This window comes from Rhodospirillales bacterium (assembly GCA_028824295.1).
Classification (GTDB): Bacteria; Pseudomonadota; Alphaproteobacteria; order TMED109; family TMED109; genus VXPW01.
On the sequence record JAPPED010000027.1, the window covers coordinates 1 to 164,412 of the forward strand.

The 164,412-nt window shown below is 66.7% G+C and carries 132 protein-coding genes, 1 tRNA gene, 1 other RNA gene and 2 pseudogenes; 57 read left to right on the forward strand and 79 right to left on the reverse strand.

The genetic code is table 11. The annotated features are described in order from the left end of the window. Both OXH60_11205 and OXH60_11210 read right to left on the reverse strand, forming a co-directional pair. On the reverse strand, positions 1-2,152 hold a 2,152-nt coding region (locus OXH60_11205), incomplete at its 3' end, for a hypothetical protein (protein MDE0712687.1). A 98-nt stretch (positions 2,153-2,250) separates the two neighbouring features. Next, positions 2,251-2,460: pseudogene (locus OXH60_11210) on the reverse strand (DNA topoisomerase). Between the two features lie 480 nt (positions 2,461-2,940). Between OXH60_11210 and OXH60_11215 the strand changes: the two are divergent. Beyond that, positions 2,941-3,861, forward strand: coding sequence for a LysR family transcriptional regulator (locus OXH60_11215; protein ID MDE0712688.1), 921 nt, complete (start codon positions 2,941-2,943; stop codon positions 3,859-3,861). Positions 3,862-3,947: 86 nt separating this feature from the next. On the opposite strand, the gene cueR is transcribed toward OXH60_11215, so the two are convergent. Then, positions 3,948-4,385, reverse strand: a complete 438-nt coding sequence (gene cueR / locus OXH60_11220; protein ID MDE0712689.1) for a Cu(I)-responsive transcriptional regulator — start codon at positions 4,383-4,385, stop codon at positions 3,948-3,950. A gap of 73 nt (positions 4,386-4,458) precedes the next feature. On the opposite strand from cueR, the gene OXH60_11225 reads away from it, so the two are divergent. The 3 genes from OXH60_11225 to OXH60_11235 all read left to right on the forward strand — a co-directional run bounded on the left by OXH60_11225 (position 4,459) and on the right by OXH60_11235 (position 5,829). Beyond that, complete coding sequence (locus tag OXH60_11225; protein MDE0712690.1) at positions 4,459-4,905, forward strand: DUF4396 domain-containing protein; 447 nt, start codon at positions 4,459-4,461, stop codon at positions 4,903-4,905. Between the two features lie 142 nt (positions 4,906-5,047). Further along, the gene (locus OXH60_11230) at positions 5,048-5,398 is read left to right on the forward strand and encodes a multicopper oxidase domain-containing protein (GenBank protein MDE0712691.1); all 351 of its coding nucleotides are present in this window, start codon (positions 5,048-5,050) and stop codon (positions 5,396-5,398) included. After that, positions 5,395-5,829 carry a cytochrome c gene (locus tag OXH60_11235; GenBank protein MDE0712692.1) on the forward strand — a complete coding sequence of 145 codons (435 nt, stop codon included), beginning with the start codon at positions 5,395-5,397 and terminating at the stop codon, positions 5,827-5,829. Before OXH60_11230 ends, OXH60_11235 begins: the two co-directional genes overlap by 4 nt. Before the next feature lie 186 nt (positions 5,830-6,015). On the opposite strand, the gene OXH60_11240 is transcribed toward OXH60_11235, so the two are convergent. Then, positions 6,016-7,335, reverse strand: a complete 1,320-nt coding sequence (locus tag OXH60_11240) for a hypothetical protein (protein MDE0712693.1) — start codon at positions 7,333-7,335, stop codon at positions 6,016-6,018. A gap of 817 nt (positions 7,336-8,152) precedes the next feature. Next, positions 8,153-9,139 carry a dipeptidase gene (locus tag OXH60_11245; protein MDE0712694.1) on the reverse strand — a complete coding sequence of 329 codons (987 nt, stop codon included), beginning with the start codon at positions 9,137-9,139 and terminating at the stop codon, positions 8,153-8,155. A 268-nt stretch (positions 9,140-9,407) separates the two neighbouring features. On the opposite strand from OXH60_11245, the gene OXH60_11250 reads away from it, so the two are divergent. The 3 genes from OXH60_11250 (at position 9,408) to OXH60_11260 (ending at position 13,906) form a co-directional block, all read left to right on the forward strand. Beyond that, the gene (locus tag OXH60_11250) at positions 9,408-9,917 is read left to right on the forward strand and encodes a GMC family oxidoreductase N-terminal domain-containing protein (GenBank protein ID MDE0712695.1); all 510 of its coding nucleotides are present in this window, start codon (positions 9,408-9,410) and stop codon (positions 9,915-9,917) included. 924 nt (positions 9,918-10,841) lie between these two features. Further along, the gene (locus OXH60_11255; protein MDE0712696.1) at positions 10,842-13,253 is read left to right on the forward strand and encodes an FAD-dependent oxidoreductase; all 2,412 of its coding nucleotides are present in this window, start codon (positions 10,842-10,844) and stop codon (positions 13,251-13,253) included. 383 nt (positions 13,254-13,636) lie between these two features. Next, on the forward strand, positions 13,637-13,906 hold the full coding sequence (locus tag OXH60_11260; protein ID MDE0712697.1) for a cupin domain-containing protein: 270 nt from the start codon (positions 13,637-13,639) through the stop codon (positions 13,904-13,906). 187 nt (positions 13,907-14,093) lie between these two features. Here the strand turns inward: OXH60_11260 and OXH60_11265 are convergent, their stop codons facing one another. Beyond that, positions 14,094-15,326 (reverse strand): Ldh family oxidoreductase, encoded by a 1,233-nt coding sequence (locus OXH60_11265; protein ID MDE0712698.1) that lies wholly within the window; start codon positions 15,324-15,326, stop codon positions 14,094-14,096. A 454-nt stretch (positions 15,327-15,780) separates the two neighbouring features. Between OXH60_11265 and OXH60_11270 the strand changes: the two genes are divergently transcribed. The 8 genes from OXH60_11270 (at position 15,781) to OXH60_11305 (ending at position 28,694) form a co-directional block, all read left to right on the forward strand. After that, positions 15,781-16,875, forward strand: a complete 1,095-nt coding sequence (locus tag OXH60_11270; GenBank protein ID MDE0712699.1) for a hypothetical protein — start codon at positions 15,781-15,783, stop codon at positions 16,873-16,875. Between the two features lie 373 nt (positions 16,876-17,248). After that, positions 17,249-18,412, forward strand: coding sequence for an epoxide hydrolase (locus OXH60_11275; protein MDE0712700.1), 1,164 nt, complete (start codon positions 17,249-17,251; stop codon positions 18,410-18,412). 258 nt (positions 18,413-18,670) lie between these two features. Continuing rightward, positions 18,671-19,840, forward strand: a complete 1,170-nt coding sequence (locus OXH60_11280) for a phytanoyl-CoA dioxygenase family protein (protein MDE0712701.1) — start codon at positions 18,671-18,673, stop codon at positions 19,838-19,840. Between the two features lie 659 nt (positions 19,841-20,499). Beyond that, positions 20,500-22,977, forward strand: coding sequence for a TonB-dependent receptor (locus tag OXH60_11285; protein MDE0712702.1), 2,478 nt, complete (start codon positions 20,500-20,502; stop codon positions 22,975-22,977). Between the two features lie 626 nt (positions 22,978-23,603). Next, on the forward strand, positions 23,604-25,013 hold the full coding sequence (locus OXH60_11290; GenBank protein MDE0712703.1) for an amidase: 1,410 nt from the start codon (positions 23,604-23,606) through the stop codon (positions 25,011-25,013). A gap of 206 nt (positions 25,014-25,219) precedes the next feature. Continuing rightward, positions 25,220-26,368 carry a mechanosensitive ion channel family protein gene (locus OXH60_11295; protein ID MDE0712704.1) on the forward strand — a complete coding sequence of 383 codons (1,149 nt, stop codon included), beginning with the start codon at positions 25,220-25,222 and terminating at the stop codon, positions 26,366-26,368. Positions 26,369-26,871: 503 nt separating this feature from the next. Next, positions 26,872-27,816 carry a complex I NDUFA9 subunit family protein gene (locus OXH60_11300; GenBank protein MDE0712705.1) on the forward strand — a complete coding sequence of 315 codons (945 nt, stop codon included), beginning with the start codon at positions 26,872-26,874 and terminating at the stop codon, positions 27,814-27,816. A 191-nt stretch (positions 27,817-28,007) separates the two neighbouring features. Beyond that, positions 28,008-28,694 carry an SOS response-associated peptidase family protein gene (locus OXH60_11305; protein MDE0712706.1) on the forward strand — a complete coding sequence of 229 codons (687 nt, stop codon included), beginning with the start codon at positions 28,008-28,010 and terminating at the stop codon, positions 28,692-28,694. Positions 28,695-29,111: 417 nt separating this feature from the next. On the opposite strand, the gene dapD is transcribed toward OXH60_11305, so the two are convergent. From dapD to OXH60_11350, 9 genes are all read right to left on the reverse strand, one after another. Beyond that, positions 29,112-29,954: a 2,3,4,5-tetrahydropyridine-2,6-dicarboxylate N-succinyltransferase gene (gene dapD / locus OXH60_11310; GenBank protein ID MDE0712707.1), complete on the reverse strand. Its 843-nt coding sequence runs from the start codon at positions 29,952-29,954 to the stop codon at positions 29,112-29,114. Further along, positions 29,951-30,637, reverse strand: a complete 687-nt coding sequence (locus tag OXH60_11315; GenBank protein ID MDE0712708.1) for a pyrimidine 5'-nucleotidase — start codon at positions 30,635-30,637, stop codon at positions 29,951-29,953. The genes dapD and OXH60_11315 overlap by 4 nt, the downstream gene beginning before the upstream one ends. A 2-nt stretch (positions 30,638-30,639) precedes the next feature. After that, positions 30,640-31,560 carry an acetylglutamate kinase gene (argB, locus tag OXH60_11320; protein ID MDE0712709.1) on the reverse strand — a complete coding sequence of 307 codons (921 nt, stop codon included), beginning with the start codon at positions 31,558-31,560 and terminating at the stop codon, positions 30,640-30,642. A gap of 9 nt (positions 31,561-31,569) precedes the next feature. Then, complete coding sequence (yihA, locus tag OXH60_11325; GenBank protein ID MDE0712710.1) at positions 31,570-32,178, reverse strand: ribosome biogenesis GTP-binding protein YihA/YsxC; 609 nt, start codon at positions 32,176-32,178, stop codon at positions 31,570-31,572. An 8-nt stretch (positions 32,179-32,186) separates the two neighbouring features. Beyond that, complete coding sequence (yidC, locus tag OXH60_11330) at positions 32,187-33,890, reverse strand: membrane protein insertase YidC (protein MDE0712711.1); 1,704 nt, start codon at positions 33,888-33,890, stop codon at positions 32,187-32,189. Further along, complete coding sequence (gene yidD, locus OXH60_11335) at positions 33,887-34,135, reverse strand: membrane protein insertion efficiency factor YidD (GenBank protein ID MDE0712712.1); 249 nt, start codon at positions 34,133-34,135, stop codon at positions 33,887-33,889. The genes yidC and yidD overlap by 4 nt, the downstream gene beginning before the upstream one ends. Continuing rightward, positions 34,132-34,488: a ribonuclease P protein component gene (gene rnpA / locus OXH60_11340; protein ID MDE0712713.1), complete on the reverse strand. Its 357-nt coding sequence runs from the start codon at positions 34,486-34,488 to the stop codon at positions 34,132-34,134. Before rnpA ends, yidD begins: the two co-directional genes overlap by 4 nt. A 4-nt stretch (positions 34,489-34,492) precedes the next feature. Beyond that, a complete protein-coding gene (gene rpmH / locus OXH60_11345) occupies positions 34,493-34,627 on the reverse strand; it encodes a 50S ribosomal protein L34 (protein MDE0712714.1) in 135 nt (44 codons plus the stop codon). 189 nt (positions 34,628-34,816) lie between these two features. After that, on the reverse strand, positions 34,817-38,308 hold the full coding sequence (locus tag OXH60_11350; GenBank protein MDE0712715.1) for an ATP-grasp domain-containing protein: 3,492 nt from the start codon (positions 38,306-38,308) through the stop codon (positions 34,817-34,819). A gap of 214 nt (positions 38,309-38,522) precedes the next feature. Here OXH60_11350 and OXH60_11355 point away from each other — a divergent pair, with 214 nt between their 5' ends. From OXH60_11355 to OXH60_11395, 9 genes are all read left to right on the forward strand, one after another. After that, positions 38,523-39,383, forward strand: a complete 861-nt coding sequence (locus OXH60_11355; protein ID MDE0712716.1) for a DUF547 domain-containing protein — start codon at positions 38,523-38,525, stop codon at positions 39,381-39,383. After that, positions 39,380-40,120, forward strand: coding sequence for a TVP38/TMEM64 family protein (locus OXH60_11360; GenBank protein ID MDE0712717.1), 741 nt, complete (start codon positions 39,380-39,382; stop codon positions 40,118-40,120). The genes OXH60_11355 and OXH60_11360 overlap by 4 nt, the downstream gene beginning before the upstream one ends. After that, positions 40,117-40,884 carry an ABC transporter ATP-binding protein gene (locus OXH60_11365; GenBank protein ID MDE0712718.1) on the forward strand — a complete coding sequence of 256 codons (768 nt, stop codon included), beginning with the start codon at positions 40,117-40,119 and terminating at the stop codon, positions 40,882-40,884. The genes OXH60_11360 and OXH60_11365 overlap by 4 nt, the downstream gene beginning before the upstream one ends. Beyond that, on the forward strand, positions 40,881-41,678 hold the full coding sequence (locus tag OXH60_11370; GenBank protein MDE0712719.1) for an ABC transporter permease: 798 nt from the start codon (positions 40,881-40,883) through the stop codon (positions 41,676-41,678). Before OXH60_11365 ends, OXH60_11370 begins: the two co-directional genes overlap by 4 nt. Next, positions 41,675-42,319, forward strand: a complete 645-nt coding sequence (locus OXH60_11375) for a histidine phosphatase family protein (protein MDE0712720.1) — start codon at positions 41,675-41,677, stop codon at positions 42,317-42,319. Before OXH60_11370 ends, OXH60_11375 begins: the two co-directional genes overlap by 4 nt. After that, positions 42,303-42,947 carry an SCO family protein gene (locus tag OXH60_11380; GenBank protein MDE0712721.1) on the forward strand — a complete coding sequence of 215 codons (645 nt, stop codon included), beginning with the start codon at positions 42,303-42,305 and terminating at the stop codon, positions 42,945-42,947. The genes OXH60_11375 and OXH60_11380 overlap by 17 nt, the downstream gene beginning before the upstream one ends. 130 nt (positions 42,948-43,077) lie before the next feature. Beyond that, positions 43,078-43,650 carry a copper chaperone PCu(A)C gene (locus tag OXH60_11385; GenBank protein ID MDE0712722.1) on the forward strand — a complete coding sequence of 191 codons (573 nt, stop codon included), beginning with the start codon at positions 43,078-43,080 and terminating at the stop codon, positions 43,648-43,650. Next, entirely contained in the window at positions 43,647-44,504 is an 858-nt protein-coding gene (locus OXH60_11390; protein MDE0712723.1) for a crotonase/enoyl-CoA hydratase family protein, read from the forward strand. Before OXH60_11385 ends, OXH60_11390 begins: the two co-directional genes overlap by 4 nt. Further along, positions 44,501-45,277, forward strand: coding sequence for a glucose 1-dehydrogenase (locus OXH60_11395; GenBank protein ID MDE0712724.1), 777 nt, complete (start codon positions 44,501-44,503; stop codon positions 45,275-45,277). The genes OXH60_11390 and OXH60_11395 overlap by 4 nt, the downstream gene beginning before the upstream one ends. A 111-nt stretch (positions 45,278-45,388) precedes the next feature. Here the strand turns inward: OXH60_11395 and OXH60_11400 are convergent, their stop codons facing one another. The 3 genes from OXH60_11400 to OXH60_11410 form a co-directional block, all read right to left on the reverse strand. After that, the gene (locus OXH60_11400; protein MDE0712725.1) at positions 45,389-46,561 is read right to left on the reverse strand and encodes an ATP-binding protein; all 1,173 of its coding nucleotides are present in this window, start codon (positions 46,559-46,561) and stop codon (positions 45,389-45,391) included. A gap of 557 nt (positions 46,562-47,118) precedes the next feature. Next, positions 47,119-48,303, reverse strand: coding sequence for an acetyl-CoA C-acyltransferase (locus tag OXH60_11405; protein ID MDE0712726.1), 1,185 nt, complete (start codon positions 48,301-48,303; stop codon positions 47,119-47,121). Between the two features lie 35 nt (positions 48,304-48,338). Next, a complete protein-coding gene (locus tag OXH60_11410) occupies positions 48,339-50,438 on the reverse strand; it encodes a 3-hydroxyacyl-CoA dehydrogenase NAD-binding domain-containing protein (protein MDE0712727.1) in 2,100 nt (699 codons plus the stop codon). A 101-nt stretch (positions 50,439-50,539) separates the two neighbouring features. Here OXH60_11410 and OXH60_11415 point away from each other — a divergent pair, with 101 nt between their 5' ends. Next, the gene (locus OXH60_11415) at positions 50,540-51,019 is read left to right on the forward strand and encodes a hypothetical protein (protein MDE0712728.1); all 480 of its coding nucleotides are present in this window, start codon (positions 50,540-50,542) and stop codon (positions 51,017-51,019) included. Between the two features lie 70 nt (positions 51,020-51,089). After that, positions 51,090-51,166: transfer RNA gene (locus tag OXH60_11420), tRNA-Arg, on the forward strand. Between the two features lie 182 nt (positions 51,167-51,348). On the opposite strand, the gene OXH60_11425 is transcribed toward OXH60_11420, so the two are convergent. Beyond that, positions 51,349-51,498, reverse strand: coding sequence for a hypothetical protein (locus tag OXH60_11425; protein MDE0712729.1), 150 nt, complete (start codon positions 51,496-51,498; stop codon positions 51,349-51,351). Positions 51,499-51,911: 413 nt separating this feature from the next. Next, positions 51,912-54,125: a catalase/peroxidase HPI gene (katG, locus tag OXH60_11430; protein MDE0712730.1), complete on the reverse strand. Its 2,214-nt coding sequence runs from the start codon at positions 54,123-54,125 to the stop codon at positions 51,912-51,914. 82 nt (positions 54,126-54,207) lie between these two features. On the opposite strand from katG, the gene OXH60_11435 reads away from it, so the two are divergent. The 3 genes from OXH60_11435 to OXH60_11445 all read left to right on the forward strand — a co-directional run bounded on the left by OXH60_11435 (position 54,208) and on the right by OXH60_11445 (position 57,880). Next, positions 54,208-54,636, forward strand: a complete 429-nt coding sequence (locus tag OXH60_11435; GenBank protein ID MDE0712731.1) for a type II toxin-antitoxin system VapC family toxin — start codon at positions 54,208-54,210, stop codon at positions 54,634-54,636. A gap of 167 nt (positions 54,637-54,803) precedes the next feature. Beyond that, positions 54,804-55,118 carry a hypothetical protein gene (locus OXH60_11440; protein ID MDE0712732.1) on the forward strand — a complete coding sequence of 105 codons (315 nt, stop codon included), beginning with the start codon at positions 54,804-54,806 and terminating at the stop codon, positions 55,116-55,118. Positions 55,119-55,240: 122 nt separating this feature from the next. Further along, positions 55,241-57,880, forward strand: a complete 2,640-nt coding sequence (locus OXH60_11445; protein MDE0712733.1) for an autotransporter domain-containing protein — start codon at positions 55,241-55,243, stop codon at positions 57,878-57,880. A 1,036-nt stretch (positions 57,881-58,916) separates the two neighbouring features. On the opposite strand, the gene OXH60_11450 is transcribed toward OXH60_11445, so the two are convergent. Both OXH60_11450 and OXH60_11455 read right to left on the reverse strand, forming a co-directional pair. Continuing rightward, positions 58,917-60,335: an ATP-binding protein gene (locus OXH60_11450; GenBank protein ID MDE0712734.1), complete on the reverse strand. Its 1,419-nt coding sequence runs from the start codon at positions 60,333-60,335 to the stop codon at positions 58,917-58,919. Beyond that, positions 60,332-61,051: a response regulator gene (locus tag OXH60_11455; GenBank protein ID MDE0712735.1), complete on the reverse strand. Its 720-nt coding sequence runs from the start codon at positions 61,049-61,051 to the stop codon at positions 60,332-60,334. Before OXH60_11455 ends, OXH60_11450 begins: the two co-directional genes overlap by 4 nt. A 174-nt stretch (positions 61,052-61,225) precedes the next feature. Here OXH60_11455 and OXH60_11460 point away from each other — a divergent pair, with 174 nt between their 5' ends. After that, on the forward strand, positions 61,226-61,729 hold the full coding sequence (locus OXH60_11460; GenBank protein MDE0712736.1) for an EF-hand domain-containing protein: 504 nt from the start codon (positions 61,226-61,228) through the stop codon (positions 61,727-61,729). Between the two features lie 82 nt (positions 61,730-61,811). Here the strand turns inward: OXH60_11460 and OXH60_11465 are convergent, their stop codons facing one another. After that, positions 61,812-62,156, reverse strand: a complete 345-nt coding sequence (locus OXH60_11465; GenBank protein ID MDE0712737.1) for a GNAT family N-acetyltransferase — start codon at positions 62,154-62,156, stop codon at positions 61,812-61,814. Between the two features lie 393 nt (positions 62,157-62,549). On the opposite strand from OXH60_11465, the gene OXH60_11470 reads away from it, so the two are divergent. Continuing rightward, positions 62,550-65,057 (forward strand): TonB-dependent receptor, encoded by a 2,508-nt coding sequence (locus OXH60_11470; GenBank protein ID MDE0712738.1) that lies wholly within the window; start codon positions 62,550-62,552, stop codon positions 65,055-65,057. A 789-nt stretch (positions 65,058-65,846) separates the two neighbouring features. Further along, positions 65,847-66,932 carry a bifunctional DNA-binding transcriptional regulator/O6-methylguanine-DNA methyltransferase Ada gene (ada, locus tag OXH60_11475; protein ID MDE0712739.1) on the forward strand — a complete coding sequence of 362 codons (1,086 nt, stop codon included), beginning with the start codon at positions 65,847-65,849 and terminating at the stop codon, positions 66,930-66,932. Between the two features lie 494 nt (positions 66,933-67,426). Here ada and OXH60_11480 read toward each other — a convergent pair whose 3' ends face one another. Further along, positions 67,427-67,957 (reverse strand): cytochrome b/b6 domain-containing protein, encoded by a 531-nt coding sequence (locus tag OXH60_11480; protein ID MDE0712740.1) that lies wholly within the window; start codon positions 67,955-67,957, stop codon positions 67,427-67,429. A 618-nt stretch (positions 67,958-68,575) separates the two neighbouring features. On the opposite strand from OXH60_11480, the gene OXH60_11485 reads away from it, so the two are divergent. Further along, a complete protein-coding gene (locus tag OXH60_11485) occupies positions 68,576-69,100 on the forward strand; it encodes a hypothetical protein (GenBank protein MDE0712741.1) in 525 nt (174 codons plus the stop codon). 165 nt (positions 69,101-69,265) lie between these two features. On the opposite strand, the gene OXH60_11490 is transcribed toward OXH60_11485, so the two are convergent. Next, positions 69,266-69,460, reverse strand: a complete 195-nt coding sequence (locus tag OXH60_11490; protein MDE0712742.1) for a glutathione S-transferase — start codon at positions 69,458-69,460, stop codon at positions 69,266-69,268. Positions 69,461-69,757: 297 nt separating this feature from the next. Here OXH60_11490 and OXH60_11495 point away from each other — a divergent pair, with 297 nt between their 5' ends. Both OXH60_11495 and OXH60_11500 read left to right on the forward strand, forming a co-directional pair. Continuing rightward, a complete protein-coding gene (locus tag OXH60_11495) occupies positions 69,758-71,098 on the forward strand; it encodes an FAD-binding oxidoreductase (GenBank protein ID MDE0712743.1) in 1,341 nt (446 codons plus the stop codon). Positions 71,099-71,226: 128 nt separating this feature from the next. Next, a complete protein-coding gene (locus OXH60_11500) occupies positions 71,227-72,075 on the forward strand; it encodes an acetoacetate decarboxylase family protein (protein ID MDE0712744.1) in 849 nt (282 codons plus the stop codon). 178 nt (positions 72,076-72,253) lie between these two features. On the opposite strand, the gene OXH60_11505 is transcribed toward OXH60_11500, so the two are convergent. Further along, entirely contained in the window at positions 72,254-73,054 is an 801-nt protein-coding gene (locus tag OXH60_11505) for an SDR family NAD(P)-dependent oxidoreductase (protein MDE0712745.1), read from the reverse strand. A gap of 848 nt (positions 73,055-73,902) precedes the next feature. Between OXH60_11505 and OXH60_11510 the strand changes: the two genes are divergently transcribed. Next, on the forward strand, positions 73,903-75,015 hold the full coding sequence (locus OXH60_11510) for an SMP-30/gluconolactonase/LRE family protein (protein ID MDE0712746.1): 1,113 nt from the start codon (positions 73,903-73,905) through the stop codon (positions 75,013-75,015). Positions 75,016-75,072: 57 nt separating this feature from the next. Here OXH60_11510 and OXH60_11515 read toward each other — a convergent pair whose 3' ends face one another. The 10 genes from OXH60_11515 to mutM form a co-directional block, all read right to left on the reverse strand. Next, entirely contained in the window at positions 75,073-75,981 is a 909-nt protein-coding gene (locus OXH60_11515; protein ID MDE0712747.1) for an MBL fold metallo-hydrolase, read from the reverse strand. Positions 75,982-76,053: 72 nt separating this feature from the next. Further along, complete coding sequence (locus OXH60_11520; GenBank protein ID MDE0712748.1) at positions 76,054-77,889, reverse strand: PBP1A family penicillin-binding protein; 1,836 nt, start codon at positions 77,887-77,889, stop codon at positions 76,054-76,056. Positions 77,890-77,961: 72 nt separating this feature from the next. Beyond that, the gene (gene gyrB, locus OXH60_11525) at positions 77,962-80,466 is read right to left on the reverse strand and encodes a DNA topoisomerase (ATP-hydrolyzing) subunit B (GenBank protein MDE0712749.1); all 2,505 of its coding nucleotides are present in this window, start codon (positions 80,464-80,466) and stop codon (positions 77,962-77,964) included. Continuing rightward, positions 80,466-81,617, reverse strand: a complete 1,152-nt coding sequence (recF, locus tag OXH60_11530; GenBank protein ID MDE0712750.1) for a DNA replication/repair protein RecF — start codon at positions 81,615-81,617, stop codon at positions 80,466-80,468. Before recF ends, gyrB begins: the two co-directional genes overlap by 1 nt. Before the next feature lie 11 nt (positions 81,618-81,628). After that, entirely contained in the window at positions 81,629-84,043 is a 2,415-nt protein-coding gene (gene dnaN / locus OXH60_11535; GenBank protein MDE0712751.1) for a DNA polymerase III subunit beta, read from the reverse strand. A gap of 110 nt (positions 84,044-84,153) precedes the next feature. Beyond that, positions 84,154-85,467 (reverse strand): chromosomal replication initiator protein DnaA, encoded by a 1,314-nt coding sequence (gene dnaA / locus OXH60_11540; GenBank protein ID MDE0712752.1) that lies wholly within the window; start codon positions 85,465-85,467, stop codon positions 84,154-84,156. A 460-nt stretch (positions 85,468-85,927) separates the two neighbouring features. Next, positions 85,928-86,191 (reverse strand): 30S ribosomal protein S20, encoded by a 264-nt coding sequence (rpsT, locus tag OXH60_11545; protein ID MDE0712753.1) that lies wholly within the window; start codon positions 86,189-86,191, stop codon positions 85,928-85,930. A 58-nt stretch (positions 86,192-86,249) separates the two neighbouring features. Further along, the gene (locus tag OXH60_11550; protein ID MDE0712754.1) at positions 86,250-87,023 is read right to left on the reverse strand and encodes an enoyl-CoA hydratase; all 774 of its coding nucleotides are present in this window, start codon (positions 87,021-87,023) and stop codon (positions 86,250-86,252) included. A gap of 17 nt (positions 87,024-87,040) precedes the next feature. Continuing rightward, complete coding sequence (locus OXH60_11555; protein MDE0712755.1) at positions 87,041-87,415, reverse strand: hypothetical protein; 375 nt, start codon at positions 87,413-87,415, stop codon at positions 87,041-87,043. A gap of 74 nt (positions 87,416-87,489) precedes the next feature. After that, on the reverse strand, positions 87,490-88,320 hold the full coding sequence (gene mutM, locus OXH60_11560; GenBank protein MDE0712756.1) for a bifunctional DNA-formamidopyrimidine glycosylase/DNA-(apurinic or apyrimidinic site) lyase: 831 nt from the start codon (positions 88,318-88,320) through the stop codon (positions 87,490-87,492). 86 nt (positions 88,321-88,406) lie between these two features. On the opposite strand from mutM, the gene OXH60_11565 reads away from it, so the two are divergent. The 3 genes from OXH60_11565 to OXH60_11575 are packed head-to-tail and all read left to right on the forward strand — an operon-like array spanning position 88,407 to position 89,951. Then, positions 88,407-89,141, forward strand: coding sequence for a ubiquinone/menaquinone biosynthesis methyltransferase (locus OXH60_11565; protein ID MDE0712757.1), 735 nt, complete (start codon positions 88,407-88,409; stop codon positions 89,139-89,141). Between the two features lie 22 nt (positions 89,142-89,163). Beyond that, on the forward strand, positions 89,164-89,589 hold the full coding sequence (locus tag OXH60_11570) for an EVE domain-containing protein (protein MDE0712758.1): 426 nt from the start codon (positions 89,164-89,166) through the stop codon (positions 89,587-89,589). Then, entirely contained in the window at positions 89,586-89,951 is a 366-nt protein-coding gene (locus tag OXH60_11575; protein MDE0712759.1) for a Rieske 2Fe-2S domain-containing protein, read from the forward strand. The genes OXH60_11570 and OXH60_11575 overlap by 4 nt, the downstream gene beginning before the upstream one ends. Here OXH60_11575 and OXH60_11580 read toward each other — a convergent pair. Continuing rightward, positions 89,905-90,588, reverse strand: a complete 684-nt coding sequence (locus OXH60_11580) for an NUDIX domain-containing protein (protein ID MDE0712760.1) — start codon at positions 90,586-90,588, stop codon at positions 89,905-89,907. The genes OXH60_11575 and OXH60_11580 overlap by 47 nt on opposite strands. A 101-nt stretch (positions 90,589-90,689) precedes the next feature. On the opposite strand from OXH60_11580, the gene OXH60_11585 reads away from it, so the two are divergent. Continuing rightward, positions 90,690-91,121: a nucleoside deaminase gene (locus OXH60_11585; GenBank protein ID MDE0712761.1), complete on the forward strand. Its 432-nt coding sequence runs from the start codon at positions 90,690-90,692 to the stop codon at positions 91,119-91,121. Between the two features lie 35 nt (positions 91,122-91,156). On the opposite strand, the gene purD is transcribed toward OXH60_11585, so the two are convergent. Further along, a complete protein-coding gene (purD, locus tag OXH60_11590) occupies positions 91,157-92,419 on the reverse strand; it encodes a phosphoribosylamine--glycine ligase (GenBank protein ID MDE0712762.1) in 1,263 nt (420 codons plus the stop codon). Positions 92,420-92,467: 48 nt separating this feature from the next. On the opposite strand from purD, the gene xseA reads away from it, so the two are divergent. The 3 genes from xseA to OXH60_11605 all read left to right on the forward strand — a co-directional run bounded on the left by xseA (position 92,468) and on the right by OXH60_11605 (position 95,619). Beyond that, positions 92,468-93,922, forward strand: a complete 1,455-nt coding sequence (xseA, locus tag OXH60_11595; protein MDE0712763.1) for an exodeoxyribonuclease VII large subunit — start codon at positions 92,468-92,470, stop codon at positions 93,920-93,922. Next, positions 93,919-94,746, forward strand: a complete 828-nt coding sequence (locus OXH60_11600; GenBank protein MDE0712764.1) for a M23 family metallopeptidase — start codon at positions 93,919-93,921, stop codon at positions 94,744-94,746. The genes xseA and OXH60_11600 overlap by 4 nt, the downstream gene beginning before the upstream one ends. 111 nt (positions 94,747-94,857) lie before the next feature. Beyond that, positions 94,858-95,619, forward strand: coding sequence for an SDR family NAD(P)-dependent oxidoreductase (locus OXH60_11605; GenBank protein MDE0712765.1), 762 nt, complete (start codon positions 94,858-94,860; stop codon positions 95,617-95,619). 49 nt (positions 95,620-95,668) lie between these two features. Here OXH60_11605 and OXH60_11610 read toward each other — a convergent pair whose 3' ends face one another. From OXH60_11610 to OXH60_11625, 4 genes are all read right to left on the reverse strand, one after another. Continuing rightward, positions 95,669-96,262 (reverse strand): septation protein A, encoded by a 594-nt coding sequence (locus tag OXH60_11610; GenBank protein ID MDE0712766.1) that lies wholly within the window; start codon positions 96,260-96,262, stop codon positions 95,669-95,671. After that, positions 96,259-97,491, reverse strand: a complete 1,233-nt coding sequence (mtaB, locus tag OXH60_11615; protein MDE0712767.1) for a tRNA (N(6)-L-threonylcarbamoyladenosine(37)-C(2))-methylthiotransferase MtaB — start codon at positions 97,489-97,491, stop codon at positions 96,259-96,261. The genes OXH60_11610 and mtaB overlap by 4 nt, the downstream gene beginning before the upstream one ends. Continuing rightward, positions 97,488-98,348: a diaminopimelate epimerase gene (gene dapF / locus OXH60_11620; GenBank protein ID MDE0712768.1), complete on the reverse strand. Its 861-nt coding sequence runs from the start codon at positions 98,346-98,348 to the stop codon at positions 97,488-97,490. Before dapF ends, mtaB begins: the two co-directional genes overlap by 4 nt. A gap of 448 nt (positions 98,349-98,796) precedes the next feature. Further along, positions 98,797-99,111, reverse strand: a complete 315-nt coding sequence (locus OXH60_11625) for a putative quinol monooxygenase (GenBank protein MDE0712769.1) — start codon at positions 99,109-99,111, stop codon at positions 98,797-98,799. Positions 99,112-99,355: 244 nt separating this feature from the next. Between OXH60_11625 and OXH60_11630 the strand changes: the two genes are divergently transcribed. Beyond that, complete coding sequence (locus OXH60_11630) at positions 99,356-100,645, forward strand: S41 family peptidase (GenBank protein ID MDE0712770.1); 1,290 nt, start codon at positions 99,356-99,358, stop codon at positions 100,643-100,645. 15 nt (positions 100,646-100,660) lie between these two features. Next, complete coding sequence (locus OXH60_11635) at positions 100,661-101,134, forward strand: RNA pyrophosphohydrolase (protein MDE0712771.1); 474 nt, start codon at positions 100,661-100,663, stop codon at positions 101,132-101,134. A 49-nt stretch (positions 101,135-101,183) separates the two neighbouring features. Here the strand turns inward: OXH60_11635 and OXH60_11640 are convergent, their stop codons facing one another. From OXH60_11640 to OXH60_11655, 4 genes are all read right to left on the reverse strand, one after another. After that, positions 101,184-101,420, reverse strand: a complete 237-nt coding sequence (locus OXH60_11640) for a hypothetical protein (GenBank protein ID MDE0712772.1) — start codon at positions 101,418-101,420, stop codon at positions 101,184-101,186. Beyond that, entirely contained in the window at positions 101,413-101,649 is a 237-nt protein-coding gene (locus OXH60_11645; GenBank protein ID MDE0712773.1) for a helix-turn-helix domain-containing protein, read from the reverse strand. Before OXH60_11645 ends, OXH60_11640 begins: the two co-directional genes overlap by 8 nt. 527 nt (positions 101,650-102,176) lie before the next feature. Beyond that, entirely contained in the window at positions 102,177-104,525 is a 2,349-nt protein-coding gene (locus tag OXH60_11650) for an ATP-binding protein (GenBank protein MDE0712774.1), read from the reverse strand. A gap of 445 nt (positions 104,526-104,970) precedes the next feature. After that, positions 104,971-106,389 (reverse strand): bifunctional trypsin-like peptidase domain-containing/SEL1-like repeat protein, encoded by a 1,419-nt coding sequence (locus OXH60_11655; protein MDE0712775.1) that lies wholly within the window; start codon positions 106,387-106,389, stop codon positions 104,971-104,973. Between the two features lie 1,108 nt (positions 106,390-107,497). On the opposite strand from OXH60_11655, the gene OXH60_11660 reads away from it, so the two are divergent. After that, positions 107,498-108,478, forward strand: coding sequence for a hypothetical protein (locus OXH60_11660; protein MDE0712776.1), 981 nt, complete (start codon positions 107,498-107,500; stop codon positions 108,476-108,478). Positions 108,479-108,608: 130 nt separating this feature from the next. On the opposite strand, the gene atpC is transcribed toward OXH60_11660, so the two are convergent. The 5 genes from atpC to OXH60_11685 are packed head-to-tail and all read right to left on the reverse strand — an operon-like array spanning position 108,609 to position 113,484. Continuing rightward, positions 108,609-109,028 (reverse strand): ATP synthase F1 subunit epsilon, encoded by a 420-nt coding sequence (gene atpC / locus OXH60_11665; protein ID MDE0712777.1) that lies wholly within the window; start codon positions 109,026-109,028, stop codon positions 108,609-108,611. A 1-nt stretch (position 109,029) separates the two neighbouring features. Next, positions 109,030-110,454: a F0F1 ATP synthase subunit beta gene (gene atpD / locus OXH60_11670; GenBank protein ID MDE0712778.1), complete on the reverse strand. Its 1,425-nt coding sequence runs from the start codon at positions 110,452-110,454 to the stop codon at positions 109,030-109,032. A 30-nt stretch (positions 110,455-110,484) separates the two neighbouring features. After that, the gene (locus OXH60_11675; GenBank protein MDE0712779.1) at positions 110,485-111,369 is read right to left on the reverse strand and encodes a F0F1 ATP synthase subunit gamma; all 885 of its coding nucleotides are present in this window, start codon (positions 111,367-111,369) and stop codon (positions 110,485-110,487) included. A gap of 24 nt (positions 111,370-111,393) precedes the next feature. Then, on the reverse strand, positions 111,394-112,923 hold the full coding sequence (gene atpA / locus OXH60_11680; GenBank protein MDE0712780.1) for a F0F1 ATP synthase subunit alpha: 1,530 nt from the start codon (positions 112,921-112,923) through the stop codon (positions 111,394-111,396). Continuing rightward, the gene (locus OXH60_11685; GenBank protein MDE0712781.1) at positions 112,924-113,484 is read right to left on the reverse strand and encodes a F0F1 ATP synthase subunit delta; all 561 of its coding nucleotides are present in this window, start codon (positions 113,482-113,484) and stop codon (positions 112,924-112,926) included. A gap of 241 nt (positions 113,485-113,725) precedes the next feature. Here OXH60_11685 and pcaF point away from each other — a divergent pair, with 241 nt between their 5' ends. Beyond that, positions 113,726-114,931: a 3-oxoadipyl-CoA thiolase gene (pcaF, locus tag OXH60_11690; GenBank protein ID MDE0712782.1), complete on the forward strand. Its 1,206-nt coding sequence runs from the start codon at positions 113,726-113,728 to the stop codon at positions 114,929-114,931. A gap of 249 nt (positions 114,932-115,180) precedes the next feature. Here pcaF and OXH60_11695 read toward each other — a convergent pair whose 3' ends face one another. From OXH60_11695 to OXH60_11730, 8 genes are all read right to left on the reverse strand, one after another. Beyond that, entirely contained in the window at positions 115,181-116,737 is a 1,557-nt protein-coding gene (locus OXH60_11695; protein MDE0712783.1) for a FumA C-terminus/TtdB family hydratase beta subunit, read from the reverse strand. Between the two features lie 59 nt (positions 116,738-116,796). Further along, positions 116,797-117,342, reverse strand: a complete 546-nt coding sequence (locus OXH60_11700; protein ID MDE0712784.1) for a ClpXP protease specificity-enhancing factor SspB — start codon at positions 117,340-117,342, stop codon at positions 116,797-116,799. A gap of 45 nt (positions 117,343-117,387) precedes the next feature. After that, positions 117,388-117,748: a transfer-messenger RNA gene (gene ssrA / locus OXH60_11705) on the reverse strand. Between the two features lie 50 nt (positions 117,749-117,798). Then, positions 117,799-118,176 carry a type II toxin-antitoxin system VapC family toxin gene (locus OXH60_11710; GenBank protein MDE0712785.1) on the reverse strand — a complete coding sequence of 126 codons (378 nt, stop codon included), beginning with the start codon at positions 118,174-118,176 and terminating at the stop codon, positions 117,799-117,801. A 2-nt stretch (positions 118,177-118,178) separates the two neighbouring features. Next, the gene (locus OXH60_11715) at positions 118,179-118,433 is read right to left on the reverse strand and encodes a type II toxin-antitoxin system prevent-host-death family antitoxin (protein MDE0712786.1); all 255 of its coding nucleotides are present in this window, start codon (positions 118,431-118,433) and stop codon (positions 118,179-118,181) included. A 117-nt stretch (positions 118,434-118,550) separates the two neighbouring features. Next, complete coding sequence (locus tag OXH60_11720; protein ID MDE0712787.1) at positions 118,551-119,807, reverse strand: competence/damage-inducible protein A; 1,257 nt, start codon at positions 119,805-119,807, stop codon at positions 118,551-118,553. A 227-nt stretch (positions 119,808-120,034) separates the two neighbouring features. Further along, entirely contained in the window at positions 120,035-121,768 is a 1,734-nt protein-coding gene (locus OXH60_11725; GenBank protein MDE0712788.1) for a thiamine pyrophosphate-binding protein, read from the reverse strand. A gap of 25 nt (positions 121,769-121,793) precedes the next feature. Beyond that, positions 121,794-123,344 (reverse strand): AMP-binding protein, encoded by a 1,551-nt coding sequence (locus OXH60_11730; protein ID MDE0712789.1) that lies wholly within the window; start codon positions 123,342-123,344, stop codon positions 121,794-121,796. A 565-nt stretch (positions 123,345-123,909) separates the two neighbouring features. Here OXH60_11730 and OXH60_11735 point away from each other — a divergent pair. Next, on the forward strand, positions 123,910-124,695 hold the full coding sequence (locus OXH60_11735) for a class II aldolase/adducin family protein (protein ID MDE0712790.1): 786 nt from the start codon (positions 123,910-123,912) through the stop codon (positions 124,693-124,695). Positions 124,696-124,951: 256 nt separating this feature from the next. Here the strand turns inward: OXH60_11735 and OXH60_11740 are convergent, their stop codons facing one another. The 6 genes from OXH60_11740 to OXH60_11765 form a co-directional block, all read right to left on the reverse strand. Next, on the reverse strand, positions 124,952-126,172 hold the full coding sequence (locus tag OXH60_11740) for an ATP-binding protein (GenBank protein ID MDE0712791.1): 1,221 nt from the start codon (positions 126,170-126,172) through the stop codon (positions 124,952-124,954). A 271-nt stretch (positions 126,173-126,443) separates the two neighbouring features. Continuing rightward, on the reverse strand, positions 126,444-127,304 hold the full coding sequence (locus tag OXH60_11745) for an SDR family NAD(P)-dependent oxidoreductase (protein ID MDE0712792.1): 861 nt from the start codon (positions 127,302-127,304) through the stop codon (positions 126,444-126,446). A 17-nt stretch (positions 127,305-127,321) separates the two neighbouring features. After that, positions 127,322-128,287, reverse strand: coding sequence for a 3-hydroxyacyl-CoA dehydrogenase NAD-binding domain-containing protein (locus OXH60_11750; protein MDE0712793.1), 966 nt, complete (start codon positions 128,285-128,287; stop codon positions 127,322-127,324). A gap of 442 nt (positions 128,288-128,729) precedes the next feature. Further along, a complete protein-coding gene (locus tag OXH60_11755; protein MDE0712794.1) occupies positions 128,730-129,089 on the reverse strand; it encodes a hypothetical protein in 360 nt (119 codons plus the stop codon). 109 nt (positions 129,090-129,198) lie between these two features. After that, the gene (locus tag OXH60_11760) at positions 129,199-130,152 is read right to left on the reverse strand and encodes a LysR family transcriptional regulator (GenBank protein MDE0712795.1); all 954 of its coding nucleotides are present in this window, start codon (positions 130,150-130,152) and stop codon (positions 129,199-129,201) included. A 407-nt stretch (positions 130,153-130,559) separates the two neighbouring features. Further along, positions 130,560-131,543 (reverse strand): aldo/keto reductase, encoded by a 984-nt coding sequence (locus tag OXH60_11765; protein ID MDE0712796.1) that lies wholly within the window; start codon positions 131,541-131,543, stop codon positions 130,560-130,562. Positions 131,544-131,871: 328 nt separating this feature from the next. On the opposite strand from OXH60_11765, the gene OXH60_11770 reads away from it, so the two are divergent. Further along, the gene (locus OXH60_11770) at positions 131,872-132,714 is read left to right on the forward strand and encodes a heparan-alpha-glucosaminide N-acetyltransferase (GenBank protein MDE0712797.1); all 843 of its coding nucleotides are present in this window, start codon (positions 131,872-131,874) and stop codon (positions 132,712-132,714) included. A gap of 61 nt (positions 132,715-132,775) precedes the next feature. Here OXH60_11770 and OXH60_11775 read toward each other — a convergent pair whose 3' ends face one another. The 3 genes from OXH60_11775 to OXH60_11785 form a co-directional block, all read right to left on the reverse strand. Then, positions 132,776-133,537 carry a DUF1295 domain-containing protein gene (locus tag OXH60_11775; GenBank protein ID MDE0712798.1) on the reverse strand — a complete coding sequence of 254 codons (762 nt, stop codon included), beginning with the start codon at positions 133,535-133,537 and terminating at the stop codon, positions 132,776-132,778. Position 133,538: 1 nt separating this feature from the next. Next, positions 133,539-134,534, reverse strand: a complete 996-nt coding sequence (locus OXH60_11780) for an NAD-dependent epimerase/dehydratase family protein (protein MDE0712799.1) — start codon at positions 134,532-134,534, stop codon at positions 133,539-133,541. A gap of 738 nt (positions 134,535-135,272) precedes the next feature. Beyond that, positions 135,273-136,052: a hypothetical protein gene (locus OXH60_11785; protein MDE0712800.1), complete on the reverse strand. Its 780-nt coding sequence runs from the start codon at positions 136,050-136,052 to the stop codon at positions 135,273-135,275. A 341-nt stretch (positions 136,053-136,393) separates the two neighbouring features. On the opposite strand from OXH60_11785, the gene OXH60_11790 reads away from it, so the two are divergent. Continuing rightward, positions 136,394-137,752, forward strand: a complete 1,359-nt coding sequence (locus tag OXH60_11790) for an FAD-dependent oxidoreductase (GenBank protein MDE0712801.1) — start codon at positions 136,394-136,396, stop codon at positions 137,750-137,752. Between the two features lie 135 nt (positions 137,753-137,887). Here OXH60_11790 and OXH60_11795 read toward each other — a convergent pair whose 3' ends face one another. Beyond that, a complete protein-coding gene (locus OXH60_11795; GenBank protein MDE0712802.1) occupies positions 137,888-138,907 on the reverse strand; it encodes a Rieske 2Fe-2S domain-containing protein in 1,020 nt (339 codons plus the stop codon). Positions 138,908-139,819: 912 nt separating this feature from the next. Here OXH60_11795 and OXH60_11800 point away from each other — a divergent pair. The 3 genes from OXH60_11800 (at position 139,820) to OXH60_11810 (ending at position 144,533) form a co-directional block, all read left to right on the forward strand. Next, the gene (locus OXH60_11800) at positions 139,820-141,097 is read left to right on the forward strand and encodes a transposase (protein ID MDE0712803.1); all 1,278 of its coding nucleotides are present in this window, start codon (positions 139,820-139,822) and stop codon (positions 141,095-141,097) included. 68 nt (positions 141,098-141,165) lie between these two features. Next, positions 141,166-143,493: an MMPL family transporter gene (locus OXH60_11805; GenBank protein ID MDE0712804.1), complete on the forward strand. Its 2,328-nt coding sequence runs from the start codon at positions 141,166-141,168 to the stop codon at positions 143,491-143,493. 293 nt (positions 143,494-143,786) lie between these two features. Continuing rightward, complete coding sequence (locus OXH60_11810; protein MDE0712805.1) at positions 143,787-144,533, forward strand: outer membrane lipoprotein-sorting protein; 747 nt, start codon at positions 143,787-143,789, stop codon at positions 144,531-144,533. A gap of 120 nt (positions 144,534-144,653) precedes the next feature. Here OXH60_11810 and OXH60_11815 read toward each other — a convergent pair whose 3' ends face one another. From OXH60_11815 to OXH60_11825, 3 genes are all read right to left on the reverse strand, one after another. Continuing rightward, positions 144,654-145,679, reverse strand: a complete 1,026-nt coding sequence (locus OXH60_11815; GenBank protein ID MDE0712806.1) for a methyltransferase domain-containing protein — start codon at positions 145,677-145,679, stop codon at positions 144,654-144,656. A gap of 72 nt (positions 145,680-145,751) precedes the next feature. After that, a complete protein-coding gene (locus tag OXH60_11820) occupies positions 145,752-147,077 on the reverse strand; it encodes a pitrilysin family protein (protein MDE0712807.1) in 1,326 nt (441 codons plus the stop codon). Then, the gene (locus OXH60_11825; GenBank protein ID MDE0712808.1) at positions 147,074-148,381 is read right to left on the reverse strand and encodes a pitrilysin family protein; all 1,308 of its coding nucleotides are present in this window, start codon (positions 148,379-148,381) and stop codon (positions 147,074-147,076) included. Before OXH60_11825 ends, OXH60_11820 begins: the two co-directional genes overlap by 4 nt. A 654-nt stretch (positions 148,382-149,035) precedes the next feature. Here OXH60_11825 and OXH60_11830 point away from each other — a divergent pair. After that, positions 149,036-150,052: a GSU2403 family nucleotidyltransferase fold protein gene (locus tag OXH60_11830; GenBank protein ID MDE0712809.1), complete on the forward strand. Its 1,017-nt coding sequence runs from the start codon at positions 149,036-149,038 to the stop codon at positions 150,050-150,052. Between the two features lie 221 nt (positions 150,053-150,273). Here the strand turns inward: OXH60_11830 and OXH60_11835 are convergent, their stop codons facing one another. Together OXH60_11835 and OXH60_11840 are read right to left on the reverse strand one after the other, a co-directional pair. After that, the gene (locus tag OXH60_11835; GenBank protein ID MDE0712810.1) at positions 150,274-150,519 is read right to left on the reverse strand and encodes a hypothetical protein; all 246 of its coding nucleotides are present in this window, start codon (positions 150,517-150,519) and stop codon (positions 150,274-150,276) included. A 449-nt stretch (positions 150,520-150,968) separates the two neighbouring features. Then, positions 150,969-153,623, reverse strand: a complete 2,655-nt coding sequence (locus OXH60_11840) for an autotransporter domain-containing protein (protein MDE0712811.1) — start codon at positions 153,621-153,623, stop codon at positions 150,969-150,971. A gap of 355 nt (positions 153,624-153,978) precedes the next feature. On the opposite strand from OXH60_11840, the gene OXH60_11845 reads away from it, so the two are divergent. Continuing rightward, entirely contained in the window at positions 153,979-154,209 is a 231-nt protein-coding gene (locus OXH60_11845; protein MDE0712812.1) for a hypothetical protein, read from the forward strand. 225 nt (positions 154,210-154,434) lie between these two features. Here OXH60_11845 and OXH60_11850 read toward each other — a convergent pair whose 3' ends face one another. Continuing rightward, complete coding sequence (locus OXH60_11850) at positions 154,435-156,174, reverse strand: hydantoinase B/oxoprolinase family protein (protein ID MDE0712813.1); 1,740 nt, start codon at positions 156,172-156,174, stop codon at positions 154,435-154,437. Between the two features lie 353 nt (positions 156,175-156,527). Here OXH60_11850 and OXH60_11855 point away from each other — a divergent pair, with 353 nt between their 5' ends. Beyond that, positions 156,528-156,764: a hypothetical protein gene (locus OXH60_11855; GenBank protein ID MDE0712814.1), complete on the forward strand. Its 237-nt coding sequence runs from the start codon at positions 156,528-156,530 to the stop codon at positions 156,762-156,764. Continuing rightward, positions 156,761-157,225, forward strand: coding sequence for a type II toxin-antitoxin system VapC family toxin (locus tag OXH60_11860; GenBank protein MDE0712815.1), 465 nt, complete (start codon positions 156,761-156,763; stop codon positions 157,223-157,225). The genes OXH60_11855 and OXH60_11860 overlap by 4 nt, the downstream gene beginning before the upstream one ends. Positions 157,226-157,291: 66 nt before the next feature. On the opposite strand, the gene OXH60_11865 is transcribed toward OXH60_11860, so the two are convergent. The 4 genes and pseudogenes from OXH60_11865 to OXH60_11880 form a co-directional block, all read right to left on the reverse strand. Further along, complete coding sequence (locus tag OXH60_11865; protein MDE0712816.1) at positions 157,292-159,466, reverse strand: hydantoinase/oxoprolinase family protein; 2,175 nt, start codon at positions 159,464-159,466, stop codon at positions 157,292-157,294. 377 nt (positions 159,467-159,843) lie between these two features. Continuing rightward, positions 159,844-160,083 (reverse strand): type II toxin-antitoxin system prevent-host-death family antitoxin, encoded by a 240-nt coding sequence (locus OXH60_11870; protein MDE0712817.1) that lies wholly within the window; start codon positions 160,081-160,083, stop codon positions 159,844-159,846. Between the two features lie 407 nt (positions 160,084-160,490). Then, positions 160,491-163,814, reverse strand: coding sequence for a hypothetical protein (locus tag OXH60_11875; protein MDE0712818.1), 3,324 nt, complete (start codon positions 163,812-163,814; stop codon positions 160,491-160,493). A 116-nt stretch (positions 163,815-163,930) separates the two neighbouring features. Then, positions 163,931-164,110, reverse strand: a pseudogene (locus tag OXH60_11880) (DNA topoisomerase). Between the last annotated feature and the right edge of the window lie 302 nt (positions 164,111-164,412).

Genomic DNA, 164,412 nt, shown 5'->3' on the forward strand with positions numbered 1-164,412 from the left:
CCCCCTCGCGCCCGTCGAAGCGCGTGAGCGCCCCACCGCCCCACAGCGCGCCGAATCCGCTCTCCGCTCCGCCGGCCGAGAGCGAGAACGAGGAGCCCGTCAGAAGCTCGCGCTCCGTCCCCGCGCGCGTCTCGAAGCCGAGCGCGTCCTCCTGCGCGCCCCTTAGCCACGCGGCAAGCGTGCCGGGCCCGGCGTCTGCGTCGGCCGGCGAAGACTCCTCGCCCCAGGCCGCCGCCTCGCCGCCGACCCGTTGGCCGGCGAGGTTCACCTCCGCGCCGGGCGCCCGCGCCGCCCCCATCCGGCCCTCCACCGCATCGATCACCTGGTCGGCAACCGTGCGCCCAAAGCGCGCGAGCCACCCAGCCGGTATCGGGTCGTCGTTGACGATGGTGCCCGTCGCCTCCCCCCGGTTGATGGTGATGGTCCTCGACGCGTCGTCGCACAGTTCCGCGTCGCTGATCCTGACCCTCACCGTCTCCCCGCCGTCGTCGATCGAGTCGTCGAGGATGCGGACGAATTCGGTCCACTCGGTGACCTCGGGCGGCTGCCACAGCGTCGACCTCGGACGCTGCAAGTAGTCGACCCCCTCGCTCGCCGTGCCGGTGCCGAGGGTCTCGAAGTCGTAGCAGACATACTCGTCCAGCGACCGCGAGAGCTTGATGGTGAAGTGCAGCCAGCCGCCTCCCTCACTCCCCCACGCGTTCTCGATCCGCATGTTCACGTCCGGCAACGGGGTCCTGCTGCTCGCGGGCGCGTCGATCGTCCCCGTCGCCTGCCCCGTGGTGATCGACAGCGGGCCGAACTCGGCCCCCCGGGGTGTGATCACCCGCGCATTGGTGATCTCGACGTTCACCGTCTCGCCGGCGTCGGCGGCGGCATCCTCCATCAGCGCAACCGAACCCGGTCGCACCGTTTCCCCTGCCGAGAAGACGATCCGGTAGCTCGCCTCCTGGTAGTCGGCGTTCGCGGTGGCGGTGCCGCCCGAAACGGTCCGGAAGTCGACCGCGATGGTCGCGCTCACCGCCTTCGACAGGCTGACGTCGAAGGCGAGGTTGGCGGAATCCTCGGTGCCGCTGGTGTCGGCGATCGAGAGGCTCGGCAGGCTGCCGAGGTCGGGCGGCTCCGTGTCGGTGCTCAGGGTCAGCGCAGGCGAGCCGTCGAGCTGGCCCCCGCCCCCGGTGCACAGGGCGCCCTGCTCGCTGCAGGGCCGGTCGCCGCGCAAGGTGACGGTAACGGGCTCCGTCTCGTCGACCGGCGCCACCGTCATGCGCCAGTGATTGCTGTAGAGATTGCCCCCTGCGCGCTCCTTGTGGATGCGCTTCGCCTTGACCATGTGCCCGTTGGTCACGCTGAAGGCATGATCGCGCATCTCCCGGTGAGGGATGCTCACGCCTTCGGACAGCCTGAGGTCGAACCGGTATCGCAGGGCGCCGTTGGCGAAGAGAGCTTCGGCGGAGTCCAGCGCCGGGATGAGGGGGGGTACCCAGTTGCTGCCCCTGACGTTCATCATGATGGCCGCGGTAACTAAAGTTCCATTGAGCCTGAAGGCATTTTCGATAAGCCATCCTGCGGCCCCCGTCTCGGCATCGCTGTTCGTCACTCCTATTTGGAAATCGTGCGTGTGGTTGCCGACGCCAACGATATTCACCAGGTATCCGGTATTCGGAAGCAATCTGGTATTTGAAGGTGCCGTGAAATCGTTCACGGCTCCTTCGTTCAGCGGGGACGGAGTGCTTAGCGTAGCCACCAGATCGCCCAGATTGTTGGTCTCGCTGCTGTCGAACCTGTGAACCGAAACCGTCATGGTTTCAGTGCTCGAAGAATTGTCCTCGTGGATGTGGATTCCGACGGAGCTCAGATCGTAGCCCGTCGTATTGCCACCGGTCGTAAATCGCTGCGCTATTCTGCCGGATGCAGAGTTTCCTGCGTTTATAGCGTTGTCGCGACCTTCACCTGCGTTGCTGACAAGCGTCGTTTGGGCCTGTGCGGCGGTGGCCGCGGCGAACAGCAGGGCCAGGGTGGCGGGCAGCGCGAGCACGAGGCCGGCGCCGGGGGGCGCGGCCCCGAAACCAAACGTCCTGAGTGCCGCCGCGACCGGGGATGCCCGCGGCCGGACGCCGTCTTTGCGGAGACCTGACCGGAACACGCTCACTGCTCGCCTTCCTTGCGCCCGATGGCCGACGATGTCGGGCGCAACTTCTTGTCGCGGTTTCTCGCAGTCCTGAGCTTGCACCTTCGCCAGCGGCTGCCGCCGTCGAGCGCGACGCCCTCGTAGAGGCCCTGTGCGACCGACATGGTGTTGCGCACACCGAAGCCGAGCCGGCGCGAGGCCTCTTGCTGCAGGGTCGCCGTGGTGAAGGGCAGGACGGGATCGCGCCGGACCGCGTCCCGTTCGACCGAGGCGACGCGGAAGACGCCTGCGCAGGTGCGCTCCGCGACTCTTTCCGCCGCTGCCGCGCTCAGGCTCATCGCCGCCGCCGCGGAGAAGGGGCGGCCCGGGGCTGCCGTCGGTGAAGCGCGCGCCGGTCCATGTCCCGCCCGGCCGCCGTGGCGGCCGTGTTGCCGAGTCCAAGACCCAATCCCTTAAGGGCTCGGGGGCGCAATTGGAAATGCCGATGCGGTGAATCTGCATGCCTGCCGAGCCATGCCGGCGGGGCGGGGCGCCGCCGCTTCGAGTGCCGCATTCGGAAGCGTCCCGGCGCCCCCGTCCGCCAGAACCCCCGGTCCCATAAGGCGAAGCTATCCGCGCGATAAGAAAACGCTCTTGGACACAGCTGGCGGCTGCCTACATGTCGTGATCAGGTACCCCTGCGCAGGGGTGACGATTAGGAGGCAGGCGGACGGCAGACAGCATGGGACACCCCGGGACACAGACATGGCAGCAAGCGGCCCGCCCGCCCGGGCGGCAGCCCGGCCGTCCGGAGCCCGGAGCGCGCTGACATGTTCGAGCGGCGCAGCGACCTGGTCCGGCTCCTGGCCGTCGCCGATGCGAAGCGGATCGTCACCGCCGCCGACCGGCTCGCCATAACCCAGCCGGCGCTCAGCCGCGTCGTCGCGCGCCTAGAGCGGGAGTTCGGCGGCAGTCTGTTTGAGCGCCTCCCCGCCGGCGTGCGCCCGACCCCGCTCGGCAACCTGGTGGTCGGGCACGCACGCCGCATCCTGCGCGAGATCGGGGACGGCGAGGAGGCAGTGGCGACGGCGCTCGCCGGACGCACCGGCCGGTTCCGCGTCACCGCCTCACCGGTGTGGATGCAGGCCGTGGTCACCCCCGCCATCCAGGCGTTCCACGCCGCCTTCCCCGAGGTCGAGCTGAAGCTCTGCACCGCCGCCTGGCGCGAGGGCGTACGGCTGCTCGACGACGGAAGGTGCGACCTGCATTGCGGCGGGATCGACACCGGCGAGGCCCTGCCGCCGCACCTCCGGCGCGAGCGCTTCCTGGACGTGACCGGGGGCATCGTCGCGGCAATCGGCCATCCGCTCCATGCCACCGGGCCGGAGCCCGGCGATCTCGACAGCTGGCCCTGGATCGATTTCGACGGACCGGCCGGGGCCGATTCCGGCCGGCCGGCCCTGGCAGTGATCCTCGACGAGCTGCGCCAACTCACCGGCGGGCCGGGGCGTGCCGTCCTCCGCGCGGGCTCGGCCGGCCTGACGCTGCTCGCCGCCGGCCCGTGGCTCGCCTGGCTGCCCCTCGACCTGCTCGAACGGCTGCCCGGAACGCCACTCCGCGCGCTGCCAATCGCCTTCGGCCGGCGCCGCTACCGGGCCGGCTTCGTGGCCCGCCGCTCGGCCGAGGACCTGGAGCCGTTCCGCGCCCTCGAACAGGCGGTGCGCGACGCCGCGCTCGGGCGAAGCTCCTGACCGTCCGAATTAAGCGTGGCTCGACCTCGACGATCCGCCGCGTCAGGGGACGGAGGCGGCCGATTGTGGGTCGGCGGGTTTGAGCACTAAGGCTGCTTTCCGGCGGTCTCCGACGCCCGCCCGAGGGCGCCGACAGGCCGGTCGCCCAGCCCGTCGATGATCGGGCAGTCCGGCCTGTCGTCGCCCTTGCAGGCATCGACCAGGTGGGCGAGCTCGTCGTGCAGTGACTGCAATTCGCGCTGCTTCTTCGCGATCTCCTCCAGCCGCCTGGTCGCGATGCGCTTCACGTCAGCGCTCGACCGCCGCTGGTCCTCGTAGAGGCTCAGCAGTTCCCGGCACTCGTCGATCGAGAAGCCGAACTCCCGCGCCCGGCGCACGAACACGAGCTTCCGCACGGCGCTCTCGTCGTAGGTCCTGTATCCCGTCTCCGAGCGGGACGGCGCCGATACCAGCCCGATGTCCGCATAGTAGCGGACCGTCTTCACCGGCAGGCCGGCTGCGTTCGAGGCGGCGGAAATATTCACCGGCGGCCCCCTTGACCTTCCGGTTACTGGAGACCCTATGTTCCGAACAGGGACGGATCAAGAGGGTGTCCGCATGACCGCCATCGCCGCGAGAGGGGCCATCGACTGGCGCAGCCGGCACACCTGGCGCCTGGCCTCGAAGAACACCGCTTGGTGCCTGCTCGGCTGCGTCATCGGCGATTTCGGCACCATCGCCTTTTTCCAGTTCACCGGCATCCCCTGGCCGACGCTGGCGATCATGACCCTCGCCATCGTGAACGGGCTGCTGACCTCGATCGCGCTGGAGACCGTGATCCTGGTCCGCCAGATGGAATTGCGGACCGCCTGCCGGACCGCGATTGGAATGTCCTTCATCTCGATGATCGCCATGGAGGCGATGATGAACGGGGTCGACTGGATGCTGACTGGCGGGGCCAAGCTCACGTGGTGGGTCGTACCGATCATGCTAGCGGCGGGCTTCGTCACGCCGCTGCCCTACAACTACTGGCGCCTGAAGGCGCTCGGGCGGGCATGTCACTGAAGCGGGCCGCGATCCCGTCCTGTCCCGCCGCTGGTCCACGTCATCTACGAACCCGGCGCCGATCGATGCGCCGATCCGGCCCCTGCCGACGGCGCGGGCTCCCGAGCCAGACCGAACCCGGGCGGTCCGCCTCACCCTCGTCATGCAGGGCGGCGCCATGGGCGGGCGACACATCGGCAGCGACTTGTGGGCCTTCAACGCCCGCTCGGGTTTGTCCGAAGCGCCGTGGCATCGCTTCGCCCGCGGCGAGACGGCCCTGATCATGCTGCGCACCGACACCGTGTTCCCGCACGGCATCCACCTGCACGGCCACGATTTCCACGAGGTCTGGGACGACGGCGTCCTCGGTCACTGCCGGGACGCCACCCCGGTCGACCGGCGGGCGAGCCGCGACATCCCTTGCGTGTCCGACAATCCCGGCAAATGGCTTCTGCATTGCCACACACTCGGCCACCAAGCATCCGGCATGAAGACTTGGGTGGAGGTGGCATGATGCGCGCCCTGCTGCCGGTCGTCCTGCTCTGGCCCGCGCTGGCCCTCGCCGACCACGAACTCGACGACCGCGACATCCACAACGGGCAGATTCTGTACAGGGAGCACTGCGCCTCCTGTCACGGCGTCCGGCTCGAAGGGCAGCCGAACTGGCGGCGGCCGGGCGAGGACGGGCTCCTGCCGGCCCCGCCCCACGACGAAACCGGCCATACTTGGCATCACGACAACCGGCTTCTGTTCGACTACACCAAACTCGGCGGCGCGGGCCTCATGGAGGCCAGGGGCATCGCCGGGTTCGAGAGCGGCATGCCGGGTCTCGGCGACGTCATGAGCGACGACGAGATCTGGGACGTCCTGGCGTACATCCGCTCGACCTGGCCCGAGCGCATCCGGGATATCCAAGCCAAGAGAAACCCGGAACACGGACGATGACCAGATCTCGTCCTTCACGGCCCGGCGGATCGCCATCCGCGCGATAAGCGGAACCGGGGTTGAACCATCCGACGCCTCCCTCCGGTACTAGCAATTGGGGGCAGCATCGACCACACCGACGAAGCTCGCGCCGAAGGCCGGAACCGCTGCCGGCGGCCCTATCCCGAAGCGCCGCCTGTTCATGCACTACGGCATGCCGGTCCGCCGCGTCGTCCCTGCGAGGGTTGCTCGGGAGGATCCTCGCCCGCAAATGACTCCGTTTGGCAAGCCACGACAACCGCAGAGCCCGAACGCAGAGCCCGAAACCGTGATGAGTGCGCAAACTGGGGACGGCCGCAGAAGCGCCCGGAACCCGGGCATCGCGTTCCGGAGGCGCGCCTCCCGCGAACTTCCGGAAGCCTGCTCAGCCGCCGTCGTCACCTCCCCCGAGCTCCGGCATGAGGCCTCCAGGGATCGGGCGTGCCGCGGCCGCGCTGTGGTGCCCGCCGGACACAGCGGATACCGCAGAGGACGATATGCGCTACCACCGCATCTGCCACGAGCTTCAGTCGGTCGTGATCGCCGGGCCTGCGCCGCTTCGGCCAGAGATGCTCCGCCTCGCACAGCGCCATGTGCACCGTGAACGTCAGGTCGCCCCGGGAGACTGGGATGTCGTGATCGGCCGGCATTGAGTTCGTCGCCCGGCAGCCAGCAGCGCGCGTACTTGCGGTAGGGCTCGGCCACGTCGAAGTCGCCAGACCTCACGGCATCGACCGCGACCTCGAACGGGTCGACGCGCTCATCGAGATTGACGTGCAGCCCCAGGATGAACCGACTGCCCGAGTTGACGGAGCAGTAACCGCTCAGGTCGACGTTGCGCCGGTCGAGACGGCTGGTCCAGTTCAGCGTGTAGTCCTGCCTGTCCGTCTCCAGGACGAGGTCCTTCGGGAACCGCAGGGTCTCGTCGATCAGCGCCCGGTCCACGGCGCCTGAGTAAGCGCGGCAGCGCGAATAGATGAAGTCGACAATGGGGTAGTACGCCTTCATGGACTTCAGCCGCACACCGCGTCCGGTGCCGCGCACCGGAGACTTGTTGGCGATCCGGCTCAACACATCTGCCGCCAGGGTCTGGTGCTCCGCATGTAGGCGGACCGGAAGCGATACAAGGACCTTCCTCCCACACGCCTTGCACTGAAAGTACTGGCGGTCGCCCGAGGCCGGGCGACCGCGCCTGATGTAGGCCTCGGGGTGCAGGGCGATGGAGCGGCCGTGGTTCCTGCATGCTGGATTCCGGCAACTCACGGTCTCCTCCAGTCGCCACAGCCCGCCGGTGTCCGCGAACCGCTCGATCTCGGCGACAATGCAGGCGTTTGACTTTAGCTGCGGGCTCTCATTGCACGCCTTGTAGCGGATGGAGGGCACCGTACCCTTGATGATGGTGCTGGCCAGCTTGTACGCGGGGTCCCTGCCTGCCGAGGGGCCGGTTTCGCGTGTCGGGTGCGCGCCGGCACGCGGAAGCTCCTGCAACTGGGCGCCCGGCAATGGTTGACCTGGATGATTCGTTCGTTTCCGAACAGATCCACGGATGCCGCCAGAGGCACGCGCGGGTGCTTCTTCTTGGGTGATGTGGTCTTGGCTCAGGGCAATTCGTCTCGCTCCCGGTACTGACCGTTCAGGGAAGGGATTCGGGATGCAGGAAGTTTACTATGCTCTTATCTTTTTCTTTAAATGTTCTCTTGTTATGGAATATTATGCCAGGTTGGAAAACACCTTAAGTAACGGAATGGGATGGAGAAATTGACCTTTACGCACCAAAATGGGAAACGCCTAGCCCTCCGCCGCCGCCCTAGCCGTACCGGATATCGGCACTATTCCGCCCCGGTACCGATATTAGATACTGTCTATAAGGGTATCGAAGGCCGGAGGAACCACGCCAAGATTCGGGAGTTTGCGCCTTTTTTCATTGGACGATCCAAAGACAAAATAGACGCTCCTAAAGTTGAGTGAAGCTTCGGTGCACCAGCTTTGCTAATGCAGATCTTTTCCCGTGATTTGAACAGATTATGCATATAACAAACAAGCATTAACTCGCTGAAATCCGCGCTCGGGGCGGAGGATGTGCCGTCATGCCCGGAGCCGACAACCCCAGAGCCCCGCTGGAGGCCTCAGTCACTCTCTTGAGGAAAACCAAGACCATCCAGGTCAATCCGTGTCGCAACCCCAACTGCAAGCACTACGGCGTTCCCGCCCGGACCCGGACCGTCTGGAACGCATGACCGCGGCGAAGGAGCGCTTCAGCGCGGCGTGACGCGGTCACGGCGGAGCGCATGTCCGCCGCCGCAGCCTACTTCCCCCAGACATCGCCCAGGAAGCGCAGCCAGTTCTCGCCGAGGACCTTGCGAATCCGGGTCTCGCTCCAGCCGCGGCGAACCATCGCGGCGGTCAGGTTACGGAACTCGCTGATGGTGGCGAGCCCCTTCGGCTGGTGCGGGACCCGAGGCGTTCCCGGCATCAGCAGCCGCCCGTGACCCTTGTCGTGGCTAAGCCACTCGAAGAACGCGACATCCTGGTCCTGCGTGAAGTCGGTGCCGATACCCACCGCGTCCTCGCCGGCCACATCGATCACGTACTCGAACACCTCGACGCACTGGTCCACCGTGGTCTCGTCGCCCCAGGGGAGGAACGGCGTGTAGGTCGCGACCCCGACGAAGCCGCCCCGCTCCACCACCGCCCGCATCTCGGCATCGGTCTTGTTGCGCGGGTGTTCCATGACTCCGCTGGGGCAGCAGTGGGTGTAGGCGACGGGCTTCGCCGAGTGGCTCACCGCGTCCGCGCTCGTCTTCGGACCCACGTGGGAGAGGTCGACGAGCACCCCGCACCGGTTCATCTCGTCGATCACGTCGCGACCGAAGTCTGACAGCCCCCCGTCGTGCGACTCCCAGCACCCGCTTCCCACGAGGTTCTGCGTGTTGTAGGTGAGCTGCATCACTCGCACCCCGAGGTCACGGAACACCTCGACGAACTCGGCCTTGTCCTCAAGCGCCGAGGTGTTCTGCCAGCCGAGGATGATGCCGGTGCGCCCCTCCCGCTTCGCGCGCCGGATGTCGTCGGTGCCGTGCACCTGCAGGAGCAGGTCGTCGTGCTCGCCAAACCATCGCTTCCACCGCGCGACGTTCTCCATCGTAACCCGGAACCCTTCCCAGACCGAGCAGGTGCAGTTCGCAGCGGTCACCCCGCCCGCGCGCATCTCCTCGAACACGGAGCGGCTCCACCTGGAAATGATCAGTCCGTCGACCAGAATCGCGCCATCGTGAAGGTCAACCGGGTTCATTCCGACATCTCCATTCGCGTCGCTCGACAGGCGGCGAAGGTAACATGCAGCTCCGGACGCCTCCGTCGACGGAGACATTGACACGTGTCATGCGGCTGTCTTGCGCCGTTCCGCGTCATCAGGCCCGGCGAGTCGGAAGCCGATTCCTCATATTGACGACGGACCAATTCACGGGGCCAGATCACGGGACAGGCCGGGCCGGACAAGCTAGGAAGGGACGCATGGATCCGCGAATACGTGGCCGACCCGGCGCCAGCGGGGCGGCGTCATGACGGCGCCTGCGCGCTACGACTACATCGTCGTCGGTGCCGGATCGGCGGGGGCGGTGCTGGCCGCGCGGCTGAGCGAGGTGCCGCGCAACCGCGTGCTGCTGCTCGAAGCTGGCCGGGCCCGCCATCCCCTGTCGCGCCTGCCGGTGAGCTTTGGGTTGTTCATCGACCATCCAGGCGTCAACTGGCGTTACGTTTCCGACCCCGAGCCCGGAACGGCGAACCGCACGATCCCCGTGCCTCGCGGCAAGCTTCTTGGTGGTTCCTCGTCGATCAACGGCCTCGTCTACGTACGCGGCCAGCCGCTCGACTACGACACATGGTCGCAGTTCGGCAACCGCGGCTGGGGCTGGGCCGACGTGGCGCCGGTCTTCGAGCGCATGGAGGACTATCGCGGCGGTGGCAAGGGGCGCGGCTCCGGCGGGCCGCTTGGCGTCTCCGAGGTGCCCGACCGCAACCCGCTCTACGATGCCTGGTTCGCCGCTGCCGGGGCGCTCGGCAATGGTTGACCTGAATGATTCGTTCGGTTCCGGACAGGTCCACGGATGCCGCCAGGGGCACGCGCGGGTACTTCTTCTTGGGTGATGCGGCCTTGGTTCTGGGCAAATCGTCGCTTTCCGTGTACTAACCGTTTAGGGAAGTAAATCGGGACGCGAGAACCCCGTATTGTTCTTATATATTCTGATAATGTTCCTGCATTGCGGGATTTTGTGCCAGGATGGAAACAGCCTTAAGTAGCGGAATGGAATGAAGAGCTTGACCTTTACGGATCAAAATAGAAAACGCCTAGCCCTCCGCCAACTTTTGTTCATAGCGCCCCCCGTCGTACTGCTACCCGACCTGATTGCTGCGCCGGCTACGCACGATGTCGCTAATGCGGTTCTGCGGAATGCCGAGTGCCCTCGATAAGCTGTTGGCGCTGAGCTCATACGGCTCCATGAAGTCCTCGCGGAAAGTTACACCCGTGCGTATGGGCCCGATCATCGGTGATAGTTGGCTACCTCTACGTTGGTGTGACCGTCGTTCCAGTCGAGGAGTCTTGCCCCGGGGGGTGTTTCGCAGGCCATCCAGTGTGGCGGCCGTGTGAAGAACATTGAGCCCACGTTTGGCTTGGGCCTGAACTCTCTGGAAACGACGCACCCGCCGGTCAAGCCAATCTGCATCCTCGTCCGCGAACGACGGTATCGCCTTGGCGGATCTGCAATTCGGTGTTCGTATATTTCGAGGCTGCTCGGCCGGTCGGCTGAGTGCTGCTTCCCTCGGCAGTTCCCGGCCCGACGACACGGGTCGGGAGCCGCTGTGAGACAATGTTGATGATCGGCGCGTTTTGGCAGCCGCCTAAAGGGAATGCCGGGCGATGGGACCCCATCGGTCGGGGTGGTGGCTCCGCTCGCCTGTCGGTCGCTGACGACAACACCTAGACTCCGATGGTCATGCCCGCCCCGCCTTCCCACGCGTCCATCGTCATCGTCGGTGGCGGCATCATCGGCCTGAGCCTCGCCTACCACCTGGCGCGACGGGGCCGTGAAGGCGTGGTACTTCTGGAGCGCCGGCAATTCACGTGCGGCACCACCTGGCACGCCGCTGGCCTCGTGCGCTCTGCCGCTCCGTACCCTGCGCTCGCCGCGATTCTTGCCGATTCGGCGCGCCTCTACGCCGAACTGGAGTCCGAGACCGGCCAAGCGACCGGATTCCGCCAGACCGGCTCGATCTACACCGCCAGCAACGCGGAACGCTGGGCCGAGTTGCAACGCGCGGCCGCAAGCGCGCGTGCCCTGGGAGCCGAAGTGGAGCTTTGCACGCCGGATGACCTCAAGTGTGTCTGGCCGCTCCTCCGTGTGGACGATCTGATTGGTGGGAGTTTCTTTGCTGGCGATGGCCAGACCAATCCCGCCGACACTGCTGCCGCCCTCGCCAAGGGCGCTCGGCAGGCCGGCGCGCAACTGCTGGAAAACGTGACGGTCACCGGGATTCGCACGGCTGACGGCCGCGTCACCGGCATCGAGACGGAGGCCGGCGCGATCGCGACGGACTGCGTCGCCAACTGTGCCGGCATGTGGGCACGCCAGATCGGACTCATGGCCGGCACCGCCGTGCCGCTGCACGCGGCTGAACACTTCTATGTCGTGACGGAACCGAAGCCGGATATTGTGCCCGGTCTCCCGGTCATGCGTGACCAGGACGGCTCCATCTATTTCAAGGAGGACGCCGGCAAACTGCTGATCGGGGCCTTCGAGCCGGTCGCCAAGCCATGGGGCATGGATGGCATTCCGGACGATTTCTGTTTCGACCAGCTGCCCGACGACTGGGACCATTTCGAGCCGATGCTGGAAGCGGCACTGCACCGTATTCCGGCGCTCCACGACATCGGCATCCGCACGTTCTTCAACGGGCCGGAGAGCTTCACGCCCGATCAGGCGTTTCATCTTGGCCCCGCCGGCAACGTCGAGGGCTTTTGGATCGCCGCCGGCTTCAATTCGATCGGAATCCAAGCGGCAGGGGGCGTTGGCCAACGGCTCGCTGAATGGATCGAGGAAGGCGTGCCTCCCTGCGACCTCTCGGCCTTCGACCCGCGCCGCATGCAGCCGTTCCAGAACGCCAAGTCCTACCTGAAGACCCGCGTCAGTGAGGCGCTCGGGCTGCTCTATGCCATGCACTGGCCCTACCGTCAGTTCGAGACCGCGCGTGACCAGCGACAATCTCCCGTGCACGAGGTGCTGGCTCAGGCCGGCGCGTGTTTCGGCGAGGTCGCCGGCTGGGAACGCGCCAATTGGTTTGCGTCGCCCGGTCAAGAACCGGCCTACGTCTACAGCTACGGTCGCCAGAACTGGTTCGGGGCAAGCGCCGCCGAACATCGTCGCGTCCGCGAAGCCACCGGCGTCTTCGACCTCACGTCCTTCGGCAAGTTTCTCGTGGAAGGTCCGGATGCCGAGGCGCTGCTTCAATGGGTTTCCGCGAATGACGTGGGCGGCCCGCCCGGCAGCGTCATCTACACGCAATGGCTGAATGCCGCTGCCGGCATCGAGGCGGACCTCACGGTCACCCGCCTGACCGACACGCGGTACTTGGTCGTGTCCGCGGCCGCCACGGCGGCACGCGATCTCGCCCGGCTGCGCGCGGAGGCGCGAGACCGGCGCGTGGAAATCATCGACGCGACCGAATCCTGGGCGGTGTTTGCCGTGATGGGGCCCGGGTCGCGCGCGCTGCTGCAGCCGCTGACGTCGGCCGATCTTGCGGGTCCGGCGTTTCCCTTTGCCGCTTCGCGGAAGATCGAATTGGCAGGGGTGCCCGTCCGCGCATCGCGAATCAGCTACGTCGGCGAACTTGGCTGGGAACTCTACGTGCCATGGAATGAAGCCGAGCGCGTATTCGCGGCGCTACGGGAGGTCGGTGCGACGCAAGCGGGCATGCATGCGCTCGACAGCCTGCGCATCGAGAAGGCTTACCGTCACTGGGGTCACGACATCGCTCCGTCCGACACTCCGCTCGAGGCCGGCCTCGGATTTGCGGTGAAGCCCGATGCGAAAGAGTTCCTCGGACGCGACGCTTACCTCCGCGCCCGGGACGCCCGTCCCACCCGGAGAATGATGCAGTTTCGGTTGCGGGATCCGGAGCCCCTGTTGTTTGGCCACGAGCCGATCCTCGCGGATGGCCGGACGGCGGGCACGCTCACCTCCGGAAGCTACGGGCACACGCTGGGCGGCGCCGTGGGCTTGGGCTACGTCCCCGCAGAGATGCTCGACGCCACGGACTTCGCCATCAACGTCGCTGGCACGATCGTCCTCGCGGACGCCTCCCTCCGCCCCCTGTACGATCCGGCCGGCACCAGAATGCGCGATACCTGACCCACCGCTCCCCTGCTTGGAAGGGGGCAGGTATCTGATGACGTGCCGCCGCGGGCGGGCCGTGACTCGTGCGACATTCAGGAGCGCGGAACCGGATTCCGGCCAGGTAACGGGACCACGCCTGGCACTTCAACCATGACACCATGCGCAACCTCACGTCCCGGATCGTCGACCGTCCCGTCCTACATGTGGAGCAGTCCGAGGGGCAGGTCACCTTCTCCCTGGGCGCACTGAGAGCCGGTGAGATCCCATGGCGTCAGACAGTGTTTCGGGATGTCGAACACCTGCAATTCCAACGAGTTGCAGTGATCCCGGTTCGTCGATTGCAGCGATTGTGAGCGTCCCCTATGGTCGTCGCGAGCCGGTCGGGAGCGAAACTGAACATGAACATTGCGGCCTTGAAGGAAAAGCTTGCTGCTGACGGATTCCGGGAGATCGACGTCCTGGAATGGGAAGCGGACAGGTTCAACGAGACGCACAGTCATCCATACACGGCACGCGCATACATATTGTCCGGCACGCTTACGGTGGACTGTGGCACCGAAGCCACGACTTGCGGAAAAGGCGACGAGTTCACCCTCGAGCCCAATATCCCGCATACGGAACGCGCTGGTCCGGAGGGCGTGAAATTCGTATTCGGCATTAAGCGCTAGTCATTGGAGCCGCCCGGCAGGCGGGCACGAACCGGGGAACTGTTCTGACTGGCCCCGATGGATCGGTCCAGTCGACCGGGGCTAATCGGCGTTCCGCGATCAGAATTCCGGATCAGCACCAGTCGACGCCCGGTCCACGAAGTCCATCCAACCCTCGCCGCGGAGGGTCTCGTTCGCCGGGAAACGCTCAGCGTGGGGTCGCTGGCGGACGCCCGGCCCCGCGCAGGAGATCCGGGACGCCGAGTTGCAACGCGGCCGCCCGGAGGTCATGCAGGGTGGTGTCGTTCAGTGGAATGCCGGCGTCCCGGTAGCTGGCGGCCGTCCGCGCCTCGAGGCCGCCAGGCGCGAACAGCGCCTCGATGCCCTCGGCGCGGCGCGACGTCAGGATTTGCTTGACAACCAGGTCCATACGGGACTTGAACCTGCCGACATCTTCGAAGAACGCGACGTTGATCGCTAGGTAGAACTGTCCATCGGCACCGGCAATGGCGCCATCCACCATGTTGCCCGATTCGGTCCCGTAGCCTGCACCTGAGAGCAGGCTCGACAGGATGCCCATGCATACGGCGAGCCCGAGGCCCTTGAAGGCGCCAATCGGCTGGATCAAGCCTTCAAGGGCAGCTGCGGGATCGGTGGTTGGCCGGCCCTCCCGGTCGAAGGCCCAGTCACCGGGGATGGGTTGACCTTTCTGCTGGTGGACCCTGATCTTGCCGTGAGCGGTCGCACCCAGCGCAATGTCGAGCACGACGGGTCCTTCCCCGCCCGATGGGATGCCGATGCCAATCGGATTGAGCCCAATGATCTTGTCGGTCCCACCCCAGGGAGCCATGGTGGGCAGGGCATTGGTCGTGGCGAAGCCGATCATGTCCTGATCAATGGCCATGCGGACATAGAAGTCCATGGTCCCGGCGTGGTTGCTTCCGCCCACGGCTGCGGCGGCCACCCCGGACGTGCGGGCGCACTCGATCGCCTGGCGCATCGCGAAGGCACCGCCGATCTGGCCCATGCTGTTGTCGCCATCCACGACGATGGCGCTGCCCGCCTGCCTGATGATCCGCGGCCGGCCCCGTGGGTTCACGCCGTCCCGGGTCAACTTCCGAACGTAATCCGGCACGCGCAGCACGCCGTGGGAGTGGATGCCCCGCAGGTCCGCCTGTACCAGGGAAGCCGCCAGCAACGCGGCGTCGTGCTCGGACATGCCGCAGGCGACGAAGATCGCCGCAGTCTGTTCCGCCAGGAGTCCATCGGCGATGCGCCGCTCACCTTCGGTGCCGGGGTATCGCGCCATCGCGTTCTCCCGCCAATTCAGCAATACGGCGAGAATACCGCCGCCACTACTGACGACATTCCGCCGGTCGCCGAGCGTCGGCACCATGGCTGGCGGGATGGCTGCGTCGCCCTCGGCTCTGCCGCCAGACACCCTCCCCAACGCCGAACCCGGCTGACGGCAGCCTGGAGGCCTGGGGTTTCGGCAACACGGGATCCCAACGGCCGCTGGCCGACGATTTCCCCACTGGCGTTGCTCCCCGGGGTCGGCACGCGGATTCGCTTCACCCTGATCGCGGGTGGCGTATCCTCCCCGCTTGCTGGCGGCGGCCTGCTGTAGCGAAACGGGCGCGTTCGGGCCATGCCGGCCTGGCCGCGTTGGGAAATACGCTCGGAGCAATGCGTCGCGGCCTTGGAGGAAGCAGGCGCAGGCAATGCACGTGTCGACAGGAACGTCTTGCAGTGGCAGCACGCGCACCGCGGAGGTGCACCGGGTGCCGCCGGAGTTCGGCGAGTTTGGCGGTCGACAGCCGAGCTCCTGCGCCCGCGGGAAGATATTGAACCCGACCGTTGCAGGCGGTTTCGGGCTCGTTCAGGTTGGCGACTGAATGCCCATCCGACTGACCTATGGCTCGCGGCAACAATTCCGTTGCCGCCATCACGACATAACAGTACTCGGTCGGGTTCTGAATGCTGCCTTCCCCGTCGAGGCGGCCGAGTTCGCTCTCAACGCCGGCTCTCCGCGCAACCTCTACGTCGAGCAGGAGGCCGACCGGAACATTGACTGGCTACACGGATACAAGCCGTCTCCGGCGGAGCTGCGCTGCCGGGACCAGGGAGAGTTCTGCATTGAAGTACCCTCCACGGACAGTGACTTGGCAACCGGCGAGAACGGACTCGCCATCACGGTTAGGGACGGCGCCGGGACACTCCACACATCGGAGATGACATTCACATGGTCGCCCGACCCCGTGCCCATGCCGCTGGACCTGCGGGATCTGACGCCCTTTCGGTCAGTCCAAGAGATTGGCCAGGTCATCAACGGTGCATTCGATCTGGATCCCGAGGCAAATTTGATCCGTTCCCGAGGGCCGGTGGCACCGGATGCCCTGCTGCTGCTGGGCTCCCAGCACAGTAACCAAGAGGCGACCTACCGGGTCCGCTTCACAGAAACCGCAGGCGCCAAATGGCTGGGATTATCCGATTTCTTTGCCGGGCTCACGGAGGGTGAGCCGCAACGAGGCATCAAGGTGGGCTGGTGCAGCGCGGGTATGGCGGCCCTTAGTCCGACGGACGGCGGCCGTTCGTTTTTGGCTTGGGGCGACCATTCGGGTGATCCACGAGAATGGGCCGTCGCCACCGATCCGGCAGCGCCGGTCGCGGTTGAGCGGGATTCTGCCTACCGGGTACGCCACCAGTCTTGTCATCACGGTGGCATCGGCCGAGTTCGCTATCGGATCTGGCCGGAAGGAAGCCCAGAGCCTGACGACTGGCTGTGCGTGGAAGAAGACCGACACGTCCCGCCAGAACTACCACGCAACCAGCAGGGCGCATTCGGATTATTTCAACACATGGGTCACCCCATCGAGTGGTCGGACATCCTCGTTCGGGCGCATGACCCCGCCCCCGGCGACCTGCCCGGTGCTAACCCGACCATCGCCCGGTTGCCGTTCCTGCGACGGGAGCGGCCCGGTGCTTTTTGAAGTATGGGCCCGCTTTCTGGCTTTCGGACTATCCGACACTCGAAGATAATCCGACAGTCCGAAGGGGCATGCCAGTGGTCGCGCTGGCCAAATCGGCACGCAGGCTCGGTGTCTGCCGAGGGGCCGGGCTTCCCTGGGCGGTGCGTGTCGGAACGCTGACGTCGGCACTGCCGAGTGCCAGACAGTGGTTGACCTGATTGCTTCGTTCGGTTCCCAACGGATCTACGGATGCCAGCAGGGGCACGCGCGGAATTTCTTCATGGTTGGAAGAAGCGAAGCACAGGTCCAGTGATACGGTGTCATCGGGGCACGGTGGTCCGGGAGCGACAGATCCACGCCGGAATCAGATGGAGTACGTTGAGGTGAAAACGACATGACCGTCGACCTCGCACCGTTCCGTGTCGATGTGCCGCAGGATGCGATCGCAGATCTACGCAAACGCTTGAGTCGCACGCGTTGGCCCGACCAAATCGACGGGTACGGATGGCAGCAGGGCGCGGAGCTCCATGCCGTTCAACGCTACGCGTCCTACTGGGCGAACGGGTACGACTGGCGGGCAGCGGAAGCTGATCTCAACCGGCTTTCCCACTTCACCGCACATGTGGCCGGGTTGCGACTGCATTTCGTGCACGAGCGTTCGCCCCATGCACGTGCCGTTCCACTCCTCATCCTGCACGGATGGCCGGGTTCATTCTTCGAGTTCCACAAGCTCATCGAGATGCTGACCCGCCCGGAACTGCACGGAGGCGATCCCGCAGACGCCTTTCACGTCATTGCCCCGTCTCTTCCGGGTTTCGCGTTCTCGGAACGACCGCACGAGCCTGGGATGCACCCGAGTGCGATCGCCGAAATCATGCACACGCTGATGCACGATGTGCTCAGCTACAAGCGCTACGCCGCGCAGGGCGGCGACTGGGGTGCGCTCGTCGCTTCAGGGATAGCGTTGCGGTATCCCAAGTCGGTCGTGGGGTTGCACCTGAACATGCAGGGCTACCGGGCGAAGACCGGTGGCGATGCCCGGCCCCTCGACGACGAGGAGAAGAAGTGGCTGGGCGATGCGCGCGCGATGTTTGCCGAGGACATGGCCTACTTCGCGATCCAGGGCACGCGCCCGACGTCGCTCGGCTACGGCTTGCACGATTCACCGGCCGGGCTCCTCGGCTGGTTCCTGGAAAAGTTCACCGCCTGGACCGATTGCGACGGGGTGCTAGAGAACGCGGTCACACGCGACGAGTTCCTGACGAACCTGATGCTCTATTGGGCGACGGGAAGCATCGCCTCCGCCGCGCGCATTTACTACGAGCACTTGCACACCGGCGACCGCGCGATACTCCCGGCTGGCCAACGGGTCGAGGTCCCGACTGCCATGGCGGTATTTCCCCGGGAGCTTCTGATCGGACCGCGCCAGTGGGTGGATCGGGCGTACAACATCGTCCGCTGGACGGAGATGCCGAGGGGCGGGCACTTTGCGGCGCTCGAGCAGCCGGAGCTTCTCGCCGCGGACATCCGGGCATTCTTCAGTGGCCGGTTCTCGTAGGCTCCTTCCGGAATTGGCGCCGCCCGTCCCTGACGGGACACTTCACCCGCGTAGGGCGTGACACGGATCTTGGAAGTGAGTTTGGGTGAGGGGGCGGCGGCTCCAAGCTGTCCGTCGCCCGCAGACGCTGTTGGCGGACATTGAAGGAATATCGTCAACACTTGGAAATCGATTCGCGCTGGCGGGTGGCAGTCCATTGTGGCGAGGCAAGCGCGCGCCTAGGATTTCGCCGCTGTTGACGGTTGCGGGTGACCCGCCATGAACCAGATTTCGCCTCCAGGGACGGCACCGACCAGGGCCGAGCACGCCAAGCGCACGACGACCTATCTTCGCGCCGGGGAGGAACGCGCCCGCGGGCTTGCCAATCGCGGACCGATCCGGTTCGGCGCCGACGGCAGCCTGCATCCCGACATCCTGAAGGCTTACTGGAAGCACGGTTTCTACGTGTTCCGAAGCGTGGTGGGCGAAGCGGAGCTGGAGGAGCTTCGACGCGACGCTGACATGATGATCGAGCGCGCGCCCATGCGTCCGGGCGCCGATCTCGACAGGCACGGCCGCCCGGCCCTCGGGCGGGACTATGCCCGCGAGCCCTACACGCTGGTGAAGCCGCTCTCCGACCCCTGGGGCGGCACGGACCAGCTCAACGGCCGGCATCCGCACCAAATGGTCCAGCCGCAGCCCGACGCCGATGCGCCGGAATATGTGGTCTTCCTGATGTACGGCATGTGCCAGGCGATGCCGTCGGCGCTCCGGGTGTATGGCCATCCGCACCTCTTGACCGTGGCGGAAGCGATCAACGGGACGGACTTCGTCCCCTACAACGACGCGATCTTCGTCAAGCAAGCAGGCGTCGGCGGCTCCGTCGCATGGCACCAGGACGGCGTCACCCACTGGGAATCGTCCGATTGGGACGAGGGCATCCACGGCTTCAACTTCCAACTGCAGCTGTATCCGACGACGCCCGCCAATTGCCTCTGGGTCGTGCCAGGCACCCACAAGCAAGGACGGATCAACATCAGGCGGCGGGTCGCGGAGAACGGCGGCGATGAAAAACTGCCGGACGCCGTGCCGCTCGTCTGCGAGCCCGGCGACGTCACGATCGTCAATCGTCAAATGTTGCACGGCTCTTTCGCGAACAGCTCGCCCGACAAGCGCATCTCGATCACCATGGGCTTCCACCGCCGCCGGTCGGTTCTGGGCCAGCGGGGCAAGCTCAAGATGGGTGCCGATCAGGTCTACGACGAGCAGCGCATCTTCGACCGCTCAGCCGTGATCCAGGTCGCCATCGACGCGCGGCGGCAGCGCTTTCCCGAAGAAACGCCTTTCCGCTACCGCCCCTTTGCGGGGCAGGAGGACCGGTTCCGCTACAACGACGAGACCTACGAGCGGGTCCTCCGGGACTACAACACGAAGGACCTGGCGATCTGACGCCCGCGCGCGGAAGCGCGGACAAGCAGGCACGAGCATCGCCGCAATGTGCGACTTCCTCTGTCGTGGCGCCCAGGGAACCCCATGAAGGCGAGCAATCGAACGCGCACGGGCTCGCAGGGCCAGTTGTGTCGATGCATCAGCCCGCAAGTTGGGCTTGAGCACCAAGCCTATCTGGCTTAGGGAACCGCAAGCGATTGGAACTAAGTCTGTCTGCCAACGCATGGAGGCCCCGTTGCTGCCCGCCGACGCAACCATACGGCGAGCGCCGTGACGTCGTCAGTCTCGTGCCCCGGGGTTTCGGTTTCAGAACTTCCGGTGAGATTTCGCGCCGTAGCTGCAGTCAACCGCCTTGGTTCCGCCGGCATGGGCCCCGCGATCGTCTTAGCGAGAGCGCATGTGGTGCACACCGCGTCGATGATTTCGCCCAACCGCTGAACCCCAATTGACGGAGCACCGGCGCTGCAGTTCTTCGAAGCCTGCACCACGTTCTTCGACGAAGCGAGCTCTGCCGCCCGCTCTCGAGTATGAACCACGGCAAGCGCAATAAGGCCTCACCCGAGCTGGTCGAATAGACTTGGCTTGAGGTCGCTGCTCGCTGACATGCGACTGGCCCACATGACAATCCGCACACCCACGAGCGAATTGGTGAACCCACGATGAGACAAATTCTCGCAGCGCTTGCCGCAACCGCAACGCTCGCGGCGGGGCACGTGAATGCCGACACGCTGGCCCCCGCCCCGCAGATCATCGCCGAGTACGACCGCAGCTTCATCGAGCGCTTCGGCGCCCAGACGTTTGGCGAGATGCTCGACACGGGCATCATCCGCTATTTCTTCACCGGCGGGCGCGACCTGCTCATCCTGGTCAACGGGCGGCCCTACGCAACGACCGCGGCCAGCCTAGACACCCTCCCGCTCTCGGCGGTCGAGCGCATCGAGGTGCTGCGGGCCGAGAGCCTGGGGATACACGGCGGCCATGCCGCGGTACGTGGCGCATTCAACCTCGTGCTGCGGAACGATCTGGACGGCTTCGACGTGCGCGCCGTCACCCGGATGCCGAGTCGCGACGGCGGCGCCGCGCGCCAGGGCGGCGTCGTATGGGGAGGCGCGATCGGTGATGGCGGACACTTGACCGTCGGCGTCGACATCCTCGACCGCCAGGAGATTGCCGGCAGGACCCGCGAGCACAGCCGCTCCGAGTGGACGGAGGGCGGAAGCTTCGCGGACGCGAAGAACGTGAGCATCGGCGGCAACACCGTCTACATCTACAACCGAAACACAGAGGAACTGAGATCCATCTCGCTCGGCATGTGCGACCAGGCGCTTGGCTACACCGGCCCGCTCAGCAACCCTTCGGGGATTGAATCGGGTGACAAGGGCTGCGGGTTTGCCTACGGCAATCTTTGGTGGGACAGCCCGAGCTACGACCAGAGGAACGCGATCCTGAACCTCAACCACCCGATTGGAGAGCGTGCCGAGCTCCACGCGGACGCCAACGTCACGCACGGACGCGGGGCGTTCCGTTACGCACCATCGATCGATGTTTTCTCCGTCGCCCCAAGCGAGAAACTGCTCGACGCGATCAATGAATCGGCACGCCAGGCCGACCCGGCGTTCGAGGCGACGAGCGAGAACATTTTCTCGGTCGGGCACCGTTTCATCGGCCACGGCAACCGAGATTGGAATTGGGACACCAAGGCGTACGACGCCTCGGCGAGCATCAGGGGCCGGCTCACCGAAAGCCTCGGTTACGACGCCCGCGTCGAAGCCTCCAAGTACGACGGCTCGCTGTCGGGCGACACCTTCGTGGACGCCGAAACCATCAGGCACGAGATCGCGGCCGGAAGATACGACCTGACGAATCCGCTGTCGGTGAAACCGGACCACCTGGAAGCGATCGAGAGGAGCAGCCTGCGCGAGGAGGAGGACACGGGCTCGAGGTATCTGGGCGCGCGTCTCGCGCTCAAGGGCGCTGGGCCGAGCGTCGGCGGGCGCACCGCGGCATGGACCGCGGGGGTCGAACTTGGCAGCGCGGAAGCGCACCGACTGCTGGCGTTCCGGGCTAGCGATGGCCGGACCCGCGACGTGAACGGGGTGCTCGGGTCGGGCGGCACCAGCTACGCCGGCGAGCGCGATGCGGCGGCAGCCTTCGCCGAGGTGTCCCTGCCGCTCGCCGACGCCGTGGACGTGAGAGCCGCAGCACGGGCCGACGAGTTGGATGACGTCGGCGGGCTGCGCGCGTGGCGCCTCGGAGCCGAGTACCGCCCGAGCGACATCATCACACTGCGCGGCTCGTGGAGCGCTGGCGAGGGGGCACCCTCCATGTACCACCTGCACAGCACCGCGGCGCAGGACCACCCCTATGTCCGTTGCATTCCGGAGAGCGGGCCGCCGCCGCGCACGTGCGACACGGCGAACTACCGGCAGGTGACGCGCCGCACGACCGGCAACCCCGAACTCAAGCCGTCGGGATCGGAGAGGCACTCCATTGGCGCGGAAGCCCGAAAAGGTCCGTTCTACCTCGTCGTCGACTGGTACCGACTCACGGCTTCGGATCTGGCTGGGCAACACGATGCGACTTGGGCAATGCTGAATCGCCCCGAATGCCCGCCGGGCGGCGGCAGCAACTGCATCGAGCGCGCAGCCGGAGACATCTCCATCCACGACAGTTTCGCCAACATCGTCAGTAACGAGATTTCGGGAATCAACACCCGGTTCGGGGCGGGCACAGAAACCGGCTGGGGCTTCATCGCCGTGCGCGGGTTCTGGCGTTACGTCACCGACAGCGAGGAGCACATCGCCGGCGAAGAGCAGCGGTTACCGCTCCCGCGCAATGCGGTGCGTATCGTGACCTCGGCTGGACGCGGAGGACTTACGGTTTCCTGGGCCTTGAACTACCGCGACGAGATTGAGAGTCAGTTGGGCGACGGACAGTTCAGTTCCTGGACTGGCCACGATGTGACGCTCGACTGGAAGAAGCCGCTGGGGCTCGAAAACATGCGGCTAACCACAGGTGTGTACAACGTCACCGACACGAAGCTCTCTACGAACACCGCGCATCCCTCCGCGACCGACGGGCCGCGTGCGGCCGGCTGGGGACGCACCTTCTTTGCAACCCTCAACACGCGCTTCTGAGGTCGTGCACGAAGGACAAATGCATCGCGTGTATCGACCAAGCGTCGAGTGCACACACTGCCGCCATGCGGGGCCGTGTCGTGTCGCTGCCGGAGACATGGGCGTTGAATGGGGTCGGGCCGGACTTCCGGATCGTCAATCACTGCCTCGGCGAGATTGACCACCAACTGCTTCGTCCCGGGCATGCGCTCGCGATGAACCTGACCCAAGTGTCCGGTCCCGGTTGAGCGCCTGCGCGTTGACGGTCTCTAGGTCGGACGCCGCGGGGGGCACCGCGAACGCGAATCTTGTTGTCAATCAACCGCTGTTTGCATTGGAACCGACCGCATTGCCGCTTGCCACTTCCGGATGTGACGTGGCGTCGCGTTGATCCGCAACGGGCGGTTGTGCCGCTGGCCAAGGGCTTGGACGCGTTGTTGTCCAGCGCGGCCCCTGGGGCGGGCTTCGGCGCGACGAGGCGGCAATGACGCTGGAAACCGACGCCTTCCTGGACGATTCTGGAGACCGCACGCTGCCGACAATCATTGCGGCGCGGTCCCAGCCGGCGCGACCGCCGGAACGACAGTTGGCCCTGCGCGGTCCGGCACCGCAACCGGAAACGCGTCCCTACGGGCCGGGAACCAGCCATGAGCAACGACCAACTCTCCTACCTCTCGGCAACTGAAGCCGCCGCTCTCGTCCGCGACGGCTCGCTGTCGCCGGTCGAACTCGTGATGAACGCGCTCGAGCGCATCGAGGAGGTCAACCCGACGCTCAACTGCTTCTGCTTCACGTATCCGTCGGATGCCATCGAGCAGGCGCGCGCGGCGGAACGAGCGCTCGCGGCGGGCGATCAGGTGGGCCCGTTGCACGGGGTGCCCATCGCCATCAAGGACCTCACTCCCACCAAGGGCAAGACGACCACCTTCGGCTCCCACGCCTACAGGGACTGGGTGCCCGATTTCGACGCGCTGGTCGTGCAGAATCTGTGTGCGGCCGGTGCCATCATGGTGGGCAAGACAACGACGCCCGAGTTCGCATTCTCCAGCCTTACCGACAGCCCGCTGTGGGGGATCACCCGCAACCCGTGGAACCCGGACCACACGCCGGGCGGGTCGTCGGGCGGCTCTGCCGCCGCCGTGGTGGCGGGCTGCGTGCCGCTTGCGGAAGGCTCGGACGCCGGCGGCTCGGTGCGGATCCCCGCCTCGCACAGCGGCTGCGTGGGAATGAAGCCGAGCTCGGGCCGGATCCCCTTCGAGTTCCTGCCGACCCAGTTCGACTACATGTGCTGCCACGGCCCCCTCTCACGCACCGTGGCGGACGCAGCGCTGTTCCTGAAGCTGTGCCAGGGGCCGGATGAGCGCGACCTCAACTCGCTCGCGCCGGCGCTGGCAATTGACGTGCCGCCGCCGAGCGACGTGCGCGGCCTGCGACTCGCGCTCTCGACCGACCTCGGCTACTACCGGGTCGACCCGGACGTAGCGGCAAACACCCGCGCCGCCGCCGCCGCCCTCGCGCAGGCGGGCGCAGAGGTTGAGCCCGTCGAGCTCGGCTGGAGCAGGGCTTTCAACGACGCGTGGCTGGCCTACTGGAGTGTGTTCCAGGCCACGCATTTCGGCCAGCACCTAGAGCGCTGGCAGGACCTGATGCACCCCTCCGTAGTCGCGGCAATGGAGGAGGCCCGGGCGATGAGCGCGGTCGAACTCATGAAGACGGAGACGATCTACACCGATGCCTGGAACGCGCTGCGGCCGATCCTCGAGCGCTGTGACGCGCTGCTCTGCCCGACGGAATCAATCCCGGCGCCCCCAGTCGACTACGACGAGCTCGGCTCCATGGGTGACACCGACGACGGCCGGCACATGGGCATGGACATGACCATGCAGTTCAACGCGCTCAAGCTGCCTGCGCTCTCCGTTCCCTCAGGCTTCTCGTCTCAGGGGCTGCCCACGGGCCTGCAGATCGTCGGCCGCCGCTTCGACGATGTGACGGTGCTCCGCATCGGCGCCGCGCTGGAGGAGGCCTGCCCCTGGCGCCAGCACCGACCGAGCCTGTGACGGACGACCCGCATGGGACCAATCCGAGAACGGGCGTGTGCAGGGAACCGAACACCATCCGTGCCACGGGAGCACTGGGAAATCTGGCCAGACATCTTGGCAACGCGAGCCAAGCCTGCAAGATGTTAGGCCAGTCGCGTGCGCCCAAGTGATTCGGTGCTGCTGTCGCAATCCTGCCCAACTGCCATCACGGTGAACCCGATCGAATGACGAACGGAACTGAAACCCTCATCCGGCTCCTGAGCACCGTCGGCCTCGGATCGTGGGTGGTGCAAGTGTTCGTGGTGGTCCTTGCGACTGCCCTGCTCGCGTTCGCCTCGAGCCGCCTGGTGGCACGGTTGCATCCAACGCTCAAGCGCACTCCCAGCGTGTGGGATGAGAGCCTCGTCGAAGCGATCGGCCCGCCCTTGCGCGTGTTCCTCTGGGTCGCAGGCATCGCGTTCGCGATCGAAATCATCCAGAACGAGGTCGGGGCCACCATTTTCGAAGCAGTCGACCCGATCCGGGACGTGGGCCTCATCGCCGCGGTCGCATGGTTCCCGGTACGGTTCATTCGTATCGCTGAAGTCAATTTCATTGCAGATCGGGAAGTCAAGGGCGAAGAGGTCGACCGGGCCACCCTCGATGCAATCGTCAAGTTGCTCCGGCTCTCCGTGATGATCACCGCCTTCCTGGTGGCTTTGCAGACCCTCGGGTTCAGCATCTCCGGCGTGCTTGCCTTCGGCGGCATCGGCGGAATCGCGGTTGGTTTCGCGGCAAAGGACCTGCTCGCGAACTTCTTCGGCGGGCTGATGATCTACCTTGACCGTCCCTTCGCGATCGGAGACTGGATTCGCTCGCCTGACCGCCAGATCGAAGGCACCGTGGAACGGATTGGATGGCGCCTGACGGTGATCCGTGGTTTCGACACCCGGCCGCTGTACATCCCCAATAGCGCGTTCGCCAACATCGCAGTGGAAAATCCCTCCCGCATGCGGAACCGCCGCATCTACGAAACCATCGGCATCCGCTATGACGATGTCACAAGGATGGGAGCCATCGTGGCCGACGTCGAGGCAATGCTGCGCACGCACGCCGATATCGACGCCGACAAGTTCCTGATGGTCAACTTCGACGCCTTCGCCCCGTCCTCGCTCGACTTCTTCATCTATTGCTACACGCGCACGACCGACTGGGCGCAGTACCATCAAGTAAAGCAGGACGTGTTGCTGCGCATCGCCGAGGTCATCGCCCGCCACGGCGCGGAAATCGCGTTCCCGACGTCCACCGTGCACCTTGCCGGGGACACCCTTCAGGCAGGCGAGAGTGCGGCGGGCTCCCGCAGCCGGGAAGAGCCACCCCCCGACGCTGGCTGATGCGCCGGTTGCTCTAGTTGAACGCCATTGACCGCGTTCTGCAATCCGTTCAGCACGCTCCACGATCGGTCCGTCCCCCTCCTTGCCCGGAAACAAGGAGACCCCTGGATTCGTTCGCCACAGCACCCAGCCTGTCGGGGAGAATCACCGCGATCGGTTTCGCGACGCTCGCCGCCTGCTGACCGCCTGGCATGGGTTCTGCCGAAGGCATCTGACAGAACGCGAATTCCCTCGCGTCGAGCATGAGACCGCCGCCGTGGCCGCGTGGGGGTGTTTCTTCACAATCGATACGAGGTTGGCCTTTGGCCGTTCGACATCGTTTTCTTTGTGCCGGCCACGGTGGGAAGGCCTCCAGGTCACCGAGAGCTCTGTTGGGAGCTATATGTTGGACTATGATTCTCGTGCACCAGCCCTGTTCGCCGACTTGCAAATAAGCTCAAGATCCAGAACAGCCAGCCCTCCGCCATCACGGGCATTAGCCATCTGTGGCCCAGTTGCGACCAATGACTGATTCGGCACCAATCGTCACGATTTTCGGCGCGGCCGGGTTCGTCGGGCGCGCGGTGGTCCGATGCTTTGCCAGAGCCGGTTGGCGGGTGCGGGCTGGCACCCGCAGACCTCAGCAAGCCAAATTCCTCCGGACACTCGGCGAGTTGGGCCAAGTCGTGCCTGTCACCGCCGATGTGCGTCTGCCCTCGACCCTGCTGCCAGTGGTCCAAGGCTCCCGAGCGGTCGTAAATCTCGCAGGAATCCTCGCGCCAACAGGGAAGCAGACCTTTGCAGCCGTGCATGTCGACGGCGCTGCGAATGCCGCCAACGCGGCCGCCGCCGCAGGCGCAACGAGCTTCGTCCACGTTTCCGCCATCGGCGCAGACCCTTCCGCGCGATCGGACTACGCGCGAACCAAGGGATTGGCGGAACTGCGAGCGCTGGAACGCTTCGCCGCCACTTCGGTGTTGAGGCCCGGCATCGTGTTCGGTCCCGAGGATCAATTCTTCAACCGGTTTGCAGCGGTCATGCGAATTGCGCCGGCAATGCCGGTACCTGGCGGAGGTCTTGTCCGATTGCAGCCGGTTTACGTAAACGATGTTGCGGAAGCCATATTCCGAGCTGCGACGATGGCCGAGGCGGCCGGCCAGACCTATGAGCTGGGTGGGCCAAGTGCGCGTTCACTGATCGACATCCTTCGATGGATTCGTGAACAGGTGAGCCGCCACTGTGCACTGGTTCCGATCCCGTTCGCCCTGCTTTGGCCACCGGCCCTGCTGATGGAATGCCTGCCGAGCCCGCCATTGACCCGAGACCAGCTCCGCCTGCTCGCCAGAGACAACGTTGTGTCCGACGGCGCGGGCACGCTCTCGGACCTCGGCATAGAACCGACCGCGTACGAGGGTATTGCCCCGGCGTATCTCGAGCGTTTCCGACCGGGGGGCAAGTCGGCGGGCTGACGGCACGTCACATCTCGATGGGCCTGAAGGGGCTATTGCGCGGCGGCTGAGCGCTGCAAGAAAATGCGCCCAAGGGCGCGGTTTCCGGCCGCCCGTGTATGCGAGATCCGACTTGTCGGCCTGGCCGCACGAAGCTGCAAACGACTAAAGTGAAGCCGACCGCCGGCGTCGGATCCGGACGGGAGTTCTCCGTGTGCAACCTCTACGCCAATACGATGCCGCAGGAGGCGATGCGGCGTCTCTTTGAGGCCATCGATCGACTGGGCAACCTGCCATCGCTTACGGCTATCTTTCCGGACGCCGACGTACCCATCGTGCGCTTGGGGCAAGGCGGTCGCCGCGAACTGGTCTCGGCACGATGGGGATGGACACGGACCGCCCGCAGCTGGGTCACCAACGCCAGGAACCTGGAGCGGAGTTGGCGAGTCATCCAGAACGTGGAGCAGCGGTGCCTGGTTCCGGCCACCGCCTTCGCCGAGTACCACCCCACTGCGACCATCCCGGGCGCCCACGGTAGACCGATCAAGGCTGCCGCGTGGTTTCGCCTGACCGGTCCGACCGAGCGACCTCCGTTCGCGTTCCCCGGATTCTGGCGTCCATGGGACTGGAAGACTGACGGTATGCGCCGCACGAGCGATCGGGACCTCGCGGCAGACGGCGAGGCAACCCGCGCGATGGTGTTCCTGACCTGCCCGCCTAACGGAGTCGTTCGACCCATTCACCCGAAGGCGATGCCGGTCGTGCTCCATACCGAGGAACAATTCGAGACATGGCTTACTGGCGACGCGGTCAGTGCCGCAAACCTCCAGCGCCCGTTGCCAAATGCGATGCTGGAGATCGCCTTCATCGGCGCGAAGGCCGATGAGATCAGCCCATAAGCTCGCAACGCCGAGGAACGGCAGACAGCGATTGTGCCATATCGTGCAGTTCTGTGCCTAACCCAGCGTGCCGAAGCCTGTCACCTCGGCACAAGCGCGGCGCAAGCTCCGGTAATGCACCGGCCCCGGCCAAGATCAAGCTACGTCGGCCGCCTAAAGACTGTTGCCGCCCGCGCGTCATCAGGAACGACAGAAGCTACTGCTAGCGCAGAATGTTTGCGGAGCGCGTGAAACGCATCCGCGCGTGATGAAGGCCGGCCACTGGTGTCCCGGAACGCTTGCCAGCACGTTTTGACACAATCATGCACGAAAGGCACGAGTGACGGCTCGCTGCGCGATTCCACGAAGCGTCGATGCATGGGACAAACTGCGGCCGGCCGGTGCAACCGGCGTGCAGCCGAAGCCGTCCGGTCGCGCTCAATCACGGAGAAGTTCGTTGACCGAGGTCTTTGCCCTGGTCTGGGCGTCGACCCGCTTCACGATGACAGCGCAGGCGAGTGCGGGACCGGGCCTGCCGTCCGGGAGGGACGCGCCGGGCAGGGTGCCGGGCACTACCACGGCGCCCGCCGGGATCCTTCCACGGACGAATTCACCGGTGGCGCGGTCGACGACCTTGGTCGACTGCCCGACGAATACGCCCATCGACAGCACCGCCCCTTCCTCGACAATCACGCCTTCAGCAACCTCCGAGCGGGCGCCGATGAAGCAATTGTCCTCGATGATGACCGGCTTTGCCTGGACGGGTTCCAGCACGCCGCCGATCCCCACGCCGCCCGAGATGTGGCAGTTTCGCCCGATCTGGGCGCAGCTCCCGACGGTGGCCCAGGTATCGATCATCGTCCCGGCGCCCACGTACGCTCCGACGTTCACGAAACACGGCATCAGGACCGCGGCGGGCGACACGTAAGCGGAATGACGGACCACACTGCCCGGTACCGCGCGAAAACCGGCTTCCTGGAAACGCTCCTCCGTCCACCCGGCGAACTTGGATTCAACCTTGTCCCACCATTGCGCGCCGCCGGCCGCACCGGAAATGGTCGACATCGGCGACAGCCGGAAGGACAGCAGCACGGCTTTCTTTGCCCACTCGTTGACCTTCCATGCACCGGCGCGTTTTTCGGCCACCCGCAGTTCGCCGGCGTCGAGCCTGGCCAGCACTTCGGTCACGGCCTCACGCAGCGGCCCCTGCGTGCTGGCGTCGATCCGATCGCGAATCTCCCAGCCCGACTCGATGGTTGCTTCCAGCGTGGTAGTGGTCATGTGTGAACTCCCCAATCCTGCTCGGCGACCGTCCGCGCCAGGAACCCGACGAGATCATCCACGACGAAATCGAAATCGCGTTCGGTCAGGCCGTCCATCAAGTGTTTCGGCATATCCCCTCGAATCCAGGCGGTGCGCATCCCGAGGTCGGACGCCGGGCGCAGATTCCTCGGAATGTCCTCGAACATCACCGCCTGTTCCGGCGTCACCGCGTGCATTTGGATCAGGCGCCGATACGCCTCCGGCGCAGGCTTGGCCTGAAATTCCGCATCCCGGATCGAAAAGATCGCGTCGATCTGCGCCCTGCAGTCAAGTCGGTCCAGTACCCGCTCCGCATGCTCGGTCGGTGAGTTGGTGAAGACCATCCGACGCCCAGGCAGCACGGCCAGGGCAGCGGCAAGGTCGGGCGATGGTGCGATGGCGGAAAGGTCAAGGTCGTACACGTGGTCGAAGTAGTCCTGGACGTTCACCCCGTGGTGACGGATCAAGCCGACCAGTGTCAGGCCGTAGTCGCGAAAGTACCGGCGTTGCAGCGTCTGGGCCTCATCATCATCGGAGATCGCCAGCCGGTCCTTAAGAAAGCGCCGCATCCGCAGGCCGCTCTGGCGGGTGATCCCGGCCTCGGCCGGATACAGCGTATTGTCGAGATCGAAAATCCAGTACCGCGTGTCTGCGAGCAGCACGCTCACTGGTCGGCGGCCCGGACCATGGTTCCGCCTCCCGCCTTCGTGAATACCTCGACCAGCAGCGTGTGCGCCGTTGTACCATCCAGAATCGTCGCGGCGCCGACGCCCGCCTGCACCGCTTTCATGCACATGCGAACTTTCGGGATCATGCCCCCGGTGACAATGCCGTTATCGATCAGTCGCTGCGCCTCGGCAGCGGTGATGGCCGGCAACAGGTTTCCGTCCACGCCACGCACGCCGGGGACATCCGTCAGGACGTAGAGCCGGGCCGCCTGGACGGCAATGGCAATCTCGCCCGCGACGGTGTCCGCATTGATGTTGAACGTCTCGCCGTCCCGAGACCCCCCGACCGGGGCAATGACCGGGACCACGTCCGACTGACTGAAGAGATCGAGGATCGAGCCGTCCACCTCGACCGGACGACCGACAAAGCCGTAGTCGAGCACGCGCTCGATGGTCGATTCCGGGTCACGCTCAGCCTTGCGGCTCAGCGGTTCAGCATGAAACAAACCGGCATCCTTGCCCGACAAACCCACCGCCCGTCCGCCGGCCTGATTGATATCCGACACGATCTGCTTGTTGATCCGGCCCGACAGCACCATCTCGACGACCTCGGCCGTCTGACGGTCGGTCACCCGAAGACCGTCGACGAACGTGGACTTGATCTTCAGCCGCTCGAGCATGGCGCCGATCTGCGGGCCGCCCCCATGCACCACCACCGGATGAATGCCGACCTGCTTCAGGAGCACGATGTCGCGGGCAAAGGCGGACTGGAGGACCGGATCCCCCATCGCGGCCCCGCCGTACTTGATGACGAATGTGTGGCCGGCGTGCCGCTGGGCGTACGGCAGCGCCTCCGCCAGCGTAGCGGCAACCTGACGTACGTCGTCGGTGGTGGCGGGCGATGAGACCTCAGACATGCGCGCACCCTATTCGGTAACGGCCAAGTCTGCGAGAACCGACCGCACCGCGTCGATCCCGACACCCGATGTCGCAGACGTGACAAGAAGCTGTGGAATCGCCGCCGGATGCGTGGCGACCCGGGCCTCGGTCTCGCGCTGACGCGTTGCGAGCTCGGGTTCCTTGAGCTCGTCAACCTTGGTCAGGACCACCTGGTAGGCCACGGCCGCCCCGTCAAGCTCTCGCATCACTTCCTCGTCGCGGGTGCCCAACCCCCGTCTAGAATCCACCAGCAAGAACATGCGCCGCAGGTTCGCCCGCCCGCGCAGGTAATCCCGCGCCAACCGCGTCCACTTCCGTACCTTGGACCGTGACACGCGTGCATAGCCGTAGCCCGGAAGATCCACCAGCATCAGCACGTCTCCCAGAGCGTAAAAATGGAGCAGCTGGGTACGGCCGGGGACGGAACTGGTCCGCGCCAGCTGGCGCCGGCCGAGGACCGCGTTGAGCAGGGTCGACTTGCCCACGTTGGACCGCCCCCCGAAGCAGACCTCGGGTGCGCCCATCGGCGGCAGGCCCGAAAGATCCGCCACCGCGGCATGGTGCCGCGCCGTCATCCGCCAGAGCTCACCGGCCATGCAACGGATCAGGTCTGGGCATCCATGCGACGCATGATGACCCACTGCTGGGCAATCGAGAGAAGATTGTTCCAGGCCCAGTAGAGGACGAGGCCGGCCGGAAACGGCGCGAAGATGAAGACGAAGACGAACGGCAGCGCCATCATGATCCTTGCCTGCATCGGATCCGGCGGTGTCGGGTTGAGCTTCTGCTGCAGGTACATGGTGGCCCCCATGATCAGCGGCAGCGCTCCCACCATGAGGAAGCCGGGCGGCGTGAACGGCAGGATCCCAAACAGGTTGAAGATCGTCGTCGGATCCTGCGCGGAAAGATCGCGGATCCAGAGATAGAACGGCTCGTGCCGTGTCTCCAGGGTGACGAAGAGCACCTTGTAGAGGGCGAAGAAGATCGGAATCTGCAGCAGGATCGGCAGGCACCCCGACAGCGGGTTCGCCTTCTCCCGCCGGTAGAGCTCCATGACCTCCTGCTGCATCTTCTGCTTGTCGTCCTTGTACCGGTCGCGAAGCTCCATCATCTTCGGCTGGACCTTCTTCATCCTGCTCATGGCCTTGTAGCTGCGGTTGGCCAGCGGGAAGAGTGCGATTCGCACGCAGACCGTCAGCGCCAGGATCGCGAGACCGACGTTGCCGAGCAGGCCAGAGAACCAGTGGAGCACGTAGAAGAGCGGCTTGGTAATCGGGTAGAACCAGCCAAAATCGACCGCCCGATCGAACAGCGGGATCTCGAGCGCATCCCGGTACCCATCGAGAAGATCGACCTCCTTTGCTCCGGCGAAGAAGTGGGTCGCGTAAGTGGCGGTCCCGCCGCCCGGTACCGCCATGGCCGGCCCGAGGAAATCCACCTGATAGCGCTCGCCGTCGTCGGGGCGGTCCGATGCCGAGAAGCGCGCCCGCACGTTGCTGGTCCGGTCGGGCATCAGCGCCGTCAGCCAGTACTTGTCGGTGATGCCGATCCATCCGCCGGTGCTCTCGAATACCTCCGGCGCTTCCCCGAGCAGGTCGTCGTAGTCGAACTCCTCCAGCGTCTCGTTGAAGACGCCGAGAGGTCCCTCATGGAGGATGTAGAAGCCGACCAGATCGGGCAGCTCCTCCCGCCGAACGAAACCGAACGGGTGGAGCGCGAGTTCCTCCGCCGTGGGGTTGGCCACCGAGAGCGTCACCCTGAACAGATAGTTCTCGTCCAGCTCCAAGGTCTGTCGGAACTCCACCCCGACTTCATTGGTCCAGCGAAATGTGACCGGTTCGCCGGCATCCAGACGCTTGCCGTCCTCCGCCACCCATATCGAAGCGGAATCCGGCACCCCCACGTCACCGCCGGCGGCGTTGACCCAGCCGAACTCCGCGAAGTACGGCATCGGTCCGCCGGCGGGCGAGAGCAGCACGATCTCATCGCTGCCCCCCACTTCCTGCATGTAGCCGAGCAGCGTCAGGTCATCCAGGCGAAGGCCCTGCAGCGCGATCGATCCGGAAACGCGCCCGCGGTCTCGGCCCGGGTTGATCGGGAAGCGAGCGGATTCCGCGAGCACCTCGGACCGGGCGGCGGGAACCGAGAGCATGGGCACCGGCACGGCGTCGGGCGCCGGGCGCCCGTCCTCGTCGGTCGCGGATGGCGGGGGTGGTGGCGGCGGTTCAGTGGGAAACAGCGCCTGGAACACGAACAGGACGGCGATCGACAGGACGATCGCGAGCAGCAGGTTCTTCTGGTCGGTCATGACCGGCCGGACTCGGTCTCGGGGACCGGATCGAAGCCGCCGTCGGCCCAGGGATGGCAACGAAGGATGCGCCGCACGGCCAGGACGGATCCGCGGACGGCGCCATGACGGCGCAATGCCTCAAGCGCGTAGCCCGAACAGGTCGGCGCGTAGCGACAGGAGGGCGCAAGTACCGGGGACACGAAGAGCCGATACGCCCCAATCAGCACACAGAGCGCCCGGACCGGAACACTCGCTTTGGTCACGATCGGTTCCTTCCCCTGGCGTGCACCCGCTCAAGCACGTGTATCAGGTCCTCGCGAAGCTCGTCCCATGGACGGTCACCGGTCTCCCGACGCGCGATGAGGACATAGTCGCGGCCAGGAACTGCGAACTGCGGAAGCATCAGGTCTGCCAGTGCCACCAAGCGGCGCCGTGCGCGGTTCCGCTTTACCGCGTTCCCCACCTTGCGACTCGCCGTGAACCCGACACGCACCACGGAGCCCAGACCGTTCGGTGCGCTCTGCAGCACCATGCCCGGCGCCACGCTGCTTCGGCCACGGCGACGCAGTCGCTGGAAATCCTTCCGATACCGAAGCCTCGGAAGCGGGCGCGCCACCCGGTCAGGCGGTCAGTTTCTTGCGGCCCCTGGCACGTCGGTTGGCAAGCACCCGGCGGCCAGCCTTGGTGGCCATGCGGGCGCGAAACCCGTGCCGTCTCTTGCGGACCAGCCGACTCGGTTGATACGTGCGTTTCATGAACTGTCTCCGGAGCTTCACCCGAGCCCGATCCGCCGTGGCACAACCGCATCTAGGGCGACGCAAGCCGTATAGAACGGCGCTCCCGTTCGAGTCAAACAGCCCGGCCTGAACGATCTCCCGCGAACAATAGCCGATCAGCCGCGATGCCGCCGATCGGTGCCAGGCGCACCTCAGGACCGGCCGTCGTCACGGCCGAAACTGCAGGGGGCGTGGAGCCAGCCGATCGGGATGCGACAGCACGCGCCACACTGTCTCCAGCCACTCGCAAACCAGCCACCGCGTATCCCGCGGATCGATCATCTCCTCGATCTGGAATTTCGACAGCGGCCCCACTGGACCGCGCACGCTCTCGATCCGGGCCATCAGCTCGTCACGGAACGCAACGGGATCCGCGGCTTCGGCCAGCTGGCGCTTGTAGGCCGCTTCGATCCCGCCCTCCGGGGGAATGCCGCCGACATCCGCCGCAGGCCAGGTCACACGCACGCACGGACGGACATTCGGCGTCGCATAGTTGTTGCCGGCAACGCCGAAGCTGCGCCGCATGATCACCGTGAACACCGGTACCGTGACTTGCGCGAACGCCACCATCCACTCGCCGCCGCGTCGGATGGCCCCCTTGATCTCGTGCTCGAGACCGACGGCAAACCCGGGATTGTCCACCAGGTTCAGGACCGGCAGGTGGAAGAGATCACAGAGGTCCAGATGGCGCCGCAGCTTGCTGCACCCGTCGGCCGTGAGCGCCCCGCCGTTGGCATGCTGGCTGTCCGAGCCGATCACCCCCATCGGATAGCCGTTGAAGCGCACGAAGCCGGTGACTTGGTCGGTTCCCCACAGCGGACCGATCTCAAAGAACGAACCCTTGTCAGCCAGCAATCCGATTGCATGCCGCAGATCGAATGTCGCCGTGCGCTTGCGGGGCACGATCGTGAAGAGTTCCTCCTCGCGGCGGTCGGGCGGGTCGCCAGGATCGGGGGCCTGGACCGGCGGCGCTTCGTACACGCTGGGCGGCAGGTAGGAGAGAAACCGTCGCGTCAGCGCCGCCGCTTCCTCCTCGGTCTCCGCCAGATTGTCGACGGAACCGTTGCGGCAATGGATGTGCCAGCCGCCCAGATCCTCCTTGGTGATGTCGTAGCCCATGGCGTGCCGCACGACCGGCGGTCCAGCGACGAACAATTGGGCGGTGTCTCGCGCCATCACGGAGAAATGGCCGAGCACAGCCTTCGCCGCGCCGATTCCCACCACACTGCCCAGCAGCATGTTGACCACAGGCACCGTCGCCAGCTGCTCCGTGTACATCGAGCTCCCGAGGTGGGCAGGCAGGTAGGAACCGCCCTCGCCCGCCACCCTCGGCTGGCCGGCCTGGATGGCGCCGCTGCTCTCCTTCGCGCTGCGTTCGCCGTGCCGCTGTTGCGCCGGCACCATGGCGGCGACGCTGCCGCCGCCGGAAGATCCGTCCAGCAGGCGAACCGACGGCACCCGCATCTCGAGTGCCAGTTTGTCGAGGTGATGGCTCTTGGCGGCGATGGCGCCGTCAGCATGACCGCCACGCGAGGTGAAGTCGTCGGCACACACCACGGCCGAGCGGCCCTCGATCTTGCCCCACCCGCCCACGTGGCTGGCAGGCGTGAAGGCCGCGACGGAGCCGTCGTCGCCGTACGACGCGAAACCGGCCACGCTCCCGATCTCCCGGAACGTGCCGTCGTCCAGGAGCAGATCGATCCGCTCGCGGCAGGTGAGCTTGCCCCGCGCCCGTTGCCGCAAGACCCCGGGATCCTCCGATCCCGGAGCCAGCCGGCGCAGCGCCAGGTCCCTCATCGCATCCACCTCGCGAAGCTGCGGCCCCCACGTATCGGCATCGTCGCCGCCGGACGAGACCGGGGCGGCATCGCCGGACGGCCTGATGACGGCGACGACCTCCCCGGAATCGACGCTGTCACCCGGCTGCAGCGGCTGCACCGCGACAACGATCCCGGCGCACGGAGCGCTCACCTGCGATTCCATCTTCATGGCGCTGACGATCAGGAGGGCCTCTCCGGCCGCCACCTGGGCACCTTCCTGGGCCCGCAGTTCGGTGACCGAGCCGGCCATCGAGCACATGACGGGCTGCTGGCCGGGCTCGATACCCAGGGGCGACGCTGCAGGTATCGGCCCGGAGGCTCGGCCATCGGCCATCGACAGGCCGGCCAGGGTCGCCTGCTGCCGCAGCAGGTCCAGGAGCCCGCCGCTCGCAGCCGAAGTCGGGGCAAGCAGTGCCGGCGTTTCCTCGAGCAGCGTCGTCCGGGCATCACCGGCGCGCACTGCCGGGTGGGCGAGAATCGCCTGCAGCTGCGCCAGATTGGTGGCCACGCCGCCGACATGAAACTCGTCGAGCGCCCGGCGAGTCCGGTCGACGGCGGACTGGAACGATGCTGCCTGGTCGCCCCCCGGCGACCGGCGGCCGGCCGCGCCGATGACCTTGGCCAGCAGCGGGTCGAACTGCGGGGGCGGCGCATAGCCCAGGTAGCCGCACGCGTCGACCCGGACGCCCGGCCCGGCCGGTTCCTTGTAGGCGTTGATGGCGCCGGTCCCCCTGGCCACGATGCGAGCCTGTACCGCGTGGCCGCGCGGCGGCCCAACTGCGGCCTGGCCGTCGAGGCCGAGCGATGCGAGGGACGCGCCCCCGGCGATCTCGAACTGGGCCTCCACCAGGTCCACGCCGGTGATCTGTTCCGTGACCGTGTGCTCCACCTGGAGGCGCGGATTGCACTCGATGAAGTAGTGGCGGCCGGTCTCGGGAGATACGAGGAACTCGACCGTGCCGGCATTCACGAATTCCGCCGCCCGGGCGAGCGTGACCGCGTCGGCGAACAGCCGGTCCCGCACCGCCTCGTCCAACCCCGGAGCCGGAGCGCATTCCACGACCTTCTGGTTGCGCAGCTGGACCGAACAGTCGCGCTCGTGCAGGTGGACCACCGAGCCATGGGAATCGGCGAGGATCTGCACCTCGATGTGGCGCGGCCGCTCGACGAGCTTCTCAAGGAACAGCGTGCCGTCACCGAAGGCGGCGGCCGCCTCACTCCGGCAGCGCTCGAATGCCTCGGCCATGTGCTCGGGCGCCTGCACGGCGCGCATGCCGCGCCCGCCCCCTCCCAGCGCGGCCTTCAGCACCACCGGATAGCCCAGGTCGGCCGCCAGCGACCGCGCTTCGTCCGCTGAGGCGGCCTCGGTGCTGGCTCCCGGCACGACGGGGATGCCGAGCGAATCGGCGAGGGCCCGCGCACGGATCTTGTCTCCAAACAACGCCAGCGCGGCCGGGGGCGGCCCGACAAAGGCCAGGCCTTCGCCGGCACAGGCGCGGGCGAAGGGCTCGTTTTCCGCCAGAAACCCGTAGCCCGGGTGGACGCAGTCGCAACCGGTTTCGCGGGCGATCTGCACGATCGCACCGGCATCCAGATACGCGCGCACCGGATCGGCCGCGTCGCTCCGGATCTCCCTGGCCTCCGACACCATGCGGGTGTGCAGCGACAGCGCGTCAGCCGGTGCGTAGATCCCGACGGTCTCGATTCCCAGCGTCGACGCCGCCTTGGCGATGCGAATGGCAATCTCGCCACGGTTGCTCACGAGCACCCGCTTGAACTGACTCATTGCGAACTCGCTGCATCGGGCAGCGTCCTTGACCTCGACCGGGCGTGCCACCATGTCATTGCCAAGAAACGACGTACACGGTCAGTTCAGGCAGAATGGGTGCACGCGCGAAGGTTAACGTAGACGAGATCGTCCGCTCGCCAGGCTCGTTCCACAACAGCACTTCCCGGCGCCGGCCGAGAACGTGCGCGGTCGATCGAACCCGTCCCGTTTGATAGCCTGCGTGCCGCCTTCCGTTCATCGCCCTGATCCCACACGCCGCCCCCGCATGCCGGTTCCTTCCGTTCTCCGTGCCGCCGCGGCGGCGCTGCTGGTGCTAAGCGCACTGCCGGTATCAGCCGGGTCCGCCCTTGCGGCGCCCAAGGCCGATGCCTGGCCCCGCTGGGAAGCGCACGTGGCCGGGTCTGAACGGGTCGTGAACCACGACCCGTGGGACGCGATCCTTGCCGAGGTCGTGCGCCTGGGTAACGACGGCGTTGCCCGCGTGGACTACCCGGCATTGACCGGGGACGCCCTGCGCAGCCGGCTGGACGGCTACATCGCCCAGCTCGCCAGCTTCCCGGTTTCCGAGCTGGACCGCGCCGAGCAGCAGGCATACTGGATCAATCTCTACAACGCCCTCACGCTGCAGGTCATGCGCGATCACTACCCGGTCGACAGCATCCTGGATGTCGACATCTCGCCGGGCCTGTTTTCCAACGGGCCCTGGGGTGCCGAGCTGATCGTGGTCGAGGACGAAGTCGTGACCCTGGACGACATCGAGCACCGGATCCTGCGGCCGCTGTGGGGGGACCCCCGAATTCACTATGCCGTCAACTGCGCGTCGATCGGCTGCCCGAATCTGCAGGGCCGAGCCTGGCGCGCCGCGACGCTCGACGCCGACCTCGAGGCCGCCGCCACGGCCTTCGTGAACCATGACAGGGGGTTCACCGTCGACGACGGCGACCTCGTGGTGTCCAGCATCTACGACTGGTTCATCGCCGATTTCGGCGGCAACGAAGAGAGCGTGCTCCGGCACCTCGCCCAGTACGCCAGTCCGGACCGGGAGGCCATCCTGCAGTCCGCCAGGCGAATCAGCGACCATCGGTACAACTGGGCGCTGAACGACCTGGCCGGCGCCTCGCCGTGAGCGGCGATCCAACCGTTCGCCGGGCGGGCATCAGGCGCTGGCTTCCGCTGGCGGCCATCGTCGCGCTCATCGTCGCGGCCTTCGCTTCCGGCGCCCATGAGTACGTGACGCTGACGGCACTGCGCGAGAACCGCGAGTGGCTCGAGGCACAGGTGGCGGCGAGTCTCGGGCTCGCCGCGGCGACGTTCATCGTCCTGTACGCGGCCGCCACGGCCGCCTCGCTGCCGACCGGCACGGTGCTGACGCTCACGGGCGGCTTCCTGTTCGGGCCGTGGATCGGTGCCCTCCTGACCGTGACCGGCGCCACGATCGGCGCGATCGGGATCTTCCTGGCCGCCAGCACGGCGCTGGGCGGCGCCCTGAAGGCGCGGCTCGAGAAGTCGGGTGGCGCGCTGGCGGCGATGGAGAAAGGGTTTCGGGAAGATGCCCTGTTCTATCTCTTGTTCCTCCGACTGACCCCGATCTTCCCGTTCTTCGTCGTCAATCTGGCGCCCGCGTTTCTCGGCGTGCGCCTGCCGCTCTACGCCTGGACCACGTTTGTCGGCATCTTTCCCGGCACCCTGGTGTACACATTCATCGGGGCCGGACTTGGCAAGGCCCTGGAAGGGACGGCGGAGCCGTCGCTGGAAAACCTGGTGTCGACGGAAATTCTACTCGGGCTCGGCGGCCTCGGCGCCATGTCGCTGCTGGCCGTGGTCGTCCGTCGGGTCATGCGCCGGCGCTCCGGTGGGGCGTGACGTCCGGGCCAGCGGCGGTCGAAGCCCGGAACCTCAGCAAGGAGTTTGACGGGCGCACGGTCGTTGACCGGATTTCGTTCGCCGTCCCGCGCGGCACCACCTTTGGCCTGCTCGGCGCCAACGGCGCCGGCAAGACCACGACGATCCTCATGCTCCTCGGGCTACTGCGTCCGGACCGCGGCGAAGCGCGGGTACTGGGCCACGACATGGAGCACGACCGCTTCCGGGCGCTCCAGCGCGCCAACTTCTCGTCGCCCTACGTCAGCCTGCCGCACCGGCTGACGGCCAGGCAGAACCTGACCGTGTACGGCCGGCTCTACGGCGTCGCCGACGTCCGCCGCCGCATCGAACACATCGCGCGGGAGCTCCGGATCGAGGATCTGCTCGATCGCCCGGTCGGCCAGATGAGCGCCGGCCAGAAGACGCGGGTCGGGATCGGCAAGGTCCTGCTGAACAATCCGGAGGTGCTGTTCCTCGACGAGCCGACTGCCTCGCTCTCGCCCGAATCGGCAACCTGGCTCCGGTCATTTCTCGGCCGCTACCGTGACAGCACCAGGGCCACGATCGTCCTCGCCTCGCACAACATGCCGGAAGTGGAGGCGATGTGCGACAGCGTCGCATTCCTCCAGCAGGGTCGTCTGCTGGAGCAGGGGGCGCCGCGCGAGCTGATTCGCCGACACGGCAAACAGACCCTCGAGCAGGTCTTCCTCGAGGTCGCGGAAGCGGCCAGTGACCAGCAGCGCGGCTCGGGAGTTGACGCGTGAAGGCCTCCCTCGGACGCATCGGCGCCATGATGACCCGGTACACCTACCTCTACCTGGTCTCGCCGATCCGCATTCTCGAGCTCGTCTACTGGCCGACGTTCAACATGCTGATCTGGGGGTTCATGCAGGAGTACCTGAACTCCGCAACGCATCCGGCGGTGTTCGCCGCCAGCTACCTGGTCGCGGCGGTCCTGCTATGGGACGTGCTGTTCCGCAGCCAGTTGGGCCTGACGCTGGGCTTCGTGGAGGAAATGTGGGCGCGCAATCTCGGCCACCTCGCGGTCAGCCCGCTGCGTCCCCTCGAGTTCGTCGGAGCCCTGATCGCCACCAGCCTGGTTCGAACGCTCGTCGGGGTCGGCGGCGCCGGGTTCCTGGCCACGCTGTTCTTCGGTTTCAATGCCCTCGAGCTCGGTGTTGGTCTGGCCCTGTTCTTTCTCAACCTGGTCATCATGGGGTGGGGCGTGGGACTGGTGGTCTGCGCCATCCTGCTCCGCTACGGCCTGGCGGCGGAAGCGCTCGCCTGGGGAGCACTGTTCGTGCTGCAGCCGCTGTGCGGGGTCTTCTATCCCGTGAGCATCCTGCCCGACTGGCTGGAGCCGATCGCGCGGGCCCTGCCGGCAACCCACGTCTTCGAAGGCATGCGGACCGTCGTCCAGGACGGCCGGCTGGACACCGGCCTCCTCGCGCAGGCATTCCTGCTCAACATCCCGTACGCTCTCGCCGGACTTGCTGCCTTCCTCGGGTCCTATGCTGTGGCCCGCCGCCGGGGCCTTCTCATGAGCACGGGTGAATGACCGAGACCACGACCTTCTGGTGGGTGCGCCATGCTCCCGTAACCGGTTTCGACGGCCGCCGGTACGGGGCGCTCGACGTCGACTGCGACGTCTCCGACACCGCCGCGTTCCAGGCCCTCGCCGGCCTGCTCCCGGCTCGCGGCGTCCTCGTCACCAGTGCGCTGCGCAGAGCGAAGCGAACCGCCTCGGCGTTGGAGGACGCAGGCTTTCGGGCCGTCGAGCGGCTTGAGGATGCCGCTCTCGGGGAACAGAGCTTCGGCGACTGGCAGGGCCAGCCCACCGATGCCGTCGCCCGCGCGGCAGCGGCCGCCGGCGCCGCTCACCACCACTGGATCGTGGATCCCGAGTTCACGCCGCCGGGCGGCGAGAGCTTCCGGGCGCTCGAAGCGCGCGTGATGCACGCGGTGCGCGGACTGCTCGCCCGCTACCGCGGCCAGTCCTTGGTGGTGGTATCCCACGGCGGCCCGATCCGCGCTGCCTGCATGCACGGCGAGGGCTGGAGCCTTGAGCGGGCGCTCGCCCTGACCATCCGCAATCTCTCGGTAACCCGGATCGACGGCCTACGAGAAGCAAATGACCGAGCAGTCTGGCAGGTCCGCTGGACCGGCCGGCTCGGGACGGACCATGGCCAAGTCGCCTGACACCCGACAGAGCCTGTCGATGCGGCGCCGCACCGCCGTGGCGGCCCTCGTCGGGACCCTGGGCGTGCTTGGAGCTGCCGCAGCCCTGCTGCTGGCCGATCGCGACCGACACGCGCCCGATCGAACGGCAACATCGGGAACTGCCGCCATCGGCGGGTCGTTTGCCCTGACTGCCGCCGACGGGAGCACGGTGACCGACCGGGACTTTCTTGGCCGTCCATTCCTGATCTTCTTCGGCTTCGCCACGTGCCCCGACGTGTGTCCGACGACACTGGCCACGGTTGGAACGGCGCTCGAGGCGCTGGCGGAGGACGAACAGATCGACGCGCTGTTCGTGACCCTCGATCCCGAACGCGACACGCCGGAAACTGCTCAGCACTATGCGGAAGCCTTTCATCCAGGCATCACCGGGCTCGGCGGCACGCAGGCACAGATCGACACCGCGACCAGCGCGTACCGCGTCTACGCGGCTCGGGTCCCGCTGGAGGACTCCGCACTGGGTTACACGATTGACCATTCAGCGTTCGTCTACCTGATGGGCGCCGACGGCACCTACCGCCAGCACTTCTCGCCGGTTTCCGCCGCGTCCGAGATCACGCAGGCCGTACGAGCGGAGCTGGAATCGTGATCGCCCCGGTCCGCGTGCTGCCCGACTGGCGCGCGGTCGCCGGCCCGCAGGTCCAGTGCCGCCCCGGAAGCGGATCGCATTCGGCCGCCGGGAAGCAAGCCGCATGGCTCACGCCGGACCCCGATCCGTCATGACCAGGCCTTCGTGGCGACAGCTGTTGCCGGTGGGACTGGCCATCGTCGCCGCGGCAGGGGCTGCCCGGGCGCAGAACGCCGCGCCGGACGGGCTGTCTCATCCCACCGTGTACGAAGCGCAGTCGTTCGGGATATACCTCCGGGACTTCTGGGTCCGCTTGCCCGTTGCCGGGGCCCGCACCACGGCAGCCTACTTCATCCTCGAAAACCGCTCGGATTCCGCCATCCGGCTTGCCGGCGTCGCGTCACCGGTGGCCGGGGCCACGGAACTCCACGAGGTCATCGCCGACGCCGACGGGGTGATGCGGATGCGCCCGCTCACCACCGGCATCCCCGTGCCGCCGGGTGGCACGGAAGAACTCAGGCCGGGCGGACGACATGTCATGCTGATCGGGCTCCGCGATGTCCTCACCCCCGATTCGGTCGTGCCGTTATCGCTGCGGTTTGCCGACGGACTGACCGTCGACGTGAAGGCGGCGGTCCTGCCGCCCGAGGGTCGCGCCACGCCAGAGGAACGGGGCGGCACCCGCCAGCACCACGACGCAACCCACGAGGAGCACCAGGAATGAAGGCTACTGCGTCCGCAAGGGACGATGCGCCCGACCACATCAAGCCGGCCGCCCCGTTGCCGCCGGCTGACCCGGAAACTGGACGCATCACGCGGGCGCGGGGCGGTCGGGTCTTCCTGATCGGAATCGACCGCCCCACCAAGCTGAACGGTTTTACGCCGGAAATGTGCCGGGAGCTCGCGCACGCCTACACGGAGTTCGAGAACGACTCCGAGGCACGCTGCGCGCTGTTGTTTTCGCACGGCCCGCACCTGACCGCGGGTCTTGACCTGCCGCGCATGCAGAAGGTGATCCGTGAGCCGCGTGCGTTCTCGCCCGAAGGCTGCGTCGACCCGTTCGATTTTCTCGATCCCCGCCGTACCAAGCCGGTGGTCACGGCGATGGAGGGATACACGTTCACGATCGGACTTGAACTCATGCTTGCCGGCGACATCGGCGTCGCCGCCGCCGATTGCCGCTTCTCGCAACTCGAGGTCAAGCGGGGCATCATGGCCACGGGCGGTGCCACGCTCCGCATGGTCCAGCGAGCAGGCTGGGGCAACGCGATGCTGTTCCTGCTCACCGGCTGCGAGTTCGACGCCGAAACCGCGCTTCGGTGCGGCCTGGTACAGGAGGTCACGCCGCCGGGCCGGGCCTACGCGCGAGCGCGGACGATCGCGGAAGCGATTGCGGATGCGGCACCGCTTGCAGTCGAGGCGACGCGCGCCAATGCCCGCAAGGCCCTGCATGAAGGTTGGGATCAGGCGATCGCGGATCTCCGGCCACAACAGCACACGCTTCTCCAATCCAGTGATGCCGCCGAAGGTGTCCGATCCTTCCAGGAAAAACGTCCAGCGAGGTTTACCGGCTCATGACCAGTTCTCTCTTCAATCTTGACGGCAAGGTCGCCGTCGTCACGGGATCCAGCCGGGGCATCGGCCGGGCCATCGCCGAGCGCCTCGCCGAAGCGGGTGCATCCGTGGTGGTGTCGTCACGCAAGCCCGAAGCCTGCGAACCGGTCGCGGCCGCCATTCGGGAGGCGGGCGGAACGGCGCACGTCCAGGTCTGCAACATCTCGGACCGCAGCCAGTGCCAGGCACTGATTCAGTCCGCTCACGACACCTACGGCGGCCTCGACATCCTGGTCTGCAACGCCGCGTCGAATCCGTACTACGGGCCGCTGCTGGATATCCCGGACGCGGCCTACGAAAAGATCATGGGGAACAACGTCCGCTCCAACCTTTGGCTGGCCCAGGCCGCGATGCCGGGAATGGCCGAGTCCGGCGGCGGCTCCGTGATCGTGATCTCGTCGATCGCCGGATTGCAGGGGGTGAACAACCTCGGCGCCTACGCGATCTCCAAATCAGCGGACCTCGGCCTGATCCGCAGCCTCGCCATGGAAGGCGGCCCGAACAACATTCGGGTCAACGCGCTGTGTCCGGGCATCATCAAGACCGACTTTGCCCGCGCGCTCTGGGAGAATCCCGACATCCTGCGGGACGTGGAATCGACGGCGCCGCTGGGCCGGATCGGGGTGCCCGACGAGGTTGCCGGGGTCGCGGTGATGCTGGCGGCACCGGCCGGCGCCTTCATCACGGGCCAGCACATTGCCATGGACGGCGGGGTCACGATGGCGGGACGCGGCTGAGCGCCGGTCAGCTTCCTACCCTGGTCCGGCGCGCCGTTACCCGTCGCCAATCTGCATGCGCCGGTGGCGGGACGGCGGCCAGGAACGACGCACCGCGGAACACGATCCACCTTACGGTTGATCGCGAAGTTCCGCGGCCATTGCTCGGACACTGAGTGCTTCCAGTGCCTCGGATAGGGGATAGCGGTCGTCGCCGGCGTGAACGACAAAGGCCCGCTCGGCGCGGACATCTGCGCAGGCTTGGTAGAAACCGCGGCGGATCCTGGCTGCCGGCGAGCGTTTGACCTCGATCGCCCAGCGGCTGCCGTCGGCGTGCTCGATCACGAGGTCGATCTCCGCTCCGGCACTGGTTCGGTAGAAGAACGGTGTGGCGCGTGGAGGGAGCGTGGACACCAGGGTCTCGATGACGTGGCCTTCCCAACTCGCTCCGATGACCGGGTGACCGGCGAGTTGGTCGAGCGACGTGATGCCGAGCAAGGCATGCAACAAACCACTGTCTCGCACATAAACCTTTGGTGATTTCGCCAGGCGTTTGCCGACGTTCGCTCGAAGCGGCAGTAACCGGCGGACCAGCAGGAGATCCGTCAGAAGGTCGATGTAGCGGTTCACCGACTGCGTGCTTATTTCAAGGGCCCGGCCGAGAGCCGAGGCGTTCAGCATGGTTCCCTGTCGGTGTGCAAGCATGGTCCATAGCCGCTCAAGGGTGGTGGCCGGGACCCGCGGGCCAAACAAGGCGACGTCACGCTCAAGGTACGTCCGGATAAAGTCCCACCGCAGCGCCATGCTGTGCTGGTCGCTCTCCGCTAGGTAGCTGTCAGGAAAGCCACCACGCAGCCACAACCGTTCACGTGATGACTGCGCGTCGACCACTTCCAGGGCAGAGAGCGGCACCATGTCAACGTACGCGATGCGCCCGGCCAGGGTTTCGCCCGATTGACGCAGCATGTCGATCGAAGCCGACCCCAGGATCAGGAAACACCCCTTGCCCTTTCCCCGCCGGCGTCCGCTATCGATGACACCCCGAAGCGTCTCGAAGAGCCCCGGCATCCGATGGATTTCGTCAAGAATGACGAGCCGATCCTCGACGTGGCTGAAATACAGCTTTGGTTCGGCCAGCCGACCGCGATCATCGCGGTCTTCCAAGTCGAGGTAGATCGCGTTGCGCGACTGCCCAATCTCGAGTGCCAGCGTCGTCTTCCCGACCTGTCTGGGTCCAATCAGGGCCACCGCCGCCTGACGATCGAGAGCGGCTTCCACTGCAGTCTGAACGATTCTGGGAATCACCCTTGCAATTTATCCACGTTATGGAATATTTACAAGGTAGCTGTCCGTGCATTGGCGGGTGTCCCGTGCCCGCCGTGGGAGTATTCGCTGTTCCTGCCGACCGTGCCGGCCGGTCTCAAGGCCGGTAAGCTGGTGCTTGCGCGGCGTCCTCAGCAGATCGGGCGTTCAATTCTTGCATTCGTGTGAGTTTGAGCACCAGTTTTTTCGTTGGGGCAGGTAGACGAGGTGCCGGTCAAACCGCATTCGCGTGCGTCCGCGAGGCGTCTCAGCCGAACCGTCAGCCCGTGTAGGACTTGTCCAAGTCAGTGCAGCACCAATTTGACTCCCGCGGATACTGGATTGCATTCCGGAGAGGTGAGCACGATTTTTTCTTAGCGGATCCTGGATTGGCTGGCTTCCTTGGGGGGGATCGGGAGATCGTGGATACCCATGGACCAAGGCTGATCACCGGAGTCGGTCCGCCAGGCGCGCAAGGGTTGCTCATCTGCGGTGCGCATGGCGGCCCGCTTGTGTGGTGCCGACGGGCCGGTCTTTCACCCGCCGGCACCGGCGGAACCTCAGCAGACCTCGAACAGTCCTGCGGCTCCCATGCCGCCGCCGATGCACATGGTGCACACCACGTGTTTCGCACCGCGGCGACGGCCCTCGATCAAGGCGTGCCCGACCAGCCTTGAACCGGACATGCCGTAGGGGTGCCCGATCGAGATCGCCCCGCCGTCGACGTTGTACTTCTCGGGATCAATCCCGAGTTCCTCGCGGCAGTACAGCGCCTGTACGGCAAAGGCTTCGTTGAGCTCCCAGAGGTCGATGTCGTCGATGCTGAGACCGTGTCGCTGAAGCAGGCGGGGAACCGCCCGGACCGGCCCGATTCCCATCTCGTCCGGTTCGAGGCCGGACACTGCAAGTCCCCGGAAAATGCCGAGCGGCTCGACACCCCGTTTCTCCGCTTCTGCAGAGTCCATGACCACGCACGCCGACGCGCCGTCCGACAGCTGGCTGGCGTTGCCGGCGGTGATGCACTTGTCCGGTCCCATCACCGGGTCGAGCCCGGCCAGGCCCTCGGCCGTGGTGGACGGGCGGTTGCCTTCGTCGCGCTCAAGGGTCACCGCAACTTCCGAGATCTCCCCGGTCTCCCTGTCCTGGACCAGCTTGACCGAAGGAAGCGGGACGATCTCGTCATCGAGACGACCCGCCTGCTGCGCGGCCGCCGTCCGCATCTGCGACGACAGCGCGTACTCGTCCTGGCTCTCGCGGCTGACGCCGTAGCGGTCAGCCACGACCTCCGCCGTCTGGATCATGCTGAAATACAGTTCGGGCTTGTGCTCGTTGATCCAGGTGTCCTGCGCCCGAAAGTCGTTGGCGTGCTCGTTCTGCACCAAGCTGATCGATTCGAGCCCGCCCGCGACCATGATGGGGACGCGGTCGACCAGCACCCGCTGCGCCGCCATCGCGATGGCCTGCATCCCGGACGAGCAGAACCGGTTGACCGTGGCTCCCGCCACCTCCACCGGAAGACCGCCGCGGATGGCGCACTGTCGAGCGATATTGCCGCCGGTCGCTCCTTCGGGCATGGCGCAGCCCATGAGGACATCCTCGACCTCACCGGGCTCCACGCCGGCGCGATCCACCGAGTGGCGGATGGCGTGCCCGCCGAGCTCGGCCCCGTGCGTGTTGTTGAAGGCGCCCCGGTAGGCCTTGCCGATCGGGGTGCGCGCCGTCGAGGCGATAACAGCTTCAGGCATGAAAAGATTCTCCTTCGGGGGCGGAAACCGTCCGCCTAGTTCGCGTCCTTGAATGATCCGCCGTCGCGCGCCAGGCGCTCGAGCAGCGGCGATTCCGGCCAGAGTGCCGGTTCGTCCTTGCGGAATTCGGCGATCGAGCTGGCGATCGAGGCCAGTCCCTGGCGTTCCGCGTGGTACATCGGACCGCCGCGCCAGGCGGGGTAGCCGTAACCGTTCACGTAGATCACGTCGATGTCGGAGGCACGCTGCGCGAAACCCTCTTCGAGGATTCGCGACCCCTCATTGACCAGCGCGCCGTGCAGGCGGGCCAGCACTTCCTCGTCATCGAACGTCCGACGGTTCACCTTCTGCTCGCGGCTTACCCGGAGGATGATCTCCTCGACCTCGGGGTCCGGGCTGCCTCTGCGGCTGCCCTCCTCGTACAGGTACCACCCCTTGCCGACTTTCTGGCCGTACCTTCCCTGCTCACACAGGGCATCGGCGACGGCGCCGGTGTAGCCACCGCCTTTGTACAAGCCCTCGGCGATGTGGCGTTTACGGATGTACCAGCCGACGTCATTTCCGGCGAGGTCGCTCACGGCCAGCGGCCCCATCGCCCAGCCGAACGCATAGGCCGCCCGGTCCACCTGCTCGGGGAGGGCGCCGCGTTCGACCAGGAACTGGGCCTGCCGGATGTACTCGTGAAACATCCGGTTGCCCACGAACCCGTCGCAGTTGCCGACCAGCACGCCCACCTTCCGGATGGTGCGTGCCAGAGCCATGGCGCTCGCGATGACCTCGGCCGACGTCTTGGAGCCGCGGACGATCTCCAGCAGCCGCATGACGTTGGCCGGGCTGAAGAAATGGGTCCCGATCACCTCTTCAGGCCGCCGGGTGGTAGCCGCAATCGCATCGATGTCGAGCGTCGAGGTGTTGCTCGCGAGAATCGCCCCTTCCCGCATCACCTTGTCAAGCGCCGTGAAGACCTTCTGCTTGACCGGCATGTCCTCGAACACCGCCTCGATCACGATGTCGGCTTCGGCGAGCGCGTCCATGTCGCTGACGCCCTGAATCAATTCCATGCGTGCGTCGAGCGCCGCCTGCGGCATCCGGCCCCGGTCCACGGCTCGCTGGTAGTTGCCGCGCACGACACCGAGCCCGCGCTCAAGCGATGCCTGGTCCGTATCCATGATGCAAACCGGGATCCCGACGTTCGCGAAGTTCATGGCAATTCCGCCGCCCATGGTGCCTGCGCCGATGACCGCGGCACTCTTGATGGGCCGGGTGGCAGTCGTCTTGGGGACGTCATCAATCTTGTTGGCGGCACGCTCGGAGAAAAACGCGTGGATAAGCGCCGGGGACTCCTCGGAATCGTGGCACTCCACGAACAGGCGCCGTTCGTTGGTAATCCCCTCGTCGAACGGCAGGGTGACCGATCCCCGCACGGCTTCGACACAGCGAAGCGGCCCTTCTCGCCCGCGGGCGACCCGGGCCAGTTTTTCCTTGGCCTTGTCGAAGATCGCTTCGTCGACGCCCTGCACCCTTTCGTCACGCTCGCGAGTCGCTCCTGCCGTTGCCTGGCCGTCGAGCACCCGTTCCGCGTAGGCGATTGCCGCCGCGACGTGATCGCCCTCGGCGATCTCGTCGACGAGGCCGAGCTCCAGTGCCAGCGGTGCCGGAATGGGGTCTCCCGACGTGATCATCTCCAGCGCCCGCTCGACGCCGATCAAACGCGGGAGCCGTTGCGTACCGCCCGCCCCGGGCAGCAGGCCGAGCTTCACTTCCGGCAGCCCGAGGCGCGTCTTGGGATGCGCGACACGAGCCTGGCATCCCATGGCGACCTCCAGGCCGCCGCCGAGCGGGGTCCCGTGTACCGCAGCAATCGTGGGTTTTTCGGATGACTCGTAGCCGTCGATGACCTTCCCGAGGCCGGGTTCCCGCATGGGCTTGCCGAACTCGTTGATGTCGGCACCCGCCATGAACGTGCGACCGCCGCCCGTGAGAACGATGGCTTCGACCGCGGGGTCGGCCATCGATTCGTTGAAGCAGCGAAGCATGCCTTCGCGCACGGGTTGCGCGAGCGCGTTGACGGGGGGATTGTTGACGGTGATCACGCTGACGCGTCCCCGCCGCTCCCAAGTTACCGGACTGGCCATTGAAAATCCTCTCCCCCTCGAACAGCGGGATTACAGTCTGCGAACCATAGGGCGAGGCGGCAGTATAATCGTCCGAAGTCGAAATACAGGCGGCTCCAACCATGCAGTTTCTTGTGTTTGCGGTGCTGGTTGCCGCGATTGCGGCGCCCGCGGCAGCGGAAGGACCGTTCGGCCTTCCAGCCGGATATAGCTGGGGGGACGCACCGGAACCGGGTGCCGTGGCTGCGGTGGCCGAGCGGCAGGGAGCCGAGGTCAGAATCCTTCTTGATCTCGACACCGCCCCGCTCTCCGATGCACGCTCGTTCACAGCCGTGTACTGCGACGGGCACGGCCTCCAGCAGATCCGCACGGCGACCACCCGTTACCACCGCGGCGACGTGCTGCGGCGCTTTCGCCGGCTTCTCGCGATCCTGGAAAACGAGTTCGGACCGCCGAGTCACGGTCGGCCGGAGGTCGGAACCGCCTACTGGGAGCAAGACGTCGCGCTGGAGACGTGGCCGGTGTCCAAGACCAAGTTCATGGTGGTGCTGATCCGGAACGGCCCCGCCGTCGGGCAATGTGCAGCCGAGGATTCCGTCTGATCCGGCCGGTAGCGTGAGCGCCGGCCACCGGCAAGCCGTAGCCTTTTTGCCGGCTATGCTGCCGGGGATCGGCCCCGTAGCTCAGTCGGATAGAGCAACGGATTCCTAATCCGTAGGTCGCAGGTTCGAATCCTGCCGGGGTCGCCATCCTATCTAGCTGATTCTAAATACACAGTTGGATCACTCGCACGTATCTGGGGGACCTTATCGGCGAGGCTGGCAAACTATTGGCAAACAAATGGCAGAGAATTTCCGACCACGATCGGCGACGTGGGCGGCAGCGGTGTGTGTTCGGTCGGTCGTCGGGTGGAAATCACGGTGGATGAAGATCAGCACCCTGAACGAGCCAGGTTGGTCCACACCGTCGTGGCCACGAGCGCCGAACGCGCGACCGCCCCAGCGGGATCGGTCCCCGTCACCGTCATCACCGTCTCGAAACTGGCGGGCAGCGCCTGCGTGACCCGGCGCAGCTTGCACACCGGCCGGATCTGGAGAACCGCACCGTCAGCGTCGTCCCGTTCACCGTCGCGCCGGTGGCCACGGGCAGCGTCGTGTCCGCCGGCCTAGCGTTGGTCGCCGCCTGCCCGGTGAAGTCCGCCACCGCGTTGGGGTCCATGCACTGCGTCTCCTGAAGTCGCCCGTGACGAGTTGACAGGATGCGTGAGGCCCCGAACCGTCAAATTCCCTCACGATCAACGCGTAAGGTGTTCCGATGAGGCGGGTTGCGTGCATGCCTGTGCCGGCGATTTTCTCGCTGCATGCTCGTCTTCGCTCATGGAACCGCAGGTAAGCCTGCAACCCGTGATGCCCGGCTCTCCTCCCGCAGGCGCATTGCCAACAGTTACCCTCGCGACGGTCCCGGGCAATACGCAGATCGGCTCCGGACCCGCCGCTACCGCCTGAGATCGAAACGGTCCAGGGTCATCACCTTGGCCCACGCCGCAACGAAGTCTTCCAGGAATGCTTCCTGTCCGTCGTCGGCCGCGTAGTGCTCAGCGACCGCACGCAGCTCGGAGTTGGAGCCGAAGATCAGATCGACCGGGGTCGCCGTCCACCTGAGCTCGCCGGTCGTGCGGTCACGACCCTCGTATACCCCTTCGGCGGCCGACTCGGACCACTGCGTGGACACGTCGACCAGATTGACGAAGAAGTCGTTGCTCAGTGTCCCGGGACGATCCGTGAGCACGCCGTGCGGCGAGCTTCCGGCGTTGCAGTCCATCGCGCGCATGCCACCGACGAGCACCATCATCTCCGGGATCGTCAGGTTCAGGAAAGCTGCCTTCTCCACCAGCATGTCGACCGGCGAACGGGAGTTGCCGTCGGCGAAATAATTGCGAAATCCGTCCGCCTTCGGCTCGAGCAGGGCGAAGGAGGCGACGTCGGTCTGCTGCAGAGATGCGTCCATGCGCCCCGGCGCAAAGGGTACCGCCACCTCGAACCCGGCTTCTGCGGCGGCATGCTCGATGGCGGCCGCCCCGCCCAGGACGATCAGATCGGCGAGGGAAACCCGTTTGTTGCCCGATTGCGCCGTGTTGAATTCACGCCGGACGGTTTCGAGGGTCTGCAGCACGCGGGCCAGTTCTGCCGGATCGTTGGCAGCCCACCCGCTTTGCGGTGCGAGACGGATTCGCGCGCCGTTGGCACCGCCGCGCATGTCGGTCCCGCGGAACGTAGACGCCGAGGCCCAGGCGGCCCGGGTCAGTTCGGCACCCGACAACCCGGAAGCGAGAATCGCGGCCTTCAATGCGGCCGCGTCCTGTGCGTCGATCAGGACGTGATCCACTGCCGGGATGGGGTCCTGCCACACGAACTCCTCGCCCGGCACGTCGTTGCCCAGATAGCGTGAGGTCGGACCCAGGTCGCGATGTGTCAACTTGAACCAGGCGCGGGCGAAGGCGTCCGAGAACTCGTCTGGATGTTCGAGCCAGCGCGACGTGATCTCCCGATAGGCCGGGTCCTCCTTCAGCGAAAGGTCGGTGGTGAGCATCATGGGCGCGTGCCGCGCGGCGGGATCGTGGGCATCCGGCACCCAGTCCGATGCCGCCCCGTCGGCGGGCTCCCACTGGACGACGCCGGCCGGGCTTCGCGTCTGTACCCAGTCGAAGGCGTACAGGTTCTCCAGGAAGTTGTGGGTCCAGGCGGCAGGACTGTGTGTCCACGCGCCCTCAAGGCCACTGGTGATCGTGTCAGCGCCATGGCCGTCGCCGAAACTGCTCCGCCAACCGAAACCCTGCGCCTCGATGACGTCTCCCTCCGGTTCGGCACCGACGTAACGGGACGGGTCCGCCGCACCGTGCGCCTTGCCAAAGGTGTGCCCGCCGGCAATCAGCGCGGCCGTCTCCTCGTCATTCATCGCCATGCGGCCGAACGCCTCGCGGATGGCGTGCGCGGCCGCCAGCGGGTCCGGGTTGCCGCCCGGGCCCACGGGATTCACGTAGATCAGGCCCATCTGGGTGGCACCGAAGGGAGGATCGAGCTCCCCGTCTGCGTTGCGGCGATCGGCCGCGAGCCACTCGCCCTCCGGGCCCCAGTTCACGTCCTCCGGTTGCCAGGCGTCGATGCGCCCCCCCGCAAAGCCCAGGGTCTCGAAGCCCATCGACTCCATGGCCACCGTGCCAGCGAGGATCATCAGGTCGGCCCAGGAGATCTTGCGGCCGTACCTCTTCTTGATCGGCCAGAGCAGCCGGTGCGCCTTGTCCAGGTTGGCGTTGTCGGGCCAGCTGTTGAGCGGTGCCAAACGCTGCAGCCCGCCGTCCGCCCCACCTCGCCCGTCAATGGTTCGATAGGTGCCCGCGCTGTGCCAGGCCATGCGAATGAAGAACGGGCCGTAGTGACCGAAGTCCGCCGGCCACCAGTCCTGGGATGTCGTCATCAATGCTTCGAGGTCGGCCTTCACCGCATTCAGGTCCAGGCTTTCGAACGCCTCGGCATAGTCGAAGTCCCTGCCCAGCGGACTCGATGCCCGGGAGTCCTGGCGCAGTGGATCGAGGTTCAGCCGGTTCGGCCACCAGTACTCGTTGTCCGGTGCACCGCCTTGGGCAACTGCGAGACTGGCCGGCAGGCCTATCAATACCCCGATTGTCAGCAAGGCCGTGATAGATATCATTCGCTTCTGCACGGTGACCGGCTCCATCAATAGTGGCGTCATCCCCGACGTAGCTTAGGCGCTGTCTGTCTGCTTGCAATTGATGCGCCTCGTGCTCGATGCGAGCGTGACGGTCAAGTGGCTGGTTGTTGAGGAGGATGCGGACGTTGCGCGGGAACTGGCGACGAGCGGCCAAGACCTGCATGCGCCGCGCCAGATGGCTGCCGAGATCGCCAATGCTCTGTGGCGCAAGGCGCAGTCGGGCGAGATCGAACGTCGGGCCGCGGACATCTTGATGACCAACGTATCGGATATGCCCGTGCACTGGGGCGTTGACGAACTCTTCGCCGACGACGCTATGCGTCTGGCACTGGCCCTCGACTACCCGGTTTACGACTACGTGTATCTTGCGCTCGCGCACCGGATCGGCGCGACTGTGGTAACGGCGGACCGACGCTTCGCGGCGGCCGTTGCCTTGACCGAGCACGGCGAATCCGTCCTGGTGCTGGCCGACTACGCTGCAGCGCAGTGACAGGATTTCTTTCGTCATGCCCCTGTCCCGGCATGCCGGCCCTAGCGGTAGCCGTAGGTGACAAGTATATGATTTGGTGTAGGAAATGTCCTTGCCAAACCATTTGTTCGTTGCCGGCAGGTTCAAACCGGCCGTCCAAAATCACGGATACCGGGAAGGCGGAGGCGATGCAGGAAGGCAGGGACCGCCGCGGGCAGGGGCGCACGGCGACCGCGAACGACAACGGCGGGCCGGAGGCACGGTTCGGGGACGCGGTACTGCGCCTCGCGCGGCTGCTCTGCACGTCCCTCCACGCGTCTTGCAACGCCGAGCTCGAAGAGACCTTCGACCTCTGCATCGCCAGCGCAGTGCGCGGCTGCATCCACCAGCGCCAGACGTTCGGCATCTGCTCGTACGACGAGCGCGTCGCCTTCCAGTGCAACTGGACCGGCGTCGTTCGCCAGGGCCTCGCTGGTGAATCTCATCAGGCTCGCGCACGCTGAAACGCGGGTGGCACCCGGACCCGGACCGGGGTGATCCAGCGTGAGCGGGGTGGGGGTTCCGCTCTGCTAGCATGAAGTGCGCTTGGCCGTTCAGCAACGGCCGGCGCATGGAGGATTCGGCGGTGGCATTCGCTTTCGTTGAACGGCCTGATCGCGCGCGCGCAATCGGGGGGACTGGAATTCTCCGGTTCGTCGCGGTCTGCCTTGTCGCGCTGGCCATCGTCGGTCCCGAGACCCACCCCTCCCTGGCGCAAGCCCGGGAGGCCTGTCCGCCGCCGGCCGGCCTGCCTCCCCTTGCCGACCCGCCCGTGACAGCGCAGCAGGTCGAAGACGGCACCGGCAGCCTGAGGGATTTCGCGCTGGCCGCCAGGGAGCGTTCGAGGGAGCACGCCCGGCGAGCCACGACCGTGGAGCAAGGGGTCTATATCGCGTGTGTCGTGCGGCAGGAGGATGGGCCCTGGCGCTCCGGCTCCACCTACATCGTGAGCCTGACGCCCGACGGCAGGGTGTTCATTCATGCGAAGGACATGTCGCTGTCGGGCAGGTTGCTCGACCCGTTGATCTACCTGGAGATTCTTTCTTCCCTCGGCGTCCCCCCGGCCGAACTGGCCAACCTGGCGTCGCCCGATCCCGCTGCCCGCGACCGCGCTTTCGCCGCCGTGTTCGCCACGTTGCTGCAGGAGCCGGATGCCCCGTTTGACGCCACCGTCCCCGTTGCAGGACTCCGGCCGGGCATTCCCCGCGCGTTCGGTTACGCCAGCGTCTATGTCTCGCCGGAGTTCCGGTCGCCGATCGTGCTGCTCGCCGGATTCGATATCGACGCGTCGCACTTGACGGAGGAAGTGCTCGACTACGGAGATCCGACCATCACCGCCAGGGACGTCGTGGATCGTGAGACCCTGAAAGCCTTTGTCACGCAAGCGGGGAACTACTTCCTGGAGATCCAGGGAACCGGTGATCCGGTCGCGGCCTCAAGGGTCAGGACGGCCCTCAGGGATCCGAACGGGCCCTGGCGGCACGGCTCCGTGTATCTCTACGTCCTGGATACGGTCAGCAACATCATCACGTTTCACGGCGCGTTCCCGGACGATTGGGAGTATCGGCCGCTGGTGCCGACCGTCCGGGACGCGGTGACCGGCGAGTTCATCCTGCCGCAGGTCATCGCGGCGGCAAAGAGCAGCCCGGAAGGCGGGTTCGTGGAGTACTACTTCGACGACCCCACCGACGACACCGACAGCGCCGACATCCCCAAGGTCGGCTACGCCCGCGAGTTTGCCGGTCAACTCCGTCGGCCGGACGGACACGTCGTCCCGATCCGGTTCATCGTCGGCTCGGGCATCTACCTGAGTGACCCCAACGTCGCCGCGGCGCGGCAGGACGCAGTCGTCGAGTCCATCCTGCCGCAGGTCATGCGCGCCATGACCGCGGGCACGGTCGACGCCGTCTCGGACCGCATCCAGCAGGCGACTTCCGGCGCCGCCGCGGCCACGGGGTTCAATGTCGGCGGCGCGGCGACGCTTCCCGATGCCCTGCGGACGCACGGACAGGCGCTGGGGAACGGCGCGTTCGACCCAGGCCACCTTCTCGCCGGCTCGTCCTTCAACCTGCCGCTCAATGCCGCGGATACTGGCACGACGAGCCCGATCGGAGACCTGACGCTCTGGGGGCGCGGCGACTACCGCAACATTTCCGGCGGCAACCCGCAGACCGTGGATTACCACGGCGACGTGGTGAGTGCCAGCCTCGGTGTGGATACCAGCCTGGGCACGAACCTGCTGGCGGGGATGGCCGTGTCCTGGGCACAGAGTGCCGTGGATTACACGGACTCGAACGCGGTGACCGGCGACATTACGACTACCCTGGCGAGCTTCCACCCGTACCTGGGCTGGCAGGCGCCGGGTGGCATGAACGTATGGGCCGTGGCCGGCACGGGCTCGGGGGAGATCGAGGTCGACGATGGCGCGGGGGGGAGCCAGGCAAGCGACCTGGCGCAGTGGATGGCGGCGGCCGGTGTCACCGGATCGCTGCTGGCCAGCGATCGGCTGATCGACGGCGGCACCACGGCCTTGCGGCTTAAGGGAGAGACTGCGTTTACGTGGGCTGAGGTCGACGGGGCGGAAACCCTCCGGAGCGGCAGGTTCAGGGTCAGCCGGCACCGGCTGATGCTCGAAGGGACCCATGTCCAGGCGCTCGCCTCGGGGGCCACGCTTTCGCCGTCGATCGAGGTCGGCGTGCGGACCGACGGCGGTGACGGTGAGACCGGCACCCGGATCGAGGCCGGGGGCGGCGTGCGTTATGCCGACGAGGCGACCGGGCTGACGCTCGAGGCCCGGGCCCGGACGCTGCTGGCGCCCGGCGGCGACTATGGTGAGTGGGGCGCGAGCGGGCTCGTGCGCGTCGATCCGGGCGCGGCCGGCGTGGGGCTGGCGCTCAGCGTGCGGCCGGCGTGGGGACGGACGGACGGCGGCGTGCAGCGGTTGTGGGAGACGGGTCTTGCCGGAAGTGCACCTGCAGCCGACCAAGCGGGCGGACGCACGCACGCGGAGATCGCCTACGGTCTCGCCGCGCCGCGCGATCTCGGGATCGTGACGCCCTATGCAGGGGTCGGCCTCGCTGATACGGGCACGCGATCATGGCGCATGGGCGCACAGTGGCAGGTTGCGCCCGCCGCGCGCGTGAGCCTCGAGGGCACCCGGCGGGAGGCGGCCATGGATGAGGGGTCCGAGCACCGCCTCATGCTGCACGGTGCCTTGCGGTGGTGACGAAGCCCGGGCGGCGCGCCCAGCGCCGTTTCCATGGCTGCATGCCTCTCGCCGGTCCAAGCTGAACAGTCTCTCCAGCCACTAAGGACTCCGGGTTCGAGATCGGATTCATCACGCCGGCACCGAGTTCGTGTTCCTGCCGCTCTACAGCCCCAACTACAACCTGATGGATCTCGTTTCCTCCAGGCTCAAGGCCCTGCTTCGATAGGCCGCAGAGTGCACCTTCAATGGCCCCCGGGATACCGTCAAACGCATCCTTGACACCGTCTCACCTACCGAATTCCGCAACTACTTCGAGGCTGCCCGATATGGTCGAGGTTGATCGGAATACGCTCCGGCATGGATTGCTCCTTTCGACCGCAAAAATGTCCGAAAAACCAATCCGCCCCTTCTTGACGCCACTGCAATTCTCTCCAGCAGGCGGTGAGCAATGCGATTGGACCAAAGACATCGCACAGAATTGCTCTCACAGACCTTTAAGACGAACGGGAGATGTGACGAAGCCACACCGGGGTGCCGGAAGTACCTAGTGCGAGAGGCCTATCAAAGCGCTGAGACATAGCCGGATTGGATCCTCCTCGACCGGCCCCCCCCTACAGAGGACCTGACGTCGGTTCTGGAGGCTGGATATCTGCGCGGCGTCAATCTCTGGCATTTGGCGACCGCTCTCTACATCTCCCCACAACCCGGCGCCCTCTCGGTTGCAACACTGGATGTGCGACAGGCTTCCGTGGCTGCGGTGCTCGGGTCTCGCGTAATGGGAGAACCCCAAGACACGTGACGGTCTGTGTTGCGCTTTCAGCTACCCGCGCAACACGGTACCGGGCCGGGGAAGGGCCAAAAAACGCGCTGACTTCTCGCGCCTTCGTCATGGGCCCGCGCTCCGCACCCGCAGCCAGGCGAGTTTCGAATGCATGGCGCGTGGCCAGCTGTCGAGAGACGCCCTCAAGCTTGTGGCGGCTGTTCGCATGGGTTCCTTCGACCGCATAGCCGACCCTCGCGAGACCCACAGGGCCGGAATCTCGTTCAGCGGGCCTCAGCCCCCGTCGGCCTCGGGCAGCACGACCGTCACCCGGAGCCCGCCGTCCACAATGTTCTCCAGCTGGATGTCGCCGCCGTGGGCGCGGACGATGCTCCGCGCAATGGCGAGGCCCAGCCCGGTTCCTCCCGTGTCGCGGCTCCGCGATTCCTCCAACCGGACGAAGGGCTCGAATACGCGTTCCTGCTCGCCTTCCGGGATGCCCGGCCCGGTGTCCTCGATGACGACCGCCACGCACTCGCCTTCCACGCGGACGACCCGCGCAGTAGCCGAACCGCCGTGAATAGCCGCATTTTCCAGTAGGTTCCTGAGCGCGCGACGGAGCGCCGTCGGTCGGGCCCCTACCACGATCCGCTCCGACGCCTCGGCCGAAACGGCATGGCCAAGGTCCGCGAGGTCGGCCACCACGCTGTCGACCAGCGCCAGCAGGTCCACCCTTTCCGTCCGTTCCCGCCGCAGGTCCGCCCGGACGAATGCCAGCATCTCCTCCGTCATCCGCTGCATCTCGTCGAGCGCTCCGATCATCTTCCGGCGTGTCTCCGCGTCGTCGACCAGCTCGGCGTGCAGGCGCAGGCTCGTGATCGGTGTGCGGAGGTCGTGCGAGACCGCCGCCAGCATGGCCATCCGGTCGCGGACATACCGGTCGAGCCGTTCGCGCATGAGGTTGAAGGCCCGGATCGTCGCCCGGACGTCCGACGGGCCGGCCTCGCGCAGGGATTCCACGTCCTCGCCCCGCCCGAGCTGGCTCGCCGCAACCGCCAGGTGCCGCATGGGCCGCGCGATCCGGCGCCCCATGACGACCGCGACGCCGGCGGTACCGAGGGCCGAGAGGATGAATGACATCAGGAACGTCACGCCCCAAGGCGCGCCCGGCGGCGGCGCCACGGCGATGTTGAGCCACCGCCCGTCCGACAGCGCCACTGACGCCGCAAACCACCGGAGCCGCCAGGATGCGTGCCGGTCAGCATGATCATGACCGTGGAACCGGTCGTCGTCATCGTCGTCCAGGTGGTCATCGTGATGATCATGGTCCCCGTCGTCGTCGAAGCGCGCCCACACCGGCCCAACCCTGACCTGCCCGCGATCGACGCCAAGCGCGGCGGCCAGTTCGCGGGCAATGGCGGCGGCCGGTCCGCCGGCGCTCGCGGTGCGGACGAGCGGCTCGCCGGTCAGCGAGAACTGCGTCCGGCGCGTGCTGGCAGCCGTGACGACGGTGCCGTGCAGCGCGGCCGGCGTGTCCGTGAGCAACTGCGCCACGCTCGCCGTCCGGGTGATGACATTGTCGCGATGCGCATGGCGCACAGCCTCGACGCGTTCCCAGGCGAAGAGCGCGACAGCGACACCTTGCGCCACGACGAGAGTCAGGAGGAGCAGCAACGTGAGCTGGCCCGCAAGGCTGCGCGGTACCAGCCTCATGCGTCTTCCACCTTGCCGGCGAAGCGGTAGCCGCCGCCCCATACGGTCATGATGAGCTTGGGATCTTTCGGGTCGCGCTCGATCTTCTTCCGCAGGCGGCTCACCTGGTTGTCGACCGCGCGCTCGAACGGCACGGACCGCCGGCCCTGGGTCAGGTCGAGCAGCTGATCGCGGGAGAGAACCATCCCGGGGCGCTCCAGCAACGCCACGAGCAGGCGGAACTCACCCGTCGAGAGGGGGGTCACAACACCCTCTTCGTCGACCAGTTGGCGCCGCCCGGTGTCGAGCAACCAGCGGTCGAACCGCCGGACGCCTGCCGACCGGGGCTCGCGCCCGGGCGGCAGGCTCTGCGAGCGCCGGATCACGGCCCTGATCCGGGCCAGCAGCTCGCGCGGGTTGAACGGCTTGGTGACGTAGTCGTCGGCGCCCACTTCGAGACCCACGATGCGGTCGGTCTCCTCGGCCATCGCTGTCAGCAGGATGATCGGCAAGCGCGTCGTCGCGCGCAGGTGCCGGCAGAGCTGGAGACCGTCCTCGCCCGGCATCATGACGTCGAGCACCACCAGATCGATCGCCGCCGCGCCGAGCACCCGGCGCGCGGCGATGGCGCTCTCAGCGATGCTCACGCGCATTCCGTGACGCTCCAGGTACTGCGCCAGGGCCTCGCGGATCTCCCGGTGGTCGTCGACCACGAGCACATGTGGAGTGGCTTCCATCCGTCCAGCTTACGCGCCCAAGCGCCGGTCGCCGCAGGAAACCTGTAACAAGGTGTGCCAAACCTGCTCCCCGGCCATACATCGCGACAAATCCGGGTGTGCGGCGACAAACTCCTGCGACATCCGGCCCCCACATTGCCTGCATCCTTCGATCACCGATAACGGAGAACATCGATGCAGACGAAAACCAGGACCCTGATTGTCGTCGGGCTCGCCGCAGCCCTTGGCGGGGCCGCCATCGTCGGGGTCAGCCACGCCAATCACCGCGGCGGTTATGACGGTAGGCATGGACCAGGACTGGGCTTCCTCGACAAGGGAAGCCTCGCTGCTACAGCGCTGGAAGTGTTCGATTCCGTCGACGCGGACGGCAACGGGACACTCTCACAGGCCGAGATCGATCAGGTCCGCAACGATCGCCACGCCACGCATGACGCCGATCGGGACGGCAACCTCGAACTCGAGGAGTTTGCCGGTCTCTGGCACGAGACCACACGCCCGTTCACCGTGCGCGTCTTCCAGATGCTGGACACGAACGGCGACGCGGTCATCACGCGCGCGGAGTACGACCGGCCGCTGGCCGGGATCGTCGCCCGCCTGGACCGCGACGGCGACGGTGGCCTCTCGCTCCGTGACGGACGGCACCACCGCCATCACGGAGACCGGTGGGACGACGACTAGATCTCACCCGCCGGCCGGGGGCAGGCCCCGGCCGGCTTTGCCCGCGCCACCGAACCGGTCGAAGGCACATCAAAGGCCGGGTTCAGGCCCACAGCAACCCTTTGATCTCGGACATCCACAGGGTCAGCATGAGCGGCTCGCCGTCCGAGAACGGGCGGAAGCCGAACTTCGCGTAGAACGTCGTGGCCTGTTCGTCGATGGCCTGCACGACCACAGCCCGCGCGCCGACGACACCGGCGGCGGCGAGGCAGCGTCCCGTTGCGTCAATCAGGAGGTCGGAACCAAGGCGCCGGCCTCGCCAGTCCTCGTCGACGGCGAGTTGCCCCAGCAGGATGACAAGCACCGGGTCCGGCATGCCGCGGTTGACCCGCCCCAGGTTCTTGCCGGCGCCACAGTTCGGGACACAGGTTTGGACCGGTGACTGCAATCCGAGAAGTCCGACCAACGTGAAACGGCAATGGTGGCCGAAAGCGGCCGCCGCATGGCGGAAACCGCTTCTAGTCCTTATGTCGCAAGTGCGAATCAAGCCGGCCTCGCCAGCTTAACGAACTGATATCATGACGCTCGGTTCAGGTAGGAGAATCGATAGCGTGTTCCCCCTTGGCCTACCCACGGCAGTTGAGCAATTCCCGGATGGCAGGCTCGAACGCTCAATTTTTCCATTCATGAATCGTGGACAGGTCCGCGGCCGATGAGAGTTTCCGCAGGCACGGCACGTGCCCGGAACGGCTGGTTCTGCCGCACCGTCGGCAGATGCAGCGTCCTCCTGCTCTTGACCGGCACCTTTCTGCCGGGAACAGCGTCCCCGCAAGATCCTGAAATGCTGGAGAACGTAGTGGTGATCGGGCAACGCGCGCCCGGTATCGATCCTCTGTCCTCTCCCACGCCGGTGGAGATTGTCGGCGGCACGGCGCTCGAGGCTTACGGCGGCGAGAGCACCGAAAGCAACCTTGCCCGGACGCTTCCGTCGTACAATCTCAATCGCGAGCCGATTTCCGACGAGGCGAGCGTTGTCCGGCCAGCACTGCTTCGCGGGCTGCCGCCGGATTCCGTGCTGGTGCTCGTCAACGGCAAGCGCCGACACCGGTCGTCGGTCATCACGGTCTCAAGCGCCACGGCTCCCGGAAGCCACGGCCCGGACCTTGCGGCCATTCCCGGCATTGCGATCGAACGCATCGAGGTGCTGCGCGATGCGGCGTCCGCGCAGTACGGGTCCGATGCAGTGGCCGGCGTCCTCAACTTCGTGCTGAAGCAGCGTCCCGATACGCAGATAGCCGAGGCCCGATGGGGGCGCACATACGCGGGTGACGGGGGTCGCTGGACGCTGGCAGGCCACGCGGGGGTGCCGTTGGCCGACCAGGGGTTCGTTGCGCTGTCGCTCGAGCGGTCGCATCAGGCGCCGTCGACCCGGTCGGTGCAGCATGCCAGTGCCCGGCAGCTCGCCGCTGCGGGCAATCCGTGGATCAATGATCCCGGTTACGGCTACATCGACCATCCGTACGCGCAGACGTGGGGAACGCCTGAGGTGCGCGGCGACTGGAAGACGATGGTGAACGCCGGCCTTCCGCTCGGCGCTTCGACAGAAATCTACGGCTTCGGCAACTGGCATCGCCGGACCGTGGAAGGCGGGTTCTTCTTCCGCAACCCGGCACGGCGAGGTGGCGTTTTCAGCCTAGGCGACGAGGTGCTGCTGGCAGACCTTTCCGCGGACCCGACCTCCGTCAGGTGTAGATCCGGACTGGAGCCCGATTCCGGGGACTGGTCGAATCACGTCGCGGCGATCCGCCGTTACGTCGAGAACAACCCGAATTGCTACTGGATCGGCACCCAGTTTCCGGGCGGCTTTACGCCCCGGTTCGGCGGCGACGTGGAAGACGTTTCCTACCATGCCGGCGTGCGCGGCACGTTGCCGAATGACGCTCCATTGCTCTCCGGGTGGGACTGGGATCTTTCGGCCGGAATGGGCCAGCACTCAGTCGACTTCTTCATGGAACGAACGATCAACCCGCAGCTGCTGGCCCTCGGTCGCGAGCTGCCGACCAGCTACCGGGTCGGAGGATGGAGCGAGCGCGACTGGATCGTGGAGGGCAGCGTGGTGGGCCGGCTGGACGTCGGAACTGCCTGGCCGGTGACCGTGGCGCTTGGAACGGAAGTTCGCAACGAGCGCTTCGAGGTCGTGGCGGGAGACTTCAATTCCACCTTTGTTGACACACGCCTGGGCGGGCTGCGGGAACAGGGATTCGGAATCGGCACGAACGGCTTCCCGGGCTTCCAGGAACGAACCGCGGGAGCGGCGTCCCGGACGGCTCGGGGCGCCTGGCTGGATCTGTCGACGGATCTGAGTGAAGAACTGTTCGTGCACGGTGCGCTTCGACACGAACGGCACGAGGGCATCGGCAGCAACACGGACGGCAAGGTGGCCGCACGCTACGACCTGAGCGACGAAATCGCGCTGCGGGCCTCGGTCGGCAGCGCCTTCCGTGCGCCGACCGTGGGTCAGGCGTCGATCGAGAAAGTGATCACGCAGTTCGTTCCCGACCTGGGCGACCTGATCGACATTGCGACCCTTTCGGTGGACAACCCCATCGCGATCCTGAAGGGGGCGAAGCCCCTGACGCCAGAGACCGCCCGCTCGGTGAATGCCGGTGTCGTCGCACGCCTGGCCGGTTTCACGGTGACGCTCGACGGTTACCAGATCCGGATGAAGGATCGCATTGCGGTGACCTCCGAGTTCGACCTGTCGGAGGGCGACAAGGCGGCCCTTCGCGAGCAAGGCATCGCAGACGCCGACGCCTATGCCAGGGTGAAATTCCTGACCAATGATTTCGGCACGACCACACGCGGGGTTGACGTGAGCGCTGAGCGGCTGATTGCGCACGGGAACGATTCAGCGACGCGCCTCCATGCAGTCTTGAACTGGAATCGGACGCGCGTCGACGGCACGTCCACGCTCCTCAACGCGGGCGAAACCCTGGCTGCGGAACGGGGCGTTCCCCGGTGGCGCGGCGTGCTAGGGGCGAGCCACGAACGCGGGCAGCTCACCCTTTCCGGTCGCCTGCGACTCTACGGTCCGTTCACGAACGTCTATTACACCTCCGATCTCTCGTCCGCCCGGGAGGTGGGTACCCACGCACTCTTCGACGCAGAAGTCGCGCTGCGGATCACGGACGGAATCACGCTGGCCATTGGGGCGGAGAACCTGTTCGACACCTACCCGCCCCGCACCGACGCAAGAGACGGGGAGACGGTCGGACTGCCGTACCTTCGGCGATCCCCGTTCGGTTTCGACGGCGGCTACTACTACGCCCGCCTGCGCTGGGAACGGTGACGCGGGGGTTGGTGGCGGACAAGTTCACGAGGCGCCGGGCAACTCTCCGGAAACCGTCCACCTAGTGGAGCAACTCGGGTCGCAGCCGCCGTTCAAGCCACCATTTCGTTCCAGGCGATCTCCCAAAGACGCATGATGAGCGGCAACGTGAACGTTACCGCTCACGTGCCACGGCGGTCAGGAAATGCGTCGACTTCCGAGGCCCGAGCCGCTTCGCACGGTGGTTCCGTCGTCTCGATCTTCGGGCGGCAGTCAAGGTGACAACTGCCCGGCAGGCCCATCCCGCCGACGATCGCCTTCGCATGGCGTCGGAACAGGCCGCCTGGCCGCGATGCAATCCCGCTCGACCCCAAGGCAGTGACCAAGACGACCTCGCTCCCGGCGGCCGGTGCGAATTCGACAGGCCAACCACGACTCTCTCCGTGCCAGTGCTCTATCGAGGCGCCGCTGCGGGACATTTCCATACTTGGTCTCAACTCACGCAGGACTGTAGTCCACGCTGACGGTGGGACCTGGCTTTCGGGGCTTGTACGGGCGTGTCAGTTCGTGACGCCGGTCTCTTCTACATCGGGAAATTGCCTCCAACGGGGCGGGCAGGCATGACCAACGACGGGCGTCCTCCTCCGGAAGCCGTCCACGTAGCGCAGCAAAGAGCGGATACCCACCTTTAGCGGACAATTCGAGAGCAAGATTCGGGCTGCAAGGCAGTCCCGAACCCGTCAGGGTGCACCATCGCAGCGGGCGGCCCACAGGGGCGCCAGCACCTAGACAGCCGAGGGGGGAGATATCATGGTCGAACCGCAGAGGGTGCAAACGCAGGTGGCGAAGCGTTTCCGTAGCGACGACGAGCGCTGGGCGGCGGTCGTAAGCCGCGACCATGCCGCCGTTGGAACGTTCGTCTACTGCGTCACGACGACCGGCGTCTATTGTCGCCCGGGGTGCGCGGCCCGGCACCCGCGGCGCGAAAACGTGCGCTTCCACAATTCCTGTCAGGACGCCGAGTACGCCGGCTTTCGGCCATGCCGGCGCTGCCGCCCAAACGAGCCGCCCCTTGCCGAACGGCACGCGCGGGCGGTGGCGGCCGCGTGCCGCCTCGTCGAGACGGCGGAGGAACTGCCGGATCTCGACGCGCTCGCACAGGCAGCCGGCATGAGCCGCTTCCACTTCCACCGGGTCTTCAAGGCCGTCACCGGTCTCACGCCGCGCGCGTACGCCGCCGCCCATCGCGCGGATCGGTCCCGTGAAGCGCTGCGGAGGTCGCGAACGATCACCGAAGCCATCTACGACTCTGGCTTCAACTCGAGCGGACGGTTCAATGCAGCGTCGCCCGAGATGCTCGGGATGACCCCCGCGAAATTCCGGGGCGGTGGCGCGGGCGAAACGATTCGGTTTGCCGTCGGCGAGTGTTCGCTGGGTTCGATCCTGGTGGCAGCGACGGCGACGGGTGTGTGCGCGGTCCTGCTTGGCGACGATCCAGAAGCGCTGGCACATGATTTGGAGGACCGGTTTCCGCGGGCCGAGCTGGTCGGGGGAGACGGTGAGTTCGAGTCGGTGGTGGCCCAAGTCGTCAGTCTCGTCGAAGAACCTGCGCTCGGTCTCGATTTGCCGCTCGACATCCGCGGGACGGCGTTTCAACGGCGGATCTGGCTGGCGCTTTGCGATGTTCCGGCGGGTACGACCGCTAGCTACAGCGAGATCGCCGATCGTGTCGGCTCACCGAAGGCCGCGCGTGCGGTCGCGCGCGCGTGCGCCGGTAACCCACTCGCCGTCGCAGTCCCCTGCCACCGCGTGGTCCGGAACGACGGCAAGCTCGGCGGCTACCGCTGGGGCGTGGAACGCAAGCGGGTTCTGCTTGCCCGCGAGGCCTCGTCCTGATTTAGGCGCATTGGGGCGGGGTTGCACCGGCAAGGCTAGTCGTGCGCGGCAACGGCCTGAAGCGATGGACGCTTCCAGCGTTCTACGTCACTGATTCTTTGCGGGTGGCGCCCAGCCCGCGGTTGTTCAGCCGACGACGGAGTTCATGGGTAGCTGCTCGCGCGGCCGGTCGAGATCGCGCAGGCGGAGAATCCAACAGCCCGGACAAACTGGCGTACGCGATTGGCGCGGTGAGTGTGACCGTAGCAAGGGCGGGTTCCCGTGGTAGCGGCTGGCAGTGCCACTGCCCGGTGTCGCCGCACGTGTTGTGGGAGCCGACCTGACCCCACTGATGTCAGCGTCTGGGGGAAGAACAGTGGGCACGATCGGTGCCCGGAATCTGACGCCCGTGGCACCGGCTTCCACATCGGTCAACGGCTCCGTTCCCTGCGCACCTTCGGGAGCGACCATCGTTTCCACGTTTCTTGAGCCTGGCCGGCGTTCGTACCGGGAGATCAGCTGCGCGGACGAAACCACATGCGCCGCAACAGCCCGTCCTTCAGCACCAGATGGTGATACAGAGCCGCCGCGACATGCAGGGCAACCAGGGTCACCAGCGCCGCCGCGATCCAGCCGTGGGCAGCATGCTGAGGCAGCGCTGACAATTCCGCTGGCAGGGTCTCTGCAGCGCCACCGAAGACGATCGGGAAGAGACCCGCACCAAGGGCGGTGGCAAGCCCGGTAAGCACCATGCCGGCAATGAGCACATAGAAGCCCCGGTGCGTCCAGTAGGCAATCCGATCCAGAGAGGCGTTGCCGGTGGTCGCGCGCGGCGGTGTGCGGGTTCGCAGGCGCGTGATGAGGCGCAGGATCAGCAGCGCGCCGATCACCATGCCCGCGCTCATGTGCCCGGTCAGGGCGAAGATCTTGTCCGGGTTGTCATTAGCCATGTTTTCCAGGATAAGGCCACCGGCGACCAGCGAGATCAGGACCATCAGTGCCATGACCCAGTGCAGCGTGACGAGAAGGGGGTGGTACCGCTCCATCAATAGCTCCCTTTGGCAGTCGTTTCCTGACTATAGGTTGATCACGTAATGGACATAACCTCGAGAAATGCGCACAACTTGCGTTTTCAATGATTAACTCGGGTCGGGAAAGGCCGCTCAAGTGGAACACTGGACCGAGTTGCGCACCGCGTGGCTTGTGGCAAAGCTGGGCACGGTCAGCGCGGCGACTGCGGCGCCTGGCGTTCACTGGGCCACCGTGACTCGCCGGGTCGACTCCCTGGAGACCGCCTTCGGCGCGCCGCTTTCTCTCTGCCACGCCCGGGGTTACATGCCCACGGCGGCAGGCCAGGCATGCTAGAGGTGGCTAGCCGGGCGGATGAGATGTTCACCGAGCTCGAAGAGGCGGACGCGGGGTGGGACCGGGGAGCTGCCGGGCGAGTTTTGAGTGCGTGGCCTGCGGCCACGCGGACCTCAACGCGGCCCACAACACCCGACGTCGGAGACTGGCGCGGCTGCACGACGAGGAGCGTTCGGGTTTGCCGACTCCTGTGACCCGTGAAACGGATCGACGGCTGGCAGCGTAAGTTGTCAAGTAATCGACATAAGTCCCAAGTGATCTCGGCGACGGTCGCCAACTGGTGGACAGGAGCATGTGACTTGAATTACCAACTTAACAGCGGACTTAAGGTCGGTCTGGCGACATCGCTTGCCCTTTGGACCCTGGCTTTCTGGCTGCCCGCGGGCAATCACGCAGCCGCTGATGAGCCCTCGCGCGCGGCGTCCGCTCTCTTTACCGGTTGCAATCCGGTGAGCCTCCGCACGTTCTTTCACGCAGCGACCGATGATGCCTCTCGTGTGATCGAGCTCACCACGGCCGACATCGAGACTGCAGCGGAAAGCCGCCTGCGTGCCGTCACCCTGTTTGATCATGACGCCCCAGACGTTCTCAACGTCCGCGTCATCGCCAACGAAGCAAGCTTCAATATGACCGTGGTTTTCCTCAAAGCGATCTACGACCCCCGCTCGAGCGAACCCGGCTCTTCGAGTGCCTGGATCAGGAGCACGGAGGGAGCCCACTTCGGAGAGGCCGGTCTCATACTGGACGCCCTGGCCGGATTGGTTGACGCATTTCTGGACGAGTTCAGCCGCGCCAACCAGCACGCCTGCGACCAACGCACCTGATTCCGGCAGCCTGCTGCCACTTCCCGCCGGCCGGGCGGCGGCTTCGAATTCCACACCCTTGGTCAGCCATGCGGCCCTCGCGATCACCCGGCAGACCAGATCCCGGGCTGGCTGAGGAAAACTGGCGGGGAAACGCGCGCGTTTCTTCGCCGCTGGGCATGATCGTCAGGATGCCGGGCTGCGGCCCTCCCCTCGCGCACGCTCGAAGTGTCGAATTGCGAGCTCGAACTTGTCGCGGCATCCGGTGTTGCAGAACCCGACGACCTGCCCGTCGAACTCGGTGAGCGAATCGGGTTGCACCGGCTTGCCCGACCAGGGGCAGGTTTCGTTGATGCAGTCGGCAATGTCGAGAACGGACATCTTCCCTCCCGTAGTGTCGCGGCTGGCCGATCGAGTCTTGGCGGACGACCGGGCCGAAGTCAAAGCCAGCTTCCCGCTGACCTGACCGGCGCGCCATGATGCCCTGGCCCGTTCGAGAGCGGATATGTCCGGCTGGCGCCGATCGGATTCCTTCCGATCCGGATGCAGGCGTGTTGCAAGCCTGCGGTGGTGTTACGGAACAGGGACGGCGTCAGGCAAGTCCGGCCTTGCGTTCGCGCGCGGCGGCGCGCAATCGGTTGAAACCACACGACGGTCGCACCGACGTAGAATCCTCCCATGCCGATGATCTCCGAGGCCAGCCCAGTCGTCCATGCCGACCCGCTTCCGGACGCGGTCGACGTCGCGGTCATCGGCGCGGGAATCGTTGGCACCGCGACCTCGTGGTTTCTCGCGCAACGCGGAGCGAAGGTCGCCCTGATCGAAAAAGGGCGGGTTGCCGGCGAACAGTCAAGTCGCAACTGGGGTTGGGTACGCCAGCAAGGCCGGGATCGGGACGAACTGCCGATCATGATGGAGTCGAACAGGATCTGGCGGAGCCTCGCGAAGCACACCGGCGAGAAGGATCTCACGTTTACCGGCGCCGGCCTGGTCTATCTGGCCGAGAACCAGCAGGGGCTCGCCCGGTTCGAGGCGTGGCACGACGTGGCCAGGGAGCACCAGCTCGACACCCGCATGCTCTCACCCGAAGCGGCACGGGAGGCGGCGCCCGGCGTGGAGGGCCGTTGGATCGGCGGAATGCTGACACCGAGCGACGGGCGGGCAGAGCCGTCCGTCGCGGTACCGGCGCTGGCACGCGCCGCGAAGCGCCTTGGGGTCTCGATCACGGAGAACTGCGCGGTCCGCACCATCGACATCCAGAATGGCAGTGTCTGCGGCGTGCACACGGAATCCGGACCCGTCCGGGCCGACCGGGTGGTGCTCGCGGGCGGTGCCTGGTCGACGTACTTCGCGCGGAACGCCGGACTCGACCTGCCGCAGCTCATTGTGCGGTCCAGCGTGGGACGCACCCACCCGGTGCCTGACCGTGGACTCCCCAACATCTCCGCGCCGGGGCTCGCCATGAATCGCCGCGCAGACGGTGGCTACACCGTGACGACCGGCGACGTCGTGGAGCATTACTTGTGCGCACGGTCGTTCACGAACCTCCCCAAGTTCGTGCCGCTGCTGAAGAAGTCGGCCAGGGAACTGAAGCTCCGGCCAAAGCCTCCGGCAGGTTATCCGGGCGCATGGGGCGCGAAGACGCGCTGGTCCCCCGAGGAGGTCACGCCGTTCGAGCGGATGCGAGTACTGAACCCACCCCCGTCGGACGAGGTCAGGCGGCGCCTGGCGAAACGGCTGCTGGAGCGGGCGCCGTGGCTGGACGACGCCGGCGTCGCGGAGATGTGGGCAGGGATGATCGACGTAACTCCCGACGCGGTGCCCTACATCTGCGAAGTGCCGTCGCCCGCCGGGCTGTTCATCGGCACCGGCATGAGCGGGCATGGCTTCGGGATCGGTCCAGGGGCCGGCCGCGTTCTCGCAGATCTCGTCCTCGGACGTCCGACCGGCTTCGACCTGTCACGGTTCCGTTTCGAGCGTTTCGCCGATGGCAGCCCCATCGTTCCCGGCCCCTACTGAGGCGGTTCTACCCTACCGGCGGCCGGCCGGGCTACGGATACCCATGTGCCCGATGTATGGTCGAAGTGTGCACCGACGCCGTGTCTCGCGCTCGGCGTAACCACCGCGACCCACACCAGGAGAGATCCATGCCGTACCCGCTGAAACCGGGAACGATGTACATGATGCCGACCCATTTCGGCCCGATGACAGGGCCGCGGCAGGGACCGGGTGGAAAGTCGGGCGTCTTCTCGCCTGACCAGCGCAAGACCATGACCGTATCGGTGCGCTTCCGGACCGAAGCGGGGCAGGTCGAGCCGTTTCTGCCGCCCGGCTTCACGCTCGACGGCGAACCGGTGGTCGAGGTGTTTGCCTCCTACATGACACGGATCGCCTGGCTGGCGGGGCGCGGCTACAACGTGCTCGGCGTGAGGGTGCCGGTGGTCTTCCAGGGCAGCGAGGACCGCGCCGCCGGCCCCTTCCTCATGGTGCTGTGGGAAAATCTGACGGATCCGATCCTCACGGGCCGCGAACAGCTTGGCTTCTCGAAGGTCTATTGCGAACTCCCCGAGCCCGTTGAATTCAACGGCGAGACCCACTGCACGGCGAGTTGGCAGGGGTTCCGCTTCCTCGACATGAAGGTGCGCAATCTGAAAGAGGCCGACCCGCAGGCTGCAGTGTCGGCGCCCGCACCGAACGACGGCGGCACGTTGAGGGGCGTGCTGCATTACAAGTACATGCCCAAGACCGGCGCCTGGGGTGAAGCGGATGCTGCCTACGCGGTGCTCAGCCCCGCCGCGGATCCGGGTGCAGCGCCGCAGGCCCTGTACACGGGCGATGGCGAACTCACATTCCACCGGGCTCGCTGGGAAGACCTGCCCACGCAGTACATGATCGTCAACGCCCTTCACGGGCTGGAGATCAACGAATATCGCGGTGCCACGATCGAGCACCGCGTCGGCGGCGGCGACCTGATCGACCAGCGCATCGTCACGTAGGCGAGGGGCCGGACGGTCTGGGACGCCACTGCCACTGAAACGCCGATCGTGTTGCGCGTCCGACGACCGACCGGCGCGCCGCCAGCAAGCCGGGCTCCTGCCCGCAATCGGAAGCCCAACTACGTCCAGGCGGCGGGCTTTAGGTGCGGCCGGCCGTCGCCGTTCGCAATGGAAGTGACTACCCGATCCGGCAGCCGGTGCCCCCGTCGACCGGCAGCGCGACCCCGGTGACGAAGCCGGCCTCGTCGGACGCCAGGTAGAGGGCCGCATAGGCGACATCCCACGCGGTACCCATCTTTCCACCGAGGGGAATCCGCGCGTCGCGCTCAGCGGCAACCTCCTCCCGAGGGCGGTTCCACGCCCGGGCCCTGGTATCGACCGCCATCGGCGTATCCATCAAGCCGGGCAGGATCACGTTGGCGCGGATGCCGTACTCCGCGTTCTGGATGGCGATCTGCTTCGTGAACGCCACCATGCCCATCTTGCTCGCCTTGTAGGCCACCCAGGGATAGGACTCGACGGCGGCGACCGAGGAGATACTGACGATCGCGCCGGAGCGCTGCTCGCGCATGATCGGGATCGCGTGCTTGCACGCCATGACGGTGCCGCGCAGATTCACTGACATCACCCGGTCGAATGCCTCCTCGGTGATCTCGGTCACGCCCGCATCCCCGCCGGCGACGCTGATCCCGACGTTGTTGTGCAAGATGTCGAGGCGCCCCCAGCGGATCCTGCATTGCTCCACCGCTGCCGCGACCTGTACCTCGCGGGTAACATCAGCTTCGAAGGTTGCGGCTTCACCACCCTCCCCGACGATCATTTCTGCCGTCTCGGTCGCCGATGTGAGATCGCGATCGACGCACAACACCCGGGCGCCCTCGCGCGCAAAGAGCAGTGCCGTGGCCCGGCCGTTGCCCAGGCCCTCGCCCGGACTCTGCCCCGCCCCCATGATGACGGCGGTCTTGCCTTCCAGTCGCATCGTTCACTTCCCGTTGGGTTCGCAGGGCGGCGCAGCCGCTGGCCACAGCGCTAAGCTGATTGGAGTCTGGCAAATGGGATCAGCAGAGCGTAAACCGGCCTGGCGGCTCGCTCAACGGGAATTGCGCGCTCAGGTAACGCCTTCCACTAGCCAACCGTCCAGTACCGCCCAAATGGGCCGTTGATCCCGACAGGAGCCGCGGCTTCCCCCTAGTTGCCTGGCCGCCACCCGCGAAACCATGTGCAGCATGCGTTTCACGGGCCTCACACGCAGCTGCTCCGGTGGGAAAGCTCCTGTGCAGGCAGAGCGTCGGCCGGCAGGCATGGAGAAGCACTTCGTTATCCGGGTGCTGCCACCACAGTCGTCCAACGGCTTACCGTGGCGACCCGCAACATTTGAAACTTTCAGGATTTCGGAGCGCCTTTACTCGATCCGTTTCAACCACATTGATTCGCCGTAACTGCCGATCCCACGTCGCGGCTGTACCCATCCTGGAGGTCATCGCCGCGCTGCTTCGCAAATCGTTCCACGTTCGGAGACCACAGTGGGCAAGGGGCTCACCGACCGTCAGGGCCCCCGGGGGCATCCCACCAGATACCAGCCCCGGTGAGTCCATCGCGCTGCGACCGAGCACAGCAACTCGCCGCGGAATTGTGCCACAGGCACCAGTCTCGGAGCCCCCCACCCCACCGGCTAGCCAAATAGTTGACGAAATTAGTAGCCTATCGGGCCGGGCTCCGGGGCGTGCACATCGAAGCGCATCGTACCGGGTCCCCTATGTTCGCCGCGAGGTCCGGACTCGGCTGTCTCCTGGCCGACGGTCCTGCGGCAGGAGGGAACACTTCCACATGCACATTCACAGATTGGTTTCGGTAGCCATCGCGGCTGCGGCACTGGCTTGGTCCGCAACCGCGTCGGCCCATGAACACGCCACCTGGTTCCAGGGCGAGGATGCCGGCTTCCCGGCGCCCACGGGTGCCAGCGACATCGTACCGGAAGGCTCGAAGCTCATGCGCCTGTTTGACGGCGGCTGTGCGCTGACCGAGGGCGTAGCAGCCGGCCACGACGGCTACATGTACTTCAGTGACATCACCTTCACGAAGTTTTGCCCGGACCCGTCGGGGCTGTACGTGCAGGCCGGCAACATCTGGCGCTACGACCCCGCATCCGGCGACACAACCATCTTCCGCAGCCCGAGCGGGATGTCGAACGGCATCAAGTTCGACCGCGACGGCAACATGCTGGCGGCCCTCGGAGCGGACTACGGCGGTCGCATGCTGATCAAGACCGACATGGCGAGCGGGAAGTCCTACGTCCTGTCCGGCACATACGCCGGCAAGCCCTACAACGCTCTCAACGACATCACGATCGACGAGCAGGGCCGGATTTACTACTCCGACCCACGCTACCTGGGTCATGAGCCGGTATTTCAGCCGGGGTTCGCGGTCTACCGCCTCGACCCTGATGGCTCCGTCGACCGCATCATCACCAACGGTGGCAAGACCAACGGTGTGCTGGTATCGCCCGACCAGTCGACGCTTTATCTCGTGAGCAACGACAACGGGTGGCTCGGCTTCATGCAGCTTGATGAGACCGACCAGGCGCCCACCGTAGGCCTACACCTGTTGCAGGCCTATGACCTGAACGCCGACGGGACGGCGAGCAACCGCCGAGTTTTGGTCGACTATGCCACGCACTACCCCGGGCAGCCTTGCAGCGGACCCGACGGCCTTGTCGCTGATGTCGACGGCAATATCTACATCGCCGAGCGTTGCGAGCACCGGCCCGGCATCGCCGTGCGCGACCCCGACGGCAACGAGATCGCATTCATCTCGACCGGCGAGGAACTGCCGACCAACGTCGGCTTCGGCCGCGGCGTCGAGCGGAACGTGCTCTACGTGACGTCCGGCAAGAGCCTCTACAAGATCAAGTTGGGCAAGGACGGCTACGAACTTCCGTAGCGGTTCGCGGGCGGGCGGCGAGTCCCGCCGCCCGCCCCTTTTTTTTTCTCCCGTCGTTCAGACGGGGTGCCAGGTTGCCTCCTCGCCCGCTCCCTCGGCACGTACCCGTTCTTCCGCCTGCAGGTGCAGCAAGGTGGCGTACACCGACCGGCAGGCCGCGCCAAACAACGCAGGATCGAGTCCCGCGTAGTTCTCGGCCACGATCTCCGGGATCGGGCGCGGACGGGCGCGCAAGCTCGCCAGCACGCCATCGCAGCGACGCAGCCGGTGCGCCTTCAACGCAGCCAGAAACCTTCCGGGTTCGGTGATCGCACGGCCGTGGGTCGGCCGCAGCAGGCGGTCATCGTCCTGCAGCAGGCGGTCGAGACTCGCGAGATATGCCGTGAGATCACCGTCCGGCGGCGAAATGACCGTGCTCGCCCAGCCCATGACGTGATCGCCGGAGAAAAGAGTCCCTTCTTCGGGCAGGCGGAAACACAGGTGGTTGGACGTGTGGCCGGGCGTATGCACGGCCTGGAGGGTCCAGCCGTCACCCGCCACCGTGTCTCCGTCCGCCATCACCGTGTCCGGCTCAAACGCGGTATCGGCACCCTCGTCATCCAGACTCGACCCGGCCCCGCCGGCGTGCGGACCACAGCCGTATACCGGTGCGCCGGTCGCCTCGCTGAGCGACGCGGCTGCCGGCGAATGGTCAATGTGCGTATGGGTCACGAGGATGTGCGACACCACGCGGTCCGCGGTGGCGCGGACCAGGTTCTGCACGTGCTCCGGGATGAGCGGTCCGGGGTCGATCACCGCCACGTGGTCGCCCGCGCCCACCACGAACGTCGCGGTCCCGTACAGAGTGTACGGCCCGGGGTTGTTCGCCACCACCCGCTGCACGAGCGGCGACAGGCGCTCGGCCTCGCCGTAGTTGACGTCGTCCTCGCGGACAACGAGGTCTTCCAGTGCGGGAACGGTTGGCATGCAGAGATCCTCGCCGCGGTAGCGCAGTCTAGGCGACCCGGCCGGCGCCCACCGGCGAGGCCGAAGCTACCGCTACGGCGCCAGCGCCTCCTGCATGAAGGCCTGCCAGATCTCCGCGGGCGGGCCGCCGCCGACGACGCCGTCCATCGGGCCGGAATCATCCCGGCCGATCCACACGCCGCAGACCACGTCGCCGGCGAAACCGATGAACCAGGCATCCCGGTGATCCTGCGTGGTCCCGGTCTTCCCGAACGCCTGCACGCCGTCGAGGCCGGCCCGGCGACCGGTTCCGCTCGTGACCACGCTCCGCAGCAGGCCGCGCATCGCCTCGATCGTCGATGCTGACAGACCGTCCCGGCGCGGCGCCGGCGTCCGTTCCCACACTGTCCCCTCGGGTCGGGTGCGGACCTCCACGTACCCGTACGGCAGGATCGGTGACCCGCCGTTCGCGACCGCCACCAGCGCTGCCGTCATGTCGAGGAGAGTCACTTCGGATACCCCGAGCGCCAGGCTCGGGGCGTCGTCGAGTTCCGCCGTGATCCCGAGGCGCTCGGCGAGCCGGATCACCCTGCCTCTACCGATGTCCTGCATCAGCCGGACCGCCACCGAATTGGAGGAGCGCGCGAATGCCTCGCGCAGCGAGATCTCGCCGCGGTAGACGTTGTTGTAGTTGCGCGGGCTCCAGTTCCCCACGGTCACCGGAGCATCACGCACGCGGTCATCCGGCTGACGGCCGGACTCGAGAGCTGCAAGGTAGACGAAGATCTTGAACGCCGAGCCCGGCTGTCGAGCCGCCTGCGTCACCCGATTGAACTGGGAGCGAGCGTAGCTTCGCCCGCCGGCCATCGCCAGCACCGCGCCGTCGAGGCTCATGGCCACGAGGCCGCCCTCGATCCCCGGATGATCGGCCAGCCCCGCCTGCAGGGCCCGTTCGGCCGCCAGCTGCAGGGACGGCACGAGCGTGGCGACGATCTCGACATCCTTGGTCCGGTCACGGGCGGGACCGGTCTGGTTCACGACCCAGTCCGCGAAGAAGCGCCCGCCCCAGGCGGTTCCGTCGCCACCCGTCACTTGCGCCGGCCGCTCACGGGCCGCCGCCGCCGCCGAGGCCTCCACGCGGCCGGCCGCGACCATGGCGGTCAGCACCACCTCCGCCCGGGCTCGCGCGCGATCCGGGTGTCGGGTCGGGGCCAGTCGCGAGGGCGCCCGCAGCAGGCCCGCCAGCATCGCCGACTGGGCCAGGGTGAGCCGCGCCGGCGTGGTCCCGAAATAGCGGCGCGCCGCGGTCGCGATTCCGTAGGCGCCGGCGCCGAAATAGGCGCGGTTGAGGTAGCTTGCGAGGATCTCGGCCTTCTCGAAGCGAAGCTCCAGCCAGAAGGCGAGAAGCATCTCCTGCACCTTGCGCTCCAAGGTGCGGGCCGGGGTCAGGAACGCCAGCTTCGCAAGCTGTTGCGTGATCGTGGAGCCGCCCTGCACCACCCGGCCCGCTCGCCAGTTGGCCAGCGCCGCGCGCCCCAGCGCCAGCGGGTCGAAGCCCCAGTGCCGGAAGAACCGCCGGTCCTCGATCGCGATCACCGCATCGATCAGCGTCGGCGAGACGTTCTCGAGGTTGACGTAGCCGCCGTAGACGTCGCCGTATGCCGCGGTAAACGTCCCGTCGGCGGCAAACACGGAGACGCTGCCGGCACGGTCGCCGCCACCCATGTCCGAAATGTCCGGCAATCCGAGCGCGCACCAGGCGACGAAGCCGAACGTGGCCACCAGGGCCAGTCCGGCCACGCGCGCCACCAGGCGCCCCACGAACCGACCGACGACCGCCCGCCACGAACGCGGCGGCTCGGAGGGAGCGCGCGGACGCCGCCGTCCCTTGCCGTCAGCTGCCGCCGCGGAGGCTTTCGCGCCCCGCACGCCGGCCTTCCCTGCCTGCTGTGATGTCGGTCGCAAACGGCGTGACGCCATCGGGCCTGGCCCCGATTCCGATCAAACGTCGAGGTTTTCCACCTCGAGAGCGTTCTTCTGAATGAATTCGCGCCGCGGCTCCACCACGTCGCCCATGAGCTTGGAGAACAGGTCGTTGGCCTCGGCGCCATCGCCGACCTGGACCTGCAGGAACGTGCGCGCCTCGGGGTCCAGAGTCGTTTCCCAGAGCTGGCCGGGGTTCATCTCGCCCAGCCCCTTGTAGCGCTGAATCGACAAACCCCGCCGGGCCAGCCGTTCGACCTCGGCATGGAACCCGGTCGGGGTGCGCAACTGCATCTGCTCGTCGCCGACGTGAAACACCATCGGCTCCGTATACAGGTCCCTGAGGTCCTCGGCCCGCGCCCTAAGGCGCCGGCCCGCCGGCGACGCGAGCAGTGCCTCCGGCACCCGGTAAGCCGAGTGGACGCCACGGCGGTTGTGATGGAATTCGTATCCGGGTTCTCCGGCGGAAGACTCGCCGGACCAGCCGTCCTCGCCGGGCTCGGCCATGCCGTTCATCCGCACACAGACGCGTTCGACGAGCTCGGCGGCGGCCGACGGATCGCCGAAGACATCCACGGCGAAACCGTTGCAGATGGCGATCTGCTCCACGAGCGTCGGCGACAGGCGGTGCGCGAGCTGCCGGACCAGGGCCGCGTCGTCGTAGGCCTGCATGATGATGGCCCGCAGGTCCGCGTCCGAATGCTCGATCCCCTCGGCGCCGGTGCGCAGGACAGCCTTGCCGAGTATGGCGCCGATCAGGTGGCTCCTGAGCTCGCCGTCATCCTTCAGGTACACCTCGCTGGATCCCTTTCGCACCTTGTAGAGCGGAGGCTGGGCGATGTACAGGTGACCGCGCCGGATGACCGGCTCCATGTGCCGGAAGAAGAACGTCAGGATCAGGGTGCGGATGTGTGCGCCGTCGACGTCGGCGTCGGTCATGATCACGACCTTGTGGTAGCGAAGCTTGTCGATGTCGAATTCCTGGCCGATCCCGGTGCCCAGCGCGGCGATCATCGTGCCGATCTCGGCCGACGCGAGCATCTTGTCCATGCGAACCCGTTCAACGTTCAGGATCTTGCCCTTGAGCGGCAGGACTGCCTGATTCTTGCGGTTGCGCGCCTGCTTCGCCGAGCCGCCCGCCGAATCGCCCTCGACCAGATAGAGTTCCGAGAGCGCGGGATCACGCTCCTGGCAGTCCGCCAGCTTGCCCGGAAGGTTCGCAATATCGAGCGCGTCCTTGCGGCGCGACAGGTCGCGCGCCTTCCGCGCCGCCTCGCGGGCCAGCGCCGCCTCCACGATCTTCTGCACCAGCCGCTTGGCCGTATCCGGGTTCTTCTCCAGCCACTCGGTCAGCCCGGCACCGACGACGTTCTCGACGGCGGGCCGCACCTCGGAGCTCACGAGCTTTTCCTTGGTCTGCGACGAGAACTTCGGGTCCGGCACCTTGACCGACAGGATTCCCGTCAGCCCCTCCCGCATGTCGTCGCCGGCGAGTTGGACCTTCTCCTGCCGCGAACCGCCGAACTCCTGCACGTAGCGCGTGACCGACCGGGTCAACGCCGCCCGGAAGCCGGCCAGATGGGTGCCGCCGTCGCTCTGCGGAATCGTGTTGGTGAAGCACAACATCGTCTCGTGGTAGCCGCGGTTCCAGCGGAGCGCGAGCGCGACCTCGATGCCGTCCCGTTTGTCGGTGATGAGCACCGGGTCTTCGTGGAGCGGCACCACGGTGCGGTCGAGAAACGCGACGAATTCGCGAAGCCCGCCCTCGTAGCGGAAGTCATGGACCGACGGCGTGCCGTTCCGGCGGTCCGTCAGAACGATCCGCAGGCCGCCGTTGAGGAACGCCAGCTCGCGCAGCCGCTTCTCGAGGCGGGTGCGGTCGTACTCGACGTTGGTGAACACGTCCGGCGAGGCGATGAACGTCACCTCGGTGCCCCGTCGTCCGCCGGCGTCGCCCGCCACCGTGAGCGGCCCCTCCGGGACACCGCCGACGAAACCGATGCGGTGTTCCCGCTCGTCCCGCCAGATTCGCAGGTCCAAGCGTTCCGACAGCGCGTTCACCACCGACACGCCGACCCCGTGCAATCCGCCCGACACCTTGTAGCTGTCCTCGTCGAACTTGGCGCCGGCATGCAGGTGGGTCATCACCACCTCGGCCGCGGACACGCCCTCGTCCTCCTGGATCCCCGTGGGAATCCCGCGGCCGTCGTCGCTCACCGTCACCGACCCGTCGGCATTGAGGACGATGTCGATCCGCGTGCAGAAGCCCGCCAGCGCCTCGTCCACCGCGTTGTCGACCACCTCGAACACCATGTGGTGGAGGCCCGAGCCGTCGTCGGTATCCCCGATGTACATCCCCGGGCGCTTGCGAACCGCCTCGAGCCCCTTGAGCACCTTGATGCTGGTGGCGTCGTACTCCGCGCCGTTCGAGCTGACCGCCGGTTCGTCCTGGGCGACGTCGGGAGCCGCGACCGGGAACCGGGCCCGGGTCGCGTATTCCTCGGACCGTTTAGGGCTTGGCATTAGTGCACCGCTCCCTCGACTGCGCGCACGGCCTTCAGCGGCACGGGCTGCACGTGGCGGAAATCGCCGAACGAACCGGCGTCGGCGCCGGTCAGCCAGATCTGCGCGCCCAGCGCATCAAGTTCGGCGGCCAGGGCGGCCCGGCGCTGCGGGTCCAGGTGCGCGCACACCTCATCGAGCAGCACCAGCGGCGGGGACCCGCGACGCGCAGTCTCCACGCGGACGGCCGCCAGCACCAGGCTGATGAGCAGCGCCTTTTGCTCACCGGTCGAACATCGCGCCGCTTCCACGCCCCGGTTCCGATGGTGCACGACCAGGTCGCTCCGGTGCGGACCCGTGGACGTGCGTCCGGATGCCTGGTCGCCGGGCCGGGCCGCGCGCCACAGCGTCTGCAAACGCTCGGAGGCGGCGGTTGGCCCCGCGGATTCCAGCAGTCGCTCGACGCCGCCCCGGACCCCGATATCGGCAACCGGAAACGATCCGGCGCCGCTGGCGACGGCATTCCCCAGCACCGAAACCGCCTCGAGGCGCGCCTGTGCGACCGCCACGGCCGCCGCGCCCATCGCGCGTTCCACGGACCCGAGCCAGGCGTCTGCCAGTCGGCCCTGCTTCAGGAGCTCGCGGCGCTGCCGGGAAGCCCGCTCCCAGTTCGCCGTCAGCGCCGCATGATCGGGATTCATGCCGGCGACCAGCCGATCCAGGAAACGGCGGCGGACCGCTGCACCCGCGTTGAACAGCCCGTCCATCGCGGCCGTGAGCCAGTGCACCGCGAGGAGTTCGCCGAGTCGCAACGTGGAGTCGGCCTCCTGGCCATCGATTCGCACGCGGCGCTTGCCCCGACGGCTCCAGCCGGTGCCGATGCGTACCGTGCGGTCGCCGGCCCGCAGCACGAAGCTGAGCGTCCAGCCGGCGGTGTCGTCGCGTGCCATGTCGGCGAGCCGCGCCCGCCGGAGGCCGCGGCCCGGCGCCAGCATGGACACCGCCTCGAGGAGATTGGTCTTCCCGACACCGTTGGGCCCGGTAATCGCGAGCGAGCGGGGCTCCAGGTCCAGCGTGAGCCGCGCGTGATTGCGGAAGTCGCGAAGCTCGGCCCGGACCAAGGCTGCCGCCGCACGATCCGCTCCCGGACGTGTCGGCAACACCTTCTGCATTCGGGTCCTGGTCAGACCCTTATCGGCATGATGACGTGCAGCCTGCCGACCTCTCCGGTGTCGCGGATCACCGCCGGCTGGCCGGAGGCCTGGAACTCGATGATCATCTCGTCGCCCTGCGCGGTCTGGCAAAACTCCATGAGGTATTCGGACCGAAACCCGATCACGACCGGGTCGCCCCGGAACGAGCCCTCGAAGACCTCCCGCCCCGCGCCGTGCTGGTGGTCGCCAGCGCTCGCGGTGAGACTCTCCTCGCTCAGTTCGAACCGGATCGCCCGGCTCTTCTTGTCGGCCACGAGGGCCAACCGTTCGAGGCCCCGTTGAAGGGCCCCGCAGTTGATCTGCAGCGTGCTGTTGCACGTCGTCGGAATCACGCGCTGATAGTCGGGGAACTTGCTCTCGTGCAGGCGGGTGACGACCACGACATCCGCGACCGCGAGCCGCATCCAGCCGTTCCCCATGCCCACGCCCACGGCGCCGTCCGAGTCCGCCAGCAGCCGCTCGATCTGCTCGACCGCCTTGCGCGGCAACGTCACGCCCTCCGCCAGCGTCTCCGCCCCCGGCGGGCACTGGCATGCGGCCTGCGACAGGCGATGGCCATCGGTGGCGCCGGCCCGGAGGAGATGCTGCCCGCCGTCTTCCACGGTGTGCAGGAAGATGCCGTTCAGGTGCATGCGGGCCGGATCTCCCGACATCGAGATCCGGCACCAGCTCAGGAGCTGCCGCAGGTCCGAAACGGGCAGTTCGAACACCTGCTGCCACTCCAGATCGTGCAGCGTCGGAAAATCGTCGGTCGGCAGCGACGGCAGAATGAACTTGCTCTGCCCGGCATCAACGACCAGCCATGCGCCGTCGCCATCCGAATCGCTGCCCGGGGCCAGGGAGACGCGCACGTCCACGCCCTCCGGCAGCTTGCCGACGACACTGTAGAAAAGGGGTGCCTCGACGGTGGCCGCGCCGGCGCTCTCGACCTGGGCAGCCAAGCGTTCGGATTCGTACAGCACCTGATTGTCGCCGGCGTCGAACACGACGCTGCCCGCCTCTGCCCGGATCAGCACGTGCGAGAGGATCGGGCGGGTCCCGACCCGCTCGACCACGCCGTGCATGTGCGCCAGGGGCGCCAGCAGGGCGCTTCGCCCCTGGGTGAACCGCAGGCCGGCGTCGGATCCGGCGCCGACTTCGCGCAGGAGCGCTGCATGTCCCTGCGCAGACACGTTGAGCGGCATGACCACGTGCACCGTCTCGTCGCTGGTGGCGCCTCGGATGACCGCCGCGTGCTTGGGGCTGTCGAACTCCAGGACGAGTTCCGAGTCGGGGATCACGCGGCAGCAGGCCGTCACGTAGTCGCCGTTGAAGCCGATGGCCAGCGCCTTGCCTTCGTACTTGACGTTGATCAGCTCGCGGCCGAGGCCGCTGGCCGGATTGCCCGCGCTCAGGATGAGCGTGTCGCCGCCCAACTGAAAGGTGATCCCGCGGCTCTTGGGATCGGTCACGGCGCTCAGCCGGTCGATGGCCTGCAGCAGGGACTGCCGGTTGACCTGCAGGCGGTTTTCGAGCGACTGGGGGATCACGCGCCGGTAGTCGGGGAAGCCCCCCTGGCTCAGACGCGCGGTCATGGACACCGAGCCGACGTCCAGTCGCAGCAGGTTGTCGCCCGACCACAGTGCCACGTCGCCGTCCGCATTGCGCAGGAGGCCGTCCACCTGTTCGACCGCCTTCTTGGGCAGCGTGATCCCGTCCTTGATCGCGCCGCCGCCCGCCTCCAGCACGTGCGCCGAGCATGCGAGCCGATGTCCGTCGGTGGCCGCCGCCCGCAGCAGCGTCTTCCCGTCCTCGTCGGCGGTATGCATGAAGATCCCGTTGAGGTGGAGCCGCGCATCGTCGTCCGACATCGAGACCCGGCAGGAATCGATCAGCCGCCGGAGCTCCGCGGCGGGCAACTGCAGCGGCGCATCCTCGGGCGGCTCGGCGAACTTCTGGAAGTCGCCCGGGGCCAGTGAGGGCAGGGCAAACGTGCTCCCGCCTGCTTCGATGATCACCCGCTTTTCGGGTTCTCCGCCCAAGGAATCCGGCAGCTCGGTAACGGCCCCGTCGGGTTCCGAGCCGGCCGCTTCGGCGACCGGCGTCATCCGCACCTGGATCGCCGTGTTGCGCGGAATCCGGTTCACCAGGTCGTGCAGGAGATGCGCCTCGACGGTGGCCTCGCCCTCCTCCTCGACCGTGCCCGTCAGCCGTTCGGATTCGTAGAGGACCTCGTCATCGCAGGCGTCGAATGCGATCGTGCCGTTCTCCCCGTCCGCGCCGCGCTGCGCCCGAATCAACGTGTGGGCGAGGATCGGCGCGCGCGTGCGGTCGCGGCGTTCCGCCACCCCGTACACGTGCTTCAGAGGCGCCAGCAGATCCTTTTGATCAAGCGTAAATTTCATGGAATCACGTGATCGGAACCGGCCCTGCGGCCGGTGCAGCCACACGTCTTTTCGCGACGAGTCTTCAGGGGCGTCAGTTTAGCAGGACGCGCCCCTTCTTGCACCTGGAATCAGTCTAGAATCCAGTGCTTCAGCTTCTCGACGTCCTCCACCAGCACGGGCTCGTTCGCGAGCCGTTCGTCGACCCGCCGCGTGGAATGCACCACAGTGGAATGGTCGCGGTTGAACCGGCCGCCGATGTCCGGAAGGCTCATCGGCGTGAGCTGCTTGCAGAGCCACATCGCCACCTGGCGCGGGCCCACGATGCGGCGCTCGCGGCGGGCCGAGACAAGGTCCCCCCGGCGCAGGCCGTAGTACTCCGTGACCGCCTTCTGGATGGCCTCCACCGTCACCCGGCGCTGGTTGGCGCGCAGCAAGTCGGGGAGCGCGTCGCGCACCAGATCGAGCGTCACCGGGCGCTTCTCGTACTCCGCGTGCGCAACGACGCGCGCCAGTGCCCCGGTCAGCTCGCGGATGTCATTCGTGATCTTCGTGGCCAGGAACTCGAGCGCCGCGTCGGGAACACTGACCTCGTCGTAGCGGCTGCGGTGCCGCTGCAGGATGCTGAGGCGCAGCTCGTAGGTGGTCGAGCGCAGCTCGGCCAGGAGACCGCCGCCGAGCCGTGAACGCAGCCGCCGGTCGACGTCCTCCATGTCCACCGGCGCCCGGTCGCCCGAGACGACGATCTGCTTCCCCTCGTTCGAGAGCGCATCGAAGGTGTGGAAGAACTCCTCCTGGGTCTGGACCCGGCTGGCCAGGAACTGCACGTCGTCGACCATGAAGACATCGACGGTCCGGAAGCGCCGCTTGAACGCGTCGGTGTCCTTCGCGCGGAGCGCCGCCACGAACTCCGACGTGAACTTCTCGGAGGACAAATAGGCGACGTTGCGTTTCCCGCGCCCGATGATCTCCCAGGCGATCGCGTGCATCAGATGCGTCTTGCCGAGGCCGACGCCCCCGGAGAAGAACAGGAGGTTCCGGTTGCCGCTGGTCCGCCCCTCGGCCACCCGCCGGGCGGCGGCGTAGGCGACCTGGTTGCTCGCGCCGACCACGAAGGAGTCGAACGTCCGCTGCGGATCGAGCACGCTGCCGACATGCGAGGGCGCTGCCGACGGTGGCGCCTCCCCTGGCGCGGCCGTCCCGTCCTCCTTGACGACGATCTCGACGCGCCGCACCGACGGGTCCGCCGCCGAGCAGCTGGACAGGATCTGCCCGAGATACTGGCTCCGCACCCACTGCCGATGGAATTCCGACGGTGCCGCGAGGACCAGCGGGTCGATTCCCGGACCTACCGGTTGCAGCGGCAACAGCCAGTTTTCGAAGGCCGCCGGACTGATCTCGTCACGGAGTCGGGATTGCGCCGCATGCCAGCAGTGTCCGTCCATCCGGCGCTCCTCCCTTCCGGTCCTGGCACCAATTGCCAAGGCCGCACCCAACCCGGCAGGAGCGCCGACTAAGCCCACAAAAACCTATGCGAAACCGTCTGTTAATAGACTTCTGGGGAAGCGCCTTGCTCCTGCAACGCTTGGCCAGAATAGGACCGGGCCGAGACCTCGCACAAGCGGGGCATTTCAGCAACCTGACCCATTTCTGTCACCGAAACGCAAATTCTTTGTCAAATCTGGACGATGCCGGAAGAAATAGATTGCTCGCCAAGAAAACGTCGATCAGGGTCCTGTGTTCGTCAAATAAGCGATTCGTTGGGTCCTATAGCAAAACGGTTGTTTCAGGCCTCCCGGGGGCCCGAACAAATGTTCGGTCGGCGCGGTCCGGACCGGCGGTCCGCGGGGAGCGGACCGGTCCGCCCGGACCGATCGTTGCGCTGCGGCGCCGGCCGCCGCTGGTTCAGGCGAGCGCCCGCACGCGGGCGTTCAGGCGGGACACCTTGCGCGACACGGCACCCAGCCGCAGCACGCCCTTATTCACGCCACGCCGCATTTCCCGTTCGGCACCACGCAGTGCCTCGTGCGCTGTCTCGTGGTTGCCGGCCTCGAGCGCTTCCTCGACCTTCCGCACGAACGTGCGGACACGGCTCATCCGGTTGCGGTTGATCTTCCGGCGGCGACCGTTGGTACGGATGCGTTTCTTCGCGGACGCGTGATGCGCCATGGGATTCTCCGAAAACTACGTGGGAGCGACGCGTTCCTAGCGCCCTTTCGGTCCAGGGTCAACGATTCTTGAAGTCGGGCTTGCGCTTGTCGGCGAACGCCCGCATCCCCTCGCGGCGGTCCTCGGTGGCGAAAGTCGACTGGAACAGGCGCCGCTCGAACCGGATCCCCTCGTCGAGCGTCAGCTGGTACGCCCGGTCCACCGACTCCTTGGCCATCATCACGGACGGCAGGGACTGCTCCGCAATCTTGGCGGCCACCTTCATGGCCTCGTCCAGCAGCTCCGCTGCCGGGACGACCCGGCTGACCAGGCCGGCGCGTTCGGCCTCCTCCGCGTCCATCATGCGGCCCGTCAGGACCATCTCCATGGCTTTCGCCTTGCCGACCGCGCGCGGGAGCCGCTGGGTCCCGCCCGCACCGGGAAAGGTGCCGAGCAGGATCTCCGGCTGGCCGAAGCGGGCGGTATCGGCGGCGAGCACGATGTCGCACATCATCGCGATCTCGCAGCCGCCCCCGAGCGCATAGCCCGACACCGCCGCCACGATCGGCTTGCGGCAGCGGGACAGGCATTCCCAGGGCTGAATGAAGTCATGCCGCACCACGTCGACGAATTCCTTGGCCAGCATTTCCTTGATGTCCGCCCCGGCCGCGAATGCCTTCTCGGACCCTGTCAGGACCATCGCCCCGACGCCGTCATCGCTCTCGAACCCGTCAAGGGCCGTCGCCAGCTCACCAACCAGTTCGGCGTTGATGGCGTTCAGCGCCTTCGGGCGATCCAGCGTGATCAGCCCGACGCGGCCCCTGATCTCGGTCTTGATGCAGTTGAACGGCATGCTGGATGTCCTCCTGTCTAGTGTCCGGGCGACGGCGCGAGAGCATAGTGAACCCGCAACTCGTTGCCTGCCATCACCTCGACCGAGATCTTCAGCCGCTCCCCGGACCGGATCGCATCGAGCGCGTCGGGGTCCAGCAGGTTCCAGCCGAACGCCGGGAGGACCGAGCGATAGAACGCCCGGACCTCCGTGACCGGCACCACGCCACGCGCTTCGGCCTGGGCCACGCGCCCCGCCGCGGTGTCAAAGTTGAGGCAGCTGTCCGCCGTCTCCACGAGCCCGGGGGCCAGCGGCAGCTGGTCGACGCACGACAGAAACCCGTCGGCCCGGGTCTCGCCGGCCCCGACGGTCAGTCCAAGGGCCAGGACGCCCGCTTGCCATGATCGCCTCATGTTCTCCGTTCCCGCGCTGCGCCGCTTTCGGCCGGCCTTCCCGGAATCTGACACAGTCGGCCGCTGCCTGCCTCCTAGCGCTGGCACGTCGGACAGTGGAAGGTGGATCGCCCGCCCTGGCGGAACTGGCGAATCGGGCGCGCGCACTCGACGCAGGCCTCGCCGCCGCGCCCGTAGACCAGGAGCTGGCGCTGGAACCAGCCTTCCTCGCCGCCGATCTGTGCGTGATCCCGGAGCGTCGAGCCGCCGGCGCGAATGGCATCGGCCAGGACCGTGCGAACGCCCGCGGCCAGCGCTTCCGCACGGCCGGGGCCGATCGTGCCGGCGCGCCGACGCGGGCTGATCCGGGCACGAAACAGCGCCTCGCAGGCATAGATGTTGCCGAGACCCGCGAGCACCCGCTGATCCAGCAGCGCCGCCTTGATCGGCGCCTCGCGCCCGCGCAGGACCGCGCGCAGCTCGGGGCCGGTGATGCTGAGGGGTTCGGGGCCCAGGTCCTGGAGGCGTGGGTGGTCCGCGGTGGCAGCGTCCGGCAGGAGGTCGAGCGAGCCGAAGCGGCGCGGATCGCGGAACGTCAGCCTGAGGGACGCGCCGAGCGGCGAGATGAGGTCGAGCGCGGCGTGGTCGTGCGGGCCGGGCGCCGGGAACGGCGCCGGCTCCAGCAGGAACCGCCCCGACATGCCGAGATGGAACAGGATCGCAGGTGCGGCTTCCAGCACGATGATCCCGTACTTGGCGCGGCGACGGACGGCGACGATGCGGGCGCCGGTGATCAGGGCGGCGAAATCCGGCGGAAACGGGAACCGGAGACCGGGCCCACGCAGCGTGACGCTGCCCACGGTGTAGCCGTAGACCCGGTCCCGGAGCCCCCGGCAGACGGTTTCTACCTCTGGCAGTTCCGGCATGCGCTCCTCCGCCCGCTCCGTCCCGGCACGATAGGCCAGCCGCACCGCGACTGCCGTCCGGCCGATGAATGCCCTATGGTCCGGCCATGCAGACGGTGCCGTTCGGATTTCGCGATGTTGGGCGCTCGGAAAAGCGCGTGCTGGTCGGCGACGTGTTTGCCGGCGTGGCCGCCCGCTACGACCTGATGAACGACCTGATGTCCGCCGGCCTGCACCGGGTCTGGCGGCAGGACCTGATGTTGCGGATGACGAAGCGGGACGCCAGCCGAACCCTCGATCTGGCCGGCGGCACCGGTGACATGGCGTTTCGGATCCGCCGGCGGTTCAGGGGCGCGGCGGTCGTCGTGGCGGACGCCTCGGCCGACATGCTCGGCGTCGGCCGCGGGCGTGCGTTCGACCGGGGCCTGGTCCGCGAACCGCACTGGATCTGCGCTGACGCGGCGTCCCTGCCGTTCGAGGACCGGACGTTCTCGCAGGTCGTGTGCGCTTTCGGACTGCGCAACTTCGCCGAGCTGGGGAGTTCGCTCCGGGAAGTCCGCCGCGTGCTGCGCCCAGGCGGGCGGTTCCTCGCGCTGGAGTTCGCGCCGCAGGCCCGGTGGCTGGACACGCTCTACGAGCGCTACCTGTTCGAGGTGGTGCCGTGGCTCGGCCACGCCGTGGCCGGCCGGCGCGACGCGTACGAGTACTTGGCGGAAAGCATCCGGCGGTTCCTCACCCCCGAAGCGATGACCACCGAGCTCGGCGATGCCGGGCTCGGCACGATCCGCGTGAATCGGTATGCCGGGGGGATCGCCTGCCTGTACAGCGCCCGGCGCACCTGAGCCCGGACCGGAGGTCACCACGATGGCGTATTGGCTCTTCAAATCGGAACCCGGGGCCTGGTCATGGGACGACCAGGTGAAATGCGGCGACAAGGGCTGCGAATGGGACGGGGTCCGCAACCACCAAGCCTGCAACAACATGAAGGCGATGAACGTCGGCGACCGCGGCTTCTTCTACCATTCGGTCAACGAGAAGCGCATCGTCGGCGTGGTCGAGGTCATCCGGACCTACTATCCCGACCCGACGGATGCTTCGGGCCGGTTCGGCATGGTGGACGTACGCGCGGTCACCACGGTCCCCAACCCGGTCACGCTCGCCGAGATCAAGGCGGAACCGCGGCTAGCCGACCTGGCCCTGGTGCGGCAGTCCCGGTTGTCTGTGGTCCCCGTTGCGGAAGCCCACTGGGACCTCCTTTGCACGATGGCGGGCCTTACCGCCGAGCCGTGACGGAACTCACGATCCCCGTTGCCGAGATTCCGGACGGGGGCGCCCGGCTGCTCGCCGGATCGGACTCGGGCGATCCCGGCACCATCGTCACGCGCTCCGGCACGCGGGTCGCAGCGTTCCGGAACGACTGCCCGCATGCGCATCTGCCGCTCGACCTCATTCCCGGGCGCGTCATGGCGCGGGACGGGCGGCACCTGCTGTGTGCCAACCACGGGGCGCTGTTCCGGACGAGCGACGGGTTCTGCGTTCGGGGGCCGTGCCGCGGGCGGCGCCTCACCCCGGTCGGTGTCGCGGTCGCCGACGGCCTGGCCCGTATTACGCCGGGTCCCAGATCACCTCGCGGCGCCCGTCGATCTTCGTGAACAGCGGAGTCGGGTGCAGATGCTTGAAATGCGCCGGGTCCGAGCCCCGATCCATCATCAGTTTCAGCATGAAGCGGGTCGGGGACGCGAGGGCCAGATCCAGGGTCTCCGACAGCGGGACCCAGACCACGTCATCGAGCTCGGCCGTCGGCTGCAGGTCGCCCTCGACCGCGTCCGCCGAGGCGGCGAAGAACCGGGCGTGGAACCGGATCGGGCTCTCGGCCGGGGTGATCGCCCGCCCCACGTAGCGCATGGCTTCGAGGGCCGGGGCCAGGCCGGCCGCCTGCATCATCTTCCAGCCGCCCTCCAGGTCCTCGCCAATCGCCCCCGGCGCACTCAGCATCAGGCCGGTCTCCTCTACCGTCTCGCGCACGGCGGCACACGCCATGGCCCGGAAGTACTCGCGGTCGACCCCGAATTCGGGCACCCGCGCGGCCCGCTCGACCAGTTCGGGGGCGAGTTCGCTGGCCGCGCCGACCCGGTAGTCGTCCTGCTCGATCCCGCCGCCCGGAAACACGTAGAAACCGGGCATGAACCGTGCCGACGTCTGCCGCCGGCCGAGCAGCACCTCGGGCTGCTGCGGGGCATTGCGAATCAGGATGAGGGTGGCCGCGTCGCGAGGGGTCACTTCGGGCATGCAGATCTCCCCGGAGGACCCGCTGTCATCCTCCGCGCCAGCGCACACCATACCGACGCCGGCGCAATCGGCGACCGGTGACGTTCGCGGACCATCCCCTGATGGCCGCGGCCCTGGCGGAGGCCCGTTGGGCGGCCGAGCGCGGCGAGGTGCCGGTGGGCGCCGTCCTCGCCAACGACGACGGCATCGTTGCCCGGGACGGGAACCGCGTGGAGGCGCTGGGCGACCCGACGGCGCATGCGGAGATGCTCGTGTTGCGCGCAGGGGCAAGCGCCCTTGGCCGACACCGCCTCATGGGCTGCGACCTCTTCGTCACGCTCGAGCCCTGCCCGATGTGCGCCCATGCGATCTCGCTGGCCCGCATCCGGCGCCTCTACTACGGCGCCGCCGATCCAAAGGGCGGCGGCGTCGAGCACGGCCCGATGATCTTCCACAGCACCAGTGCCCACCACGCGCCGGAGATCTACGGCGGGGTCGGCGAGCGGGCCGCGGCGGAGCTGCTCAGGGACTTCTTCCGGACGCTCCGCGCCTGACGGCAATACCGGGCCCTGCCCGCCGCGTGAAACGGTCAGACCGTGGCGGCGATGTCCCGCCGCCAGACCGCCTCCGGCCAGTCGATGGCCGCCACCCCGGCGTAGGCGGCGCGGCGGGCCGCTGCGACGTCGCTACCGGTGGCCGTGACCCCGAGCACGCGCCCGCCCGCCGCCACCAGACGATCCTCGCGGCGGGCCGTCGACGCCTGGAACACATGGACGTCAGGCCCCGATTGCTCGGCGGCGGCGAGGCCGCGGATCTCGCTCCCCGTCTCCGGTGCATCGGGATAGCCCGGCGCCGCCATCACCACGCAGACGGCGGGGTCGGGACGGAAGCGGAGATCGAAGTTGTCGAGCTCGCCCTCGAGGGCGGCGACCAGTCCCGGCACCAGGTCGGAACGCAGGCGGACCAGCAGCGCCTGGCATTCGGGGTCCCCGAACCGGACGTTGAACTCGACCAGCTTGGGCCCGTCTCCGGTGAGCATCAAACCCGCGTACAGGATGCCCCGGAACGGGGTGCCGCGGCGGGCCATCGTGGCCACGGCAGGCTGAACGATCCGCTCCATGACCTCGGCCCGCAGCGCGTCGGTCATGGCGGGCGCCGGCGATACCGCGCCCATGCCGCCGGTGTTCGGCCCCCGATCACCATCGCCGATGCGCTTGTAGTCCTGTGCGTCGGCGAGCATCCGGACGTTGGTCCCGTCCGCGATCGCGAACAGGCTGGCCTCCGTCCCCTCCATGCGCTCTTCGACCACGACGCGCCGGCCAGCCGCGCCGAACCGTCCACCGAAGGCTGCGCGCGCCGCGTCGACCGCCTCCCCCATGGTGGCGGCCACCGTGACGCCCTTGCCGGCGGCCAGCCCGTCGGCCTTGATCACTGGCGGTGCGGCCTGGGCCCGGATGTAGGCGACCGCCGCGTCGGCGGCATCGAACGATTGGCCGGCCGCGCAGGGGATCCCGGCCTCGGCGCAGAGCGAACGTGTGAAGGACTTCGATCCCTCGAGGCAGGCCGCGGCGGCCGTCGGGCCGAACGCCCGGATGCCGGCCGCCTCCAGCTGGTCCACGAGCCCGGCCACCAAGGGAGCCTCCGGTCCCGGCACCACGAGGTCCACCGCCGTCTCCCGGGCAAACGCCACGACGGAAGCGGGGTCGGCCGGATTGCACGCGGCCACCTCGCCCAGCTCGAGCATCCCGGGATTGCCCGGCACGCACGACAACCGGTCCACCAGGGGTGACGCCGCCAGTGCCCACGCCAGAGCATGCTCGCGACCACCGCTCCCAATCAGCAGGATGTGCATCGCTGGTCCTCCCACCTGCGCCGGCGCCGGATCAGTAGTATCCCGCGCATGGACATGCGCACCGGCTCCAACCTACCCGAGTACTCGGTCAGCGAGCTCGCGGAGCAGATCAAGGGCACGCTGGAAGAGGCATTCAGCCGCGCGCGCGTGCGCGGCGAGATCTCCAGTTTCTTCCGCTCAAGCGCCGGACATCTCTACTGGACCCTCAAGGATGACCGCAGCGGCCTCAAGTGCGCCTGCTTCCGGTCGGCCGCGCAGCGTCTCTCGGTGCACCCGGAAGACGGGCTCGAAGTGGTCGTCACCGGCCGGGTCAGCACCTACGGACAGCGCTCCGAGTACCAGCTGATCGTCGATTCGGTCGAGGTCGCTGGCGAGGGCGCCCTCCTGAAGATGGTCCACGACCGCCGCGAGCGGCTCGCCGCGGAAGGACTGTTCAACCAGGACCGCAAGCGCCCCATCCCCTACCTGCCGTCGGTGATCGGCGTGGTCACGTCCGAGCAGGGTGCGGTCATTCATGACATCCTGCACCGCCTGCGCGAGCGGTTCCCGCGCGAGGTTGTCCTGTGGCCGGCGCTCGTCCAGGGCGAGGGTGCCGCCGAGCAGATCGCGGCCGGGATCGCATTCTTCAACAGCCTCGGGCAGGACGGTCCGGTCCCCCGGCCCGATGTCCTGATCGTCGGGCGCGGCGGCGGCAGCGTCGAAGATCTCATGGCGTTCAACGAGGAGAACGTCGCGCGGGCGATCGCGGCGTCGGAGATCCCCGTGATCTCGGCGGTCGGCCACGAGACCGATACCACGATCGCGGATTTTGCCGCCGACCTCCGCGCGCCGACCCCGACCGCGGCCGCCGAGATGGCGGTGCCCGTCCGGGCCGAACTCCTGGCCAACCTCATGGCCACGACGGCGCGGCTCGCAGCCGGCCTGCAGCGCGCCGCCGCCGCACGGCAGCATCGCCTCGAGGCGGTGCGCCAGCGGCTGGCCCGGCCCTCGACGCGCATTGAGCGGCTCACCCAGCGGGTCGATCATGCGTGGAACCGGGTCACGGCCGACGGCGGCCAGCGTGTCGAGCGCCTCCGCACGGCGCTCGCACAGGTATCGGGGCGCCTCCGCACGCCCACGGACCAGGTACGCGCCCTGCGCGAGCGCGCCGGCGCCGCGCTCGCCGCGGCTAACCGGGGCATCGACGCCCGTTTCGGCAACGCCGGATTGCGCATGCAGCTGACCGCCGACGCGGCGCGACTCCGGGACCTCGCCGCCCAGCGCGTCGAACAGGCACGCCGCCGGTGGACCGCGCAGGCCAGGCTGCTGGAAGCTTCCAGCCACAAGCGGATCCTGGAACGCGGGTTCGTGATCGTGCAGAGCGAACAGGAAACGGTGATCCGGCGGGCTGGGGATCTCGCGACCGGACAAACCGTGACGCTGCTGTTTCAGGATTCACCGCCGGGCGAGCCGACGCCCGCGCGGATCGTCGAACCGGGACCCATTTCCGACGCCCAGCCATGACGGGCCGTGCGGCCGCCCCGGCCCTGCTGCTTCTGCTCGCCGCCGTTCCGGTACAGTCCGCGACCGTGACCGGCCAGCCCGTCGAGGGCGGCCTGCTATTCGTGCAGGGCGCGCCCGGCACCACGGCATCGCTCGACGGCAAGCCGATCCCGGTGGCGCCGAACGGTTCGTTCCTGGTCGGGTTCCACCGGGATTCGCCGCGATCCGTGGTCCTGCGCATCCGCGAGCCCGAGACGGAGGAGCAGCGCATCGAGCTTCAGGTGGCCCAGCGCGAGTACGGCGAACAGCGGATCGACGGGCTGCCGTCCGGCCTGGTCACCCCGCCCACCGACATCCTGCAGCGGATCCGGGACGAAGCCGAACGGGTCCGCGAAGCTCGCGCCGCGCCGGTCATCACGCCGCACTACCTGGACGGCTTCGAGTGGCCGGCCGACGGGTGCATCACCGGCGTCTACGGCACCCGGCGGATCCTCAACGGCGAGCCCCGCCAGCCGCACTACGGGATCGACCTGGCCGCACCGCGCGGCACCCAAGTCCGGGCAGCCGGCGACGGCGTCGTGGCTATGGCCGAGCGCGACCTCTACTTCAGCGGCGGGACGCTGATCATCGCCCATGGACAGGGCCTGACCTCGACCTATCTGCACCTGTCGTCGATCTCGGTCGACCGCGGCGACCGCGTCCGCAAGGGAGACCCTGTGGCGACGGTCGGATCGACCGGGAGAAGCACCGGCCCCCACCTGGACTGGCGGTTCAACTGGCAGAACGCGCGGCTTGATCCGGAGCTGATCGTCCCGGCCGGCCCGAACCAGCGGCAATGCGACTGACGGCGGCGCGTTTCCCGACGGTCCGCCGGGGACCCCGTCGGGCACCCGGCGCAGGCCCGGTCGCGGCGGCGCCCGCCGCGGTTCGGCCGGTCCGGCGGTAGACCGGCCGGCATGCAGGACACCGCTCCGCGTCCGCCGGCAGATGCGGCCTTCGGACTCGAGGGCTCCACGGCCATCGTCACCGGCGCAGGGCGGGGCATCGGCCTCGGTATCGCCAGACGTTTGCAGGCGCTCGGGGTCGTAGTTTCCGGGTGGGATGTCCGCCCCGACTTTGAGGATCCGGCGCCGTTCGCCGAACGCCGGCAGGCGGACGTCGCCGACGAACGCTCCGTCCAGGCGGCGTTCGCGGCCACGCTCGACGCCCTCGGCCGGGTCGACATCCTGGTCAACAACGCCGGCGTCAACGGCCCGACGAAGCCGCTGGCCGAGTACTCGCTCGACGAATGGAACCGGGTCCTGGCGGTCGACCTGACGGGCGTGTTCCTCGGCTGCCGGGCGGTCATCCCGCACATGCGCGAACGCAGGTACGGACGGATCATCAATGTCGCCTCGATCGCCGGCAAGGAAGGGAACCCGGGGGCCAGCCCCTACGGAGCGGCCAAGGCGGGCGTACTCGGCCTGACCAAGGGCCTGGCCCGCGAACTCTGCGATGCCGGCGTGACCGTCAACTGCGTGACGCCGGCGCTCACGGAGACCGCCCTCCTCGACGGCCTCGATCCGGGTTACCTCGCCGACCGGCAGGCGTGGATTCCGATGGGGCGACTGTGCACGGTCGAGGAGATCGCCGACATGGTCGCGTGGGTCGCCAGCCCGCGCTGCAGTTTCACCACGGGCGCCTGCTTCGACGTGAGCGGCGGGCGCGCCACCTACTGAGGACGGGGAGCGTCGCCGGCCGGTCGCGCGGACAGGTCCGGTCCCAGTGTCAGTTCGGCGATTCGCCCGGTGTCGTGGCGGCCTTCTGCTCGCGGAGGATCAGCGGCATCTGGAGGCCGGCGAACAGCAGGGTGAGCGGCAGGATCCCGAACACCTTGTAGCTCACCCAGGTGTCGGTCGAGAACGACCGCCAGACCACTTCGTTGAGCACCGCCAGCAGGACGAAGAACCCGATCCATCGCCACGTGAGCACCCGCCAGGCGGCATCGCGGAGCTGGATTCCGGCGGCACCGAACAGGTACTTCACCAGCAGCTTGCCGCGCGCCAGACCGCCCGCCAGCACCGCAGCGAACAGCAGTGAGACGACGGTCGGCTTGATCTTGATGAAGAAGGCATCGTCGAAGACGAGCGTCAGGGCGCCGAAGAACCCGACCAGCACCGCCGTTGCCACCGGGATCGGCGGAATACGGCGTTCGGCCAGCCACAAGATCACGGTGGCGATGACGGTCGCGACGACGAGGACCCCCGTCGCGGGCAGGATGCCCCAGAGGTAGTTGGCGACGAAGAACACGAGCAGCGGGACGAAGTCGACCGCCGTCCGTACGTGTCCCGGCAGCGCGTGGCCGTTCCCTCCCGCCGTCATGCGGCGCACAGCCTTCGGCCCACGGCCTCGACCCGCCGCTTAACGATCGATCCCGGCGCCGCGCCGGGGACGGCCGCCGGCAGGTAATCCTCGGTCCAACCGAGTCCGCCCTCGCCCTCCACCAGGATGGCGGCCACGGTGCCCGTGCGGTCGCGGAGGCGGCGCCGAAACATCCGCTCGCCGGCCGTGCGCAGGGCCTTGCCGCGCGCCTGCCGGGTTTCCGGGGCCACCTGCGGCATCCGCGCGGCCGGCGTGTCAGGCCGCGGGGAGTACGGGAACACGTGAAGGTGCACGAGCCCGAGTCGTTCCACGGCGGCCAGCGTGTTCGCAAACATGGCGTCGGTCTCGGTGGGGAAGCCCGCAATGAAGTCTGCCCCGAACGCGGTCTCCGGGCGCGCTGCCCTGACCCGCTCCAGCAGGCGCTCGGCCTGCTCCGGCGTGTGCCGCCGGCGCATGCGCTTGAGGATCATGGGGTCGTGCGACTGCAGGCTGAGATGCAGGTGCGGCATCAGACGCGCCTCCTCGGCGAAGCACCCGATCAGCGCATCGTCCAGCTCTGCGGCGTCGACCGACGACAGCCGCAGGCGGGGAAGCTCGGGAACATCGCGGAGGATCCGGCGCACCAGCTGGCCGAACGTCACCGGGCTGGCCAGGCCGGCACCGTAATCGGTGAGGTCCACGCCGGTCAGCACGACTTCCGGCACGCCACGCCGCACGGCGTCGCGGACCTCGGCCACGACCGCCTCGGGCGGCACGCTGCGGCTGGGGCCGCGCCCGTACGGGATGATGCAGAACGTGCAGCGGTGATCGCAGCCGTTCTGCACGGGCACAAAGCTCCGGGTCCGGCCGGTGAGCGTGCCCACGCTCCCGGCCACGGCCCGGATGTCCGCCGTCGCCGTCACCCGCGATCCGGCCGGCAGGTCCGCCGCCCAGGTGGCCGCCCTGAGCTTCTCCTCGTTGCCGACGACCGCGTCGACCTCGGGCATGGCCACGAACGATTCCGGATCGGTCTGGGCCGCGCACCCGGTCACCACGATGCGGGCGTCGGGCGTCTCGCGGCGCACCCGGCGCACCGTCCGCCGTGCCTCGCGGACGGCGCTCGCCGTCACGGCGCAGGTGTTGACGATGACGGTGTCGCGGAGCCCCGAGGCCGCGGCATGGCGGTCGATGACTTCCGACTCGTGACGGTTCAGCCGGCATCCGAATGTGACCACCCGGGCGACCGTCACAGCAGCGCTTCCTCGGGAACTTCACCGCGGAAGCTGAGCTCCGCGTCACCGGTCATGCAGACACGTCCATCGGATTCGCGCCACTCGATGTCCAGGACGCCCCCGTCGAGAAAACGCACTGCCGCAGACCGGTCGCTGATGCCGAGCCGGTGCCCCGCCACCAGCGCCGCGCAGGCCCCGGTGCCACAGGCCCGGGTCAGGCCCGCGCCCCGTTCCCACACCCGCATCGTGATCCGGTCGCGGGCCGGGTTCCCGGTGGTCGTGTCGCGGTCCATGCAGATGACCTCAACATTCGTCTGCTCGGGAAACAACGGGTGATGTTCCAGTTCCGGGCCCAGCTTGGCAAGGTCGATGTCCCGGAGGCGGTCGGCAACGAAGACCACGTGCGGGTTGCCGACGTTGACGGCAGCGCCGCCCTGCAGGGGGCCGGCGACGAGGCCGAGGTCGAGCGTGTCCCGCGGTGCCGCGAGCGGAATCTGGTCCCAGTCGAATGCCGGCGGGCCCAGTTCGACCGTCACGTGTCCGTCCGTTCGCGGCAGTGCCGTGATCACGCCTGCCGGCGTGTCGATCCGCACCTCGCGTCCCGGGGGGACCTCGTCGGCGAGCAGGCGCCCGATGCACCGGGCGGCATTGCCGCAGGCTTCGGCGGAACTCCCGTCACGGTTGAAGATGCGCATGGCGACGTCGGCCGCGCCGGCGCCCGGTTCAAGCAGAATCAGCTGATCGAACCCGATCCCCGTGCGGCGCTCGGCCAGCTGCGCGATCCGGCCGCGCGCCGGCTCGAGCGAACGACGCCGCGCATCCACGATGACGAAATCGTTGCCAAGCCCGTGCATCTTTGTAAACGCGATGGTCATGACGGTCAGAGCCAGCGGTGGGACGGCTATGCATAGATAGAGACGCCGAAGGCCTCTGCCAACGGTTGCGGCAGACCGCGATGACGTCGGAAGCAAGGCGGAGGAAGCATTCATCGGCCGCGGCCAGTGCGCAAAGACTGGCCCCGGCCGGGCGCTGCAGCCACGGTTGCCAACGCGGGAACGTTCATGCCCCGCGTATTCGGTTCGCAGGAAACCCGCCTACCCGGACTGGGATGGGAACCGCAATCCACGGGCCGGCGGAGGGGAATGCCCGCTCGTCACGGCCTCGGTTTCTCGGTGCTTGTTCCCCTTCGGGATCGCTCGCCAACTAGTGACAGCCTGGTGCGGTCCGTGGCGGCAACGGAGTTCACGTGGTAGCCCCGACCTCGGCGAGCCGCGACCAGCCTGCTCGTGCCGGCCGCTTCAGCCGGCCGGCGGTCTTCCTAGTTCAGGCCGCCGTCAGGACGTGCACCGCGCGCTCGGCGATCAGGTCCTTCGTCTTGGCCGCGTACTCGCGCATGTGCGGCGACGCGGCGTGCGCCATCAGCGCGTCGAGGCTCGCCCATTTCTCGACCACGACGAACGAATCGTCTCCGAAGCGGGTCTGGAATCGGCCGACATCGTCAGCATCGACGGTCGCCGTGTACTCGATGCAGCCGTCTTCCGCATGGACCGCCGGCACGTTGGCCTGAAACGCTTCGAGAACTTCTCCGCGCAGGCCGGGCTTGGCCTTGATCACGGCCACTACGTGAATCGTCGACATCGAATTTCTTCCACTTCCAAGGCTTCCGGGCGCCCCGACGCTACTCGCGGTCCGTACCCGTCGCAAGCCCCCGTGAGGCCTAGCCCGCCGCGTCCCGACCGACTAGATTAGAAATTCAAGATTGCCTTATCGGAGAGGCGGGGCGGCTTGCCTGCGCCTTAGCACTGACATGACCGTGACCCGCTTGACCCGCACGGGCCTCCACTTTGGCGCCGGCGCCCTGGCAGCACTCCTCGTGGTGCTCATGGGAACGTGTGCGCCCAACCAGCAGAGCAGTGCCGGCACCACGAGCAGTGAAACCTACCGGCAGCTGGACCTCTTTGGCCAAGTCTTTCAACGTGTTCGTCAAGACTACGTGGAATCGGTCGACGACCAGACGCTCATCCACGCCGCGCTCAACGGGATGCTGCAGGCACTCGACCCCCACTCCAGCTACATGAGCGCCGACCAGTTCGAGGAGATGCAGGTCCAGACCAGCGGTCGCTTCGGCGGGCTCGGGATCGAAGTGACGATGGAGAACGGTTTCGTGAAAGTCGTCGCGCCCATCGACGACACGCCCGCCTACCGAGCCGGGGTGCTTTCCGGCGACCTGATCACCCATATCGACGATGAGGCCGTGCTGGGGCTGACCCTGTCCGAGGCCGTCGACCGCATGCGGGGCGAGCCGAACACCGAGATCGTGATCCGCGTGAGCCGGCCCGGCATCGAGCCGTTCGATGTCACCATCGTCCGGGAAATCATCCACGTCCAGTCGGTGCGGTCCCGGGCCGAGGGCGACATCGGCTACATCAGGATCAGCTCCTTCACCGAGCAGACCAAGTCCGGCGTCAAGAAGAGCGTCGAGGAACTGCGCTCGGAAATCGGGCCCGGCAACATGCAGGGCATCGTGCTGGACCTGCGGAACAACCCGGGTGGTTTGCTGACACAGGCCGTCGCGGTGGCGGACTTCTTCCTGGACCGCGGCGTCATCGTGTCGACGCGGGGCCGGAGCAACCAGCCCGAGCAGCAGTTCACCGCGACCACCGGGGACATCGCCGAGGGCCTGCCCATCGTGGTGCTCGTGAACGGCGGCTCGGCCAGCGCCAGCGAGATCGTATCGGGCGCGCTGCAGGACCACGGGCGCGCGATTCTGATGGGCACGAAGACCTTCGGAAAAGGCTCCGTGCAGACCGTCCTCCAGCTCGGCGAACACGGCGCCATGCGGCTGACCACGGCCCGGTACTACACCCCCCAGGGACGCTCCATCCAGTCGACCGGAATCTCGCCGGACATCGAGGTTCCGCTCGCCCGCATCGAGGTCCTGGAGACCGGCGCCGCCCGGAGCGAGGCCACGCTCCGGAACGCCCTCGAGAACGAGGACACGGACACGGCCGAGGACCCGACCAGCGAGGACCCGGCCAGCGAGGACCCGGCCAGCGAGGAGCCGACCGAAACCGTCGAGGTGGTCGCCGATCCTGCGGTCGAGGACTATCAGCTGCAGCGGGCGCTCGACCTGCTCCGCGGCCTGGATCTCTTCCGGCCGAAGGCGGCCTGACCCGCCCGACCACCGATGCACGACGGTCTCTACCGGCCGGCCGTAGGAATTCTGCTGCTCAATCCGGACGACAAGGCGTTCGTCGGACAGCGCATCGATACGGCGGGCGCCTGGCAGCTCCCCCAGGGCGGCATCGACCAAGGCGAAGACCCGGAGGCCGCCGCCTTCCGTGAGCTTCGGGAGGAAACGGGGGTCGCCTGCGCGGAAGTCATCGCCAGATCTCGCGGCTGGCTCCACTACGACCTGCCGGCTGCGCTCGCCGGCAACCTGTGGAAGGGGCGCTACCGGGGGCAGCGGCAGAAGTGGTTCGCGATGCGGCACACCGGCCCCGAATCGGAAATCGACATCCGCCCAGGTGGCGAGTTCTCGGCATGGCGCTGGGTGTGTCCGCGCGAGCTGCCGGACCTGATCGTGCCCTTCAAGCGGGCGATGTACGTGGAGTTGCTCGTCGAGTTTGCTGACGTCCTGCCGCCGGCCGTGCGTAACTGATCGGGTCCCGCTCCGCGGCACGGCGCGGACAGGACGAGCTAGCGGGCGGCTAGTCCCGTCCGAGCTTCGCGTACCACCTACCGTCCTCGGCCTGCCAGCATCGCACCAGTCCATCGTGCGCCAGCTTCTGGCCGACGAAGCGCGCAGTGGCCCACGCATCCTCGTCGCCGGCGATCGCCGACCAACCCGCCTGCTCGGCGACCGCGGCAGTCGACACCTCTTCTCCCGAGTGCTCGAGCAACACCTTGAGGAACTGGACCTCCAGGTTCACGGTCGAGTCAGGCATCTGCTTTCCCACCGACCTTCGTGTCTCTCACCATGTCCTGCCGCGTCCCTGCCCAGGCGTTGAGGTCCGACAACCGGTATCGGACCGCACTCCCGAACTTGTAGTAGGCAGGTCCGAGCCCCCTGCTCCGCCAGCGGTCGAGGGCGCGCGGGGACAAACCGAGAATCTCGGCCGCCTCGCGCGGCCGCAGGAATCGGTTGCCGAGCGCCGCCTGATCAAATCGATTCACAAGCATTCCTCATCGCGACATGCGAATCCCGCCGTGCTGCATTCCGGCGCCGGTGCAGCAGACCGGCGCGAAACACTGACCCGGATCAGGAACGGTACACAGCTTCCCATCACTATTGCGTATCCAGATGGCGAAAACCCGTAACGTTTCCATATCTGCGGGAGTTCGTCAGGCAGACCACGCCACTGCGACGGCTCGGCGTTGCGCCCGATCTTGGTGCCGGCCTGGCGGGACGAATCCGCTAAACGCGCCTGCCGGGACGCCGCCCTCGCAGTGACGGGCTGCCAAGCGTGTGCGACTTGCCTAGTCCCAGCAGGCGCGGTGCCCGCGGGATTCCTGCGGACCGGGGAGCCGTGGTGGGCGGACCGTCATCCCGGCGGACGCCCAGAAGAAGCTTCACCGAAGGGACGCGGGCCGCATGGCACGCCTCGCCGACAGCACCGGCGCGACCATGCGAAGTGCGGCGCCCCAGGCGGCGGCCGCCCGGACGTCAGGGACCAGAGCGCGGCGGCAACGGCGCAGCGATGTCAGCGGCCGTCCTGCCCCGCCATCCGGTAGCCGACGCCCCGCACGTTGAAGATCCAGATCGGATCCGCCGCGTCCTCGCCCAGCTTCGCCCGAAGCTTCTTGACGAAGTTGCGCACAAGATTGATGTCGGCCCCCTCGCGCCCGTTCCGCCAGACCTGGCGCATCAGGGTCTCGTAGGTGACAACGCGTCCGGCGCTCAGCGAGAGCACGCGCAGCAACTCGTATTCCGTGGCGGTGAGGGTCACCTCGCGGTCGGCCACCAAGACGCGGCGCGCATCGTAGTCGACGGTGAGCGCGCCGAGCACGAACGGGTCAGGCCGTTCGGTGCGGCGGAGCGCGGCGGCCACCCTGGCCACCAGCTCGGTTCGCGAGAAGGGCTTGACGATGTAGTCGATGGCACCCGCCTCGAGGGCTCTGGCCACGGTTTCATCACGACCGTAACCGGAGATGAACACGACCGGCAGCTCCGCGAGTTCCGGGACGCCCTGCATCAGCGCGATGCCGTCGGTCCCGGGCAGCATGAGGTCGAGCAGGACCAGGCTCGGCTTCTCGGCGCGGATGATCTGCGCGAGATCCGCGTGATCACCCGTCACGAGCGGGGCGTAGTCGGCCGCGCTGAGTGCGTCGCGCACGAAGCGCAGCGTCTCCGGATCGTCGTCCACCACGAGGATGCGGGCAGGGGCACGCGGCGCCGACACTTGGGGGCGCCCCGCGCTACGGGCGGCTTCGCTCACATGAACGTCGTCGACCACCGGCAGCGTGAACGTGAAGCGGCTGCCGTGGCCGGGGCCGTCGCTCTCGGCCCGGATGCGGCCTCCATGCGCCTCCACCAGCCCCTTGCAGATGACAAGCCCAAGGCCGGTTCCCGCCGTCGTGCGCGGGCCGTCGGGGCCGGCGTACTTGCGGAAGAGTTGGGGCAGCTGCTCGGGTGCAATGCCCCGGCCCTTGTCAGAAACCGAGACCGCGACATGCACTCCCTCGCGCGCGGCCGAGACCTGGATGGGCGCCGACTCCGGAGACTGCCGAGCAGCGTTGGACAGCAGGTTGTTCAGCACCTGCACGACGCGCCGCCGGTCGGCCATCACCCCGGGCAGGTTTTCTGGCAGGTCCATCAGCACCGTGTGTCGACCGCCGCCCGAGAGGAACGTGTTCCGCGCCCGGTCCACCAGCGCCGCCACTTCGGAGGGTTCCGGCGACACCGAGAGCGTGCCCGCCTCGATGCGTCCCGCGTCAAGCAGTGCGCCGATGAGGCCACGCATATGCCCGGCCTGCTCGTGGATGACGCGATGGAACTCGTGCATCTCGGCCGCATCAAGTTCCGACGCCTCTTCCAGCAGGGTGGCAGCCGAACCCTTGATAGCGGCGAGCGGTGCCCGCAGCTCGTGGCTCACCATGCCGAGGAAGTCGGCCCGCAGCCGCTCCAGCTCCTTGAGCGGCGCCATGTCCTGCATGGTCACGACCATCGACGCCACGGTGCCGTCCTCGGCATGGATCGGTGTCCCGTTGACCAGCATTGATACGCTTCGCCCGTCCGGGACCGAGAGCACGATCTCCTCGGCACGCACCGTCTCACCGATGCGGAGCTGCTGGGCGAAGGAGAACTCTTTCAGGGACACTTCACGACCGTCGGCCCGCCGGAAGGAAATCACTCCCAACAGATCCTCCACCGGCCGGCCCGGCATGCGCAGGCCCTCGACGATGCGTCGCGCCTCCCGGTTGATCAACACTGCTTCGCCGCTCTGGGCGTCGAAGACCACGACGCCCACCGGCGAGGTCTCGACCAGCGCCTCGAGGTCAGCCCGCGCGCGCTGTTCGTCGCGGTGGGTGCGGGCATTGACGATGGCTGTCGCCGCCTGGGAGGCAAACAGCACCAGCACCTCCTCGTCCTCCTCGGTGAACGCCGGCGCCCCTTCCTTCTCGGCGAGGAAGAAGTTGCCGACGTCCGTGCCGCGGTGACGCATGGGCGTGCCCTGGAAGGTATTCGAACGCATCAAGTCCGTTGCGAACCCGAGCGACTGGACGAAATCCGGGAGATCAGTCAGCCGGATCGGCCCGGGCAGGTTGCGGAAGTGCGCAAAGAGCCTCGGCCCGTCGGGCCACTCGATGAGCTGCTGGAGCTCCTCTTTCGTCAAACCGGAGGAGACGAAATCCACGGCCGTGCCGGTGTCGTCCACGGTCGTGATCAGGCCATAGCGCGCGCCGGTGAGCGCACGAGCGCTGTCAACCGCCTCCTGCAGGACCGTGGTGACGTCGAGGCTCGCACTGATGCGCAGGATCGCAGCGCTAAGCGAGGAGAGGCGCTCGCGCAGCGCCTGGATCTCCCTTGCGGAAGCGCCGGTCGTGGTCATTGGGTTTCCTCTCTCGTCGGCCAGGTGCAGACGCGGGCGCGGGGTCGTCCTCGACGCGATGTCGCCCGGCCGCCTTGCGCCCGGCGACCCGGTACCGCCGCATCGACCGCAATCGAGCGGATTCATCGAGCGTTTACGAAAAGAATACGAGCTTCGTCAACGCCGATACGTTCAAGCTACGGTGGTTTCGGTGACGGCACCAAAGTCAGGCGAGGATTCAGGCGAGGTCGCGCGTTCCCAAGCAACGTGTCCGCAGGACGACGGGGGTGCGCGGCCGACCCGGCTTCGCGATGGCTCGATGCAACCGAGGCAGGTCTGCCCGGCCGCTTCCGGGTAGCCGGCCGGGCCGGCACCAAGCGCCGTCGCACCAAGAGCTCGATGTGGCGGCGCGGTGCCCAGCAGCCAAGCCGTACCGGCCTTCTTCGCCGTCGTCTGCGAGACCCCGCTAGTACTTTTGCTTCAGAAACGTCTTGGCAGGGCCAAAGTCATGCTGCGCTGCCTCATCCAGCCACCGGCGGGCCAGAACCTTGTCCGTCGGCGTAGCCCATCCGAAGTAGTGCCAGCGGCCCATGTCATACATTGAGGGGATGTCGTTTCGTGACGCCAGGTCACGAAGAATCCGGAACGCCTCCGGGAGGTTCTGGTTGACCCTGAGGCCGGCGACGTACATGTCCACCAGTTCCACCTGGGCGCGCCAGAACCCTCCTTCGGCGGCCTCCAGCAGGGCCTCCACGTCGTGTCCGAGAGACGAATCGATCCGACGGACGGTGCTTTTCAGTACTGTCCCCATCTCGTACTGAGCCCAAGGGTCGCCCTGCAGGGACAACGCGCGCACCCGAAGCGCCTCCTCCTGGAAACAGCGCCACAATTCGCGCGCCTTGGAGCAGTCGGTGCCCAGATCGCCGGCAAGCAATTGCCGCACGTACTTTGTCTTGATTCCGTAGACGACATTGCTGGCGCCCAGGAACGTGACCCCCACCAACCCATCGTCGTTCAGGATCGGACCTCCGCTCATACCGATGAGATGCGGAAACCGTGACGACGGGACCGCAAATGCGAACCGATCGGCATCGTTGTACGCGGCGCCAGACGGCCGTACGGACGACCCTGCTGACAGTATTCCGTTGCGATAACCCACCGCCGTCAGCTCCCCTAGTGGCTCGGACCAGCAACGGACGTCGAGGTACTCATCGACGGGTACAGCCGTTCGGAACTCGGCCAGGTCACGCGTGATGCTGACACGGCCTATCTGCGACACCTCGACCAGCGGGGGATTTCCCTTGCGAAAAAGGTACAGACGGCCGCGGAAGTTACCGCGTGCGTAATTGTCGAACAGGACATGGAAGCTGGTAACGAAGCGATTGGGGCCGACGGCAAAGGCCGTTCCCAGATAGTCCTTGAACCTCACATGGCTCGCACCCGGTCGCCACCGCTGCAACCGCCACACGGCGCGACGGGCGTCCTCCGACCCGTTGATCGGTTGTCTGCAGGCGGCATCCCCGGAAATGCCCCCGTCGTCGGACGGCCCGGCCTCGGTCAGCAGTCGCCCGAAGGCAAGGGCTGCACCGCCGCCAGCCCCTCGAATCCCTATCCGGTCGCCCGTTTCGCTGCTGGCAGCTACTCTCACTCTGGGCCCCTGTCGCCCGACCATTCCATGACTGGTGCCCGGGGCACTTCGCAGGCTTGCGCGCTCTGCCGCCCACATGACGCGGGTGTTCCCGGGCGCGCTGGGTCCAAGCTCGTAGCTGTAAATCTCACGGAACGGTTCCTCGCCGAAATCCTGTGCGTGGACCATGCCGCACGGCACGGCGGAGGCGAGGGCAGCGGATGCCGCAAGCACGGCGATGCTCAGCGTCCTGGTCATTTGGAGCCGCCCGCAACGTCGGATTGGGAAGCCCGACATGCCGAAGAATGTGCTCTGGTTGCCTGTGGCGACGAGTTGGACGACGGTCGGGAGTGCGGGCCGGGCCTCATAGGTCGCTCCCAACACCTTTTCCCTCAAACGACCGTACGGTGCAAATGGCTTGGAATCCGTGAATGAACTTGGGCGGCGGCACTCGCCGCGCACCTCCCGGAACCCATCGGGAACCGCGGCCCGGCTTCTGATCGCCGAGTCACGAAGCGCACGATAACAAACCAGCGCTCGGTAGCAGTTGCGGAGCGGCGGGCATGAGCGGTTGGGGGCTGGTCGCCGCACCGCAGTTGTCGAGGTCACCGCCACGCGGGGGCGAGCCAGGCGCTGAGCTGGTCGGTCGGGGCCGGTTGGACGGTGAGGCCTAGAGGCCGATCCCACCGACCCGAGCCGCGCAGCTGCGGGCGCTAACTGGCCGGCAAGGCGCCTGAAAGGGGGCCGACCAGCTGCTCTCCGTGGCTGCTTGGTAACCACTATCAGCATGTCCAATTGAACCGCCGCGGTGTCCGCGCCGCCGTCTGCTTGTCAGGATGTCCATACTTCATCCTGCGGCGCTTCCGCGTGACGGGAGGCGACCAGCGTCGGTGGCGCTGATCTTCCGACTTCCCACTCATTTCCATTCAAATCTTGCAGCCGCCGCGCAAGCGCGGTGCTTCCCGCGGCCGCGTCGCGACCCCTTATGCGCCTGGCAACCGACAGACGACGTGCTGCGCAGACAAGCTATGACTTACGCATTCTGTCTAGATACTGCGCATTTGTTTCCGAAAAGTGCCTTTTGCCGCGTCTTGATGTAGTTATGCTGCATCCGTAGCCACGACCTCGGACGGGAGCTGCGATCATTCCAGTTGACAACGGCACAACGATAGGTGTCACCAGCCCACCTCCGCTCGGTCGGTTGCCCTGCCGGACCTGTGGTCGTGTGCGCTTCCCGGATCTCGCTGCAAGTGTTTATGACTCCGTGCGAGATCTCATTGACATCATTGGTGCCGGGACACCATCGTCAGCGCAGAGGCCAGGCCGAGGCGCGTCCACATTGGGCGACCATCGGAAAACCGGCACTGTGAAACCGGTAGCGAACGTTCTCGCTGTCATTCTGGTGCTAACGGCGAGCGCCTGCGCGGGGATCGGCACCTCACCGCCACCACCCGACCAGGACGGCATCAGTTTCGAAAGAAACTCGGAGTTCTCCGGCCCGAGCCTGCGGGTGTTCGTGCAGCTCGACGACGGCGGCGAAGCGTCCGTCAACACGGTGGACGATGCCATTGCAACCCGGTCCGGTAGCACGCCAATTCCCGGCCATCAGGCACGGAACTGGACATTCGTCAAGGACGTGGAGCGCGGCACGTCGGTGGTCTATGCGCTGGTGAGCTGGGACCCTGACAATCCGGCCGACTACCTGATGGCCGGCTGGTGGGCCCAGTTTCCCGGTCAACACGTTCCGGAACTGTCGTTCAGGGATTCCGCCCAGTATGCCATCGCGGACGGCCCCGAGACGGACCCCTCGTCACCTCCCGATTTGCCGCTCGAGGGACAGGCGACCTATACCGGCCAAGCTGGCGGGCTCTACACGTATCTTGCGGGAAGTGACTGGGGAGAAGATGAAGGCGCCTACGTGATCGACGAGTACGAAGGCGTGATCACGATTGCGGCGGACTTCGCCGACGCTACCATGAGCGCCTGCATCGGCTGTTCAGGCGATCTTGTCACCCGCCGGGCGCATTTCGGCATTTTCCTTGGAGACGAATTGCGCGACGTGCAGGGCATCGCCGCCGATTATGAGCTGCACTTCGGCGAAACGGCCTTCAAGCCGGACGGCACGTTCGTATACGACGACGTCATGGTGCGGCACCCTGAAAGAACCGTCACGCAGTCCGAGGGGTACTGGGGCGGGACGCTTTCCAACATTCCCGACGAGGCCGGTCATCCCCGCCTGGTGGCAGGATTCAGCGGTGCGGAATTCGAGGAAAGCGACGGCAGCGTCGGTGACTTTGTGGGAACGTTCGTCGCGCTAAGTGAGGCCTCGACGGCATCGGCGCCGTGAATCGGTCGATGGCACGGGAAATCGGGGAAGCCGGCGCCTGAACCCATACGGTGTGCCGACGCCACAGTCTGAAGTCGAAACGGGACGCCGTGCATACCCGGGCAGACGGCGCACATCTCCCCCAACGGGCTCAGTCGGCTGCTGCGCGCCTCGCCGTCGCCACCTCGAGCGCCTGTTCGGCCCGTTCGCGCACCGCTTCGTCCGGGCCGTTTTCCGCCTCGCGGAGGGCGGCTTCCGCATCGGCGACCGCCCGGTCCGCCGCCGCCGCGTCGAGGTCGGACACCGGGACCGCCTCGTCCGCCAGGATCAGGCAGTGCTCTGGTCCGGCCTCCGAGAATCCGCCGGTGACGAAGTAGCATTCCGGCTCGGAGTCGAACGTCGCGTGCACCTGCACCGTTCCCGGGCGCAGGGCCGACAGGATCGGCGCATGATCCCGCAGCACGCCGAACTCGCCCTCCGACCCGGGTACCACCACCATCTCGGGCGTGGCCGCCAGCAGCGTCGCCTCCGGCGTGATCAGCTCGAGATCGATCAGCGGAGCGTCCGCCATGTCAGGCCGCCTCCGCCGCCATGCGCTTGGCCTTCTCCACGGCCTCCTCGATCGTGCCGACCATGTAGAACGCGGCCTCCGGCAGGTGATCGTACTCACCGTCCACGAGTCCCTTGAAACCCTTGATCGTGTCGGCGAGTTCCACGAACGTGCCGGGCGTGCCGGTGAACACCTCGGCCACGTGGAACGGCTGCGAGAGGAACCGCTGGATCTTCCGGGCCCGGTCGACCACCAGCCGGTCCTCCTCCGACAGCTCGTCCATGCCGAGGATGGCGATGATGTCGAGCAGCGACTTGTACTTCTGGAGCGTGGCCTGGACCCGACGCGCCGTGTCGTAGTGCTCGTCGCCGAGGATCCTGGGATCCAGGATTCGCGACGTGGAGTCCAGCGGATCGACGGCCGGGTAAATGCCCTGCTCCGCGATCTGCCGCGACAGCACCGTGGTGGCGTCCAGGTGGCTGAACGACGTCGCCGGCGCCGGGTCCGTCAGGTCGTCGGCCGGCACGTAGATCGCCTGCACGCTCGTGATCGAGCCCTTGCGGGTCGACGTGATCCGTTCCTGCAGGCCGCCCATGTCGGTCGCGAGCGTGGGCTGGTAGCCGACCGCGCTGGGAATGCGCCCGAGCAGCGCGGACACCTCGGAACCGGCCTGCGTGAACCGGAAGATGTTGTCGACGAAGAAGAGCACGTCCTGGCCCTCGTCGTCACGGAAGTACTCGGCCAGGGTAAGGCCGGTGAGGCCGACCCGGGCCCGGGCGCCCGGCGGTTCGTTCATCTGGCCGTAGACCAGCGCCACCTTGGAGCCCGTGCCCTCGGGCGTGATGACGCCGGATTCCAGCATCTCGTGATAGAGGTCGTTGCCCTCGCGCGTGCGCTCGCCCACACCGGCAAAGACCGAATAGCCGCCGTGGCCCTTCGCCACGTTGTTGATCAGCTCCATGATGATGACGGTCTTGCCGACGCCGGCGCCGCCGAACAGGCCGACCTTCCCGCCCTTGGCGTAGGGGGCGAGCAGGTCCACGACCTTGATGCCGGTCACCATGATCTCGGTTTCCGTCGACTGCTCGGTAAAGGGCGGAGCCGGGCGGTGGATCGGGTAGACCTTCTCCGTCTTCACCGGCTCGCCCTCGTCGACCGGCTCGCCGACCACGTTCACGATCCGCCCCAGCGTTTCCAGGCCGACCGGGACCAGGATCGGCTCACGCGCGTCGCGCACCGGCAGGCCCCGCACCAGTCCCTCCGTGGCCCCCATGGCCACGGCCCGCACCGAGTGCTCGCCAAGGTGCTGGGCCACCTCGAGGACCAGCCGGCCCTCGTCACGATCGACGTGGAGGGCGTTCAGGATTTCGGGCAGTTCGCCCGGGAAGTGAACATCGACAACCGGCCCCACCACCTGGGTGACGTGGCCGACATTCTCTGTCGTCATGCGTAGTGTCTCCCGAAGCCCGTCCGGCTCCTACAATGCTTCCGAGCCCGAGATGATCTCGATGAGCTCCTTGGTAATGGCCGCCTGGCGTTGCCGGTTGTACGACAGCTCCAGCCGGCCGATCATGTCGCCGGCGTTCCGGGTGGCGTTCTCCATCGCCGTCATGCGCGCGCCTTGCTCGCCGGCGGCGCTCTCGAGGAACGCCCCATGGATCTGAACCGCGAGGTTGCGCGGCAGCAGGTCGGCGAGCAGCTCGTCCTCTCCGGGCTCGAATTCGTGCAGCGCGCCGGCGGCCGGCTCAGCTGCCGGCTCGTCCGATTCCGGAGCCGTCCGCGGAATGATCTGCGTCTCCGTGACGACCTGCGACATCGCCGAGCGGAACCGGTTGTAGTGCATCGTGCAGGTATCGAACCCGTCGTCCGCGAACAGGTCGAGAATTTCCGCCGCGACCGCCTCGGCTTCCGAAAACGGCAGGTCACGGCCCGGCGGCAGCAGCCGGTGCCCCACGATCCGCTGGCCGTGCGTGCGGCGCAGCAGGTCGTAGCCCTTGCGGCCCACGCAGAAGATCTTCGCTTCGATGGAATCCTCGGCGAGCGCCATGATCTTCCGCCGCGCCGCCCGGACCACGCCCGAGTTGAAGGCGCCGCAAAGGCCGCGGTCGGCCGTGATCACCAGCAGCAGGCAAGCCTGGTTGCGGCCCGTCCCGGCCAGCAACGGCGGGGCGTCCTCGGGCGCAACCGTCCCTGCCAGCCGCGCCACCATCGCCTCCATCCTGGCTGCGTACGGCCGCGCGCGCTCGGCGCGTTCCTGCGCCCGGCGCAGCTTTGACGCCGCCACCATCTTCATCGCCTGCGTGATCTTCCGGGTGGACCGGACGCTGCTGATCCGGGTCCGGAGTTCCTTGAGGCTCGACATCGCCGGCGGATTTCCCGAAGTGTCCTAGCCGAAGCTCGCGACAAACCGGTCGAGGGCGCCGCGGAGCTTGCCGTCGGTATCGTCCGAAATCTCCCCATCGTCGCGGATCGCGGCCAGAATGTCGCCGTGCTCGGTCCGCAGCAGGGCCAGCAGTCCCTCCTCGAACTTCTGGATCTGGTCGGTTTCGATCGCGTCGCAGTAGCCGTTCACCCCGGCGAAGATCACGCAGACCTGCTCCTCCACCGGGAGCGGCGTGTACTGCCCCTGCTTGAGCAGCTCGGTGAGGCGGGCGCCCCGCTTGAGGAGCCGCTGCGTCGAGGCATCGAGGTCCGAGCCGAACTGGGCGAACGCCGCCATCTCGCGGTACTGGGCCAGCTCGAGCTTGATGGTGCCAGCCACCTTCTTCATGGCCTTGACCTGGGCGGCGGAGCCGACCCGGCTCACGGACAGGCCGACGTTGATGGCGGGCCGAATGCCTTGGTAGAAGAGATCGGTCTCGAGGAAGATCTGGCCGTCCGTGATCGAGATCACGTTGGTGGGGATGTAGGCGGATACGTCGTTCGCCTGTGTCTCAATGATCGGCAGCGCCGTCAGCGATCCCCCGCCCTCCGCGTCGGACAGCTTGGCCGCGCGCTCCAGCAGCCGGGAATGCAGGTAGAACACGTCGCCGGGATAGGCCTCGCGCCCTGGTGGGCGGCGCAGGAGCAGCGACATCTGCCGGTAGGCAACCGCCTGCTTGGACAGGTCGTCGTAGATGATGAGGGCGTGCTGCCCGTTGTCGCGGAACCATTCGCCGATGGTGCAGCCGGTATAGGGGGCCAAGTACTGGAGCGGGGCGGGTTCCGACGCCGTGGCGGCCACGACGCAGGTGTAGTCCATGGCACCCGCGTCCTGCAGGGTGCGCACTACCTGGGCCACCGTCGATCGTTTCTGCCCGATCGCGACGTAGATGCACTTGAGGTGCTTTTCGATGGGACCGCGCGCGTTGATGTCTCGCTGGTTGATGATGGTGTCAACCGCGAGCGCGGTCTTCCCGGTCTGGCGGTCACCGATGATGAGCTCGCGCTGACCGCGGCCGATCGGAACCAGAGAATCGATCGCCTTGAGCCCGGTCTGCATCGGCTCGAAGACCGACTGCCGTGCAATGATGCCGGGCGCCCGGACGTCGACCGAACGCCGCTCCGTGACTTCGATGTCGGACCCGCCGTCGATCGGGTTGCCGAGCGAGTCGACCACCCGGCCGAGCATGTTGGGGCCAACGGGGGCGTCCACGATCCGCCCGGTCCGCTTGACCGTATCGCCCTCGCGGATCGAGCGGTCATCACCGAAGATGACCACGCCGACGTTGTCGGCTTCGAGATTGAGCGCCATGCCGACGATGTTGCCGGGAAACTCCACCAGCTCTCCGGCCATGACCTCGTCCAGACCGTAGATCCGGGCGATACCGTCCCCGACCGCAATCACTTCACCGACTTCGGCGACTTCAGCGCCGGTCTCGAAATCCTCGATCTGCTGCTTGAGGATCGAGGAAATTTCGGATGCGCGAAGATCCATCTACGCGGCTCCCTTCATGGCATGGGCAAGCGACTGGAGTTGGGTCTGGAGCGAGCCGTCCACCCGGATCGAACCCACCCGCACCACCAGACCACCGAGCAGTTCGGGGTCGACCTCGGTGCGGAGCGCCACCCGACGTCCGAGCGCCTCGGCCAGGGCGGCGCGGATGCGACCCGTCGTGGCGTCGTCAAGGTCGATGGCGGTTTCGGCGATCGCCTCGACCTCTCCCCGGCGTTCGGCCGCCAGGGCCCGGAACCGGCGAACGATGGCCGGCAGCGCCCCCAGTCGGCGATTCCGGGCCAGTACGCCGACGAAGTTCCGCACCAGCGGGTCCGACCCCATCGCGTCGAGGATGGCCGACATGGCGCGTTCCTGATCCGCCCGGGCCACCACGGGGCTCCGGATCAGACGGCCGAGGTCGGCGCTGCCGGCCGTGAGGGCAAGCACCGCTTCCAGACCTTGTTCGGTTCGCTCGAGCGCATCGCGTTCCTCCGCGATGGCAAACAGCGCAGACGCATAGGGGCCTGCGAGGCTCGCGAGCCCCTCGGAAGAATCAGCCAAGACCGCGTCCGGACGCATGGGTGGAATGGGACTGTGGGCGCCCGGAGGGTGCGCGCCGTGCGCAACGGATTCGGACAGCCTCCGGCAAGGGACTTTTCGTAGCACAGGGCTGATTCTCCTGCAACTGCCAACCGGCGGCCAGGGCTTCCGTGCGGCTTGCGCCCGGGGTGGCTGCCCCGGTCCGCTGCTTTCGGGTTCCGGTAGGATTGGTCCTTCATTCCGATCCCACCCGGAGCCTGTCGTGCCCGAAGCCTTCGTCTGCGATTCCGTCCGCACCCCCATCGGTCGCTTCGGCGGCGCGCTCTCGAGTGTCCGCCCCGACGACCTAGCGGCCCACGCCATCCGCGTTCTCATGGATCGGCACCCGAAGCTCGATTGGGAAGCGATCGACGACGTGATGCTGGGGTGCGTGAACCAGGCCGGCGAGGACAACCGGAACGTGGCCCGGATGGCGCTGTTGCTCGCCGGGCTGCCGGAGTCGGTGCCGGGCAGCACCGTCAACCGCCTCTGCGGATCGGGATTGGACGCCACGGCCCAGGCGGCGCGATCGATCCGCACCGGCGAGCATGCGTTCGTGCTGGCCGGCGGCGTCGAGAGCATGTCGCGCGCTCCGTTCGTCATGCCGAAGGCCGAGCATGCCTTTTCGCGCGCGGCCAGGATCGAGGACACCACGATCGGTTGGCGCTTCGTGAACCCCCTGATGGAAAGGCTGTACGGAACGGATTCCATGCCGGAGACCGCCGAGAACGTTGCTGAGGAGCACCAGGTCAGCCGGGCTGACCAGGATGCCTTCGCGCTCCGGTCGCAGCAGCGGGCGGCAGCTGCCGCGGCGGCCGAGCGCATGGCCTCGGAAATCGCCCCGGTCGAGGTACCCCAGCGCCGGGGAGCGCCGCTCACCGTTGCCGAAGACGAGCACCCACGTCCCGGCACTACGCTGGAGGGCCTCGCCAAGCTTCCGGCACCGTTCCGCGAGGGCGGCACGGTCACGGCCGGCAACGCGTCCGGGGTCAACGACGGCGCCTGCGCGCTCGTGCTCGCCTCCGAGGAAGCCGTCGAGGAACATGGACTTACGCCCCTTGCGCGGGTCGTTGGTGCGGCCGTCGCCGGTGTCCCGCCGCGGGTCATGGGCATGGGACCCGCCGCCGCCGTGCCGAAACTCCTGGATCGCGCCGGTGTCAGCCTTGGCGACGTCGATGTGATCGAGCTGAACGAAGCCTTTGCCAGTCAGGCGCTGGCGTGTCTCCGCCAGCTCGGGCTCCCGGACGACGCGGAGCATGTCAACCCGAACGGCGGCGCCATTGCGTACGGCCATCCGCTCGGGATGTCGGGCGCGCGCCTCGCCATGACGGCCGCTCGGGAACTCGCGGCACGCGACGGCCGGTATGCGGTCTGCACCATGTGCATTGGCGTCGGACAGGGAATCGCGCTCCTGCTCGAACGCGCCTGAGGTCCCAGGGGGCGGCTAGGGCCCCGGGGGGCAAGCTCCCGGGGCCGGGCGACCAGCCGACAACGGGGGACCCTTACATCGGCACTATCGGTGAGTTTTCATCCGGCACTGACACGCGTGCGGCACCTCCGCCGAAATACCGCTGTGCACCGCGGCTCGGCTCCGCCCCCCGCCAGCAAAGGCTATGGCGAACCCAGCCCGCTTCCCGATTTTCCGGGCACCAGCGCAGCCTCCAAGATCGGGATGGCTTCAGGACAGCCCGAACTCTTCGAAGAAGTCGTTCCCCTTGTCGTCGATCACGACAAAAGCCGGGAAGTCCTCGACCTCGATCCGCCAGACCGCTTCCATGCCGAGTTCCTCGTAGGCAAGGCACTCCACCTGCCGAATGTTGCGGGCCGCGAGCTCAGCGCCCGGGCCGCCGATCGAGCCGAGGTAGAAGCCGCCGTGGGTGCGGCACGCATCCACGACCGCCCGCGACCGGTTCCCCTTCGCGAGCATCACAAGGCTGCCGCCCGCCGCCTGAAACTGATCGACGTAACTGTCCATCCGCCCGGCCGTGGTCGGCCCGAACGATCCCGTCGCGAAACCGGCCGGCGTCTTGGCCGGGCCCGCGTAGTAGACCGGATGGTTCCGGATGTAGTCAGGCAGCGCGCCTTCGCGCTCGAGGTGATCCTTCAGCATCCCGTGGGCCATGTCGCGCGCGACCACCATCGGACCGGACAGCGACAGGCGGGTTCGTACCGGATGCTTGGCCAGTTCGGCCCGGATCTCCGCCATCGGTCGATCGAGATCGATCTCGACTGCCTCGCCCTCGAGCACCTCGTCCCCCACCTCGGGCAGGAAACGCGCTGGATTTCGCTCAAGCTCCTCCAGGAACACGCCGTCAGCCGTGATCTTCGCGCGTGCCTGGCGGTCGGCGCCGCAGCTCACGCCGACGGCGATCGGCAGGCTCGCACCATGCCGCGGTAGCCGGATGACCCGGACGTCGTGGCAGAAGTACCGGCCGCCGAACTGGGCGCCGATGCCGAAGGACCGCGTCATCTCCAGCACCGCCTGCTCCATCTCGCGGTCGCGGAATGCACGCCCCTGCTCGGTCCCGTCGGCCGGCAGATCGTCCAGCTCCCGGCAACTCGCGAGCTTCAGGGTCTTCATGGTCATTTCCGCCGAGAGCCCGCCGATCACGACGGCGAGGTGATACGGGGGGCACGCGGCCGTGCCGATCGACCGGATCGGTTCCTCCAGGAACTCGAGGAGACGGCCTGTGCGCATGACCGACGGCATCGCCTGGTAGAAAAAGGACTTGTTGGCGGACCCCCCGCCCTTGGCGATGAACAGGAACTCGAACGCATCGCCGTCATCGGCATGCAGGTCGATCTGCGCGGGCAGATTGGTGCGGGTGTTGACCTCCTCGTACATCGAGAGCGGGGCCAGCTGGCTGTAGCGGAGGTTGGTCTCCGTGTAGGCCCGGTAGATGCCCCGGGAAAGGGCCTCGCGGTCGTTGCCGCCGGTCCAGACCTGCTCCCCCTTGTGCCCGATCACGATCGCGGTGCCGGTGTCCTGGCACATGGGGAGGACACCGCCCGCCGCGGTGTTCGCGTTCTTGAGGAGCGTCAACGCGACGTAGCGATCATTCGACGACGCCTCCGGGTCATCGAGAATGGTCCGCAGCTGCGCAAGGTGGGACGGACGTAGGAAATGGGAGATGTCCTGGAACGCGGTGAATGCCAGGTGCTCCAATGCGACCGGATCGACCGCGAGCGCGGAACGGCCCCGGAGCGTCAGGGCTTCCACGTGGTCGCCGGTCAGCTTGCGGTACGCCGTCGAGTCCGCCTCGCGCGGGAACAGTTCCGAGTAGCGAAACTCCGTCACGCTGGTTCCCCGTCCTCGCGCCGCGACGGCGACAAGCCACGACGGGTCCGGAAGGCCTCCAGGGACACCACGCCGTCCTGGCGCTCGGCACCCTGTTCCGAGGCGGTGTCGCCGGCCGGTGCAGAGGCGTTGTCGCTTTCGGCCGATGCTTCCGCATCCGGCTTCGGCACTTCCGGCGCAAACCGTACCGCGAACTGGGCCGCGGGGTCCATGAACGCGGTCATGGCCGCGAACGGCACCGTCAGGGACGCGGGGATACCGCCGAACGCGAGGTCGACCCGAAACTGTCCCTCTTCGACTTCGAGACCGGAGAACTGGTGCTGGAGGACAATGGTCATCCGTTCGGGATACTGGCTTCGCAGGAATTCCGGCAGGGCAACGCCGTCGGCGGTGGTGTCGAACTCCACGTAGAAGTGGTGATCACCCGGCAACCCCTCTTCCGCTACCCGTTTTAGGGCGCCGCGCGCCACGTCGCGCATGGCCTGCAGGGTGAGCGCCTCGTAGTCGATGAGCCGGGAGATCTGCGGGGGACGGTCGGTCACGGGCGCATACAGGCAACGGAACAACGGATCGGGAAACGTAGCTTTGATGGGGGCTTCTGTTGCCAGGTGCCCCCGAACCCCGCCCTACCGTGTGAAGCGGAAGGGACTTGGAACTGTCGTTCCTCTCACTGGTTAGGCAGCGAGAGCAACCTCACGACTGTTGTCGTTGGCAGTTATGAATTCGGTCCGTCGCGGCGGTACCATGCCGGGCGAAAGACCTCATCTTTCAGCGGCTGTCGATCCTGGATCGCCCCCGTTGGCCGACCGTGTGGGAGGTCGGGAAACTGGTGGAGGCGCCGGGCACTGCCCCCGGGTCCAACTCGCCTATTACATGAGCCGTTTATCGCCATAGCCGGCCGAAGCCGGCACCCACAAGATAGGCGCGTACCCCTTGGCGGGCAACGTATTCCGCTGATCGTGCCCCCGGACGTGGTGCCGGAGCGACCGCGGCTTCCTTCAGGCTGCCAGAGTCGGAACCTGATAGAGAGTGATGTGCGCATCACGCGTGACGAGGACCAGTCCCTCGATCCGCGCCTGCGCAACCAGCAGCCGATCGAACGGGTCTCGATGATGCACGGGAAGTTCCCCGGCTTCTTCGGCGTGCCGGAACGTGACTGCCAGCGGCTCGAAACCTTCACTCAGTAGCACCGACTCCAGCGCGGGTGGCGCCTGCAGCTTTCCCAGCGCCCGCTTCAAAGCAATCTCCCAACCGCTCGCTGCGCTGACGAACACCTCATTGCGCCGGTCTACCACGGCCGCACGGGCATCCGCGCCAAGTCGTTCAGGGTCGGAAAGCGCCCAAAGCAGGACATGCGTGTCCAGCAGAAGACGCACGTTCAGTCTTCTGGTTCAGGGAAGACCGTGGAGCCGTAGAAGAGGTCGGAAACCGCTGACGGGGTTTCGTCGAAATCCGGGGCCATCCAGATTTTTCCCCGCAACGTCCCAAGCTTGCGACGGGTTCGCGCCTTGCGATACGGCTCCAGTCGCAGCCAGGGCTCACCCGCCTTCGCGATGACAATCTCCTCGCCCTCCCACGCAAGCCGGCCAAGCCGCGATAGCTGCGATTTTGCCTCATGCATGTTCACCTTCATCAATCCCTCCATTACTCATCGCCTAAGTCGGACTAAGTCTAGTCAGTTGACGTCAGCTTGTCGATGACAGCCAGGAATCGAAAGCACGGGGCCCACCGACAGCGTCCTGCGGACCCTCTATCGGAGTTCGGGGCTCCTCGACGACCCCGAGACCCGCAACCGCAGCATGTTGAGCAGACTGATGACCGCGTATTCGCGCACGCGACGGCGGTCGCCGGGCAGGCGTACCTGTACCGCCTCGGCGCTCCCGCCGTGCGCGAGCCCGAGAAACACCGTGCCGTGCGGGTGCCCTTCCTGCTCCGCCGGCCCAGCGACACCGGTGGTGGCGATCCCCACGTCGGCACCGAGACGCTCACGCACGCCACGCGCCATCGCTTCGGCGGCATCGGCGGAGATCACCGGTCCTTCGGGCACGCCGAGGACATCGAACTTCACCTCGCTCGCGTATGACACCAGGGCTCCCCGGAAGACGTCGCTTGCGCCGGGCACCGCCGTGAGTCGCGCGCCCACCAGGCCGCCGGTGACCGACTCGGCCACCGCGAGGGACAGTCCCCGCTCGCGCAGCAGATCGAGTATCGCCGATTCCATGGTCTGCTCATCGGCGGCGAAGATCGCGTCGCCGACGATGCCGCGCACGTTCGCCTCCTCGCGGGCGATGATCGCTTCCGCCGCCTCGGCGTTCTCAGCCTTCGCGGTGATGCGGATCTTGAGGCCCTCGATGCCGCTGGCCTGGAAGGCGATGGTGGGGTTGCCGGCACGGTCGAGCGCGTCGATCCGTACCGCCAGCAGCTCCGCGAGGCGCGATTCAGTCTCACCCCAGCTCTTCAGCACTCGGCTCTTGATCACGGCGGTCACCCCGGCCCGCCGCTTGAGGTCGGGGAGGATCGTCCCCGCCATCATCTCGCGCATCTCGAATGGCACGCCCGGCACCGCGTAGATCACCTGCTTCCCCAGCGGGCAGACGAGGCCGGGGGCGGTGCCCGGCATCTCGGGGATGAACGAGGCCCCGATGGGACAGTCCGCCTGGCGCAGATTGTTCTCGGTGAAGTGGCGCCCGCGCGCCTCAAAGCCGCGGCGAATCTTTTCTCCCATGGCGTCGTCGCGGACCAGCGCCACGCCCATCACTTCGGCGATGGCTTCACGCGTGATGTCGTCCTGGGTCGGCCCGAGCCCGCCACACAGGATGACGGCGTCGCTCCGGTCAAGCGCACGCCGGATGGTGTCGACGATCCGCACCTGGTTGTCCCCGACCTTCACCTGGAAGTGGGAATCGATCCCCGCCTGCGCGAGCTGCCCGCCCATCCACGACGAATTGGTGTCGACGATCTGTCCGAGCAGCAGCTCGGTCCCCACTGCGACGATCTCGCAACGCATACCCCGGCGCTCCCGTGACGATGCCCCATGACGCGGCGCGCCATGCTACCCGCCGGGGTCCCGATCTGCGGGCACGAGGATCTCGACGGGCTTGCGGCACCTAGATCCCGGCCGCAACGGCCTGCCACATTCGCCGGTCGAGCCTGGCAAGAAGAAGGTGCCGAGGCGGCCGGGTGGCCGCGTGGGTCCGAGGCGCGAACCCGGATGGGCGGTCCGTGGCGGTCCGGTCAGGCGCTGCCACGCCGGCGGCGTTCCGCGTCATCCCAGGCGCTCAAGGGCTGGTAGTCCGGGACGACGCTCAGGCCCTTGGTCGCGTCGGACGAGACGTCGCGCGACGTCACCACGTCGATCACCGCCGGCGCGTTCTCGAGCCCGCGCCGGATCGCATCGGCCAGCTCGGACGGATCCTCCACCCGCTCGCCATGGGCGCCCAGCGCCCGCGCCATGGCAGCGTAGTCGGAGTGGGCCAGCTCGGTTCCCACGATCCGCCCGGCGTAATTGACCTCCTGGTCGTAGCGTTCGATGTTCCAGCCGGCGTTGTTCGAGATGATGAAGACCGCCTGCGCCGCGTGCCGCACGGCGGTGTCGATCTCCATGGCATTGATCCCGAAGGCACCGTCACCGGTGACGCAGATCACCTGCCGCCGGGGGAAGGCCAAGGCGGCGGCGATGGCGAAGGGGACGCCGACGCCAAGACAGCCGAATGTGCCGGCGTCGAGATACGTCGTGGTCTGCAGTCCAATCCGCGCGAAGCTGAGAAAGTCGCCGCCGTCGGCGATACCGATGCAGTCGGGCGCGGAAATCTCCCCGATCGCCCTGAAGATCGCCATCGGATGGATCTTGCCGTCCTCGCCGGCCTGCGGTCCCGGGTCATTGCGCCCCCTCTCGGTCCGCTCCCGGTGCTTGGCCCGAAGGCCGTCGGCCCACGCGGTGTCCAGCCCGCCGGCATCGTCGCGAAGCTCCTCCGCCAGGGCCGCCAGGGCCGGCCCGACCGAGGCCAGCACTTCGGGCGCGCCGCGACGGTTGTCGTTCAGGTCGCTGGCCGTATCCGCGATGCGCATGAAGCGGGCATCGGGAAACACGCCGGGGGACCCGTACGCGAGCTGGTAGTCGAGCTTCCGGCCGAGCGTGATCACCAGGTCCGCCTGGGACATGGCGGCCGAGCGGACGGCACCGACGATCGACGGGTGATCCGGCGGGACCAGCCCGCGGCTCTCCTGCGTGTCGAGATACAGCGCGCCCGTGACGTCGAGAAAGCTGCTCAGCTCGTCGTCGGCGCCGCGCGCTCCCCGCCCCGAAATTGCCAGCGGACGCCGGGCTTCTCGAATGGCAGCGGCGGCCTCGGCGATCGCCCCGGGATCGGGAGCGATCTTGCGCGGCGGCTTCGGCGCCAGCCATTCATCGAGCACCAGTGTCGGCGGGACCGACTCGCGGAGCACGTCCGTCGGAATCTCCAGGTAGGCCGGTCCGGGCTCGCCGCCGTCGCCGGTCGCGCAGGAGATCGCCAGGTCCAGCTCGCGAATGACGTGCTCCGGGACGCGGGCCGTCCGCGCATACCGGGTCACGGGTGCGAGCAGAGCGACGTGCGGGACGTCCTGGAGCGGGCCCATGTTGGCCTGCGCCCGCGTCGTGCAGCCGCCGATCAGCAACACCGGAACGCGGGCGAGGTCGGCGTTGGCCATGCCGGTGACGCAGTTGGTCACCCCTGGCCCTGCCGTCGCCATGCAGACCCCCAGTTCGCCGGTCAACTCGGCGTGGGCATGCGCCATGTGCACCGCCGCGCCCTCGTCGCGCACGTCCACGATTGGAATTCCGAGCTGGGCGATGCGGTCCCAGATCGGCTGAATGTGGCCTCCCTGGAGACCGAACACGCGGCCGACGCCGCGGCGCTGCAGACACTGCGCGACCCAGGCGGCGACGTTGTGCGGGTCGGAATTGAGGTCCGTTCGCGGGCTGTTCACAGAGCTGCTCCCAAGGTTCCGGCGGTCAAGCGCGGTCGCTGCCGCCAAGCATGTCGCGAAGCTTGCGGTGGAGGATCTTGCCGGTCGAATTGCGCGGCATCTGGTGGGCCTCGAGGAAGACGATCTCGCGCGGCCGCTTGTAGCTGGCGAGGCGTTCCCGCGACCAGTCCATCAAGGTCTGTGCGTCCGGCGCCTGGCCCGGTCTGGGCACAACTGCGGCCACCACGCGCTGGCTCCATTTGGGGTCGGCCACGCCCACCACCGCGACGTCACGTATGGCCGGATGCTCGCTCAGGACCTGCTCGACCTCGGTGGGGTAGATGTTCTCGCCGCCGGAGATGATCAGGTTCTTCTTGCGGTCAAGGAGCCGGATGTAGCCGTCGTCGTCGCGCAGCGCGACGTCGCCGACGGAAAGATAGTCGCCGCGGAACGCGGCGTCGGTTTGCTCGGGCAGGTTCCAGTAGCCCTGGAACTGGTACGGGCTCGACGAAAAGAGCTCCCCGGGTTCGCCGTCGGGGACTTCGTTCCCGTCGTCGTCGAGCAGCCGGACCGGCGCGGAACCGACCACTTCACGGCCGACTGTGCCCAGATGATCGAACTGTTCGTCCGGGTGCAGCGTTGTCACCCAGGCCGCTTCGGTCGAGCCGTAGAGCTCGTACAGCCCCGAGTTCGGAAACATCTCGATGATCGCCCGCTTGGTCTCAGCGAAGGCGGTGGCTGAGGAGACGACGAGTTTCTCGACCGATCTGACGACCTGATGCGATGACGCGACGTCCTGCATCATCGCGTAGTGGGTGGGGACAAGAGAGGAAAAGGTTATCCCTTCGCCCAAGGTCGCGAGACACAATTCAGGGTCGAAGCTCGACCGGGAGAAGATCGAGATGGTGGCGCCGCAGTAGAGGGACGCGGTGAAGAAATTGAGCGAGTTGGCATGACACATCGGCATGACCAACAGCGTGTTGTCCCGCCGGTGGAGCCGGAACTCGATCTCGCTCATCAGGCCCACCATGGCCATGTCGGCGTGGCCGCGGATGGCGCCTTTCGGGTTTCCGGTGGTGCCGGACGTGTACATCAGGCACCAAGGGTCGTGCGGCGCCGCAACGGTCTCGGGCTCGGTGGCCGCGGCGGCCGCGATGAGATCCTCGTAGGCCGTGTAGCCCGCGGGGGCATCGCTGCCGAAGAGAATGTACCGATCTGCCGGGAGGTCGAGGTCAGCCCGAATGGTCTCGATCGTGTCCCGGAGCGCATCCTCCACCAGGATCGTGGCAGCCCCGCAATCCCTGATGATGTAATCGGCTTCCGGGGCGGTCAGGCGGAAATTGATGGGGACTGCGACCAGCCCTGCCTTGGCCACGGCCGCGTAGATTTCGGCCCATTCGAGACGGTTGTAGGACAGGACCGCGACGCGGGCCCCCTTGGCAAGGCCGAGGCCGAGCAGCGCATTGGCGAGCCTGCATGCACGCGCGTTCCACTGCGCGTAGGTCAGCGTCCGCTCGAGGTCGCGCGCACCCGTGGCTTCGGGCCGGAGGCGCGCGTGCGCGCGAAGTATCTCTCCCGCATTCAAGAGGACTGCCATTGAACTCTTTTCTCCGAAGAGGTTTCCGCCGCCGCCGGACGGCCATCAGGCAACTACGTTGGCAGCCCCACTCCCGGCCGAACCGTCCGGCCGGACAAGGGCATCATGCAGCCGGTTCGCGTATCCAACTGGTGTCCGTGGCATCGCCGTGCCGGACCAAGATCGTTCCCGTCGCCCGGACACAGCGCGAGACCACGGCCCGCCCGAGTTTGTGATCGCACGATCACCCCTGATCAGCGGCGGACCCCGGCCCACCGGTGCAGGGCGCGTAACGTAAGCCGTTGTCGCCCGAAGTTCGACCCCCTCCGGACCGACTGTTTCTCGAGCGCAGAATCACCCGATCGTCAACGATCCGGCATCGGACCGTCCTGCCCTGGGAGAACGCGGCCACCGTGGCAATCCGGAAACTCCCCCGAGCAGCTTTCGCGCGGGGAACGGCAGCGCGCTTCACCGTTTCCGGCCCACTGCCCGGACTGGCGTGCCCAGCCTCGACCGGATCGTTGCTCCACGGTAGCAACGGTGATTCGGCTACAATTCGATGCTTGGTCCGCGGGGGAAACAGATCATGACGGTCACGGCAGTTCGCGGCTTTCCCAATTCATCGTTGCGCAGCCGGGTCAGTGAGGGCGAATGGCGGACACGAGTTGATCTCGCTGCCGCCTATCGGCTGGCTCACCTGTACGGCTGGACGACATCGCTGATCTACAACCACATCTCGGCGCGGATTCCGGGGACCGATCACCATTTCCTGCTGAATCCCTTCGGCCTTCGGTGGGACGAGATCACGGCGTCCAACCTCGTGAAGATCGATATCGACGGGAACGTTCTCGACGACACCCCGCACGAAATTAACAGTGCCGGCTACACCATCCACAGCGCCGTCCACCTTGCCCGGGAGGACGCGATGTGCGTCATGCACACCCACACCGAGGCGGGCATGGCGGTCTCGGCCCTGGAGGACGGCCTCACCTATACCAACCAGGACTCGATGATGTTCTACGGTCGCGTCGCGTACCACGACTTCGAGGGCCTCGCATTCGATCTCTCGGAACGCGAACGGCTGGTGCGCGATCTCGGCGACAAGAAGGTCATGATCCTTCGCAACCACGGCCTCCTGACCACGGGGGTGTCGGTGGCTGAGGCCTGGGTCCATATGTTCTACCTTGAGAAGGTGTGTTCGACGCAGCTTGCGCTGCAGGCGGCAACGGCATCGGGCGCCAAGATCCGGCATCCGTCAGCGGAAGTCTGCGAACGGACGGTTCAGCAATACGGAAACCAGGGGTGCGGCGAGCGCGAGTGGCCCGGGTTGCTGCGCCAGCTCGACCAGGCGGGAGTCGACTATCAGCAGTGAGGGCGGGCAACTGAGGTCGACTGGACGGTCCTCCGCCGTCCGCTGAGCATTCGCAGCCTCGTTCCGAACGCACAGCCCCCTTCGGCGGGCGTTGTCCGGCCACTCCGCATTGACTCTGGCCTGAATCCCGACAGCGACACGGCGCTCGACGATGGGCCGTCACCTTCAAGAGGCCGGACCAAGTGCTCCCTGATTCACTCCGGCAAATCGGATCGACATCGCGCCTTGGCACAACCGCCCTTCGGGTAGGTGGACGCTAGTTCCAGAGTGCCGAGATGGGGACAGCGGCCATCCGGTCACCGAACGGCACGGTGACGTCGTGGTCGTACAGCACCAACCCCAGCACAAACTGTTCGCCGCACGCATCGGCAAGGCGGCGAAGGCCTGAGAAATCTCCGCTGACAGCGGTGGCCGACGCCTTCACCTCGATTCCCACGACCCTTCCAGCGCCGTCTTCAATGACAATGTCGACTTCGTTGCGCTCCTTATCGCGGAAGTGGGAAAACGCGTACCTGTCGCCTGCCCAACTCGCAAGCTTAAGGATTTCTCCGAACACAAAGCATTCCAAAAGCGGCCCGAACGACGCCCTGTTTCTCCTAAGGTGGTCAAGAGAGAGATTCCTGAGTGCAGCGAGCAGACCGGCGTCCAGAAAGTGCAGCTTGGGAGACTTTACCAGCCGTTTCAGGGTGTTGCTGTGCCAAGGTTGCAGGGTCTGAACGAGATACAAGTTCTCGAACACGCCGACATACTTTTGTGTCGTCACGTGACTCATGTTGAGCGAAGATCCGATGCGTGAGTAGTTCACGAGTTGCCCGGCGTGCTCGGCCAGCACACGCAGCAATCGGGGCATCTGGCTCAATTGGCCGACGCGGGTGATGTCGCGGACGTCGCGTTGGACAATGGCCTCGACGTAGTCCAGGTGCCATTCCCGCCGACGGCGCCTGCCGGCGCGGGTCAGGGCCTCCGGATACCCCCCCGCCAAGACCAATTCCCAGAGTTCATCGCCCACGACCGGTGTGCCGCCCTCCGGGAGTTCGCCTGTAAACACGCTGTCCAAGAACGTGTATCCGCGTCGACGGATCTCCGCCTGCGCCAACGGCAGCAGGCGAAGAATTGCCATGCGTCCGGCGAGCGAATCCGCCACTTGTGGAAGAACCATCAAGTTTGCCGACCCGGTGAGCAGAAACCGCCCCGGAATTGGACGTGTGTCGACCGCAAGTTTGATGGCCAATATCAGGTTCGGAGCGCGCTGCACCTCGTCGATCACTGCCCGGTCCAGGTTGCGTACAAAGCCCACGGGATCGCTCGAGGCGGCGCTCAGGACGGTTGGATCGTCCAGCGTTACGAAAGGGCGGTCATCGCCAGCAACCTGCCGCGCCAGCGTGGTTTTTCCGGCTTGCCGGGGGCCACAGAGCATCACGACACGCGTGTCGTCTAACGCGTTGCGGACTCGATTTTCGACAAAACGAGGGTACATGAGATCTCGAGAGGATCTGACCGATTGAAAAATAACTTCCGACTGATTGAAAGTCAACGGACGTCCAATTGAAAACTTATGGCTGTCCATTTGAAAGCTTAACCCGCAACCCCAGCGGAGCCACACTCGCTCTGACAGTCCGATCCAGGAATTTGTCGACCTGCTACCTGCCGAGCTCCTTGCGAGGCCCTCGCACAGGGAGCCGCGATTTCTCGTTACCTAAACGAACTTTGAGAAGGCCGCTGCCCCTCGTTCACGTCATGCGCCGGCGTCATGCCTGCGGCTTGCCACCGGGCCAGACCGGGTTGTGCGCTAGGTCCGGCCAGGCGATCGGCGCCCGGCAGGCCGCCGCCGCAGTGTGCGGCTCGCAGGCCGGATCCCAGTCGGCAGCGACGTAGCGATGGCCGGTGGCATCGTCGCCGGCTTCCGAGCACAGCCAGACGATGGGCGGCACCATGGCGGACGGCGCGATCAGCGCGCCGCGGTCAAAACCTGATTCCTCGGGCACCATCGGCGTATCCGTGGGGCCGCCGGGCACGACCACGTTGACCGTCACGCCGGTGCCGGCAAATTCTTCCGCATGGCCCGCCGACATGGCCTCTAGACCGGCCTTGGCCGGACCGTAGGGGTGGAACCTGCACCGAAGCATCGTGAAGAAGCTGGTCGTGACGTTCACGATCCGGCCCCAGCCATCGGCCAGCATGCCCTCGATCGCGGCCCTGGTCATGTACCACGCGCCTGAGTAGTTGGTGGCGGTGAACTGGTCCCACATCCCGGGCGTGATTTCATGGATGCCGATCAGCTCGACCATGTGATCACGGCGGATCACCCCCATGCCCATGGCACCGTTGTTGATCAGGATGTGCGGGCCGCCGAACTGGCTGCGGGCGTGTGCGATCGCTTCCTCGCACGCTTCGTAACGAGAAATATCGGTGCGGCTCGTCGACAGCCGGGTGGCCAGCTCGCGCTCCGCGCATTGGTCGACCAGGGCCGCCAGCCGTCCGTCATCGATATCGAGCGCCGCCACCGAGGCCCCTTCCCGGAGCAGCGCCATGACCAGTTCGCGGCCGATCCCGCCCGCCGCTCCCGTGACCACGGCCGTCTTGCCGGTCAGTCGACCTCGCTCGGGCATCGACACCCCCTTCCCTCTCAGTTCAATCCTTTTTCCCGACGCACCTGCGCGAGCGTGGTCAGCGTAGCCAACAACAATTCGTCCCGCTCATTGGAGATCGAGGCGAGGTCACGCCCTCCCATCGCGGTCTCGACCTGTGCCTTGAGGCGATCGCGCACCTCCGGCGTGAGGTCCAGGGGCTCGAGATCGTTCATCCAGTCCTGCAGGGCGTCGCCGAGATGATCGAGGAAATGTGCGTAGCCGCCGGCCCCTCCGGCCAGATGGCAGATTTCGTACGGCCCCATCACGCCGAGGCGCAGGCCCGGGCCGTATTTCACGGCGACGTCCACATCCTCCACACTCGCGAGCCCCGTGAGCACCGCGTCCGCGCATTCGCGCAGGAGCGCGGCCTGCAGCCGGTTCACGAGATGCCCGGACACCTCCCGGTTGAGCCGGATCGCCTTCTTCCCCAGAGCGTTGTAGAAGCCGATCGTCCAATCGACCGCGCGTGGATCAGTTTCGGCGCCGCCCAAGACCTCCACCAGCGGGATCAAGTGGGGCGGGTTGAAGGGATGCCCCACTACGAAGCGCTCGGCATTGGAACACCCCGCCTGCATTTCGGACATCAGCAGGCCCGAAGTTGAGCTCGCGAGGATGGCGTTCTGCGGCAGCGCCGCGTTCACTTCGGCATACAGCGACCGCTTCATGTCGAGGTCTTCCGGCGCGCTCTCCTGCACGAACTCCGCCCCGGCTACGGCCTCCGCGGGATCGGCGTGGAAACGGACCCGGCCCGGGTCAGCGCCGACGACCACGCAATCGAGTTTCTCGAGGGCTGGCCAGGCGCCGCCCACGAACGCCCGCATCTTTTCCTCGGCATCGGGCCCTGGGTCCCACGCGTCGACCTCCAGCCCGCGCGCGAGGAAGTAAGCCGCCCAGGATGCCCCGATCGTGCCTGCTCCGATGATGCCAACGCGACGGACTGTCGAAGGTTCGGGCAAGTTCATGGGTCTGGTCCCCCGGCGATGAATGGTCCGTTCCGAATCGGAATATCGCCCGACAGGTTAGTGCGTGCAGCCCGGTAACCCGGGCGCACGAGGTCGGCATCGCGTCCGGACCGGGGCGTCCGAGGGCCCGGCAGCCGAGGCGCGACGCCCTGATTCCCAAAATGTGCCGGCGTTCCGGCCGGAGCACCTGCATTCGCTGCGGCATTGAATTTCGGGACCGGATCGACACTCCCCGCGCTGGCAGCACGCGCAGGCCGCAACCATCGAACGGGGCCGAACGCGGACCTCCGCCGGGCCAGCTGGGCGGCCCCGAAGGCCAGCGAGTTCCCGACGATGCTCCATCGGGGTGCCGACGGAAGGACAGCGAAGCGTTACGTCGAGCGTCAGGCGGTGCGGAAACTGGTCCGTGACGGTACTGGCCGGCCGGCGGAAAGCGTCGACACTACGCGCCAAGGAGACTGCTGATGAAGCGTCCCGGCGCCAGCGCGAACAGGCCCGCAACGATCACCCCCACCATCGTGCCGATCATGAAGCTGGCGTGGGTTCGCACCCAGCCTCGGCGGATGGCGATGATCGCGACCGCCATGCAGAAGAGCGTCCAAACCGTGAGCCCGTGGATCCAGCTGAACGCACCCTCGTTCAACTCGCGGATCGGGAACGAAGACAGCGTCACGAAAGACATGGTCACGAGCCACGTCCAGCCGACGATGCGATGACGCCGGGTGCCCTTGGCCAGCGCCAGGTTGGCTATCCCCAACCCCAGCGCCAGCGTGGCAGCCGTCAAGTGCAGCCAAATCATCATCCGACCGTCTCGGAGGGTTCATGATAAGCGCAGCGTCGAACGGCCGGCATTCCCCCCTTCTTGCCCGATCCGGTCACGTCAGACGGACAGTCCCGACCGGAGGCGTTGCTCAGGTCGTGGCGGCCAAGCCGGGTGACCCGAGACGCCGCCCTTGGGCCACCTCGCGGATCATCTGTTTCAGGTACCTGAACGGCTCAAGGCTCTCGGTCGAACGTCGCGACACGATCCCTGCCCGATAGCGGTGTGTGCCCATCTTCAGCGGCAGCGGCTTGAGCTGGAACTCCGGAATGTTCTCGATCAGCGTTGATGAGAGGTAGGACAGGTAGGGGCCGGTCGCCATCAGGAAGAGGCCGACGGAATTCGTGCGGATGATCGTCCTCACGTGTCGGCCGGTTCGACGGTGGAGTCGTTGCAGAAGGTCGGCCAGCAACGACCTGGCCGCAGGACCCTCCCCTTGCAATACCGCATCGAAATCGATCCATGGGTAATCGGCGAGATCGCCGTACGTGGGCCGGCGCGCATGGAGCGGATGGTCCCGGTGGGCCACGATCCCAAGCGTTGTGTCCAGGACGTGTTCGCGGGCGAGATACGGAGGGAGGGGCTCATTGGTGTCCAGACCGCCACAGTGCATGTCGGTCTTGCCGTTTGACAGCAACCAGAGTCCCTCCTTGTAGGCGGTGGTCTGGAGCTTCAGCTCAACGCTGGGAAAGGTCTCGTGGAAGCGGGCGACCGCGCTCGGCAGTACGGACTGCATCCACACCGGCCCGGCCGTCACACGGTACGTGCCGGATCGCCCTGACACCATCGAGAACACGATGTCTTCCGCGTCCTCGATTTCTCTCAGCAGGCGCCGGGCCAGTTCGGTCACGATGGATCCGAGCTCGGTGAGGCGGACTCCCGTTGGAATGCGTTCGAACAGCTGGCCCCTGAACTGTTCCTCGAGCTTGCTGACGATACGTGACAGGGCGGGCTGGGTGATCGCAAGTTTGTCTGCCGCGGAAAGGATCTGTCCTGTTTCAGCAACGACGAGAAGCTTGTTCAGGTCACTACGTTTCTCGAACATCGCTGGGTTCCTCGCACTCGGTTCTATTGCCGATGGCTCCTCTTGACACGTCATGCATGTCCTGTGCGCATGTATCTAGGGGCGATCAGCTGGACGTCGAGAACTTCCGGCGGTTTCCGGACCAACGAACCGTCACCGCCTCGCTCGCTGATTGCCCAGCCGCGGTGCCGTGGGGAGGACCGCCCGAACCCGCCTGGACGCTCGGCTGCCAGTCCGACGCGCCGGTCGGCGCCAGCCGGCCGGGATCGTGACGGCGGCGGGCTGGGGGTTGTTCGGGGAGACCGCGCCGCCGGCGTTCACGCCGGCAGCGACACGATCTCGGCAAGACCAGGCGGCACCGCGGGAGCCGTCGCGTCACGGTGCCCGCGAACCGGTGCCGTGTGCCCCTGACCCGGTCGTTCCCAAGATCAGTCGAGCTGCCCGAAGTCGCTCGCGTACAGGCTGCGGAGCGCTGTGCTCGTGTCCGGCTGCAGCGGCGCCATGTCCACGACCGCCGACGCCTCGCTCACGTGCTCGGGCAGGTTGGGACCTACCAGCACGCCGTGGACGCGTCGGTCGTCGAGCACGAAGCGGATCGCCGCCTGCGCCCGACTGCCCGGCTCTCCGTCAATGGCGTCCCAGACGGCGCGGGCCCGCATTTCCTCGGAGGCCATGTCGGCGCTCGCATACATCGGGATCTCCCGCCCCGTCCGCGTGGCGCTCGCCAGCACGCCAGCCGCCAGGACACGGATGACAAACACCCCGACATCGCATGTTTCGCAATGGGCGATCACGTTGCCGAAATCGACCGTTGACCAGCCAGCGGGCACCGCCTGCCCCGCGCTGGGATTCAGCATGTTGTAGTAGACCTGCGCAGTGTCGAACCGCGCGCTGGTCACCAGGCGCTTCAGGCTGTCCGCGTCGCCGTTGGCCGTGAAGCCGGCATAGCGGGTCACGCCCCGGCGCTTCAGGTCATCAAGCGCATCCGCCACGCCGCCGGGCTCGAGAACGCGGTCGACAGCCAGGCAGCGCGCGTCGCTTCCGGCCCCAAGCGGGTTGTGCAGCTGCAGAAGGTCGACGGAGGTCCGGTTCAATCGGGCGAGGCTCTTCCCGATGCTCTCCTCGATCTGCTCGGATACCGGACGGTCGCTCGCCGGATCGACATGGAACTTGGTCGAGAGATACGGATTCCAGTCGAATTCCGGTAGGAGCTCGCCGAGGGCACGCTCCGAGATACCGTCGCCATAGGACGGGGCGGTATCGATCCAGTTGACACCGGCTTCCTGGGCGAGGCGCAGCGCCGCCCGCCCGACTTCCGCATCGTGATGGATCAGGACGCCGCCAACCCACCCGGCACCGAAGACGATCTCAGAAACTTCAAGGTCGGTGCGGCCCAATCGACGGTACTTCACGGTGCCCCCGGGTGCGGTTGCTGACGGCTGCCTGCCGCCGGATCACCGATCATATCCGTGACCGGCGGGCCGAACCGGCGACCAAATCCCCAAGGACCGGTGTCCACTGCACCGCCGGACGCGCCCGCTGCCAGCGTCGCGCCGGACGGACGGGCGGCCGCGCCGATGCGGGTCGCGCGAACACCGACGCCGCCGAACCGGGTATCACGATCGTTCGCATGCATCTGTACTTGCCCCTGCAGCGGTAAGATGGCCGGCCAGATCGGCGCAGTGCGCGGGCAAGCCGGGTTGACGGCAACACGATCGGACCTCCCGGGGGCATTGGGGCATGGCTCGAAGGCGCGGACCACGGGCATCGAGAGGGAAACAGCGGAGATCCCGGCGGCAGGGCACCCAGACCCAGGCCGTACGTTCCGGCGCCGACCATCGACTCGCCGGAACCGAGAGCATCCCCCGGATCCCGCTGCTGGACGTGCTGCGGGGGGTCGCGCTCATCGGGATGACCGTATTCCATTTTGCCTACGATCTGATGTTCTTCGGGCTGCAGGAGCCCGGCTACACGACGCAGCTCCACTGGGCGGCCCTGGCCAAGGCCGTGGCCATCAGCTTCCTGTTCGCGACGGGTGCGAGCCTCTATCTCGCGCACGCGCACGCCTTCCACTGGACGCGCTGGGCCCGGCGGCTGGCGCTGATCGTCCTGGGCGCGCTGGCCATCACCGCCGCCACCTGGATCGCTACGCCACAGTCGCTGATCTTTTTCGGCATCCTGCACCTGATCGCGTTTGCCGGCGTCGCCGGCCTGGCGTTCGTGCGGGGCCCGTGGTGGCTGGCGGCGGCCGCGGCAGTGGCCATTCTCGCCATCAACGAAACGGTGCAGACCGAGTTGCTGGACGCGCGGATCTGGCAGTGGACCGGGCTGTCGGTCGCTCGACCGAATTCCGGCGACTACTTCCCGGTGTTTCCCTGGCTGGCAGCGGTGCTCTTTGGTATCGGCGCCGCCAGATGGGCGCACGGGGCGGGGGCGCTTCGCCGGCTGGCAGTCTACCGGATGGAAGGCAGCGTTGGGCGGTTCGTCCGCTTCCTCGGCCGCAACAGCCTCGTCTACTACCTGCTGCACCAGCCCGTCATGATGGGCCTGCTCTGGACGTGGCTGCAGGTGACGAACCGCTGAGAACTGGGGTAGGCCCTAGGCGCAGGCCGCCGGGCTGTCGCCGTATCGGACCGCCGCTTGGTCAGAAGACGCCCGGTATCAGCGCCTTCCGGCGAGGCGGATAATCGCTGAACGTCTCCCGGTACCATTGATGATTGCTGCGCGCCCTGGGCACAAGATTAGCGGCGGTAAAGAGGAAAAAGGCGAGACCGCAAGTCGACCACGTGGCGAGTGCCCAGCCGGCCCACTCGAGGAGTTCACCCAGGTAATTGGGACACGAAACGAAGCGATACCCGCCTCCCCGCGGGATCACGTAGCCGGTCTCGCCGGGTCCGCGCAGGCGCATGAGGACGTTGTCGGCGTGCAGGTTGAGTGCAATCCCCGCCAGGAAAATTCCGACGCCGATCAGGAAACGCGGATCGGCGAGCCATTCGATCGCGTACTCGCCGAATTCCGAAATGAACCGGGCATTGATATAGGCGTTGATCGCATTGAAGAAGAAGCCTGTTGCCACGATCAGCAGCGGCGTCTTCCGTCCGCTTGCCCGGATCCGGAACGGAAACACGAATGTCCGGTTCAGGTAGTGCACCTGCCACATGGCTAGGAAGAACAGCGGCACGAGGTGGGACGCCGACTCCCCGGCGAGATAGACCGCGAGAAAGACGAGGACCGCCGGCAGTTCCATGATCACCCAGCCGAGCCGGCTGGAAATGTGGGGTCCCCAGCCCGTGCCGGCGTAGTGGCGGCCATAGGGCGCGGTCATGCGGAGCAGGTACAGGAACGTCAGGCCGGCTGCGGCGATGACCGCCCATACCAGCACGCCGTGCAGTTGTTCCTCGGCCATCTCAACCAGCTTCGTCGAGCATGCCCTGCTCGTGGAACCAACGGTAAGTATCCCTCACGGAATCTGCCAAGGGACGTGACTTGAACCCGAGTTCCGCCTGCGCCTTGGCATTAGAGATTCGACGGTTGCTGTTGCTCATCACGCGTACCGCAGCCGGCGTATAGAGGGGCCGACGCCCCCGACTACGGTCCAGCATGACCTGAAAGGGCGCCCAGAGCCGGGCCACAAACAGGGGGATCACGAGACGGGACACCGGCACTCCGGTCGCTTGCTCGGTCAGGAGCGCCAGGGTGCGCACGGAATTCCAGCCACCTGACAGGAGGTAGTTCTCGCCGCATTTTGCCTTCGTTTCGGCGGCCACCGTGGCATCGACCACATCGCGCACATCCACCCAGTCGAAGCCGCCCGCGACCTGCGCAGGAATTCTTCTCCGGTGCAGATCAAGGAACACGTGTCCCATGTACGAAGGCACACCGTCGAAGGGGCCGATCACGCTTGTCGGGTTGAGGATTACCGCGTCGAGGCCGCAATCGATGCCACGACGAATTTCCTCTTCGCCGGCGGCCTTCGACCGGCCGTAGGTGCCTTGCCGCGGGTCGTCGGCGGAGCCACGGCTTTCATCGAGCACTTCGTCGAGCGGGTACTGGTTGAAGGCGTGTATCGAGGAAACATGGACAAGCCGCCGCACGCCGCATTGCAGGGATGCCTCGACGACGTTGCGCGTGCCCAACACATTCGTCGTATGGACATCCTTGCCCCGGGCGGGGTCGATCGACACCAGGGCGGCCAGGTGGAAGACGGTTTCCGCGCCCGAAAAAGCGGCAACCAGCGAGTCCTTGTCGAGGATGTCACCGCTGACCCACGCGATGTCGAGATCCGCTGCCGTCCCCTTCCCTTCGCGGTAGATCGCGCGGACCTGACGGGGGTCGCCTCGGTCGGCGAGAGCCCGGGCAAGCACACCACCGATATGGCCGCTCGCTCCCGTGATCACCCGCATGGCAGCGTCCCGCTCGCTTGCCCTGCCTGTCCGTGCGGCAGGCATCCGCCACCGGCGAAAATCGTCGCACCCACGTCAGCTCCAAGCTCTGGCAGCGCGCCACGGATCATGCTCGCATAGCCCAACATCGTCGTTTCAAGACAGCGTCCGAACACCAGAATTGTCGGCAGGGCACGACAGCGTCTCATCTGTCACATCACCGGCGGCTCCGCGCCCCGGGCAACGCGATCACGAGACCAGGTACCGTACCGACGTTGGTCAGGGCGCTCCGCATACGCGAGCCGGGCCCGGATCTAGCCGCGACGGCGGCCCGCGATTCGCGAGCTTCGGACCACGCGTACCCAAGTTGTCGATGCCGCCACATGCGAATTCCATTGTCGTGCCGAAGTTCCGCACAGTAAGGCACTTTCACGCACAAGGTGCCGCGTTCCGGAACCCGGATCAAGTAACGGCTGACCTCCGCACCACCGCGTCTGCCTGGCACGGAAGCACACCTTGCGTGGTGCGGCCGGTGTGCCGCGCGTGGGGATTGCGTGGAGCAAGTCTGAGAGATGGTGCCGCGCCTCCTGTCGTCTGGCGGCATGCCGATCCAAAAACCAACGGGAAGCCTCCCCCCGGATCGTCTCGAACCAAGATACGTTCCAAGCGGCGTAGCTGTTGTCGATGGGCAGTGGCTCCAACTCGACACCGGCCGGGCGGCCCGTGCGTTCTCTGGGGTGAGCGCGGCTGACGCAAGACCTAGAGTTCCCACACGAACAGAGCCTGCACGGCGTTCTCGTCAGTGTGCCGGTCTCCCAACTTGTTCATCCAGAACTGGTACTCGATCCCGATTGCGATCCGGTCAGTCAGGTGCCACTGCAGCTGGGGCTGCGCCAGGATCCACGACCCCACCGTCCCGCCGAGTTCGTTGGTCCGCTCGCCGACATATTCGATGTGGCCTTCGATACTGAAATCGGCGGTACCCACCCGGAACGGCCGTGCAAAGTTGAAGTCGATGAGGATCGTGTCGTCTTCCGCAGGCGCCCCGCCAGACACGACCCCCTCGCTGCCATCGATCAGCGCCGCAAGGTCGAGGTTCGCGAACGCGAATCCCTCAAGGCCGAGCGCCAGCCGTACGCCGGCAACATACTTTCGGACCTTCGCGTCCGCGGCCCAGTTGAAGCCGCCGATCAGCCCGATGTCCGCGACCGGACCAGCGCCGACGCGACCGCCGGTGATCTTGCCGAGGCTGAAGTTCGCGTAGGCTTCGCTGTAGAGGTCGACGTCGGAGGCGCCGGGTTGCCGCGAGTCAACGACGTCGACGAAGAAGAAGTTGTCGCCATATTTCCATCCGCTCGCGTGCTGCAGCGTGTAGGTCACGTGTTCGGCGCTACCGCCGCCAGCGAAGGAGGGGACATCCAGATTGCCGATCTGGAGATGCAACTCCGTGTTGCTCCAATCCGTGGCCTGCGCCGAAGCACACGAAAGCAGCGCGAGAACGGTTAGCCCGAACCACATCGGGAACGCGAGAACATGCATGCCGGCGCTCACTCGGAAAGGATCATGGCGTCTCGGCCGGCCGCGAACAACTCTCTGATCGGACAGCCCAGTGGGCCGGCCACGGGAGCTGCCGACGGGGGCAGGACCGTGCGTTAGTATCGGGCATAAGGTGCGTTGTGTCCGCATGCGCGCCGCGAAGGACACACGGCGGCACGGCCGTGATTTAGTCGGACAGCAGATTCGGGTTCGCAAACGCCGGGACGGGCTGACTGGCGGTTCGCTTCATCTTGCTGTAGCCCGGCCAACCACTACGGCTGCCTAGTGGGCAGTCGGTCGCGGTGGTAGGTTACCAAGTCCCGAAATTCGCGAGGAAAACAAATATGCCACGACGAATTGCAGTTGTGGGTGGAGGCGTCTCGGGACTGGGCGCCGCATGGGCGCTGCATCATCACCCGGACCGTTTCGACTTCCGGCTGTTCGAGGCCCAAGAGCAACTCGGTGGCAATGCGGTAACCGTGGACATGCCCCAGAACGACGGCAGTTCAATTCCATTTGACATATCGGTCACCGCCCTGATCCCTTCGGTGTATCACCACATCCTGTTGTTGATGGAAAAGTTCGATATCAGGCTGATTGATACCAAGTTCACCTACAGCGTCGAATGTGGCGGCCAGTTTTATGCCCACGATTTCGGGTCCGACATCCGGGACCAGCTCCAGTCCGAAATCCGCAAGTTTCGACGACTGATGAGGCGCTTGCACTGGATCGGCTGGCTCAGCCGCGCCCAGTCCAAGTACCTGAACGCCCTCAACCCGTTCAATTACGTCAGCATGTGGACGGTCTTGAATCTGGGAGGTTTTTCCAAGGACTTCAGATACAAGATTCTGAAACCCATGTTCATCAACTTCGTGCTGGCCTCGAACGTGTTCGATCTGCCGGCGGCACTATTTTCGAGGTATCTCGAATTCTTCAATATCGAGACGGGTACCCCCATGTGGACGTGGGATCAGGGGACTCGACGAATCTACGAAAACCTGTCGGCCGGCTTCCGGGACAAGATCTACCTCAATCGGCCGGTCGCGAAGGTGTACCGACAGGCGTCCTGCGTCGTGATCGAAGATGCCTCCGGCGCCCAGGAAACGTTCGACGAGGTCGTATTCGCATGCCCGGCAGACCAGACCTTGAAAATCCTGGACAGGCCTTCCTGGCTCGAACGCTACATCCTGTCGTCAGTCCGTTACGACAACGATATCCATCGTCAAGCGGTCGTCCATTGGGACTCCTCGGTCCTGCCTGACAATGACATGAAGTGCCTGGACACTCGGACCAACTACATCCAGCAATACGGCGACAAACCGGACAACTACGAGATCACGCACATCATCCACAACCAGCAACCCTGGGCCAAGCGGTCAGACAAGCCTTGCCTGGTGACCTACAACGCGACCAGCGCCATCGACGAACAGAAGATCATCACGAAGCGGCGGTTTCAGCACATCGTCCATGACCTGCGTCAAGTCACCATGCTCGTAGGCCTGTTCCGCTTCATTCAGGGCAAGAGGAGGACGTGGCACTGCGGCGCGCACACCCTGATCAACAGCCAGGAAACCTGCCTCATCACCGGACTCGCCGCAGCGAGACAGCTCGGCGCCGACTATCCCTTCGATGACCCCGGGGCCAGAAGGTCGTTCAACCACTATGGGAGCATCCTGCACGGGTTGCGGTTCAGGAAGGCGTAGCGTGCGGGCAACGTCATGCCCCCAGTGGCGCGGCGCTGCTGGTTGGGGGATCGTCAGATTGGCTAGCGGTTCGTTCGCCCCGGGCCACGGATCGCGATCAGGCCGTGTAAGCGGGCTTCCGGCCCCGCATTGCGGCTACCTGCCATCACCCTCGTTGTCGCGCGGATAGAACTGTTTGCAATAGCGACGATATTTGCCGATGTCGCCGTCAGAACGACTCAACCGTGGATGCGGACGATGCTGCCGTCGTTGCCAGATGACGACATCCTGCCGAACATCCCGCATTTGTGCGGATACCACGAACTTGTTCATGACGCTGGTGCGCAGCTTCGTGGGCAGGAACCGCAGGCCGACGATCGGTCGTTTCGGGCTGCGCAATTCCCGGATCTGGCTGACCAGCACCAGATCGACCAGCGTGCCGTCGACCGGGGTAGCGAGAACCCAGAGCCGCAGGTCCATGCCGATTGAATGCTCCTGGATATTGACGAAGGAGTACCCGAGCCCATGGACATGGGCGGTAGCAGAAACCTGGTAGAAGGATTCAACAACACCGGCGATCCGGCGGCGGCGGCGGAACTCAAACCGAGCAAGAAGATGTGCGCCATCCACCGTGGTCGCGCCAACCGGTTTTACGTTGCCGTAACCATGGACGTACTGCAGGTGGGCCAGGTCCACGGAGTTCTCCGCCAACTCCTGGACATGGCCGGGAAATCGGACGCTCCGGAGTTCCGGGTCGCACCAGTCATTTCCTGCGGATGGCACATCCGGAAGGGTCCATTGCGGCGGCCGTCCAGCGGCGCTCCACCAGGCGAAGATCAGGCCATGAATTTCCCGTACTTCGAGCACTTGGAGCTTCACGGATTTCGGCGGCGGGGCAAAGGGAGTCGCCACGCAATTGCCGGCGATATCGTAGGTGAACCCGTGAAAGGGGCAGACGAGACAGTCGTCACGCACCCGGCCGCCGGCGGCAGGCCCCAGAGAGGAACCCATGTGCGGGCACACCGACTCGGCCACGCAGACCGTGCCTTCGCTATCGCACCAGGCAACGATGTCCTGGCCCAGCCACTGCCGCTGAATCAGCTTGCTTTTTGCCAGAGAGCGTCGGCTGATGATGAAGTACCAGCCCTCGGGAAACGGAAAGAGAGAACCTGGCACGTCATCCGTGCTGCAACTGCTCTTTACGTCTCGCCGCATTCTCGCTCCCGGCTATGGCGACGCCCTTGTCTCAGCAGGCAGCGTAAGACCGAAGGGGGCGACGGTGCGTGTTCCTGAAGCGTCCAGGTTCCGTCCTCGTCATATCGAATGATGGTGAGGGCGTTGGACGGCGACGGCACGCCAGCTGCTTGGCCGACATCACGGCTCATTCGGCTTCATATCACCCGACTAATAGCACTGTCGTGGTACGACAACAAGAAGATTGACCGTACAAAAGAGGCCTATGGTCCGTCTGAAGTCACCAAATTCAGCAGCTTGCCCGTCCGTCTGGTGAAGGGGCTTCCTGAGGTCTCGACGCTAGATTGCCGCACTTGAAGCACGCTTGCCAGGAGGCGATCCCGCAGAGCGTTCTCTTTCCGATTCGGTGACGTCAGCGAGAAGCAGCCGGTGCTGGCGCACAGGCAACTGACCGCACCCATCTACCGTTTCAGTATTGATAGATTCCGATGGGTCAAACGCGATACTGTTGACTTGACAGTATCGCCGATAGTTGCAGCAAGCGCGATACAAGCAGCAAGATGTCCCGATTCCACCGCCTGACGGCCGACCATCAGCTTCACGCAGCCTGACCGCACTGGCGACCACAGAACCCCATCGGTAGGTCGGGAACGCTACCGGCATCCCTAGACTGGGACAGCCGCGGCGCGGATGCACGAAACCCTCGATGGGCCGCAGTCTCACAACGCGCCACGCCGTTCGCCTGGACACAGGAGAGCTGCGCGCTCCGCATGCGGGACCGTCAGACGCCAGCATGGATGCGCAGGCGTAACAAATGGGGCTTATATCGATTACTTGACAGGTCGGGTTTGTTCCAAGTTATTGCATTGATGATCCTGTGTTACAAGAACATGCATGAAACAACTGCCGCGGCCCGTCCCGACCGATCCGAGTGCCGGTGACCCGGCGCACGACGCGCACGACGCGCACGACGATGTGGAGCACCGCCAGATTGTCTACCGGGTGCTGTTCGACCAGCCGGCGACCGCCCGGCGCCTGGCCGCGGTTGCCGGCGCCTGCCGGTTCGTCTGGAACGAGATGCTCGACCAGCAGGCGCAGGTCTACGACATCGCGCGCTTGTGCGGCGCGCAGCCGCCGGCGCCGACGTTCTTCACGCTGGGCAAGGCGTTCACGCAATTGCGCCGGGCGACGCCCTGGCTGCAGGCCATGCCGTACGCCCCGGTGCGGTACACCCTGAAATACCAGGCCGACACCTGGCGGCGGTTCTTCCGGGGCGAAGCCGGGCGGCCACGGTTCAAGCGCCGCGGCTGCGACAGCGTGACGCTCCCGCAGGATGTGCGCATCCGCGACGGCAAGCTGTACTTCCCGAAGATCGGCTGGCTTCGGCTGCGCCGCCGCGGCGGCAACCCGTACCCGGACGCCGAGCCCGTGCAGGCCGTCCTCAAGCGCGTCAACGGCAAGTGGATGGCCACCGTGTGCTACGCGGTCGCGGCACCCGCCCGTCCCGACGACGGCACGGTCACCGGCGTCGACATGAACGTCGGCCAGGTCGCCGTCAGCGACGGCCGGCACGCCCGTATCGTGCACGCGCCGGACAGCCGGCGGCTCGAGGCGAGGGTCCGGCGGTATCAGCGCCGCCTCGCCCGGCAGCCCCGCGGCTCGAGGCGGCGCGAGCGCACGCGGCGGCGGCTCGCCCGCACGCAGCGGCGGATTGCGCAGCGGCGCCGCAACTGGCAGCATCGCGTGAGCCGGTCGCTGGCCGGGGGCACGGTGGTGGTCGAGGCATTGCGGACGCGCGCGATGACGGCATCGGCAAGGGGTACGATGGAGGCGCCCGGGCGGCACGTCCGGCAGAAGGTCGGCCTGAACCGCGGGATCCTGGCGACGGGCTGGAGCGGTCTCCGAACGATGCTGGCCTACAAGGCGCCGAGGCTGGTTGCGATAGACCCTGCCCACACCAGTCGGACCTGCGCGGCGTGCGGCCATGCGGACGCGGCTTCGCGCCGCAGCCAGTCGAGTTTCGAGTGCGTGGCCTGCGGCCACACGGACCACGCGGACCTGAACGCGGCCCACAACATCCGGCGTCGGGGACTGGCGCAGCTGCACGGCGAGGGGCGATCGCATTCAGCGACCCCGGCGACCCGTGAAACGGATCGAAGGCTGGCGGTGTAAGTTGTCAAGTTATCGATATAAATCCCTAGTGCTATACATGCAGCTTGGTCCTGATTCGGCACGTTGATATGAATTTGGCTTCCTTCATCGCGCTCCTGATGAAGCGTCGATGGCTGACCATCCTGCTCTCTCTGCTGGTCATGCTGGCACTCGCTTCGGGCGCCCGGAACATAACTGTCGTCGACGTCGACGTTCGAAATCACTTCAGCAGCGACGACCCGCATATTGTCGCGCTCGACCAGCTGGAAGACACCTACTCCCTATCTGACGGAGCGCTGGTGGCCGTGGCTCCGCAAAGCGGCACCATCTTCACGCGGGAAACCCTCGTCGCCATCGAAGAGATGACCAACCGCCTGTGGCGCACACCCTACGTCACACGAGTCGATTCGTTAGCTAACTATTCGCATAGTGAAGGTCTGGAGGACGAGCTGATCGTCGAGCCGCTCATCGACGATGCCGCCTCTCTCAGCGACGACGATATCGAACGGATAGCGCGTATCGCGCTCGGTACCGAGGAAGTGGCCGGGCGCTTCGTGTCCAGGGACGGCCGGGTTGCCGGGCTAGTGGTCAGTGTTTCGCTGCCGGAGGACCGGCAGCTCGGCAGACTGGAGGTCACCGACTACCTTTACGGCGCAACTGCCTCCGCCCGGGAAGCGCACCCCGGCATTGACTATCACCTTACGGGTGAAATCGTCCTCAATCGCGCCATGAAGGATGCGATCGACGAGGACATGGGCATCCTCACACCCGTCGCGTTCGGGACCATGCTGCTCGTGGCTGTATTCCTGCTGCGTTCGTTGTGGGGAACCGTTGCAATCGTCGTGATGCTGGTTGCCGTCTTCCTGTCCGCGCTGGGCTTCACTGGCTGGACCGGCATGAAGCTGTACGGCGAGAGCGGGGCCGCCCTGTTCGTCCTGATGGCCGTCACGGTCGCGCATTCGGTGCACATCATCGAGGGAATGGCGGCAGCCATGCGCCAGGGAGCCGAGCGCAAACTGGCCGCCAGTCGTTCGCTGCAGGTCAACATGTGGCCGGTGTTCCTCACGTCGCTCACGACCGCGATCGGCTTCCTCAGTCTGAATTTCGCTGACATGCCGCCGTTCCGGGTCCTAGGCAACATCGTGGCGTTCGGCGCGACGGCCGCGTTCTTTTTCTCGGTCACCCTTCTGCCGGCATTCTTGTCGGTTGTACCCATACGTGCCAATTCCGTCCGCGCGGGCAGAGCTGACTTCTTCGATCGCCTGGGACGGTTTGTCGTTTCCTATCGCACGACCCTCCTATGGACCGTCGGCATCGTCATGGTTGTACTCGTTGCCGGTATCTCGCGGATTGAACTCAAGGAGAATTGGCTGGAACTCCTTGATGAAAGCTACGAGTTCAGACAATCAACGGATTTCGTAAGCGAGAATTTCACCGGCGTGGAAACGTACGAGTATTCGCTCGACTCCGGCCGTGAGGGCGGAATCACGGATGTTGAATTCCTGAGTCAGGTGGAGGCGTTTGCGGAGTGGAGCCGGGCGCAGCCGGAAGTCGCCCACGTCTTCGCCCTCTCCGACATCATGAAACGGCTGAACAAGAATTTGCACGGCGACGACCCGGAATTCTACGTTCTCCCGAGCGAATCCGAGCTCGCCGCCCAGTATCTCCTGCTCTACGAATTCTCTCTGCCGGTTGGCCGTGACCTGAACAATCTCATCAACGTCGAGCGATCCGCGACACGCGTCACGGTCGTGCTCAAGAGCCTGGCTACCAGAGAGAAGATCGACCTCGACAACCGCATACAAGCCTGGTTCCAGCAGAACGCCCCGGAACTGGCAACCCAGGCCACCGGCGTTGCGGTCGTCGGGGCTCATTCAATTCAGCGGAACATCGAAGGCATGTTGCTCGGCACGATCGTCGCCATGGCGATCGTATCGCTGCTCCTGCTCCTGATCTTCAAGAGCGTGCGTCTCGGCCTGATCAGCTTGATTCCCAATTTCGTGCCGGCCGCCATGGCGATGGGTTTGTGGGGGCATGTGGTCGGAGAGGTCGGCAACGCCGCGGCGGTCGTCACCGCCATCGCGTTCGGGATCATCGTGGACGACACGATCCACTTCATGACCAAGTACGTACGGGCCAGGAAGAGCGGGCTGTTGCCATCGGAGTCCGTTCAGTCGGCGTTTCTCACCGTGGGCAAGGCATTGGTGGCGACGACCGCCATCTTTGCACTGGGCTTCATGGTGTTCGGAGCGTCGGGGATGTCGACCAACCAGGCGCTCGGTCTGCTCGTGGGAATAACGGTCATCATCGCGCTTCTGGCGGACTTCCTGTTCCTTCCGCCACTGCTGATGGTGCTGGACGGGGCCAAGGAAACGACTGCGCAAATCCGGGAGCGACTGAGGCGCTCAAGCCAATAGATTTCGTTGCTGCAATCGTTCGGTTCCATCATTCACGGTAGATCCCGAGAAGGGACGTTGCCCGACGGGTTTCAAAGTCGGCGCTGGCAGTCGTGCTACGATGTCCGACGATGTACACGGAGTGGTGCTGAAGCCGCCATGGTCCAGTTGCTGCACGGACCCCGTCGTCGCTTCCCTGCCATTGCCGCCCTCCCCGTGGCCACTGACAGGAGGCAGCCGTAATTCGCATTTCGTTCATCCGGCCAATGCTCGTGTTGCCCGGGATCCTTTTCGCCGTTCTAGCTTGCTCGGTCATGCCGTCCGTCGTGCAGGCGGAAGAAAGCGCCGAAGAAGCCGGACTCAGAATCGCGACTGAAGCCCGCGAACGCCAGAAGGGTTTCGGTAACTTCACTGCCAACCTGACGATGATATTGCGGAGTAAACAGGGGCGCGAAAGCCAGCGCGAACTCCGCCTGAAAGTCATTGAGGTCGACGGCGACGGCGATCGGACGATGTTCGTGTTCGACCGCCCACGTGACGTCAAGGGAACCGCGTTCCTCGTCCACTCCCACAAGAGCGATCCGGACGATCAATGGCTCTATCTCCCCGCACTGAAGCGGGTCAAGCGCATCAGTTCGTCGAAGCAGTCCGGATCCTTCATGGGGAGCGAATTCTCGTACGAGGACATGGGTGCGGTCGAGGTCGAGAAGTACACCCACCGATTTCTGCGCAACGAATCTTGCGGAGAATTCGAGTGCGTGGTTTCCGAACGTATCCCGGCCGGCGAGGATTCCGGTTACTCGCGTCAGGTGGTATGGCTCGACCAGGAAGAGCTTCGCACCATTCAGGTGCAATACTTCGACCTGACCGAGAACCATCTCAAGACCATGGTCGTGGAGGATTACCAGAAATACCTGGATCGCTATTGGCGCGGCAGCACAATCACGATGACAAACCATCTCACCGGGAAAAGCACCGTGCTGAACTGGTCGGAGTACGAGTTCGGAACCGACCTTGATGTCGGCGATTTCACCCAGACGGCCTTAAGGCGGGCGCGCTAGCCGCACGGAAGGACCGACGGCGCGCCCTCCGGTTTCCTCAACGGGTAGCGGGCGGACACGGGATGCGGGGAACCCGATCTAGCAACGTCCGGCGCCAGGCGGCACCTCGCCTGTTGGCCTTTATTCCGGCCTGCGGGCGCAGACGAAATACATCGGCGTGAAGATGCCGAGGCGGCCGGCTTCGGCAAGCGCGACCGCCGCCAGTTCTAGGAGGCTCGAAACCTGCGTCGTGCCACGCGGCACGATCCCGAGCCTTTCGAGCAGCCATAGCGAACCATTGGTCACCCGCCGTCCGGCTACCGAACTGCGGAAGCTGGCGACGGACAGGCCGGAGCCTACGAGAGGCTGATACCAGGGAATGCCGGGCATGGCCTCGGCAGCCAGATCGCGGGCTTCAATCAGCTCAAAGCCGGCCTCCCGGAGGGCGTCGTCCACCTCTTGCGGCCGGGCGATCTCGGGCAGGCCGCCACCATGCTCGATATCCGCCCGGAGCCGACGGTGCTCCGGGTCCGCGTCGTCGAACTGGCTGGTCAAACAGTATTCGTAGGCCGCGAAACAACCGCCGGGCTTGAGAAGGCGAAAGGCCTCGCTGTAGACGCCGACCTTGTCCGGCGCGCAGCACGTCGCCTCGATCGAATAGGCGGCATCGAAAGAGACGTCCGGCGCATCGACGCGCATGAAGTCGCATTTGAGCCAGTCGGTCAGATGGCTGAGCCGCTCCTCCTCGCTCCTTCTTGCGGCCCGTTCGAGTTGCAGCGCATTGTTGTTGACGCCGACGATTCGGGCTCCGGAGAACCGGGCCATCTCGATCAGCGGGCCGCCGACACCGCAGCCCAGATCCACCGCGGCCATGCCGGGCCCGAGCCCCAGCCTGTGGGCAATGTAGTGCTCGTGGCGCGCGAGCGACGCGGCGAAACTCTCGCCTTGAGCGCGGGGCGCGAAATGGAAGGACTGGCCCCAACCGTATTCGAAGAAATCGGTGACCAAGTCGTAATAGGTGTTTTCGAAATCCCGGTAATCTGACTTGCGCTCGTCGAGCCCGCCCCGCGCCCTGCCGCCATAGCGGTGCTTGTAATCCTTGATCCGTGCGGCGACACGGCTGCCCGTGTTCCCGTCCTTCAGGATCTTCGTGAGCTTGATTGCCATCGCGAAGACTCGATCAACAGGTTCCTGACAGATCCGTCCGCTGGCTGCTCCGCCGGCACACGCCGGTCCCCGCTACGGGAACGGATTGCTGCGGCCGACTGCCACCCAGACCATGGCATCCTCGACCAGCAGACGTTTGGCCACGCGTTGCACGTCCTCGATCGTGACGGCCTCAACGAACGCGTTGCGGCGGTCGAGGTAGTCAATACCCAGGTCGTTAGTCTGCATCGCTACGAGAAAGCCGGCAATCTCGGACGTGCTGTCGAGGGCGAGCGGAAATGAACCGGTGATGTAGAGCTTGGCATCGGCAAGTTCGTCCGCGGTAAGCCCGCCCGCTGCGGTCTGCCGGATCACGTCGCGCACCACCGCGACCGTTTCCCCGGCGCCTTCATCGCGCGTCGACGTCGCGCCGATCAGGATCGGGGCGCGCTCAGCGTCAGCCAGGTAGGTGTAGATGCTGTAGGCGAGGCCGCGCTTGATCCGGACTTCCTGTTCGAGCCGCGTTCCCGGCGTCGCGCCGCCCAGTACTGAGTTCAGGACGAAGGCCGGAAAGAAATCCGCGTCGTCCCGCGCCACGCCCGGCAGGCCGAACACGAGCTCCGTTTGCGGAATGTTCATGGGGACGTGCACGGCCTGCCCGGCGAAGTTCCCGATCTCGGGCGCCTCGTCCGGGAGCTCGCCGACCGGGAGGTCGCCGAATGCGAGATCGAGCACGCGGGCAAGCGTTTCGCCATCAATGTCGCCCGCCACCCCGACGACCAGCCGCCGGCGAACCAAGCGGTCGCTGGCCGCTGCGCGCAGGTCTTCCACGTTGATTCCCGCAAGGCTTGCCTGCGTACCGGCAGAGGGACGTCCGTACGGCCCGTCACCGAAAACCAGGGAAAACCAGCGGGTACGCCCCACGCTGCCCGGCCGCGTCTCGTTCTGCGCGCGAACCGCTTCCAGCTGGCTGCGGATGCGCGCGACCGGCTCGTCGTCGAAGCGCGGGCGGGCCAGCGCGTGCCCGAGCAGCGTGGCAGCTTCCTCGACGTTTTCTCGAAGCGTGTGGAGGGTGCCGAACAGACTGTCCCGCCCGGCGGAAAAGGACAGCCGAATGGCCCGATCATCGAGGCGGTCCCGAAACGCGACCGCATCATGGGGCCCCGCCCCCTCATCCAGCAGCGCCGCCATGAATTGGGCGAGGCCCTCCTTCCCGGGGGCGTCGAGCGCCGCACCGCCTGTGAACCGGAACGCCAGGGACACGATGGGGAGCGACGAATCGCGGCGCAGCCACGCTACGGTGCCCTGCGACGACTCGACCACTTCAACCGGCGAGGTCGTGGCTGACGCGCTGGAGACGGGCAGTGCGATGCTGGTCGCAAGCGCCGCCGCGGCAAAGTTTCGCAGGAAGTGTCTCACTCGGCTTCTCCCGGGCGGAGAATGCCGGTCACCGTCGCCTGCTCGGCCAGCAACGTACGCGCCGCGCCGGCCACGTCGACGGCCGAAATTGAACGCACCATCTCGATGTACCCGTCGATGTCCTCCAGGGTCCCGCCCTTGATGAGGGTGCTCCCGACGAATTCGGCAACGGTTGACACGTCGTCGCGAGCGTAGATCTGACCGGCGGCAAACCGGTAGGCCGCACGCTGCACCTCCCGTTCCTCGACACCCTCCTCGGCCACACGCCGAAGCTCGGCGGTCACCGCTTCCTCGACCTCGGAAACGTCGGTCCCCTCAGCAGGCATCGCGTACACCAGGAAGAACCCGCCGTCCCGGCTGCCGCCGTCGAAGTAGGCCCCCGCCGCCAGGGCGACCTTGCGACGCACGACGAGGGCACGGTGCAACCGGCCGGACGCTCCCCCCAACACCGCCGCGAGCACGTCGAGAGTGGCCGACTCCCGAGCGGCGCCCGAGAAATAGCTCTCGGCCCGATATTGCCGGGACCACCGGGGCCGGGCGACACGCGGGTCTTCCATCTCGACGGTGACCCGGGCCCGATGGGGCGGCTCCTTGGGCCTCGGTGGTACCGGCTCCCCGCCCGCCGCAACCTTTCCGAACGTGCGTTCCGCCAGTGGACGCAGCGACTCGGCGTCGATGTCGCCGGCGACGACCAGCAGCGCGTTGGCAGGCCCGTAGTGGCGGCGATAGTACGCTTCCACCTGCTCCATGGTGAGCGCTTCGATCTCGTGGCGCCAACCGATGAGCGGACGCCCGTACGGGTGCGCCTGCCAGGCCGCAGCCATCAGTTGCTCGCGGAACACCCCGGAAGGAGAATTGTCGGTTCGCTGCAGGCGCTCCTCGATGATGACCTGCCGCTCGGCCTCGAAGTTCTCGGGCTTGAAGACAACCCCTGTCATGCGGTCAGCCTCGAGTCGCATGACCGTCTCCAGGCGGTCACGGGCAATCGTCGCGTAATACGCGGTGACATCGGCAGACGTGTAGGCGTTCGTACTGCCGCCATTGCGCCCGATGATCTGCTTGTACTGTCCGTCCGTGGTCGTCCCCGTTCCATTGAACATCAGATGTTCGATGAAGTGTGCGATTCCAGACTGCCCGCTTGGGTCGTCCGCGGCACCAAACGCGTAGTACACCGCGTGGTGCACCACGCCAGGCCGTTCCATGGGGACAGCCACCACGCGCATGCCGTTCGCCAGGGTGAACGTTTCGGCCCCCAGACCGGCAGCTGCAGGCGGCGTCAGAACACAGAGGCAGAACCCGACCATGGGAACAGATCGCAGGATCGCTGCCAGTCGCCGCCACAAGGACGTCGGACCCCTTGATGTCGGCAGCCGCAGCAATCTGCGGCGCCACGTCGCGCTGCTTGCGCGGGGAATCACGTTGCTGCTCTCATTGGGATGGCTTCCATTCGAACTGTCGAGGGCCGCGGCCCGACCGCCGGACCGGGACTGCCGCCGATGCGGAGAAACCCGCGACGGCTGACCCTGCTGGCGTGGGAGCGTAGCGCATGGCAAGCGCGAGGCGCCGCGGCCAGAAAGACACATAAATTGTTAGCTGATACGCGATTGTCAAATTCGTCGAAGTTCCCGGTAGCCTGCGGTCCTCCGCCGAGCTGGTGGCGGGCTCTCCCAGACTGCTGCGACCACGTCGATGGAGTCGCGTTGGACCGACGAGCACAGGCCCAGCGCCGACGGATCGTTGGCACTCGCAGATTCGCGGTCATCCGCAACCCGACCGGCTTTCCGGAGCACTCCCGGCAATCGGTCGGCCGGTGACCGGCCTGTAGCCGCGTCCGCAACGGCTGCATTCCGGCGAAGGGCAGCCGGAGCTTGCACCGTCACCCACCGGCCTGCCCTACGATTCTTGCCAGCGTAGGGTAAGCCTGCTATACCCAACAGTAGTCACAATCGTAGGGCAGAATGAACACCTTTCCTCTCGCGGTCCAGACCACCTATCAGGACCTGCTCGAAGCACACAAAATGCGGGCAGTTTCTGCAATCGGCGGAACGCCCTTGCTGAAGCACCAAGGTACCCACGGGAGCTATTGGTATGCCCGCCAACGGATCGGTGACCGCGTGGTCGACCGCTATATCGGACGGGATACACCTGAACTCCGGCAACGTATCAAAGCCGCCGAGGAGCAGCGCGAGGATCAACGAACACTGGCAAAGCGAAATGCCCGACTGGTTGCGCAGCTGCGTGCCGCAGGGCTTCCGGCTCTGGATCGCCAAACCGGCAAGGTCCTCAACGCCATGGCGCAGGTCGGCACGTTCCGGCTCGGCGGCACGCTGGTCGGAACACACGCCTTTCGCCTGTACAGCGCCGAGCTAGGCGTGAGCCTGGCCGATACGCTCGCAGTGACCGAAGACGTCGACATTGCCGCCTTCGAGGGCCTCAAACTCGTCATTCACGACCAAGTCAGCCCATCGCTGGCCGATACCTTCAGGGATCTGAAACTGTCCCCGGCCCCAGGCCTCGACCGGAGAAACCGGCCCACCCGATGGGCAATGCCCGGAGGCGGAACCATGGTGGATTTCCTTGCGCCAAGAATGCGCGAGACTGACGGTGTCCTCATGTTGAAACCTCTGGGCGTCTACGCCCAAACGCTCAGCTTCCTGAACTTTCTGATCGCTGAACCCATCCCGGCGGTAGCCCTCTATCGAAGCGGCATTCTCGTTCAAATTCCGCAGCCGGAGCGATACGCCATCCACAAGCTGATCGTCGCTCAACGCCGGTCGACCGGCTCGGAAGCGAAGGCCAGGAAGGACCTTGCGCAGGCCGAACTGCTGATCCGGATTCTCGCGGAAGACCGACCTCATGCGCTCGAAGAAGCCTTTGAACGCGCGATGGCCGCAGGCCCCAAGTTGCGGGATGCGATCGGGAAATCCCTTCGTCAAAAGCCGCTGTTGGCCGAACTGATTCGACCGGGCTCGTGATGCCGGGAAGCGGTCTCGGCCCCTTCAGCCCGAATTGTGGTCAACCCGCAGGCCTGCTCCATCATTCGATCGTGTTCACAAGCCGGTCATCACGTTCGCTTCTCGACCGATGACGGCCGCCCCCTTCGGCCTGGACATCGCCTGCACCCGATTCGCGCCACCGGGCAAACACCTGGTGTTCGATCGCCCCGCGTCCGACATCGCGAGACTTGCCGTCGGCTCTATCGCTTGCTGGACGCCGGCTTCGAGTCGTCGCTCTCGAGAAACGATGTGGCCTCATCGCGTTCGGCGGCCGGGTGATCGGGATCCCCCAGTTCCTCGGTCAACTGAAGCATCCGGTCCCACATGCCTGCCCATCGATACACCTTTGCCATGGCTGCTTGCGGCAGCAACACCTTCGATTTGGCGGGCGTGTTCTTGAAGATTTCGAAAATCAGTTCTGCCTCTTCCACCGTCTGCGCCGACATGATCAATTCCTTTGTCGCCGTGCCGTCACCGTTCGCGTTTCGAGCTCTTCGGCGTGCGCTCTGCCGGCGCCACGGTGTGAAATAAAAGGAACTCACCTGATCACTACCTCAGGAACCGGGTTGAAGCGAAATCGCGAGTCTAGAGCCGACCCTGTTCAGGTAGAACCGTGGTCGGTAGGGCAGAAATACAGGTCCCGGGCAAAGACAACGGGGACGGCCATGAGCAGTGCAAACCTGACATTCCCCGTCGACGCGGCAAGGCCGCCCAACAACCCAGCTCTCGAACTCAAGGCCGCGGAGACCTTGTGTACCGGGCATCCTGAAGCGGATGGCCCCCGTGGACGCGTACTTCCCGCAACCACCCTGGCACGCAGCGAGGAATAGTACAGGCACCCTGCAGCTAGCGCGGGCCTCACCCGAGGCGAAGCCCGCGTGCCGATTCCCCTTCCCTACCAGAGCAAGGTCGCGCTTAGCCCAACCCGGTTCTCCGGCGCCGTTGTGGCATTTGCGGGCTCCCAACGTGTCGCCTCGAGGCCGAGGTTAAAGGAGACGGGCTTGCTCCCGGCCAGCGCCAGCCTCCAACCCAATCGCCATTCGTGGCCGACCTCGGAAAGCCCGAGCCCCGCTTCCGGTGTCCCCAGGAAGTGCCCGCCAGACAACACCATTCCGTAGCCCACGCGCGCGTCCAGCCGCCCGTGCCCCTGGTCGGTCGATGTCGTGCCCACGGTCATGTCCGTCCCCCACAGCCGCTGCACGCTGCTGGCAGTGTGACCCCACGCAGGCCGGACGCTGAGCGAGAGCCCCTGGCCGGCCGTACCCGGATCGAATCGGATCAGCCCGCTCACGCCCCACTCCTCATAGTCGCCGCTATGCGTCAGCAGGGTCCGGGCCCGGGTCTCGACGATCAGCCCGGTTGCCTGGTCGGCATAGCGCAGCCCACCACCGGCTTCGACACTGGTGCCCGTCTCGCCGTCCCCACCGTCACTTCGCACGCCGATCTCGATCGACGGTGTGAACGTGGCCCCAGAGGCAAGATCCTGAACATGGGAGCCTTCGAGCATCAGCCGGTGCCGGCTGGCATTCAACGTCATGCTCTCCAAGGTCTCGGATCCATCGAGCTCCGCGCGTGTGTGGGCGGTTTCACCTTTTAGCCTCAGGCTCGTCGTGCCGCCGGCGATCAGCTGATCGCTGGCCATCAGCGGCCCGCTGACGCCTGCCGCCGCCATCTGCTGGGTGAGATCGCTCGCTTGCGTACCCGCTGAGTCGTCGACCTCGACCTCCCCTGAGCCAAAGCCGACCGTTGCCCACAGGTTCATGCCGCTCGGTGCTTGCCAACCCACGTAGGGGTTGATGCTCGTAACGGTCGTCGTGAGTTCGCCCGAGACAGCATTGGAGTCCGACGAGTAGTCCGCGGTCCCGCGCGCCCGTGCCACCGACACCCCGGCCAACACGTCGGGGCCGAGCTTGGCATCGACCCCGAGGTTGGCGCTCGTCACGTCGCCGTCGTAGGTCAGCGCATCCTGGCTGCCGCCGGAGAAGTTGCGGTAGTCGCCGCTTCCCCAGAGCGTCAGATTCCCGATCAGGCCGCTCCTCCCCGTGTCCGCCGCGTCGAGCGCCAGGGTGAAGGACGAGCCGGCAAGCAGCTGACCGAGATCGAAGCTTCCGCCCTCCAGCGCGTGCCGGTTGGCCAGCAGGGCGTCGGGCAGCGAGGTGGTACCGACAAGGCTGAGTTCCCGGCCCGGCGGGGTCTCGGAATGCGCCTGCTCGATGCGGCTGGACACAGCATCCACCGTGCTCGCGGTCATGGCGCGCATCATCTGAGGCAGGATGGCTTCGACCACTGCGTTCTGGTCGGCGGCGGCCGTCTCCGGCCCTCTCAGGTAGACGCCCGAGCCGATAACGAGACGGGTGTTGATTTCGGTCCCGTCGCCTGCAGTGGTCGTTCTGGTGAACTCCCTTGCGTAACCCAGCTTGGGGATATCGGCGCTGTCGGTGTCGTCCGAGGGATCGTCGAAGTAGTACTCCACGAATCCGCCTTCCGGGCTGCTGCTCGCGGCCTCGAGGACCTGCTCGAGGACAAGCTCGCCGGTCACCACGTCACGGACGGTCGCCACCAGAGGCCGGAGCTCGAACCGGTCCGGAAACGCTCCATGAACCACGATGATGTTGCTGGTTCGGTCCAACAGATAGAGATAGACCGAGCCATGCCGCCATGGCCCGTTCGGATCTCGGAGCGCAAGCCTGGCCTCTGCAAAAGCCGCTCTGGATTCCGCCGTGGTCTGCGCGCCGCTCAAGGCTCTACCAAGGAATCGCAGTGCTTCCGTGACGAACTGCTTCAGGGTCGCGCGGTCCACGACCTCGCTCGCGGTGATCGCCGGGTCGCCGTAATCGATGGCTTCGTCCCGCAAGTGCGAGGCGTCGAGATCGAACCCGGCGAGCAGCAACCTCGGCTGCTCCGTATTGGCCGAGACATAGGCGGCGGCATAGCCGCGTGCCCCTGGGATGCCCGGCCGAACGCCCGGCACAGGGACGGTCAGGTCGAACGCGGCATCCGGTTCGCGTCCCAACTGCTGGAGCAGCGCGGACGGCGCGCGGTCCCCCCGGGGAATACCGAGCGCAGAGAGAATCCCGTCGTAAACCGCGGGCTTCAGCCTTCTGGCTGACAGGGACATATCCTTGGAATGAAGAAACACGCGGCCATCAGGTGTCAGGGTCACGATGTAGGTGGAACCGGAACGGAACGGGCCGTCTTCGAGCCGAAGCCGGCATCCTGCGTACGCCAGCTGTTCCCCTGACGCGGTTTCCGAGCCCTGGCCCTTGAACTGTGCCCTCACCGCTAGCGCGAAGTCCATCAGGGTGGCGCTGCGATTTTCCACCTCTTGCGCGGTCACGGACGGATCCGGGGGAGGCGTGACACCGGGCGTGAGCGGACAGCCTTCCTGCGCCAGGGCCGTCTGTGCGCTGGACGTGACGCCGGCCAGCACGAGCAGGCCAAACGCCACGAGCGTCAAGGCCGCCGCAGGCAGCGCTCGGGCGCCGGTTCCGATGAGCCCTCCCCAGGAGGAGCCTCGACGAACTAAGGTCGCCGACCATCGTGCTCCCATGATGGGGGCGCCGGGACCTTCCAATGAGGTCCGGCAGACTGTCGAATCGTCAGGAACGTGCGTCATGATTGCTTACTACCCTCTTCAAAAGGAGCCTGCGGCCGGGCAACGAGGACGAGGCAGGTCCGGGCGGAGACCCCGGCTTCGGATCCCGTTGACGATCCGTGCACGCCACCCGATCAACCGAATTCCGCGCGCGTTCTGCCGGCGTGCGTGCTTGCACCCGAAACCAATTTCGCCTCTGGTCAGTCTCATGGCCGACCGCCCTCCCGCCGATTGCCCCGCTGCGGACGTTGCCGCACAGACGGATTGCCACCGAGCCCGCGAAGCCAATTGATCATACCGATGTCAGGCATTGACGAAATCTGACGATCGAAATCGCCGCATTCGCGCCCACTTCCAGCATGGGCCCGCGGTCAACCTCAACTCGAGCGCGCAGCAGTTCGCCGATCCCGAAACGTCGCTGCACCAGACGGCCGCCCGCTCCGTCGGCATCCTGTGGGCGGCCATCGGTGCGCTGCACGAAAGATTCGAGCCTGACGAGTGCGCCGGCTACTTCCGCCACGCCGGCTATGGCTCAACCTGAACGGAAACTGCTGTAGTGGTGGAAGCTTGGCTGGCACGTCGGGTCACCGGCATCCGGAAAGTGGCCATGCCCCCTGGAGAAACCCGCAAGCGAACTGACTCCCCTGCGGGTCGCCCGGCGGAAGCCGCCGGAATCCGGTTGTCCCATCCTTGGGCCCCGCTCGCATGCTCAAGCGCCCAAGTATCTCCACAAACGTGCGGGTCAGCGGATACCGAATGGTCGGCGTCAGTGGTCCGTGCCTCGCCGGGCGTCGCGCTCGCTCTGCGTGCGGACGCGATCGAGCCGGCGGCGGGGATCCAGGACCACGCCATAATCTGCCCGCGCACGTTCAACCGAAACGAACCCGTTCCGCACGTCCTCAGCCACCCGCTCCGGGTCGCGATCAAGCGGATCGCCGAGGCCGCCGCCACCCGGCATCTCGAGCACGAGGTGCTCGCCGCGAGGGATCGTCTGCCGACCCTTTCCCTTGAATTCCGCCGCGCCGGACTTGAGATAGATCCGTCCCACTTGACCGGGCTTTCCCCCGTTCCGGCCTCGCGGCGGATGAATCACCCGGTCGAACATCGTGTTGATCGCAAATGCGCGATCACCGGCATAGCCGACTTCCATGATCTGGCCCGTACCGCCGCGGTACATGCCGGCACCACCCGAGTCCTCGCGGTATTCCTTCCGCCAGAACAAGAGCGGCGCGATCGTCTCGTTCACCTCGATCGGCGTATTGCGCACGCCGGAAGGAAACGCGGTCGCGTCAAGGCCGTCCTTGCCGGGACGAGCCCCTGTCCCTCCGGCGTGGAACGTGTTCATGGCGAACGTCGGGCCGCTCTGCAGATCGTCCCCGGTCATGCCGTGCCCGCCGAGAAAGACCGGGTTCCACAGACAGGAAGTGCCTTCCGCCGGCACCAGGTCGGGGATCACCTGGCCCAGGCACCCGAGCATGACGTCGGGCAGCATCTGTCCGATCACGTGGCGCGCGGTCACCGCGCACGGTGGCGGGGCATTGAGGATGGACCCCTCAGGAGCGGTCACCCGGATGGCCGCAAGGGAGCCGGCATTGTTCGGGATGCGCGAGCCGATCACGCAACGCACCCCGAAGCTCGCGTAGGCCTCGGTATATGTAATCGGCACGTTGATGCCGTAGCTTGATACCGGCGAGGTCCCGTCGAAGCTGACCGACATGCCGGTATCGTCGATGGTGACCGCCGCGACGAGGTCCAGCTCCCGCTCGTACCCGTCGATCCGCATCGCGTTGCGGTACGTGCCGTGCGGAAGGGCGCGAATCTCCGTCAGCATGCCGTCGTGCGACGTGTCGATGATGTACCGGGACAGGTCTTCCAGATCGTCAAGATCGAACTCGTCCATCATGCCCACGAGACGGCGTCCGCCGACTTCGTTGCAGGCCGCAAGCGAATAGAGATCGCCTTCAACCTCGACCGGATTGCGGACGTTCGCGCGCACAATCTCCAGCACGAGTGCATTGAACTCGCCGCGCTTCGCGAGCGGCAGGATCGGGATGTTGAGGCCCTCTTCATAGACCTGGCGGCCGTCCGGCCCGAAGCCGCGACCGCCGATGTCGGCCACGTGGGTGGTGGCGGCAAACAGGGCCACAATGCGCCCGCCCCGGAACGTCGGGGTCACCGCCGTGAAGTCGTTGAGGTGCCCGGTGCCGAGCCATGGATCATTGGTGAGGAAGACGTCCCCTTCCTCCATCATGTCGAGCGGGTACTTCGCCAGGAAACTCTTCACCGACGCGGCCATGGCGTTCACGTGCCCGGGAGTGCCGGTGACCGCCTGCGCCAGCATGCGGCCAAACGTGTCGAAGGCCCCGGCGGAGATGTCGCCCGCTTCGCGCGCGGACGTGCTGAAGGCAGTGCGGACCAGGGCCTGGGCCTGCTCCTCGACCACCGAAAGGAGCCGGTTCCACTGGATCTGCATCCGAATCCGGTCGAGCGTGGTCCCGTTGCCCATGTTCACTCCTCCGGCCTGAGACGATCGATGCTGGCCGGCCCTTCTTGACCCTAGGCTGGCCATCAGAGTACCGCATCCAGTCGCCTGGCAGAGCTTGGCCGCACCCCATTCCGACCTGGTGCCGCGCGCTTCACACCTCGGGCCTTCGCGCCAGCGATCGCCTGCCTGCCGCATTCGAGCTTCGAATACTCCGAAAGGCCGGCGAGAGCCACGTCGACGGACGAGGACGGGCCCCACCGATTCGCCTTGCAGCGCGAATCCGGGACAGGTGGCAGCCCTTTGGCCTAGTCACAACCGCGACTTCAGGATAAATTTATGACAGCATTGCAGGCACTCTATTGAAGGCAATCTGAATGGCACAGTTGACCGTACGAAACATCAGTGAGGAAATCGTGGGAGCGCTCAAACGAAAGGCTGCCGCCAATGGCCGTTCGGCGGAGGCCGAACACCGGGCCCTATTGCGGGAGGCATTGTTCGGCACAGAGGAGCATTTTGTCCAACGGGCGAAAGCCCTGCGGCAGCGCCTGCGTTCGTCGGTCGACAGCACCGACACCATCCGGGCCGAGCGTGACCGGGACGGCGCTGCGTGAACGGATACGTGATCGATGCCAGCGTGGCCGTGAAATGGCTGGTCGATGAGGTCTACTCCAAGGAAGCTGACGCACTCCTGACCAGCGGGTCGATGTTCATCGCCCCGTCGCTCGTATTCGCGGAGTCCGTCAACGCTTTGTGGGCGATGCATCAGCGCGGCGACATTTCCGGCCAGGATCTGTCCGACGCCGTGGACACCCTGCTGGCAGCTCCGATTACGCTCCCCGTTTCCATGCCCCAGCTGAGCGCTGCTGCAGCCCGTCTGGCGAGCGACCTCGGACACCCTGCCTACGACTGCTTTTATCTCGCCCTAGCGATTCAATCGCAGTACCCCGTCGTCACCGCTGACACTCGGTTTCACGATCGGGTACGCATCCATCCGTACTTGGCGGACAGGATCGTGCATCTTGCGGAGGCGGTGACCCGCGGCGCCGGCCTGCACAGACCTGATCCATCCTGATGGTCAAGCTCCGAGGAGCGTTCGCCACCAGCCGCGTCCGGTCCGACCGTGAAGGGTTCACAACGCTCAGTTTCCCCCCGGCTGACGCTCCACCTGCGGATCACGCCGTTCGAGGATCAGGTAGCCGAGGGAGTTGACGACGACCTGAAACCCGTCGGGCACCACCGTGGTCGTCTGCTCCTCGACGATGACCGCCGGGCCGGGGACTGCACCATCCCGGACGAGGTCGTTGCGGCGATACGTCGTCGCCGTCACATAGTCGGCGCGGATCGCGTCAAAGAGCCGTCGGCCGGCCGCCGCCGGTCCCTGGCCTCCTGCCGGCTGCAGGTCCGTCGATCCGACACTGACCGCTGTCGGCGACGGGAGGGCGCCATCTTTCGTCGCGGACGTAATCGAGGAATCCCTTCGGGCGGTAACGGTGAGCGTCCAGCTCAGAACCTCGCGTTCCTGATCGGGGAGAGTCCGGCTGAAGAGGCGCGCGTATTCCGTGTCGAAGGCGGCGGCCAGGGTCTCACGGTCCGCGTCCGCCAGCGGGCGGCTGGCAAGCGGTACCACAATCTCGTGTCCCTGCCCCACATAGCGCATGTAGACGTGCCGGGTTTCTTCGAGCTCCGCATTCGCTCCGGCCCCCGCCAACACCACCGCTCGCGCCTCCGCCTGCATCTCTTCGAGCAATGCATTGGCCGCCCGGGGATCAAACTCGGTAAGACGCATGTAGCGGCTGCGGACCACCTCGTACGACACCGCGGCCCGGAGCATGCCGATCGCCGATCCGACCCCGGCACCGGTCGGCACGATGACGCGATCGACGTCGAGCTTCTGGGCGAGGCGCGCCGCATGCAGCGGCGCGGCGCCGCCGAACGCGATCATCGTCCGGGCGGAGACGTCCTTCCCCCATTCGACGGCATGGACCCGGGCCGCGTTGGCCATGTTTTCGTCGACGACTTCAGAAATCGACAGCGCCGCGACCGGGTCCGCCAGCTCGAGCGGCCGTCCGACGGCGCCCCGAATCGACTCGGCCGCCCGCTCCGGGACCAGTTGCAACGAGCCGCCTGCGAAGTCCGCCGGATCGATGCGCCCGAGCACGACGTCGGCGTCAGTCACCGTCGGGCGCTCGCCACCACGGTCGTAGCAGGCGGGCCCCGGGTCGGCTCCCGCACTGGCCGGACCCACGTTCAGCCGGCCCATCGCGTCGACTCCCGCGATGGAGCCGCCGCCCGCACCGATCTCCACCATTTCGATGGCGGGAATGCGAACCGGCAGGCCGCTGCCCTTCAGGTTGCGGTAGGCGCGGGCAACCTCGAACGTGCGGGTCGTCTGCGGCTCGAACCCGTCGATGAGGGCCAGCTTGGCGGTCGTCCCGCCCATGTCGAAGGACAGCGCGTTCTCGCAGTCGCACTCGCGCGCGATCTCGGCGGCGAGGATCGCACCGCCCGCCGGACCGGACTCGACCAGCCGGATCGGAAAACGCGACGCGATCTCGAGGGTGGTGAGCCCGCCGCCCGATGTCATGAGCAGCAGCGGGCACTCGAGGCCGAGACCGCGAAGGGCAGTGTCGAGGCGCCCGAGGTAGCTGGACATTCGCGGCTGCACGTACGCGTTGGCACAGGCCGTCGACTGGCGCTCGTACTCGCGGATCTCGGGGCACACCTCGCTCGAGAGCGTGACGCGGAGGTCCGGCAGGGCCTCGCGGAGAATCGCTCCGACCCGCCGCTCGTGGGAGGGATTCGCATAGGCGTGGAGCAGCCCGACGGCGACCGCCTCGATCGCGTGGCGCTCGAACCGGGGCAAGAGGGCGTGCACGGACTGCTCGTCCAGGGGAACCAGAACGTGGCCCGCGTGATTCATCCGCTCGGTGACCGGCCAGCGCAGGTGGCGGGGCACGAGCGGGGCCGGCCGGTCGATGGAAATATCGTACTGCTCGAAGCGGTTCTCGAGCGCCATCTCGACCGAGTCCCGGAAGCCTTCGGTCACGATCAGCGCCGTCCTCGCGCCGGTCCGTTCGATCAGGGCGTTGGTGGCGAGCGTGGTACCGTGAATGACTAGGCCGACCGCGGCCGGCTCCACGCCTGCTTCGGCGACGGCCTGACGGACGGCCGCGACCACGCCCTCTTCCGGGACGTCCGGGGTGGTCAGCACCTTGGCGGTGACGATTTCGCCCCCGGCGAGCGCAAGCGCCACGTCCGTGAAGGTGCCGCCGACATCAACGGCGATTCGGCAACGGGGTGCTGTTTCAGTCACAAGCTTGCCACAGCCAGACCTTCGTGCGCTCCGCGTTCCTCGGGCTCAGCTTCCTCGCGCCGATTGGCATATCCAGTTCCGGGTCGCCGGGCCGCAGCGGCGGGATGTAGCCAGTCAAGCGCAATGTTGTGACACTCCCACGGCATAGGTAGCTGGAGCGTCGCGAGCAGCAACGGTTGGTGCCGGCACCCTGAAATCCTCGTGGTTCATCCTTGGGAATGGCCAGCCGATGTCGGCCACTGCCATACAGGTGCACCACTTCACGGAGCGATATATCCCACAGTACGAGAGGCGCCTCGGGGCTCGCTGCTGAGCCGACGACAGCCGTTGGCAATCGCTGCGCCACCTGATCAGCACGTGCAGGTCAAGCAGGGCTCTCACAACCTCAACGCTTCCCACTCCCCTTCCGCCACCACGGGCCCCACGATGTCCCTAACCACGGTAACCGTCCCAACCAGTCTCGACTGTGGCCGCCCGACGTCGACGCTACGCACCGGGCGCAGTTCCGCCACCGGCCGACCGTGTTTCAAAATGACCGCGGATTTTCCCGTCGCGGAGACGCGATCAAGGACAGCCAGGCAGCGGGCCTTGAAGTCGGAAGCTTTGGTCGTTTCCATATGACCAGTTTTGCTGACTCGTCATGTCTTATCAATTTGGGGTCGGAACGACAGTCACTATTCCGAAAGCGGACGAAGATCAGCATCCGCTCGGCAGGTCATCCGCGCGCGACGGCGTGCCGTTGGAAATACCGTTATCGGGGGCCTGCAGCCCCCGAGACCGACATTCGATCACAGTTCCGGTCTGAAGCGCTGCAAACGTCTGACATATCGAGAGGTTTTCGCCAGAGCCGCAGCCTGTCCACCCGAAGTGACCGATCTTGATCGGCGTAGTCGCATCGATCCGAACTCGCGCTCAAGCGCCCCCAAGGTCATTTCAGGCTGCAAGCCCGACGATGACCTTTCCATTCGCGGCCCGCCTGACAAGCGGGTGCCCCGGCTGTCCATTGCCGGGCCCTGCCTGCCATTTACCATCGCGCGGTGGCTCTGACTCCGATGCGGCTCTCGGGGTTGTCGTTGGCCGGCAGCAGCCGCGAGACTTCCAGGCGCAGCGCCAGGTTTTCGCGCCGCGCACCGACCACCTCCCAGCCGAGACCGAGACCGAACCGGTGCTCGGGCGCCGCATTCCCGTCCGGCTTCTCATTCCGAACCCCCTCGACGTCGAGCCCGAACACCAGACCCGCATCGCGCGCCTCCTGCAGACGCCAGGCGTGGATGTACTCGCGGCCCGTCTCCGTGAGCCCCAGACCGAATTCCGGCACCCCCGTCCAGCTCCCGCCGAACAGGGCGACGCCATAGCCGACACGCGCCTCGAGACGGCGCCGGTCCGACCCGTCGTCGTGCGCCGCGGCCAGCGCGCGCGCCGTCTCCGGGCGCAGCAGCGCGTCCATGCCGCCCGTCGCCTCCGACCCGACCGCCTGGCGCAGCGTCAGCTCCAGGCCCCGGTCACTGTCGGGCGACGGGTCCCAGGCCAGCGAGCCCGCAAAGCCCCGCTCGCTCAGGCCCCCGTCCTCGTGCGTCAGCAGGCCCCGCGCCGCAACCTCCGCCCGCATCCCGAGCGAGGGATCGGCCCACAGGAGCCTCGCCCCGATATCCGCCCCGAACCCGGTCTCCGCGTCGCCCCCGTCATGGCGCACGCCCACCTCCAGCGTCGGCACCAGCGTCCCGAGGCCGCGCCACGTCCCTTCGAGGCCCAGCCGCAGCCGCGTCACGTCCGCCTCCGACGACGCAAGGCTGCCGCCGCTCCCGCGCACCTCGTCGGACGTCGTGCGCACGACCAGCGCATCCGACGTCACGCTGAGCTCCAGACCGCCCTCGGCCGGCGCCTTGGCAACGACCCCGCGCCCGCCCAGCGCCGCCATCATGAGGTCCATGTCGGTCTCGATCGGCGCCTGGTCCGCAGGCGTCAGCGTCAGCGTCCCCGCACCGTAGCCGGCGATACCCCACAGCGACAGCCGCTCGCTCGCCGCGTAGCGCCCCCAGGGGTAGAGACCCGTCAGCGTTGTTTCCACCGCGCCGCCGCCGGCCGGGCTCCGGTAGTCCCCCTCGCCGAGCGAGTGCGCCACCACCAGGCCGGCGGTCCCCCGGCCCCGCGTGACGTCCGCACCCAGCATCGCGCTCGCCACCTCGCCTTCGAGCGTGAGATCCCCCTCGCGCCCGTCGAAGCGCGTGAGCGCCCCACCGCCCCACAGCGCGCCGAACCCGCTCTCCGCCGTGCCCTCGGTCAGCGCAAAGGAGAAGCTGCTCAGCAGCTCGCGCCCGCTCACCGCGCGGGACGTCAAGGCAGAGGCCTCGGTCTCCTCGTCCGCGCCGCGCAGCCACTCCGCCAGCGTCTCGAGGCCGGCCTCGGTCTCGCGCTCTTCCAGTGCCCCGGACGCGCCGACCCGCTGGCCGGCGAGGGTGAGTTCCATGCCGGGAGCCCGTGCCGCCTCCATCCGGCCCGCCACCGCACCGATCACCTGGTCTGCAACCGTGCGCCCAAAGCGCGCGAGCCACGCAGCCGGCATCGGGTCGTCGTTGACGATGGTGCCCGTCGCCTCCCCCCGGTTGATGGTGATGGTCCTCGACGCGTCGTCGCACAGTTCCGCGTCGCTGATCCTGACCCTCACCGTCTCCCCGCCGTCGTCGATCGAGTCGTCGAGGATGCGGACGAATTCGGTCCACTCGGTGACCCCGGGCGGCTGCCACAGCGTCGACTTCGGACGCTGCAAGTAGTCGACCCCCTCGGTCGCCGAGCCGGTGTCGAGGGTCTCGAAGTCGTAGCAGACATACTCGTCCAGCGCCCGCGAGAGCTTGACGGTGAAGTGCAGCCAGCCGCCTCTCTCACTCCCCCTAGTGTTCTCAATCCGCATGTCCACGTCCGGCAACGGGGTCGTGCTGCTCGCGGGCGCGTCGATCGTCCCTGTCGCCTGCCCCGTGGTGATCGACAGCGGGCCGAACTCGACCCCCCGGGGCGTGATCACCCGCGCATTGGCGATCTCGACGTTCACCGTCTCGCCGTCATCGGCAGCGGCATCCTCCATCAGCGCAACCGAACCCGGTCGCACCGTCTCCCCTGCCGAGAAGAGGATCCGGTAGCTCGCCTCCCGGTAGTCGGCGTTCGCGGTGGCGGTGCCGCCCGAAACGGTCCGGAAGTCGACCGCGATGGTCGCGCTCACGGCCTTCGACAGGCTGACGTCGAAGGCGAGGTTGGCGGAGTCCTCGGTACCGCTGGTGTCGGCGATCGAGAGGCTCGGCAGGCTGCCGAGGTCGGGCGGGTTCGAATCGGTGCTCAGGGTCAGCGCAGGCGAGCCGTCGAGCCGGCCCCCGCTCCCGGTGCACAGGGCGCCCTGCTCGTTGCAGGGCCGGTTGCCGCGCAGCGTGACGGTGACGGGCTTCGTCTCGTCGACCGGCGCTACTCTCATGCGCCAGTGATTGCTGTAGAGATTGCCCCCCGTGCGCTCCTTGTGAATGCGCACCGCCCCGTCCATGCGCCCGTTGGTCACGCTGAAGGCATGATCGCGCATCTCCCGGTACGGGATGCGCACGCCTTCGGACAGCTTGAGGTCGAACCGGTATCGCAGGGCGCCATTGACGAACAAGGCTTCGGCGGATTCCAGCGTCGGGATGAGCGGCGGTATCCGGTTGCTGCCCTTGACGTTCATCATGATGGAATAGGAAGGAAAGTTTAAACTTCCATTGAGCCTGAAGGCATTTTCGATAAGCCATCCTTCGGCTCCCGTCTCAGCGCCGCTTAACGTCGCCCCTATTTGGAAATCGTATGGGCTGTTGCCTACGCTAACGATATTCACCAGGTATCCGGTATTCGGAAGCAATCTGGTATTTGAAGGTGCCGTGAAATCGTTCACGGCTCCTTCGTTCAGCGGGGACGGAGTGCTTAGCGTAGCCACCAGATCGCCCAGATTGTTGGTCTCGCTGCTGTCGAACCTGTGAACCGAAACCGTAATGGTTTCAGTGCTCGAGGAAGTGTCCCCGTGGATGTGGATTCCGACGGAACTCAGATCGTAACCCGCAGTATTGCTACCGGTAGTAAATCCCTGCGTGATTCTGCCGGACGCAGAGTCTCCTGCGACTACGAAGTTGTCGCGATTTTCACCTGCGTTGCTGACAAGCGTCGTCTGGGCATCGGCGGCGGTGGCCGTGACGAGCAGCACCGAAAGGGCCAGCAGGGCGCGCGCGAGTCCGGCGCCGGGGGGCGCGGCGCCGAAACCAAACGTCCTGAGTGCCGCCGCGACCGGGGGGGCCCGCGGCCGACCGCCGCCTTCGCAGAGACCCAACCGGAAGACGCTCACTGCACGCCTTCCTCGCGCCCGATGGCCGCTGCTGTCGGCCGCAACTTCTTGTCGCGGTTCCTCCGAGGCCTGAGCCTGCATCTTCGCCAGCGGCTGCCGCCGTCGAGCGCGACGCCCTCGTAGAGGCCCTGTGCGACCGACATGGTCTTGCGCACGCCGAAGCCGAGCCGGCGCGAGGCCTCCTGCTGCAGGGCCGTCGTGGTGAAGGGCGGGACGGGGTCGCGCTGGACCGCGTCCCGTTCGACCGAGGCGACGCGGAAGATGCCCGCGCGGATGCGCTTCCCGGCCGTTTCCGCCGCCGCCGCGCTCAGGCTCATCGACGCCGCCGTGAAGGAAGGGCGGCCCGGGGCTACGGTCGGTGAGGCGCACGCCGGTCCATGTCCCGCCCGGCCGCCATGGCGGCCGCGTTGCTGAGTCCAAGACTCCCTCCATTAACGGCTCGGAGGCGTCATGGAAAATGCCGATCCGGTGAATCTGCATGCCGACCGGGCCATGGCGGCGGGGCGGCCGGCCGCCGCTTCCGGAGCCCCGTTCGGAAGGGTTCCGGCGCCCGCGTCCGCCAGAACCCCCGGTCCCATAAGGCGAAGCTATCCGCGCG

Excerpts from the sequence above, each read along its gene's own strand:
- OXH60_11215 (MDE0712688.1), top strand. The coding sequence starts at position 2,941 with ATGTTCGAGCGGCGCAGCGACCTGGTCCGGCTCCTGGCCGTCGCCGAT.
- OXH60_11225 (MDE0712690.1), top strand. The coding sequence starts at position 4,459 with ATGACCGCCATCGCCGCGAGAGGGGCCATCGACTGGCGCAGCCGGCAC.
- OXH60_11230 (MDE0712691.1), top strand. The coding sequence starts at position 5,048 with ATGCAGGGCGGCGCCATGGGCGGGCGACACATCGGCAGCGACTTGTGG.
- OXH60_11235 (MDE0712692.1), top strand. The coding sequence starts at position 5,395 with ATGATGCGCGCCCTGCTGCCGGTCGTCCTGCTCTGGCCCGCGCTGGCC.
- OXH60_11245 (MDE0712694.1), bottom strand. The coding sequence starts at position 9,139 with ATGAACCCGGTTGACCTTCACGATGGCGCGATTCTGGTCGACGGACTG.
- OXH60_11250 (MDE0712695.1), top strand. The coding sequence starts at position 9,408 with ATGACGGCGCCTGCGCGCTACGACTACATCGTCGTCGGTGCCGGATCG.
- OXH60_11255 (MDE0712696.1), top strand. The coding sequence starts at position 10,842 with ATGCCCGCCCCGCCTTCCCACGCGTCCATCGTCATCGTCGGTGGCGGC.
- OXH60_11260 (MDE0712697.1), top strand. The coding sequence starts at position 13,637 with ATGAACATTGCGGCCTTGAAGGAAAAGCTTGCTGCTGACGGATTCCGG.
- OXH60_11270 (MDE0712699.1), top strand. The coding sequence starts at position 15,781 with ATGCCCATCCGACTGACCTATGGCTCGCGGCAACAATTCCGTTGCCGC.
- OXH60_11275 (MDE0712700.1), top strand. The coding sequence starts at position 17,249 with ATGACCGTCGACCTCGCACCGTTCCGTGTCGATGTGCCGCAGGATGCG.
- OXH60_11280 (MDE0712701.1), top strand. The coding sequence starts at position 18,671 with ATGAACCAGATTTCGCCTCCAGGGACGGCACCGACCAGGGCCGAGCAC.
- OXH60_11285 (MDE0712702.1), top strand. The coding sequence starts at position 20,500 with ATGAGACAAATTCTCGCAGCGCTTGCCGCAACCGCAACGCTCGCGGCG.
- OXH60_11290 (MDE0712703.1), top strand. The coding sequence starts at position 23,604 with ATGAGCAACGACCAACTCTCCTACCTCTCGGCAACTGAAGCCGCCGCT.
- OXH60_11295 (MDE0712704.1), top strand. The coding sequence starts at position 25,220 with ATGACGAACGGAACTGAAACCCTCATCCGGCTCCTGAGCACCGTCGGC.
- OXH60_11300 (MDE0712705.1), top strand. The coding sequence starts at position 26,872 with ATGACTGATTCGGCACCAATCGTCACGATTTTCGGCGCGGCCGGGTTC.
- dapD (MDE0712707.1), bottom strand. The coding sequence starts at position 29,954 with ATGACCACTACCACGCTGGAAGCAACCATCGAGTCGGGCTGGGAGATT.
- argB (MDE0712709.1), bottom strand. The coding sequence starts at position 31,560 with ATGTCTGAGGTCTCATCGCCCGCCACCACCGACGACGTACGTCAGGTT.
- yihA (MDE0712710.1), bottom strand. The coding sequence starts at position 32,178 with ATGGCCGGTGAGCTCTGGCGGATGACGGCGCGGCACCATGCCGCGGTG.
- yidC (MDE0712711.1), bottom strand. The coding sequence starts at position 33,890 with ATGACCGACCAGAAGAACCTGCTGCTCGCGATCGTCCTGTCGATCGCC.
- rpmH (MDE0712714.1), bottom strand. The coding sequence starts at position 34,627 with ATGAAACGCACGTATCAACCGAGTCGGCTGGTCCGCAAGAGACGGCAC.
- OXH60_11350 (MDE0712715.1), bottom strand. The coding sequence starts at position 38,308 with ATGGTGGCACGCCCGGTCGAGGTCAAGGACGCTGCCCGATGCAGCGAG.
- OXH60_11355 (MDE0712716.1), top strand. The coding sequence starts at position 38,523 with ATGCCGGTTCCTTCCGTTCTCCGTGCCGCCGCGGCGGCGCTGCTGGTG.
- OXH60_11375 (MDE0712720.1), top strand. The coding sequence starts at position 41,675 with ATGACCGAGACCACGACCTTCTGGTGGGTGCGCCATGCTCCCGTAACC.
- OXH60_11380 (MDE0712721.1), top strand. The coding sequence starts at position 42,303 with ATGGCCAAGTCGCCTGACACCCGACAGAGCCTGTCGATGCGGCGCCGC.
- OXH60_11385 (MDE0712722.1), top strand. The coding sequence starts at position 43,078 with ATGACCAGGCCTTCGTGGCGACAGCTGTTGCCGGTGGGACTGGCCATC.
- OXH60_11390 (MDE0712723.1), top strand. The coding sequence starts at position 43,647 with ATGAAGGCTACTGCGTCCGCAAGGGACGATGCGCCCGACCACATCAAG.
- OXH60_11395 (MDE0712724.1), top strand. The coding sequence starts at position 44,501 with ATGACCAGTTCTCTCTTCAATCTTGACGGCAAGGTCGCCGTCGTCACG.
- OXH60_11405 (MDE0712726.1), bottom strand. The coding sequence starts at position 48,303 with ATGCCTGAAGCTGTTATCGCCTCGACGGCGCGCACCCCGATCGGCAAG.
- OXH60_11410 (MDE0712727.1), bottom strand. The coding sequence starts at position 50,438 with ATGGCCAGTCCGGTAACTTGGGAGCGGCGGGGACGCGTCAGCGTGATC.
- OXH60_11415 (MDE0712728.1), top strand. The coding sequence starts at position 50,540 with ATGCAGTTTCTTGTGTTTGCGGTGCTGGTTGCCGCGATTGCGGCGCCC.
- katG (MDE0712730.1), bottom strand. The coding sequence starts at position 54,125 with ATGATATCTATCACGGCCTTGCTGACAATCGGGGTATTGATAGGCCTG.
- OXH60_11435 (MDE0712731.1), top strand. The coding sequence starts at position 54,208 with ATGCGCCTCGTGCTCGATGCGAGCGTGACGGTCAAGTGGCTGGTTGTT.
- OXH60_11440 (MDE0712732.1), top strand. The coding sequence starts at position 54,804 with ATGCAGGAAGGCAGGGACCGCCGCGGGCAGGGGCGCACGGCGACCGCG.
- OXH60_11450 (MDE0712734.1), bottom strand. The coding sequence starts at position 60,335 with ATGAGGCTGGTACCGCGCAGCCTTGCGGGCCAGCTCACGTTGCTGCTC.
- OXH60_11455 (MDE0712735.1), bottom strand. The coding sequence starts at position 61,051 with ATGGAAGCCACTCCACATGTGCTCGTGGTCGACGACCACCGGGAGATC.
- OXH60_11460 (MDE0712736.1), top strand. The coding sequence starts at position 61,226 with ATGCAGACGAAAACCAGGACCCTGATTGTCGTCGGGCTCGCCGCAGCC.
- OXH60_11470 (MDE0712738.1), top strand. The coding sequence starts at position 62,550 with ATGCTGGAGAACGTAGTGGTGATCGGGCAACGCGCGCCCGGTATCGAT.
- ada (MDE0712739.1), top strand. The coding sequence starts at position 65,847 with ATGGTCGAACCGCAGAGGGTGCAAACGCAGGTGGCGAAGCGTTTCCGT.
- OXH60_11480 (MDE0712740.1), bottom strand. The coding sequence starts at position 67,957 with ATGGAGCGGTACCACCCCCTTCTCGTCACGCTGCACTGGGTCATGGCA.
- OXH60_11490 (MDE0712742.1), bottom strand. The coding sequence starts at position 69,460 with ATGTCCGTTCTCGACATTGCCGACTGCATCAACGAAACCTGCCCCTGG.
- OXH60_11495 (MDE0712743.1), top strand. The coding sequence starts at position 69,758 with ATGCCGATGATCTCCGAGGCCAGCCCAGTCGTCCATGCCGACCCGCTT.
- OXH60_11500 (MDE0712744.1), top strand. The coding sequence starts at position 71,227 with ATGCCGTACCCGCTGAAACCGGGAACGATGTACATGATGCCGACCCAT.
- OXH60_11505 (MDE0712745.1), bottom strand. The coding sequence starts at position 73,054 with ATGCGACTGGAAGGCAAGACCGCCGTCATCATGGGGGCGGGGCAGAGT.
- OXH60_11510 (MDE0712746.1), top strand. The coding sequence starts at position 73,903 with ATGCACATTCACAGATTGGTTTCGGTAGCCATCGCGGCTGCGGCACTG.
- OXH60_11515 (MDE0712747.1), bottom strand. The coding sequence starts at position 75,981 with ATGCCAACCGTTCCCGCACTGGAAGACCTCGTTGTCCGCGAGGACGAC.
- gyrB (MDE0712749.1), bottom strand. The coding sequence starts at position 80,466 with ATGCCAAGCCCTAAACGGTCCGAGGAATACGCGACCCGGGCCCGGTTC.
- recF (MDE0712750.1), bottom strand. The coding sequence starts at position 81,617 with ATGCAGAAGGTGTTGCCGACACGTCCGGGAGCGGATCGTGCGGCGGCA.
- dnaN (MDE0712751.1), bottom strand. The coding sequence starts at position 84,043 with ATGAAATTTACGCTTGATCAAAAGGATCTGCTGGCGCCTCTGAAGCAC.
- dnaA (MDE0712752.1), bottom strand. The coding sequence starts at position 85,467 with ATGGACGGACACTGCTGGCATGCGGCGCAATCCCGACTCCGTGACGAG.
- rpsT (MDE0712753.1), bottom strand. The coding sequence starts at position 86,191 with ATGGCGCATCACGCGTCCGCGAAGAAACGCATCCGTACCAACGGTCGC.
- OXH60_11550 (MDE0712754.1), bottom strand. The coding sequence starts at position 87,023 with ATGCCGTTCAACTGCATCAAGACCGAGATCAGGGGCCGCGTCGGGCTG.
- OXH60_11555 (MDE0712755.1), bottom strand. The coding sequence starts at position 87,415 with ATGAGGCGATCATGGCAAGCGGGCGTCCTGGCCCTTGGACTGACCGTC.
- mutM (MDE0712756.1), bottom strand. The coding sequence starts at position 88,320 with ATGCCGGAACTGCCAGAGGTAGAAACCGTCTGCCGGGGGCTCCGGGAC.
- OXH60_11565 (MDE0712757.1), top strand. The coding sequence starts at position 88,407 with ATGCAGACGGTGCCGTTCGGATTTCGCGATGTTGGGCGCTCGGAAAAG.
- OXH60_11570 (MDE0712758.1), top strand. The coding sequence starts at position 89,164 with ATGGCGTATTGGCTCTTCAAATCGGAACCCGGGGCCTGGTCATGGGAC.
- OXH60_11580 (MDE0712760.1), bottom strand. The coding sequence starts at position 90,588 with ATGCCCGAAGTGACCCCTCGCGACGCGGCCACCCTCATCCTGATTCGC.
- OXH60_11585 (MDE0712761.1), top strand. The coding sequence starts at position 90,690 with ATGGCCGCGGCCCTGGCGGAGGCCCGTTGGGCGGCCGAGCGCGGCGAG.
- purD (MDE0712762.1), bottom strand. The coding sequence starts at position 92,419 with ATGCACATCCTGCTGATTGGGAGCGGTGGTCGCGAGCATGCTCTGGCG.
- xseA (MDE0712763.1), top strand. The coding sequence starts at position 92,468 with ATGGACATGCGCACCGGCTCCAACCTACCCGAGTACTCGGTCAGCGAG.
- OXH60_11600 (MDE0712764.1), top strand. The coding sequence starts at position 93,919 with ATGACGGGCCGTGCGGCCGCCCCGGCCCTGCTGCTTCTGCTCGCCGCC.
- OXH60_11605 (MDE0712765.1), top strand. The coding sequence starts at position 94,858 with ATGCAGGACACCGCTCCGCGTCCGCCGGCAGATGCGGCCTTCGGACTC.
- OXH60_11610 (MDE0712766.1), bottom strand. The coding sequence starts at position 96,262 with ATGACGGCGGGAGGGAACGGCCACGCGCTGCCGGGACACGTACGGACG.
- dapF (MDE0712768.1), bottom strand. The coding sequence starts at position 98,348 with ATGACCATCGCGTTTACAAAGATGCACGGGCTTGGCAACGATTTCGTC.
- OXH60_11625 (MDE0712769.1), bottom strand. The coding sequence starts at position 99,111 with ATGTCGACGATTCACGTAGTGGCCGTGATCAAGGCCAAGCCCGGCCTG.
- OXH60_11630 (MDE0712770.1), top strand. The coding sequence starts at position 99,356 with ATGGGAACGTGTGCGCCCAACCAGCAGAGCAGTGCCGGCACCACGAGC.
- OXH60_11635 (MDE0712771.1), top strand. The coding sequence starts at position 100,661 with ATGCACGACGGTCTCTACCGGCCGGCCGTAGGAATTCTGCTGCTCAAT.
- OXH60_11640 (MDE0712772.1), bottom strand. The coding sequence starts at position 101,420 with ATGCCTGACTCGACCGTGAACCTGGAGGTCCAGTTCCTCAAGGTGTTG.
- OXH60_11650 (MDE0712774.1), bottom strand. The coding sequence starts at position 104,525 with ATGACCACGACCGGCGCTTCCGCAAGGGAGATCCAGGCGCTGCGCGAG.
- OXH60_11655 (MDE0712775.1), bottom strand. The coding sequence starts at position 106,389 with ATGACCAGGACGCTGAGCATCGCCGTGCTTGCGGCATCCGCTGCCCTC.
- atpC (MDE0712777.1), bottom strand. The coding sequence starts at position 109,028 with ATGGCGGACGCTCCGCTGATCGATCTCGAGCTGATCACGCCGGAGGCG.
- atpD (MDE0712778.1), bottom strand. The coding sequence starts at position 110,454 with ATGACGACAGAGAATGTCGGCCACGTCACCCAGGTGGTGGGGCCGGTT.
- OXH60_11675 (MDE0712779.1), bottom strand. The coding sequence starts at position 111,369 with ATGTCGAGCCTCAAGGAACTCCGGACCCGGATCAGCAGCGTCCGGTCC.
- atpA (MDE0712780.1), bottom strand. The coding sequence starts at position 112,923 with ATGGATCTTCGCGCATCCGAAATTTCCTCGATCCTCAAGCAGCAGATC.
- OXH60_11715 (MDE0712786.1), bottom strand. The coding sequence starts at position 118,433 with ATGAAGGTGAACATGCATGAGGCAAAATCGCAGCTATCGCGGCTTGGC.
- OXH60_11720 (MDE0712787.1), bottom strand. The coding sequence starts at position 119,807 with ATGCGTTGCGAGATCGTCGCAGTGGGGACCGAGCTGCTGCTCGGACAG.
- OXH60_11730 (MDE0712789.1), bottom strand. The coding sequence starts at position 123,344 with ATGGCAGTCCTCTTGAATGCGGGAGAGATACTTCGCGCGCACGCGCGC.
- OXH60_11735 (MDE0712790.1), top strand. The coding sequence starts at position 123,910 with ATGACGGTCACGGCAGTTCGCGGCTTTCCCAATTCATCGTTGCGCAGC.
- OXH60_11740 (MDE0712791.1), bottom strand. The coding sequence starts at position 126,172 with ATGTACCCTCGTTTTGTCGAAAATCGAGTCCGCAACGCGTTAGACGAC.
- OXH60_11745 (MDE0712792.1), bottom strand. The coding sequence starts at position 127,304 with ATGCCCGAGCGAGGTCGACTGACCGGCAAGACGGCCGTGGTCACGGGA.
- OXH60_11750 (MDE0712793.1), bottom strand. The coding sequence starts at position 128,287 with ATGAACTTGCCCGAACCTTCGACAGTCCGTCGCGTTGGCATCATCGGA.
- OXH60_11755 (MDE0712794.1), bottom strand. The coding sequence starts at position 129,089 with ATGATGATTTGGCTGCACTTGACGGCTGCCACGCTGGCGCTGGGGTTG.
- OXH60_11760 (MDE0712795.1), bottom strand. The coding sequence starts at position 130,152 with ATGTTCGAGAAACGTAGTGACCTGAACAAGCTTCTCGTCGTTGCTGAA.
- OXH60_11770 (MDE0712797.1), top strand. The coding sequence starts at position 131,872 with ATGGCTCGAAGGCGCGGACCACGGGCATCGAGAGGGAAACAGCGGAGA.
- OXH60_11775 (MDE0712798.1), bottom strand. The coding sequence starts at position 133,537 with ATGGCCGAGGAACAACTGCACGGCGTGCTGGTATGGGCGGTCATCGCC.
- OXH60_11780 (MDE0712799.1), bottom strand. The coding sequence starts at position 134,534 with ATGCGGGTGATCACGGGAGCGAGCGGCCATATCGGTGGTGTGCTTGCC.
- OXH60_11785 (MDE0712800.1), bottom strand. The coding sequence starts at position 136,052 with ATGCATGTTCTCGCGTTCCCGATGTGGTTCGGGCTAACCGTTCTCGCG.
- OXH60_11790 (MDE0712801.1), top strand. The coding sequence starts at position 136,394 with ATGCCACGACGAATTGCAGTTGTGGGTGGAGGCGTCTCGGGACTGGGC.
- OXH60_11800 (MDE0712803.1), top strand. The coding sequence starts at position 139,820 with ATGAAACAACTGCCGCGGCCCGTCCCGACCGATCCGAGTGCCGGTGAC.
- OXH60_11805 (MDE0712804.1), top strand. The coding sequence starts at position 141,166 with ATGAATTTGGCTTCCTTCATCGCGCTCCTGATGAAGCGTCGATGGCTG.
- OXH60_11810 (MDE0712805.1), top strand. The coding sequence starts at position 143,787 with ATGCCGTCCGTCGTGCAGGCGGAAGAAAGCGCCGAAGAAGCCGGACTC.
- OXH60_11815 (MDE0712806.1), bottom strand. The coding sequence starts at position 145,679 with ATGGCAATCAAGCTCACGAAGATCCTGAAGGACGGGAACACGGGCAGC.
- OXH60_11825 (MDE0712808.1), bottom strand. The coding sequence starts at position 148,381 with ATGGTCGGGTTCTGCCTCTGTGTTCTGACGCCGCCTGCAGCTGCCGGT.
- OXH60_11830 (MDE0712809.1), top strand. The coding sequence starts at position 149,036 with ATGAACACCTTTCCTCTCGCGGTCCAGACCACCTATCAGGACCTGCTC.
- OXH60_11835 (MDE0712810.1), bottom strand. The coding sequence starts at position 150,519 with ATGTCGGCGCAGACGGTGGAAGAGGCAGAACTGATTTTCGAAATCTTC.
- OXH60_11840 (MDE0712811.1), bottom strand. The coding sequence starts at position 153,623 with ATGGGAGCACGATGGTCGGCGACCTTAGTTCGTCGAGGCTCCTCCTGG.
- OXH60_11850 (MDE0712813.1), bottom strand. The coding sequence starts at position 156,174 with ATGGGCAACGGGACCACGCTCGACCGGATTCGGATGCAGATCCAGTGG.
- OXH60_11855 (MDE0712814.1), top strand. The coding sequence starts at position 156,528 with ATGGCACAGTTGACCGTACGAAACATCAGTGAGGAAATCGTGGGAGCG.
- OXH60_11870 (MDE0712817.1), bottom strand. The coding sequence starts at position 160,083 with ATGGAAACGACCAAAGCTTCCGACTTCAAGGCCCGCTGCCTGGCTGTC.